Source organism: Negadavirga shengliensis (assembly GCF_042652345.1).
Classification (GTDB): Bacteria; Bacteroidota; Bacteroidia; order Cytophagales; family Cyclobacteriaceae; genus Negadavirga; species Negadavirga shengliensis.
The window spans coordinates 403,699-597,951 of sequence record NZ_JBHSJJ010000001.1 but is presented as its reverse complement, the minus strand read 5'-3'; the positions used below and the strand labels follow the sequence as shown (position 1 = coordinate 597,951).

The 194,253-nt window shown below is 45.7% G+C and carries 158 protein-coding genes, 1 CRISPR repeat array and 1 riboswitch; of the genes, 77 read left to right on the top strand and 81 right to left on the bottom strand.

The window, feature by feature from the left end; genetic code table 11:
• Positions 1-179 precede the first annotated feature (179 nt).
• A CRISPR array of direct repeats spans positions 180-3,030; the repeat unit is 46 nt; unit sequence GTTGTGAATTGCTTTCAGAATTGTACCTTAGCTAGGTAATCACAGC.
• A gap of 1,951 nt (positions 3,031-4,981) precedes the next feature.
• The 8 genes from cas2 to ACFPFU_RS02405 form a co-directional block, all read right to left on the bottom strand.
• On the bottom strand, positions 4,982-5,329 hold the full coding sequence (cas2, locus tag ACFPFU_RS02440) for a CRISPR-associated endonuclease Cas2 (protein WP_377061144.1): 348 nt from the start codon (positions 5,327-5,329) through the stop codon (positions 4,982-4,984).
• The gene (gene cas1, locus ACFPFU_RS02435; RefSeq protein WP_377061142.1) at positions 5,322-6,215 is read right to left on the bottom strand and encodes a type II CRISPR-associated endonuclease Cas1; all 894 of its coding nucleotides are present in this window, start codon (positions 6,213-6,215) and stop codon (positions 5,322-5,324) included. Before cas1 ends, cas2 begins: the two co-directional genes overlap by 8 nt.
• 255 nt (positions 6,216-6,470) lie before the next feature.
• Complete coding sequence (locus ACFPFU_RS02430; protein ID WP_377061140.1) at positions 6,471-6,866, bottom strand: transposase; 396 nt, start codon at positions 6,864-6,866, stop codon at positions 6,471-6,473.
• Positions 6,867-6,869: 3 nt separating this feature from the next.
• Positions 6,870-11,456, bottom strand: a complete 4,587-nt coding sequence (gene cas9 / locus ACFPFU_RS02425; protein ID WP_377061138.1) for a type II CRISPR RNA-guided endonuclease Cas9 — start codon at positions 11,454-11,456, stop codon at positions 6,870-6,872.
• Between the two features lie 299 nt (positions 11,457-11,755).
• Positions 11,756-12,232, bottom strand: a complete 477-nt coding sequence (locus ACFPFU_RS02420; RefSeq protein WP_377061137.1) for an HIRAN domain-containing protein — start codon at positions 12,230-12,232, stop codon at positions 11,756-11,758.
• Positions 12,233-12,517: 285 nt separating this feature from the next.
• Positions 12,518-13,540, bottom strand: coding sequence for a PAS domain S-box protein (locus ACFPFU_RS02415; protein ID WP_377061135.1), 1,023 nt, complete (start codon positions 13,538-13,540; stop codon positions 12,518-12,520).
• A 243-nt stretch (positions 13,541-13,783) separates the two neighbouring features.
• On the bottom strand, positions 13,784-16,042 hold the full coding sequence (locus ACFPFU_RS02410; protein WP_377061134.1) for a PAS domain-containing sensor histidine kinase: 2,259 nt from the start codon (positions 16,040-16,042) through the stop codon (positions 13,784-13,786).
• A gap of 218 nt (positions 16,043-16,260) precedes the next feature.
• Positions 16,261-17,097, bottom strand: a complete 837-nt coding sequence (locus tag ACFPFU_RS02405) for an SMP-30/gluconolactonase/LRE family protein (RefSeq protein WP_377061132.1) — start codon at positions 17,095-17,097, stop codon at positions 16,261-16,263.
• A 381-nt stretch (positions 17,098-17,478) separates the two neighbouring features.
• Between ACFPFU_RS02405 and ACFPFU_RS02400 the strand changes: the two genes are divergently transcribed.
• Both ACFPFU_RS02400 and ACFPFU_RS02395 read left to right on the top strand, forming a co-directional pair.
• The gene (locus ACFPFU_RS02400; RefSeq protein WP_377061130.1) at positions 17,479-17,940 is read left to right on the top strand and encodes a RidA family protein; all 462 of its coding nucleotides are present in this window, start codon (positions 17,479-17,481) and stop codon (positions 17,938-17,940) included.
• A gap of 53 nt (positions 17,941-17,993) precedes the next feature.
• The gene (locus ACFPFU_RS02395) at positions 17,994-19,100 is read left to right on the top strand and encodes a bile acid:sodium symporter family protein (protein WP_377061128.1); all 1,107 of its coding nucleotides are present in this window, start codon (positions 17,994-17,996) and stop codon (positions 19,098-19,100) included.
• Here ACFPFU_RS02395 and ACFPFU_RS02390 read toward each other — a convergent pair.
• From ACFPFU_RS02390 to ACFPFU_RS02375, 4 genes are all read right to left on the bottom strand, one after another.
• A complete protein-coding gene (locus ACFPFU_RS02390) occupies positions 19,097-22,423 on the bottom strand; it encodes an FG-GAP-like repeat-containing protein (protein WP_377061126.1) in 3,327 nt (1,108 codons plus the stop codon). The two genes, ACFPFU_RS02395 and ACFPFU_RS02390, sit on opposite strands and share 4 nt — an antisense overlap.
• 75 nt (positions 22,424-22,498) lie before the next feature.
• Complete coding sequence (locus ACFPFU_RS02385; RefSeq protein ID WP_377061125.1) at positions 22,499-24,115, bottom strand: SusD/RagB family nutrient-binding outer membrane lipoprotein; 1,617 nt, start codon at positions 24,113-24,115, stop codon at positions 22,499-22,501.
• Positions 24,116-24,124: 9 nt separating this feature from the next.
• A complete protein-coding gene (locus tag ACFPFU_RS02380; RefSeq protein WP_377061123.1) occupies positions 24,125-27,193 on the bottom strand; it encodes a SusC/RagA family TonB-linked outer membrane protein in 3,069 nt (1,022 codons plus the stop codon).
• Between the two features lie 787 nt (positions 27,194-27,980).
• On the bottom strand, positions 27,981-29,267 hold the full coding sequence (locus tag ACFPFU_RS02375; protein WP_377061121.1) for an Nramp family divalent metal transporter: 1,287 nt from the start codon (positions 29,265-29,267) through the stop codon (positions 27,981-27,983).
• Positions 29,268-29,625: 358 nt separating this feature from the next.
• Here ACFPFU_RS02375 and ACFPFU_RS02370 point away from each other — a divergent pair, with 358 nt between their 5' ends.
• The 5 genes from ACFPFU_RS02370 (at position 29,626) to ACFPFU_RS02350 (ending at position 35,901) form a co-directional block, all read left to right on the top strand.
• Positions 29,626-30,873 (top strand): amidohydrolase/deacetylase family metallohydrolase, encoded by a 1,248-nt coding sequence (locus tag ACFPFU_RS02370; RefSeq protein WP_377061399.1) that lies wholly within the window; start codon positions 29,626-29,628, stop codon positions 30,871-30,873.
• A 3-nt stretch (positions 30,874-30,876) separates the two neighbouring features.
• Positions 30,877-32,130, top strand: a complete 1,254-nt coding sequence (locus ACFPFU_RS02365) for an amidohydrolase/deacetylase family metallohydrolase (protein WP_377061119.1) — start codon at positions 30,877-30,879, stop codon at positions 32,128-32,130.
• A 5-nt stretch (positions 32,131-32,135) separates the two neighbouring features.
• A complete protein-coding gene (locus ACFPFU_RS02360) occupies positions 32,136-33,755 on the top strand; it encodes an aminotransferase class V-fold PLP-dependent enzyme (RefSeq protein ID WP_377061118.1) in 1,620 nt (539 codons plus the stop codon).
• 110 nt (positions 33,756-33,865) lie between these two features.
• Positions 33,866-34,435, top strand: a complete 570-nt coding sequence (locus ACFPFU_RS02355; RefSeq protein ID WP_377061116.1) for a RidA family protein — start codon at positions 33,866-33,868, stop codon at positions 34,433-34,435.
• 317 nt (positions 34,436-34,752) lie between these two features.
• Positions 34,753-35,901, top strand: a complete 1,149-nt coding sequence (locus tag ACFPFU_RS02350; protein WP_377061114.1) for a hypothetical protein — start codon at positions 34,753-34,755, stop codon at positions 35,899-35,901.
• Between the two features lie 24 nt (positions 35,902-35,925).
• Here the strand turns inward: ACFPFU_RS02350 and ACFPFU_RS02345 are convergent, their stop codons facing one another.
• Genes ACFPFU_RS02345 through ACFPFU_RS02335 form a run of 3 tightly spaced genes read right to left on the bottom strand, consistent with a single transcriptional unit; the run spans position 35,926 to position 40,868 of the window.
• Positions 35,926-36,993, bottom strand: a complete 1,068-nt coding sequence (locus tag ACFPFU_RS02345; protein ID WP_377061112.1) for an NHL repeat-containing protein — start codon at positions 36,991-36,993, stop codon at positions 35,926-35,928.
• Between the two features lie 13 nt (positions 36,994-37,006).
• On the bottom strand, positions 37,007-38,434 hold the full coding sequence (locus ACFPFU_RS02340) for a DUF1501 domain-containing protein (RefSeq protein WP_377061110.1): 1,428 nt from the start codon (positions 38,432-38,434) through the stop codon (positions 37,007-37,009).
• Positions 38,435-38,453: 19 nt separating this feature from the next.
• Positions 38,454-40,868 carry a DUF1549 domain-containing protein gene (locus ACFPFU_RS02335; RefSeq protein WP_377061397.1) on the bottom strand — a complete coding sequence of 805 codons (2,415 nt, stop codon included), beginning with the start codon at positions 40,866-40,868 and terminating at the stop codon, positions 38,454-38,456.
• A gap of 1,239 nt (positions 40,869-42,107) precedes the next feature.
• Between ACFPFU_RS02335 and ACFPFU_RS02330 the strand changes: the two genes are divergently transcribed.
• Together ACFPFU_RS02330 and ACFPFU_RS02325 are read left to right on the top strand one after the other, a co-directional pair.
• The gene (locus ACFPFU_RS02330) at positions 42,108-42,497 is read left to right on the top strand and encodes a DUF1801 domain-containing protein (RefSeq protein WP_377061108.1); all 390 of its coding nucleotides are present in this window, start codon (positions 42,108-42,110) and stop codon (positions 42,495-42,497) included.
• A 30-nt stretch (positions 42,498-42,527) separates the two neighbouring features.
• Positions 42,528-42,968, top strand: coding sequence for a VOC family protein (locus ACFPFU_RS02325; protein WP_377061106.1), 441 nt, complete (start codon positions 42,528-42,530; stop codon positions 42,966-42,968).
• Between the two features lie 88 nt (positions 42,969-43,056).
• Here the strand turns inward: ACFPFU_RS02325 and ACFPFU_RS02320 are convergent, their stop codons facing one another.
• Both ACFPFU_RS02320 and ACFPFU_RS02315 read right to left on the bottom strand, forming a co-directional pair.
• Positions 43,057-44,217 (bottom strand): DUF4221 family protein, encoded by a 1,161-nt coding sequence (locus tag ACFPFU_RS02320; RefSeq protein ID WP_377061104.1) that lies wholly within the window; start codon positions 44,215-44,217, stop codon positions 43,057-43,059.
• A 117-nt stretch (positions 44,218-44,334) separates the two neighbouring features.
• The gene (locus ACFPFU_RS02315; protein ID WP_377061102.1) at positions 44,335-44,517 is read right to left on the bottom strand and encodes a hypothetical protein; all 183 of its coding nucleotides are present in this window, start codon (positions 44,515-44,517) and stop codon (positions 44,335-44,337) included.
• A gap of 274 nt (positions 44,518-44,791) precedes the next feature.
• On the opposite strand from ACFPFU_RS02315, the gene ACFPFU_RS02310 reads away from it, so the two are divergent.
• The 11 genes from ACFPFU_RS02310 to ACFPFU_RS02260 all read left to right on the top strand — a co-directional run bounded on the left by ACFPFU_RS02310 (position 44,792) and on the right by ACFPFU_RS02260 (position 56,175).
• A complete protein-coding gene (locus tag ACFPFU_RS02310; RefSeq protein ID WP_377061100.1) occupies positions 44,792-44,914 on the top strand; it encodes a hypothetical protein in 123 nt (40 codons plus the stop codon).
• A gap of 16 nt (positions 44,915-44,930) precedes the next feature.
• Positions 44,931-45,248 carry a VOC family protein gene (locus ACFPFU_RS02305; protein ID WP_377061098.1) on the top strand — a complete coding sequence of 106 codons (318 nt, stop codon included), beginning with the start codon at positions 44,931-44,933 and terminating at the stop codon, positions 45,246-45,248.
• Positions 45,249-45,343: 95 nt separating this feature from the next.
• Positions 45,344-46,027, top strand: coding sequence for a DUF2243 domain-containing protein (locus ACFPFU_RS02300; RefSeq protein WP_377061096.1), 684 nt, complete (start codon positions 45,344-45,346; stop codon positions 46,025-46,027).
• A gap of 155 nt (positions 46,028-46,182) precedes the next feature.
• On the top strand, positions 46,183-48,927 hold the full coding sequence (locus ACFPFU_RS02295; RefSeq protein WP_377061094.1) for a DUF1553 domain-containing protein: 2,745 nt from the start codon (positions 46,183-46,185) through the stop codon (positions 48,925-48,927).
• Between the two features lie 4 nt (positions 48,928-48,931).
• Entirely contained in the window at positions 48,932-50,401 is a 1,470-nt protein-coding gene (locus tag ACFPFU_RS02290) for a DUF1501 domain-containing protein (RefSeq protein WP_377061092.1), read from the top strand.
• 186 nt (positions 50,402-50,587) lie between these two features.
• Positions 50,588-50,992 (top strand): hypothetical protein, encoded by a 405-nt coding sequence (locus tag ACFPFU_RS02285; protein ID WP_377061090.1) that lies wholly within the window; start codon positions 50,588-50,590, stop codon positions 50,990-50,992.
• Positions 50,993-51,037: 45 nt separating this feature from the next.
• The gene (locus tag ACFPFU_RS02280; protein WP_377061088.1) at positions 51,038-51,556 is read left to right on the top strand and encodes a CinA family protein; all 519 of its coding nucleotides are present in this window, start codon (positions 51,038-51,040) and stop codon (positions 51,554-51,556) included.
• A gap of 11 nt (positions 51,557-51,567) precedes the next feature.
• Positions 51,568-53,202, top strand: a complete 1,635-nt coding sequence (locus tag ACFPFU_RS02275) for an alpha-amylase family protein (protein WP_377061086.1) — start codon at positions 51,568-51,570, stop codon at positions 53,200-53,202.
• 6 nt (positions 53,203-53,208) lie between these two features.
• Positions 53,209-54,171, top strand: coding sequence for a TIGR03885 family FMN-dependent LLM class oxidoreductase (locus tag ACFPFU_RS02270; RefSeq protein ID WP_377061084.1), 963 nt, complete (start codon positions 53,209-53,211; stop codon positions 54,169-54,171).
• Positions 54,172-54,257: 86 nt separating this feature from the next.
• The gene (locus ACFPFU_RS02265) at positions 54,258-55,430 is read left to right on the top strand and encodes a CynX/NimT family MFS transporter (protein WP_377061082.1); all 1,173 of its coding nucleotides are present in this window, start codon (positions 54,258-54,260) and stop codon (positions 55,428-55,430) included.
• A 142-nt stretch (positions 55,431-55,572) separates the two neighbouring features.
• Positions 55,573-56,175 carry a DUF2179 domain-containing protein gene (locus tag ACFPFU_RS02260; RefSeq protein ID WP_377061080.1) on the top strand — a complete coding sequence of 201 codons (603 nt, stop codon included), beginning with the start codon at positions 55,573-55,575 and terminating at the stop codon, positions 56,173-56,175.
• A gap of 7 nt (positions 56,176-56,182) precedes the next feature.
• Here ACFPFU_RS02260 and mtgA read toward each other — a convergent pair whose 3' ends face one another.
• On the bottom strand, positions 56,183-56,887 hold the full coding sequence (mtgA, locus tag ACFPFU_RS02255) for a monofunctional biosynthetic peptidoglycan transglycosylase (protein WP_377061078.1): 705 nt from the start codon (positions 56,885-56,887) through the stop codon (positions 56,183-56,185).
• A gap of 155 nt (positions 56,888-57,042) precedes the next feature.
• On the opposite strand from mtgA, the gene ACFPFU_RS02250 reads away from it, so the two are divergent.
• Positions 57,043-58,431, top strand: a complete 1,389-nt coding sequence (locus tag ACFPFU_RS02250) for a methyltransferase RsmF C-terminal domain-like protein (RefSeq protein ID WP_377061076.1) — start codon at positions 57,043-57,045, stop codon at positions 58,429-58,431.
• A gap of 5 nt (positions 58,432-58,436) precedes the next feature.
• Here ACFPFU_RS02250 and hflX read toward each other — a convergent pair whose 3' ends face one another.
• Entirely contained in the window at positions 58,437-59,702 is a 1,266-nt protein-coding gene (gene hflX, locus ACFPFU_RS02245; protein ID WP_377061074.1) for a GTPase HflX, read from the bottom strand.
• Positions 59,703-59,942: 240 nt separating this feature from the next.
• On the opposite strand from hflX, the gene rfbC reads away from it, so the two are divergent.
• From rfbC to ACFPFU_RS02200, 9 genes are all read left to right on the top strand, one after another.
• A complete protein-coding gene (gene rfbC, locus ACFPFU_RS02240; RefSeq protein WP_377061072.1) occupies positions 59,943-60,494 on the top strand; it encodes a dTDP-4-dehydrorhamnose 3,5-epimerase in 552 nt (183 codons plus the stop codon).
• The gene (locus tag ACFPFU_RS02235) at positions 60,494-61,246 is read left to right on the top strand and encodes a tyrosine-protein phosphatase (protein WP_377061070.1); all 753 of its coding nucleotides are present in this window, start codon (positions 60,494-60,496) and stop codon (positions 61,244-61,246) included. The genes rfbC and ACFPFU_RS02235 overlap by 1 nt, the downstream gene beginning before the upstream one ends.
• The gene (locus ACFPFU_RS02230) at positions 61,243-62,229 is read left to right on the top strand and encodes an NAD-dependent epimerase/dehydratase family protein (protein WP_377061068.1); all 987 of its coding nucleotides are present in this window, start codon (positions 61,243-61,245) and stop codon (positions 62,227-62,229) included. Before ACFPFU_RS02235 ends, ACFPFU_RS02230 begins: the two co-directional genes overlap by 4 nt.
• 88 nt (positions 62,230-62,317) lie before the next feature.
• Positions 62,318-63,730: a tetratricopeptide repeat protein gene (locus ACFPFU_RS02225; RefSeq protein WP_377061066.1), complete on the top strand. Its 1,413-nt coding sequence runs from the start codon at positions 62,318-62,320 to the stop codon at positions 63,728-63,730.
• Positions 63,731-63,766: 36 nt separating this feature from the next.
• Positions 63,767-64,531, top strand: a complete 765-nt coding sequence (locus ACFPFU_RS02220) for a phosphosulfolactate synthase (protein WP_377061064.1) — start codon at positions 63,767-63,769, stop codon at positions 64,529-64,531.
• A 45-nt stretch (positions 64,532-64,576) separates the two neighbouring features.
• Positions 64,577-65,512, top strand: a complete 936-nt coding sequence (locus tag ACFPFU_RS02215; protein WP_377061062.1) for a DUF368 domain-containing protein — start codon at positions 64,577-64,579, stop codon at positions 65,510-65,512.
• Positions 65,509-66,249, top strand: a complete 741-nt coding sequence (locus ACFPFU_RS02210) for a shikimate dehydrogenase family protein (protein ID WP_377061060.1) — start codon at positions 65,509-65,511, stop codon at positions 66,247-66,249. Before ACFPFU_RS02215 ends, ACFPFU_RS02210 begins: the two co-directional genes overlap by 4 nt.
• A gap of 25 nt (positions 66,250-66,274) precedes the next feature.
• Positions 66,275-67,537 carry a pyridoxal phosphate-dependent decarboxylase family protein gene (locus tag ACFPFU_RS02205; protein ID WP_377061058.1) on the top strand — a complete coding sequence of 421 codons (1,263 nt, stop codon included), beginning with the start codon at positions 66,275-66,277 and terminating at the stop codon, positions 67,535-67,537.
• A 134-nt stretch (positions 67,538-67,671) separates the two neighbouring features.
• A complete protein-coding gene (locus ACFPFU_RS02200) occupies positions 67,672-69,033 on the top strand; it encodes a PhoH family protein (protein WP_377061056.1) in 1,362 nt (453 codons plus the stop codon).
• 8 nt (positions 69,034-69,041) lie between these two features.
• Here the strand turns inward: ACFPFU_RS02200 and ACFPFU_RS02195 are convergent, their stop codons facing one another.
• The 8 genes from ACFPFU_RS02195 to ACFPFU_RS02160 all read right to left on the bottom strand — a co-directional run bounded on the left by ACFPFU_RS02195 (position 69,042) and on the right by ACFPFU_RS02160 (position 77,629).
• A complete protein-coding gene (locus ACFPFU_RS02195) occupies positions 69,042-69,797 on the bottom strand; it encodes a LytR/AlgR family response regulator transcription factor (RefSeq protein ID WP_377061054.1) in 756 nt (251 codons plus the stop codon).
• A gap of 131 nt (positions 69,798-69,928) precedes the next feature.
• Positions 69,929-70,663, bottom strand: a complete 735-nt coding sequence (locus ACFPFU_RS02190; RefSeq protein ID WP_377061052.1) for a LytR/AlgR family response regulator transcription factor — start codon at positions 70,661-70,663, stop codon at positions 69,929-69,931.
• A 13-nt stretch (positions 70,664-70,676) separates the two neighbouring features.
• Positions 70,677-71,726, bottom strand: coding sequence for a sensor histidine kinase (locus ACFPFU_RS02185; protein WP_377061050.1), 1,050 nt, complete (start codon positions 71,724-71,726; stop codon positions 70,677-70,679).
• Positions 71,727-71,770: 44 nt separating this feature from the next.
• On the bottom strand, positions 71,771-72,742 hold the full coding sequence (locus tag ACFPFU_RS02180; protein ID WP_377061048.1) for an AAA family ATPase: 972 nt from the start codon (positions 72,740-72,742) through the stop codon (positions 71,771-71,773).
• Between the two features lie 103 nt (positions 72,743-72,845).
• Positions 72,846-73,505 carry a pseudouridine synthase gene (locus ACFPFU_RS02175; RefSeq protein WP_377061046.1) on the bottom strand — a complete coding sequence of 220 codons (660 nt, stop codon included), beginning with the start codon at positions 73,503-73,505 and terminating at the stop codon, positions 72,846-72,848.
• Between the two features lie 2 nt (positions 73,506-73,507).
• Positions 73,508-74,338 carry an OmpA family protein gene (locus ACFPFU_RS02170; protein WP_377061044.1) on the bottom strand — a complete coding sequence of 277 codons (831 nt, stop codon included), beginning with the start codon at positions 74,336-74,338 and terminating at the stop codon, positions 73,508-73,510.
• Between the two features lie 105 nt (positions 74,339-74,443).
• Positions 74,444-76,537: an ATP-dependent DNA helicase RecG gene (gene recG, locus ACFPFU_RS02165; RefSeq protein ID WP_377061042.1), complete on the bottom strand. Its 2,094-nt coding sequence runs from the start codon at positions 76,535-76,537 to the stop codon at positions 74,444-74,446.
• Positions 76,538-76,570: 33 nt separating this feature from the next.
• Positions 76,571-77,629 carry a phosphotransferase enzyme family protein gene (locus ACFPFU_RS02160; RefSeq protein WP_377061040.1) on the bottom strand — a complete coding sequence of 353 codons (1,059 nt, stop codon included), beginning with the start codon at positions 77,627-77,629 and terminating at the stop codon, positions 76,571-76,573.
• Between the two features lie 302 nt (positions 77,630-77,931).
• Here ACFPFU_RS02160 and ACFPFU_RS02155 point away from each other — a divergent pair, with 302 nt between their 5' ends.
• Positions 77,932-79,707 (top strand): sodium:solute symporter family protein, encoded by a 1,776-nt coding sequence (locus tag ACFPFU_RS02155; protein ID WP_377061038.1) that lies wholly within the window; start codon positions 77,932-77,934, stop codon positions 79,705-79,707.
• A 237-nt stretch (positions 79,708-79,944) separates the two neighbouring features.
• A complete protein-coding gene (locus ACFPFU_RS02150; RefSeq protein ID WP_377061395.1) occupies positions 79,945-80,361 on the top strand; it encodes a Fur family transcriptional regulator in 417 nt (138 codons plus the stop codon).
• On the opposite strand, the gene ACFPFU_RS02145 is transcribed toward ACFPFU_RS02150, so the two are convergent.
• The gene (locus tag ACFPFU_RS02145) at positions 80,358-80,594 is read right to left on the bottom strand and encodes a hypothetical protein (protein WP_377061036.1); all 237 of its coding nucleotides are present in this window, start codon (positions 80,592-80,594) and stop codon (positions 80,358-80,360) included. The two genes, ACFPFU_RS02150 and ACFPFU_RS02145, sit on opposite strands and share 4 nt — an antisense overlap.
• 175 nt (positions 80,595-80,769) lie before the next feature.
• On the opposite strand from ACFPFU_RS02145, the gene ACFPFU_RS02140 reads away from it, so the two are divergent.
• Positions 80,770-81,243, top strand: coding sequence for a YcxB family protein (locus tag ACFPFU_RS02140; protein ID WP_377061034.1), 474 nt, complete (start codon positions 80,770-80,772; stop codon positions 81,241-81,243).
• 54 nt (positions 81,244-81,297) lie between these two features.
• Here the strand turns inward: ACFPFU_RS02140 and ACFPFU_RS02135 are convergent, their stop codons facing one another.
• The 5 genes from ACFPFU_RS02135 to ACFPFU_RS02115 form a co-directional block, all read right to left on the bottom strand.
• A complete protein-coding gene (locus ACFPFU_RS02135; protein WP_377061032.1) occupies positions 81,298-82,218 on the bottom strand; it encodes a hydroxypyruvate isomerase family protein in 921 nt (306 codons plus the stop codon).
• 10 nt (positions 82,219-82,228) lie between these two features.
• Positions 82,229-83,548, bottom strand: coding sequence for a Gfo/Idh/MocA family protein (locus ACFPFU_RS02130; RefSeq protein ID WP_377061030.1), 1,320 nt, complete (start codon positions 83,546-83,548; stop codon positions 82,229-82,231).
• Between the two features lie 19 nt (positions 83,549-83,567).
• Positions 83,568-84,524 (bottom strand): formylglycine-generating enzyme family protein, encoded by a 957-nt coding sequence (locus ACFPFU_RS02125; protein ID WP_377061028.1) that lies wholly within the window; start codon positions 84,522-84,524, stop codon positions 83,568-83,570.
• Positions 84,525-84,772: 248 nt separating this feature from the next.
• On the bottom strand, positions 84,773-87,583 hold the full coding sequence (gene uvrA / locus ACFPFU_RS02120) for an excinuclease ABC subunit UvrA (RefSeq protein WP_377061026.1): 2,811 nt from the start codon (positions 87,581-87,583) through the stop codon (positions 84,773-84,775).
• A gap of 403 nt (positions 87,584-87,986) precedes the next feature.
• On the bottom strand, positions 87,987-89,594 hold the full coding sequence (locus ACFPFU_RS02115; protein ID WP_377061024.1) for an ATP-dependent DNA helicase: 1,608 nt from the start codon (positions 89,592-89,594) through the stop codon (positions 87,987-87,989).
• A gap of 209 nt (positions 89,595-89,803) precedes the next feature.
• On the opposite strand from ACFPFU_RS02115, the gene ACFPFU_RS02110 reads away from it, so the two are divergent.
• Positions 89,804-90,883 (top strand): endonuclease/exonuclease/phosphatase family protein, encoded by a 1,080-nt coding sequence (locus tag ACFPFU_RS02110; RefSeq protein ID WP_377061022.1) that lies wholly within the window; start codon positions 89,804-89,806, stop codon positions 90,881-90,883.
• A 4-nt stretch (positions 90,884-90,887) separates the two neighbouring features.
• On the opposite strand, the gene ACFPFU_RS02105 is transcribed toward ACFPFU_RS02110, so the two are convergent.
• The 4 genes from ACFPFU_RS02105 to ACFPFU_RS02090 form a co-directional block, all read right to left on the bottom strand.
• Positions 90,888-91,808, bottom strand: coding sequence for a sugar phosphate isomerase/epimerase family protein (locus ACFPFU_RS02105; RefSeq protein ID WP_377061020.1), 921 nt, complete (start codon positions 91,806-91,808; stop codon positions 90,888-90,890).
• 193 nt (positions 91,809-92,001) lie between these two features.
• On the bottom strand, positions 92,002-92,820 hold the full coding sequence (gene thiD / locus ACFPFU_RS02100; protein ID WP_377061018.1) for a bifunctional hydroxymethylpyrimidine kinase/phosphomethylpyrimidine kinase: 819 nt from the start codon (positions 92,818-92,820) through the stop codon (positions 92,002-92,004).
• A 50-nt stretch (positions 92,821-92,870) separates the two neighbouring features.
• Entirely contained in the window at positions 92,871-94,025 is a 1,155-nt protein-coding gene (locus ACFPFU_RS02095; protein ID WP_377061016.1) for a methionine aminotransferase, read from the bottom strand.
• Between the two features lie 57 nt (positions 94,026-94,082).
• A complete protein-coding gene (locus tag ACFPFU_RS02090) occupies positions 94,083-94,553 on the bottom strand; it encodes a GlcG/HbpS family heme-binding protein (protein ID WP_377061014.1) in 471 nt (156 codons plus the stop codon).
• Positions 94,554-94,666: 113 nt separating this feature from the next.
• Here ACFPFU_RS02090 and ACFPFU_RS02085 point away from each other — a divergent pair, with 113 nt between their 5' ends.
• The gene (locus ACFPFU_RS02085) at positions 94,667-95,101 is read left to right on the top strand and encodes a secondary thiamine-phosphate synthase enzyme YjbQ (RefSeq protein WP_377061012.1); all 435 of its coding nucleotides are present in this window, start codon (positions 94,667-94,669) and stop codon (positions 95,099-95,101) included.
• A gap of 141 nt (positions 95,102-95,242) precedes the next feature.
• On the opposite strand, the gene ACFPFU_RS02080 is transcribed toward ACFPFU_RS02085, so the two are convergent.
• From ACFPFU_RS02080 to ACFPFU_RS02050, 7 genes are all read right to left on the bottom strand, one after another.
• Positions 95,243-96,559: a glycoside hydrolase family 140 protein gene (locus ACFPFU_RS02080; RefSeq protein WP_377061010.1), complete on the bottom strand. Its 1,317-nt coding sequence runs from the start codon at positions 96,557-96,559 to the stop codon at positions 95,243-95,245.
• A gap of 14 nt (positions 96,560-96,573) precedes the next feature.
• On the bottom strand, positions 96,574-97,500 hold the full coding sequence (locus ACFPFU_RS02075; RefSeq protein WP_377061008.1) for an alpha/beta hydrolase: 927 nt from the start codon (positions 97,498-97,500) through the stop codon (positions 96,574-96,576).
• Between the two features lie 4 nt (positions 97,501-97,504).
• Complete coding sequence (locus tag ACFPFU_RS02070; protein WP_377061006.1) at positions 97,505-98,848, bottom strand: FGGY-family carbohydrate kinase; 1,344 nt, start codon at positions 98,846-98,848, stop codon at positions 97,505-97,507.
• A 75-nt stretch (positions 98,849-98,923) separates the two neighbouring features.
• Positions 98,924-100,207 (bottom strand): sugar isomerase, encoded by a 1,284-nt coding sequence (locus tag ACFPFU_RS02065; protein WP_377061004.1) that lies wholly within the window; start codon positions 100,205-100,207, stop codon positions 98,924-98,926.
• Positions 100,208-100,215: 8 nt separating this feature from the next.
• On the bottom strand, positions 100,216-102,324 hold the full coding sequence (locus tag ACFPFU_RS02060; RefSeq protein WP_377061002.1) for a bifunctional aldolase/short-chain dehydrogenase: 2,109 nt from the start codon (positions 102,322-102,324) through the stop codon (positions 100,216-100,218).
• A gap of 226 nt (positions 102,325-102,550) precedes the next feature.
• A complete protein-coding gene (locus ACFPFU_RS02055) occupies positions 102,551-103,339 on the bottom strand; it encodes an SDR family NAD(P)-dependent oxidoreductase (RefSeq protein ID WP_377061000.1) in 789 nt (262 codons plus the stop codon).
• Positions 103,340-103,436: 97 nt separating this feature from the next.
• Positions 103,437-105,152, bottom strand: coding sequence for an IlvD/Edd family dehydratase (locus ACFPFU_RS02050; protein WP_377060998.1), 1,716 nt, complete (start codon positions 105,150-105,152; stop codon positions 103,437-103,439).
• 404 nt (positions 105,153-105,556) lie between these two features.
• Between ACFPFU_RS02050 and ACFPFU_RS02045 the strand changes: the two genes are divergently transcribed.
• The 5 genes from ACFPFU_RS02045 (at position 105,557) to ACFPFU_RS02025 (ending at position 110,362) form a co-directional block, all read left to right on the top strand.
• Positions 105,557-107,299: a GMC family oxidoreductase gene (locus ACFPFU_RS02045; RefSeq protein WP_377060996.1), complete on the top strand. Its 1,743-nt coding sequence runs from the start codon at positions 105,557-105,559 to the stop codon at positions 107,297-107,299.
• Between the two features lie 111 nt (positions 107,300-107,410).
• Positions 107,411-107,620 carry a GDCCVxC domain-containing (seleno)protein gene (locus ACFPFU_RS02040; protein ID WP_377060994.1) on the top strand — a complete coding sequence of 70 codons (210 nt, stop codon included), beginning with the start codon at positions 107,411-107,413 and terminating at the stop codon, positions 107,618-107,620.
• Positions 107,621-107,844: 224 nt separating this feature from the next.
• Positions 107,845-108,423 carry a VTT domain-containing protein gene (locus ACFPFU_RS02035; protein ID WP_377060992.1) on the top strand — a complete coding sequence of 193 codons (579 nt, stop codon included), beginning with the start codon at positions 107,845-107,847 and terminating at the stop codon, positions 108,421-108,423.
• Positions 108,424-108,477: 54 nt separating this feature from the next.
• Positions 108,478-109,059, top strand: coding sequence for a Crp/Fnr family transcriptional regulator (locus tag ACFPFU_RS02030; protein ID WP_377060990.1), 582 nt, complete (start codon positions 108,478-108,480; stop codon positions 109,057-109,059).
• Between the two features lie 67 nt (positions 109,060-109,126).
• Positions 109,127-110,362 carry an MFS transporter gene (locus ACFPFU_RS02025; RefSeq protein ID WP_377060988.1) on the top strand — a complete coding sequence of 412 codons (1,236 nt, stop codon included), beginning with the start codon at positions 109,127-109,129 and terminating at the stop codon, positions 110,360-110,362.
• On the opposite strand, the gene ACFPFU_RS02020 is transcribed toward ACFPFU_RS02025, so the two are convergent.
• From ACFPFU_RS02020 to ACFPFU_RS02000, 5 genes are all read right to left on the bottom strand, one after another.
• The gene (locus ACFPFU_RS02020) at positions 110,329-111,000 is read right to left on the bottom strand and encodes an ATP-binding cassette domain-containing protein (protein WP_377060986.1); all 672 of its coding nucleotides are present in this window, start codon (positions 110,998-111,000) and stop codon (positions 110,329-110,331) included. The two genes, ACFPFU_RS02025 and ACFPFU_RS02020, sit on opposite strands and share 34 nt — an antisense overlap.
• Entirely contained in the window at positions 110,993-111,679 is a 687-nt protein-coding gene (gene modB / locus ACFPFU_RS02015) for a molybdate ABC transporter permease subunit (RefSeq protein WP_377060984.1), read from the bottom strand. The genes ACFPFU_RS02020 and modB overlap by 8 nt, the downstream gene beginning before the upstream one ends.
• Complete coding sequence (gene modA / locus ACFPFU_RS02010; RefSeq protein WP_377060983.1) at positions 111,676-112,470, bottom strand: molybdate ABC transporter substrate-binding protein; 795 nt, start codon at positions 112,468-112,470, stop codon at positions 111,676-111,678. The genes modB and modA overlap by 4 nt, the downstream gene beginning before the upstream one ends.
• Before the next feature lie 162 nt (positions 112,471-112,632).
• Positions 112,633-112,974 carry a winged helix-turn-helix domain-containing protein gene (locus ACFPFU_RS02005; RefSeq protein WP_377060981.1) on the bottom strand — a complete coding sequence of 114 codons (342 nt, stop codon included), beginning with the start codon at positions 112,972-112,974 and terminating at the stop codon, positions 112,633-112,635.
• A gap of 116 nt (positions 112,975-113,090) precedes the next feature.
• Complete coding sequence (locus ACFPFU_RS02000) at positions 113,091-113,282, bottom strand: hypothetical protein (RefSeq protein WP_377060979.1); 192 nt, start codon at positions 113,280-113,282, stop codon at positions 113,091-113,093.
• 137 nt (positions 113,283-113,419) lie between these two features.
• Between ACFPFU_RS02000 and ACFPFU_RS01995 the strand changes: the two genes are divergently transcribed.
• From ACFPFU_RS01995 to ACFPFU_RS01975, 5 genes are all read left to right on the top strand, one after another.
• The gene (locus ACFPFU_RS01995) at positions 113,420-114,865 is read left to right on the top strand and encodes a BatD family protein (protein WP_377060977.1); all 1,446 of its coding nucleotides are present in this window, start codon (positions 113,420-113,422) and stop codon (positions 114,863-114,865) included.
• Positions 114,866-114,868: 3 nt separating this feature from the next.
• Positions 114,869-115,945: a chorismate synthase gene (gene aroC, locus ACFPFU_RS01990; RefSeq protein WP_377060975.1), complete on the top strand. Its 1,077-nt coding sequence runs from the start codon at positions 114,869-114,871 to the stop codon at positions 115,943-115,945.
• Positions 115,946-115,983: 38 nt separating this feature from the next.
• On the top strand, positions 115,984-117,309 hold the full coding sequence (locus ACFPFU_RS01985; RefSeq protein ID WP_377060973.1) for a dicarboxylate/amino acid:cation symporter: 1,326 nt from the start codon (positions 115,984-115,986) through the stop codon (positions 117,307-117,309).
• A gap of 135 nt (positions 117,310-117,444) precedes the next feature.
• Positions 117,445-118,026, top strand: coding sequence for a NifU family protein (locus ACFPFU_RS01980; RefSeq protein ID WP_377060971.1), 582 nt, complete (start codon positions 117,445-117,447; stop codon positions 118,024-118,026).
• Between the two features lie 58 nt (positions 118,027-118,084).
• Complete coding sequence (locus ACFPFU_RS01975; protein WP_377060969.1) at positions 118,085-119,227, top strand: DUF3810 domain-containing protein; 1,143 nt, start codon at positions 118,085-118,087, stop codon at positions 119,225-119,227.
• On the opposite strand, the gene ACFPFU_RS01970 is transcribed toward ACFPFU_RS01975, so the two are convergent.
• The 3 genes from ACFPFU_RS01970 to dusB form a co-directional block, all read right to left on the bottom strand.
• On the bottom strand, positions 119,163-120,083 hold the full coding sequence (locus ACFPFU_RS01970; RefSeq protein ID WP_377060967.1) for a mechanosensitive ion channel family protein: 921 nt from the start codon (positions 120,081-120,083) through the stop codon (positions 119,163-119,165). The two genes, ACFPFU_RS01975 and ACFPFU_RS01970, sit on opposite strands and share 65 nt — an antisense overlap.
• 56 nt (positions 120,084-120,139) lie before the next feature.
• The gene (locus tag ACFPFU_RS01965; protein ID WP_377060965.1) at positions 120,140-121,057 is read right to left on the bottom strand and encodes a DMT family transporter; all 918 of its coding nucleotides are present in this window, start codon (positions 121,055-121,057) and stop codon (positions 120,140-120,142) included.
• A 67-nt stretch (positions 121,058-121,124) separates the two neighbouring features.
• Complete coding sequence (dusB, locus tag ACFPFU_RS01960) at positions 121,125-122,114, bottom strand: tRNA dihydrouridine synthase DusB (RefSeq protein ID WP_377060963.1); 990 nt, start codon at positions 122,112-122,114, stop codon at positions 121,125-121,127.
• Between the two features lie 150 nt (positions 122,115-122,264).
• On the opposite strand from dusB, the gene ACFPFU_RS01955 reads away from it, so the two are divergent.
• The 5 genes from ACFPFU_RS01955 (at position 122,265) to ACFPFU_RS01935 (ending at position 126,055) form a co-directional block, all read left to right on the top strand.
• Positions 122,265-123,212 carry a CPBP family intramembrane glutamic endopeptidase gene (locus ACFPFU_RS01955; RefSeq protein WP_377060961.1) on the top strand — a complete coding sequence of 316 codons (948 nt, stop codon included), beginning with the start codon at positions 122,265-122,267 and terminating at the stop codon, positions 123,210-123,212.
• Positions 123,196-123,402: a putative signal transducing protein gene (locus ACFPFU_RS01950; RefSeq protein ID WP_377060959.1), complete on the top strand. Its 207-nt coding sequence runs from the start codon at positions 123,196-123,198 to the stop codon at positions 123,400-123,402. Before ACFPFU_RS01955 ends, ACFPFU_RS01950 begins: the two co-directional genes overlap by 17 nt.
• On the top strand, positions 123,386-124,225 hold the full coding sequence (locus ACFPFU_RS01945; RefSeq protein WP_377060957.1) for a phosphatidate cytidylyltransferase: 840 nt from the start codon (positions 123,386-123,388) through the stop codon (positions 124,223-124,225). Before ACFPFU_RS01950 ends, ACFPFU_RS01945 begins: the two co-directional genes overlap by 17 nt.
• Positions 124,226-124,431: 206 nt before the next feature.
• The gene (locus tag ACFPFU_RS01940; RefSeq protein ID WP_377060956.1) at positions 124,432-125,100 is read left to right on the top strand and encodes a hypothetical protein; all 669 of its coding nucleotides are present in this window, start codon (positions 124,432-124,434) and stop codon (positions 125,098-125,100) included.
• A 292-nt stretch (positions 125,101-125,392) separates the two neighbouring features.
• Positions 125,393-126,055 (top strand): phosphatidylserine decarboxylase family protein, encoded by a 663-nt coding sequence (locus tag ACFPFU_RS01935; RefSeq protein ID WP_377060954.1) that lies wholly within the window; start codon positions 125,393-125,395, stop codon positions 126,053-126,055.
• Positions 126,056-126,059: 4 nt separating this feature from the next.
• On the opposite strand, the gene ACFPFU_RS01930 is transcribed toward ACFPFU_RS01935, so the two are convergent.
• The 5 genes from ACFPFU_RS01930 to ACFPFU_RS01910 form a co-directional block, all read right to left on the bottom strand.
• Positions 126,060-126,482: an outer membrane insertion C- signal gene (locus ACFPFU_RS01930; protein WP_377060952.1), complete on the bottom strand. Its 423-nt coding sequence runs from the start codon at positions 126,480-126,482 to the stop codon at positions 126,060-126,062.
• A gap of 47 nt (positions 126,483-126,529) precedes the next feature.
• Entirely contained in the window at positions 126,530-127,180 is a 651-nt protein-coding gene (locus ACFPFU_RS01925; protein ID WP_377060950.1) for a response regulator, read from the bottom strand.
• Between the two features lie 12 nt (positions 127,181-127,192).
• Entirely contained in the window at positions 127,193-127,951 is a 759-nt protein-coding gene (locus ACFPFU_RS01920) for a sensor histidine kinase (RefSeq protein ID WP_377060948.1), read from the bottom strand.
• Entirely contained in the window at positions 127,932-128,615 is a 684-nt protein-coding gene (locus tag ACFPFU_RS01915; protein WP_377060946.1) for a hypothetical protein, read from the bottom strand. Before ACFPFU_RS01915 ends, ACFPFU_RS01920 begins: the two co-directional genes overlap by 20 nt.
• Before the next feature lie 273 nt (positions 128,616-128,888).
• On the bottom strand, positions 128,889-129,236 hold the full coding sequence (locus tag ACFPFU_RS01910) for a hypothetical protein (protein WP_377060945.1): 348 nt from the start codon (positions 129,234-129,236) through the stop codon (positions 128,889-128,891).
• 151 nt (positions 129,237-129,387) lie between these two features.
• On the opposite strand from ACFPFU_RS01910, the gene ACFPFU_RS01905 reads away from it, so the two are divergent.
• Positions 129,388-130,185 (top strand): class I SAM-dependent methyltransferase, encoded by a 798-nt coding sequence (locus ACFPFU_RS01905; RefSeq protein WP_377060943.1) that lies wholly within the window; start codon positions 129,388-129,390, stop codon positions 130,183-130,185.
• Positions 130,186-130,236: 51 nt separating this feature from the next.
• On the opposite strand, the gene ACFPFU_RS01900 is transcribed toward ACFPFU_RS01905, so the two are convergent.
• From ACFPFU_RS01900 to ACFPFU_RS01890, 3 genes are all read right to left on the bottom strand, one after another.
• Positions 130,237-130,872, bottom strand: a complete 636-nt coding sequence (locus ACFPFU_RS01900) for a lipoprotein signal peptidase (RefSeq protein WP_377060941.1) — start codon at positions 130,870-130,872, stop codon at positions 130,237-130,239.
• Between the two features lie 57 nt (positions 130,873-130,929).
• Positions 130,930-134,310, bottom strand: a complete 3,381-nt coding sequence (gene ileS, locus ACFPFU_RS01895; protein ID WP_377060939.1) for an isoleucine--tRNA ligase — start codon at positions 134,308-134,310, stop codon at positions 130,930-130,932.
• A gap of 833 nt (positions 134,311-135,143) precedes the next feature.
• The gene (locus ACFPFU_RS01890; protein ID WP_377060937.1) at positions 135,144-135,353 is read right to left on the bottom strand and encodes a hypothetical protein; all 210 of its coding nucleotides are present in this window, start codon (positions 135,351-135,353) and stop codon (positions 135,144-135,146) included.
• A 329-nt stretch (positions 135,354-135,682) separates the two neighbouring features.
• Between ACFPFU_RS01890 and ACFPFU_RS01885 the strand changes: the two genes are divergently transcribed.
• Positions 135,683-136,012, top strand: a complete 330-nt coding sequence (locus tag ACFPFU_RS01885) for a DUF2335 domain-containing protein (RefSeq protein ID WP_377061393.1) — start codon at positions 135,683-135,685, stop codon at positions 136,010-136,012.
• A gap of 77 nt (positions 136,013-136,089) precedes the next feature.
• Here ACFPFU_RS01885 and ACFPFU_RS01880 read toward each other — a convergent pair whose 3' ends face one another.
• The 8 genes from ACFPFU_RS01880 to dgt all read right to left on the bottom strand — a co-directional run bounded on the left by ACFPFU_RS01880 (position 136,090) and on the right by dgt (position 148,458).
• On the bottom strand, positions 136,090-136,347 hold the full coding sequence (locus ACFPFU_RS01880) for a nucleotidyltransferase domain-containing protein (RefSeq protein ID WP_377060935.1): 258 nt from the start codon (positions 136,345-136,347) through the stop codon (positions 136,090-136,092).
• Between the two features lie 702 nt (positions 136,348-137,049).
• Positions 137,050-138,669, bottom strand: a complete 1,620-nt coding sequence (locus tag ACFPFU_RS01875; RefSeq protein WP_377060933.1) for a sulfatase family protein — start codon at positions 138,667-138,669, stop codon at positions 137,050-137,052.
• Positions 138,670-138,693: 24 nt separating this feature from the next.
• Positions 138,694-140,145 (bottom strand): sulfatase family protein, encoded by a 1,452-nt coding sequence (locus tag ACFPFU_RS01870; protein WP_377060931.1) that lies wholly within the window; start codon positions 140,143-140,145, stop codon positions 138,694-138,696.
• A 208-nt stretch (positions 140,146-140,353) separates the two neighbouring features.
• Complete coding sequence (locus ACFPFU_RS01865; RefSeq protein ID WP_377060930.1) at positions 140,354-141,844, bottom strand: RagB/SusD family nutrient uptake outer membrane protein; 1,491 nt, start codon at positions 141,842-141,844, stop codon at positions 140,354-140,356.
• Positions 141,845-141,863: 19 nt separating this feature from the next.
• Positions 141,864-145,289: a SusC/RagA family TonB-linked outer membrane protein gene (locus tag ACFPFU_RS01860; protein ID WP_377060928.1), complete on the bottom strand. Its 3,426-nt coding sequence runs from the start codon at positions 145,287-145,289 to the stop codon at positions 141,864-141,866.
• A 16-nt stretch (positions 145,290-145,305) separates the two neighbouring features.
• Complete coding sequence (locus ACFPFU_RS01855; RefSeq protein ID WP_377060926.1) at positions 145,306-146,229, bottom strand: FecR family protein; 924 nt, start codon at positions 146,227-146,229, stop codon at positions 145,306-145,308.
• A gap of 151 nt (positions 146,230-146,380) precedes the next feature.
• On the bottom strand, positions 146,381-146,935 hold the full coding sequence (locus ACFPFU_RS01850) for an RNA polymerase sigma factor (protein WP_377060925.1): 555 nt from the start codon (positions 146,933-146,935) through the stop codon (positions 146,381-146,383).
• Between the two features lie 194 nt (positions 146,936-147,129).
• Positions 147,130-148,458, bottom strand: coding sequence for a dGTP triphosphohydrolase (gene dgt, locus ACFPFU_RS01845; RefSeq protein ID WP_377060923.1), 1,329 nt, complete (start codon positions 148,456-148,458; stop codon positions 147,130-147,132).
• A gap of 152 nt (positions 148,459-148,610) precedes the next feature.
• On the opposite strand from dgt, the gene ACFPFU_RS01840 reads away from it, so the two are divergent.
• Complete coding sequence (locus tag ACFPFU_RS01840) at positions 148,611-148,826, top strand: hypothetical protein (protein ID WP_377060921.1); 216 nt, start codon at positions 148,611-148,613, stop codon at positions 148,824-148,826.
• Between the two features lie 13 nt (positions 148,827-148,839).
• On the opposite strand, the gene ACFPFU_RS01835 is transcribed toward ACFPFU_RS01840, so the two are convergent.
• Genes ACFPFU_RS01835 through ACFPFU_RS01825 form a run of 3 tightly spaced genes read right to left on the bottom strand, consistent with a single transcriptional unit; the run spans position 148,840 to position 154,639 of the window.
• Positions 148,840-150,258, bottom strand: a complete 1,419-nt coding sequence (locus tag ACFPFU_RS01835; protein WP_377060919.1) for a TolC family protein — start codon at positions 150,256-150,258, stop codon at positions 148,840-148,842.
• 13 nt (positions 150,259-150,271) lie between these two features.
• Positions 150,272-153,448 carry an efflux RND transporter permease subunit gene (locus tag ACFPFU_RS01830; RefSeq protein ID WP_377060917.1) on the bottom strand — a complete coding sequence of 1,059 codons (3,177 nt, stop codon included), beginning with the start codon at positions 153,446-153,448 and terminating at the stop codon, positions 150,272-150,274.
• Between the two features lie 3 nt (positions 153,449-153,451).
• Positions 153,452-154,639 (bottom strand): efflux RND transporter periplasmic adaptor subunit, encoded by a 1,188-nt coding sequence (locus ACFPFU_RS01825; RefSeq protein WP_377060915.1) that lies wholly within the window; start codon positions 154,637-154,639, stop codon positions 153,452-153,454.
• A gap of 209 nt (positions 154,640-154,848) precedes the next feature.
• On the opposite strand from ACFPFU_RS01825, the gene ACFPFU_RS01820 reads away from it, so the two are divergent.
• The 13 genes from ACFPFU_RS01820 to ACFPFU_RS01760 all read left to right on the top strand — a co-directional run bounded on the left by ACFPFU_RS01820 (position 154,849) and on the right by ACFPFU_RS01760 (position 167,996).
• Positions 154,849-155,910: a carbohydrate-binding family 9-like protein gene (locus tag ACFPFU_RS01820; protein WP_377060913.1), complete on the top strand. Its 1,062-nt coding sequence runs from the start codon at positions 154,849-154,851 to the stop codon at positions 155,908-155,910.
• A gap of 8 nt (positions 155,911-155,918) precedes the next feature.
• Entirely contained in the window at positions 155,919-157,049 is a 1,131-nt protein-coding gene (locus tag ACFPFU_RS01815; RefSeq protein WP_377060911.1) for a glycoside hydrolase family protein, read from the top strand.
• A gap of 41 nt (positions 157,050-157,090) precedes the next feature.
• A complete protein-coding gene (locus ACFPFU_RS01810) occupies positions 157,091-157,915 on the top strand; it encodes a DUF4382 domain-containing protein (RefSeq protein ID WP_377060909.1) in 825 nt (274 codons plus the stop codon).
• A gap of 18 nt (positions 157,916-157,933) precedes the next feature.
• Positions 157,934-158,962, top strand: coding sequence for a bifunctional diaminohydroxyphosphoribosylaminopyrimidine deaminase/5-amino-6-(5-phosphoribosylamino)uracil reductase RibD (gene ribD / locus ACFPFU_RS01805; protein ID WP_377060907.1), 1,029 nt, complete (start codon positions 157,934-157,936; stop codon positions 158,960-158,962).
• A 12-nt stretch (positions 158,963-158,974) separates the two neighbouring features.
• A complete protein-coding gene (locus ACFPFU_RS01800) occupies positions 158,975-159,454 on the top strand; it encodes a GAF domain-containing protein (protein WP_377060905.1) in 480 nt (159 codons plus the stop codon).
• Between the two features lie 104 nt (positions 159,455-159,558).
• Entirely contained in the window at positions 159,559-160,137 is a 579-nt protein-coding gene (locus tag ACFPFU_RS01795) for a non-canonical purine NTP diphosphatase (RefSeq protein ID WP_377060903.1), read from the top strand.
• A gap of 45 nt (positions 160,138-160,182) precedes the next feature.
• Positions 160,183-160,812: a uridine kinase gene (gene udk / locus ACFPFU_RS01790; RefSeq protein WP_377060901.1), complete on the top strand. Its 630-nt coding sequence runs from the start codon at positions 160,183-160,185 to the stop codon at positions 160,810-160,812.
• A 176-nt stretch (positions 160,813-160,988) separates the two neighbouring features.
• Entirely contained in the window at positions 160,989-161,357 is a 369-nt protein-coding gene (locus ACFPFU_RS01785; protein ID WP_377060899.1) for a hypothetical protein, read from the top strand.
• Between the two features lie 101 nt (positions 161,358-161,458).
• Positions 161,459-164,422 carry a protein translocase subunit SecDF gene (gene secDF / locus ACFPFU_RS01780; protein WP_377060897.1) on the top strand — a complete coding sequence of 988 codons (2,964 nt, stop codon included), beginning with the start codon at positions 161,459-161,461 and terminating at the stop codon, positions 164,420-164,422.
• 145 nt (positions 164,423-164,567) lie between these two features.
• Positions 164,568-165,242, top strand: a complete 675-nt coding sequence (locus ACFPFU_RS01775; protein ID WP_377060895.1) for a hypothetical protein — start codon at positions 164,568-164,570, stop codon at positions 165,240-165,242.
• An 86-nt stretch (positions 165,243-165,328) separates the two neighbouring features.
• Positions 165,329-166,582: a methionine adenosyltransferase gene (metK, locus tag ACFPFU_RS01770; RefSeq protein WP_377060893.1), complete on the top strand. Its 1,254-nt coding sequence runs from the start codon at positions 165,329-165,331 to the stop codon at positions 166,580-166,582.
• 87 nt (positions 166,583-166,669) lie between these two features.
• Positions 166,670-167,167, top strand: a complete 498-nt coding sequence (locus ACFPFU_RS01765; RefSeq protein ID WP_377060891.1) for a DUF1572 family protein — start codon at positions 166,670-166,672, stop codon at positions 167,165-167,167.
• A 70-nt stretch (positions 167,168-167,237) separates the two neighbouring features.
• On the top strand, positions 167,238-167,996 hold the full coding sequence (locus tag ACFPFU_RS01760; protein ID WP_377060889.1) for an EcsC family protein: 759 nt from the start codon (positions 167,238-167,240) through the stop codon (positions 167,994-167,996).
• A 467-nt stretch (positions 167,997-168,463) separates the two neighbouring features.
• On the opposite strand, the gene ACFPFU_RS01755 is transcribed toward ACFPFU_RS01760, so the two are convergent.
• Together ACFPFU_RS01755 and ACFPFU_RS01750 are read right to left on the bottom strand one after the other, a co-directional pair.
• Positions 168,464-169,561: a Gfo/Idh/MocA family protein gene (locus ACFPFU_RS01755; RefSeq protein ID WP_377060887.1), complete on the bottom strand. Its 1,098-nt coding sequence runs from the start codon at positions 169,559-169,561 to the stop codon at positions 168,464-168,466.
• Positions 169,562-169,572: 11 nt separating this feature from the next.
• Entirely contained in the window at positions 169,573-170,193 is a 621-nt protein-coding gene (locus ACFPFU_RS01750; protein ID WP_377060885.1) for a hypothetical protein, read from the bottom strand.
• A gap of 217 nt (positions 170,194-170,410) precedes the next feature.
• Between ACFPFU_RS01750 and ACFPFU_RS01745 the strand changes: the two genes are divergently transcribed.
• Together ACFPFU_RS01745 and ACFPFU_RS01740 are read left to right on the top strand one after the other, a co-directional pair.
• Positions 170,411-171,154 carry a hypothetical protein gene (locus ACFPFU_RS01745; RefSeq protein WP_377060883.1) on the top strand — a complete coding sequence of 248 codons (744 nt, stop codon included), beginning with the start codon at positions 170,411-170,413 and terminating at the stop codon, positions 171,152-171,154.
• Positions 171,155-171,200: 46 nt separating this feature from the next.
• Positions 171,201-171,713, top strand: coding sequence for an FKBP-type peptidyl-prolyl cis-trans isomerase (locus ACFPFU_RS01740; protein ID WP_377060882.1), 513 nt, complete (start codon positions 171,201-171,203; stop codon positions 171,711-171,713).
• Between the two features lie 105 nt (positions 171,714-171,818).
• On the opposite strand, the gene ACFPFU_RS01735 is transcribed toward ACFPFU_RS01740, so the two are convergent.
• The 3 genes from ACFPFU_RS01735 to ACFPFU_RS01725 are packed head-to-tail and all read right to left on the bottom strand — an operon-like array spanning position 171,819 to position 174,749.
• Positions 171,819-172,499 carry a uracil-DNA glycosylase family protein gene (locus tag ACFPFU_RS01735; RefSeq protein ID WP_377060880.1) on the bottom strand — a complete coding sequence of 227 codons (681 nt, stop codon included), beginning with the start codon at positions 172,497-172,499 and terminating at the stop codon, positions 171,819-171,821.
• On the bottom strand, positions 172,496-174,199 hold the full coding sequence (locus ACFPFU_RS01730; protein WP_377060878.1) for a GMC oxidoreductase: 1,704 nt from the start codon (positions 174,197-174,199) through the stop codon (positions 172,496-172,498). The genes ACFPFU_RS01735 and ACFPFU_RS01730 overlap by 4 nt, the downstream gene beginning before the upstream one ends.
• Positions 174,192-174,749, bottom strand: a complete 558-nt coding sequence (locus tag ACFPFU_RS01725; RefSeq protein WP_377060876.1) for a gluconate 2-dehydrogenase subunit 3 family protein — start codon at positions 174,747-174,749, stop codon at positions 174,192-174,194. Before ACFPFU_RS01725 ends, ACFPFU_RS01730 begins: the two co-directional genes overlap by 8 nt.
• 156 nt (positions 174,750-174,905) lie before the next feature.
• Between ACFPFU_RS01725 and ACFPFU_RS01720 the strand changes: the two genes are divergently transcribed.
• From ACFPFU_RS01720 to ACFPFU_RS01700, 5 genes are all read left to right on the top strand, one after another.
• Positions 174,906-177,155, top strand: a complete 2,250-nt coding sequence (locus tag ACFPFU_RS01720) for a TonB-dependent receptor domain-containing protein (RefSeq protein ID WP_377060874.1) — start codon at positions 174,906-174,908, stop codon at positions 177,153-177,155.
• A 28-nt stretch (positions 177,156-177,183) separates the two neighbouring features.
• Complete coding sequence (locus tag ACFPFU_RS01715; protein ID WP_377060872.1) at positions 177,184-177,795, top strand: nitroreductase family protein; 612 nt, start codon at positions 177,184-177,186, stop codon at positions 177,793-177,795.
• A gap of 132 nt (positions 177,796-177,927) precedes the next feature.
• Complete coding sequence (gene gldD / locus ACFPFU_RS01710) at positions 177,928-178,515, top strand: gliding motility lipoprotein GldD (RefSeq protein ID WP_377060870.1); 588 nt, start codon at positions 177,928-177,930, stop codon at positions 178,513-178,515.
• Positions 178,516-178,623: 108 nt separating this feature from the next.
• A complete protein-coding gene (locus ACFPFU_RS01705) occupies positions 178,624-179,700 on the top strand; it encodes a fatty acid desaturase family protein (protein ID WP_377060869.1) in 1,077 nt (358 codons plus the stop codon).
• A gap of 35 nt (positions 179,701-179,735) precedes the next feature.
• A riboswitch (TPP riboswitch) is annotated at positions 179,736-179,832 on the top strand.
• Between the two features lie 83 nt (positions 179,833-179,915).
• Positions 179,916-182,321, top strand: a complete 2,406-nt coding sequence (locus tag ACFPFU_RS01700) for a TonB-dependent receptor (RefSeq protein ID WP_377060867.1) — start codon at positions 179,916-179,918, stop codon at positions 182,319-182,321.
• A 24-nt stretch (positions 182,322-182,345) separates the two neighbouring features.
• On the opposite strand, the gene ACFPFU_RS01695 is transcribed toward ACFPFU_RS01700, so the two are convergent.
• From ACFPFU_RS01695 to ACFPFU_RS01685, 3 genes are all read right to left on the bottom strand, one after another.
• Positions 182,346-183,482 carry an NAD(P)/FAD-dependent oxidoreductase gene (locus ACFPFU_RS01695; protein WP_377060865.1) on the bottom strand — a complete coding sequence of 379 codons (1,137 nt, stop codon included), beginning with the start codon at positions 183,480-183,482 and terminating at the stop codon, positions 182,346-182,348.
• A gap of 120 nt (positions 183,483-183,602) precedes the next feature.
• Positions 183,603-183,986 (bottom strand): VOC family protein, encoded by a 384-nt coding sequence (locus tag ACFPFU_RS01690; protein ID WP_377060863.1) that lies wholly within the window; start codon positions 183,984-183,986, stop codon positions 183,603-183,605.
• Between the two features lie 404 nt (positions 183,987-184,390).
• Positions 184,391-185,200 carry an AraC family transcriptional regulator gene (locus ACFPFU_RS01685; RefSeq protein ID WP_377060861.1) on the bottom strand — a complete coding sequence of 270 codons (810 nt, stop codon included), beginning with the start codon at positions 185,198-185,200 and terminating at the stop codon, positions 184,391-184,393.
• A gap of 188 nt (positions 185,201-185,388) precedes the next feature.
• Here ACFPFU_RS01685 and ACFPFU_RS01680 point away from each other — a divergent pair, with 188 nt between their 5' ends.
• The 3 genes from ACFPFU_RS01680 (at position 185,389) to ACFPFU_RS01670 (ending at position 187,983) form a co-directional block, all read left to right on the top strand.
• The gene (locus tag ACFPFU_RS01680) at positions 185,389-186,150 is read left to right on the top strand and encodes a HEAT repeat domain-containing protein (protein WP_377060859.1); all 762 of its coding nucleotides are present in this window, start codon (positions 185,389-185,391) and stop codon (positions 186,148-186,150) included.
• Between the two features lie 241 nt (positions 186,151-186,391).
• Entirely contained in the window at positions 186,392-187,171 is a 780-nt protein-coding gene (locus ACFPFU_RS01675) for a LuxR C-terminal-related transcriptional regulator (RefSeq protein WP_377060857.1), read from the top strand.
• Positions 187,172-187,350: 179 nt separating this feature from the next.
• The gene (locus tag ACFPFU_RS01670) at positions 187,351-187,983 is read left to right on the top strand and encodes a hypothetical protein (RefSeq protein ID WP_377060855.1); all 633 of its coding nucleotides are present in this window, start codon (positions 187,351-187,353) and stop codon (positions 187,981-187,983) included.
• A gap of 56 nt (positions 187,984-188,039) precedes the next feature.
• Here the strand turns inward: ACFPFU_RS01670 and pheS are convergent, their stop codons facing one another.
• Positions 188,040-189,068, bottom strand: coding sequence for a phenylalanine--tRNA ligase subunit alpha (pheS, locus tag ACFPFU_RS01665; protein WP_377060853.1), 1,029 nt, complete (start codon positions 189,066-189,068; stop codon positions 188,040-188,042).
• Between the two features lie 102 nt (positions 189,069-189,170).
• On the opposite strand from pheS, the gene ACFPFU_RS01660 reads away from it, so the two are divergent.
• Entirely contained in the window at positions 189,171-189,560 is a 390-nt protein-coding gene (locus ACFPFU_RS01660) for a hypothetical protein (RefSeq protein WP_377060851.1), read from the top strand.
• A gap of 43 nt (positions 189,561-189,603) precedes the next feature.
• Here ACFPFU_RS01660 and ACFPFU_RS01655 read toward each other — a convergent pair whose 3' ends face one another.
• The gene (locus tag ACFPFU_RS01655; protein ID WP_377060849.1) at positions 189,604-193,944 is read right to left on the bottom strand and encodes a hypothetical protein; all 4,341 of its coding nucleotides are present in this window, start codon (positions 193,942-193,944) and stop codon (positions 189,604-189,606) included.
• Between the last annotated feature and the right edge of the window lie 309 nt (positions 193,945-194,253).

Here is a 194,253-nt window from a genome sequence, read left to right as displayed (position 1 = left end):
ACCGGAGAAAAAAAACGAGCCCTTTCTGTACGATGTATTAAAGAAATTATGTTGTGAATTGCTTTCAGAAATGCGTCAGCATTCATGAGTGCCGTTGAAAAAACCAACCAGGTCCACGAATAATTGTACCTTAGCTAGGTAATCACAGCTGGAAACTCGGGTCATATGATTCCAGTTTTGTTGTGAATTGCTTTCAGAATTGTACCTTAGCTAGGTAATCACAGCTGAGGGTGGCGGGTGCCCCGGCGGACCTTTGTTGTGAATTGCTTTCAGAATTGTACCTTAGCTAGGTAATCACAGCACTATCCATGTTTTACCTGAATCTTCTGTTGTTGTGAATTGCTTTCAGAATTGTACCTTAGCTAGGTAATCACAGCTTTCTAATATTTTTTTACAATCCAGTTTTTGTTGTGAATTGCTTTCAGAATTGTACCTTAGCTAGGTAATCACAGCTATGAGTTTGAAAATATAACAATTCAGACTGTTGTGAATTGCTTTCAGAATTGTACCTTAGCTAGGTAATCACAGCTTTTCAGCCTCAATCATCATTTTTGTGTCGGTTGTGAATTGCTTTCAGAATTGTACCTTAGCTAGGTAATCACAGCACATTGATAACCGTTTGAACCCCCCATGTAGTTGTGAATTGCTTTCAGAATTGTACCTTAGCTAGGTAATCACAGCTTTGGATCACAAAAACCGGCCGGTACATACGTTGTGAATTGCTTTCAGAATTGTACCTTAGCTAGGTAATCACAGCGTCCGGTAGACAAAACCACTATACGGTTAAGTTGTGAATTGCTTTCAGAATTGTACCTTAGCTAGGTAATCACAGCACATACAATTTGGTGTCCCCGGTTATCTGGTTGTGAATTGCTTTCAGAATTGTACCTTAGCTAGGTAATCACAGCAGCCTTGATCATCCTACTACTTCCAGTTTTGTTGTGAATTGCTTTCAGAATTGTACCTTAGCTAGGTAATCACAGCTCGATGCTGATGGAGCTGATCTCGAGGTTCGTTGTGAATTGCTTTCAGAATTGTACCTTAGCTAGGTAATCACAGCAGCCATCCAAAGACATATTTAAACGGAATAGTTGTGAATTGCTTTCAGAATTGTACCTTAGCTAGGTAATCACAGCAAACCTGTGAAGAAATCTGTTCCGTCTCACGTTGTGAATTGCTTTCAGAATTGTACCTTAGCTAGGTAATCACAGCGGATGGCATACACATACCCTTCTGTAGTAGTTGTGAATTGCTTTCAGAATTGTACCTTAGCTAGGTAATCACAGCAGTAGGCACATTTCCTGCCTCCGTTGATATGTTGTGAATTGCTTTCAGAATTGTACCTTAGCTAGGTAATCACAGCTAACCTTTTTTATTGTTAAATTCACCCCTGTTGTGAATTGCTTTCAGAATTGTACCTTAGCTAGGTAATCACAGCGGAGGACGTGAAGAAGGAGATGTTCGGAACGTTGTGAATTGCTTTCAGAATTGTACCTTAGCTAGGTAATCACAGCATATTCGTTATCAGTTTTCTTGGTGATAAGTTGTGAATTGCTTTCAGAATTGTACCTTAGCTAGGTAATCACAGCCAGTATTATTATTTCCTACTCGGTGGGTACGTTGTGAATTGCTTTCAGAATTGTACCTTAGCTAGGTAATCACAGCCAAAATAAAACCCCGATTCCACCCCCTCAGTTGTGAATTGCTTTCAGAATTGTACCTTAGCTAGGTAATCACAGCAAAACGCCAAGCCCCATCTCCGCACCGAACGTTGTGAATTGCTTTCAGAATTGTACCTTAGCTAGGTAATCACAGCCCGGATAAGATCACTGATGCACTTGTTGACGTTGTGAATTGCTTTCAGAATTGTACCTTAGCTAGGTAATCACAGCAGAGAACATGAATATTGTGCTTTGGGAGGTGTTGTGAATTGCTTTCAGAATTGTACCTTAGCTAGGTAATCACAGCACCAGAGCGTTGTAATTGACGTCGCCATACGTTGTGAATTGCTTTCAGAATTGTACCTTAGCTAGGTAATCACAGCTCCCTAGACAATGATTCTGACGTTGAATCTGTTGTGAATTGCTTTCAGAATTGTACCTTAGCTAGGTAATCACAGCAAAACGCCAAGCCCCATCTCCGCACCGAACGTTGTGAATTGCTTTCAGAATTGTACCTTAGCTAGGTAATCACAGCCCGGATAAGATCACTGATGCACTTGTTGACGTTGTGAATTGCTTTCAGAATTGTACCTTAGCTAGGTAATCACAGCAGAGAACATGAATATTGTGCTTTGGGAGGTGTTGTGAATTGCTTTCAGAATTGTACCTTAGCTAGGTAATCACAGCACCAGAGCGTTGTAATTGACGTCGCCATACGTTGTGAATTGCTTTCAGAATTGTACCTTAGCTAGGTAATCACAGCAAAACGCCAAGCCCCATCTCCGCACCGAACGTTGTGAATTGCTTTCAGAATTGTACCTTAGCTAGGTAATCACAGCCCGGATAAGATCACTGATGCACTTGTTGACGTTGTGAATTGCTTTCAGAATTGTACCTTAGCTAGGTAATCACAGCCCGGATAAGATCACTGATGCACTTGTTGACGTTGTGAATTGCTTTCAGAATTGTACCTTAGCTAGGTAATCACAGCAGTCCTTCTTTTATTAATACTGCTTCATACGTTGTGAATTGCTTTCAGAATTGTACCTTAGCTAGGTAATCACAGCTCCCAGCCGTAACCGATCCACCCGACGCCCGTTGTGAATTGCTTTCAGAATTGTATCTTAGCTAGGAATCACAGCGGGCGATACGTTTCCAACTCACCCAATCGGGTTGTGAATTGCTTTCAGAATTGTACCTTAGCTAGGTAATCACAGCGAGACGGTGATGAGATACTGCATTCTGAGGGTTGTGAATTGCTTTCAGAATTGTATCTTAGCTAGGAATCACAGCAAAATATTCTCCGGTGCTGCCATACTGTAAGTTGTGAATTGCTTTCAGAATTGTATCTTAGCTAGGAATCACAGCCTCCTCATATTTTTTTTCACATTTTGCAATGTTGTGAATTGCTTTCAGAATTGTATCTTAGCTAGGAATCACAGCTGCGTTGATTACCATTTGCAGATCGATACAGTTGTGAATTGCTTTCAGAATTGTATCTTAGCTAGGAATCACAGCAATAGTATCATATCAATCTCCTCACCCTGTGTTGTGAATTGCTTTCAGAATTGTATCTTAGCTAGGAATCACAGCTTTGACAGCGTGGTGTATATCAAGTATTACGTTGTGAATTGCTTTCAGAATTGTATCTTAGCTAGGAATCACAGCTTATTGTCAAATACCACAACACCATTCCTTGTTGTGAATTGCTTTCAGAATTGTACCTTAGCTAGGTAATCACAGCAAGAAAGGTATATTGAATACCTAAAAGCCGTTGTGAATTGCTTTCAGAATTGTACCTTAGCTAGGTAATCACAGCGGGGACTGGCCTTAGGTGTGAATGCGTACAGTTGTGAATTGCTTTCAGAATTGTATCTTAGCTAGGAATCACAGCTTAATGGCGCATATGCGCAGGAAAAATTTGGTTGTGAATTGCTTTCAGAATTGTATCTTAGCTAGGAATCACAGCGCTTGCCGATGACGTAATGCACGCCTTCTAGTTGTGAATTGCTTTCAGAATTGTATCTTAGCTAGGAATCACAGCACCTCTCTTCACATGTTCGAATGTTTTGATGTTGTGAATTGCTTTCAGAATTGTATCTTAGCTAGGAATCACAGCTCACCAGACAATGGCCATGAGGTTTTGATTGTTGTGAATTGCTTTCAGAATTGTATCTTAGCTAGGAATCACAGCAAGTACCCGGTATCGCACCGTCTTGGGTAGGTTGTGAATTGCTTTCAGAATTGTATCTTAGCTAGGAATCACAGCGCTTTTCTTGATTTTATAGAGGGGTTTATTGTTGTGAATTGCTTTCAGAATTGTATCTTAGCTAGGAATCACAGCCCAGGAAAGCGGCCCGATCCACGAGGTCTTGTTGTGAATTGCTTTCAGAATTGTATCTTAGCTAGGAATCACAGCCCAGGAAAGCGGCCCGATCCACGAGGTCTTGTTGTGAATTGCTTTCAGAATTGTATCTTAGCTAGGAATCACAGCGGCATCGATCATAAGAGGGCTTAAGAAGCCGTTGTGAATTGCTTTCAGAATTGTATCTTAGCTAGGAATCACAGCTCGCTTGCAGAAATATTTGGGATATCTCCCGTTGTGAATTGCTTTCAGAATTGTATCTTAGCTAGGAATCACAGCGATATACAGGAGGACCATCAATCCAAACCAGTTGTGAATTGCTTTCAGAATTGTATCTTAGCTAGGAATCACAGCCGTCCGTAGTTGCATACTTGTACCTGCCTAGTTGTGAATTGCTTTCAGAATTGTATCTTAGCTAGGAATCACAGCGGTATCTACAACACATCAATCACTCAGCGTGTTGTGAATTGCTTTCAGAATTGTATCTTAGCTAGGAATCACAGCTGGATTGCTGGGATATAGACAGGGACGCTAGTTGTGAATTGCTTTCAGAATTGTATCTTAGCTAGGAATCACAGCTGATCAGGGGCGGATCCAATGACGGGGTGAGTTGTGAATTGCTTTCAGAATTGTATCTTAGCTAGGAATCACAGCTTCACGCCTTTTCTTGCGTTGTAGATTTCTGTTGTGAATTGCTTTCAGAATTGTATCTTAGCTAGGAATCACAGCCTCAATTTCAACATCTTTCCCTCCTTCTCTGTTGTGAATTGCTTTCAGAATTGTATCTTAGCTAGGAATCACAGCATACCCCCACGTAAGTGGCTGGTATGATGTGTTTTAAACGATTTTATAGAATTAAAAAAACAGAGGTTTTTTTACTGCCAAAAACAGCGGAAAGTGCGTTTAGCTTTTCCAAAGTTTTGGACTTTGGAAAAGTTTCACTGCAGGGGCCAAACTAAAACAATTCCAATTGTTGGGAAGGAGGCTCTTTTTCGGCTGGCTTGGTACCGTAAAACAGTTCCATCATGCCAAATTGCCGGTCTGTGATGCACATGATCCCGACTTTTCCCTTGGGCGGCAGGTTTTTCTTTACCCTTTTGATATGTACCTCGGCGTTTTCCCTGCTGGCGGAGAAACGCATATAAATAGAAAACTGGAACATGGAAAAACCATCGTCCAAGAGTTTTTTCCGGAAGGAAGTGGCTGTTTTTCTGTCCTTACGGGTTTCGGTAGGGAGATCGAAAAAGACTAAGACCCACAAACTCCGGTACTGGTTAAGCCGTGAATAAAAACTTTCATCCATATTCCGGGTAAACGATTTTGCGGCTGATGCCCGCAAAACATTCAAATAAAGTGCTGCTGGTCCGGCTGGCCGCCACCATCAGGGGGCTTTTTTGGCCCTCTATCGTGACATCAAGCGCCGGGATGCTGAGCAGTTCCTTTTTCAAATCCGTGGTCAGTTTCCCATAATCGTCTGCTGTTTCGACAATATGGGAGACGACCAGGTCCACATAGGGCCTGTAGGGTTCCATGATGTCATCCGCCAGACAATACGCGTTGTATTTGTTACGGTGCCAGATGCCCACGTTGGGCAGCATGCCGGAGGAAACCAGCGCCCGCGCGATAACGGCCCTCAGGATGGCATATCCATAGTTGAGCAGGTTATTGGGTGGTATTCCGGCCTGCTCCCTGTTGAAATCGGGAAGGCCGAAGAGATGTTGCCAGTAATACGCGGCGGCCTGCGCTTCATGGTTGCCACTATCGCCTGAGCTTACATTTTTGGCCAGGTGCAGCATCTTTTGTACCGCGATCCCTTTGTCTTTCAGCAGCCCGGCCTGATTGCGGATTTTTGCCGATACGGTCTGCTGCCACAGGTTTTTCTTTAGGGGAAGGCTGGCGGCCAACTGGTACCTTATCCTTTCGGTTTGCTCGCTGTGCCCGTGCATGGGGAGCAAGAGGCCGTCCGGAAGGTGCTGGCCGTTGCAGGAAACCACCGCCACTTTTTGGTTGGTCAGCTTGGCCAAAAGGCCGTTGGTGATGGTGATCTGCTGGTTTTCCAGCACGATCATCCCAATGTCTTCAATGGGTACCGTCCGGTCCGGATTTTCATCCGGGAATGCCACCACCAACTGTTCGTTTTTGGTGCTGAGGTAGGCTGGGTTGCCGAAAAAGAGGGTGCGTTTGATCATGGTTTGTATTATTAAAGTAGTCAACTTTAAACTTTTCCAATCCCCCACGGCGGATCGGAAAAGTTTATCCTCCTTACTCCAAATCCTTGTTTAAAATCATCTCTCTTTTCACCTCCATCACATCATTTACATGGGACATTCCGTCAAAGAAGTTCATATAGTAGGCTCTGTCCAAGAGGGATTTCATCTCAGGACGCTTATAAGCATGCCAGCTTGACCATCTCCAATCATTAATCGAGTTTGCAAAGCCATGTTTCACCGGGTTAAGATGGATGTACAGGAAAGTTTTCTGCCATTGGGGTTCTGTTTGAATGGGTTTTCTTTTGAAATTTTTATGAATAGACTTCCTTTTCTTTCATATACTTTATTAAAAGATTGGGTATAGGAACTAAAGAAGTTTGAAAATCGCTTGGGGACAAACTTTTCCAAAGTTTCAAACTTTGGAAAAGTTTTCCTTAACGCTTCTTCCGGCCTCACGCCCACCAAAAAATGAAAGTGATTTGGCATCAGGCAGTAAGCATACGTATCTACCACCTCTCCCAGGTATTTTATATATTGCTGCAAAAAATACCTATAGTTCTCCTCCTCCCGGAAGATATTTTCCGAGCCGTTGGCGTGGTTGTAGATGTGGTAGGATTGGTCTGGGGCCATAGGCTAAGCTTTTGAAACATTTCCTAACCTATCGATTTTGAGTTTCCAACACCGATCTTTTATCATCACTCCTTCAACACTTCGTTCCATTTTGTTCAATGCTGAATATTCCAATTTGTTAACAATTGACGTGGAAACATCTTGTTTTATAAAAAAACACTGAGTTCCAGAAGAGCTTACCATTTTATATATCCTTTTCGTTTGTTCTTTCGAAAGACTATTAAAATCAATAGCAATAATATTTTCTTCCTCTTCAGGCACATACACCAAATCATTGGGTGACAAGTGGAACAGCAGTTTATCCCCTTTTTCATTTATCTCTGGAACTGGAATCAGTCCCTGTTTTTGCCTTTCTATCACAATATTCAATGGAATAGTATCATAACTTCGTTTACCGTCACTATTTTGATAGATAACAAAAAAGAGATTGGTACCTTTTGCTGCTTCCACAAACTTCTTTTTCTTGTTTCCTGTCTCCCCTACAATGAATTTATTACCCTTCGGTTCATAGGTCCTTACTTTTAATATAGGTTGGTGAAATTTCCCCCCATTGAGGTGGACGATATTTTTGTTCATTTCATCAATACCTTCTGGAGTAAAGGCTAACAATTCAGGAGCTATAGGTTTACCTTTTTCATCAATATGACCTATATAGTTGTCTAGATGGGCCAATAGAATCCTTTGAATACCTGTATCAGTGACAGAATCTTTAATCCGTCTTTCACTGAATGAAGTATCCAAGGGGGTACGGGAAGCTACCATATCGCTTTCCCAATAGTAAATTTCTACCCGGGAAACATCTTGGCTATTCCATTGGTATTTCCTGTCTTTGAAATACTTTGTCAAAAGCTTTTTGTCGTATTGCAACTTGACCAATGACTGTATCTCTTTTCTCAACGGCTTATCGGTTATATCGGGAATATTATCCAAAGCTATGTTTAAAGAAACCTCCCTCTTCTTTCTGAGCTTAATCAGCCCTGAGACTGTTTCTTTATGCATAGGCTTCCTAATAGCCCAATTGATTCCATTTTGCTTATTCAATCCTTTTTCAGGTTTTTCGTCTTTTCCAATTCTAATATTTCCGTTCTCGTCTTTATAGCTTTCATATGTATTAGTCGCCCTGTTTATCACCCGGAGGTTTTGCTTGAAGCTTACAACAATGGTTTCCAAAGTCTTTTGGGCATCTACTGTGAAATTTTTCCAAGGTTTTTTAAATATCCACCTATAGTTTTGATCAAGGCCCTCATTATATTTTTTATAACAAAGTTTGCTTCTTAAATCATAACGGAACTGCTGCTTCTCCGTCTTGGTTTTCTTTTTATGCAACGCATGCACGTTATTCATAAAATTGATGTGTTCACGTGTGGCACAAGCTATGATCAAAGCGTCTAAAGCATGGTGTCTGTGGTCAAGGCGCTTCTTTTGGAAACCTTTTGACAACTCAAGAGGGACGGTTGGCAAGTATTTTTGGTGGTTATCATTCCAACTTGTGAAATCTTTTGAATTGGTAAGCCGGTTCATCCTTTCAAAACGGGGCAATACCAGACTATTCCACACGTCGTTAAGTCCCCAATCCTGCTTAAGTGTCGAGGTAATTTTTCCATTTCCTGGTATCAGGTTTTTGGAGTTGGTACCGTCGTCTTTGATTTCCGACCGGACAATGTTGGACAACACGGCAGTAACAAACTTACTGATATAGCGGGTATCATTAATCTGACGTTCGATCATTCTCTCCGGTATATCTTCCATCAACAATTTATTACGCTTCGCCCGGTTCTTGCTATAATGTTCTTTTACAAATTCAACATATTCTTCTTCTGTGAAAATCCTAATGATTTTGCCGTTTTTCGATAGCTCGTCAACAACTTTCCCGCCTTGGTTTTTAATAAACTCTAATCCTAGTTGATGATTCTTGTAGGGATTATTTACCACTGATTCACAAATTACCTTATTGCTGAAACTGTCATCGAAGTACCGGCTTTGGGGAATGATATGTTCTATTTCGTATTCCGGGGTGAAAAGTTTGGTAAAAGGGATAATTTCCCCCGTGTATGGAGAGCGGTATTTTTGCTCAAGCCAAAGCTTATAGCGTAACAGCTCAGAACGTGTGGGTTCGGCTTTTTTACTGATTTTTTCTACATCCTCAGGAATATCGATATTTGAATGCAGTACTCCTTCTTCATAAACCTTGAGGATTTCCTGCTGCATCGGCGAGTAGGGTCGGACATTCTCAAATTTCTCGTCATTTTTAAGCTCTGTCAACAAAGCTTTTATACGAAGGTTAGTATTTTCATTTTCCGTAATCTGGTTGGTTATCTGTTTGCGTCTATCTGCCGGATTTTTCATTTCACGCCCCAGCTCTACGTGGATTTTGTCAAAATAATCCTTTGCACCTGCACCGTACTTAAGCCAAATATCTCTGACTACTCTTAGAGTCTCGGTAATCACCTGTTCCGCGATGGGATTCCGTAGAGAATGTTGCTTAAATTCACTAATATATGCGTCTAAGTCAGAAACCGAATTCCATTTATCGACAATATTGGCCTCTGAATGTCTATCGTAAACGATATAACTCGCTAACCATAACTGTAAGCCTTGAAAATGATGCTGTTCGGTTAAATCAATCACTTTCTCCCTTACCCTGTTTTCGATCTCCTCATCATATTCACCGGTTATGATTTTATCAATCCTTCTTTTTGTTTTTTCATCAATAGCATCCCAGCTCCAGTATTTACCCAACCGCAATATGGGCAATAGTCTCTTAATGGCTTTTAAAGAAAAGGAGCCATACTCACTCTTAAAAGCGGGGAATTTTTTGAAGTTATCCAGAAAAGAATCGGCATCCAGCCCATATCTTTCAGCGAAGGTTTTCAATGCTTTTTCGTATTCCTCTTTATCAGTGACCGAGTAAATAATGTGCCACAAGTTGTATTCTATTTCTTGTGTCAGGAACTGGGAAGGTACATTTGAGACATTATTGATCCTTCGTCTGATTTCATAACCAGTTTCATTGCATGGATATTTTTTTGATTCGTTTTTGATCGGATCATATACATAGTTCCATCGATATTTTGCTATTTCCGAATTCAATGCCTTGCCTCTCAGTTCTTTCGAGGCAAGTAAATATTTCAAAATATCTTTGTGGTCTACCTCCTTATGATCCATTAAAAACTCAAAAAGATTTTCCCAATCTTCAATATTGTTTAGGAATTGCCTCGTTACTTCGATCTCGTCATCCGTTTGGTAGATTTTCAGATTGTACAACCATTGCCAAACCCTAAACTCTTGATAATAGGGATTGGATTTGGGGACAGCCTTAAGGTATTCGATCTTCTCCTCACCATTTACCCTATATTTTCTGTATTCCAAGGCACAATTTGCAATCGAAGATTTTTGACTTTTTAGAGGACGTTGGTAAAAAATGATGTCCTCAACGAAAAGATGGACAAAGTCCTTTTTGCCCAATGTCGACTGATGGGTTTCATTATTTCGGTATAGCTCCTTCACGCAATCGCTGTACATGCCTTCATCGCTTAGTTCTGGATGAAATATCTTTTGTTTTTTTAAAATGATCTTTAACTCCTCTTTGTAGAATTTACGTTCAATGGTGCGCACTAATTTTCCTTTTACTTTCTGTTGAGGGTTTTCCAATAGGGTGTCGTAAATGAAGGCACCTACCGTTTTACCGGCCTTGTTAATCTCCTGTTCGGTTTTCTTTTTGATCAGTGTCCAATCATTTTCCTGGGGCGCTCTAAAGCTTCTTTTTTCTTTCCCCTCTTTATCTTTTTTTACCGAACCGTCGTCATTCAGATCAGTGGTAATAATGAAATCCCGCACCTTGTCTTTCCAATCCGATAAATCCGTATTGCTTGAGCGTCTGTAAATCCATCCATTTTCGAGAATCAGAGAGTACCAGGTTTCTCCCTTTTTATTGGTTTCCTCATCAGCTACTACATCGGTAATTTTTAATGAATAAAACTCAACCAATTTGTTAGGGTGTTCCTCCTCTTCTTCTTCTCCTCCTCTCAACTGATAGTATCCACGCTTCTGATTGAAATTCAGGATGATCCAGGCAAGCTCTTCTTTTTCTATTTTCTGGGAAAGCGCTTTTTTTCGAAGGTAATAGATTGTCCAATCGTAAGAGATCAGTCTCCCCTCATTGAGTAATTGTGGCTGATATTGCCTGAAATCGCAAAGCATCTCTTCAAATGATTTTTTGAAGACGAATGCTTTGCCATCATAGGCCAATTTGGGCTCTGTTTCATCCAAAAACTTACCCAGTCGTTTCTCAAAATCTATTTGTGCAGCATAATGCTTAGGAAGAAAATCCATAATATTCAAAACACGGTGTAACCTTTCCCTGCGGAGCAAAAATCTTTCACGGAGCCTTCGGGTTCCTCTATAACGGGTTCTTTCGGCCGTTTGAGAAACAGAATTTCCCTTGCCAAAATCTCCTAAAATGTCCTGACTCATCGGGATGACCCGGCTTCCCATCCCAAGTATTTTGCCCTTCTTTTCTTCAAAGTTTCGTTCAATCAGTGCCCATCCTATTGAGTTAGTACCCAGGTCTAATCCTAAAATTCTTTTCATTATTTTCAAAAATTTAATTTTTACATAGTTCAAATATAAAATGTTTTTCTATTTTTGCAAAGAAGGTAAGTTTATGGTGCACCATAGATTGGGGTTTGCTTCCAAAACAAATACCGAAATCATTATTTCGATTTTGCCTTCTTATTCTCAACAACTAATAGTTATACAATTTGAACTATGTGTTGTGATTTGTTTTTATTTTTGTTTTATTTGATGAACAATTCTGAAAACAATTCACAATAAGGATTATTCCGTTGTGAAAACAGTTAAGGCGGGGCAACTCGCCTTTTTTATCCCCCTCACCTCCTATACCAATCATCCACATCATTCGCCGCGCCGTCGCTGAGCTTTTTGGAGGCGTTGGGGTGGTGGACGATCAGATCCGTCCATACCCCGATCCCTACCCGGTGGAAAGACTGTTTGGCCGTGACCATGGCTTTCAGCACCGCCCCCGCGTCCATCAGGTTGGCCAGGACAATGTTTTCATAGGCAGGCAGATAGCCGAGAAAGAACTTTTCCCAGGTGACGCCGATGGCGAACCGGTCATGGCGGTGGTCTGCAAACCGCGTCAATACCACATCATCCCCTACATGGATTTGCTTCAGGCATTTGCCCAAATCATAATATTCCACCCCTTTTAAATAGTTGTCATAAATTTTTACGCTTTGCGCCATCAAGCCGGTGAGCAAATCCGGACCCGGACCGGCCAGGGGCAGCACCAGAGAGGATCCTCCCAGACCGATCACCTTTAAAAATTCCTTTCTGTCTATTTTCATGTTTTTTGGACCACCGGTTACATAAGTGGAAATGCCTTTCTCGAAACAATGGTAAAAACAGGAACACACCACTCTGCTGCAGCGCTTTTTTTGTCCCTTTTAGCCTTAAAATAGCAGTTATTTTTTAATTTTGAAAAAATGCCAAAAACAATTTTATGGATGGGGAAATTAGGGCATTGTCAGAATGTTATTTCAAAATGCAAATAAAAGGACGAAAATACCTGAAATTTAGAATTGGAATCAGGATCCTATTATTAATACTTTAAAAAATCCCAATAATATAGTTTAACCGTCTTTTTTAACTTCCAGATTCACTTTATCAGTTTTGTTGACAATATCGCGGATGATGCTGTCCAGCTCTTCTGCGGAATCAATGATCATTTTTCGAAAAGCGTCTTTCCCAAAATCCTGTTCCAGCGTGTCCATCGCCATCACCAGACTCATCAGCCGGGCCAGAGGCGCCCTCACCACATGGGACTGCGTCCATGCGATCTCCTGAAGCCGTTTGTTCTGGTCTTCAATGGCATGGATGTAACGCAACCGGTCGGTGATATCATTGGCAAGTACCACCTCAGCCTTTTTCCCCTCATATTCCACCACATTGCTCCGGATTTCCACCTCAATTATCTCCCCGTTCTTTTTTTGATGCCTGAAAATCCGGAAGGCTTCCTGGGGAATACCCTTCCGTGCCTTTTGTACTGCCTTTTGCAGCTTGGGGATCTCTTCCTTGGGCCTGATTTGCAGCAGGTTCATGGACAAAAACTCCTTTTTGCTGTAGCCATAGTGATCAATCGCGGCTTGGTTGACGTCCAAAAATTTCAAGGTTTGTAGACAATACAAGTACATGGGCTGCGGGCTCAATTGGAAAAGTTCCTTGTATCTTTTTTCGGAATCCTGAAGCTGTTTCGAAATATGGTTTCTGCTGATGCTGTAGACAATGCTTTTGTACAGCGAGGTGGGGGAAAGTTCGTCTTTGAGCAAATAGTCTGACACCCCAAGGCCCAGGGACTTGATACCAAACTGAATGTCCGCATAACCGGTCAATACGATCACACTCGCATCCCCGGCCATTTTTTTTGTTTCCCTGATGAGCTTCTCACCGTGCAAATCGGGTAAAGTCAGATCAAGGAGAACCACATCAAAGGAATTGTTGCCGTTTTTATAAAGTTCCTTGGCATCTTCAAAAGTGTTGACAACCGTGATTTCCGGGGCAGGGATTTTTTCATGCAGGTATTCTTCCAACAAAAGAACGTCTCCCAAGTTATCCTCAATCAAAAGCAACTGATATGAATCTTGCTCCCTAAACATCCCGCTTTACAGAATTCTTCACAGAAAAAAACCTCCGATCGTACAAATCTACATCCATTGTATTCATTAAAATACTTTTTTATGCTGCCGGTTAGTGTTTTAAGACGACCGGTATGCCGAGAACAGCCAATTACATAAAAAGAATAGATTTAAGAAAGCCAAAAATAATTTTAATTACAATTATTTAATAGCATTTCTAAGAAAATCGCGGCAATGCAAGAAATAAAAACCTTTTCAACAATTTCATGGTGCCGGCTCAGGTCCGGTTTTTGGGATGGTGAAATAAAAAGTACTGCCTTTTCCTTCTTCTGAGGTAAACCATATTTTGCCTCCCAGGTTTTCGATGATTTTTTTACACATGGTCAGGCCAATACCGGAACCGGAGTATTCGTCCCGGGTATGGAGCCTTTTGAACAAAACAAAAACCTGCTCCTGCTTGGAAGCGGGAATACCAATGCCGTTGTCCTGTACGCTGAAGCACCATTCATCGTCCCTTTCTTCACTTTCTATCACTATTTCGGGGATCACTTCGGGCTTTTGGTATTTGAGCGCGTTGTTGACCAGGTTTTGAAAAACCTGCTGCAAGGGGGAAGAGGCGATATATACTTTAGGCAACTTCCCTGTGGTGATTTTGGCCTTTTTCTGATGGATCAGGACTTTGTTCAGGTTGATGATGTTGGCGACCACGTCGGCCACTTCTATTTCCCTGAATTTTTCCTCTTTTCTTCCTACCCTTGAATAGGCCAACAAATCAAGGATAATGTTTTTCATTCTGGAGGCACCGTCTACTGCAAAGTGAATGTACTTTTTCCCTTTCTCATCCAGTATGGGGTTGTATTTTTTTTCCAGCAGATTAAGGAATCCGGTAATCATCCTCAGTGGTTCCTGCAGATCGTGCGATGCCATATAGGCAAACTGCTCCAATTCCTGATTGGAAACCGCCAGTTCTTTTGCCTGTTTTTTGAGTTCCTCGTTAAGTTCTTTGAGTTTTTCTTCCTCTTTCTTTCTGTCGGTCACATCCCGCGACATGCCCACCAGGCCGATAACATTGTCTTCATCATCGAGTAAAGGCACTTTATTGGTGAGCAGACACCTTTTTTTTCCTTCCGCATCGGTATAGTATTCCTCCAGGTTGATCACCGGTTTTTTGGTTTTTATCAAATGCCGGTCAAAAGCGATCATTTTGGCTGCCGTATCCTTGTCAAAATAATCAAAAACGGTTTTGCCCAGCGTCTCTTTCTCGGTCCCGGCCCCCAGCAAATCCTGATACAGGTGCTTGTTGTTAATGATGTGCCTTCCCTTTTGGTCCTTCACGTATATTTGGATAGGGAGATTGTCGATAATGGTCCTGAGAAGAAAACGCTCTTTTACCAGTTCGTTGTCAGCTCGCTTTTTAGCCGTGATGTCTGAACCTACCCAAATATACTGGTAGGGATCGCCGGAATTATTCAAAAAAGGGACAACAGCCGTGTTTGTCCAATAAAAACCGCCACTGGCCTTTTTGCCTTTCAGTTCGCCCTGCCATACCTCATTGGCGGAGACTATTTCCCAGCAAGCCTGGATTTTGGCTTTCTCTTCCGCCGGGAACAAATCCTGCAAGTCTTTTCCAATCAGACTCCTGGCCTTGTATTCTGATAGTTCTTCAAACTTTTGGTTGATGTATGCTATTTTGCCTTGGTTGTCACAGATCATGATGATACAGGATTCATCCAGTGCAAACCGGTAATCCGAAAGCTCCCTTAAGCTTTCGAGCAGCTGCTCTTCGGCTTCTATTCTGTCAGATATGTCATTGATCAGTACCAGCGAACATTTCCTCCCTTTATATTCTATCAGGTGGCCCGTAATTTCCACGGTAAGCAGCTTCCCGCTTTTGGTCTTATGTCTCCATATCTGTTGGTAGATATTGGCGTAACTTTCTTCATCCGCCGTGTATTTTTCCAAGAGGGGGATGTCTTCTTCAGGCCGGATATCCCTGATATTCATCCCAATAAATTCCTCCCTGCTGTATCCATATTTGAGTATGGCCTGATGGTTGCAATCCGTGATTTCGAGTGTTTCAAAATCCCAAATGATCATCGGCATGGGACTGTTTATGAAGATGTGTTCATATAAGGTGTTTTGCAGAAGTTCCGGAGGTCGATTAGATACGCCTTCCGGCTCGCCTGTGGCCATCAAAGTACCCGCAAAGCGGCATTTACGTTCTTCAGAAAGTATGGCTTTGCCTTTTAAGATCAGCTCCTTGCCGTTTTGATCGTAAGCTTTTAGGGAAAAGGCGGCATTGTTTTGGAGCAAATCATGAAAACACTTGCCTAGTATATGGCGCCATTTGGCTTGAAAGTAATTTAAAAATTCAGCTAAGGCCATCGGCGTATCTTCCTTGATTTCAAGTATCCGACGGAAAACATCAGAAAAATGTATGGTGCTCTTTTCCGGATCCAGTTCCCAGGCACCTACATCAGAAAGCTCCAAAATACTGGACCACGTTATCTTTTCTTCCTCCATGACGTATAATGGGCTTCGCTTATGATACCCTGCTCTAATTCAAATATTCGACCAACACCAGCTTGGTAATGTCACCTGTGAAACAGCACTCCTTTTTACTCACCCCCTGGTCCGCCGCAGTAGGGAAGACAGCGTTCAGGGTTGTGGCTCTAGAGCCTGTCCCGTCATCGGGAGGACAGGGTACGTGGGGCATGTGTCAAAATGGATGTCACAGAATCCTAGTTTTTGAATTCCCTCCCCGGTTTCTCCGTTCTAAAGAAGTCTATGTTGCCGTTGTCCTGCAAAGTAACGTAAGCAGTTTTTCCGTTTTTGCCGCCAAAGGCAATATTGGATGGTTTTTTACCGGACATTTCGATTTCCTCCAGCACCTCACCTTGTGGCGAAAGTTTTACGACAGTCCCTTTGCCATGCCGGGTGATGAATAAGTTGCCATCGGTATCCACCCGCATACCGTCCATACCGAAATCCTCGAATTGTATGAGCAGTCTTTTGTTGCTTATTTCTCCGTGTTCACTGAGGTCATAAGCCCAAACATTTCTTTGGACAGATTCATTGACGTACAGGGTCTTGTTGTCCGGACTGACCTCAATGCCGTTTGTGGTGCCCATGTCCGACTCCAATAGTACAAATTTGCCATCGGTACCTACTCTCCAGATCTGTCCCGTACTGTTTTTCCAATTCGGATCACTCGCAAAGATTATATCATTGTCCATAATAGCCAAGTCATTGGGTTGATTGAGTCCCTCATGATGCGCATACACCGTCAATTCTTTAGAAGCCATGTCCACCTTCAGCACATTATGGCCGGTATAGTCGGCTATCATCATGTTTCCTTTGCTGTCGAACCGGATACCGTTGCCGGTGCTGCCTGCAGGCAATTCGATGAATAAAGAGGCCTGCCCTTCGGGAGTGACTTTACCGATGGTTCCCTCTTTCCCGAAGTTGACTACATACAGGTTTCCGTCGCGGTCTACTGCGGGCCCTTCAATCCCCGCGGTAAATTCACTTCCCGTTGTGAAGCTCTGGCTTTTATAAAAGGTTTCCTGCTCTTCCATTTGGCTAGTGTTATCATTGGGTTTACATGCTGCCGCCATTGCAAGCAGAAGCATAAAAAAACATACTCTTGTCATATTCATATCTAATATTAAAAGGATAAGGGTGCAAATACAGAAAAACTGCTCTTTAACTGCAAATATGCCGATAATTATTTAATTCTGAACGTGAATCAAAATATACTAAAAATAATCTGTTTTCTAACGAATGTAACCAAAAATGAAAGGGTAACTGCATGGTATGACAACAATCATAATTCCTTTTTCGAACGTCCGTCGCCGTCTGCATCAAAGTCTTTTCCGCCATCATGATAGTGTTTGGAGAAAAAAGAATAAAGCCATATATTCAACGGTTTTAATCTGCTATCATAAAAACGTGCAAACATGGAAAAACTTAAAAGAAGATCAACACTTAAAAAATTGTTTACCTCTATTGCTGGCATAGCCGGTATTGGTGTGGTGGCCAATGCAAAACCTGAGGAGGCTCTGGAAAAAGAAGTGAATAACGTGACGTTGGATCAGGATGTTCCCTTGTTTTCAGGTTCCACAAAATTGGGCAATCTGGTTTTTGTTGCCGGAAAAGGAGCTCATTTTGACGGGGATATCAAGGATCATACGGATCACGTGCTGAAGGAACTTCAAAAAGAACTGGAAAAAGCGGGCTCTTCTATGGACAAGGTGCTGAAGGTAAACGTCTATCTACATGATCTGAATGATTACAAGGGGATGAATGAAGTTTATAAAGGAAGGTTCGGGAATAAACCGCCTGTCAGGACCACTGTGGCGACCTACGGAGGTGTTCCTGGTGACTCATTGGTTGAAATGGATTGCATTGCCTATATTTGATTTTTATCCTTGCTTTGACTTTTGGATCGTTTTGACCTATAAACCTGATAACTTTGAATAAAGAAAGTTTTTACAAAATAACCTTAGGAGCAGGTCTGATTTGCCTGCTCTTATCCTTGATTCTGATATTGATTGGAAAAATCGACCATGCAGGTCCCCCCTTGATTGCATTTTTTATGTTGGTGGGAGTAGGCTTTCAAGGCTTTGCCAGATTAAAGGGATATACCTATACAGCAATGATTTTTGGGGCGGTCACTGCGGCGTTGTATTATCCGGAATATTTTATAGAATATGATGGTTATGCCTACAGTAATCTGATTACGCCGTTGATACAGATCATTATGTTTGGTATGGGGACCTCCATGTCCGTAAACGATTTTGTAGGTGTGGCCAAAATGCCAAAGGGGGTGTTTGTGGGGCTGCTTTGTCAGTTTTCCATTATGCCGGTTTTAGGATTTATCATTGCAAGTCTTAGCAATTTTCCAGCCGAGATTGCGGCAGGCATTATCCTGATTGGCTGTTCTCCCAGCGGCCTCGCTTCAAATGTCATGAGCTTTTTGGCCAGGGCAAACCTGGCCCTTTCAATTACCATCACAGCGATAGCCACGTTAATGGCGCCTTTTATGACGCCGTTGCTAATGAAAGTATTGGCAGGGGCATTCGTCGAAATCGACATTCTGGAAATGATGTGGAGCATTGTCAAGATGGTCATTATTCCCATTGTGGCCGGTTTGGTATTCAACAAGTTTTTGAGCGGGAGAGCAAAGTGGCTGGATGAGGCCATGCCGTTGGTTTCCATGATAGGGATAGGGATCATCATCACCATCATTACCGCGGCGGGAAGAGACAGTCTTTTGGATATCGGGGGGCTTTTGATCGTCCTGGTGCTGATTCACAACCTGTGCGGCTATAACTTTGGCTACTGGATAAGCAGGTTATTGGGGCTGAGCGAGAGGGATTCAAGGACCGTGGCCTTGGAGGTGGGCATGCAAAACGGCGGGTTGGCTTCCGGCCTGGCCAAGGAAATGGGCAAGATTGCCACCGTAGGTCTCGCACCGGCGGTTTTTGGTCCGTTGATGAACATCACAGGTTCTATTCTGGCTTCCTATTGGCACCGAAAACCCCCAAAAGAGAAGAAAGAAGTAGCAGCAAAAGTCTAATCGATTTTATATACTTTGAGAGGCCGGTTGTTTCTCCCTACCATCAGGTATTTCTGGTTAAGAATTTGCATGGTGGTCAGGTTTCTCACATCGCCTCTTAAAACAAGCCCTGAGGATTCCGGTTGCAGGCTTTTGAAGTTACCCTGGCCGTCCCCCATAAAAACAAATCCGTGATTGCCGTCCTGCCTTCCCGAGCTCACCCTCGTACGGCTGAGATTACCGCCTGTGATTAGGTCAGGATAACCGTCCCCATCCAAATCAGCCACCGCCAACGCGTGAATCGGGGAGAACTGGGCTTCTTTGGGAAGAGGGCTTAGTCTGAAATGCCCCGTGCCGTCATTTTCCAAATAAACAGAAGCCAGCAGGGTGGCCTGCAATGAATCTGCATCGTTCAGCTCCTCTTTGGAAAAAAAGTCTTTCAAACCGGCTTTTGCGAAGGACCTATAATCGGGAAATTTGCCTTTCATTTGGGAGAGTTGCCCTATCAGTTCATCCCTGCTGAATGCAAACGCATTGGTATCGGCAATATAATAAGTGAAAATAGGGTCTATTTTGCCATTATTGTCAAAATCTTTGTAAACCAGGTGCATGGGTTGTTCACGGCTGGGTTTATAGGGATTGTTAAGCCCATAATTTCCGATAATAATATCCATGTCCCCGTCATTATCCATGTCCTCCGCCAGGATTTTAAGCCACCACCCGCGGGTGTCTCCCGGGATGGCCTGCTTGTTTTTGGCGAGTGCTTTGCCTCCCTGGTTGATGTAAATTCCGATATCCATCCATTCACCCACCACTACCAAATCCACGTATCCGTCATCATTAAGAGGAACAAATAGAGCGTCACTGACCATTCCGGGTGCTGCGAGTTCCGGGCAAAATGCCGCGGTGACATCCGTAAAATTCCCCTTGCCATCGTTTTTAAGCAGATAGCTTCTTGGTGAAAGCGGATAATTCCCGGGACAGAAGCGCCCGCCCACAAACAGATCCACATGACCGTCTCCGTCAAAATCCCCCGCTGTTACAGCACCGCCACTGACATGCATCCGCGGCAGCGCGTCCGGGTTTTTGGTGAAATTGCCCCTGCCGTCGTTAATATACAGCCGGTCCTGGTACATGGGGTCACCGTCCGGATAATCGCTGCCTCCGCTTACCAGATAAAGGTCAAGGGCGCCGTTTCCGTTGAAATCCGCCAGGATGGCATCGGTGTCTATAAACGCACTATCGGTCTCAATATGCGTTTGCGGATATTCCTTGAATTCGCCGTTTGGCAACTGAAGAAAAAATCTGCCCGGACTGTCTTTACCCCCGCCGATAAAAATATCTTCCAAGCCATCTCCGTTGATGTCTCCCTTTGTCAGTTGCGGTCCCATGGTGGACATCGTATTGGGCATAAGGCGATCCTGGGTAAAATCCAGATAGTCTGATTCCTGGTGGCTGTAGTGAAGACCCAAAGCATGGTCTACTTCTATGAATTTTCGGCCCGGATCAGATGAGGAAGAGATATGGGGAGAAGCCTGGCTTTGGTCCACCACCAAAAGCTCATTGATATGGGGACCGCTGATGACCTGCTTTCTGCCGTCAGGCCAATAAACTTCCAGACTGTCCACTACGGTCATATCCCCCAGACCAAAAACCAACTCATGGCCAACAGACGACTGATAGCCTCTGACGGGAACCAGTTCCTGATGGAAGTGTTTGCCTTCCCCATATAACAAAACTTTTGACCCAATGCCATGGGTGTTTTCTGTGTCGCCTTTTAACCTTATTTTCAGAAAGTTGTTACGGTTTAATCTTTCGCTGTTGTTGCGGTATACACTGGTGATGTCATTGGTATGACAGATGATAAGGTCCAAATCCCCATCACCGTCCAAATCAGCGTATGCCGCTGCATTGGATACGGTAAGTCCTTTCAGGCCCCATTCTGCCGCCCTGTTGGTAAAAGTCATGTCCCCGTTATTGTGATAAAGATAATTTTCCACATAAATGGGCGGCATCTTTTCGATCAGTTCCATCAAGGCCTCTTCTTTTCTGGAATGGACGGACTTTATGCGTTCACTTACCATATAATTTAAAAAATCCATATCCAGGTAGTTTCTGGCATAGCCGTTGGTGACCAAAAGGTCTTTCCAGCCGTCATTATCAAAATCAGCTGCCAATACAGCCCAGCTCCAGTCTGTGTGGGAAACGCCGGCATATCGGCCTATTTCACTGAAATACCCGTTTCTTTGGTTCAGATGGAGCATATTGCGCATGGATTGCGCGTGGAAACCTTTATCCAGCAGTTCGCGGTATTTGTCGTAGTTTTCGGGACCAAGTATGGATTTCTGATTAAAGCTGTATTCTGGCATCATGTCCATAGTGATGATGTCCGGCCAAAGGTCATTGTTGAGGTCGGCTCCGTCCGCTCCCATGGAAAAAAGGGAGACATGGCTCATATAATCCCTCACCGACTCCTTGAATGTGCCATCCCGTTGGTTGATGTAAAGATAATCTTCTTCGTTATAGTCGTTGCTGACGTACACATCAGGCCATCCATCATTATTGACGTCTGTGACAGTGACCGCAAGGCCAAAGCCCAATACGTTGCTGATGATGCCGCTCTCTTCCGTTACATCAATGAATTTTCCGCCATCATTCCGGTAAAGTTTGTCACCGAGATATTCCCCTCTCCTGTTTTTAAAAGAACCGTCAATTCTGCTGAATCCGGCATAGTCCTGAGTGGAATGGTTGAGCAGAAACATGTCGAGATCACCGTCCCGGTCATAGTCGAAAAAAGTGGCCTGGGTCGAAAAGCCGGGATCATCCAGGCCGAATTCTTTGGCCCTCTCCGTGAAAGTCAAATCACCGTTGTTGATAAACAGCAGGTTTCTGCGGTTGTTGGGATCGTTTGCGGCGGAGCGGCAGATATAGATGTCCACCAAACCATCACCATTTACGTCAGCCATGGTCACACCGGTGTTCCAAAGGCCTGCGGCTTCCACGCCGGCCTGCCCGGTAATGTCTTCAAATTCGAAGTTTCCTTTGTTAAGGTACAGTTTGCTGGCCATCATGTTTCCGGTGAAATAGAGATCAGGAAGACCGTCATTATTGATGTCCCCTACAGCCACGCCGCCGCCTTGGTAAAAATACCCGTAAGTCAATACGTTGAACTCCTCGGATTCTTTGACCAGGTTTTTAAAGTTTATCCCGGTTTTCTTGGGAGACATTTCCGTAAAAAGGGCATTAGGGTTTTCCTTTTGGCAGGAATACCAGAAAAAACTCAGCACGAGTAATGATACCCATTTGATTTTCAATATTTTATAATATATAGAAGCAGTTCTCATACCGGACTTTAAATTAAAAAAAGTGCCGTTAAGAACGGCACCTTTTATCAAATATTGTTAAATAACTTCCTTGCCTTAAGGTTTGGCGTCCCACCATAGTTTGGTGGAGTTTCTATTCCCACCCCTGGATGCCAGTTCGGGAAGTTCAATGGCCCTGCCGACCGCTGCAGCGTTGTTATTGAACTCACCCTCGACAAATATCAACCTTGGCATGACCATGTTGGCCGGCACACTCTCGTTGTCTGAATTTAATCTGGGATAAGGGCTGGGATATTTGGTCCTTCTTAATTCAGCCCAAGCTTCCCATCCGTCAGGATAGAGGGCTATCCATTTTTGGGTACAGATTTGTTCCAGTTGTTTTTCTTTGGGTCCTCCGGTAAGATAGGCTACAGGGATATCGGAATTAGGCGCTAAATTCCAGGATGAATTGGCGAATGTGACCGCTTTTGGTGTGTTTGAGCTGGAAATATAAGCCTGAACAGCGGCCGGAGAAGCTCCTATGCGTGGTTCTGTCATGGACATCTCAATGCCTTTTTCATAAAACTCCTGGGCAGAACCTCCCATGTTCCAACCTTCCAGAGCACCCTCAGCCCTTAAGAAGTATACTTCGGCAGAACTCATCACCCTCCACGGCTCTCCTGCGGCACTGCCTCCCCTGTTTTCATTCAGGAATATGACTCCCATATCGGAATGGGCACTGTTCCATCCCGTTTGGCCCAGGTCTTCTCTTGACAGTCCATTTCTCAATCCTTTATAGGGAGGGCCCGAGCCGGTATCCTGATAATCCTGCGTTTCACTGAAATATATGCCGACCCTTGGATCCTCGTATCCCAACATCACACTTTCCATCAATGCACTCATCCGGAATTCACCCCAGTTGGTAATGATCCAATAGGGATTACGGGAGTTAATGGTGGTGTTGATAAATGCATTGTCACTGTTGGACGCGATCACCCCGTCTGCAACCGCTTTTTCGGCTTCCGCTTTGGCCAGGGCAGGGTCAGCATATTTTACCCTCATGGCCAAACGTAGTCTCAAAGAATTGGCAAACAGCAGCCATTTAGCGGCACTTCCTCCGTAAATCTGATCATGGCCCACAAAAGCACTTCCACCGGAATGTTGTTTCAACACACTGACCGCCTGATCCAACTGGACGAAGAAATCCCTATAGACAGATTCCTGGGTGTCATAATCCACGCTGGTTTGTCCATTCCCGAATTCGGAATAGATGATAGGACCCCAGTAGTCGGTAATTCTATGGTAGCCCGCGACCTTCCAAACTTTTATAATGGCATTTTCCAAGGGCAGATCATTTTCTGCAGTGAAATCCTCCACAAATTTAATGACCGGCGCCGCCTGTCCATAGAAATAGTTCCAGGCACCATTGGACCAACCGCCCACCTGGGTATGCCGGTCCGAGTCAAAATTCACTTGGGTGGTGGCAAAATATTGCGCATATAAATCTGCAAATAAACTTTGCGCGGTCTGGAAGCCTGCGGTACTCCCCCCAGGAGCAAGGTACATGGCCCTTCCCTGTGCATTGGCGAAAGCCTGCCCCAGCAATCCAATATCCAAATTGGATGCTACGATGGCATTTGGTGGCGTATTCAGCTCTTCGAAATTTTCCGTACAGGCACCGAATGTCAATGCCGTAAGGGATAAACCCATCGCTATTTTAGATATTTTCATCATCTTTGATTTTTAGAACCCTAAATTAAGATTAAGACCGAATGACCTGGCCGTAGGAGGGCCAAAGGAATCAAAGCCAGCTGCGGAAGCTGCTGTACCTACCGTTACGTCAGGATCTATGTTTTTGGCTTCATTCAGGAAGAAAAACAGGTTTCTGGCCACAAATGAGATGTTGACAGAATTTAAGGGTAACCCTTCCAGTTTACTTCTTGGAATGGAGTATCCGATAACTGCTTCCCTCATCCTGACGTTTGTGGCCGAAACGGAAAACACTTCACCGATAGGGGCATTCCTTCCGCCCATATTCACCCAAAACAATTCAGCCGTGGTGGGGATGTCATTGGGGACATAGGTTCCGTCCTCTGCTTCCCTTACCGCAGTTTCATGTGCCATGAAGTTTTGTCCAAAAATCAGCCCGCCGTCTCTGCCCTCAAGGGTTTCTTCCGTCACCCCGTCCGCATATATGATGGCGTTAGTCAAGGAAGCAATGCTACCGCCCTGTCTGAAATCGATGGTGAAATTCGCCCTGAAGTTTTTATAGGTAAAGGAATTTTGAATTCCCCCTATCCAGATGGGATTATAATTAGCCACCCTGACGGTAAAGCCGGGGGTGGTTCTGGGTACACCGTTTTCCCCTACGATTACCCTGCCCTGATCATCTCTCAGATATCCCCTGGAATAAACCTCACCGAACATTTTCCCTTCCTCCACTCTGAACTGACGAAGAAAGTCAGAGCCTACCACAATACTGGGCCGTTCATCATTGATTTCATTCACCATGGATATATTCCGGGCAAAGTTGGCTGTGATATTCCAGTTAAAATCACTCCTTCTGATAGGTGTGATGTTGACTACCGCCTCAATACCCTCATTCTGCACATCCCCACCGTTGGTAAAGAAACTGGATGCACCGGAGCCTACAGGCAAGGCTACGGTAAACAGTTGGTTAATGGAGTTGGTTTTATAGTAGGTGAAATCCAAACCCAATCTATTGTCCATGAACCTGAAATCACCTCCTATTTCAATGGACCTGGTGGTTTCTGGAAGGAGGTTCTCATTAGGCAACGTCGTACTCAAAGAAAGGTACCCGCCCAAGCCGCCTGCAGCAAAAGCAGCGGTTCTTTGGAGCTGATAAGGGCTGGTGTCATTACCCACTTCCGCGAAGGATGCCCTTGCTTTGGCAAAGGTGAACCACTGGGGAAATTGTACCAGATCGGAAACGACGGCGTTCAAACCGACTGAAGGATAGAAAAACGACCAGTTTTGCCGTGGCAAGGTAGAGCTCCAGTCATTTCTGGCCGTCACATCCAGGAATATGGCGTTTTTCCATGCCAATTGCCCAAAGGAATAAAGGGAGTTTACATCCCTGGGTGATCCGACACCATGTGTGGAAACTACCTGTTGGGTGTTTTGCATGGCAAAGAAGTTAGGCACGATCATATTCTGTCCCGTATTTGAACTCAAGCTGGAATTCCTGTTGATCCTGCTGTTTCCTCCAAGGTTTACATTGAAATACCAATCTTGGCTGAGTGTCTTTTCATAGGAAATCAGGAAATCGGTGTTGATCTCCATGCTTTCTGAATTCCCAAACGTATACCTGCCATTTTGGGCGATGATGTAACTGTCGTTGTACAGCTTTTCTTCATTGGTCCCAAAAGACCGGTCCAACGCGGCTCTGGCCAGTACGGTTAATCCTTCGGCCAGCTCATAATTCAGGGAAGTAAAGGCTACGATCCTGTCCAAAGTATTGACCCTGAGATTCCTGTTGATGGCCCAATAAGGGTTAGCCCCACCGTTCGAACCTGGGTTGAAGTAATTCTGGCGCAACAATCCCGCTTCGTTGACATATTCAAACCGGGAAATGTCTTCGGTTCTGATGTTTCGTGGCAGCCTGTAGATGTGGCGGATGGGGTTGGAGAAATTTTCTCCCTGGGCCAGCTGGTTATCAATGTCCTGACGGATGTAGTTGATTTTGGAATCCAAAGTCAGCCTGTCCGTCAGTTTATTGGTCAACCGTAGATTGATGCTGTGTCTGGAAAGATCGTTGTTGGGTACCACACCGGCGGCATCGGTGTAGGTATAGGAGAAATAAGTCTGGTTCCGCTCATTGCCACCGGTGATGGCCAGGGTAGTAGCCAAATTATGACCTGTCCGGAAGAAATCCCGGACATTGTTGGGTTGTGGTAAAAAGGAATAGGAGTCCTGTGGCCTGTTGGGATCAGGCGACCAGTCGGCGACCGAAGAGCCATCCATCCTGGGGCCCCAGGAAAATTCCGAACCCGGCGCATAGTTTCCATTGCTGCCTTGACCATATATATTTTGATAATTGGTTAACAACAAAGGTTCATCAAACATATAGGAGGTGTTCAGCGTCACGTTAAAGCCGGTGGCGGCACCTCTTTTGGTATTCACCACAATCGCCCCGTTGTTGGCCCTGCTTCCATAAAGGGCTGCCGCATTCGGCCCTTTCAGCACGTTGATACTCTCGATGTCATCCGGGTTGAGGTTTTCTATACCGTTGGCCGGGACACCATCCACTATATATAGGGGTTGGCTGTCACCGCTGATGGACCTGTTACCCCTAAGAATTACCCGGGTAGGGCTTCCGACACCGCTTCCTGCCCTGTTGATAGAAAGGCCCGCCACTTTTCCCGAGAGGGAGTTCATGACATTCAATTCCCGGGCTTCGGAAAGCTCCCTGGTGCTGACATCCTGTACGGTATAGGTAAGGGCTTTCTTTTCCCTTTCCAAACCGAAAGCCGTAACAACCACTTCTGACAGTGCAGCTTCTTCCGCGGTTAGGGTAACGTTGATTACGTTACTGTTGCCTAGGGGCAATTCCCTTCTTCCGTATCCCAAATAGGAAAACACGAGGGTATTGCCAGTAGGGGGGACATTGATGCTGTATTGACCATCAATATCGGTGATCGTACCGATATTGGTCCCTTTTACGAGTACGCTCACGCCCGGTAGCGGCGTATTCGCGTCATCATCAGTCACCGTGCCGGTGACCGTCCTGTCTTGTGCCATTGCACAAAGTGCAAAAGACATAAGCAATAAAGCAAGTAAACTTTTTTTCATAAGATGAATGAAATAGAATAATAGATAAAAGAACAATCCAAATGGATATTGGTGTGTTAATTACTGGTAGACAGTAATACCTACGCGAACAATATGTTTTAACTGCAATAGACTCCTCGGGGGATTAATGAAGATTTTTAGTATTTAGTGAACCATACAAATTTTTTTAGTTATATAATGATTTTAGTAAGCATCCTACAAATAGGGTAAAAAAAGGTCAATAGGTTGGACTAAGGCCGGAGCTTTTGGACCGGGTTAGGTGAGGCAAAAACTCCCTTTTAGTAATATTAAGCATTATTTTTCTTCCAAGCAATACGAATACCGATGAAATAATTTTTTAATTTAAATATCGGCATATATAATAAATTTTTTTTGAATTTATGGATTCAATAACAAAAAATTATTTTTTGTTAATTTGTTGTAATTCAAATTAAATTGCATTATTTCATGAATTCCAGCACGTTCGTTTGGAAACAGTTGTATAAATGATTTAACATATAGGTACTGACAGAAAATTGATAAATTAAATTTTATATTATTTAAAAAAATAAATGGTTGATTTTGAAAAACGCGATCTAATGATATAATGTAATATTTCTTTCTGTTAATGGACGGAGAGGCTATCACCGTTCATCAAAGTTTTGATTTTATTGTTTCGTAAACGCGATATTGCCTGTTGATGTACATTATATGTATGTACATTTCTTTTTAGAAGGGATTGAATATGTGGCTGGATGGGTTGGCAAGGCCCCGTGTCCGGGAAGGGAAGAAGGACAAATTTGGATTTTCACAACAACTCTGAGAGGGCAAGACAGCCGGTATAGGAAATCACGCAAGCAAAGAACAGGGCGGCCACCAGTCCGATGTTCAGTAGGTAACCTGCTTTGTGTTTTCCCATTAATGCTTGCTGGTTGACCAGGTACAGTATGCAGGCTATTACCAGGGGTAAAACAAACACTGCAGCCACCTGTGTCAGAATCTGGGCAAAAATAGGATTGGCGCCCAGGACGGGAACTGTCAATCCCATGAGGCAGGCTACTCCTGTGAGGATCCGGAACCTTCTGGAGTCCGTATCCAGCTCCCCGTCTTTATAGTCTGCTATTAGAAGGGGGGCTACCATCAGAATGGGGAATATAGAAGACAATCCCGCGCTCAGCGCTCCCGTCATAAACACGGCCACAGCAAACTTTCCCGCTACCGGTTCCAGCGTATATACCATATCCAGCACCTTTTCTATGGACTTGCCTTCTGCATACAATGCTCCTGTGGCGGCTGCCATGATGGCTACATTGATGACCAACATCAACATGGCAGAAAACAAAGCATCATTTGATTGTTCTTTAGTGTTTTCCCGGGTCCACCCTTTTCCCTTCATCAAAAGAGGCCTGACCACAAAGGTAGGAGCCGCCATCGTGGTGCCGACAAAGGCAGCCACCAATAGCTTCCCTCCTGCCACTTCCGGAACCGTGGGCATCAAGCCGCTGATTACTTCTTCCGGCGCCGGCAAAACCACAAACATGGAAATGATAAATGAGATGCCCATAAGGGTGACAAAAACGATCAACACTTTTTCGAAAAAAGAATATTTTCCTACCCATAGCAACGCGTACATGATCAGAATGAGTACAATGGCAATCCCCAGCACCGCCCAATAACTTTCGCTTGGAAGGGCAGGGAAAAAAAGATGGGCCAATTCATAGATGGCATTGGCACTTAGGCCTAAAATGCCGGAAAGGGAATTCCATTGGGCTATGATGATACCTCCCACAACCAAAATGGAAATGAGCTTGCCCCCCTTTAATTTGGTTTTAAAACTGTAAATAGAAGTCTGTCCGGTCACCACCGCATATCGCCCGTAAGCTTCCATCAATACCCAGGCAAACAGACAACTTAGGACAAGGACCCACAACAATTGCATACCAAACTGGCTTCCCGCCTTGGCCATCGATGTGACGCTGCCTGTACCGATGGTATATCCGATGCAAAAAATACCAGGCCCGATACTCAGCATCCAGAGCCAGATTTTAGTGAAAAAATTCGATTTGCCGTTTGTTGCCATAGCTGTTTCTCTCAAGTTTTAAGCCGCTGAATTGAATTTGCGGTAATATGGTTATTTCCATCCCCAAAAAAAAGCATTCATATACATTGATTATTTTTTTATAGAATAAGGCTTTGTTGATAGATATTTTTTCACAATATTTCCTATGTATTCTAAATGTTCTCTAATACGATTTATCGGCTGTGGTAAACACGTGCGTAAAGGAAGAAAACATGGGTTTATCAAAAACAGGAAGTCCTTGTAACGGCCATGACCAAGTAAAATGAGCCTATGAATACAACACTGCAGTCCTCGACGTGACCCACACAGACTTCCCCCAAAAAGCACTATGAAAAGACAATTACGTATAGCGGTTTCGATTCATCATTTCTTAATGATGTATACCATGATTTTTTGTATCACATGCGGATCAGTGTTTGCCCAAAATTTTGACTTACTGCTAAAAGGGGGGCATGTCATTGATGCCAAAAACGGAATAGATGAAGTGATGGATGTGGCCATAAAGAACAAAGAAATTGCAGAAGTGGCGAAGGATATCCCTGCGGAGAATGCCAATAAAGTGGTCGATGTTACCGGTCTGTATGTCACTCCCGGGTTGGTGGATATGCATGTGCATGTTTTCCACGGTACCGAGCCGATGTCTTATATCGCTGACGGCATTACCAGCCTGCCCCCCGATGGGTTTACTTTTCGGGCGGGAGTGACCACGGTAGTGGATGCCGGGTCGGCCGGATGGAGGAATTTCAGGCTGTTCAAACAGCAAACCATAGACCGCAGCCAGACGAGGGTTCTGGCATTTTTGAACATTGTGGGTACGGGCATGTATGGGCGCTTTGAGGAACAGGATGTCATGGACATGAATCCTGCGATGACCGCCCATATGATTACCCGCTTGTTTCCCGGTATTTTGGTAGGTATTAAATCGGCACATTATTGGGGGGACTTTACCCAGGTTGACAAGGCCGTGGAGGCTGGCGAACTGGCAAATGTACCTGTGATGGTGGATTTTGGCGAACATCAGCCGCCCAATTCTATAGAGGACCTTTTTATGAAACACCTACGGCCCGGGGACATATTCACCCATACCTTTTCCTATGGGCCGAAAAACAGGGAAACCATAGTAGATGAACAGCTCAAAGTAAAACCGTTTGTATTTGAAGCCCAAAAAAGGGGAATTAAGTTTGATGTGGGCCACGGCGGGGGTGCGTTTTCCTTCCGGCAGGCCATACCGGCTTTGCAACAGGGTTTTTTGCCGGATGTGATCAGTTCAGACCTGCACAAGGACAGCATGAATGGCGGGTTTAAGGACATGACGAATTTGCTTTCAAAATTCATCAACATGGGGATGTCTCTGCAGGATGTCATCCAGAGGGCCACCGTTAATCCTGCCCAGGTGATAGGCAGGGAAGACCTGGGGCATTTAAGTGTAGGAGCCGAGGCGGATATAGCCATCTTTAACCTGAGAGAGGGGGATTTTGGTTTTTTGGATATCCGCGGTACCAAGATAAACGGAACACAAAAACTGGAGGCGGAGCTTACCATAAGAGCCGGCCGGATTGTATGGGATTTAAACGGGCTTGCTGCTCCCGGATGGGAAACAGAGCTGGGAGCCTCAAAGTAATTGATGATGAGTTTTCAAATCCGCTTGTTCAACCTATTCAGCATGGCCGCGGTCCTGCTGCTGGCCTTTATCCACAGGGGATATGGACAGGCGGAATATGACCTGTTGATCCGGAACGGTTATCTCATAGACGGCAAAAACGGGATCGCTGAGGTCATGGACATTGCCTTGGTAAAAGACCGAATAGAAGTGGTTGCCAGGAAGATTCCGGGTGAAAAAGCAAAGAAAATCATCGATGCTACCGGCCTGATTGTTAGTCCGGGACTTATAGATATCCATACCCATGTATTTGTAGGCAACAAACCCCGGACCTTTGCGGGAGGTTTTTCCAGTGTGTCACCGGATAATTTTACCTTTCGTTCCGGGGTCACAACCGTGGTGGACGCAGGCACTTCCGGATGGCGGAATTTCGATCAATTTAAGCGGGATGTCATTGACCAGTCCCAAACGAGGATACTGGCTTTTTTGAATATTGCCGGCAGCGGGATGAGCGGAAGTCCCCAGCAGGAGGAACTGGGGGATATGGATCCGGAAAAAGCATATCAGGCGATCGCGGATCATAGAGATTATCTGGTGGGAATAAAAATCGGCCATTACAATGGAGAGAATTGGTTGCCTTTTACCCATGCGCTGAAAGCGGCTGAAGCAGCGGATGTACCTTTATTTGTAGAATGTCATTTGCCCCAATATACCTTGGAAGACCAGCTTGCCCGCATGCGGCCGGGCGATATCATTACCCACAGCTTTGAGGAAATCGAGGAAAGAATGCCGATTGTGGATAAAGCGGGTAATTTGAGGCCATTTGTATGGGAAGCTTATGAGAGAGGGATTTTGTTTGATGTAGGGCATGGAGGGGCCGGTTTTTGGTTCAGCCAGGCAGTTCCTGCTGTCAGCCAGGGGCTGCTACCCAATTCCTTTGGAACTGACCTCCACCGGTTCAGCATGAATTCGGGGATGAAAAATATGCTGAATGTCATGTCCAAATTTTTGAATCTGGGAATGGAAGTCGAGGACGTGGTCCGGAGGGCTTCCTGGAACAGTGCCCAGGCCATCAAAAGAAACGATTTGGGTCACCTCAGCCCGGGTGCAGTGGCGGACATCGCACTTTTGCGATTGCATGAGGGCGATTTCGGTTTTGTGGATTCCGGTGGAAACCGCATTGCCGGCACATTAAAGTTAGAAGCTGAAATGACCATTAAGTCCGGCAGGATTGTATATGATTTAAACGGCCTATCGGCCATACCCTTTGAATATTAACTATTATGGATAGAAGAGAAGTAATCAAGAATTTGGCTTTGCTCCCCGTGGGAGGCAGCCTGATGGCAGTACCACCGGTTTTTGGAAGCGGAGAAAGCACGCGGGAGTCCGCTGAGTTGGCTCCGGATGAAAATATCTACCGCTCCCTCGGTGTGGAACCCATTATCAATTGCCGCGGGACATTCACCATCATTGGAGGATCGATTGAGAGACCTGAGGTCCACAAGGCCATGGAGGCGGCTTCGAAAAACTTTGTGCAATATGATGAACTTGCCTATGCCATCGGAGAAAGGCTGGCCAAACTCACCCAGGCCGAATGGGGAATCGTTACTTCAGGCTGTGCCGCTGCCATGAAACATGCCACAGCCGCCTGTGTCGCAGGGGGCAATCCTGAAAAACTGTTGAAGATCCCCGATCTGACCGGCTTGGATAAGACCGAAGTCATCATTCCGCGGTACTCCCGGAATACCTACGACCATGCTATCCGCAATATTGGTGTGACGATTGTTGAAGTAAACAGCCCCGAAGAACTGCAATCGGCGATCAATTCAAAGACAGCGATGATTTACCTCATGACAGGCCGGGGATCAGCCACAGGCCAGCCCCTTTCTTTGGAGGTAATCGTGGAAATCGCCCGCAAAAAAGACATTCCGGTTCTGGTAGATGCCGCGGCGGAAAACCTGACCATACCTTGTGTCCATCTTGAAAAAGGGGCAACCATGGTGGCTTACAGTGGAGGAAAGGCGATCTGTGGGCCGCAGTGTGCAGGGCTGCTGCTGGGAAGAAAAGACGTTTTGTTGTCTACATGGCAGGCCAGTTCTCCCCATCATGGGCCTGGCAGGGATAATAAAGTAGGCAAAGAGGAGATGCTGGGGATGCTTGCGGCGGTTGAGGCATGGGTAAGTCGGGATCATGACGCGGAATGGAACAAGTGGCTGGGCTGGCTGGAAAACATTTCAAAAAAAGCCCTTGGAGTGAAAGGCGTTTCCACCAAAGTGACGGAACCTTTTGACTTGAACAACAGGGCTCCTTTGCTTCATATATCCTGGGATCCTTCCCAGCTTCATATCACCGGTGCTGAGGTGGCCGAAGATTTTGGGAGGAATAAACCCAGGATCGCTGTAGGGAGCAGAAATGAAGACGGTCTGACTTCCATCACCATCAGTCCCAACCAGATGCAGGAAGGCGAGGACAAAATCGTCGCGGACAGGGTTCGCGATATCCTGTCGAAAAAACGGTCTCCTAAAACAGATGCGATGGCCATTCCGGCTGCTGATCTCTCAGGTCGCTGGGAAGTAGAGGTTGCATTTTTCAGCAGTAGCAGCAAACACCACTGGTACCTGGAACAGGATGCGAATTGGCTGAACGGTCTCCATCAAAGCGACTTTGCCAGCCAGGATATATACGGCACCATGGAGGGCAATGAAGTCAGGCTGCACAGTGTGTTCAGACAGCCTGGAGACCATGTTACCTATATTTTTTCCGGAGAGCTTTCCGGGGAGGAATTGAAGGGAAAAGTCCATATGGGGGAATACCTAACGGCCTCTTTTGTAGCCACCCGGCGGGAACACACCCCGAGGCGGGACAAGATCATGGTTCCCGCAGGGTCTCCTCTGGCCACCTGATCCGGCCTCTGCCGACAGATAATTGACCTTTAAAGAAGCATTCCGAAAAAGGTCAAGTATCTGTCGGGAATGACTAATTTTACACAGACTATTCATCTTAATTATCTATAATGAAAAAAGACGTATTATTTTGTTTCCTATCTCTGGTACTTTTAGCGGGTTGTGCCGAAAACAAAACAACAGAGACCAACACCCAAGCGGAGGCCAACCAAGATGGCATAGATGCGGAACAACGTATCGCTGATCTGGGCATACAGTTGATCCAACCCAATGCGCCCACGGCCAATTACCTTAAGGCCAAGAGAGTGGGCAATCTCGTGTTTTTGGCCGGCCATGGCCCTGACAAGCCCGAGGGAGGCCAGGTAATAGGCAAATTGGGCGGCGGCTTGGAATTGGAAGAGGGAATAGCTGCTGCCAGGTACACGGGCATTTCCCTGTTATCGTCTTTGAAGGCGGAGATCGGAGACCTTAACAAGGTAAAAAATATTGTGAGGGCCCAGGGTATGGTCAATGCGGACCCTTCGTTCACACAGCATTCCCAGGTGATCAACGGTTTTTCAGACCTTATGGTAGAGGTTTTCGGGGAAAAAGGCAAGCATGCCAGGGCGGCTATAGGAATGAGTTCGTTGCCCAATAATATCGCCGTGGAAATAGATATGATTGTGGAAATTCATGAATGATTCTCTGTCCAAATTGGGAGCATTTCCTGAATTTGGATTAAACTGAGGAGAGCATCATGGTGCGGCTTGCCTGGCTTCGGTTTATTGACAAATGCTTGGGTCCAAGGGTTACACCAATTGCCACGAACAAGGATTGGAACATATTCCCCAACATTCTGGGATTTGCAGAACAGTTCTTCGAAAAATCCGTGGCCGGTATCGGCTTCATGAATATCCAGAATGGTTAAGGCTGGAGGAACAGGGAATAAAATTTACGGGGATTAACTTGCTTTTTAACAATTAAATTTATAGTTTTATTTGTTCCAACCCCGTGAGCCATGTTCCACCGTCTTTGGTTACTGATTTTGGTGTATTCTTTGATGTTATCCTGCGGCAGCTCCCGGGATGATATGGAAGATTTGCTATTTATGGATTTTGTGCTTGTTGACTCGCTGGTCTTTGACGAACTGCAGACTTTACGGATTTTGGACTATAGTCCCGCTCATGACATTTACCTGATGGTCAATCAAGGTGTGGAGGGGCGGTATTTCCTGATCAACAGCAAAGGGGTAACAGTGCAGGAGGAGGTGTTGAGTGAGGGACCCAACGCCTTTGGAATGGTGCTGCACAGGGCTGGCTTTGTGGGCGATGAAATCATGTTTATCAGTGACCAAAAAGTTTTTATGTATGATTTGAATCTCAGGAAACAAAGAGACTTCCCCTTTCATCAAGACGTGCGGGTGAGAATGATCCATTTTCCTTTGGATGATTTGAACACGGTGAAGGTCAACGAAGAATATTATGCCATTGCCAATCTCAGTGACCGTTTTTTGCCGGAATATCCTGAAGATTATTTTGATACCTTGAATTACTTTCACCTTCTCCATAGCAAAGACGGATCGGTGATCAAAGGGGGAAAGCTGGATGAAAGCAGTATTTTTAAACAAGGTTATTTTTACCATCGCAATGACAAACCCCTCTTTTTTTCGGATTTGGAATCCTCATCGATTTCCTTGTTGCTTCCGGCTGACTCCGTCCTTTTTCAGTTTGACCATGAGCTTCAACTTATCAATAAGATCAGACTGGAAAGAATGCCTCCTGACCAATTATCAAGGGTTCCCATGAGAGAGGCCAATACTCAAGGTTTTCAGGCCAATACAAGAAATATAGTCTTGGGAGGAAGTTTTACCCGAATGGTAGGAACGGGTGATGCTTTTCTGGTGGAATACAAGACTGGTTTGGAACCTGAAAAAAATATTCCCGGAGCCACCCGGGAAGAACGTGAAGCCGCCATGGCTACTAGAAAAACCTATTATTATCCCATCAAGGACGGGAAACAAATCGGCCAGCCCATCCTGTGGGACAAGGCTGGCAGTTTGATTTTGGGTTTGGGGGCTAACCGTTACCTCCAATATGCCGATCAGGCGGAGATTCACGATACGGAAAAGGAGTACCAGTGTTATTACATTTATGAACTCAAGGAGTAAAAATAACTCTCTTGGATCCCCGAATCAAACCCTTTCCAGCTTCACAGGGTAGGTTTTCTGAGAGGCCCACTGGGGGACATACAGATTTTCGTCCGAGTCCACACAGACGTCATGCGGATGCATGAAACCGAGGAAAGTCCTGTCCTTTCTTTGTTCCTGCAGTTTACCGTCCACATATTCCGGGGCGGTACCGCCAGGGGTGGACACCACTTTATCGTCCGCGTCCAGGATAGTGATGTAGCCCGAATTGGGGTATTGCTGCGTGGTGCTGCGGTACACGGCGGCGTAGATGTTGTTTCCTTTAAGCACAGGCCTGCAAACAAAGGATCCGGGCATAGGGATGGTTTTGATGTATTTGCCATCCAGGGTAAACCGCTTGTATTGCATATGGCCCCGGTCTGTTATCAGCAGGGTGGGGTTATTCTTAACCCGGGTATCCACAATGATGCCGTGGCAGCAGTTAAAGGTTTCATCGGTATCGCCAGGACCTCCGAAATGCCGGATATATTCCCCTTTTGAATTGTACTGGATCACATAATTTCTGCCGTAGCCATCGACCACATAGATATCACCGTTAGCGGGATTGATGGCTGTCTCAGTGGGAATAAACTGGCCGGGATAATCGTAACCACCGGTTTCCCTCGGGTAATCGAGTTTGAAAATTTCCTTGCCTTTCAGATCGGTTTTAATAACCTGGTTCCTTGAATTGTCAGCAATGAACAAAAACTGTTCGCCTCCTTCATCGGTGATTGTCAATCCATGTGCCCCGGGATAGGTAGTTCCCCAGGTTTCCAGCAATTTGCCGGATTTGTCATAGATGAGCACATTGTTTTTGGTTTCGTTGGTGAGTAGGATTAGCCGGCCTTTGGCATCCTCTACCATTTCATGACAGTCATTTACCGGGTTTTTGCCGGCATCAAGCACGCCCCAGCCTTCTACCACCTTGTACCGGTGGGAGCCGTGACCCAAAACAGTTTCTTTTTTCATTGCGTAGCTCTTGTTGGTTATGATGGTGGGAAAAATGGTACCGGCAAGCACGGTAAGTCCGGTTGTTTTGATGAATTCCCTTCGGGGGTTGTTCCCTTTTTTCATAGGTGTTGTTTAATTATGCCAATAATTCCAGTTCCGCCTCTCCATGTCCATCGGGTGTCGTATAAAATGGGCGTTTTTCGATCACATAATGGGTTTCGGGATCCATGCCCAGGGCATGGTAAACGGTTTGATGTATGCTGTCAATTTTTATGGGTTTTTCCACGGTTTTGCATGGCCGTTCATCAGCGGTTTGCCCATAAACATAACCTCTTTTTATTCCCCCTCCAAACATCAGTATGGAACAGCCATCCGTAAAATGCCTGTGCATCCCGTAATTTTTCATATCTTCAATAATATCGGGGACTTCTACCTGATCCTTCACCTTGGCTTCCGGCCTGCCTTCGGTCAACATGTCCCGGCTGAACTCACTTGCCACGATGATCATGGTCCTTTCCAGCCTGCCGCTTTCATCCAGATCCTTTACCAGCTGCGCGATCGGCGCATCGATGAGCTTTTTCATATCCACCAGCCTGGTATGGCCGTTCTCATGGGTATCCCAACCCATAAACGGTTCATATTCGGTGGTGACGCTGATAAATCTTGCTCCTTCGTCCACCAACCGCCTGGCCATCAGGCATCCCAAACCAAATTTGCCGGTGTTGTAGGTATCATATTTTTCCTTGGGTTCCTGACTGAGGTCGAAAGCTTTGGCTTCGGGGGAGTTCAAAAGGATATAGGCCTGCTCCATGGACCTTTTAAGGGATTCTTTTTGGTAGTCGCTGCCAAATTCACCCATGGCACTTTCCTGTACCAGTTTTTCATACAGTTGGTTCCTGGCCTCAAATCTTTTGTTGGACATTCCCACAGGAGGCCGGACACTGTCCAGCCCGGAAGTGGGGTCGGGTATCAAAAACGGCCCATACTCACTCCCTAAAAACCCCGCGCTGTGAAAGGCCTTCAATTCCTCCCCTTCGCCGACGGTAAAACGCTGGCCAATATTGATGAAAGGCGGGATTACCGGGTTCACAGGCCCCATCTCTTTGGCGATCCATGATCCTATATGGGGCACAGTCACGGATTGCGGTGGCTCATAACAGGTGTGCCAGTGGTATTGGTGTCTGGTATGCAGGATGTGCCCGAGGTCAGCGGCCACATAAGACCGGATAAGCGTACCCCTGTCCATGACTTGTCCGATTTTTTCCAGTCCTTCGGAAAATTGGATACCATCCAGGATGGTAGGCACGGATTTAAAAGTGCTAAGCACCTCCTGGGATTCCATTCCTTTGCGGAACGGGGTATATTTCTTAGGATCAAATGTTTCTGTGTGTGCCATTCCACCTGCCATATAAAGCAGGATGACGCTATCAGCCGAGGCTTTTATTTTATTTCTGGACGAACAGGAACTCAAAAGACCCGGCATAGGGGCACCTGCAGCCATGGCAGCGATGGCCGCCGCGCTGGTCTTTTTCAGAAAATCCCGTCTTCTCCAATTGGTTTTCATTATCTTTTTCAATTTTCCACTAGTAAATTAACTGAAATTCAGGAAGTAACAAAATCGCCCAAAAGAAATCCTGGATATCCGAAGGTTCCGGATTTTCTCCAATGGCTTCCATGGCTACCTTGAACTCATTTTGGTGAGGCTCCCTGCCCAGCAGTTGGCGATAAGTCTCGTGAACAATGATTGCTCCATCCCGGTATTTTTCCTTCCACGCTTCCGCCCCTTTGGCAAGGGTGCCGTTGAGGATCTCCCCATTGGTGAGCTCCAGGGCCTGCAACAGGCTGGCCTGTGAATCCCTGGTTGTGGAGACCACCTCCCTGTTGGGTCTTCCCAGGGCTTTCAGGAAGCCGTTGTTGGCGACCAGCGACGCCCTGGCAAAAGATAAGTTTTGCTGCTCAGCAGCAGCCAGTTCAAAGGGATCATATTTCAATTCTTCTTTCTCAAATACCGGATGGATAAATTGGCTTATCGCATCGGAAAACTGTTCCGCAGTAACCCTTCTTCTTACCACCCCTTCAAACACAAAATCCTCATCCGCCAAATCCATCGGATCATCGAAGCCTTTGGAGGGCTGTTGGTAAGCCCGTGAAGTGGCAATGGTATATATCAAAGATTTGAGATCGTAACCATTCTCCACAAACTCCGAAGCCATCCAATCCAACAGGTCCTGGCTCCAGGGCTCATTGTCCATTTCATCCACAGGTTCCACCAATCCGCGACCCATCATCTGTTTCCAGACACGGTTCACGATGGTGCGGTACATTCTACCGTTGGCAGGCTGCACAAGGTACTCGGCCAATTGTTGGAGTTTTTCAGGTCTGCTGGCGGTGCTGTCGATTTCTCCCAGTTCTTCCCAAAGGATTTTTGTACCGGCCTTTTTGCCGATGGGGATGTCACAGCGGCTGACTTCCAGAGTGGTGTCCGCAAAGATGTTGGCAAAGGCGTAGGCTTCTTCCAGCTTCCAGTCACTGATAAAGCTGTCGTGGCAGGAAGCGCATTTAAGATTGAGCCCCAAAATTACCTGGCCCACGTTTTGGGCGGCCTGCATTTCCGTGACCTGGCTGGCGTTTACATCTCCCCGCCACCGGATGCCTTCTATAAAACCTTTTGACTTTTCATCCGGGTTTAACAGCTGTTTGACAAACTGGTCATAGGGTTTGTTGTCTCTCAGCGAAGTGTACAGCCAGTCTGTGATGGCATACCGGCCTTTGGTAATATAGCCGGTGCCGGTATAGTCATTTCTGAGGGCATCGTTCCAGAAGCTCATCCAATGCATGGCATAATCATCGTTCCGGGCAAGCAACTGCCTGACCCAAATGGACCTTTTTTCCGGCCGGTCATCTTCCTCAAACTTCTTATATTCCTCTGGCGTCGGCAATAAACCAACAATGTCCAGATACACCCTTCTGAGGTAGGTGCGGTCATCCACGGGATTTTTCCAGGATAAGTCATTTTGGATAAAATATTCATCCACCCAAATGTCCACAGGATTGGATAACCCACTTTTTCCGGAAGGAAGATTGGGTTTGCGCGGTGCCAGATCCGCCACCCTGAATACACTTTCTTTATCTGCGGCATCAGGCCACGGAGCCCCTTTTTCCACCCAGAGCGTGATGAGTGCAATTTCATCTTTGCTGAGCGATTTGCCTTTGGAAGGCATGGCATCTTTATGGCTTTTTGGCAGTTTGATTCGGCGCACCAGCTCACTTTTTCCCGGATTTCCGGGTACAATCACAGGACCGGATTCCCCGCCCTGAAACACCAGTTCTTTTTGATCCAGCCTTAATTCGCCTTTTGTTTTGGCCGCACTGTGGCAGTTATAACAGCTATGGGCAAAAACGGCCCTTACCTGTCCGACGAGTTTTACCTGTTTCTCCTCGCTCATATCAGCTCCGTCTTCTTCAAAAGCCACCAAATCGATGTCCATATCGGCGGGAGAATAAGCGTCTTCGTTCCAGGGAAGCACGCTGGTGAGGTATTCTTCGCCGTGGGTGAGGGATGCGCCAAAGTGTCCTGCTACGGAAACGGCTAAAGCGGTGATAAACAGACTGGTCCTGTAGGCTTTTACTTTTGCCCATTGTTTTTTGTTAAGCACCTGGTTCATGAAATATAAAACTACCAAACCCAACACGGCAGTGGCGATTCCCGTCCACTGGTGGAGGTTTAGCGTAGTACCGCCATAATCTTCTATATTGGCTAATAACAGACCGAGTACCACGGAAAAAAGGGCAGCGCCTACCCCTGCCAACACCAATAAATTGATTCCGGGCCTTAGCTTGTGAGCGAATTTTCCCAAGGTAAACAATTCCAAAAATGCCGCGAACAAAAGGAGACTGACAGGAAAATGGACGGCAAGGGGGTGAAGACGCCCGAGAAACTTCCAAAGCCAAAAGGATTCAACTGCTGTACCTTCGCCCGCTTGCAGGGCTGTCGCCATAGCCGCTTCTGGCAAAATCAACAACAAGCTCATCCCGAGGGAGAGCACAAATATTATTTTGGGTTTGTGGGTTTTATGCATTGTACTTTAGCTTATTGCGGTCAGCCGTATGAGGATTTGGTTCTTCTGTCCGGTTGTAGAACAAATATGGGAAAAGATATGTTTCCCGCCAACCAAATATCCGCTTCCGGCATTTACAAGTATATTTAATTTTAGCAAATAAACTAACCTGTACTGTGCTGCTTTTGCAAGGGGTGGATGGGGGAATCGAACGAAGACTTCCCATTTGGTAGGGAACGGGGAACGGGGAACAGGTAACAGGGAATCGGGCGAAATTTTCCTGTTCTCTTTTCCCTATTCCCTATTCACGGAGCATTCAGGAAACAGGGAACCGGGAACGGTTAACAGGGAATCGGGCGAAAACTTCTATTCTCTTTTCCCTATTCCCTATTCACGAAGTGTTCAGCAAATAGAGAACCGGGAACGGGGAACAGGGAATTGGTCGAAATCTTCCCGTTCTCTTTTCCCTATTCCCTATTCACGGAGTGTTCAGCAAATAGAGAACCGGGAACGGGGAACAGGGAATCGGGTGAAAACTTCTATTCTCTTTTCCCTATTCCCTATTCACGGAGTGTTCAGCAAATAGAGAACCGGGAACGGGGAACAGGGAATCGGGTGAAAACTTCTATTCTCTTTTCCCTATTCCCTATTCACGAAGTGTTCAGCAAATAGAGAACCGGGAACTGGGAACAGGGAATCGGCCGAAATCTCCCGTTCTCTTTTCCCTATTCCCCCTTCACGGAGTGTTCAGGAGATAGGGAACCGGGAACGGGGAACAGGGAATCGGGCGAAAACTTCCATTCTCTATTCACTATTCACTGAGCATTCAGAAAAACAGGGAATCGGGAACGGGGAACAGGGAATTGGCCGAAATCTTCCCGTTCTCTTTTCCCTATTCCCCATTCACTGAGTGTTCAGGAGATAGGGAATCGGGAACGGGGAACAGGGAATCGGGCGAAACCTCCTGTTCTCTTTTCCCTATTCCCTATTCACGGAGTGTTCAGGAGATAGGGAATCGGAGCAGGTAACAGAGAACCGGGCGGAAACTTCTGTTCTCTTTTCCCTATTCCCTATTCACCAAGTGTTCAGCAAATAGAGAACCGGGAATTGGTCGAAATCTTCCTGTTCTCTTGTGTATCCCTGATTAGTTTATCAATTTTATAATAAACTAAACCGCAAATGAATAAAGACATTCAAACTTACAATGAATCGCAATCGAATGGGGACCGGGATATTTGTACCATATTATCAGAGGAAATAACCCGGGGTCTTCCGGAAGCAGAGAATAAAATCTGGCACGCACATCCTGTTTGGTTTTTGGACGGCAACCCGATAGTGGGATATAGTAAATTAAAAAACTGTATCCGGTTGTTGTTTTGGAGCGGGCAATCCTTTGATGAAGAGCATCTTCAAAAGGAAGGCAAATTCAAAGCTGCGGAAATCCGGTACACGTCTCCGGAACAAATTGATAAGAAAGATTTGAGCCGCTGGTTGAATAAGTCCCGGGAGATACAGTGGGATTATAAAAACATCGTCAAGCGCAAAGGCGTTTTGGAAAGATTAAAATAAACAAGGCCTTAACGATAAAAGAGTTTACAAATGGAGCAGCGGATCAGTGTATTGACGATCGGGGCAGACGACTTACCTGCCATGAGGGGTTTTTATGAAGATAAACTGGGATGGAAACCAGTGGCAGCCAACAATGACATTGTTTTTTATAAAATGAATGGCTTTTTGTTGAGCATCGGAAAACGAAAAGAGCTCGCGGGTTTTATAGGGATCCACCCTGAAGGAAGTGGCTTTCGTGGGGTAACCTTTGGCTACAATGTGCCGACGGCGGATGAGGTTTGGACACTTTATAGGCAGCTCAAAGACAAAGGAGTGAAAATACTGAAGGAGCCTGTTGAACCCCCTTTCGGCGGATTGTTTTTTTATTTTGAAGATATAGAAGGCAATGTGATTGAAATCGCCTATAATACCTTTGTCTACCTTGATGACCAAAATAATGCCATCGGCCACAAACCGATTGACCATTTGTAGTTTCTTCCCTTGAGAATTTCTGTGTCACCTAAAAAGCGCTGAAAATTTCGTTTCGTATATTTTTAAGTTGCCCAATGAAACCAATTTTTCATAATTTCTCCGGCTTAAACCCCACAAACACCATCTCATCTTCAGAAGGATTATTGTTGGGATGGTTCAGGGACAGGTACAGCTTGCCGTTGTGGGTAAAGTACATGCGGGTGTATACCGTATTCACCGGCAGGTCCACTTCCCCTACCTTCTCAAAGTCGCTGTTGATGATGATCACCGAAGGGGGCTTGTTGTCCCAGTTCCGTCGCAATCCATTGGGGTCAATATAGTCTATTCCCCGGTATGCGAGGCGGTAGAGCAACTGGTTCTTCTCATCATAGGCCAGTTCACGGTAAGAGTTGGACGTGACATAAAACTCCTCGTGGCCGTCCATAGTTGGGTTATCCCAAGGTAATGCATCCCCAAAGTACTTGCTTCCGGCCTCTCTTTCCCTCAATTCTTCTTTTTCCCGATCATAGATCAATATATTGTTATAAAAAGGGATTCCAAGCACCAGATAGCGATCTTCCATCAGCAGATGCGAACTGTGACTGAAATAGGCGCCATGCACATACTTGTAGAAATGGGAAGGAAGTTCAAAAACATGTTTGGCAGATTTATCATCCATATTTGGAATATTTAAAAACATGGTCCCCGACCATTTCCCGGGTTCGCTGTAATCCGAACCCCCCCTGGCATATACAAAAGCATTCCGCCTGATCTTGTCAAACATCAAAGGCTGTTGGGTATAGTAAAGCTGTACAGAGGGATTGCCTTTACGCTCTACTATATCTGTCTTTAAAATTTTCCGGAGGTTTCCCCTCAAATCGGTAACATAAAGCTGAATTCTATAAGAGCTCCCAATCAGTAAGGTGGAATCTGCCATCAATTCAAATGCCTTGATCTGTCCTACTCCATTCGGACCTTCAATTTTGAAGTGGATCTTAAAATCATCTACCTTATTGTTAAGCGCGTAAAACTCCAATTCGTTTGTATTTTCATTGACAACTCCCAGGTAAGCGGCTCCGTTTATCTCAACCTTTCTGACGTATCTGCTGTAAACATTTGACTGGTCGCTTACGGGAAATACTAAGGTATCCGTTGGGACCAACGTCAACGATTGGTTAAAGTCCCTGGGCAAAGTATCTAAATCATTGGCTTTTTTACAGGAAACCAAAAATAGTAGTAACCCAAAATAAAAAGGAAGACTCTTGATCATAATCATGTTTGTTAAACCCGTAAACATGTCATCACACGTTTACGGGCTCTTGATAAATAACGTTATTCTATAATTTAGCAATTTTTCGGAACAGGAACCATACAATTACCCACTCGGTCACAACGATGCACCACCATTGTCGAACCCCCAAACGTCACCTGTTTCACTTTGGGCATGGGCAGTATTACTCAATTTTGCCAAAGTAAGCGAGGGAAAAATATTTCCCTTCTCAAACTCCAACCCGACCATCACATGCAGCGTGAGCATCAGCTCAAACGCTCTGCCTGCCGTCCACCGCAACCATTTGCTGATTTTACTAAATTTTTAGTAATATATCAAATTTACATGTGCTAATCTGTAAAAAATCGGAGAAGACCGGCCATGATAAGGCATTTTTAGACAATATCGGACAACAGTATCGTTCCTTCCCCCAACCCTGGCATCGTTGTAACTGACCCCAACCTTTTTAATACCTATTTGTTAAGGACAGTTATTTTTCATTAATGCGTACGTTTGGTTTTGCCAAAAAACGTTTGAACGAGAGAACGAGGCGCCAAATTAAAACTTTGATCTTATGAAAATTACACTGGAAATACAGGACGACCGTTATAAAGCATTTCTGGAGTTTATCCGAACGCTTGATTATGTTTCCATCAAAAAGGAAGAGCATTCCCCCACCAGTGGCAGCCAACAATGACATTGTTTTTTATAAAATGAATGGCTTTTTATTGAGCATCGGAAAACGAAAAGAACTCGCGGGTTTTATAGGGATCAATCCGGAGGGAAGTGGCTTTCGTGGGGTAACCTTTGGTTACAATGTGCCGACGGCGGATGAGGTTTGGGCACTTTATAGGCAACTCAAAGACAAAGTAGTGAAAATATTGAAGAAGCCTGTTGAACCCCCTTTCGGCGGATTGTTTCTTTATTTTGAAGATATAGAAGGCAATGTGATTGAAATCGCCTATAATACCTTTGTCTCCCTTGATGCCCATAATAATGCCATCGACCACAAACCGATTGATCATTTATAAATAACGAAAAACTTTGACACTTGGAATGTTTTTTGCAGCCCTAAACGCTGTTGTTTTCTTCAAAAACTCAGTCGACTATTCACCCTTTGGATATAATGGGACTAACCTCGGTATTAAAATTAAACTGTATAAGCTGCAACAGAGATGTTCAGGAAGCTTTATACAACACCGTGTTTCTTCCCAAACTTTTTACAATGATTTTGGGCTTCATTATTCTCGCATTCATTGTAATAATTCTTGCCCTCTTTTCTTTTAAGAAATACAAAAGCCACTCAGCTTTTGTTCCTGACAAGGACTTGTTAAATCCTGTCCCTTTATCTATTACCGCCATTATATTAGGGATAGGAATCGGTGGTTTTATCGACGGCATTTTGTTCCATCAAATCCTGCAATGGCATGGGATGTTTACTAATCAGTTACCTGCTGACACAATTGTTGGAAAGTCGGTTAACATGTTTTGGGACGGTATCTTTCATTCACTCACCCTGATTGCGGTTATCATAGGCATCATATCCTTAACCCGTTTGCTAAAAAAGAAAAACATTAATCCTTCACCTAAGCTGGTTTTGGGTGGATTTTTTGCTGGTTGGGGACACTTTAATTTTGTAGAAGGAATAATTCACCACCACATCTTAAATTTTCATAACATAAAAGAATTTTCCAATAATCCCAATCTGTGGAATTATGGGTTCTTGATTATCGGTGTCATCTTTATGATAATAGGGTTTACAATTATTTACAACCGGGAACATTATCCCGCAAGGCTCGACGAAGAATAGAAATTACACAAGATGAAGGTGAACCGCCTATGGTTTGGAGATTGGGCTAATTTAACCAACAAACACCTTTCTGCCTGGGAAAGCGTCCTCTGCCCATTTTTCATTTTGACAATCAGGGCATAATCGCTAATTTTAGAAGAAATGTTTTGCGAAAAATGAAGCCTTATATAATTGGTTTGTCCGTGTTGTTGTTGGTGATCGTCCTGTTCCGGGCCATTCCGGGTGAGGAGCAGATCAGCTATAACCGGGATATAAGGCCCATTATCAATAATAAATGCATTTCCTGCCACGGGGGCGTCAAACAATCCGGCGGCTTTTCCCTGTTGTTTGAGGAAGAGGCGAAAGGCCCCACCGAATCGGGAAAGCCCGCCATCATCCCCGGAAAGGGCAAGCAGTCGGAAATGATCAAACGGTTGACCCATCCGGATCCCGAGATCAGGATGCCCCTGGACAGGGATCCACTTAGCGAAGAGGAAATCGCGCTCATCACCCGTTGGATCGACCAGGGAGCACGTTGGGAAGAACACTGGGCCTATATCCCACCAAAAACAGATATTTCCGTTCCCGAAGCGGACAAGGAGCTGGAGCCTTTCAACACCATTGACCACTTTGTTTTTCAAAAACTGGAAGCCATGGACCTTTTGCCCAACCCAAGGGCGGAAAAGGAAGTGCTGCTGCGCAGGTTGGCCCTGGACCTGACGGGTTTGCCGCCTAGTCTTGAGGATTACGAAAATTTTGTGACAGACGCCTCCCCCCAAGCCTATGAAAAAGCCGTGGACAGGCTGCTGGCCTCTCCGCACTTTGGTGAGAAATGGGCGGCCTTTTGGCTGGACCTGGCCCGCTATGCGGATTCCAAGGGCTACGAAAAGGACCTGCACCGAAACATCTGGAAATACCGGGACTGGGTGATCCAGGCCTTCAATGAAGACATGCCCTTTGACCGGTTTACCATCGCGCAGCTGGCCGGCGATATGTTGCCGGCACCCACCGAAGCGGATTATATCGCCACCGCCTTCCACCGCAATACCATGGCCAATGATGAAGGGGGCACCAATGATGAGGAATTCCGGGTGGCCGCGGTGATGGAAAGGGTGGGCACTACCTTCGAGGTCTGGCAGGGGACCACCATGGCCTGTGTGCAATGCCACAGCCATCCCTATGATCCCATCCGCCACGAGGACTTTTTCAAAACCATGGCCTTTTTCAACAATTCCCAGGACAAGGACCTTTACAACGAACAGCCGAAACTGCTCACCTATGAGGGCGAGGACAACGAAAAGGTGAAGGGCTTGCTGACCTGGATCAACGATAACCTCCAACCGGAGCACCGCCTGGAGAAGGTAGACGATCAGTTTCTCCATGAACAGAAAGAAGAATTGTTATACAAACTTGGTCACAGAAGGGTGGAGGCGGAAGAGTTTCAGGACAAAAGCCGCTTCATCGAACTGGTGGGCCATGACCAAAAATCCATCTGGCAGGTACAGGACAGTTCCTGGATCATGTTCGAAGCGGTGGACCTCAGTGAGGTAGAGGCCATTTCCTTCCGTTATGCTTCGCTGACCGGCGCCATAGTGGAGGTCAGGCTGGATTCCATGTTGGGCGAAAAAATAGGAGAGATCAAACTGGGGGTGACGGAAAAAGGTTTTCCGGCCAACCGGCCCCAAAACTGGCAAATCGCCAAAGCGGCCATCAAGCCGGTAATGGGAACCAGGGATGTATTTTATTATTTTAGGAAAGACCGGCATTTTGCCCAGGATCTGGTGCGGGTGGACTGGCTTTACTACCATGAAAAAAATCCCCTTAAGGCACAGTATCCAAGAGCATTGCAAACCAAATTGGAAGCACTGGATGCGGTAGAACCGGTCCATACCCCCATCATGCGGGAGCTTCCGGAATACAAATCAAGAAAAACCCATGTGTTCAACCGGGGGGATTGGCGAACCTGGAATGAAGAAGTGAAGGCGGATATCCCCGAAACCCTGGGTCGTGTACCCGGTGATGATCCCGACCGCCTGGCCTTTGCCCAATGGCTGGTCAGCAAAGAAAACCCGTTGACAGCAAGGGTAATGGTCAACCGGGCATGGGAACAGATTTTCGGGTTTGGATTGGTAGAAACGATGGAGGATTTTGGCAGCCAGGGGTTTGACCCTACTCATCCGGAATTGTTGGACTGGCTGGCGGTGAACTTCCGGGATGAGATGAGCTGGTCGGTAAAGTCCCTTATCAAAACCATCGTCATGTCCACCACCTACCAACAACAATCCCATGCCACCGGGGAGAAATTGGAAAAAGACCCTTATAACAAGTACCTGTCCAGGGGTTCCAGGACCAGGTTGCCCTCCGAAACGATCCGGGACCAGGCATTGGCCATCAGTGGCCTGCTGAATCCCAAGCAGTTTGGGCCCAGTGTGATGCCCTACCAGCCGGAGGATATCAGGGACTTCAGCGGACAGTTCTGGTACGGGAGCGAAGGGGAGGACAAATACCGCAGGGCCATCTACACTTACTGGAAGCGGACCAACCCTTATCCTTCCATGGTGACCTTTGACAATCCTTCCCGGGAAGTCTGCACTTCGAGAAGGATCCGCACCAACACACCGCTCCAATCGCTGACCCTGCTCAACGATCCCGTTTATGTGGAGGCGGCAGCGGCTTTTGCCCGCAGGATTTATGAGAAGGATGCTGAAAACATTCCCGCAGGCATTGCCAAGCACCTGCAATTGATTACGGCCGTTCCCCCCAGTGGGAAAAAAGCCGAAACTTTGGTAAATTTATACGAAGAAACCTTGGCGTATTATCGTCAAAATGATATTTGCGGCGAGGATTTGCCGGAACTGTCCGCTTTGACCTTGGTGTGCAACGCCATGTTCAATCTGGACGAATTTGTGACCAGGAGATAATGATATGGGAAATCTGGTAGAAGAAATGCTCTTGCGAAGGGCCGCATACAATAGCCGAAGGCATTTTCTGAAAAAATGCACTTCGGGATTGGGGGCCATTGCCCTGGCCAGCCTGATGGGTTGTGAAAAATGGGTGCCCGGTGAGACAAAACGCAGAGCCCTTAACCCGGACATCCTTGGCCCTCACTTTTCTCCCAAGGCCAAGAGTGTGATTTTTCTGCACATGGCCGGCGGACCCTCTCACCTGGAACTGTTTGACTTTAAGCCGGAGCTGCAAAAGCTGGATGGGAAAGATACCCCCAAGTCCCTGATGGAAGGGAAAGAATTTGCTTTTCTGAAAGGGACACCGAAGTTGTTGGGTCCCCAGGCCCAATTTGCGCAGCATGGTCAGTCAGGCGCTCATGTTTCCGATTACATGCCGCGTTTCGCCAAGATGGTGGACGAAGTGAGTTTTTTAAAGGCCATGCATACCGACGAGTTCAATCACGCCCCTGCCCAGCTGCTGATGCATACCGGCAGTGCCCGGTTAGGCAAGCCCAGCATGGGTTCCTGGACCGTGTATGGTTTGGGTTCGGAAAATCAAAATTTACCAGGATATGTGGTGCTGACTTCCGGCGGAGGCGCCATCAGTGCGGGAAAGAGCGCCTGGGGCAGCGGGTTTTTGCCCACCATACACCAGGGTGTCCAATGCAGGTCCAAGGGAGATCCCGTGCTTTTTCTATCTAACCCGGATAATATTGACAGCCATCTGCGAAAAAAATCCATAGAAGCCATCAACGAGATCAACCGCCTGGAATATGAAGAAGCGGGTGATCCTGAAATCCTTTCGAGAATTTCCCAATATGAGCTGGCCTTCCGCATGCAGGCGGCAGTGCCCGGAATCATGAACATCAATGATGAGCCTGAGCATATCCACCAGTTGTACGGCACCGCTCCCGGGGAGGCATCCTTTGCCAACAACTGCCTGCTGGCCCGGAGGCTGGTAGAGAAGGGTGTACGGTTTGTACAGCTGTTTGACAACCGTTGGGATACCCATGGTGTGGGCGAAGGCAACGGCGTTGGGGAGGGCATGCGGAGGTCATGTCAGGCCATTGATAGGCCTATTTCCGCTTTATTGATGGACCTGAAACAAAGGGGGCTTTTGGATGAGACCTTGGTGGTCTGGGGCGGTGAGTTTGGCAGGACGCCCATGATGGAAGCCCGGACCGGGGTTGGCTTTGATGGCAGGGATCATCATCTGGAGGCTTTTACCATATGGATGGCTGGAGCAGGTATCAAAAAAGGCCATATTCATGGAGCAACGGATGAAATCGGCTATTACGGAATAGAGGGGCGCACCCATGTGCACGATTTACAGGCCACCATATTGCACCAGTTGGGTTTTGACCACGAGCGGCTGACCTATGAATTCCAGGGAAGAAATTTCCGCCTGACTGATGTCCATGGAAGGGTAATCAATGAGGTGCTGAGCTGATGGTCGCCGTTTCGCCACTTATTTGAATATTTTTATTGACATGTCAATTTTAATATGGTTGATTTAGGGCATAAATCATAATAATGGTATTTTTCAGTCCTAAATTAATAAAATCCCCCTATTAGGCATGCATTTTGAGATGAGGGTTGAATATAAACCAACTGTTTGCCACGAACCCTTGAAGTCATGAAAGCGAATATGTTTTTAATTATAGCCGTGTTTTTCCTGTTGATAACTGCATGCAAGGAAGGGGCCACAGGAAGGGAGCACCAAGAAGCAGATACCACTTCTATAACAGACGGATTTAACGCTAGGGGATTGCCTTCGGAAGGAATACACGAAGATGGGGTGCATACGCAGGATAGTATTGAAGAAAACATGGAGGAAAGTTTTTCACCTGCGGATTTGCCCTCTTCTGTTAAAAACAAAATGAAATCAGACAATTTATATAAAAACAGGGAGATCTCCCATGCAAGAAAATTTATGAGAGAAGGGAAAGTGTACTATGAACTTACTTTTGATCAGAATGCGGAGGATAAAATCGTGGTGGATGAGCAAGGGGAGGTGTCTCCTCCCCCAACAAAGCGGTAGCGCGGGTTTACATTATTCTTCTATTCCATTCTTCACAAAACCCATATGAATCTGGAAACAAAGTCATTTGATTTGAAAGGCGCTTTGGATATCATCAAAAAGTTTTGTCTTTCAAAAGAAATCAAGTTGGCCGTAGCGGAGAGTGTCTCCTCCGGGCATCTGCAGTCGTTGTTCAGTCAGGAATCTGAAGCCGGGCTTTTTTATGAAGGCGGCATCACAACCTATAGCTGCACCCAAAAAAAACTACAGTTGCTCATCAATCCCGAACTTTGTAATCCCTGCAATGGCGTTTCAAAGGACATCTCCCAGACCATGGCCAAAAACATAGCCAAGCTTTTTGACGTGGATTTGAGTCTGAGTCTGACAGGCTATGCCTCACCCCTACCGGAGCAGAATATTTTTGACCTGTATGCCTATGGGAGCATTTGCCTGCATCAGGAAATTATTTACTGTGAAAAAATACGGAGTGAGAGAAGTCAGCCCGAGGAAATCAGGGAGGATTATGCGGCTATTTTAATCCGGAACTGCTCGGCACTTCTGGCGTCTCGATTACAAGGAAGATAGATACATGTCGTATGGGAGAAGAATTTTCAAAAAAATGGTATACTGATGCGATTGTATATGGATTGGATGTGAAGTTATTCCAGGATTCGAACAATGATGGATTCGGAGACTTTCAGGGCCTTACTTCCAGGCTGGATTACCTGCAGGAACTGGGCATCAATTGTCTTTGGCTGATGCCTTTTTATCCTTCTCCATTAAAGGATTATGGCTATGACGTTTGTGACTTTTTAACAGTGGATCCCCGGTTGGGGACGATGGATGATTTTTTGAATTTCGTACAGGCGTGCAAAGAAAGGGGAATAAGAATTTTGACAGACTTGGTAATCAACCATACCTCCACGGAGCATCCCTGGTTCATTCAGGCAAAATGCTATCGGGATTCGCCTTACCGGGATTATTACATATGGCGGGATGAAAAACCCAAAAATGAGCATAAAAAAGTTATGTTTGAAGGCGTGGAGGACAGCATATGGGAATACGTTTCCCAGACGGATTCTTATTATCTCCATAGTTATTACAGGGAACAGGCAGATCTGAATGTGGCTAACCATAAGGTCAAGGAAGAGATATACAAAATCGTCCGGTTTTGGCTTGATTTGGGTATTTCGGGTTTCCGGATCGATGCGGCTCATACGCTGACGGAAACACCTCCCAACTCACCCTACACTAAGAAGGATATATTGGCCTTTTTGGAGGAAATCAGAAAATGCTGTTATGAACTGGATCCGGAAGCGGTGTTGTTGGGAGAAGTGGATGTTTCCCCTTCCTCCATCCAGGGATATTTTGGGAAAGGGAACCGCATGCAGATGTTTTTTAATTTTTATTCCAACCAACATACCATGTTGGCCATGGCAAGGAAAGAGGCAGCTCCACTGGTGAAAACTTTGAATATCAAAGCCAGGCTCCGGTATGGCCATGCCTTGAATTTTGTCCGGCACCATGATGAATTGAACACGGGCCAGTTAACAAAAAAAGAACAGAAAGAAGTCTTGGAGAGGTTTGCCCCTATGGAGAAAATGCGGATTTTCAACGGGGGAATCAAGAGGGAGTTGGCGCCCATGATGGACAACGACATCCGGAAGATCAAATTGACCTATGCGATTATTTTTAGCCTCCCGGGATCTCCCATGCTGCATTACGGTGAGGAAATCGGTATGGGAGATGACCTTGACCGGGAATTGAGGGCTGCGGTCCGTTTACCTATGCAATGGTCCAATACGACCCATGGCGGTTTCTCTGCGGCGCCGCTGGAATATTTGCGTTATCCGCCGCTGAAGCTCGGGGAATACGGCTATAGAAAAGTCAATGTGGAAGACCAGAAGAAAGACAAGGGCTCCCTGTATCACTTCATGTGCCAGCTCATCCGGAGGAGAAAGGAACATCCCCAAATCGGAACCGCGGAGTGGGAGCAGATAGCCGTTGAGTTTCCCGGTTTGCTCCTGCTGAAGTATGGCAAGGGAGAGTATGCGCTATTGATAGCCCTGAACCTTGCTTCAAAAAAGACCGCTTTTTCTTTGCAGGAAGCGGGAATATCCGGTACTGTAGAGGATATTCTGTCAGAAAGTGACTACAAAAAATCCGGGGACAAAATAGCCGTGAATGGCTATGGTTTCCGGTGGATGAAATTGGATAAACATCAAAACTGACCCATTATGTTTCAACTCGGCTACCATGTCTCCCACGAACAATTTACCCCCTCGGAATTGCTTGGGTATGTCGTCAGGGCGGCGGATTCCGGTTTTAAGTTTGCGCTCTCCTCGGATCATTTTTACCCGTGGAGTGAGGCGCAGGGACAATCGGGCTTTGCCTGGTCATGGTTGGGGGCCGCCCTGGCAAAAACAGATATTGCCATGGGTGTGGTGACCTGTCCCTATCATCGTTATCACCCTGCGGTCATCGCCCAGGCTGCGGCCACCTTATTGGACATGTTTCCCGGGCGGTTTTGGATGGCCGCGGGCAGCGGTCAGATGCTTAATGAGGGGATTTCCGGGAAGCCCTGGCCGACTAAAGATCAACGGAATGAGGCCTTAAAAGATGCGGTTCACGTGATGAAACGCTTGTGGAAAGGAGAAGAGGTTTCCTATTCGGGCCATTTTGAGGTACGGGAAGCGCGCTTATATACCCTGCCCTCCCAGGTCCCTTTGGTATTGGGCGCAGCCCTGACCCAAAAAACAGCAGCTTTTCTCGCTTCCTGGGCGGATGGCCTGATCACTGTCAACCAGCCCCTGCACAAATTGAGGGGCATGCAGGAAGCATGGCAAAACGCGGGCGGGAATGATAAACCTATGTATATGAAGCTCCAGGTGTCTTATGATGCACATCCGGATAAGGCAAGACAGCTGGCTTTTAAGCAATGGAAAACCAATGTTTTTGAAAGTGATCTGCTCTCCGAGCTGAGAAATCCCAGGCAATTTGAACAGGCAGCCGCTCATGTAAAACCCCAGGATATGGACGATCATGTGATCATCAGCAATGATCCGGAGGTTTATATCAACCAAATAGAGGAATACAGAAAAATGGGTTTTACCGCCATTTCGGTTCACAATGTCAATAAACAGCAGCAGGCTTTTATCGAATTTTTTGCGGAGCAGGTGCTTCCCCATTTTGAAGATTAACCATTTTATGAACCGTAAACGGCCTACCGAATGCTTCCCTCAATTAAATCCGATGAATTGATCTGGAAAATCCTATTTTTGCATCCATGCCAAAAAATGCCATACGTGATAAATCCTGGTTCCTGGTTTTAGGGATATTGCTTGTCTCTTTTAATCTCAGGCCTTCTTTTACCGCTGTAGGTCCGTTGATACCCTATATCCGGACCGATCTCGGTCTGTCACATGGATGGGCTGGGTTCCTGACTACTCTGCCTTTGTTGACCTTCGCCACCTTTTCGCTTTTTTCAGCCGCTATTGGCAGGCGGTTGGGACAGGCCCGGGCCATCTTGTTTGGGCTGATCATCCTTTTGGCGGGAACGGTGGCAAGGGTCATGGGAGGAGCTCCCCTGTTGTATTTCGGAACCGCTCTTACGGGGACAGGCATTGTCATCTGTAATGTGCTGATCATTCCACTGGTAAAATCCAGGATGCCGGCCAAAACGGGCTGGGTGACTGGAATGTTCACCACAGGGATGTCCATGATGGCCGCCATTGCCACGGCTTTTAGCGTTCCCATGGCTCAGGACCTCGGTTGGGGATGGCGGGGCTCCCTTTTATTTTGGGCGCTTTTGATCCTCCTGACCGCGGTGTTCTGGGTACCCCAGATAAAGAAGAAAAAAGAAAATCAAAAAGTATCTTCCGAAAAGTCCTCTGATGTATGGAAATCACCCTTGGCTTGGCAAGTAAGCCTGTATATGGGGGTTCAATCATTGCTTTTTTATACCCTGATCACCTGGCTGCCCGATATGCTGATCCAAAAAGGGCTTTCATCTGTAGAAGCGGGAGTAGCCTTGTCCGTGATGCAGGTGGTAGGTCTGATGGGCACTCTGCTCTCCCCCATCATTGCCCTCCGCTTCCGGCAACAGTCGGGTATCAATCTGGTGTTGGGATTGGCCTACCTGTTGGGTTTTAGTGCGCTCTTTTCATCGTCTATAGCGCTGAACCTGCTCGGAATAGGTTTGGTAGGCGTTTGCATGGGAGCGAGCATCAGTCTGGCCTATACTTTGATGAGTCTAAGAACTTCTAATGAAACCCATACAGCGGGCCTTTCCGGCATGGCGCAGTCCACCGGCTATTATTTAGCGGCCCTTGGGCCCTTGTTGTTTGGGCTTGCGTATGACATCTGGCAGGACTGGAACATGCTGATTTATCTCATGCTGGTTTTTTCCGGTTTGTTTACGGTATTCGGATGGCTGGCTGGAAGGGAAAGAACCATTTAGAAGCTTTCGATCGGCCAATCTTGGTCTTGGGATTTTTGATCTGAGCGTCCGCTTTCTTCAAAACCCGTGGGAAAGTTATTATCTTTAACCTTCTGATTTGAATGCCCGGAACGGTATTTTTGTCCCACAAATTCATAGCAGTATGCAAAATCTCATAGAATCTTTAGGTATTTCCCAGCAGGCATTTCAGTATTTAATCATGCCCATTTTGATTTTTTTGGCAAGGGTATCGGATGTTTCCATCAATACCCTCCGGATTATGTTTGTGTTGAATGGCAAAAAAGGGATTGCACCTGTCTTGGGCTTTTTTGAAGCCTTGATCTGGCTGCTGGCCATCGGACAGATATTTCAAAACATCAGTAACCCGGTTTCTTATATAGCTTATGCAGGCGGTTTTGCCATGGGAACCTATGTGGGCATGACCATTGAGGAGAGACTGGCCCTGGGAAGGGTTTTGGTCAGGGTGATCACACCGAGTCCCTTGCCGGAGCTTATGGATTTTATGAAAGAAAAAGGATACCGTTTCACGATTGTGGGCGCGGAAGGCCGTTATGGCAAGGTAACCCTGATTTTCACCGTGCTAAAAAGAGAGGCTTTAAAGGATTTCATCAGCAAAGTGAAGACCTGCAACGAGAAAGCCTTTTATACCATTGAGAGTGTAAAACGGATCAGTGAAGATGATGTGAATATCATTGAGGACAAGCCAAAATTCACCACCCGGCTGTATAACCTTATCCGGAAATGACGTCGGGTTATGGATTTGCTTTGAGCTCGAGGGGTCCCAGGTTGTTCATATTTCTTAAAATCCAAGCCTGCCGGTTTCTTATGTAGGAAGTAGGGCTTGCCGGCGTCCAACGCAGCGGGTTGGGTAAAACTGCCGCAATGAGGGCCGCCTCTGCACGGGTCAGGTCTTTGGCGGATTTCTGGTAATACATGTTTGCAGCTGCTTCCGCCCCATATATGCCATCGCCCATTTCTATCACGTTCAAATAGACTTCCATGATGCGTTCTTTGCTCCACAAAAACTCGATCATCAGAGTAAAATAAGCTTCTAGCGCCTTTCTGAGCATATTTCGGCCGGGCCACAGAAACACATTTTTTGCAGTTTGATTGCTGATCGTACTTCCCCCTTTGATCCTTTTTCCCAATTTGTTTCCTTCCAAAGCCTTGTCTATGGCTTCCCAATCGAAACCGCTATGTTGCAAAAATTTCTGGTCCTCAGCGGCGATCACGGCCATTACCATGTGATGTGAAATTTCCGATATAGGGACCCAATCCTTGACGAGGAGGACTTCCCTTTCCGGATCCTTAGCCTGCTCCACCATTCTTATGGCCATGAGTGGTGTAACAGGCACCGGCACAAACCTATAAACGATCACCAGCAACACAGAGAAAGCCAAAAGTCCGAGCAGCAAACGGAAGACAAATACCAGCAATATGGTCAATGGATTATGCATACATGAATCAGGACGCTCTCAAATTTGGCGATATTTTGTTTTTCAATTGCTGGGACAATCTATTTCTATTTTACCTTTGTGAATGTGAAAAAACCTGGATAGCCAGCCAAAACCTGTTCCGGCGCTTCTCATGCCGGCAACCAAAACTATTCTGAATGGAAGATAATCATAAATCGGCACTTCCCCATGACTTTCTGAACCAAATGGAATCACTTTTGGGAGAAAAGGGCCTGGAGGATTTTTTGAAAAGCATGCGTGCCGCCCCCAGTACGGTGATCCGACACAATCCGTACAAGGTTTGCGAGGTCCCTGCAGCGCTTCCCCGGGTCCCCTGGTGTGAGGATGCCGTGGTATTGGAAAAAAGGCCTGTATTCACTTTAGATCCCATGTTTCACGGAGGGGCCTATTATGTGCAGGAAGCTTCTTCTACCTTTATCCACCATATACTGGGGAGCATCAATGTTTCTGGCTTGTTTCTGGATCTTTGCGCAGCCCCTGGGGGCAAATCCACGATTCTCAGCAGCTTTTTAGGTCATGAGGGCCTGCTGGTGGCCAATGAAGTCATCAAAAACCGAAGCCAGATTTTAAGGGAAAACATCATCAAATGGGGCTTGGGCAACACGGTGGTCTCCCAGAATGACCCCGCCCAATTTTCAGCATTGCAGGGGGCTTTTGATCTGGTGTTGGTGGATGCCCCCTGCTCCGGGGAAGGTATGTTCCGAAAGGATCCCCTTGCCGTTTCAGAATGGTCTTCTGAGCATGTTAAGCTGTGCGCCGGCAGACAATCCAGGATTTTGGAGCAGGCCGCATCCCTGCCACGGGATGGGGGTTATCTGATTTATGCAACCTGTACCTATAATACCCAGGAGAATGAGGAAAACATCAAAAAACTTGTGGAGCTCTTTTCTTACCAGCCGGTAAAAATCCCCATCAATAAGGATTGGGGTATCCTGGAACAAGCCATCCCGGCGCATGGGGATACCTACTACAGTTACCGGTTTTTTCCTCACCTGCTGGAGGGAGAGGGGCTGTTTGTCTGCGTCTTGAAAAGAAATTCACCTATGCCGGATGCCGTCATGAAAAAAAGCCACGAATTCAAGCATCCTTTTTTAAAACGGACGAGCCGAAAGGCACTGGAGGAAAAAAAGCTTCCCGATATAACTTTTCCATTTGAGCCTGCATTTTACCATTTGGACGAGGTACATTTTGCCATTAACAGCAATTGGGCTCCGATGTTTGAAAACATCGCTACAAGCCTGAACATAAAATATTTTGGCACGGAGTTGGGCCAATCTGTAAGAAACCAGTTTAATCCCGCTCATGCCTGGGCCCTTAGTGTTTTATCCAAAGGGGGGTATCCCACAGCAGCGCTTGACCTGGAAACGGCCCTTTCTTACCTCAAAAGAGAAACCATCCAACCTCCGGGATGTCCTGAAGGTTGGGTATTGGTCAAATATGGAGACCTGCCTTTGGGATGGATAAAGAACCTGGGTTCCCGCAGCAACAATTACTATCCAAAAGAATGGAGGGTGCGGATGCAGTAGGAAGGTCAATTCTTTTCACTGAACTGGGAAAAGTCCAGCACCTCGTCTTCCAAATAATGGGGATATATCTTCAGATGGCATTTTTTGACTTCAGCGGCCAATATCTCCCTGAATTTGTCGATGTCCGTTCCTTTTTCGGCGGAGATGAACACAGGAGTGATCTCTGATTTTTTGGCATAACTCCGTTCGAGCTTTTCAAAATCTATGAAGCTGGCATCTTCCACCTCAATTTCACTCATCAGCATCAGCTCTTCTTCAGAAGGCATTTTAGCGGCCAAATCCGTTTTGTTGAATACCATGATGGTAGGTTTGTCACCAGCCCCCATTTCATTCAGGGTTTGATTGACCACTGCAATCTGATCTTCAAAAGCCGGATGGGAGATATCCACTACATGAACCAGAATATCCGCTTCTTCGATTTCCGCCAAAGTGGATTTAAAGGACTCTATCAGGTGGGTGGGCAGTTTTCGGATGAAACCAACCGTATCTGACAAAAGAAAAGGAACCTGGTCCAAAACAACTTTCCTTACGGTGGAATCGACCGTAGCAAACAACTTATTTTCAGCAAGTATATCGGCTTTGGTCATCAGCTTCATCAGCGTGCTTTTTCCCACATTGGTATATCCAACCATGGCTACCCTAACGATGCCCTTTCTGCTTTTTCTTTGGGTAATCCCTTGTTTTTCAATTTTTTGTAATTTTTCCTTCAGTAGGGTGATTTTCTGCCGGATATCCCTCTTATCCGTTTCGATCTCCTTTTCACCTGCACCGCCCCGGGTAGAGGTACCTCCTCGCTGCCGTTCCAAGTGAGTCCACATTCTGGTAAGTCTGGGCAGAAGATACTGAAACCTGGCCAGTTCCACTTGGGTTTTGGCCTGAGCGGTCTGAGCCCTTTTCAAGAAGATGTCCAAAATCAACAAGGACCGGTCATAAACCTTGATTTTGAGTTCGTTTTCCAGGATTTTCATTTGGGAGGGACTGAGGTCTTCGTCGAATACCACCATGTCCGCATCAAAATATTCTATATAGGCTTTGATTTCTTCCAACTTGCCGGAGCCCACAAAAGTCCTTGGATCGGGTTTTTCCATTCGCTGGGTAAAACGGTGAATGGCTTTTGCTCCCAATGTTTCAGTAAGGAAAGCCAGCTCATCCAAGTGTTCGGAAACCATTTCCTCCGTCTCATGTTGGTGGATCAGCGCTACCAATACGGCTGTCTCTTGTTCCGGCGCGGTTTCAATCAGTTTTTTTAACTTTCTCGAGTATTTACTCATTTACAGATAATATGAATTTAAAGTGTCAACCCTAATAACGGATCTCCCGTCGAATTGATTCCATTTCATGACAGTTTAAACAGAGCGCGGATGGCCAATTTTACATCATCCCGATGAAGAAGGCTTCGCATAAAATTTAAATGCATTAGGACCGGTCACGGGTAAATATATTGCTAAATTGGTACTTTTTTGGTGGGGATTTACCAAATTGCACTTGGTTTTACTCTTGAATATTACTGAATGGAAATCAAAGAAACTCCCATCAAAGACGTATATGAGATATATCCCCGGATTTTCAAAGATGGAAGGGGGTATTTTTTGGAAACCTACAGAGAAGATTTATTTAAAAAAGCGGGCCTGAATACCCACTGGGTGCAGGATAACCAATCTTATTCTGTGGCCGGCATTATACGCGGCCTTCATTTTCAGGGAGGGGAGCATTCCCAGGTAAAGTTGGTACGGGTGGTCTCAGGTAAAGTACTCGATGTCTGTGTGGACCTTCGTAAAGATTCATCCACTTTCGGAAAATATCATGCTGTGGTTTTGGACGGCGAAAAACAAAATATGCTGTATGTCCCCAAGGGGTTTGCCCATGGTTTTGCCGTGTGGGAAGATGCGGTGTTTTCTTACAAATGCTCCGCCCTGTATCACAAAGAAAGCGAAGGTGGAATTATTTGGAATGATATGGAGTTAAACATTGATTGGGGAGTGGCTGATCCGATCCTGTCGGAAAAGGACAAATCATGGCCCAATTTAGAAACATTTAGGACAGAAAGCGGTAAAGGACTTTAATGTCAATATTCAATATCTTCAGCAAGTACAAAAAGCCAGAGGCGACCTTCCTGGATCTCCAGTGGATGCAGGCTGACATGCATAGCCACCTGATCCCAGGCATAGATGATGGTGCTCAGGATCTGGATGAAGCTGTTGAGCTGGTAAGCAGGTTACAGGGATATGGGTTGAAAAAACTGATCACCACGCCCCATGTGATGAGTGAGTTTTACAGAAATACCCCGGAAGTTATTCAGAACGGGTTAGCAACTCTCCGCCAGGCCGTAACAGCAGCTGGAATTGAAATTGAGCTGGAAGCAGCAGCGGAGTATTATTTGGATGAGGTATTTTTTGAGAAGGTGGAAAAAAATGAAAGGCTGCTGTCTTTTGGGGAAAACAAAATGGTATTGGTTGAAACGGGATTTATCAGTAAACCGCATATCCTGTTGGAAACATTTTTCCGGATGGAAATGGCGGGTTACCAACCGGTGTTTGCCCATCCGGAAAGGTATATTTATCTGCATCAGGACAGTGCTTTATTGGAAGCGCTGGCAGAGAGAAATATACCGTTTCAAATGAATCTGTTGTCCCTGGCAGGATATTATTCCAAACCCGTAAAAAAATTCTCGGAAAAAATCATTGATATGAAGTTGGTGAAACTGGTGGGAACGGATTGTCACAATAAACGCTACCTTAACGCGCTTGAGACCCTGCCACAAGAAAAGTATTACCACAAACTTGTCTCTTTGGACCTATGGAACACCAACCTATGAAAATAATCATAACAGGGGTTACTGGGTTATTGGGGAGTTATTTGGCCAGGGCATTCCGTGATAAGGGTGAGCTTTTCGGGCTGAAAAGGCCTACTAGCGACCAGCGGCTTTTGGGAGAGTTGGCGGATCAGATCACCTGGTATGAAGGGGATATCAATGACCTCTCCCTGCTGGAGGAGGCCTTTAGGGATAAGGATTTGGTCATCCATGCCGCAGGGCTGGTTTCATTTGATGAAAAAGACAATGAGAAGCTGTTAATGACCAACACACAGGGGACCACCAATGTGGTCAACGCGATGCTTTCTTCCGGAGGCGGCCATCTGGTGTATATAAGTTCAGTGGCGGCCTTGGGAAGAGATCATGAACATGTCCGGTTGAACGAAAACAGCAAGTGGAGCAATTCCGAGCTCAATACGCCCTATGCCATCTCCAAGCATCTTGCAGAACTGGAAGTATGGAGAGGCTCACAGGAGGGGCTGAATGTAATGGTGTTCAATCCATCGGTACTATTAGGCAAAATCAGCGATGTGAGGAGCAGCGCTGGAATTTACAAGTACGTGTTGGAGGGCAACAAATACTACCCCAAAGGGAGCATCAACTATGTGGATATACGGGATGCGGTGGAAATAATGTCCTGCCTTGTGAAGAAAGGCCGATGGAATGAACGGTACATCATCAACAAGGAGTGTATTTCCTATAAGTTGTTTTTTGAAAAAATGGCAGAAGTATTTGGCAAGAAAGCACCCTCCAAACCGTTAAATGGGATGATGTCCTCCCTGGCAGTGGGATGGGTTAAATTGTATAACCTCTTTGGCAGCCGTCCCATCGCCCTGAACAGGCAGATGCTGCAACTGGCACAACTGAAAATCAGTTATGACAATCAAAAAATACAACAGATCCTTGATCACCGATTCATCCCCGTGACCGATACTTTCAGATGGGCTATCGCGGGCAGTGATGAAGGCTATCTGTGGAATCCTTGAGGGTTTCACCCGTTAAATTTCTAAAATCAGAATGGCTAGGCTATCAAATAATTTGGTATCTTAAGCTAATAAAAATAAACAACGATCGATGACAGGAGATTTTGAAAATCATTCCGAGCAGGAAAAAGAGTTGGTCCAAAGATTTGAGGAATCTCTTAAGTCCAACCTGGACCTGTATTTTGGAGAAGAAGAGTTGGAAGACATTATCAGGTACTATCAGGATAATTTCAAGTTCAAGAAAGCCTATAAGGCGAGTCAGCTTGCCCTGGAAAAGTTCCCTTTCTCATTGGAGTTGAAATTGCTCATGGCCCAATCACTCATATTCATGGACGAATTGGAAGAAGGCCTCGAAATATTGGAGAATCTGAATAACCTGTCTCCAAACAATGAAGAGATATTGTTGTCCATGGCCAATGCCATGTCTCTTTTGGATCAAAACAAAGAGGCCATCGAACTGCTGGAGAATTTTTTATCGCTGGCGGAGGATAAAGCCGAGGTATACTATCTGTTGGGCAATCTTTACCGTGCCGAAAAGGACATGGCAAAAGCTGTGGAAAATTACAAGGAGGCGGTAAGGATCAAGATCAATCACGAGGACGCCTTGTTTCAGCTGGCGATGATTACGGAGGAAGAGGGGTCGTTTGGAGAGATTCTGCAGTTTTATCAGGATTTCATAGATCAGGACCCCTATAATGCGGGTGCATGGTACAATTTGGGCGTGGTGTACAACCGCCTGGGAAAATACGAAGAGGCCATCAAAGCCTATGACTATGCCTTGATCATTGATGACACCTTTGCTTCGGCCTATTTTAATCTAGGCAATGCCCTGATGAACACCCATCAGTACGAGTTGGCACTGGAAGCTTACCAGAATACCATTAACTGCGAAGGAAGCAATGCCGAGAATTGCTGTTATCTGGCCGCATCTTATGAGAAGCTGGACCAGATTGATATGGCCTTTAAGTATTTCAAAAAATCAGCAAAACTGGATCCTGAGTATGACGATGCGTGGTTTGGTCTGGGGATGTGCATGCTGAAAAAAAAGAAATATTTTGAAGCCATTCATTATTTCAAAAAGGCCCTGAACCTTTCCGCAGAAAATGCCAATTACTGGGTGGGCCTGGCAGAGGCGGAATACAACCTGGGTAACCTGCAGGCCAGTTCGGAAGCTTATGAAGAAGCCATCAATCTGGAACCGGGGATTATAGAGACCTATATCAACCTGTCCATCATCTATTTTGATCAAAACAGATTCGAGGAAGCCGAAGACGTGATCAAAGAAGGAATGGAAGAGCTTCCGGATGAGGCAGAGCTTTATTACCGCTTGGTGGTGTATCTTATCAAGACAGGTAAATACAAAGAAGCCTTTTCAAATTTGGAAAATGCATTAACTTTGGACTTTGAAAAACATAAGGTTTTATTTGAGCTGATGCCCGAATTGGAACAGCAGAAGGCTATTTATAAAATCATTAATCAGTATAGGAGCGATTTTAACAATTAAAGATCATATTCAATTATTTTATCAAAATTTTATTGAATGAATTACATTCTTAAAAGCATCCCTTCCCGTACGGCCAAACCCAGAAGTTCAGGATTTACCATGGCCATGGATAAGGGGTTAAGTCTTAGAGAGGTGGAGGATTTCGTTGAAACGTGCGGGGATTTTATAGATATTGTCAAATTGGGATGGGCCACTTCCTATGTCACTAAAAACCTAAAGGAAAAAATTGAAATTTACCGATCGGCAGGTATTCCGGTTTATTTTGGAGGCACGCTTTTCGAAGCATTTGTGATCAGGGACCAATTTGAAGACTATTTGCAATTGTTGGACAGATATCAATTGAGTTTTGCGGAGGTCTCGGATGGATCCATTACGTTGGAACATGATAAAAAATGCAATTATATCGAGGTCCTTTCCAAAGAGGTAACGGTGCTTTCCGAAGTGGGCTCGAAAGATGCCGCCAAAATCATACCCCCCTATAAATGGATAGAGCAGATGCAGAAGGAACTCAATGCGGGGGCATGGAAAGTCATAGGCGAAGCCCGGGAAGGAGGCACAGTGGGTCTTTTTAGGGATTCGGGTGAAGTGAGACAAGGGCTGGTGGAGGAAATCCTCACCCAGATTCCCGAGGAGAAGATCATTTGGGAAGCCCCCCAAAAAGAGCAACAGGTATGGTTTATTAAGCTTTTAGGCACGAATGTCAACCTTGGCAATATCGCTCCGAATGATTTCATCCCGTTGGAAACCCTAAGGCTTGGGTTGAGGGGGGATACATTCGATTATTTTTTGAACCAATTCTAAGAACAGGTAATCCCAAAGCCGGATCCTGCGTTAAAAGATCGGTATATGGATAAAATCAAAGAAAAGGTCCTTTTGTTCCTCAAGGGGATGGCTATGGGTGGTGCAGATATAGTGCCGGGTGTATCCGGGGGCTCGATTGCCCTGGTCACGAAAATTTATGAAGAATTACTGGACAGCATCAGTTCTTTTGATACAGAAGCGCTGAGGTTATTGCTATCCTTTAAACTGGGGCCTTTCTGGCGACATGTCAACGGAAGCTTTCTGCTGGTTCTTCTGACGGGTATCCTGACCAGTATTTTTACTTTGGCCAAAGGGATTACTTATCTGATTGACAACCATCCGATTCCGTTGTGGTCTTTTTTCTGCGGTTTGATATTGATCAGCGCTGTCATTATTTTGAGGGATATACGAAAATGGAATGTCATGGCTTTTGTAGCCATACCGGTGGGTATGATTTTGGCCTATCTTATTACAGAATTGCCCCTGCTAACCCTTCCCGAAAATCTTTGGTTCACCTTTATATCGGGAGCCATTGCCATATGCGCAATGATACTTCCGGGGGTATCGGGAAGCTTTTTGTTGCTCATTCTTGGAAAATACGAATTCATCCTAAATGCAGTCAACCAAAAGGACCTGTTGGTCATAGCGGTCTTTGCCGTTGGCTGTATCATCGGCTTGCTGCTGTTTAGCAGAGTAATTTCCTGGTTGTTGAAAAACTTCCATGCCATAACCCTGGCATTTTTATCCGGTTTTATGCTGGGCTCCATCAACAAAATCTGGCCCTGGAAAAAGGTGCTGAGTTACAGGATCTCCTCAAGCGGGGCACAGAAACCTCTATTGACAGAAAACATCTGGCCGCATCACTATCTCTTGGAGACGGGTCAGGAATCCCAGTTTCTTTTGGCGGTGTTTACCTTTCTGGCAGGGGTGGTGATGGTCGTTGGTATTGAAAGATTAGCGTATAATTTTAGAAGCGAATGAAAAAATACGGACTCATAGGGTACCCTTTAACTCATTCCTTTTCAAAAAAATATTTTTCCGAGAAGTTTGAAAGGGAAGGTAAAAGAGACTGTCAATACGAACTTTACGAGATTCCGGAAATAAACCAGCTTCCCGGATTGATTGCCTCTGAAAAAGACCTGGTGGGACTGAATGTAACCATTCCCTATAAAGAGAAGGTCATCCCGTTTTTGGATAGGCTGGATCCTTCCTGTCGCGCTATTGGAGCCGTGAACTGCATAAAGATCAGGGAGGGCCAGCTGGTAGGTTTTAATACAGATTATTTTGGTTTTAAGGAATCTTTGGAAAAATGGTTGGGTAAAGAAAGGCCCAAGGCCCTGGTATTGGGTACAGGAGGCGCTTCAAAAGCGGTTGCGGAGGTGTTGAAGGATCTTGGAATGGACTTTTTGAAGGTGTCAAGAAACGCAGGTATTGGTGATTCCGTAATTACCTATGAGCAGCTTTATGCAGACAAAAGGATCCTAAAAGATCATTTGCTGATCATCAATACTACCCCGCGCGGGACCTATCCGAATACGGGATCCATGCCGGATATTCCCATGGACGGTTTGGGAAACGGGCACAGGGTATACGATTTGGTTTATAATCCGGAGGAAACCCTTTTCATGCGGGCAGCTGCGGAAAGAGGGGCGGCCACCAAAAACGGTATGGAGATGTTGCACCTGCAGGCAGAAGCTGCATGGAATATTTGGAACTGACACGGAATTTTAAACCCAAAGACAGATGTACTGGAAAAAACTCACCCATGAGCAGATTAAGGAAAGGGTTTTTGGTGCATTAAGAAAAAACCTGGATTACAGGGGGGAGAAACCGATATTGGGGATTCCCGGTACATATTTGGACACGACGGAGTTCTATCCGGATGCCCCATTTTTGGAAGACGCGCCCTATATGTCAGCCATGGTAAGCAATCCCAACCATATCGGGGTGCACACCTTGAGCGATAAGTCTGTGCTTGATGTGTTTGAGGGGACCCAGCAAATCGAGAAGGAGTTGATTGCCCTGGTTTCCCAGGAAATTTTTAAGGGGGGCAGGGGGCAACAGGATGGATATGTGGCCACGGGAGGTACTGAAGCCAATATGCAGGCCATGTGGATTTACCGGAATTATTATATCAGGGAACACGGAGCCAAACTGGATGAAATAGCGGTGATGTATTCTCAGGATACCCATTATTCCTTGCCAAAGGGAGCAAATGTGCTCCAGCTCAGAAGCTTTATTTTGGGGGTGGATTATGAGAGCAGGGCCATCACCAGGGCTTCGCTGGAAGAGCAGGTGGACAAAGCTATTCAGTCCGGTTGCCGGTATTTTATCATTGTGGCCAACCTGTCCACTACCATGTTTGGCTCCGTGGATGATATTGACATGCTTGGGGAGTATTTTACCCGTAGACGTTTGCCATTTAAAATCCATGTAGATGCTGCCTATGGGGGATTTATATATCCCTTTACCAATCCCGAAAGCCGGTATACTTTTGATAACTCCTATGTCACTTCCATCGCCGCGGACGGACATAAGATGTTGCAGACTCCGTACGGAACGGGTTTGTTTTTGGTGAGAAAGGGATACTTTCAATACGTAAAAACCGATGAGGCCAACTACATACCGGGAAAAGATTATACCTTGTGTGGAAGCCGGTCCGGTGCCAACGCCATTTCCCTCTGGATGATCCTCCAGGTACATGGGTCGGAAGGCTGGAAATACAAAATGGAAACATTATGTGACCGGACAGAAAGGATATGCAACCGGTTGACCCGCATGAAAGTGCCGTTTTTCAGAAACCCCTATCTTAATATCATTGCCATGCAGGCATCCCATATATCCGGAGATCTTGCAGACAAATACTATTTGGTGGCGGATTCCTATGAAAAGGCCCCGGAATGGTACAAGATCGTAGTGATGCCTCATGTAAAACAGGGTATTGTGGACAGCTTTCTTTTGGATCTTGAAAGGAGTCTGAAGGGAATACCCATTGCCGACAAATAATGTTGAAATTATTATACTGGTAATCAGTTGTATAATGGTGAACAGGAATGATGCAGTAGTTTAATTTTTCCCATTTGCGTTATAATATCAATTTAAATTTTTATAATTAAGCTATTGCGATAAACATTGATTTTATGCCCAGAACCAGCCCCAAAAGAAACAGTAAAATTTTTGTACTTGATACTTCGGTGATTCTTTACGATCACCATTCCATCATGAATTTTGCAGAGCATGATGTGGTCATCCCTATCACTGTATTGGAGGAACTGGACCAGTTTAAAAAGGGCAATGACATCAAAAATTTTGAAGCCCGTGAATTTATCAGACTTTTGGATAAACTTTCCAAGGATTATATGATCCATGATTGGACTCCTCTGAATGGAAAAAACAAAGGTAATTTCAGGGTATTGATGAATCCCGACAACAAACTCAATGCAAATGATATATTTGGGGAGGAAAAGAATGACCATAAGATCCTGAATGCTGCATTGAGCCTTAAGCAAACGGAAAGCGGGAGAAAGGTGATTCTTGTCAGCAAAGACATCAACCTGAGGCTAAAAGCAAAATCCCTGGACATCTACGCGGAGGATTACGAAACAGGAAAGATCAAAAATATTTCCGAGATAGAAAACACGGGCAAGAAGATAGTGGAGGGGATTGACCCCGATTTGATCAGTAGTCTGTACGAAAACCATATCATGGACGCCAAGGAAATATTTGGCGGCAAAAGAAAACTGATCCCGGATAGCAACACTTTTTTTATATTGAGGGGGCCAAGCCCCAATATTTCTATTTTGGCGTTTTTCAATGTGGAGGATCAGACCCTTCAGAAAATAGAAAAGTCAAGGGCTTACAGTGTTTCTCCCAAAAATGCCGAACAGGCATTTGCACTGCATGCCATTCTGAATCCTAAGATCAAACTTGTTTCCATACAGGGTGTGGCCGGTACAGGCAAAACCTTACTTGCGCTGGCCGGTGCCTTGGAACAGCGGAGAGACTATAAGCAGATATACCTTGCCAGGCCCATAGTACCTTTGAGCAACAAGGATATCGGATACCTCCCCGGGGATATAAAGTCCAAGCTGAATCCCTATATGGAACCGTTGTGGGATAATCTCAAATTTATCCAGCACCAGTATTTAGAACACGACAAGGAGTATCAGAAAATCACCGAGATGGTGAATCAGGAAAAACTTGTGATCCAACCTCTGGCTTATATCAGGGGACGGTCGTTGTCAAACATATTCTTTATAGTAGACGAAGCCCAAAACCTGACTCCTCACGAGGTAAAAACCATTATAAGCCGTGCGGGTGAGAACACGAAGATTATCTTTACGGGTGATGTGTTTCAAATAGACACTCCTTATTTGGACAGTCAGAGTAATGGGCTTTCCTATCTGATTGATAGGGTGAAAGAACACCCTTTATATGCACATATCAAGCTGGAAAAGGGTGAACGCTCAGAATTAGCCAACCTGGCAAATCGTCTTTTATAGTGTGCGGCCTAGCTTTCTGTGATGGTATTCAATTTGGCCAGGAAGCTGTTATAATACTGCCTGCCCACCTGTACCACATCACCGGTTTTCAGATTGATTTCCTTCGTATTAAAATTTTCTATCTGTGCTAACTGCACAATATATGATTTCTGTACACGGAGAAATAAGTTAGAAGGTAATTTTTCTTCCATATCTTTCATGGATTTTCTGATGGTAAAGTTCCTGTTTTTGGTAAAAATGGTGACCATATTCCCATTGGCTTCCACATAGTAAATATCCTTGTAATCCACCCTTTCAAAACTGTTATCTGCCTTGATGTATACGGCATCTATAACCAAATAGGGACTGGTTTCAATAGCCATGCCCCCGCCTTCCGACATTATCGGTCTCGTTCTTTGATTGTAAAGAACGATTTCCACCATGGCATGGATGTCGTTGCTGTTGAAGGGTTTTACGATAAAACCTGCAGGGTGGGTCCTTTTTGCCCTTTCGATGATGGCCGGATCACTGTAGGAAGTTACATATACGATCGGGGCATCTACCATTTGTTGGATAATTTCACCCAGTTCAATACCATCCTTGTCACCTTTGAGTTTGATGTCCATAAAAACCATATCCGGCCGGTATTTTTTGACCACTTTGATGGCTTGGTTGGCGGAATTGGCAATATCGATATTGATATAGCCCAGAAGCTGCAAAATTTCCTCAATGTTTTCCGAAATGTTTACATCGTCTTCAACTATCAATATTCTTTCTTCTTTCATATTTACTAGGTTTTAATTTGAAAAGTTTTTTAACTAAAGCTGTTTATAATTGGATAGATCGACTAAATATACAATTTTATGGATTGAGCTGTTGATAAATTGAATATAATCTATAGTTTTCAAAAAAAAAATTATAAACTCATTAAATCCTTAAATCTTGCGGCTTGCCGTCTGCTGACTTCAATCCGGTCGCCCCCCTTTAGGGTAACGACCAGGCCGCCGTTAAACCAAGGCTCTATGGTTTCCACCCAACTTAAATTAATGATGTGTTTTCGGCTTGCCCTGAAAAATGATTTTTCATCCAACCTTTCATCCAAAGCATTGAGGGATTTATGGATCATAGGTTTGTTGTTTTCAAAATAAACTTTGATATAATTCCCGTCGGATTCAAAAAGCCGGACGTTGGCCAGTTTGACGAACCAGCATTTGTCCCCGTCTTTTACGAACACCTGGTCGTGAAGCGTAAGTTTACCCTTTGGCGCCTCTTTTACCTCGTCCTCTTCCTTTTTGAGCTCTTCCAGTTTTTTTTCAAGCTTTTTCAAAGTTTCGGTGAGCCTGTCTGGCTCTATCGGCTTAAGCAAATAATCCAAAGCGTTGACTTGGAATGCTTGCAGGGCGAATTCGTCATAAGCCGTGATAAAGACCACCAGCGGCACGTGATCCAATTCTTCAAGCAGATCGAAGCCTGTCTTTTCCGGCATTTGTATATCCAGAAATATTACTTCCGGCTGTAGTTCTTCGATTTTTTCTTTGGCTTCATCCACATTTGCGGCTTCGCCCAGAAGCTCTACATTATCATGTTGGGACAAGAGGTTGGTTAGTTCCTTTCTGGCTAATCGTTCATCATCTACAATTAATACACGCATATTCGTTTATTTTTTAATCTAAGTTAATGTTTTGTTTTGGGATTTTTATTTCTGTCACGACAAAATCTTGGCCATAATTGAAAATTTTGAAGGAGGCCCGGCTTCCATAAATCAATTTCAGCCGTTGTATGGTATTGGAAATGCCGTGGCCTTCTCGCCGTCTTTTGGCATTGCCATCCTGTTTTAGCTGTCCGCTATTTTTGACCCAAATGTACAGGTCATCCAGCAAGCCAATGGTGCATTTTATTTCTATTATTCCTCCCTTCATCAGGTTGGATATGCCGTGTTTGATACCGTTTTCCACAATGGTTTGTAGCATCATAGGCGGGATTTTGTACTGATAGGCTTGTTGTTCGATATCATATAACACTTTTAACCGCTCTTCAAACCGGATGGATTCCAGGTTGAGGTAGTCCTTTACGGTATCCAGTTCCTCCCCAAAGGGGATGGTTTTGTATTTGTCCATGATCAGGGAATACCTGAGAATGTTGGAAAGCTGCGTAATGGCGGATTTGGCTTTCAAAGGGTCTTCATCCACCAACGCCCTCACGCTGTTCAGTGCATTGAATATAAAATGGGGATTGAGTTGGTTCCGCAAGTGGATCAGCTTGATTTCATTGATCCGTGCCTGGTATTTCAAAGTCGAATTATAATTGTCCAAAAAGTAAAAAAGAAAATACAGCAAAGACCACAAGGAATAGTAAAGGAAACTGGTAAACAGGTTTGCAAAGAGCACCAGAGGGCGGAAATCCTCACGGGTATTAAGCGTGTCAAAAACCCAGTTGATGATAATTTGGGCAAGTGTATTCAGCAGGCTTAAAACCAACACACCGATGAGCACATGGCTTACCAATTTGGCGATAGGGAATTCCAGCCATGACTTGTTTTTGATAACAAATCTGAAAAAATGGGTGGAAAGAAAATAAAATATGGCCAGTGAAAAATAAGCGCCAATCTGTACGGGAGTGATTCCCCTCGCCAAGGACACAAAGAAAAGGTTGACCAAGGCAAAGCTCAGCCAACCGAAAATCTGGAGCAACCAATATAATTTATTCTTATCCATCTATTGGATCAGGATGGTAAAAGGTGATATTTATCCATCTTTTGTCATTTCATACTGACCGTTTTATTTAGTGGTATTTTTTCAAGAATTTTCTTTATCAGATCCCGGGTGTTGACATTGTCGGCCTCGGCTTCGTAATTAAGGATAATCCGGTGGTTCAACACATCATCGGCAATCTCTTTGACGTCCTCCGGGAGCACGTAATCACGGCCTTCCATATAAGCCACTGCTTTAGATGCCAGGTTGAGGTTGATGGATGCCCTGGGGGAAGCTCCGAACATGATGTATTTGGCTTCTTCATGCATGCCATAATTTTCCGGAAACCTGGTTGAAAACACCAACTCAATGATGTAGTTTTCCAGTGTTTCCGCAATCTGTACCTCGTTGATCGCATTTCGGATGGCAAAGATCTCCTCCTTGTCCAATATGGCATTGACATTGGAGGCAAAGTGGGCATCGGTCATCCTTCTCATCACCTCAAGTTCATCCTTTTTAGTGGGGTAGTCAATATTGACCTTCATCATAAACCTGTCCACTTGTGCTTCAGGTAGAGGATATGTTCCTTCCTGATCCACAGGGTTCTGCGTAGCCAAGACCAAAAAAGGGCGGTCCAAAGGATAAGTCGTTTCGCCAATGGTTACCTGCCTTTCCTGCATGGCTTCCAGCAGTGCAGACTGTACTTTGGCCGGCGACCTGTTTACCTCATCGGCCAAAATGATGTTGGAAAAAATAGGTCCCTTTTTCACTTCAAAGTTGGCATTGAGCTGATTATAGATCATCGTTCCCACCAAATCCGAAGGCAATAAGTCGGGTGTAAACTGTATTCTTTTAAAATCCAGGTGCAGTACCTTGGACAGCGTGTTCACCGTAAGGGTTTTGGCCAGGCCCGGAACCCCTTCCAGCAATATGTGACCATTGGTAAACAGCCCAATTAAAAGCCGGTTGATCATTTTGTCCTGTCCGACCACTACTTTCTTCACTTCCTTTATTACAGCCTGTATTTTTTCCTGATGCATGATTGTGATGCGATTTCTGTTTGAAGTATGTCAATATCCAGCTTAACGTAAAGCCTTCTTATAATTGAAGCCTAAATTAGGATAAATAGTCATTTATCACAATTCAGACGCTTTTCTTATTTTTCTTTCCCGGTTTTTTTGTACCACCGTGCCTGTCCACTGCACCCGGGGCATCCCGTATATTCAGCAGCCTGTACAGAGTCTCCCTGTCGAATTCCCTCACTTCCCCTGAGGCAAATCCTGAAATATTAAGCCCCTCAATGGCCCAGCGGATCAGCCTCAACGTGGGAAAACCGACGCTGGCTGTCATCTTTCTTACCTGCCGGTTTTTCCCTTCCCTTAATGTAAGGGCCAACCAGGAATCAGGTATGTTTTTCCTGAACCTGATAGAAGGATACCTTTCAGGGACAGGCAAGGGGCCTGGTAATCGGGTGGCTTTAGCAGGTTGGGTCAGGTGGTCTTTTCCACCTACCCGGATGCTCACTCCGTTTTCCAAAGCATTCAGAGCCTTTTTATCCACCTCCCCTTCCACCTGTACCCAATATATCCTTTCGTGACGGTACTTGGGATCCAAAAGCCGGTGATTCAAAGACTTGTCATTGGTTATCAATAACAAACCCTCACTGTCTTTGTCCAGCCTGCCTACCGGATACACGTCTTCCGGGAAATCCCAAAGGGATTTAAGGGTTTCTTCTTCACCGCTGAACTGACTCAGAATCCCATAGGGCTTGTAAACAACAAAATACTTAAATGATACGCGCACGCCTATCTCAGCAATTTAAATAGCTCATCCAGGTTCGGGGTGAGGATGATTTCCGTTCTTCTGTTTTTAGCACGCCCTTCCGCGGTGTCATTGCTGTCCTTTGGATCGTAATAGCTCCTTCCGGAGGCAGTGACACGTTCAGGTTCTACCTTATAATTTTGCGTGAGAATCCGCACAATGGCAGTGGCCCGGGCCGTGCTGAGGGCCCAGTTGTCTTCAAACCGGCCGCTTATCGGTACATTGTCCGTGTGTCCCTCCACCATGATTTGAATATCCGCATTAACGTTCAAAACCTCCGCCAGCTTCCCCAATGCTTCCCGGCCGTCCCGGTTTACGGTGGCACTGCCGGAGGGAAACAGCAGCTTATCCTGTAAGGATACATAGAGTTTGCCATCCTGTTCGTAGACCTGCAGTTCATCCGATCGGTATTGAATCAATGCCCGGTCTACTGTTTCCTTCAGCCGGTTCATGACGGCCCTTTGTTCATCCAGAAGGTTTTGTAACATGTCCAGCCGTTCCTGTTGTTCCAACAATCTTCTTTCCTTTTCAGAAAGCTGCTGCTGAACGGATGAAGAAGTGGACAGCGCCTGGGCCAGGCGATTGTTGAGATTGTTGTTCAATTCTTTCTCCCTGGCCAGTTCATTTTGGGTTTGGGCCAACTGTTTTTTGGTCTGCTCCAAATCACTTTTGGTTCTGTCCAGTTCTTCCTCGGTCTCTCCTAAGGAACGTGTCAGTTGGCTGATCCTTATATTGGCTTCGGTAAATTTCTTTTTTGAAACGCATGAACTGGTGATGGCGGTGAGTAATAGGAGGAATAAAATTACGCGGTACATAGGCAGGTGTAGTTTTATGGGTTTAGGCTAACTAAAAAACCATACCAAATTTAAATATTTGACTGACCAAATTTGCTTTTTTGTTTTTTTAATTTAATTTCTGAATTAGGATATGCGGCTCCAATTCAGGGTGTTTTTGTTTTGGCGATTGATCTGCTGCAACACCACGGCGTTTTCGGGCTGATTCAGGTGTGGATCCGATTCCAATAACAGCCGCGCCGCATTCCTGGCCTGTGTGAGGATTTGGCCGTCTTTACCCAGGTCCCCGATTTTCAGGTCAGTGATGCCTGACTGCTGGGTGCCGGCCAGGTCCCCGGGGCCCCGCAATTTCAAATCCACATCCGCAATGTCGAAACCGTTGTTGGTCCTGACCATGGTTTCCAGCCTCACCCTGCTGTCCTTGCTGAGTTCATATTTGGTCATTAAAATACAGTAAGATTGCTCAGCCCCTCTACCTACCCGGCCCCGCAACTGGTGCAGCTGGGAAAGCCCGAACCTTTCCGCGTTTTCTATGACCATCACGGTGGCGTTAGGGACGTTCACGCCTACTTCAATGACCGTGGTGGCCACAAGGATTTTTGTTTCACCCTTAACAAAACGGTTCATTTCAAAATCCTTGTCAGCAGCTTTCATGTTGCCATGGAGGATGCTGATAGGGAATTCGGGAAACGCTCTGCAAATGCTTTCATAGCCATCCATCAGGCTTTTGAGATCAAGTTTTTCGGATTCGTCGATGAGTGGGTAGACGATATAAACCTGCCTTCCCGTGAGAATTTCCTTTCTCAGAAAACCGAAAACCTTTAATCTGTCTTTATCATATCTGTGGACGGTTTGAATGGCTTTTCTTCCGGCCGGAAGTTCATCGATGACGGAGATGTCCAGGTCCCCATAAAGGGTCATCGCCAATGTTCTTGGTATGGGAGTAGCTGTCATTACCAGCACATGGGGATAATAATCCGTATTTTTGGCCCACAGTTTGGCCCGCTGCGCCACCCCAAAACGATGCTGCTCGTCGATGATCGCCAGCCCCAGGTGCTTGAATTGGACGACGTTTTCCAATAGGGCGTGTGTGCCGATCAGCAAATCCAGTTCTCCGCTGACAAGAGCACGGTGGATAGCATCCCTTTCCTTCTTTTTGCTTGATCCGGTCAGCAAGGCGCTGGTCAGCCCCATTTTGTCAGCATACTCCTTGAGGCCCTCGTAGTGCTGAGTGGCCAAAATTTCGGTAGGGGCCATGAGACAAGTCTGCGTCCCGGACCCGATGGCTACCAATATACAGATGAATGCCACAATGGTCTTTCCCGAGCCCACGTCTCCCTGGATGAGCCGGTTCATCTGCTTGCCGGATTTAAGATCCGCATAAACTTCTTTGATGACTTTCTTTTGGGCTTCGGTAAGGTCAAATGGCAGGTGTTCTTTGTAAAACCGGGTGAGCAGAGCCGCCTGGTTCAATATTTTGCCCCGGTATTTTTCCGTGCGGGTAAGCTTTAATTTCAAAAGTCTCAGTTGCAAATAAAAAAACTCTTCGAATTTCAGCCTGAAGATGGCTTTTTTGAGCCCGTCGGCATTTTTGGGAAAATGGATTTGTGAAAGTGCCTCTTTTTTGGAAATCAACCGGTATTGTTGTATCAAGGCCTGTGGGAGGGTCTCATGGACATGTGGCAGCGATTCTCTGACCAAAAGGGCTATGATCTTTGAGATGCCTTTGCTGTCCAAAAATCTGGCCCTAAGTTTTTCAGTCGTGGGATATACCGGCTGAAGGTAGATCTTCGATTGCTGGTTGGTGGTTAGCGGCTCCAATTCGGGATGGGCCATGCTGAATTTCCTTCCATAGAGCTGGGGCTTGCCAAAAGCCACAAGAGGAATACCTTTAATGAGTTTTTTGGCCACCCATTGGATTCCCTTGAACCAAGTGAGTTCCATGCTGCCGGAATCATCCGAAAATTGGGCAACCAAACGTTTGCTGCGTCCCTCGCCTGCCGTTTGGACGGAGGTGATTGTGCCGATCACCTGCACTTGCTGTAGACCATCATGCAGCTCGCGGATTTTATAAAACTTCGTTCTGTCCTCGTACCGAAAAGGATAATGCTGCAAAAGCTCGCCAAAAGTGAATATTTGGAGCTCTTTGTTCAGCAGGGCGGCTTTTTGTGGCCCTACGCCTTTGAGGTATTCTATTCTTGTGTCAAAAAATCCTGTCAATGATTCAATAGGTTTCTCCTGTTTTGGTTGGAATTAATGAGAATGGCTTTGCATTTTTTGAATATGGGGCCGATACGAAATGAGAGACTTCAATAAGAAAGACTGGTTTTTGGATCTGTGGAGGTTCTGTTCAGGATAGGATATTTGGTAATATATGTTTCCATTCAAATAATCCGTGAGAAAACGCAAGCCCATAATACAGGTCATCATTTCGCCTCCAAATGGAAGCGAATCCATCTCTTCCTCCTTGATCACACCATTCAAGGTGTGGTAAAACCCTTCCAGCAGCCCCTCGTATTTTTCAGGGTCTACGGCGATCTTATCCCAATTTTGTGAAGATTCGTCTTCTGTGCAAGCCACAGTCCTTACCAAATCCCCAAAATCATAAAAAACGTATCCGGACATAATGGTGTCCAGGTCTATAAGGGCATTCACTTTTCTAAGATCATCCCTGAAAATAAGGTTATTGATTTTGGTGTCATTGTGCGTCACCCTTGTGGGAAGGGCCTCTACATAGACTAAATATTGATCCACAAGATTCCTTTGGGCCAGGTAAAATGCTATCAGTTCCTCAAGCTCCCCATCTATGGTTGGTTGCGGGTTTTTTAAGCTTTCTTCGAACTGGCGAAACCTCAGGTCGAGATTGTGAAAATCCGGAATACTGTCCTGCAAAAGCCCGGCGTCTGTGTGGACAAATCCCCTAATAAAATAAGCGAAAGCCTCCGCGGCGGTTTTGGCTTGTGACTTTAGGGAAATCGCATCCCGGGTGGTTCCCTCGATAAAAGGGAACAGACGAAACAGGCCGCTTTGGCTTTTGGTAAAAAACGAATTCTCTTTGTTTTTTATAGGCAAAGGCAGGGCAAAGGGCAGTTGGTCCTTATCCAGGTCAGCTAGAATCACCTGCTGGTTAGCGGAAATCCTCTCCGGATACCGGAAAACCGCATCGTTGAATTCCTGCAGGATATATCTTTCTTTGCCGGTATTTATCAGGTAGGTCTTGTGGATATGTCCTGAGCCAAACCGCCTGATTTCCAGTTTATCCGCTTTTATGGGGTAATTCCCAATGATGGAGCTGAGCCAATTTTCTTCCATGTTACTTTGAACATTTACTGCAAAAACTTAAAACACTTTTCAAGTTTTGGGCAAACTTTTATAAAACGCAATGGTAAAATTACGATTGTTTTGAATATATATAGAGGAAAGCGTTTATATTTACTATCCCTGTGGGTATGTCTTTTTGCCGGAGGCTCTCGGGAGCTAAAATTTAAATCAAATTAATTAAAATAATTAGAAAAGTTTTCTTTATTTAGAAAAAAATTAGCCAAACCATTTTCATGGTGACATAGGGTTGTTTTGAATAACACTACTACTGTTTTAAAAATTATCACTGTATTATGAACATATCTTATATAGATTGGGCGATCATTATTGCCTTCTTTTTAATTTCAATGCTTATAGGGGTGCTTACTTCAAAAAAGGCGGGGAAAAACGCAAAGGAGTTTTTCCTTTCCGGTAGGAACATGCCCTGGTGGCTTTTAGGTATCAGCATGGTGGCCACTACTTTTTCAGCCGATACGCCTAATTTGGTCACGGACATCGTAAGGTCAAATGGCGTCTCCGGCAACTGGGTCTGGTGGGCATTTTTGTTGACAGGGATGTTAACTGTGTTTGTATATGCCAAATTATGGAGGAGGTCAGAGGTTACCACTGATTTGGAGTTTTATGAACTGAGGTACGGGGGTAAGCCAGCTGCTTTTTTGAGGGCTTTCAGGGCGCTCTACCTGGGGGTGTTTTTCAATATCGTCATCATGGCCACTGTCTCATTGGCGGCCATCAAGATTTTCGGGGTGATGCTGGGGCTGAGTTCGTGGGAAACCCTATTGGTAGTATCCGTAGTAACGGTTATCTACAGTTCTTTGGGAGGATTGAAAGGGGTTTTGCTTACTGATTTTTTCCAGTTTTTCATTGCAATAGGCGGCGCGTTCGCGGCCGCTATATATGTGTTGAATTTGCCGGAAATCGGAAGTATGGAAAATCTTTTGGCCCATCCCAATGTATCGGGCAAACTCAACCTGATTCCCGACTTTACCGACTGGAACCTGGTGATCCCATTGTTTATCATGCCCTTGGCCATACAATGGTGGGCCACCTGGTATCCCGGTGCAGAGCCTGGTGGCGGTGGGTATATTGCCCAAAGGATGCTTTCTGCCAAAAACGAGAAAAATGCCATTGGCGCCACGTTGCTGTTTAATGTAGCCCATTACGCCTTGCGGCCATGGCCATGGATCATCATTGCCCTTTCATCGCTGATTATTTTTCCCCAGATCAGCGATATGCAGGAGGCATTTCCCAATATTGAAGTCGGTAAACTGGGCAATGACCTTGCCTATTCCGCCATGCTCACCTTTTTACCCACCGGCCTGATAGGAATTGTGATGGCGTCTTTGATCGCGGCGGTGATGTCCACACTCTCCACCCATCTCAACTGGGGCTCGTCTTATGTGGTGAATGATTTTTACGCCAGGTTTATCAAACCGGAGGCTTCCGATAAGGAATTGGTATTGGTGGGAAGACTTTCCACGGTGGGCCTAATGGTACTGGCGGCTCTGTTGGCCACTTTATTGTCAAATGCCCTCGAAGCTTTTAACATCCTGCTACAGATTGGCGCCGGAACCGGCCTGATCTTCATTCTGAGGTGGTTTTGGTGGAGGATCAACTCTTATACGGAAATTTCGGCGATGATCATCTCTTTTGTGGTAGCGGTTTACTTTGAATCCATCCACAATAGGATCGGTATTCTCCCGATCCCGGATGATATGGCCTATTTAAAACTGCTGATAGGCGTGGGGATCACCACGGTGACCTGGGTGGCCGTCACCCTGCTCACCAAGCCGGAGGATGACAAAGTGCTGCTGGCTTTCTATAGAAAAGTGCGGCCCGCTTCTATTGGCTGGAAAAGACTTTTGGCCAAGTATCCTGAGGAGCGGGAGGAAACCGGACAATTGCCTATGGAGATCGGGTTGGTGCTCATCGCTTCCATTATGGTATATGCGGCATTGTTTGCGGCCGGATTCTGGATTTACAGCATGGTCACGGCGGCAGCCATTGCTACTATTGTAGCCATAGGCGGTGCCATATTGGTCTTCAAGGGATGGAGAAGAATGAGGTAAACGCGGGGATTTGATAGCGGCCCATCACCTTGACGGAATTATTTCCAGCCGAAAGCGGTTTACATAGGGAAATCGCATTTGACAATCCCAAAAGCGGGAAAATCTCATATGTCAAAGTCAGGCCTGTTTAAACCCTCGGGGGGATCTATCCCAAAAGCGATTTCCCGGGCGTTAAAGAGAATATGCCGAAAATTTCGTAATTTGGTGTTGGAATTTAAAAAGGAGAAGCTAAAAGGGATGTCTGTAAAAACTGCGGAAATATTAAAAGAAAACAACCTCAGGGTAACCAGTTGCAGGAGAGATGTTCTCAATACGTTTTTAGGAAAAAAAGTGGCGCTTTCCCATGCGGATTTGGAGGAAGAATTGAGGGAGAATTTTGACAGGGTGACTATTTACAGGACACTGAAAACCTTTCTTGAAAGCGACTTGATCCATAAGGTGTTGGATGATAGCGGAACAGCAAAGTATGCCTTGTGTACCCATGACACCCATGAGCCGCATCATGACCATGAACATGTACATTTTAAATGTGAAGTATGCGGAAAGACGAACTGTATTGAGGAAGTTTCCCTTCCAAAAGTTATTTTGCCCAAAGGCTATATCAGTAAGGAGATGAATTTGCTGGTGCAGGGTATCTGCAAAAACTGCAGTTAAACTTCAAGAGGCGGTGCCGGTTTTTTGTCTTTTTCTTTGTCATCATTCGGCCATATGATGCCAGGAGGCAGATCAATTTTTGGAGGTGTAAGGTCTTCTACTCCCCCGTCACCATCATCATCATTGTTGTTGCGGTTTTTATTGATCTTTGCTTTGGTCAGGGTAGCCACAAAGTAGATCAACACCACATAAGCGATCCCGCACAAAATCAGATCTATTACTAAGCTACTCATGGCTCTCAAGGTTTGCATGATTAAGTTACGACATAATAATTAAGAAGTCAACAACTTACGTTCCGCTTTAGGCTCATTGTTGAAAAAAAGTGAATTTTACATTTCAAAAACCCAATAAACTTGCTATATAATATTTATCATAGGATATTTGCGTTTTGAAAATTTAAAAACGGCAATGATTGTTAAAACCAAAAAATACAAGCTCGAAACAGGTACTTATATCAAACAAGGATTAAAGAACATTTTCAAAGAACAGTGGTGGGTAATGCTGATTGCTTTGGCCATTGCTTCGGGTTATTTTTTCATTCCCTCCTGGTGGTGGATCAGCATGGCCATTTTGGCATATGGTTTATATTGGCTGTTTTGGGTTATCCAGTTCGCCGGTGTGACGCAGATGGAGCAGAACAAAGTGATGTTTGAGAGGCTCGCTTATGAAATTGACAGCAGACAGGTGCTGATGAAGGTAAGCAGCAAGCAGGGGATGCCCATCAAATGGGACATGATCAAAAAAGCCCAGATCAAAAATGATGCGGTGACCCTGATCATGTCAAAAGCCCAGTTTATCCATCTCCCCTTCAGAATTTTTAATTCGGAAAACGAGATCAAGTTTGTCGAGACCATTTTAAAGAGAAAAGGGTATATAAAGTAAAAAGTTGAACCGCAAAGGTTCAACTTTTTATCAAATAGGTTCTTTGTGTTTTGATCACATAAAGCTGTCCGCTTTGCGGTAAGCTTCCAATAACGCCTTCTCCCCTTCCTTGCCTGGATGGGCGTTGCCGTGCTCCATACCCAAAATATCTCTATAACCCTTATCATAGATATGTTTGAAGACATTTTGGTAGTTGATTTCACCGGTGCCAGGTTCCTTTCTCCCCGGATTATCGCCGATTTGAATGTAGGCGATTTCATCCCAACACATATCCATAAAAGTAATCAGGTGCCCTTCGTTTTTCTGCATGTGATAGATATCATATAGGATTTTGCAGCTTGGGCTGTTTACCGCCTTGCAAATCATGTAGGTCTGTGAAGAAGTCCGCAGGTACAGGTTGGGCGTGTCACTCAAGGGCTCCAGTACCATGGTCAGCCCATGTGGTTCCAATATCTCCGCACCTTTTCTTAAGGCTTCAATCACATGGGCGGTTTGTATGTCCATGGGGAGGTTTCTTTGAAAGTCTCCCGGTACCACGGTGGTCCACTTGGCATTCACCCTTTTGGCTACCTCTACGGCACGTTTACATCCATCCAGAAAGATTTCGACAAACTCGTCTTTCCCCGCAGCCAGGGTGTTGGCGCTGTTGCCTCCTTTATCCAGGACAAATACCCCCATGGCCATTCCAAGTTTGCTGAGATGGTTTCCTATTTTTTCCTGCATTTCCGGAGTTCTGCCCATCATGCCGTTATCTTCGAGACTTCTGAAACCCATTTCATGCATGAAAGTGATCTGGTCCAACAAATCATCCCCTGCATGGTTTTTGAACATCCCAAAATGGGGAGCATAATCAAGGTTAAAAGGTTGTTCCGCTATTTCGGGTTTAATCGGGGTGGCTTCCAGGTGGTGCAGACCGGTGAGGCCGGCAACAGCGGAACCCAAAGATGCGTTTTTCAAAAATTTTCTTCTTTTCATGTTTCTATGCTTATACTACCTTGCTTTGTCCTGGTACGGCGTAAGCGTAATAGCCGTCTTCATTGGGTACATTTTTTGGCATGGCATCCCAAGCCAGACGGTCCGGCATCAGGTTGATCTCAGAATTGATGGCTTCGTCCCAGCTCACCACTTTTCCGGAATAAGTGGCAAATCTTCCCAATATGGAAGTCATTGTGCTTTTGGCAGCATTTTCTGCATCCGCGAATTTGTACTCGCCTTTAACAATGGCTGCGAACAATTCGTCATGTTCCTTTTGATAAGGGTTTCGGTTGTTTTCGCCGTCATGTTCATAGAGACTTTTGCCTTTATAATTGGTAAGCCTCCCGGTATTGCCTGCGTTCATGTAGGCTTTTCCCTTAGTACCTTGAAAACTTTCATCCACCCGGTTATGTGCACCGGGGAAGTGCCGGCATTCGCTATGGATGACAGTGCCATCTTCATAAGTAAACAAAACCACATGGTGGTCGAAGATTTCTCCGTGGTCTTTGCCTCTCCTCACTGTCCTTCCCCCCGTACCTTCTGCCTTTACAGGATATCCGTTTTTCACCCAGTTGGCCACGTCAAGGTTGTGAACATGCTGTTCTACAATGTGGTCTCCACAAAGCCAGTTGAAATAATACCAGTTTCTCATCTGGTATTCCATTTCCGTTTGGTCAGGCTGTCTCTCCCGTACCCATACGCCGCCGTCATTCCAGAACACCTGTCCCCCTATAATATCGCCGATTTTTCCATCATGTATTCTTTTCACCGATTCTATGTAACTGTCCTGATAATGACGCTGGAGTCCGACGACCACGTTCAGTTTTTTCGCCTTGGCTTCTTCCGCCGCAGCCAGGACCCTTCTGATCCCCACCGCGTCGGTGGCCACAGGCTTTTCCATGAAGATCTGCTTCTCCTGTTTTACGGCTTCTTCAAAATGGTCAGGCCTGAAGCCCGGAGGTGCTGCCAGGATTACCACATCGGCCTCTTTGATGGCTTGTTTGTATCCCTCAAATCCCGTGAACTTCTTTTCTTCCGGGACATTCACCTTTTCTTCTCCGTAGCGCTTGAAAATACGGTCATAGCTTTGGTCCAGCCTGTCTCTGAAAGCATCAGCCATGGCCACCAATTTGATATTGTGTCCGGTTTCGAAAGCCTGGAAAACGGCCCCGGTACCCCTTCCCCCACAGCCAACGACGGCGATTTTAATGGCATCATCTCCTGCTGCGTAAGCTCCGGGAAGGCTGAATGGACTTAATAACGCACCGCCTGTAAGCAATGCGGAAGTTTTTATAAAGTCCCTTCTTTGATTACTTTTTTTAAATTCCATTTTATTTTGAGTTAGATTATTAATAGTCTTCCATGGGCAATGTTCCATAGTATTTTTCGATTTCTTCCAGAGAGGGTGGATTTTGCGGCCTGATTACGCGCATCCCCAGGAAAGGAGCCTCAGGAAACCACCACTGGCTTTTGGGTATCTGTGGGTCTATTCTTTTCCAGTCAGGGCTGCTTCCAAATCTTCTGGCAGGTCTCAGGTCTTCCGCATGGCTCTTGTAGCTTCCTCCCCTGATCACTTTGGGATAAAGCTCCTCTGAAAGGCTGACGGGATTTGAAACCGGATTTCCTTGTCTGGATTTATAAGTATCCACTTTGTAGTGATCCATTGTCCATTCGTTGACATTCCCGAGAATATCGTATAGACCCCAGGGATTGGGTTTCTTTTGCCCTACGGTCTGGGTAGTGCCGCCACTGTTGGCTGCGTACCAGGCGTATTCATCCAACAAAGCCGGATCATTTCCGAAAAAATAAATGTCCTCGGATCCCGCCCGGGCCGCGTATTCCCATTCTGCCTCTGTAGGCAATCTGTAAAAAACGCCTGTTTTCAGGTAGAGCCACCGGCAAAACTGAATGGCGCCGTACTGGGTCATGGCTATGGCAGGCTTCTTTTCCTTTCCCATCCCAAATGTCATGTCCAAATAGGGAATGGAGGGCCTTGTAAGCCCGTCTATTTCAGAGGAAAGGGGCCCTTCACTACTCGACGCTTCGAAACCTTTATCCAAAAAGAGCTCAAAAAGATCCCAGGTAACTTCATGGGAAGCCATCCAAAATGGGTCAATTTTCACTTCATGGGCGGGTTGTTCATCATCCTTTGCCGATTTAACCTTTTTATGACTTCCCATTTTAAAGGTGCCTCCCGGTATGGGTACCATTTCAAAAGAAAGAGGTGTTCCCGGGATTTCCTGCTTATAAGGCTGGAAAGGAGTGCTCGTTTGATAGGATGTGCCAATGAGCAACAAGCTGGCCATAACGCCAATAAAAGCGTTTTTTTTGAAATCAAATGACATTAGATCAAGTTAGGCTTAGTTAATTTATGTTCTAAGGTTGAAAAACCAACCTTAAGCCGGGCCGAAAAACAGATTTCTGACCGACGGGGGAAATTACCGCAATTTTTTAAGAATTGAAAATACTTTTGCGATTGCGGCAATATCTGCTGGGAAACAGTCGTTATGGCTCCCCAATGGATCCCTGAACTTGTTGCGGGTTTGGAAACGGCTTATGCCAGTTCTTTAAGGTATTGGCCCGTATAATTGTGCTTTTCTTCCATCAATGCTTCCGGAGTTCCTTCAAAGGTCACATAACCGCCTTTTTCCCCTCCCTCAGGTCCAAGGTCAATTACCCAGTCGGCTGTCCTGATCACTTCGGTATTGTGTTCGATGATGATTACCGAATGCCCCTGTTCAATCAATGCATTGATAGAATGAAGAAGCTTTTTGATGTCATGAAAATGAAGGCCGGTAGTGGGTTCATCGAATATGAAAAGGATGTTTTCTTTGGATTTGGTATCGTTTTTTCCCAGAAATGACGCCAGTTTGACCCTTTGGGCTTCCCCACCACTCAGGGTGTTGGAAGACTGGCCCAGCCCCACGTATCCCAAGCCCACTTCCTGCAGTGGCTGCAGTTTATGGATGATGGCGTTTTTTTCCGTAAAAAATACCATTGCCTCATCAATGGTCATATCAAGTACTTCGGAGATGTCCTTGTCTTTGTACTTCACATCAAGGATTTCATTTTTGAAACGCTTGCCTTTGCAGGATTCACAGGTCAGATAAATGTCCGCCATGAACTGCATTTCAATTTTTTGCGTACCCTCACCCTGGCATGCCTCGCAACGTCCCCCATCCACGTTGAAACTAAAAAAAGCGGGTTTATAACCTCTTTGTTTGGATAAGGGCAGCTCAGAGAAAAGGGTCCGGATGGCATCATAGGCCTTTACATAAGTGACCGGGTTGGAGCGTGAAGATTTCCCTATAGGATTTTGGTCTACAAACTCTACTCTTTGGATTTGTTTAACATCTCCTTCCAGTTTCGCAAATTTGCCGGTCTCTTCGGTGATGGTCCCCATCATCTTGCCCAGGGCAGGGTAAAGTATCCGCTTGATGAGCGTGGATTTTCCTGAACCACTCACCCCGGTGACTACCGTAAGCACCTGCAAAGGGATCTTTACATTGATATTTTTAAGGTTATTTTCTTTTGCGCCTCTTATCAACAGGGAATCTTTCCATTTTCGATTGGCAGTTTTCAAACTGATTTTTTCCTCCCCCTTCAGGTAACGTGCGGTATGGGTGTTCCCGTTGCTGAGCAAAGCCGGCAAATCTCCCTGAAAAACCAAATGACCGCCATGGATGCCTGCGTCAGGACCGATGTCAATGATCTCATCGGCGGCACGGATAATTTTTTCTTCATGCTCCACCACAATCACTGTGTTGCCTAAATCCCTCAGCGATTTTAGCACTTTGATCAGCCGTTCTGTATCCCTCGGATGCAATCCGATGCTGGGTTCGTCAAGAATGTACATGGAACCCACAAGTGCGCTGCCGAGTGAAGTGGCCAGTTTGATCCGTTGGTATTCACCGCCTGATAGGGAGGAAGTAAGCCGGTTCAGCGTCAGGTATCCAAGGCCCACCTCTTCCATATATTCCAGCCTGTTGTGTATCTCCTTCAGCAGCCGGCTGGCAATCTTTTGTTCCCCCTCCGGCAGGGAAAGGGCCTTAAAAAATGTCAATGCGCTTTCTATAGGCATCAATACGATTTCAGTGATGGATTTCCCGCCGATTTTAACATAGGAAGCGTCTTTCCGGATTCTGGTACCTTTACAATCCGGACAGGTGGTCCTTCCCCGGAATCTTGAAAGCATCACCCTGTATTGAATTTTATGCAGCTTGCTTTCCACAAACTCAAAAAAAGCATCCAGCCCTTTGAAATACCGGTTACCATTCCATAGCAACGCCTTGTGTTCGGGATCCAGGTCTTCATAAGCACGGTGGATGGGAAAATCAAACTCAATCCCATGCTTAAGTAAGGGCTGTAGCCATTTTTTGGTGGTTTCGCCCCGCCAGGGTGCGATGGCGCCTTCATATACCGAAAGCGTTTTGTCAGGAATGACAAGGTCCTCATCTATCCCTAAAACAGAACCGAATCCTTCGCAGGTACGACAAGCACCATAGGGATTGTTGAAACTGAATAAATTGACAGACGGCAGCTCAAAACTGATCCCATCCAGTTCAAACCTATCACTGAAAGTCTTTCTTTCTTTATCGGGTATCACAATGACGCATTCTCCATGGCCTTCATAAAAAGCCGTCTGCACACTGTCAGAGATTCTGAACTGGTTGTCTTCATCACCCTTCCTTACCGAGACCCTGTCTATGAGTATTTCATAATGGCCTTCAGGGTACGATTTTTCTTCCAGCAGTTCCTCCACAAAATACGCGCTCCCGTCTATTAATATCCTGGTAAATCCCTTTTGAAGAAGGATTTCCAGCTCTTTCTCTTTGGATCTTCCTGACGGAAAATGTAATGGACAGCTTATCATGATTTTTTCGCCGTCCGGAAAATGGTGAATGAAATCCACCACATCCGTTACCGTATGATGCCTGACTTCTTCCCCGCTTATGGGAGAATATGTTCTGCCGATCCTGCTAAAAAGCAGCTTAAGATAATCGTAAATCTCTGTGGTGGTACCCACTGTGGACCGGGGATTTTTGGTGGTGACCTTTTGTTGGATGGCGATAGCGGGTGATACCCCTTTTATGTACTCCACTTCAGGCTTTTCCATTCTTCCCAAAAACTGCCTGGCATAGGAACTTAAACTCTCCACATACATTCTCTGCCCCTCTGCAAACAGCGTATCAAACGCCAATGAGGATTTTCCGGAACCTGAAAGGCCGGTTACTACCACAAACTTGTTCCTGGGGATCGCGACGCTGAGGTCCCTAAGATTGTTTACACGGGCGTTCTTGATAATGATGTATTCCCTTGGATCAAGGGTTTCAATATCCGTAGGATTTACAGTAGTAGCGGTCATAACCCACAAAGATACAACCCAAACTTATAAATGGTAAGTTCTTATGAAAAAATAAAGCCGCCTCGTTGCACGTAACAGTAAAGCGGCTTTAGCACTAAATGATCCGGTTTCCCTCCTATCAGTTCAAGGAGTTGGGTGATTAAACAACTTTCTGACAGCAAATAAAAACGTACCCACAAAATAATAATTGCTTATCTTGTTAAGATACTTTTGGCCCCCACTATTCGAACCGGATTCACTACGGATAAGGCACCCGCCTTACTCCTAGGACTTAAAATATCCCAACATTATCAAAATGCAGAATATATAGTTCGAAATACAAAAATATACTATTAAAAATTAAATAAAAAATTTTTTAAAGTAATTCGATCAAAAAACAACAGGTTTTTCGCTTTCAACATGATCACCATGGATTTCCGGATATTATTTTGCCTTGTTTGGCCCGTTTGTCCAGCTGATTTTTCATGCTCAAAAACTGCTTCCATTTGGCATAGCCCGTGATGTCATGAACCTGCTGGACTTCCTCAAAAATCTTTTGCGCCAGGGTTAAGTCGCCTTTTCTGTATGCATGAAAGGCGTGGGGAAGCGAAGAGAAGGCGCGCTGTAGACGCAACTCTTCCTCAACCTCCGAGAGAACCGTCTTCTGGCGGCTGAATTCGAGACTATCATTGCTTACTTTTACACTGTGCATTTGAATGGGTGATTTTAGGATTACTCCTGATAAAGTAGTGCATCTGCTGAGTGCCACATATACCTGACCGGCCTCGAAGGACCGCCCTATATCCAGTATACATTTATCGAAGGTCAGGCCCTGGCTCTTGTGAACAGTGATGGCCCATGCCAGTTTAAGGGGAAACTGGATGAATTTACCGATCACCTTGGATTCCACCTGTTCCTCTTTTTCGTTATATTCATATTCTATATTTTCCCAGATATCCCTTTTCACTTCATAAACATCGCCTTCATTACTTCGTACCCTGATTTGGTTTTCTTCCATTTGAATTACTTTTCCAATCATCCCATTGTAATAACCCTCTTCCACGCTGTTGCGCATAAAGATGACCTGTGCTCCTGCTTTTAAGGTGAGGTCTATAGGGTCCAACGGTGCCATGGATACAGGAAAATCATCTTCAATCCGGGCTTTATAAGTCCTGGGCCGACCTTCTAACAGCTCTAACTTCCTTTGGTTGATGTTGGCAATGGTATGATTATGAGTGCCCAACAGGATAAAGCCCTTGTCAAGCAGCCCAAAATCATATTCCGCGGAAGTCTGGTTCAAGAACCCTAGATCGCTTTCAGAATGCTTGCTCTCCCTGATTCTGTTGAGCAATTCTTTGAACGCAGCGTCTTTTTGCCGGTAGATTTTTTGAAGCTCTATATGAAAGGGGTTTAATTCTTTAAAGGCCCTGGAACTGAAAAAAAACCTGTTTTTGTAATAAGGAGAAAGCAGGTTCCATTCCTGTTCCCTCACTATGGGCGGGAGTTGGAAAGGATCTCCAATCAGCACCAATTGTACACCGCCGAAAGGGATATGCATCTTTTTTCTGAAGATACGTAATATTCTGTCCACCACGTCGAGCAACTCGACACGGACCATGGATATTTCGTCTATGACCAATAAGTCCAGGTTTCTAAAGATATCCAGTTTGGATTTTGTATACCGAAAGGTGGTATAAATGGACTCCTTTTTCCCCTTGGCCTGAGCTTGCAGCCGTGGGTCTTCAGGTAAAAACAGCTGTCGGGGGTCAATTTTGAAAAAAGAATGTATGGTTCGGCCTTTTGCATTTATGGCAGCTACCCCCGTGGGAGCTATAACAGCCATGTTTTTCTTCACATTCAATTTTCTTAACGTATGTAAAAAGGTGGTTTTACCAGTTCCGGCCTTGCCGGTTAAAAAAATAGACTTCGACGTGTAAAGCGCTAACTCAAGAGCCTGGAGGAAGGCCCCGTTTTCCATGTCCAGCCCATTGGCTTTGAATTCTTGATGAAAAAATTCCTTCAAAAATGACATATTTCGCTACAGGTTTTTTGGAGACTTCATAAAATTAATCAATATATCATTACACCCCTATCATTCTATGGGTTTTGCTGTCTGGAATGTGGCATCGTGTCTTTAATGAACATAGAAAAAGCCCGGTTGATCATGGTCCGAAAATTCTCCCGGTATATGATGATGATATTTTTTCGGCATGTATATTTACATACTAAAATTCGTGTTTAATGGATCAGATTTTGAATGTTGTTTTTTGTATGATGACCGGCATGGCTGTTTTGGCCATGATCGCTTCCATGATCAGGTGGGATGACTGGTGGGTCAGGGTATTTGATTTTCCGAGAATACAGATCATCATTTTTATTCTTCTTACCTTACTGCTGTTTCCTTTCACGTCACTTGAACCCAATTATTGGAATATATTGCTGTTGGCGTTGGTGCTTTTCAGCTTTATTTATCAAATCAGGAAGATCTACCCCTATACCTTGTTGGCCAAAAAAGAAGTGAAACCCTACCTTGGTGAAGATTCAGCAAATGCCATTTCCCTTTTAGTCAGCAATGTATGTACCCCCAACCGGCACACAGAAAAACTCATCGCCTTGGTGAACACCTACCAACCGCACCTTCTTCTCACACTTGAAACGGATCAATGGTGGGAAGACCGGTTGGCGGTTTTGGAAGAGCTGTATCCCTATCAGGTTAAAATTCCGTTGGATAATCTTTATGGGATGCACCTGTATTCAAAATACAAACTTGAAAATACCAAAGTACTTTATATTGTAGAAAAGGATATTCCTTCCATCCATTCGGAGGTAATCCTGCCGTCTGCCGAGAGGATAAGCATCCATTGTCTGCATCCGGAGCCTCCAAGTCCCACCGAAAGTGACACATCCACCGCCCGGGACGCGGAACTATTGATCGTGGGAAAGAATGTAGCGGAAGAGAAGTTACCGGTGTTGGTTTTCGGGGACCTCAATGATGTGGCCTGGTCCCGGACCACAAGACTGTTTCAGAAAATAAGCGGTCTGCTGGATCCCAGAAAAGGAAGGGGTTTTTTTAATACCTTTCACGCGGGGTATCCGTTGTTCCGGTGGCCTTTGGATCATATTTTCCATTCTCAGGAATTTTTACTCAGGTCTATCAAAAGACTGCCATCTATAGAGTCTGATCATTTTCCCATTTATATCCATCTTCAACTTTGCCCGGGCGTAAGGCAGGAAAATGATGAAGCGGAACTTGAAGAAGAGGAGGAAGAGTGGACGGAAGAAAAGATAGAAAAGGCTGATGCCAATCTTCTGTCCCTCTAGTCATTTATGAGGGAATATATTGTCTCAGAAAGTTTCTGGCTGTTAAAATAGCCATTTTAATATCTTCTTCGGATCGCTCATATGCCTTGTCTTCCACCTCTATGCAACATGGTCCCCGATAACCCACATCCGTCAGAGCAGCAAAAAACCTGCCCCATGGCACATCTCCAAGCCCAGGTATTTTCGGCGAATGGTATTCGAGTGGGTTGGCGAGAATGCCCACCCGGTTCAGTTTTTCCGGATAAACCTTTACATCTTTTAGATGGATATGGTGAAGCCTGTCCTTGAACTCATATAACGGCTGCACCGGATCCATCTGCATCCAAACCAAATGAGAGGGGTCATAGTTCAGCCCGAAATTGGCATCGGGAATAATACTGAACATTTTTTCCCAGACAGCCGGGGATATTGCCAGGTTTTTTCCCCCTGGCCATTCATCGTCGGTAAAAAACATCGGGCAGTTTTCGATACCAATATTGATTCCTTTTGCAGCCGCATGTTGGATAATGGGGGGAAAGCGCTCAGCAAACATCTTCAAATTGTCTTCAATATTCAGCGATGGATTCCTGCCTATAAAAGTGTTGACCACAGGAATTCCCAGTTGGGCGGCCCCATCGATCACCTTTTTTACATGCGCAAGGGCCGCTTCCGATTTTTTGTCATCCGGATCCATGGGGTTGGGGTAGTAACCCAAGCCGGACACGAATACGTTTTTTTTCTTTTGATAGGCTTGTATGCTGTCAATGCTTTTCCTGTCCAGATCACCCACATCAATATGGGTGACGCCCGCGTACCTTCTTTCGGCTTTTCCCATTGGCCAGCACATGATTTCCACGCAGGAGAAACCTTCTTCCGCTGCGAAATCAAGCACTTGTTCAAAACTTTTATCGGCTAAAATGGCACTGACAAATCCTAATTTAAGCATATGGTTTTTTAGTTTAATGGGTGAAGGAAACAGCGTTAAAATTAATAAATTTTTTCATCCTCCTTTGTTCCACGAAAAATTATCAAGCCGTTTGTGCTACCTGAATTTTTCTTTTTAATGATTCCTGGATAACAGACAACTGCCATATTTTTCATATCAATTGAAGTGTATTTCCCTATATTTTCCGGCCAACTCACTGAATGATTTGTTTAGAGGGTTGAAAGAAGTGGTTTAATGGGCCGTGGCCTTCACCTGTCTTCACGTCTTTCCCGTATTCAAGGGCTTTTTGGAGATAATCCCGGGCCCGGTCAACGGCCGTTTTGATGGAAAAACCCTTGGCGAGTCCGCAGGCTATGGCGGTGGATAAGGTACAGCCGGTACCGTGCGTGTTCTTGGTGTCAATCCGCCGGCTTTTGAATTGTTCCTGCTCTCCATTTGCCAAAAGCAACACATCATAGAGTACATCGCCTGCCAAGTGCCCGCCCTTTATGAGGACATTTTTTGCTCCTAATTCAAGGGTTCTTTGCGCTGCCTCCACCATTTCGCCACAGGAACGGATACTTCTTTCTGTGATAATTCCCGCTTCATCCAGGTTGGGCGTGATGAGGGTGGCCAAGGGGAGGAGGTGTTTCCTGAGCATGCTGACGGCCTTCTCTTCAATTAACCTGTCGCCGCTGCTGGCCACCATCACGGGATCAAATACAACGGGAACGTTTTCCCATCGCCCCAATGTTTCACCGAGCATTTCAGCCACTTCCGGCCGGTTTACCATGCCGATTTTGATGGCTTTTGGCCTCAGGTCGTCCATTACCGCCTCGATCTGCGCCCTGATGATGTCCACCGGGATAGCATGTATGCCCTTCACCCCCAAGGTATTCTGAACGGTAACTGCGGTTATCGCCGTGGTTCCGAAGCAACCGAGAGCTGACATGGTTTTCAGATCAGCCTGAATTCCGGCGCCTCCTCCACTGTCTGATCCGGCTATGCTCAGGACGGTCAAATAGCTCTTCATAGTTTTTTTGCCTTTTTAATTTCAAAGTTCACAAACCCTTCTGGAAATCCTCAGAGCCTGCAAAGGATCTCTCCGGCACGCTCCAAAATCTCATCGTCTTTGGCAAAACAGAACCTCAGCAGCTTATCGTCAATTTTGTCGTTGTAAAATACGGATACCGGGATGGAAGCCACCTTGATTTCTTTTGTCAGACGGACTGCCAGGTCATAATCGTATTCGTCTGTGATTTCCTTATAGGATACAATCTGGAAAAAACTGCCTTTGGATGGTGTGAATTTGAACCTGGAGGCCTGTATCGCTTGGTTGAATTTGTCGCGTTTATCCTGATAGAAACGGCTCAGTTCTTCATAATGAGAGGGGATCTTGAGAAAATCCGCCAACGCGTACTGCATGGGGGTCACGGTACTGAAGGTAATGTACTGATGGATCCTCCTGAATTCTTCGGATAGAACCTTTGGAGCCAGGCAGTAACCTATTTTCCACCCCGTGGTGTGATAGGTTTTTCCAAAAGAGCCGCATACAAAAGACCTCTCCCGCAATACCGGATGGGTCATCATGGAATGGTGTATTTCCCCATCAAAAACGATGTGCTCGTAAACCTCGTCACTGATGACAAAAATTTCCTTATCTCTTATCAGCGCGGCCAATGCATCCAAATCCTCGCGGGTAAAAATATTTCCGACCGGATTATGCGGTGTATTGACGATGATGGCTTTGGTTTTGGAAGAAATGGCGGTTTTGACCTCTTCCCAGTTTATTTTAAAATCAGGTGCCGCAAGGGTTATATATACCGGTGTGCCGCCGTTGAGGTCAATGGCTGGCACATAACTGTCATACGCGGGTTCGAAGATGATCACTTCGTCTCCGGGATGAACCACTGCGGTTACCGCACAAAAAATAGCTTCCGTGGCTCCTGAGGTAATGGTCACCTCAGTTTCCGGATCATAGCTGATGCCGTAGACTTTTTCGGTTTTTTCGGCTAGGCTTTCCCTTAGGGGAGGAATACCGCTCATCGGCGCATACTGGTTGAAACCTTTTTTCATATAATGGTTAACCCGTTCCGTGAGCAGGGGTGAACAGTCAAAACTGGGAAAGCCTTGGGAAAGGTTCAGGGCTTCTTCGTCGGTGGCAAGCTTGGACATTACCGTAAAAATGGTAGTACCGGCATAGGGTAATTTAGAAGATATATCTTTGATTTTGTTCATATTCATCCAAAAGCCAGCCACACATTGGGCGGCTGGCTTCAACTTATTGGTGTTTATTTATTTAAAAGCTTCAACGCCCGATGCGGCTATTATACCGTCCTGTGCGGAAGTTACGCCGCTCACACCGATGGAGCCAATGACTTGGCCGTGATGTGTAATGGGCAAGCCCCCCTCTACGGCAGTCACATTAGGTAAAGTCATTATATGAACGTTCCCACCTTTCACAGCCTCCTCAAATACCTTGGTAGGTCTTTTGAATTTCACCGCGGTTTCGGCTTTTTTCATGGCCACTTCCACGCTTCCCACCTGTGTGCCATCCATTCTTCTTAGCGAGATGAGATGGCCTCCGGCATCCAACACAGCAATGACCACATTCCAGTTGTCTTGTCTGGCCCGGTCTTCGGCCGCATCGGAGATTTTTTGTGCTTCTTCCAAGCTGATGACCCTGCTGCTTAAACCTTGGGCTAACTGCTGATGGGATACGAATGTCAACATCATACATAATCCTAAATAGATCAATTTTTTCATATTTTTCCGGGTTCTTGTTTTAAGTGAAAATTAACTATCAAGGATAAAGATAATTAATAAATGGCTAAACCTGAATTTTATATATTTGACATCTAAAAGAACCTTCAAAAATTATGGAATTTTATCAAAAAGAAATCCAATTAAAACCATTTGATCGCGGTTTTCATCTAATTACAAATGAAATTGTGGATAACTTTCCTGAAATCAGGAGAATCAATACAGGTCTTTTACATATTTTAATAAAACACACTTCTGCGGGTATTAGCCTCAATGAAAATGCCGACCCTACGGTGAGGAAGGATTTTGAAACTTTTATAAACGACCTGATCCCGGAGGATTATCCACACTTTATCCACACCTATGAAGGGCCCGATGATATGCCTGCGCACGTTAAAAGCAGTATTTTCGGCTCACAGCTGCAAATTCCTATTACCCATGGGAAACTGAACCTCGGTATTTGGCAGGGAATTTATTTGGGGGAATTCCGGAACCATGGCGGATCCAGAAAATTTGTGCTGACGGCTTACGGAACAGGTAAAAACAGCTAAACTGCTTCTTTAAAAAATTTGTGCAAGGTTTTTATAGATTATCCACAATTTTATCCACACTAAAAAGCTTTACGATGCCTCTTTTTTGCTTTTTGAATTAATGTTGTCGTTGACGTACAATTTGTTCTGAAATTTTTTTCTTTAAACTTCGGGAAAGGGGCATTGCCATTGCTCGTTTTTATCTTCGGATAGGATTAAAAGCAGCCAGTCTTTGGTTTTATCCGGAACCTTAAACTTCTTATTTTTTTCATTATCCCATATGCCGGCTGCTGAAACCGTGCCCTGTTTAGGATTGAACCAAAAAGTGGGGTACTGACCTGGTACAAGCCTATCGCTTTTCATGTGTATGGAGCGGCCAGCGGGACTATATGCCAAGACCATGTCTTTTTTTATCCCCATGACTGCGGAGATATAAGCAGCGTTTTTAAAATTAAAGCCCCCGATTATCTCTGGATCCGGACGCAGATGCTGCCAGGGAAGGCTTTCAAACAGCTTCTTCATAAACCCCATTTGCGAGGATCCCGGGAGATCCAATGCTTCCCGCCAATTCAGGTAAGCACCATGAAGTGCTTTTTTGCCTATACTGTACATCTGCCATACCTCATTGCAGCCGTAGGTGTGTCCGGCTGCACCGCTCATCATATTCCAATAAGCTGCCCGGCGTACGTCAAAATCGTTCAGGCGGGATACATGCATTTTATTGAGGAGGTTGGGGATGTTTTCATATCCGGGTTCACCGTCTATCACAGGTCGTGTGGGCTTGTTTTTGCAAGCTTTTCTGGTAAAAGTATATTCTTTGAAACCTTTCTGGTGCCTTGACTGGAACATGTCCAGATCCAACCAGCTTTCCTGGCCATAAATATCACTCGCGATATGTCCTCCCATAGGGTGCAGGGTGATCAGTTGTCGCGGCGCATGCCGCTTCAATCCCAATGCCATTTTGCAGTTGATTTGATAATCCTCTTCATTGGCTGGCACGCGGTCACCTCCAAGAATCCAAATAATATGATTATGATGGCCATATCTTTTGGCCAGGTATTCTCCAAAGATCCTAGCATTTTTCGGGTTGAAAATTTCAGGGCCTATGCCCCACTTTTTGTTGTATTTGTCTCCCCAGGTAGGTAATAGACCTAGGTAAAGCCCGGTCTCACGGGCCATATGGACCACTTGATCTATATGTTCAAAATACTTTTCATTGGGCCGGGTGGGATCATTTTCAAGTAAAGGAGTTTCCCCAAGGGCATTTGGCGTGTTAAGCCCATCAAGTTCCGCGAGGATTACGGTTTGGACTACAGTAAACCCTTTTTTAGCCCTGTTGTCCAGGTATGCAGCCGTTTCTTCCCCGTTTAAACGATGCAATAATTCCCAGGCTGTATCGCCCAGCCAAAAAAAAGGTTTGTCGTTTTCATCTATGAGAAATTGGTTGCCGGCTTTTACTTTCAATAAGGGAAGTGCCATTTTCTATTTTCCGGTTAGGGAAGGTGTTGGATCCACCGGATGCAGTTTTCCATCCACCCCTGTTGCGTGCCCTCTTTATTAATGGACAAGGAATAACCATGCCCACCCGTGGGATAAAGGTGCATTTCAGCGGGAACCTGGTTTTTTACAAGCCCCTCATAAAATAACAAGCTGTGTTGTACGGGAACACCTTTGTCATCCTGGGAATGAAAAATGAAGGTGGGAGGGGTGTCGGGCTGCACCTGTAATTCATTGCTAAAAAAATCCACCCATTTTTGGTCAGGGTCAGTTCCAATGAGGTTGTTTCTTGATCCAATGTGTGTGATGTGCTGGGTAAATGAAATGACAGGATATCCTAAAATCATGAAATTCGGCCTGCAATGTTTCCCCTCAATGGGATCGTTTGAACCGGGATTCCCGTCATCATACCGCGTACCTAACGTGGATGCCAGATGTCCCCCGGCGGAAAATCCCATGATGCCGATCTGTTCGGGATCGATATTCCACTGCTCAGCGTGATGCCTGACCATCCTGATGGCCCTCTGCCCATCCACCATGGGCACAATGTGCGGCTCGGTCTGGGTTTCCCTTGAAGGCAGGCGGTACTTTAACACGATGCCGGCTATGCCGTGGCTGTTCAGCCATTTCGCTATGTCAATGCCTTCCCAGTCATAGGCCAAAACCCCATATCCTCCGCCGGGACATATGATGACCGCTTTGCCGGTTGCGTTGCGTTTTGAAGGTAAAAACACCTGGATCTGAGGATCCTGGACACTCCTGACTGAAATGATGTCGTGATGCTGGATTTCCTCCTTAATCCGGGTTTGTTTATGATAAGGGGCCTCTCCATTGTAGAGATTGAGGGTGATGAGCCCCTCTTGGGCCCATAGGGACATGCCAAATCCCACCACGCAAAACAGAAGCAACACAACTTTTATCATAGGGTTAAACTTTATTTTCATTATAAGCTTTGAGCATCAATGCGGCACCATACGCAGATCCCAGCGGGAAATCAGAAAATTCGAGTTCATAATTTTCCAAAAGCGCTTTCAACAGCCGGATGAAAACTTGATTATGTACAAAACCACCGTCAATATACACTTTTTTGATGGATGATTTGCCTTGGGCCAGTTTAAGCGAGGCGGCCTGCATTCTGGCGAGCCCCCATATCAAATGATGGTAAGCGGTTTCATAATCCGGATAGGCTGAAGGGTCCCAGTGGTTTTCCGGAAAGATTTCAGCCACCAAGGGTGTTCTGGCAATGGTTTCGGGATAAAAGCTTGGGTGTTCCTGCCCACTCGTCAATGCCTGAACCAGTTTCCCATCAGGTGGTATGCCCTTGTAGTATTTTGGCGGTTTGTCAAATATCCGGTTAAGCTTTTCGAGTTGGTGGTCCAGTTCATATCCCAGGAAAAATCTGCTGGCTTTTACGGTTTTACCATGAATGGAGAGGAAATTCAGACAGTCATTTTGAAGCTCGCTGAAGGTGAGGTTACCGTCGGGATACGGGTTCAAGGTGATGCTCCATGTGCCTGTAGAGATCAACATAAACGGTTCATCAATCTTGATCAGGTAAGAGGCCAAGGCAGAGGAACTGTCATGAATACCCACTCCCACCTGCACTTTTTGGCCGCATATTTCCTTTTCAAAACTGTGCGTCGTGGGGACGGTTTTCGGTAATTTTTCAGCAATACCCTCCTTATAAACCCATTGATGATAATCGGATTTGGGAAAATCCCAGAGCTTGGTATGACAGCCTATTGAAGTGGGTTCACTAACAGCTTCACCGGTAAATAGATAAGAAATATATTGGGGCAGGTGAAGGGAATATTTTATTTTCTTAAATACCTTCGGTCTCTTCCTTTTCAGCCACAATAACTGGAGTCCTGAATTCAACATACCCAAGGTGGGGGAGGCGGTGGTCACATTGATTTCTTCTTCCGGATACTGCCCATAAAATTCCTTGTGGAGATCTTCCGGAAAGTGTTTCAGGTAATTATAAATGGGAGTGATGGGCTGCCCTTCTTCATCTATCGAAACAAAGGAAGCACCATAAGTGGAAAAATTGAGCGCTTTCACTTCATATTCCGGGTCTTCACAAAGCTTTTTCACCGTTTCTTTCACCCAATGGCTTATTTTTTCCAGGTCATCACATTCTTCCCCATCCTCATCTGTGATCGTCGGAAATTTGACATATTCTTCTTTGATTTCCTGAAGGAATTCGTCAAAAAGAAAGAATTTTTTATTGGTCTTACCTATATCGAATATGGCGATTACCGGTATGGGCATATTGTTCGGTTATGTGTTTGTTAATAATTTGTAAGCTAAAGTAAAGCCATTTTACTTTGGAAATATGCCATTTGCTCAAAGGCCTGTGGCCATGGTTTTCAGCCCTCTTTCTTTGATCAATTGATCCCTGACTTTCAAACTTCTGTAAGCCCCGAAGGGCTTAATGGCTGCACCAGCCTGTAACCGGGCCTCGGCAATAAGAGGCCTAAGATCCGTTCGGTATGCCTCCTGCAGAATTTCCTGTGCCCATGCTGGATCATTCGTTTCTCTGGCCTCTTCCAGCTTTATCCGGTCGATGATTAAGGCCTGTGCATAAGCCAGCTGAATGGCTTCCACGGATTGTAACAAATCCTCCAGCGGATCTTTGAGGTTATGGCTTGCATCAATCATCCACGCGGGAGTTGGATTGGGAGAAGACGGATCTTCCATACCTTCCACCAACTCATTAAAAATAAGAAAAAGTTGGTAAGGTTTCAAAGCGCCCACAGTGAGGTCATCGTCTCCGTATTTGGAATCATTGAAATGAAATCCCCCCAGCTTGCCCTGCATCATGAGCGTGGCCACTATCTGCTCGATGTTCGTGTTGGGAAGGTGGTGCCCCAAGTCGACCAATGTAAAGGCCCTTTCTCCTAACTGGCTGGCCAACAGGTGGGAAGTCCCCCAATCCTGGATTACCGTATGATAGAAATAAGGTTCATAGGGTTTATATTCCACGAACATTTTCCAATCCTCAGGCATTCCCTGGTAAATTTCTTTGAGAGCATCAAATGTCCTTTGCAGGGCTTTTCTAAAATTCATTTGCCCCGGAAAAGAAGAGCCATCGGCCAACCATACGGTAAGGGATTTTGAACCCAATTCTTTGCCATAGTGGATCACTTCCAGATTATGGTCGATGGCCTGTCTTCTCGCCCTGCTGTCCGTATGGCAGAGCGACCCGAATTTATAGGAATGGCCTTGGTTTTCCTGATCTTGAAAAGTATTGGAATTTACGGCATCAAACGCCAGTCCCAGAGCAGCGGCATGTGACTTGACGGCATCCACATCGGAAGGGATGTCCCAGGGTATATGGAGGGAAATGGCTCCCGAACCGCCATTGAGCGCATGGAGCATGCCCACATCATCTATTTTTTCCTTCAGTGAACGGGGCTCGCCTCCACCGGCAAAACGTGCAAAACGCGTTCCCCCCGTGCCTAATGCCCAACTTGGAATGGCCACCTGAAAGTTTTTGATTTTGTCGATGACTTGTTGGGAATCGATATTTTTTCTTTCCAGGATCAGCCTTAAATGATCAAAACTCTCCCGGTGCTGAGGGAGAGTTTTGTCATTCTGAGTTTGTATTTGATCGGTGGTGATTCGCATAGCCCGGATTATCTGACAAAGGCAGCGGCCACACCGCCATCCACATTCAAAATGTTTCCGGTACTTTTGCTCAGGTCTCCCCCTACAAAGGCGAACACCCCGTTGGCGATATCATCCACAGAGATGATCTCGTTCATGATGGTTCTTTTTGCGTAAAATGCAGGAAGTTCCTCCACTTTAATGCCATAAGCTTTGGCCCTGCCTTGCGCCCAAGCGCCTTCCCAAATTTTACTGCCTTCTATCACCGCATCAGGGTTCACCACATTTACGCGGATTTTATCAGGGCCAAGTTCGGCGGCCAAAAGACGGCTCATATGTACCTGGGCTGCTTTGGCGGTACCGTATCCTACGTTGTTTGGTCCGGATACCAAAGCGTTTTTACTGGCAATGTTGACGATATCGCCGCCTGTGTTCTGTGCCCTCAGGATACTTACCCCGGCTTTGGAAACGGCAAACTGACCCTTTACCAACACGTCTTGAAGGATATCCCAGTCTTTTTCAGAAGTTTGGTCAATGGGTTTCGATATGGCCAATCCAGCGCAATTGACAATGATGTCCACGCCACCAAACTTGAGGATGGTTTCTTTGAAAGCTTTTTCAATGTCCTCCATTTTGGTGACATCCATCAAGGCACCGGCTCCCGTGTCCCGATCGTATGTTCCCACGGCCTGATCCAGATTATCTTTGTTGATGTCGGTAATGAAAACGCAGGCGCCTTCCCCGGCCAATCTGTCGGCGATGGCCTTGCCGATACCCCCTGCTCCGCCTGTTACAAAAGCGATTTTTCGGGAAAGCGGCTTTTCTTTAGGCATTCTTTGGAGTTTGGCTTCCTCAAGCAGCCAATATTCGATGTCGAAAGCTTCCTGTAAAGGCAAGGAGACGTACTCGGATATGGCTTCGGCACCTTTCATTACATTGATGGCATTGATGTAAAATTCGCTGGCTACCCTTGCGGTTTGCTTGTTTTTAGCATAGGAGAACATGCCCACTCCCGGCCAAAGGATGATCACAGGGTTGGAATCCCTTATGGCAGGGCTGTTGTGTCTTTTATGGTCTTCATAATATTGGGTATAATATTCCCGGTATTTTTTAAACTCCTCTTCCAAATAAGATTTAATGGAGGAGATATCGTTAAGGTCTTGGTCAGCAGGGATGTCCAATACGAGCGGACGTATCTTGGTACGAAGGAAATGATCAGGGCAGCTGGTACCCAAAGGAGCCAGTTTGTCAAGATCATTGCTATTGATGAACTCAAGCACCCTCTCGTCATCCGTAAAATGTCCTACCATCCTGTTAAAGCTGGAGGCCAGCCCCCGCAGGTGAGGAGCAATTTTGGCAGCCTGATCCTTCCTTTTGCCGCTGTCCACCGATTGGATCTTTTGGCCGCCGAACACAGGGCGTTTTTTGCCGTAATTGTCTTCTAAATATTGGGAGGCTTTATCAATCACCTCTAAGCTGTTGATATAGCATTCATACGAAGTGTCTCCCCAGGTAAACAGGCCGTGGCCCCCCAGCATAATGCCTCTGATGCCCGGATTTTCCTTAAGGGCTTTATCCAATTTCAGCGCGAGGTCGAAACCGGGTCTTTGCCAGGGCACCCAGGCTATTTCCCCGTCAAAAAGTTCCTTTGTGATTTTTTCCCCGTCTTTGGATGCGGCTATGGCAATGGCCGCATCAGGATGGAGGTGGTCTATGTGTTTAAATGGGAGAAACGCATGCAACGGCGTGTCGATGGAGGGTGCTTTGGAATCCAGGTCATAGATACAGTGATTGAAAAGCGCAACCATTTCGTCCTCGAATTCCAGGCCCCGGTACACGTTCTTCAGGGAAAGCAATTTATCCATGTATAGACCCGCAAGACCGCTTCTTTTTAGCGTGCCTATATCGCCCCCGGAACCCTTGATCCACATAACCTCGGTTTCTTTTTTTGTCAAGGGATCCTTTTCGATGGTCTTGCAACTGGTATTGCCACCGCCATAATTGGTAATTCTCAGATCCGCACCCAGAATATTAGATCGGTACAATAGTAGGGCTACCTGATCATCACCTAAAGCATCTGCTTTCTCATCATCCCACAGATAATCTACATGTTTAAAAGTTTGTTCTGAAATAGCCATATTTAAATGATATGTTTGAGTTCAACTTTATAATTTTAGCGAATATAAATTAATCCTATTTTCTAACTGTCCTGTTCTATGCTGTTTGGAAGAAAAATGAGCCGCATGAATTTGCCAATAATGTTATTTTTCCTGCATACCAAACTGAATATTTAATCATTAGAAATATACGCTTTGGATTTTCAAAATTAACAAAAGGAAAAGTTTTTTCATAAGGGATAACCTTTCATTGTTGGTATGGAGAGGGACTGGTAGCACTCCAGCCACCGTCGATAACAAGGCTTTGTCCGGTGATATGCCGGGCTTTCTCCGAAACCAAAAAAGCGACTGCATGGGCGATATCCGCGGGGTAGGCGGGTCTTCCCATCGGGGTGATGGATGACCATATGGTATCGTAGCCGGGCTCCGAAGAGGTTCTCTCCGTCATGGTAGCCCCGGGAGCCACCGCGTTGATATTGATCCTGTGCGGTGACAGTTCCAAAACAAGTGTCTTGGCCAACATTTCCAACGCAGCTTTGCTCATGCCATAAGCCGCAAGGTTTTTATGGGCCTGATGACCGGTGACAGAGGACATCAGTAGGATGCTGCCGCCGTTTCCTTGACGGATCATTTGATTGGCGGCGGCCTGGACCAAAAAGAAGCTTCCCGCAAGATTAAGATTGACAACCTTTTGGAAATCTTTGTGTGTGTAAGTCAGGAATTCCCCAAACACGGTAATACCTGCATTGGCTACCACAATGTCTAATGAACCAAAATGGTCTACGGCTGCTTTCACAAGCGTTTGGATAAAATCAATATCAGCGGCATCTCCGGCCAAGCCGATGCATTTTCCGGGATAAGATGCCGTGAGCTTTTGTTCGGCTTTTTGGGTCAGTTCTTCATCAAGATCGTTGAGGATTACCAGGGTTCCTTCCTCTAAAAGTTGTTTGCAGATTTCAAATCCAATACCCGCGCCGGCTCCGGTGACGATGGCCACCCGCTTTGATTTTTTCACGTCGCTCCGATTCTTGTTCATGAATAAGTTTGATGGGGGGAGGTAGTATTTTATGGGGATGAAATTAAGAAAACATGGATGCTTCCGTCCATGTTTTCTCAATTTAAGTCATAAGGATTTAATGAGAGTCCTTGGTTACTTCACTTCCCGAACCTCCCTTAAGGAAATCCAAGTCAGCCCCGAGGTTGGCTTGTTCCACATGTTTGATATAAAGGCTTACATACCCCCTTTCTGTCGGAACCTCCGGTTTTTTCCAAGCGGCTTTTCTTTTGGCCAGTTCCTCCTCTGAGACGAGTAGGTTGAGCTTTCGTGCCTTTACATCCAGTTCGATCAGATCACCCGTCCGGACCACCGCAAAATTGCCGCCTTCGGCAGCCTCAGGAGAGGCATGAAGCACCACGGTGCCAAAGCCGGTACCACTCATCCTGCCGTCTGAAATACGTATCATATCGGTTATACCTTTGGCTAGCACTTTGGGAGGAAGCCCCATATTGCCTACCTCCGGCATACCGGGATAGCCTTTTGGGCCTACATTTTTCAGGACCATCACAGAATTTTCATCGATATCCAGGTCAGGGTCATCAATTTTGTTTTTGTACTCGTCAATGTCCTCAAATACGATGGCCTTTCCGGTGTGCTTCATCAGGTGCGGACTGGCCGCAGAGGGTTTGATAATGGCGCCTGTCTCGCAGAGATTGCCTTTCAATACCACAATACCGGAAGTTTCATTGAACGGGTTATCTATAGCGGCAATGACTTTTTCATTGAAATTCTCAAAAAGTTCATTGTTTTTACCAATAGCCTTGCCATTTACCGTAATACAGTCGTTGTGCAGGTGATCCTTAAGCTGCCGAATGATTGCCGGAAGGCCGCCGGCGTAATAGAGGTCCTCCATAAAATACATCCCTGAGGGCTGCAAGTTGGCAAGCAGCGGGATGTTGGAAGAGAATTTATCAAAATCTTCCAGGCTAAGGTCAATCCCCATCCTGCCCGCAATGGCGAGCAGATGGATCACAAAGTTGGTTGATCCGCCTATGGCTGCGTTGACCATGATGGCATTTTCAAACGCCTCTCTGGTAAGGATGTCGGATAACTTCAGGTCATTTTCCACCATTTTGACAATCTCCATTCCAGAGAGGTGGGCCAGCACTTTTCTTGCGGAATCAGGGGCAGGAATGGCTGCATTTCCCGGAAGGGAAAGGCCTAGGGATTCGACCATACATGCCATGGTAGAAGCAGTACCCATTACCGCGCAGTGCCCATCGCTACGGCAAAGTCCAGACTCAGCAATGAATAATTCCTCCTGGGTCATCTTGCCGGCTCTGGCCTCTTCGCTGAACCTCCATATGTCAGAAGTACTTACTGAGGTGCCTCTGTACCGTCCGGTAAGCATGGGCCCTCCGGAAACCACAATAGTGGGCAAGTCCACGCTGCATGCCCCCATTACTAAGGAAGGTGTGGTTTTGTCACATCCGCAGAGCAATACCACCCCGTCCAAGGGATTTGCCCTGATGGATTCCTCGGTATCCATGCTTGCCAGATTCCTGTAAAGCATGGCGGTGGGTTTCATCACGGTTTCCCCCAGTGACATGACGGGGAATTCGACCGGATAACCGCCCGCTTCCAGTACGCCCTTTTTTACAAATTCCGCTAATTCCCTGAAATGTGAGTTGCACGGGGTAAGTTCAGACCAGGTATTGCATATCCCTATAATGGGTTTTCCATTGAGTTCATGCGTGGGTATACCCTGTTTTTTAAACCATGATCTGTAAATTAGACCATCTTTGCCGGTTTTGCCGAACCAACCCTGGCTTCTCCTCTTAGATTCTTCCATTTTTTTGGTTATATTTTTATCGTTAAAAATCTATATTCACGTTTGATGAGGTTGAATAGTACTTTTTGTTGTTTCTGTGTATAAGGTTAAGAAATGTTTGTCCAAAATAAAATTTTTGATTTCTAAATTTAGGGGAGTTTCCTGGAACGTCAAAAACTTTATACGGAAGGCCAAAAAATAAGAACAGGAGTTGATCGGAATATTATACCGGATAACGGATGTATAACGGGTTTTTCTTCCGGAATGTTTTGAAAAATTCCTCTCCGGTAAGATTTGGTTTTGGACTGTGGAAGGAGCGGATGACCATTCCTTACCGCATAAATATATTTTGTGTGAAAAATCGGCATATTGTTCTATTTTAGGAGGTCAATCCTATAACAATAAATCATTTAAGTATACCACAAATGAGTTTTGAAATCAAATCATCCGTAGAAATGTATGATGCCATTATCGTCGGATCCGGTGCCGGGGGAGGTATGGCAAGTAAGATATTGTCGGAAGCAGGTCTGAGTGTGGCGGTAGTAGAAGCAGGGAGTGACTTTGACCCTGCCCTGGAAGAATACCGGACCCAATTACGGTGGCCGTGGGAATCCCCCCGTAGAGGGGCCAATACGGTGCGTGCTTTCGGTGATTTTGATGCCGCCTATGGAGGTTGGGAAATAGATGGAGAACCTTATACCAGAAAGGACGGCACCCAATTTGACTGGTTCCGCTCGCGCATGGTAGGGGGTAGGACCAATCACTGGGGAAGGATCTCACTCCGTTTTGGACCGGATGATTTCAAAAGGAAGAGCATTGACGGCTTGGGAGATGACTGGCCGATAGGTTATGATGACCTCAAGCCTTATTATGACAGAGTAGATAAGATCGTGGGTGTATTTGGTACCAAAGAGGGGATCCATAATGAACCTGACGGCTTCTTTTTGCCGCCACCAAAACCAAGGTTGCATGAGCTTGCATTCATGAAAGGAGGCAAAAAAGCCAATATCCCAGTGATCCCATCCAGGATATCCGTACTCACCAGACCGGTGAACAATGAAAGAGGGGCATGTTTTTACTGCGCACAATGTAGCAGGGCCTGTCAGGTATACGGTGATTTTTCCGCGGGAACGGTTTTAGTAAAACCCGCCATGAAAAAAGGCAACGTGGACTTGTACACATACGCGATGGTAAGAAAGGTCACCACCAACGATTCCGGGGAAGCCACCGGCATCTCCTATATCAGCAAGGTGGATATGAAGGAATACAAGCTGAAAGGCAGGGTGGTTGTGCTGGGCGCCTCTGCTTGTGAAAGTGCGCGGATCATGATGAATTCCAAATCGCCGCGACATCCCAATGGTATTTCCAATAGCAGCGGCATGCTGGGAAGGTACCTGCACGATTCCACAGGGGCCAGCCGCTCCGCATTGGTGCCCGGTTTCCTGGGGAGGGACAAATACAACGAGGATGGGGTCGGATCCATGCATGTATATACCCCTTGGTGGCTGGACAATAAAAAACTGGATTTTCCCAGGGGTTATCACCTTGAGTTCGGTGGAGGCATGCGTATGCCCAATTACGGCTTTGGTTTTGGGATGGATTCTATGAGACAATATATTAAGGATGAATTTGGTAAGCCCAGCCCGAACGGGGGGTATGGAGCCGGTCTCAAAAAGGATATCAGGAACATCTATGGCGCCACCATCGGTATTGCCGGAAGAGGAGAAAGCGTGCCCCAATATGACAACTATTGCGAGATTGACCCCCATATCGTAGATAAATATGGTATACCTGTCCTCCGGTTCCATTACAAATGGACGGACTATGAAGTAAGGCAGGCCAAACACATGCAGGACACATTTGAGGAGATTTTTGATGCCATGGGTGCCCAGGTTTTGGGCACGAAACCCGGTCCACAGACCCAATATGGATTGGCGGCTCCAGGTAGGATCATCCATGAAGTGGGGACCACGAGGATGGGTGACGACGCCAAAACCTCTGTGCTGAATAAGTATTCCCAGGCACATGAATGTGATAACCTTTTTGTAGTGGACGCCGGTCCGTTTGTTTCTCAAGCAGACAAGAATCCCACCTGGACCATTTTGGCATTGTCGATCAGAACTTCTGAATATATCATCGACCAGCTTAAGAAAAAGAACATCGGATAACTTCTTGGGTGGGTTGTTCAAAATACGCTTCAAAGCTCACGATTTTGAAGCATATTTGCTGTTCGGAATGGGCATCGTAGCGGCTGAGGCGTTATTAAATTCAAACAGGCGATGAACAAAATCATAACCCTATCTTCAGTTACCTGTCCGAAATGTGGCTATATGAAAGAAGAAAGAATGCCCGTGGATGCATGTCAGTATTTTTATGAATGTGAAAGCTGTAAAACCTTTTTAAAACCGAAGCAAGGCGATTGTTGCGTGTTTTGCAGTTATGGAAACGTTAAATGTCCCCCGGTCCAGCAAAACGAGGGTTGTTGTTAACCTTTGGTAAAGAATGATATCAAGTAGAAAGTCAAGCGGATTATGGGTCTTGGATTTTAATAGGGGGGATTTACTCCGATTGGCTGCAGACAGAAGTTAAACTTCATCAGGGCTCTTTACCTTGATATAACAGCATTTCAAAGAAGGTGTTGCGAATACATCATCAAATATTTGTTATTTTTAGCTTCAGCTAAATAACAGGGTTTTTCAGGGGTTTACTGATCATGGAAAAAAAAATATTGGATGATAGGGGTTATTTTTTGATTAAAAACATAGGTAGAGGATTTTTATACCTGGCAATCCTTGTTGGCGTTTTTTTGGTGTTTCGACATTTTTCAAGCGAGGAAGAAAGATATATCTGGTTTGGGAGCATCTATGACAATGTTCCCTTGGTGATGGGTGTGTTTATCATGTCGGAAATTTTATTCGGCATCATTCCTCCTGAAGCATTTATGCTTTGGGCCTTCGAAACCAACCACATTGGAAATTTTACGGTCAGTATGGGGATATTGTCCCTGATTTCATACACTGCTGGTTTTGTTAACTTTACGATCGGAAGGTTGATTAAAGACAAAGGGATCATACTGCGATTGAGGTTCAGATGGATAAAGAGATATTTGATTCTTTTTGAAAAATACGGGGCTTATTTGGTCATCGTGGCGTCCGTGAGCCCTTTGCCCTTTGCAGCCATCGCCCTTTTGTGTGGGGCCGGCAATATGGATCAGCGCCGTTATCTTTGGTTCAGCTTGCTCCGTATAGTAAGGATTTATTTTTATGGAGCAATTATATACGAAGTCAGTTAGTGCATTATAATGTCAAGATACGTGCCGGTAAATCAAACCAAAAACCAGCGACAGATGAACCTCAGCCAATTACACTTTCTTTTCCGATTCTTTGACAATTTTCAGCCTTTATCTGATGCCGCGGCATTGGCTTTTTCGGAGATATGCCATGTGCTGGAACTGGAAAAAAACAAGGATCTTCAGCCTATTGGACATACCTGCCGGACCATTTATTTTGTGGACAAGGGGTTGGCCCGGATCTATTATTATAAAGATGGCGTGGATATTACCGAGTCTTTTTCATTTGAAGGGACATTGATTGCCAGGGTGGAGAGCCTTTTTACCGGAAGGCCAAGCCAAAAAGCCATTCAAACCCTTCAGCCTTCCCGGTTTATTGGTATCAATGCCGCCCAATTGTTTAAACTTTACGACGAATTTCATGAAGTAGAGCGGCTGTTTCGGAAAATTTTTGAAGCGGCTTATGTGGAGACGGTTAATCGGATAGAAGGTATACAATTTCATACCGCTGAGGAAAGGTACTCCGCCCTTTTGGCCGATTCCCCGGATTTACTGAAGCAGATCCCTCTGAAGTACATTGCTTCCTATCTTGGCATTACTCAAGTAAGTCTAAGCCGGATAAGGGCGAAGATGGGGTGATAATTTATCATTTGTTAAAGGAATCCGTTTTCTTAATTCCCAACTTTGTTCCACAATAAAAATGGATATGGAAACTGTAAAATTGGGATTGAGGGAAAACTGGAGACAATTCACCCTGCTCGTGATCATCAATGCTTTTGTGGGAGGCATGGTCGGCTTGGAGCGGAGCATTCTTCCACAGATAGCCGAGGAAGAGTTTCACATCGCCGCCAAAACCGCCATTTTGTCCTTTATCATTGTTTTTGGCGTAGTCAAGGCATTGACCAATTATTTCGCTGGCATATTTGCCAACCGGTATGGCAGAAAAAACCTGTTGGTGTTGGGATGGGTTTTTGGGCTGCCTGTCCCTTTCATGCTGATGTATGCTCCTGACTGGAACTGGGTGGTAGCGGCAAACATCCTGTTGGGAATTAACCAAGGCTTGGCTTGGAGCAGCACGGTGGTGATGAAAATCGACCTGGTTGGAGAAAGGCAGCGTGGATTTGCCATGGGATTGAATGAGTTTGCAGGTTACCTGGCAGTAGCGGTGCTGGCGTTTCTGACGGGATATATTGCCGGAGAATACGGACTGAGGCCCTATCCCTTCTATCTTGGGATTGCCCTGGTATCTGCGGGATTAGCGGGAAGTGTATGGTTGGTTAAGGATACAAGGAGGCATGTCCGAACAGAACAGGCAGGCAGTACCCTCAAGCCCTTGAACAATATTTTTTGGGAAACAACCTGGAAAAACCCCATCCTGGGATCTGTGACACAGGCTGGCATGGTAAATAACCTGAATGACGGTATGATGTGGGGCCTATTTCCCATGATGCTGGCCATAAAAGGATTCAACCTGGCAGAAATCGGGGTGATCACCGCAGTGTATCCGGCCGTTTGGGGAGTGGGGCAACTGATCACGGGAAAAATGGCCGATGTCTTCAACAAAAAACGACTGCTGTTTTTTGGAATGCTGCTGCAGGCCCTGGCCCTGGCTTTGTTGGTAACGGCATGGGAGATGTATGCCCTGATCCTGCTTTCAGCCCTGCTGGGTTGGGGGACCGCGATGGTTTACCCGACTTTTTTGGCTACCGTAGCCGAACATACCCATCCCGCAGACCGGGCCAATAGCATCGGCGTCTTCCGGCTTTGGCGGGATTTGGGATATGCTTTCGGAGCTATTCTTACAGGTGTGGTGGCGGATGCATTTGGAATGGATGCTTCTGTCTTGTCCATTGCTGGATTGACATTCGCCTCTGCCTTGATCATCTGGATAAGAATGCGTGAGAGGTTTTATCCAAAAAATCTGGAGGGATCACCGTCATAGGTAAAACAGCCTTTTTCCAACACCAGTACCCTTTTGGCCATGCGCTGGATTTCAGAGGCGTCATGGCTCACCAACAGTGTCGTGAGTTCAAAGTTCCTATGGAATTGTACAATGTACTGTTGTAGGTTGGCCCTCATTTCCATGTCCAGGGCCGATAGCGGTTCATCGAGGAGCAGGAGTTTGGGCTTTCTTACCATGGCTCTTGCGAGGGCTACCCGTTGCTTTTGCCCGCCGGAAAGCAGTGCGGGTCGCTTATTAGCCAGTTTGTCCAGCCCGATCATCTCCAGCAGGTCATCGACAATCTGTCTATTTTGGTTCGAATTCAGGGCAAAAACAAGGTTTTCCCTTACCGTCATATTAGGAAACAAGGAGTATTCCTGGAACACCATGCCGATATTTCTTTTCTGGGGTTTTAAGTTGATTTTTTCCCTGCTGTCAAACCAGGTTTCCCCTTCTACGGTAAGTTTTCCGCTTTCCGGTTTCATCAGTCCGGCCAGCATCCTGAGTATGCTTGATTTGCCCGCTCCTGAGGGACCATAGAGGCCCACCAGCTCCCCTTTATTGATATGGCAGGCGGTCTGAAGATGCATTTTACCTTCAGAACCAAACAACTGCTTACTGAATTCGATATCAATCATAGCCCAATACTTGATTTTTATGATGATTGATCAGATAAGTGATCAATAGGACTGTAAATGAAAATCCTATCAATATTAGACTGTATGCGTTGGCTTCACGATAGTTCATGGCCTCTACCTCATTGTAAATGGCTACTGAAATGACTCTGGTTTCTCCCGGTATATTTCCGCCCACCATCAGTACCACACCAAATTCCCCTACTGTATGGGCAAAAGACAGCACAGCCCCTGTGAGCAGGGCATTTTTCATATTGGGTAACAGCACTCTTGTGAGGGTAAGCCATTGATTTTTACCGAGGGTATGGGCGGCATCCAACCAGGCCTTGGGGATTCCGGCAAAACCCGCCCGGATCGGTTGTACCATAAAAGGGAGACTGTAGATGACTGAAGCCAGGACCAATCCCGGAAACGTGAAAACAAGTCTCAAGCCAAAAACTTCATCAAAAAACCGGCCCAGATAATTTTCCGGACTGAAAGCCAGTAGCAAATAAAAACCCAAAACCGTGGGGGGCAATACAAGGGGCATGCTTACCAATGCTTCGACTGCAAATTTTACTTTATACCGGCTGTATGCCAGCCAGTAGGCTAAGGGAACCGCAATCAGGAACAAAATGAGCGTGGTTACCAAGGCGAGCCTAAAGGTCAGCAAAAACGGGGCGGTGTCCAATACAAGCGTCATGGCTTCGAAAATCCGTAAAACTGTAAAATTTTCAAAGCGCTATCTGATTTCAGGAATTCGAAAAAATCCCTGGCCGCCTGATGGTCCTTCCCGTACGCGGTAATGATTGCCCCCTGCAGCAGAGGAGAGTGGCTTTCTTCCGGGATTAAAAAGTAAGAAGACTGAAGCCTTTTCATATTCGGGGCAAGTGCCAATGAGAGGGCTATCACACCGATATCCGCCGCCCCTGTTGAGACAAACTGCGCCGTCTGGGAAATATTCTCGCCAAAAACCAACTTCTTTTCTATGCTAGGGTAAACATTGTAATACTTCATCGCTTCTTCGGCGCCCCTACCATAGGGAGCATGTTGTGGATTGGCAATGGCAATTTTTTTTACCCTTGGATCCGTTAACAGTTCTATCCCGGATTTGCCGGTATCCATGTTTTTGCTCCATAATACCAGTCTGCCCACCCCGTAATGGAAAACAGCAGATCCGGCCAATCCCCTTTCTGCCAGCAACGTTGGGTATTGTATGTCCGCGGACATAAAAATATGAAAAGGGGCTTTGTTGAAAATCTGCTCGAACAGCTTTCCGGAGGAACCATAAATGGCCTCTATTTTGACCGGTTTGATAGAGGTATATTCCAAAATGATGGCATCCAGGGCGAATTTCAGATCAGATGCCGCAGCCACCAAAACGGTGTTCTCTTTTTTACTTTGGGCTGTTGAAGTGTGGCTGATCCAACATATCAGAAAAGCCAGTAAAAGCACCTGGCCCTTGATTTTGAATGTCATATGGAAAAACTTCATCTGGTCGTTTTATTCTCCGGAAAACATCATCTAACCTCATCAATATCTTTTACAAGGCCTGCCTGTGAATTATCACCTGACGGGAATCCACGTCGATATGTATACGGTTACATATCGAAATATACTAAAATAATACCCTTTTTGATTCGTCCGGGTATTTTTTTATAAAAGCCTGAGAATTTCCGACTCTTCCTCAATGACGGTTTGTAGTTTTTGCAAAAGCTGGGCATACTTGTTGAGAAACTGTTTTCCACTGGTGGTGATTTCAGCTCCGCCGCCTTTCCTGCCGCCTTTTCTAAGGGTGACGAAAGGTTGTTGCCCCCTTGTGTTGAGATCATGGATCATGTCCCAGGCTTTTTTGTAGGACATTCCCATCTTTTTGGCGGCTTTGGAGACAGAACCTTCTTTTTCCACCCAGTTTAAGAGCTCCACTCTTCCGGGACCAAAAAATTTTTGCTGTTCAAGGGTAATCCAACATCTAAGCCTTATTTCCGATTTGGACATATCCATCCTTCATTTTAATAAACAATAAATCTACACTGGGGAAAGGAAATGCGCAATAAAAAAAATCCGGTTATTAAAAACAAATGCCCCGGTTCCACGGGGCATTATTCAGATCGCTAACCTGCTAATCTGATAAAATACTTATTAAGAATAGGCTCATAAATTTTAGCAAATGTCCTGTAACACCATTCCCTGAATTCTTCCAGTTCCGAGGGAACCAACATATTCAGTCCCTTGCGCAGCTCTTTCTCGAAGAGCTTTTTGTCAAAACTTACTTTTAACAAAATAGTTTTAACATAGTCCATCATGGTTCTCGTTTGTTTAGTGGTTTAGTAAAAATAAATAAATCAGTTAAAGTCTTTTACGGTATACCTTTAACATTTGTTACGTATAAAATATACTTGTTTATTTGCAGTTATATATATTGATAATGTATTCATTGAGTATGTCCATAACGAAGCGTCGAATTCATTTCGTATTCCTTTTATTGCTTTTTTCTGCTTTATCTCATGCGCAGAACGTAAAAATAGAGCTGGGGGCGGATGAAGTGGCCCTGAATGAAACCTTTAATATTAAAGTAACCGTCTCTGAGGAAAAGATAAGGTCCTATGATCAGTTTCCCGAAATTCCGGGATTCCAGAAGCAAGGCGTATCACAAAGCTCGTCGATGAACATCGTCAATGGACAAATGAGCAGTACCAACAGTATCATCCAATACTATAAACCGCTTCGCAAAGGCACTTTTACCCTCAATGATTTCACGCTCTCGATCAATGGGAGCAACGTATCTGCTGATGGAAAAACCATCAATGTGGTAGATGCCCGTGCAAGCAGCGCCAGAAGCAACAGGGCGTTGGATCCATTTGATGATTTTTTTGGGGAAAGCCGGGAGGAGCCGGAATATGTGGAGATTGAAGATGATGCTTTCTTTTCCCTGTCGATAGATAAAAATGAGGTTTTTGTAGGAGAGGGCTTCAACGTCAGTCTGGCCTTTTATATGTCGGAAACCAATCAGGCACCTTTTACTTTCCATGAGCCCGGCAAGCAATTGGAAAAGATCATCAATCAGATCAAACCTGGAAACGCCTGGGAAGAGAATTTCAATATCACCAGTATTCAGCCGGAAAAGGTGGAGTTCAACGGGAAAAGATGGACGAAGTTTAAAGTTTACGAGGCTAATTTCTATCCCTTCAACGTGGGAGAGGTGGATTTTCCATCTGTGGCTTGGGAAATGATAAAATACAAGGTGGCCAAAAACCCGAGTTTTTTTGGCAGTAACCGGCTACAGGATTTCAAGACTTTCTATTCCCAACCCAAGGCGGTTAAAGTCAAGCCATTGCCTCCCCACCCCCTAAGAAATGAAGTAAGCGTAGGCAACTATCAGCTCAGGGAGAACTTTACGGAAAAAGATGTCGCCACCGGAGAAGGATTTACCTATAATTTTGCCATCACCGGGGAAGGAAACATCAGTTCCATCAGGCCACCAAGAAAGAAGAATTTTCAGAAGCTTAACTCCTTTGACCCCAACGAAAAACAACAAGTCAATAAGGGCAGGGGCCGCGTCACCGGGATGAAGGAATTCGGTTATTTCATTACCCTGAATGAAGAGGAACAGGTGGCGATGGATGATCATTTCGAGTGGGTCTATTTTAATCCTTCCCTGGAAAAGTATGATACACTTAGGCCTAAAGCGGTAGTCAACGTAACCGGGGAAAGCAAAGTCAATATGGCGATCTCTTCTTCCAGGCTGGGCGGGTTGTATGATCTGATAGAAGTTGAAGACAATAAGCTTTTAAACCAAAGATATAAATACTATTTTTCGGCTTTTATTAACCTATTGCTGATTGGGGCGGTGGTTTTGTTAGGGTATTTGATCGTAAAAAGAAAATAATTGATGCGCAGTTCATTTGGTAGGGTATTCAGTATCAGTACTTTTGGTGAATCACATGGTAAAGGGCTGGGAGTGATCATCGATGGTTGTCCGGCGGGAGTTACCATAGATGAGGATTTTATCCGTCAGGAGCTGCAGAGGAGGAAGCCCGGCCAGTCCAAAATCACTACCCAAAGAAAAGAGGAGGATGAATTCCAGATTTTGTCGGGCGTTTTTGAAGGAAAGAGTACCGGCACCCCCATTTCCATCATTATCCTGAACACCGATCAAAAGAGCAAGGACTACTCCCATATTGCGGACAAGTTCCGTCCTTCTCATGCCGATTACACTTATCATCAAAAATACGGTATCAGGGATTACCGGGGTGGAGGCAGGAGCAGTGCCCGCGAAACAGCTGCCCGGGTGGCAGCAGGGGCGGTGGCCAAGCTGTTTTTGAAAGAATTCGGTGTGCACATTCAAGCCTACGTCAGCCAGGCAGGAGATATCAGGTTAGAAAAGGATTATAAGAAACTGGATCTGACCCAGACTGAAAATAATATTGTCCGCTGTCCGGATGCGGAAGTGGCAGAACAGATGATTGCCTACATAGATGAGGTAAGAAAGGACCGGGACACGGTGGGCGGCGTGGTGAGTTGTGTGGCCAGCGGTGTGCCTGTAGGCCTTGGTGAACCGGTTTTTGACCGGCTGCATGCGGCGTTGGGACATGCCATGCTCAGCATCAATGCCGTCAAAGGATTTGAATACGGAAGTGGCTTTGGCGGGGTAAGCATGAGGGGATCCCAGCACAACGACGCTTTTTATAAAGAAGGAGACCGCATCCGTACCAGGACGAATTACTCCGGGGGTATCCAAGGGGGGATATCCAATGGAGAGGACATTTATTTCCGGGTGGCATTCAAACCCGTAGCCACCATTATGCAGGATCAGGAAAGTGTCAATGAAGCTGGAGATGCCGCGACGGTATCCGGGAAAGGCCGGCATGATCCCTGTGTGGTACCGCGGGCAGTTCCTATTGTAGAGGCCATGGCCGCTTTGGTTCTTGCGGACTTCCTGTTATTGAACCGCCTTAGCAAGGTGTAGCACAACTCCATATTCTTATTTTTACCAACCACTGACGAATGAAAAAAAAAATTCCCTTACACACCCAGATCATCATAGGGTTGCTTCTCGGTTTAATAACGGGTTTGGCCGTTGTTAAACTGGGGATTTCTCCTGGCTTCGTACTCGATTACATCAAACCCATCGGCACCATTTTTATTAACGGCCTCAAAATGATCGCGGTGCCTTTGGTACTTGCGTCCTTGATCGTGGGCGTGTCCAATCTGGGGGATGTGACCAAGCTCAGCCGGATCGGAGGAAAGACTATCGCCACCTACGTATTCACCACCGCCTTGTCGGTGAGCATAGGATTGTTGATCGTGAACATTTTCAATCCAGGCAAGAGCCTTCCAGCAGACACGCGGGATAACCTGATGGCCATTTATGATGACACCGCGGGCTCAAAGACTTCCCAAGCAGAACTAATTAAAGAACAAAGTCCGCTGCAACCATTGGTAGACATGGTTCCGGAGAATTTTTTTCAGGCTACTACTGACAATGGCAGTATGTTGCAGGTCGTGTTTTTTGCCATCATCGTGGGTATCGCATTGCTTCAGGTCCCTAAAAAGAAAGCTGAGCCGGTCATCGCTTTTTTTGATGGGTTCAACGATGTAGTCATCAAAATTGTAGGTTTTATCATGGTCATTGCCCCGTATGGGGTGTTTGCCCTGATGGCTTCCTTAATTGTAGAGATCACCGGTGACAATCCCGACTCTGCGGTGGCATTGCTCCTGGCTCTTTTAAAATACAGTTTGGTCGTTTTAGGGGGCTTGTTTTTTATGATCCTGGTGGTGTATCCCGGGATACTTAAGTTGTTTACCAAAGTAAAATATCAGGATTTCTTCAGAGCCATCCGCCCGGCTCAGCTGCTTGCTTTTACCACCAGTTCCAGCGCGGCCACGCTTCCTGTGACCATGAAGCAGGTGGAGGAAGAAATCGGGGTTTCGGAGGAAGTGACCAGCTTTGTGTTGCCATTAGGGGCAACCATTAATATGGACGGGACCAGTCTCTATCAGGGCGTGGCCGCTGTTTTCATTGCACAGGCGTTGGGAATGGACCTCTCTTTGACGCAGCAGCTGATGATTGTCATGACGGCTACGCTGGCATCCATCGGCACAGCAGGTGTTCCGGGAGCCGGTATCATTATGTTGATCATCGTTTTGGAGTCAATTGGCGTGCCGGCCGCGGGGATCGCATTGATTTTAGCCCCTGACAGGATATTGGACATGTTCAGAACCATTGTGAATGTAACCGGTGACGCGATGGTCTGCACCGTTGTGGCTTCTACTGAGGGCGAGTTGCCGGATGGATTGATAAGAAAGGGAAACCCGCTTACCAGTACCTGACAACCCGCGGCGTTCTAAAATCAGATTGACCGAACCATATTATCATAAAGGGCGTTTTAGGAGTGTCTGATATACGGATTTTGTGTCCGTACATCCAGGTACGGACATATATTATGCAATTAAAATAAAAAAGGTATGCTACAAGCACAAAAAAGACCTGTCCACTTATACATGGAGGCCAATCCGAATCCAAACTCCCTAAAATTTGTGGCCAATTTTATGTTGACAGATGACGGAGTAAGTTTTGATTTCCCTGATGAAGGCAGTACCCAAAATTCGCCTTTAGCCAAGGAGCTGTTTAATTTTGCTGCGGTGGAGAGGGTTTTTATTGCTGCTAATTTTGTCACGGTGACCAAGAAAGAGGATGTTGCGTGGGAGGATATACAGGACCACCTTCGAAATCACATCAAAAACTATTTGGAATCCGGCAAAAATGCCGTGAACGTGCATCAAGACAAGGATCCGCTTTTTGATGAGCACGACAGTGAAACGGTAAAGAAGATCAAGGGCATATTGGATGAATACATCCGTCCGGCTGTGGAACAGGACGGAGGGGCCATCGTTTTTCATAGTTTCCATGACGGAGTGGTCAAGGTGTTGTTACAGGGAGCCTGCTCTGGATGCCCGTCCAGCACGATTACCCTCAAGGCGGGTATTGAGAACCTTTTGACCGGGATGCTGCCAGAAGTCAAAGGCGTGGAGGCAGAGGGGATATGACCGTCTAAATGGAGGGAAGTGTAGGTGTCAGTAAACGATTATATTAAATTCATATTAAATGCTCGGTAGAAACTGGACGTGGGCCATATTGGGGGTCCTCGCCCTGGTGGCAAGGCGCATCGCCATGTTGCATCCGGAGAAAACGGAAACCATCTATTCCCGGACTTTTTTTCCTGTGGTCAGAAACCTTACCGATCTGGGTATTGGGCGGCTTCCTTTTCCTACTGTTTATTTATTTGTCGGGCTTCTGGTCTTTTTGATAGGGAGGTTTTTTGTCCTTGTGAAAAGGCGGTCCGGCTGGAAAGAAAGGGGTATGTACTCCCTTCGGTCAATTTTAAATTTTGCGGGAGGACTGGTATTCTTTTTTTTGATTTTTTGGGGCTTCAACTATCAGAGAATACCGGTTTTTGAGCAGCTTTCCCTTAAACCCAGGGCTTTGGAACAGGAGATATTGGTGCAGGAAATGGAATTGACCAAAAGGCTATTGATCCAGTTGCGCGCTAATATCCAAGCCGATACAGTCGCCATATCTTCTTTTCCGGTCTATAAGGAATTGGAAAGCCGGGTAAGGGAAGAAATGGGCAAAAACCTGTATCTCCTTGGGCTGAACTTTACCGGCATACCCCGGACCAAGGAATTTCACCCTCATGGTTTTATGAGGAGAATGGGCATTTATGGTATCTATTTTCCCTTTACGGGCGAAAGTTATATTGATCCCAGTCTCCATCCGCTCGAAAAGCCCTTCACCATTGCCCATGAAATGGCCCATAGTTATGGCGTAACGGACGAAGGGGAAGCAAATTTTATAGGTTGGCTGATATGCTCGGTAAGTGAGGACCCCTTGCTCCAGTACTCGGGACAACTGCGGCTCTTCCGGTATCATCTCAATGACCTCTATCGTATGGATCCGGATGCTTATAAGACTTTCGTGGCTTCCATTCCCATAGGCATAAGGAACGATATGGCCTCTGTAAGAGAAAACATCCTCTCTGTTCAGCCTTTTTTTTTGGAACTGAGCAAAAAATCAAATGACCTGTACCTCAAAACCCAGGGGGTGAAAGCCGGGGTAAAAAGCTATGCCCAGCTTCCCATGCTGGCCTATGCCTGGCGGAACAGGCTCCGGGGAAATGCCGAAGTTATTTCGGACCCTTTTGAGGGTGGACAGCAGGATGGGGCTGGTCTTGATGCAGGAGCACGGTAGAAGTGGGGTATGCCAAGCGTATGTTATCCTCGGGCCCGAATTTTTCCAGTATGGCCTCCGTGATGGAATGCTGGAGCATCCTTCTTTTTTTAGGATCACAGATATAGCGCATGGATAGCTGGACCCCCCTTTCCGTAATATTGGTGAAGACCATAGGCGTAAATTGTTTATATACGATCAGATGATCATGTTTGGCCTTTCTGAAAACTTTCTCAGCTACCTTTAACTCATCTTTAAGATGGGTGTTTAATATTTCCATTAAAATGGCTTTGGCTTTTTTAAAGTCACTCATCAGGGTAATGTATACGGTTTGTTCATTCCATATATAATTGAATCCGATGGAATAATTGGCTTGGGTATCCGTGAATACCTTCCCATTGGGAATATGGACAACCCTTCCCGTACTTTGGTCGGCATCCACCCAGTTTCCGATTTCAAGCACACTTAACTGAAATAACCTCAGGTCGATGACATCCCCCTTTACCTCGCCTATCTGAATCCTGTCTCCCACATCAAATGGTTTACGAAGATAGATGAAAGCCCATCCTGCGATGTTCACGAAGATATCTTTTAAAGCAATGGCGATACCTGCTGAGAGCAAGCCGAAAAAAGTGGTCACGGATTGGAAATTGCTTATCCATAGGTTGCCGATGATCAATATACCGATGAAGAAAGAAGTATATTCGACGACTTTACGTGTGTGATATTGCTTTCTCATTTCCACGGATTCACCGCGGTAGATGAGCCGGACAGATATCTTGTTGATTACCCATATAATGAGGATGATGAGGACCGTCTGAATGATCCTGTTCCTCAAGGCGGCGTCTATTTCAAAATCAAATAGGTTATCAAACATGTGGACTGGATATAAGACCCAAACTAGGCAAAAAAATGACAATTTTCAATTTTGCCTTATTTATTATTCCGAATACTGTTTCTTTTATTTCCTACCCATACCCCGAGAATGACGGCGATAATCCCGAGATAATGAACGGGTAACAATACTTCCCCGTCCCATACGCCCCAAAAAATGGCGACTACCGGAATAAGATAAGTTACAGAACTGGCAAAAACCGGGGTAACCAGCTTCACCATCGCATTGAAGATGACAAGGGCGGCGGCCGTGCCTATTACTCCCAGCAAGGTGATATAACCCGCTGCCAGCCATCCACCCTCTTTGTGAACCAATTTAAACGAAAATTCAGTGAATCCGAAGAGGTAAATCGAAGCCAATGGGAGCACCATCATCAGGGATATCGCCGTGATGGCCACCGGTTTTAATTCCACAAACCGGAATTTGATGATATTCACATTGAATCCATAGCAAACGGTAGCCAGGATCACAAACAGGGCATATAAATTTATTCCTGAGAGGAAGCCTGAGGGGGAGCCTGTCCCTCCTATTACCAAAACCCCTACGCCTATAAAGGCAATCAATAGACCGATGGCATTCTTACCGGTGATTTTGAAGCCGAATATAAATGCCCCTATCAACATCACCATTAAGGGAGTGAGGGCATTTAAGACGCCGGTCAAAGAACTTGAAAGCCGGGTCTGGGCTATGGCAAACAAAAAAGAAGGTATAAAACTGCCCACCAATCCCACAATGATCAGATTGATTACCTGTTTTTGGCTTAGAAACTTCAGCCTCGGCATGGAAAGGGGCAATAACACCGCACCGGCTGTTACGATCCGGAAGGCGCCTACTTCTCCCGGGGAATAAACCACAAGCGCTTTTTTGATCAGGATAAAGGAGCTGCCCCAAATCAGGGAGAGCAGGATCAGCAGCCCCCAGCTTTTCAGAGAATGATCATTTCTAATGTCTCCCATTGAAAAAAATGCTCATATCCATACAGTCGGTTAATAGATGATCTTCCGGGGAATAAATCCGGAAAGGTTAGAATTCCACCCCTTCAAATACTTTTGCCACCTCGTCCAGAAGCTGGCAGACTTCCTGATAGTTTTCAGATGTTACCAGCTCTGTTCTGTAAGGTTTGAAATGAGGCATGCCTCTAAAATAATTGGTGTAGTGGCGGCGCATTTCCAACAAACCAAGTTTTTCACCTTTCCATTGCACTGAGAAATCAAGGTGCTTCTTGGCCACCCGGATTCTTTCCTCCAGATCAGGCGGGGGCAACAGATCTCCCGTTTGAAAATAATGTTTGATTTCGTTAAAAATCCAGGGATATCCTATAGAAGCCCTGCCGATCATCAGGCCATCCACACCGTACCGGTTTTTGTAATCCTTGGCTCTCTGGGGGCTGTCGATATCACCATTTCCGAAGACCGGAATATGTATTCTCGGATTGTTTTTCACTTCAGCGAGGTATTCCCACCGCGCTTCGCCTTTATACATTTGCTTGCGTGTCCGGGCATGGATGCTGATCGCCTGTATGCCTACGTCCTGAAGTCTTTCGACCACTTCCTGTATACGGATGGTGTGATCATCCCATCCGAGCCGGGTTTTGACGGTAACGGGAATATCCACCGCTTTGACTATTTCGGCGGTCATGGCTACCATTTTGTCAATGTCAAGCAGGATCCCGGCACCGGCACCCTTGCAAGCCACTTTGTTCACGGGACAGCCATAATTGATATCCAGGATGTCAGGACCGGCTTCTGCAGCGATGGCCGCAGCATCTCTCATGGACGCTATTTCATTTCCGAAAATCTGGATACCGATAGGTCTTTCGTATTCGTAAATATCCAGCTTTTGCACACTTTTGGCCGCATCACGGATGAGTCCTTCGGAGGAAATAAACTCCGTGAACATCAGATCCGCCCCGTTTTCCTTACATAAGGCCCTGAATGGTGGATCACTCACATCTTCCATAGGGGCCAATAGCAGGGGGAAGTCGCCTAAGTTCAAGTCACCGATTTTGATCACGTCTTTTGATTTTAATTGCGAATTTGATTGTTTCTCCTTGGAAATCAATGAAATGGCTGATTTTAATAAACTTTTTTCACTTAAATAATTAAACCCATTTTAAATAACCGCCTTGTGGTGCCCGCTATTTCCTGTAAATTTACTCCGAATATGGAAATATACGAACATAAGACAGGCAAGAATGTCCGCCACCACTGGTTATTATCTTTTACGGTTTTGGTTCTGCTGGTATTCGGATCCCTTGCGGTTTTGCAAGCGATGGCCATTGGCCTCATACCCTTGTTATTCGGTATTCCATTGACACAGTTGCAGGACCTGCTGATGGTCCAATTGGAGCATCCTAATGCCAGGGTGGCATTTTTGTTTATCCAGGGCCTTGGCGGCGGGCTTGCTTTTTTTCTGGGTGGCTGGCTGTTTATCAATTTTGTGGACCGGAAAACCATGAAATGGAAACAGCAATTTAGAAGTGTAAAGTTCAATGACTTCCTTATTTTACTGCCGTTATTGCTCGGTTTTGTCTTGTTCAATTCCCTTTTTGTACACTTAAACATGAACATGGAATTTCCGGAGGCGCTGAGCGGACTGGAGGAAACGCTTCGGAGCAAAGAAGCGCAGCTCATGGAACTGACGAAGTTTTTGACGGATTTTGAGAATATGACTGAGCTTCTGGTCGGTATCCTGGTAATCGGCGTGCTTGCCGGTATCGGAGAAGAGTATTTATTTCGGGGGATTATCCAACCCAAAATAAGATACTATACCGGAAGCATGCATATGGGTGTATGGATTACGGCCATTGTATTCTCCGCCATACACTTTCAGTTTTACGGTTTCATGCCAAGGTTGATGCTCGGAGCCTTGTTTGGTTATCTGTATGTGTTTTCCGGAAACCTTTTATATCCCATGGCAGCCCATGCCCTCAACAATACCTTTACCGTATTGATGGTGTACATGAATAAACTCGACGTGATGGAATTTGACCTGGAAGATTCCGGAGAGCTTTACTGGCATTACATTCTCATCGGCTTGGTGGTATTTGGAATCAGTTTCAGACTTTTTTTGAAACAACAGGATAACAAGGACTATGGACAAGTGGCATAAAGTATATGAGACAGGATCCTCTATAAGAGCGGAAATTGTGAAGGGGGTTTTGGAGGGAAAGGGTGTTACGGCCGTTATTGTCAACAAAAAGGATCCCGTGTACCGAATACACGGCAATTACGAAATCATGGTGTCTTCGGAGGAAGCCATCCGGGCAATTAATATCATTGATAATGAGATCTCGTTTTAGTATAAGCAACTATAGTAACTTAGCACAAAGAGTAATCACAGCGATCATAGGGGCCATTATCATTATGGGCAGTTCCTATTATAGTGAATGGGCTTATTTCATCGTTTTTGGCATCATTCAGACATTTACGCAAATGGAGTTTTACAAGTTATCTGGAATTGACGGGATGCTGCCATTGAAAAGCTTCGGCACGTTTATCGGCTTGTTGATTTTCACATTCACATTTTTGGAGGAGATGAAGATCATTCCCATAGAATATTATTTCCTGGTATTCCCGTTGTTCTCCATGATATTTTTTATAAAACTGTACAGGAAATCAGACAAAAAACCTTTTACCGGGATTGCTTTTACGATTCTTGGCATATTGTATGTAGCTGTACCTTTCTCTTTGCTGACAATCGCTGCTTTTTCGGTCAAGAATACCTTTCACTATGAAATTGTGATCGGTTCTTTATTGATCTTGTGGGCCAGTGATTCTGGCGCCTATTTTGCCGGAACCAAGTTTGGCAAAACCAAGCTTTTTGAAAGGGTGTCTCCCAAAAAATCGTGGGAGGGAAGCCTGGGAGGAGCATTTACCGCCGTGGTCGTCACTTATTTCCTTGCCCAACAATTTACAATTTTACCGGTATGGCAATGGTTTTGCGTTACCGCTATCATCATCATTGCGGGGACGTATGGGGATTTGATCGAATCCCTCTTTAAGAGAAGTATCGCCATCAAAGACTCCGGAAGGGGTTTGCCGGGTCATGGTGGATTTATGGACCGTTTTGACGGCCTGTTGCTTTCCACGCCTTTTATTGTAGCTTTCTTGAAGATTTTTTAAAAATTCATCTTTAAAATATTATTATTCCATGAGAAACTTTTATGGAATTTAATATATGTGTGAATTTTTTTATTGATTATTTTGAGTTTAGTAAAATATTATACTGCAAAATATCAATTTCATTTTTGTTTTATGGTATTATTAAATTATTTTTGTTTTAGGTATTTTATAACCTTATCAATTTTATAACTTTAATTTGGGCAGCTATGAAAAGAACGTTTACAGTAGTGGTATTGGCACTTTTTGTGACCATTTTGTCAACCGAGGCTTTTGCCAAAAAAGTCAAGATTTCGGCTTCCGAACAGGATGCCGATATATTTGTGGATGGTCAGTTGGCGGGAGCAGGTACGGTAGAACTTAAGATCAATAAGGGCACCTGCGTGAATATCCGGATAGAAAAAAGGGGTTTTATGATTGAGGAAAGAACTTTGTGTCATAGGAAAAACCAACCTAAGCCTGGCAAGAGCGAATTTGTACGACTTACGGTTGATGAGGCATATACGGCATCTTCAAATTCTGACATCGCCAATGTGGATATCAGCATCGGCCCTAAGCAACCGGAAGAAGAAGCCTGGAAACTCATTTCCAGGATAGTCACTACCTATTTCGATGTGATCGAAACTACAGATAGGGAAACAGGTTATCTGAGGACGGCTTGGTTGGCTCAGAACTTTAACGGCTCAATTGTAAGGTCAAGATGTATCATTAAGTTGGGAAACACCAATCCCCTGGAGTACAAGGTCAAGATGGTCAGTGAATATTCCAATGTCAAAGGAGCCACCGTGAAATCCGATGAAGCGTTTAGGGAGTGGGGAAGAATATTAAGAAAGTTTGAAGGCTTGATTCCCGAACTTCAATCGCGGGTGGGAAGTTGATCCATTTAAGAAAGTATAAAAAAGGCTGCCTGAGGGCAGTCTTTTTATGACATAAACCGCCTGATTGTTTTCTTCAAAAATTCAGACGGGAAATGCCTGAATTTTCCTTCGACTTTTATAATATTCTATATTTTACTCTCTGCCAGGAACTTAAAAGCAGGTCTGGTTGTATTTTTGTTTCCATACTGATAATTGTTGTAAATTGCAGCAAATTATTGCCCCGGGCGATTGTTTAACGGGGTAAGTGGATAACAAATGAATATACCGATTTACTAAGATTTGATTATATCTTATGACCATTCATAAAGAAGGAAGACCCCTGCTGTTTTGGTTGCTGTTTATACTGGCGGCGGTCAATATTGGCTTACACCAGACCGTTTCTGATAAGGAGACATTGCTTAATGTGGTATTGCTGGGGAGTATTGTTTTGTATTTAGCGATACTGCAGTTTTTCAGAAACCCAAGCATTCCTATACCCAATGATCCTGAACTCGTCTATGCTCCGGCTGATGGCAAGGTGGTCGCTGTGGAAAAAACCATGGAAGACGAATATTTGAAAGAACAGCGTATCCAGGTTTCTATTTTTATGTCGCCCATTGATGTACATGTAAACCGGTCTCCTATAAGTGGCATAATCAAGTATTTCCAATACCATCCGGGCAAATACCTGGTGGCATGGCATCCTAAATCAAGTACCGAAAATGAAAGAACCTCCATCGTGGTGGAGCAACCAAACGGTTTAAGACTAATGGTCAGACAGATTGCCGGTGCAATGGCCCGGCGGATCAAGTGGTATGTAAAAGAGGGGGATCCCATGATCCAGGGGAAGGAATTTGGGTTTATCAAATTCGGATCCCGGGTAGATGTTTTTCTTCCCTTGGATGCCGAGTTGCTTGTCAATGTGAATGACAAAACAAAAGCCGGAATGACCCCCTTGGCTAAGATTAAAGCCTGATTGGTTATCTGAAAGCGTATTTGAGACCTATTCCTGCCCTCAGATAATTCCCTGGTCGTCCGGTAGGAAATATGGGGCTGGCTTCCAGCGTGAAGCCGAAATTTTGCGTGTTAAACGGTTTGACAAAAAGACCCAGAGGTATTCCAAGATAAAGGTCCCGGTCCCGGTCGCTATCGACCCCGATGTGGAAGCCACTGTAAAAATTCACTTCATTCCGTTGGATAAAATTGTATCCGAAAGTCCCCTCAAGACCGATGTATCTGCCAGTGGCTATCCTTGCTTCCCCAAACATCTTGTTATCCGGATCAGAACCGATGGTGACAAATGTATCAGAAGTAAGTCTTTGGATACCGGCGCTTATCTGTGCCTCTGCCTGGAAAATCAGCAAAGCCATAAAAACAAAAGTCAATAAAAATAGTTTTTTCATAATGTATAAAGTTTTTTCCCGCATCGGGGCAAATACTCTGCCAGAATTCAGCTTAACCCCATATCCAAGGCTTTTTTTACCAATTCTGCCACCGAAGAGACTTCGAGCTTTTGGTGGAGGTGTTTCCTGTGGGTTTCTACCGTATACACACTCAGATGGAGGATATCAGCCAGTTCTTTGTTGCTTTTACCTTGGGCGATAAGCTTCAATATTTCCAACTCACGTTTGGAAAGTTTTAGGGTGGTTTTAAAGTGGTCGTACTGATCGTACTGGTCTTGATCCTCTTCTGCCTGATGCAATACGTGTCTGAAATCAACTACATGTCTGTCTTCCATCACTTCCCTGATTGTATAGATAAGCTCATCAGGATCAGCGTTTTTCAGCACATAGGCATGCACACCCTGCTTGATGCATTTCTGAAATATCTCCTCATCATCGTACATGGAGAGCACCATTATTTTGACTTTCCATCTTTTCTTTTTGATGTGCTGCAAGAGGCCCAGTCCGTCCATTCCGGGCATATTCATATCGGTGATGACCAGGTCCACGCGGTTTTTTGACATGGCTTCCAAAACCTCTCTGCCATTATGGTACACCCCAACAACATCAAAATCCCGCTCTCTTCTGAGCAGGTTTTCGATCCCTGCGGCAAACATCTTATGGTCATCAGCCAGAATTATTTTTGTTTTTTTATCCATTTACGATATTTTTCAGACATTGACTTTGATTTTGATCTCTGTGCCTTTTTGGAGTTCAGAGCTCATCTCCAATCCCCCTTCTATAGCCTGCAACCTGGATTCGAGGTTTCTAAGCCCAAGTCCTGTTGTTTTGACAGATGTATCGAAACCGATTCCGTCGTCCTTTATAGTTAAAATCATATAACTTTCATCTTGCTCCAGAGAGATAGCAATAATGTTCGGTGAAGCATGTTTGATCGCGTTGTTCAAGCATTCCTGAACCACACGGATGAGCACCAGTTTTTTATTGCTGTCCTGAGGATCCTCCAGACCATTTTGGATGGTTAGGCTGGTTTTACAAAAACCGCTTTTTTCGATTTTATGGAGTTCTTCCTCCAAAAATTCCTGGAACCTGACATCTTTGAGATAATCCTTGTTGATGGATTTGGATAGGATCCTTACCTCTTTGATAATCTGGTTAATGAGTCTTTTGCCTTCTGCCGCCGCGGTGGGTTCGGGACTGTTTAGGACCAGCTTGGCCAGAGAGAGCATCTGACCGATATTGTCATGGAGTTCCTGACTCACGTATTTAAGGGTTTCTTCCCTTATTTCTTTTTCCGTGTTCAGGATGATGTTTTCATAATCTGTCTTCAACATCTGCACTTTATGCCTGTTTTTTATCTGCCTCTGCCTGTGGATGATGACGATGGAGACGATGAAGCCGGACATGATGAACATCATGATAATGCCAATAAATATGGCCAGAACCATTTCAAAGGACTTGTCTTCCATAGATCTTACTAAAAGCCATGGGAGCATAGAAGGAGAGCCCTAAAAGCAAGTACATCAATGCGGCAAAAATCCTATTGATACTTCCCAGAAAATTGTTCAGGTAGAGATCATAGTCCCAAGTTATGGATTGTGAAATAAAATAGATGACCGAAGTGGTGTAAAAGATAAGAAAGGCAGTAACCTGCCAAAAATACGGAATGGAAACCACAGAGGTATCCCTGTATTTCTGAAAATTAAACACCTGAAAGAGAAAATATACACAAAAATAGCTTATGCCGAGGCTGGCCAGGAGATAGGTATAATTCAGGATTCTTTCGGCGATATTCTGCAAAAAAAGGCTATTCAGTAATGCCCAACCAAGAAAAGCAAGGATAAAGACTGAAATATGCCTCCTCATTTTTTTATTCTCTAGAATAATACCTAAATACCATAAAATAACAACGGTTTCCGCGATGACGAAACAAATATTATAAACTAATACATTGGGTTTTCCCTGGTTCACTAAGGATATGGCATACATTTCAAAAGCAAACACAAATGCCATGAGAAAAAAGATATACTTATGGGAATAACGGTAGGAGATGTCTTTTGGCCCGATGACAAAATATAGGGCCGACATGATCAAACCAACTGATATGCAGAAAAGGTATATACCGGTTCCCATCTAATAAATGCTTTTGCGATCAATTAATTGCGTGTTCCTTTCCTGAACCTACCTTATCCTGTCATTCCAGGAAACGATCCGTGATCCTTGGTCTTCCGAAGCTGCTCGTTTGATTAGGTGAAATTCAACTCATTCAAAAATAAGCATTCCATTTTATTTAAACCGGAATATCACAAAAATTAACTTTTATCTAATTTGGGTAAATAGCATCCCCCAAAGAAAAAATGATATTTTACCTACTTTGGAGGATATAAAGGTTTGAAAAGATGCCTTTTAGCAGTCGGGAGGGCAGGTCTTCCCTCCGTTCATTATCCTGTCTGGAAGGTCCGTGCTTTTGTTTTCATCTGACGCGGTCAGAATGACGGTAAGTTTTCCGATGGATTCCTTTCCGGGGCGGCTGCTTTGGATATCTGCGGCCGTGCTTTCGTCATAAACGCCAAAAAAGATTTTCAAACCTCCGGTCTTCTCATCCGTTTGTGCCAATAATTTTTCGATCGACTGCCTGTCAAACCATACCGATTTGGATTGGTTGGCAAACTCTCCTGATGGAACGGCTCTGTTGGCCAATTCCATGAGCTTGTCATAATTGGCTTTCAGCTTTTTAAATTTTTCTAAATCCATTTTTTTTAATTTTTAGGTGTGGCCAAATTTAGAGAATTGTCTCTTCAAATAAAAGATTAATTGATCATCGGGAAAAGGATGATTATATGGCTCATTATTAGGTGTATATCCCGTGTTTTCCCGTGTTGTTTTTTCTATATTTATACTGGTTATGAAAAGAATCCAGCTTTTTGAATTTGAGGACCAAGCATGGTTTCCTGACTGGATCAGGGTGATGATGACCCAGTACATGATGGCTTTCCATAGGATTTTGAAAACTTCCGACTCGCTTTTGCCTTTGGTAAAAAAGGCGTTGGCTTCCAGTGAAAAGCCCGTCATCCTTGACCTCTGTTCGGGTAGCGGGGGACCTATGGTCGAGGTTTATGAAAAACTCAGGGCTTCGGGTGATTTTGGAAAGCTTAGGTTGGTGTTGAGCGATTTGTACCCGAACCAATTTGCCGTGGAGGAATTCAATGAGAGGAGGGGAGAACGAATAACTTACCACAGGGAGCCATTGGATGCCAGCCGTGTCCCCCTTGATTTAAAAGGGGTGAGGACAATGGTGAGCAGTATGCACCATATGAAGCCCGAACTGGCCCGCCGGATTTTGAGAAATGCCAGAGATGCCGGACAGCCCCTTTTGGTTTTTGAGATCAGTGACAATTCCGCCCCCCGGTTTTTATGGTGGCTGGCGATTCCCGTAGCTTTTTTGACCAGCTTTTTTGTGACGCCGCTGGTCAGACCCCTGACTTTGCAGCAGCTGCTGTTCACCTATCTGATACCCATTTTACCTGTTTTTATCGCTTGGGACGGTGCTGTTTCTAACGCGAGGACTTATACCATGGACGACATGGACTACCTGCTGCAGGGAGTGTCAAGTGAGCATTATCTATGGGAAACCGGGAAAATCAAGGGAAAAGGGGGAAATAAACTGTATTTGCTCGGAAGACCCCGGCCGGTTGATACATAAAAGCATCCTCCAGGTTATGAGTCTTGGAGGATGCTTTTGCCGGTATGGATTTTATACCTGCTTCTCATCGATAAACTGCTTCTGTATTTCGTCCTCTTCTTCCTTCATCCTTTCAGTCTCGAAAAAGCGCTTCTGAAAGATCAGGATGATGGCTACTCCCACAAAAATCGATGCATCCGCAATATTGAATATCGGCCACAAGGCGGTATAGCTTCCACCAAAGATGGGTACCCAATCAGGAATAAAACCTTCCCAAATGTCAATATAAAACATGTCAATCACCTGACCGTGAAACCAGGGATTGGGAGCATCATAAGGAGCGTTGTTAAGCAGCACCCCATAGAAAATACTGTCTATCAGGTTGCCCACTGCGCCTCCCAGAATCATAGCGATACAGATGATATACCCCGGATGGGCCCGTTTTTTGATCAAGGCATAAAGGTAGTATCCGATACCGAACATGGCCACCAGCCTGAATGTAGTCAGTATCAGTTTACCGTAATCTGAACCCAGCTGCATCCCAAAGGCCATGCCCGGATTAGTGGTATAATGCAGCTTGAACCACTCACCAAAAACCTTGATCTGACCCACTGTGCCAAAATCCATCTGGAAATGCACCAGCAGTTTTACGATGTGATCTACAAGAATCACTAAGAGTGTGATTCCAAAATATTTCCAATATTTCATCTGTATGCAATGTATATTTAATGGTCAGATACCTGCCTGTCAGACAAACAGGGATTCTTACCGCACTTTCTCTATCTTGACCGTTAGTTCAAACTCGTCCATATCCAACAAGGTGCCTTCCTGAAGATCGCCGTTTACAGCCAACTCAAGCGCTTGGGTTTCTGCCTGTATATAACCCGAGAAGTTCAGCAAAGCGTTGTCCACTTCTTCACTGTATTTTGCCACTTTGATGTTGATCTTGTCCTGAACCTCAAGGCCCATGTCCTTGCGGAGATTCTGTATCCGGTTCACAAGGTCTCTGGCAATGCCTTCCTGTTTCAATGCTTCTGTCACCGTGACATCAAGGGCAACTGTGATCCCCCCGTCCGTGGCCACGGACCAGCCGGGAATATCCTGGGATTGGATCAATACTTCTTCCAGCGACAAAACCGCTTTTTCACCATCCAGGTCAATTTCCAGTTTCCCCTCTCTTTCAATGGCAGAGATTTCCTCCTTGCCCCATTGCTGCACAGCTTTGGCTACCAGCTTCATTTTGGGACCAAAACGCTTGCCCAAAAGCGGGAAATTGGGTTTGACACTCTTCACCAGAATACCGGAAGTATCATCGATGTACTCAATGGCTTTGATATTGACCTCCGCCTTGATCAGTTCCTCCACATGTTGGATCTGCCGCCGGGTGGTTTCGTTGAGCACAGGAATAAGAATCTTTTGCAAAGGCTGGCGCACCTTTAATTTTTCCTTTTTCCTGAGCGAATGCACCAGCGAAGAGATATCCTGTGCCAACTGCATGCTGCCTTCCAGGTCCTTGTCGATCAGGGAATCATCGCCCGACTCCCAGTCGGTCAGATGCACCGATTCAGGCACCTCCCTTTGTACAGATGCCGTAAGGTTCCTGTACAGCCAGTCCGCATAAAACGGGGCCACGGCAGACATCAACCTGGAAATGGCCATCAAGCACTCATACAGGGTTTCGTATGCGGCTTGCTTATCCGCACTCATGTCCCCTCTCCAAAACCGCTTCCTGGCCAACCGCACATACCAGTTGGACAATTGGTCCACGGTAAAGTTCATGATGGCCCGCGTGGCGGGTGTCACGTCATACCCGTCATAAGCTGTTTCCACCTCTTTGATCAGGGATTGCAGTTTCGAAACGATCCATTGATCCAGTTCTGCCCGTTCTTTGACCGGGATGCTCTTTTCTTTATCGTAAACGAATGCATCAAGGTTGGCATAAAGGGCAAAGAAATTATAAGTATTTTGCAGCGTGCCAAAGAACCGGCGCTGCACTTCCACCACCCCATCGATGTTGAATTTCAGGTTGTCCCAGGGATTGGCGTTGCTCAGCATGTACCACCGGAGGGCATCCGGTCCATGTTGTTTCAAGGTTTTAAACGGGTCCACCGCATTGCCGAGACGTTTGGACATCTTGTTGCCGTTTTTGTCCAGCACCAGGCCATTGGCGATCACATTTTTGAAAGAAACACTGTCAAAAAGCATCACCGCAAGGGTATGCAGGGTAAAGAACCAGCCCCGGGTTTGGTCCACGCCTTCGGCGATGAAATCCGCCGGGTAATTGGCTTTGAAGATGTCCTCGTTTTCAAAAGGATAGTGCCACTGCGCATAAGGCATGGCACCCGAGTCGAACCAGACGTCGATCAGGTCCGGTTCCCGGAACATCTTTTCCCCGTTTTCGGAAACCAGGATGATCTCATCCACATAAGGCCTGTGAAGGTCTACTTCCCCGTTCTTGAAAGGAGAGGCCTCCATATAACCTTTTTCAATGGATTGCTGTATTTCGGCTTCCAGCTCGGCGATGGAGCCTATACATTTGGAAGCGATACCATCCTCCGTTCTCCAGATGGGAAGGGGCGTGCCCCAGAACCGGGACCGGCTGAGGTTCCAGTCCACCAGGTTTTCCAGCCAGTTGCCGAAACGGCCCGTGCCCGTGGTTTCCGGCTTCCAGTTGATGGTCTTGTTGTGGGCCACCAGCTGCTCCTTGTAGGCGGTGGTCCGGATGAACCAGCTCTCCAGGGGATAATAAAGCACAGGCATGTCCGTCCTCCAGCAATGGGGGTAGCTGTGTTCGTATTTTTCTACCTTAAAGGCCTTGTTTTCATTTTTCAGGATGATGGAGATGATCACATCCGTGTTTTTGTATTCCGGTTCATTTTCATCATCCAGGGTATAATTTTTCACATAGAAATCATCCTCGCCGTACACTTTATGGGCGACGATGCCATGCTCCTGCATTTTTGCTTTCAGGTACCTGCCCATCACAGGCAAAAACCGGCCTTTTTTGTCCACAATGGGGATGTCATTTCCCTGCTCGTCCTTGACAAAAACCCCCGGAACGCCCTGCTGTTCCAAAGTACGGAAGTCATCCGCACCAAAGGCCTTGGCCAGGTGGACTACACCCGTACCGTCTTCGGTGGTTACATAATCCCCGGCGATTACCGTAAATGCGGGATGGGGAAGTTCCAGCCCGGTTACGGGGAACAATTGTTCATATTCCCAACCCAGCATGTCTTTGCCTTTGAAGGTTTCCACCACCTCGTACGGGATCACTTTGTCGCCCGGCTTGTAGTCGGCCAATGACGTATCAGCGCCTTTGGGATGGAAATAGGCGCCCATCCTTTCCTTTGCCAATACCACCGTTTGGGCTTGGTAAGTGTAAGGATTGAAAGTCCTGATTTTCACATAATCCAGCTTTTCGCCTATGGCGAGGGCCGAATTGGATGGCAGGGTCCATGGCGTGGTGGTCCAGGCCAAAATATAAGTATCCTGCTGTCCTTTTACCTTAAACTGGGCCGTGACGGAAGTGTCTTTAACATCCCGGTAGCATCCCGGCTGGTTCAGTTCATGCGAGCTGAGTCCGGTGCCGGCCGCGGGCGAATAAGGTTGTATGGTATAGCCTTTGTAAAGCAGGTCCTTTTCATACAGTTTTTTCAAGAGGTACCAGAGGCTTTCGATGTATTGGGAATCAAAGGTGATATAGGGATCATCCAGGTCCACCCAGTAGCCAATCTTCTCCGTAAGGTCATCCCATTCGTCTTTGTAACGCATCACCGTTTCCCGGCATTTGCGGTTGTATTCTTCTACGGATATGGTTTTTCCTATGTCTTCTTTGGTAATGCCCAGTTCTTTTTCCACCTGTAGTTCCACGGGAAGGCCGTGGGTATCCCAACCGCCTTTTCTTTTCACCTGAAATCCTTTCAGGGTCTTGTATCGGCAAAACACGTCCTTGATGGCACGGGCCATCACATGGTGGATACCCGGGGTGCCGTTTGCGGAAGGCGGGCCCTCGTAGAAGGTGAAAGTGGGTGCCCCTTCCCTGGTTTTGACGGATTTTTCGAATATCCCCTTGGTTTTCCAGAATGCCAGTATCTCCTCTCCTATGCCCGGGTAATCTACCTGTTTGAACTCCTGATATTGCTTCACTGTAATGATTTGGTTGAAATATTGTCACTTTTTCCGAAGGAGGGCCATTTTTGTTTGATTAAATCCCAACCCCCTCAAAAGGAGGCGTAAAGTTAATAGAAAAGTAGGGTATATGTATGGCAAAAATGGAAAAAGTGTCTTTCTTCCCTACTGGCGCCCATGTCCGCTGATTTAACGTCAGTTTCGGCAGAATAAGGCAGTAGCTCTTTAGGAACGCGAAGTCCTTAATAAGGTAGGCACGACCGATCTTGAACCATCGTGAATCGCTTGTCGCCACGGGCCTTTTTTCTTATGGGTCATCCATGCCAGGATTAAACAAAAGATGTCTAAATAATGAATGCTGAACGCCGAATATATGTATATCCCTTATTCCCTATTTTTTGCTTCTTGAATAATGTGTGAAAAGGGGATCGTAGGGACTATAAAAAACACAAAGGACCACCCCCACAAACAACAACCATTTTAAACTATTCATGAGGAATGCGGGAAGCTTTCGGCTTGCATCCCCCCTTGTCTTCATATCCAGATAGGGATAGGAACTGCAGGGGAGAGGAGGAAGGTTTTGTATAGCTTATGATAAGCTCAAATATGGATAAAACACGGATAAAATACGGGTAAAACACGGATTTTATAGCTCTTGTCACCTACTTATCCTCCCCCGGGCATGGGGACATCCTGCCCGGGGACTGGGTGGACTATGGTTACATCTACGGGACATCAACAGGAGATTTTGGGAATAAGGAGACGGATAGGGAAGGATATAGAGATTCAGGGACCCTGATCATACCAATACCCTAGAAACAGGCAGAACTTGAAATGATGAGGTTAAGGCTCTAATCCAATTCCCTCAGGCAAACAACGGGTTGATCCAGCTTTAGATGGTCGATGACAATCAACGAATCCGGGCTCAGCGCATACAGTTTCCCTCCCGAAAACAGGACTTTGTCCAAGTTCGCTAATTTTTTTCTTTCGTCATCCAAACTCAGCTTGATGTAAACCCTGTTTTTTATCTTTTTTTCCCGAAAATCAGCTGTATTGATCAAGAAGATCCAAAAGAAATTTGGATGGTTTTCTTTTTTGATTGGCCTTGGTAAAGTTCTAAATATCTGGGGGGATTTTCCCAAAGTTAAATCAATTGATCCCAATAGGGACATAAGAATGATAAGCCGTGATTGGCAAAATGTGGGGGATGACATTAGAAAATCGGCTAGGACTTACAAAACAGAGAAAAATACCGACTCTTTAGTGGAAATAGATTAATGCGTAAAACACCCAAAAGCCAGAAACATCCTCCCACGGAGAACAATTCAGAGATTGAAGCCGCTTTAAAGAAAGTCGCACCCAAAGAAGTGAGCTAATATCGGGTTGAAGAATAATTCGAAATTATCATTCAGGTCCTCTGCCGACGCCGGAAACTTTGAATGAATACAATCTTATAATCACTAATGGTGCCGATCGAATAATGCAAATGGCAGAATTGGAGCAAAAACATAGACATGCTATCGAGAATAGATTGACTAGAAGACAGTTGAACCAAAGTTTTAACGGTCAGATTTTTGGGTTGATTATTGCACTTACGGCACTGTATGTTGGTTTTCAGTTGGTAATGCATGACTATGAAACAGCGGGAGCGGTTCTTTTAGGCTCTACTATAGTTTCTTTAGTGGCTTTGTTTGTAATTGGAAGAAAATTAAAGTCCTGATAGGCTGAGTTTTATGTCCCTTTAAACCTAAAATAGGTTTAATTTTAACCTCACAACTTACCCGATCACTGCAACATCTAACTTTTAAGATAAAAAACCTTCCCCACGCCATCAATATGCCCGATCAAGTCCTTGTTTCGGATATGCTGTTTGATAGACAGGTCAATTTTGTAAGGCAACAGCAAATCGTCCAGTCTGTCTTCGATTTCCATTTGCTCACTGAGATTCAGGTGTTCCCCCTCCATCGTAAGGTCTATATTTGAGCCGGGGCGGAGGTTCCCCTTTGCCCTCGAGCCATATATAATGACCCTTTCGATATAGGGGATAGGATGCATATACCCCGTTGATTTGGTTGATGTCGTCTTCCCCAAGCCCGTATTTCATTTCTCAAGCAGTTTTTCCTCTTTGATAATGTCATCACCCTCACCAAAAAAAGGTTTCATCAAAAACCCCGTCCGAATAATATTCGGTTTGGATATGGGTAACCGCCTGGTCCAATTTATCCAGGGCCTTTTTGAAGTTAGAAAACCTTTGTTCCCATCGGGTATCATTTTGGCTTGTCCATGTGATTCGATTTATACGGTATGGTAAAGATAGGGCTTTTTAAGGCTATGCAAAACCCGATTATTCATGGAATCAACTGCCGGGAAAGCGGATTCGATGTTAGAATTAGGGTTCTAGTGTTAAGTCAAGTATGAAATGTCGGATTTCTGTTGTTCCCCATTGGTTCCGCAAATGTCCACGGATTGCACTAATTAGCACGAAGGAAGATTTTTGATTTAAAAAAAGCCGTTTAAATTAGAATATTCTTCCATAAAATTAGTCAATTAGTGGAATTAGTGGACAAAAAATCGACGAGATTTCCGTCAATTTACTCTTGACATGACACTAGAAGGATGCCACCCATGTGGTTCAACCCCCCGGAATACCTAATGAAGATCCTATGAGAGCCATAGGAGAATAATTTCCTTCTATCTAAAAATCCCCTGACTGCGTAGCTTTCAGGGGATTTTTTCTACTTTCCATGGAGCTTACCGCTATCTGTTGTCATACACTTTCATATAGGCATCCAGGAATTTTTGGTTGTTTTCATCACTGTCGCCATATTTTTCCCGCATTTCATCAAGTCTCTCATGCATCATTTCACGGACCTCGCTGTAGGAAGGGTCGTCATATACATTGCGAAGTTCCTCCGGGTCGGTTTCCAAGTCGTAAAGCTCCCATTCATCAATATCGTAGTAAAAATGCATCAGCTTGTACCGGTCCGTGGCCACGCCGTAATGCCTTTTGACCATATGGACCGACGGATATTCGTAGTACGTGTAGTAAACCGCATCCCTCCATTCATTGCTCTCACCGTTCAGCAATTGCCGGAAAGACGCGCCCTGCATGTCCTCAGGAACGGGTACTCCCGCATAATCCAGGAATGTGGGGGCAAAGTCCAGATTTTGTACCAAATGGTCGATGACGGTGCCAGGTTGGATTTCCCTGGGGTACTTGACCAACAACGGCGTCCTGAAGGACTGTTCATACATAAAGCGCTTATCAAACCAGCCATGTTCGCCGAGATAAAAGCCCTGGTCGGAGGTATAGACCACAATGGTGTTGTCGGCAAGGCCGTTTTTTTCCAGATAGTCCAACACTTCCCCCACGCCGTCGTCCACGGACTGTATGGTCCTTAAATAATCCTTGATGTAACGGTTGTACTTCCAGACACCGATTTCCCTTCGCTTTGCATCCCCGAAAGTGGATTCATCCCCCTTGCCATATGCCTGCTTAAATGCTTCATTTTTTGGATCATATGCAGCTTTCCACTGTTCCAGTTGTTCCTTATTGAACCTGGCCAGTTCCCTGGAAAATCCTGTACTGTCCCCTTTAGGATCCACCACCATTTTGAAATCGTGTCCCCATTGGGCATGGCCATCTATTTCCATTTCCTGGGTTTTGGCCGCGGTTCCCCTCCCTGCGTAACCGGACTCGGCATCCAAATAGGTGGGGGGAGGCGTAAAGGTGGTGTCATCAAATAATGTCAGGTATTCCGGTGCGGGTTGCCAGTTTCTGTGCGGGGCTTTTTGGTGGTACATCAGCAGGAAGGGCTTGTCGGGGTCACGGTCTTCTTTGAGCCATTTGAGTGCGTGCTCGGTGGTGATGTCGGTCACGTAGCCTTCGATCCGCGTCCTTTCCCCGTTGATCAGAAAGTCCGGATTGTAATAGTGCCCTTGTCCGGGAAGTACCATGCTGTAGTCAAAACCCTGCGGCAATCCATCCAGATGGATTTTGCCTATCATGGCTGTAGCGTAGCCATTGGCCTGTAAAAGCTTTGGAAAACTTTCCTGGTCCCAGTCAAACGGCTGCACGTTGTCGACTTTGCCGTTGACAAAACTGTGTTTTCCGGTCAAAACGACGGCCCTGCTGGGGGCGCAAATGGAATTGGTCACCGTGGCCCTGGAAAACAAAGCCCCTTCCTGGGCGATCCTGTCGATATTGGGGGTGTGGTTGAACTGGTGACCGTAAGCGCTGATGGCCTGGTAGGCGTGATCATCAGACATGATGAAGATAATATTGGGTCTGTCTTCTTGTTTTTGTTCGTTCGGTTGATTACAGGAGTAGAGGTTCAAAAGCGCAGCTCCTGTCAAAATAACAATAAGGTTTTTCATGGTATATGTAAAATTAATTTTCACTTAATTAATCTGACCCGGAGGGCGTCTGTTCTTGCCTTCCACACCGGTAATATCGTCGCCCAAATCTTCCCTGGCGCTATCCGCCAGTTCCAATAGGCGTGTCACAATATCGGGATAGGTATCCTTCACGTCATAGCGTTCCCCAGGATCTCTTCTCAGATCATACAGGGCCATCCCGGTCTGAACCTGACGAGTGGGGCCAAAATTTCCGTCCATACCTGGAACCAGATCTTCATATGATCTGGAGGGGTGAGGCAGTACAAGTTTCCAATTATCCATCCGAACGGCTTCCAGGGAATTTTTCTGAAAATAATAGTAAAATTCCTTTCTTGGTCCGGGACCGGGTTGATTTTTTAATACCGAGAGGATACTGACTCCATCTATTCTTCTTTTAGGAAGAGGCACGTCCAGTATCTCTGCAAATGTAGGCAATAAATCAATGGTAGACGAAAGCTTGTTGGTGACCGTTCCGGGGGGAATGGTACCGGGCCACCTCATGATACACGGAACCCTTTGTCCCCCCTCATAAGTGGTGGCTTTTCCCTCACGAAGGCCGCCGGCTGATCCCGCGTGGTTCCCAAAGTTAAGCCAGGGGCCATTGTCTGAAGTAAATATGACCAGGGTATTGTCACTTAAACCATGCCTATCCAGGGAACTCATGATCTCCCCCACGGACCAATCGATTTCCATGATCACATCTCCGTATAGCCCCTGTTCGCTTTTGCCCCGGAATTTATCAGATACTCCAAGCGGCACGTGGGGCATGGAGTGAGGCACATACAGAAAAAACGGATTGTCCTTGTTTTCAGCGATGAAACGAACCGCCTGTTCTGTATATAGTGTAGTGAGATTATTTTGGCCCTCCATATCCGATATCAGACGATAGACCGTATCAGCCGCCAAGATGGGCAGTTCAGGATAGCTGGCCTTGGCGGCGTGGGTTTCAGGAGTGGCGAGCTGCATATCGTAGGTCCACTTCCACATGTCATTGGAATAGGGCAGCCCGAGAAATTCATCAAAACCCTGTCTGGTGGGCAGAAAGGGAGGCAAATGCCCCAAATGCCATTTGCCAAAAATGGCCGTCCGGTAATCCCCCGCTTTCTTTACCAATTCAGCAAGAGTCTCTTCCTCCGGATTTAACCCAATGGTCGCATGGGGGTTCAACGCTCCGCTCAGGCCTATCCTATTGGGATAGGTTCCTGTCAATATCCCTGCGCGGGAAGCCGAACATACCGCCTGCGCCACTTCGAAGTTGGTAAAGCGCATCCCCTGAGCAGCCAGTTTATCCAGATTGGGCGTCTCCAAATCCACCGCACCATAGCTGACCAAGTCCCCATATCCCATATCATCAGCAAATATCAGGACAATATTGGGCAGGTTTTTCTCAACACTTTGGCACCAAACGGAAGTAGTGTACAACAGAAAACTTGCTGAAATGAGTAACTTTTTCATATGATTATAATTTTTTCTCAATAGGCCATATGGAATCTCGCATGATAGATAATCATCCCAGTTTGTGACGATCTCGTCATGCTCGATTTCATAATATCTATTAGCATCCGAAATCGGAAGAATTAAATAATATGGGCATCCCGGTAACTATGGGCATCCCGGTAACTATGGGAATGCCCGTTTTTGCATGTGATCTTTTTGCAACGAATCAATAGCCGGGATTCTGGGTCAGCTCAGGGTTGAGATCAAGTTCGCGCTGTGGGATGGGCATCAGTATCATGTGCTCTCTAATGTTTTGTGCGATCTCAACCTTATTGGACTCTGCCACACTGGCCTCATAGGCTGCATGCTCCTTCATGCGCTCCACAAATCTACCTGTCCTTACCAGGTCAAACCACCTGTGACCTTCCTGCGCGAGTTCTTTCCTTCGTTCTTCCCACACAACTTCCCTGAATTCATCAGGTGATAAACCGCTGAGATTCTTATCGGCCGATCTGTGAGCCCTTTCCCTAATCCTGTTTAGATAAGGATGTGCCTGGCCCGTCTCACCTATTTCATTAAGCGCTTCAGCATACATCAAAAGGGCATCAGCGTAGCGGATTACATGAATATTGGCACCGCTAAAGTTTGAATTGGGCTGGTTTTCCTCCCAGTATTTCACAAAAATGGGTATGGATGAAGTGTGAACGGAGCCATCAATCAGACTGACAAAATCCTTTCTGAAAGTGCCTGCCTTTCTCTGGTCATCATCTTCAAATCGGTCATATAGATCCCGAGTGGGAATATCTGCCTCGTTGGAGTTCACCAAACCCAGGACTTCAAAACCTCCTGGCAACGAATATTTTGGTCCCTGAAGTACCATGGCTGAATTCCCTCTTCCCGGGGGAGCCATATATTCAATGGAAAAGACAGATTCCGGTCCCCATTCTGTGGCGTCTTCCCAATTGGCCCGGTAGCTATCATGCAATCCATAGCCGTATTCTCCTTCATTTTCAATTACTTCCCTGAGTTTATCTGCCGCTTTTCCATACTCATGTTGGGTCAGGTACACTTTTCCGAGCAATATCTTGGCGGCGCCCCTTGTGGCCCTACCCAATTCAGAGGAAGGATAGGAAACGGGCAGGCCGTTCTCTGCGTCCTCAAGGTCCGCAATGATCTGCTGGTAAACCAGGTCTTTGGATGTTCTGGAGGTATAAGCATCCTGAATCGATTCCAGCTTTAGGATCAGGGGAACATCTCCAAAGAACCTGACCAGGTTAAAGTAATAAAGTGCCCGGAGAAACTTGACCTCACCCAGCATCCTGTTTTTTGCCGTTTCACCCATTTCTATATCGGGGATATTCGCAATCGCAAAATTGGCCCGGGATATCCCCGAGTAGTTGCTGGTCCACATATTTGAGACAAATTGGTTTTCGGAAGTATGCCTCAGGTATTCGAGGTTTTGAAGAAATTGATTGGGCATACCCAGGCCATTTTTCTCATCATCAGCGGGCAATTCATTCAACAAAAACATCAGCCTGTCGTAAATGCTATACAACTGCTGGTAGACAGCCGCAACGGCCGCCTCTGCATCTTCCTGGCTCCCGTAAAAATTGGATTCTACAAACCGGTCCTTGGGAGACTCCTGCAAGAAATTATCCATACATGCGGTGCTGTTAAACAATACAGCTGCCAATAATAGTTTTGATATATTTTTCATGATCCTTTTTGTGTCTTGTTTAGAAATTAGCTTTGACGCCAAACATCACGGTTCTGGACTGGGGATATCCGCCAAAATCCTCGCCTAACTGCAGGTTGCTGGCACCTCTGTAACTCACTTCCGGGTCATATCCGGTATAGTTGGTAAAGGTCAGCACATTTTGCCCCGTAGCGTAAATCTTGAGGTTAGACAGGGTTTTGGACTGCAAATTGGGGAAGGTATATCCCAAAGACAGGGTTTTTAGCTTGAGAAATGAACCATCCTCAATAAACACATCACTGAATACCGCCGATCTGTTGGTCGTGGCTACGGGATGAGTTGCGTTTGGATTCCCGGGGGTCCATCTGTCTTTCAATTCAGTGTAAACATTTTGTCCACCTGTCGGCAACAATAGTTCCATGGCGTTATAATTAAACAAGTCCCCTCCATATGAGTATTGAAAAAAAGCATTCAGTTCCAAGCCTTTGTAGCTGAAGGTATTACTAAATCCTCCAAAGAAATCAGGGTTTGGATCTCCAATAACAGTACGGTCATAGTTGGCATTGACAATCCCGTCCGGTTCGCCATTGGGCCCGCCTAGGTCTTTGTACCTTCTGCCCCCTAGCCAATTGGTAGGACCGGCTGGTGCTGAAGCCAGTTCTTCAGCGCTGCGAATGATACCGTCCGACACAAATCCATAGAACAGGCCAATGGGCTGTCCTACTATCAGGCGATGTACAGATCCGGTTTTGAGGTGACCATCTCCGTCCCCAATGTCCTTATAGGGTTCTCCGCCCAGTTCCAGTATTTTGTTGCGGTTAAAGGATATATTGAATGATGAAGTCCACCGGAAATCCGCTCTTGCTACGAGATCTCCTTCTAGGGACAGTTCCACTCCCCTGTTTTGGACACTTCCTATATTTTGAAGGGATGAAGAAAATCCGGAGGCATTGGGAATGGCCACGTCATAAATCAAATCAGTGGTCTTCTTGTTGTAATAGTCTGCTGTAATCCTCAGTCGCTCGTCCATAAATCCTATGTCCAGTCCAAGGTCAAACTGACCCGTTCTTTCCCATTTTAAATCCGGATTGGGGATCTTATTGGGGAAAAAGCCGGTTACCAGACTTCGGCCGAAAGTGTATGTGTTGTTGCCTAGGGTCGGCAGGGAGTTGTACAGTCCGATTTCCTGATTACCTGTCAGCCCATAGGACACGCGGAGCTTGAGATTGGAAAGCAGGGAAGAATTTTTTAAAAAATCCTCCTCTATCAGCCGCCACGCAAAAGCGCCGGAAGGAAAAAAGGCGTACTTGTTATTGGCCCCAAAGCGGGATGAGCCGTCGATTCGCCCATTGATGGAAATGAGGTACTTTTCATTCAGGTTATAATTGATTCTTCCCAGGTATGACACGAGACTCCATTCCATATTGGAAGAACCGGGTTGATTGTACACGGCTCCGGAACCCAAGGAATTCTCTTCCAGAATATCATTGACAAAACCCTGGGCGGCAGCGGAGACATTTTCAAAACGGTTCCGCTGAAAAGTGATTCCCCCTAAAACAGTGATTGACTGCCTGTCATCTATTCTCTTGTTCCAGGTAAGTGTGTTTTCATTCAACCAGTTGGTGGTAAACGCTCCTGTGATACCTGCCCTTGCCACTCCCGCAGACTCAAATACCTTGGAGGGAATGTACATGTCCATTTTAGTATTGACCATATCTGTACCTACTGACACCTTGGCGGTAAGGTTAGGGATAAACTCCCACTGGGCATACATATTGCCCAATATCCTCAACATGGTGGACTCCCTCACCTGTTCTCTGGCAGTGGCCACAGGATTCGGATAAATAATACCCGGACTGTTGACCTGGGTGTAGCGTCCCAACGATTCATCGGAGTATATGGGCAAAACAGGATTGAATTTCATGGCTCCTGTCACCACGCCATTTTGCCCTCCTGCATCAGTAGGCACGGCGTTGGAATAGGTGTGACTGCTGTTCAGATTCACTCCCGCTCTGAGATTTTCCTTGATATTCCTGTTGAGGTTTACCCTGCCCGAATATCTCTTGAAACCGGAGTTGATGATCACTCCTTCCTGATTAAAGTAGTTTCCGGAAATGGAATAATTCGTTTTATTATCGCCGCCGGAGAAAGTAAGCTGGTAGTTTTGAATAGGGGCGCTTTGGAATATTTCCCGTTGCCAATCGGTTCCAGTTGGATTGGCTTGGAGTTCCGCTATCTTGGCTGCGTCGTATACAGGTTGTAGGCCATCGTTCTGATAGGCTTCATTCACCAGCAAAGCATAATCATAGGCATTCATAACATCAATATTCCTCACTGTCTGCTGCACCCCATAATAGGCATCAAAGGAGATTTGATCTCTGCCTTCTTTTCCGCTTTTGGTCGTAATAAGTACCACGCCGTTGGCAGCCCTGGCTCCATAGATGGCTGTGGCAGATGCATCTTTGAGTATCTCAATGGATTCAATATCGGCCGGATTGATAGCGGACAGCCCACTGACCCTGGCGTTTCCGCCGGTCTGTCCATATCCCTCCCCGCTATATACGGGAAAGCCGTCGATTACGTATAGTGGTTCGTTGCCTCCCTGAAGTGAACTGGAGCCCCTGATCCTGATAGAAGCAACAGCTCCAGGCATGCCGGAGGTTTGGGTTACCTGTACCCCGGCGGCCCTTCCCACCAAGCCCTGATCAATCGAAGTAATAGGGGTCTCTTGTATCTCGGCAACTTTTACGGAGGCCACAGAGCCGGTAAGATCACTCTTCTTCACCGCCCCGTATCCAATAACCACCACTTCATTCAGTGCCTCCAAATTGTCCACCAACATCACATTGATCACCGTTTGGTTGCCTACAGATATTTCTCTGGTGTCAAATCCTATAAATGAAAAGACCAGGACAGGATCTGCTACTGATTCGGGGATAGAGATGCTATAGCTTCCGTCTAGGTCGGAGGATGTCCCGATGCTGGTGCCTTTTAGCACTATGGTGGCCCCCGGCAGGGATTGCCCGCTGGATTCCGTAATTTTACCGGTCACCACCCGTTCTACGGTCTCCTGACGAATCAATGTCTGGTTTGAAACTTTGTGGAACGGTGTCAATTGTTTTTCCTCTTTGGTGTAAATCACGATATAGTTTTTCCGCAACTCCTCGAAATCCGCCCCAAGAGGCTCCAACAACTCCTTCAATACTTCCCAATGGTCGTCTTTGTAGACGGGAAAGGTAATCATTTGACCGTCCAGTAGATCTTTCCGGTATAAGAATGACAAACCGTATTGTTCACTTAGCTGAGCAATGGCTTTTCTGAAGGTCACCCGACCGGCTATTCTATATTCCGGCTGTGAAACGACTTGCGGCTTGTTCAGGGATATTAAGGATTGGCTTTTGGCCATCCCAAAGTGTCCCGGTATAAGCAAGCACAGTAAAATGGATGTGGTAAATAATTTTTTCATACGTTGTTTTTTGGGTTTATATTTGACTGTTATCTTTTTGTTTCCTGATGATCACTTGGTTGCCACTGACCCGGATATCAAGACCCGTTACTAGGTGCAGCGCTCTGATCAATACGGTCAGTTCATCTGATGGCACTTTACCTTCCAATGCGATCTCCTTGTCGGCTTCATCCGCGAACACTACCTTTTTTCCATAGGTCCTCTCTATGATTTGGGCCAGTTCACCCAGCGTCATATTGTCCAAAAGGATATACCGGTCTTTCCAGGATATGTAGCTTTCGGGATCCACGATCTGAAGGCTGAACTGTCCACTGGCAGGATGGTATTCTACGCGTTCGCCAGGATTCATGGTTACCGATTCTTCTTTACTAGGGATCTTGACGGCAACCTTGCCTTCCTGTAGCGTCACTGATTCCATCTCCCTTAAGTTGCTTACATTGAATGCTGTCCCTAGTACCTGGACGGTCAGCTCCCCTGCCTTTACCTGGAATTTTACCGGTTGCCCATTTACCCGGTACTTCTTCACCTCAAAGAATGCTTCGCCTTCCAGGCTCACCTCACGCGACTTCAAAACATACCATTTCAATGGGGAATAGGATAGGGTTGAATTGCTATTGAGCGTCACTTTACTTCCATCCGGTAAAATCTCTTTCCCTATCTGGCCATAGGTGGTATCAAAGCTGCTTTCATATGAAAAAGCCAAAAAACCCAGCAACATCCCTACCGCCAATACAGCCGCCACTCGCCATACTTTTGCAATCATCCACCTTTGGTCTTTTTCGGTTTGCCTGTCCCCCTCCCTAATATTTATCTCAGAGAACAACCTTTCCTTCTCCCGGGCTTTTAAGGTTTCGGAAATGGGAACATGACGAAAGCCCACCTTTTTAAAAAGTCCTTTATCATCCGGGAAGTCATGGAAAATGTTTTTTTTCTTTTTCATATTCAGATATGGATCAGCCTTCAAATGGAAGGCAAATGTTCATTCGGTTTGCTGTTTATTATTGTAGAGGGAATTTTGCTCAACAGATACTCACAGAATCAGAAAAAATCTCAGAAAAATTAAAATCAGCTATCAGCTTCTTTGTCGAACCTTATTTCAATAAACTTAAAATCAGCGGGTTATCTCTCAATTCCTTATATGCCCTCTGGAGATTGTTCAATACCGACTGGTATGCGATTCCTTGTATGGCACTGATTTCCTGAGGTGACAAATCCTCATAATATCTGAGATAAACCGCTTCTTTTTGTCTGTCGGGTAATGCGTTGATCGCTTTCGCCAGTTTTTTGCATTTGATTTGATTATGTTCTGAGTGGATCAAAAAATCCTCGTGGGTGTATTGAAAGTTCAGTTGCTCTGTATTAAAAATGTGGGTTTGTGTGAGGCGTTTTCTTTCCGATTTTTGTAAACTTATGAGTTTGCGCCTGGCCGATACGAACAGGTAAGCCTTCAGGGATTGGATGGCATCCAGATTGTTTCTGGACTTCCAAAGCTCCAAGAACAATTCCTGTATGGCGTGAAAAACCAGTTCCTCATCAACAGAAAATTTCCTTAGGTAAGAAACCAATGATTCGAAATACTGATCATAGACCTTGGAGAAAGCGTCTTTCTTTGCCTTCAATTCGTCCAGTTTTTCGCTATTGGTCACTGTTTTTGTACAAAAATATTAAAAGCCATGCCGTCTGAAAGTTAACAACTAACCACAACAAAAACCAAACTTGAAAAAATAATGGATAGGTTAGGAACTGAAAACCAGATAAAAGCAGTCTTTTCCAAGCTAACAGCGACATGATAGCCTGTACGGAATCCAACACATAAATCGGGATGGGTATCGGCAGGAAATCACCCCCCGGGGAGACTGATCCCTTTTACCCGCCGGTACAGGGAAAGGGCGTATTTGTCGGTCATGCCCGAAATAAAATCCAACAGAGCTCTCAATAACGGGTAGGGTTTGCTGAATTTTTCGGGGGCAAAATCCTCGGGGAGAAGACGTAGGATGCTTTTATCCTGCCCAGACAACCGATCTTTTTGGAAATGGAAATGGTAAACCGCTTGAGAAAAGCACGCCAAAAGGCCCTCAATCACCTGAAATCCCGCGGCCTCTTTTTCCAAAACCTGTTTGGAACGGTAGATCTTTTGCACTGAAAGCTTGCTTATCTTTTCCAAAATAGGGGCAGAAGGGATCATCTCCGTCAAAGCACTGTCGAAATATCCCATGAGCATGTTTTCTTCTTCCCTTTCGAAGACGGCGACTGTTTCGGATACCAGTTGGTTGATGGCCATGGCCCGCATGATGGCCAGCTTTTGTCTGGGGCTGGGGTATGCTTTTAATTTTTGCGGCGAAAACCTGTCCCCGATGATTTCCGCCAGAAGGGCTATGACCTCATCCAGTGGAACCAGACCTAAGGTGCAGCCGTCCTCCAAGTCGATGATGCTGTAACAGATATCATCCGCTGCCTCCACCAAAAAAGCAAGGGGGTGTCTCAGCCAGCTGTTTTGGGTACAGCTGTGAACCCCCAGACTTTCCGCAAGCGCCTGGAATGCCGTGAGGTCATTGGAAAAGAAGCCGTATTTTTTTTGGCTTCGCCTGCCCGACACTTTATCTTTCAACAAAGACGGTCTTGGGTATTTGGTGAAAGCCGCCAGGGCAGCAGGGGAGATATTGAGGCCGTTTTCTTTGGCCAATAGCATCCGGAACCCCTGGGCATTGCCTTCAAAGGCCACCAGGTCAGCCCATGAGGCTTCCTCCAGATGGTCTTGCCAAATCTTCCCATACGCATGGAACCTGAAAAAATCCGAAATGGCTTCTTCGCCCGCGTGCCCAAAAGGGGGATTGCCGATATCATGGGCCAAGGCGGCGGCCGCGACAATGGCGCCGATATCAGAGGAGTTGACTCCTTTTTGCTTAAGATTGGAGTATTTTTCTATTAAAAATTGGCCGGCTGATTTGCCCAATGACCGGCCAACACTGGACACTTCCAGACTGTGGGTAAGCCGTGTATGTACAAAGTCGCTTTCCGGCAAGGGGAACACCTGGGTTTTATCCTGCAGGTTCCTGAAGGGTGCCGAGAAGACAATCCTGTCAAAATCCCGTTCAAATTGGCTTCTATACAGTTCAGTTCCGGTGCCTGATTCGCTTGTCGGCAACAAAAGTTTTTCCCAGTTCATCATGATGCTCAAAAATACTACAATATAATTTTAGTTGCGAGAGTTGGGGCAACTTGTCTGTCGTGGCAGACCGGATGGGAGGGGATTTTGCTGTTCAGGAAAGTCTGTAAGAGCCGCCAATTCGGGGATGTTGTTTTAAATTCTCCCCGGGGCACATGTTTCCGGGCGTTTCCACGGATACCTTCTTGGTGAGTAAAAATGCCTTCCAGCTGGACGGATGGCGGTTTTTTCTGCTACTCGGTTCCCTGGTCAGTGCTTTGTTGTCCACGGATGACACGGATTACCACGAATTGCAACAGCACCCAGGGTTATTGGTTGTGGTTGCGGGCCTGATTTTTTTCAGGCACTTTGCATCTTGGCGCATGTTTTAGCCGTTGCCAAAATTTACTGCCAGCCACCCCCCAAAGAGCGGTACAGATCCACAACGGTGAGAAACATCTGCTTTCGGGTATTGGTCTTGTTGAGTTCGGCCTCCAATACCCGGGACTGGGCGGTTATCACTTCCAGGTAACTGGCATATCCGCCTCTGAACAGTTCATTGGCCGTGGTCACTGCGTTGAGGAGCACGGCGGTTTCCTCGTCTCTGAGGCTGTAAACCTGTCTCAGGTTTTCCACCCTTTGCATTTTGTTGGATACCTCCTGGTAACCTTCCAGGATGGCTTGCTGATAATTATAGAGGGCGATTTTGTTGGCGGAGATGGCCTGATCATACCCCGCCCGGATCTGGTTCCGGGCAAAGATGGGAGCAGTTATTCCCCCTAACAAGCCAATGGTCATCCCGCCCGGCATTTTCATCGCGGCGGGCAGGCTCCGGTCATTGAGCCCAATGTATGGGGTGAAATTAAGGGAGGGTAGAAATTCAGCCCTGGCGGCTTCTATGTTATAGTTGGCCGCTTTCAGCTCCAGTTCGGCCTGCTGGATGTCGGGCCTTCTCAACAGCATGCCCGCCGGCACACCTACTTCCATGGCATTGGGAAGTTTGATTTCCATCAAAGAACCAGCTCTTTCTATGGGCTGGGGAAACCGGCCTAAAAGGAAGTTCAGTCCGTTTTCGGTTTCAATGATCTCTTGCCTCTTTTCATATAGGAGGCTTTTAGTGGAAAGGAGTTGGGCCGCAAACTGCTGGACAGCCAGTTCCGTGGCTCTTCCTGCCATTTTTTGGATTTTGATCAGCTCAAGGGCCATTTCCTGGTACTCGATATTTCTTTCGATGGTCTCAAGTTCTATATCCATGCCGAGCAACTCGTAATACAGCCGGGCGATTTCTGCCACCATAGAGGTAACCACCAGATGTTTGCCCATTTGGGTGGCCAGAAATTGATGGAAAGCGGCCTCCCGTCGGTTCTTCAGTTTGCCCCAGATATCTATTTCCCAATTACTTTGGAAACCTATAAAATTGTTTTCAAGACGGTTGACCACGTTCCGGTCACCGTTGACGGTTCCATTAAGCAGGTTGGGCCGGACATCTCCGGACCTGTAGCGGATGATTCCGTCCATAGTGGGGTAAAGCATGCCCCTCCTCACCCGGAAATCTGCCTGGGCGATTTCTATCCTTTCCAGCGCCGTGAGCAGATCCAGATTGTTTTCGAGTCCTTCTTCTATCAGATAGACTAGGTTAGGATCGTTGAAGAATTCCTGCCAGGAAATGTCACCGATACTGGCAGAATCCTGCACTTCCAAAAAGGCTTCAGGGACCTCCTCCATTTTAGGCATGGTGGGAGGCTCTATCGCCTTGCAGGAAAACATCAACGCTATTATTCCAATAAAGCCAAAACGCATTAAACTGTGCTTCTCAATCAACATGTGCAATCCTTTTTCAATTATTGGAAAGTGTAACTTCTACTTCCTCTTCTTCTAGCTGTAATTTGTCTTCAGCAGTGGATGTTCTGGTGGAGGTCCATTGGGCGAAAATCACATACAATCCCGGAATGATGATCAGTCCGAAAAGGGTACCGATCAACATACCCCCTGCTGCGGCTGTACCGATAGACCGGTTGCCGAGAGCCCCTGCACCGGTGGCTACTGTCAATGGCAATAACCCCGCGATAAACGCGAAAGAAGTCATCAATATGGGCCTTAACCTGGTTACGGCGCCTTCTACGGCCGCCTGTAGGACGGAGTGACCTGCTTCCCTTTTTTGGATGGCAAACTCCACGATCAGAATGGCATTTTTTCCCAGGAGACCGATGAGCATGATCAGGGCCACCTGGGCGTATATGTTGTTTTGAAGTCCTACAAGGTACAGCACGAAGAAAGCCCCAAAGACACCCGTGGGGAGGGAAAGGATAACGGGAAGAGGCAGAAGGAAACTTTCATACTGTGCTGCTAATAGCAGGTATACGAAAAGCAGGCAGATAAGGAAAATGTAAATTGCCTGGTTACCGGACGTCACTTCTTCCCTGGACATCCCATACCAATCATAATTATATCCCTGAGGGAGGCTTTCTTTGGCCACCCGTTCGATGGCGGCGATCACATCCCCACTGCTGTAGCCCGGAGCCGGGGTACCTTTTAGTGTGGCGGAATTGTACATGTTATGGCGGGTGAGCTGTTCCGGTCCATACGTTTTCTCCATGGTGAGGAAAGTGGATATGGGCACCATTTCACCCACATTGTTTTTAACATGGAGGCTCATCACATCTTCCGGCCGGGACCGGTATTGTGGCCCGGCCTGCAGCATCACGTCGTACATCTGCTCGAAACGGACAAAATCCGATACAAACATGCCTCCCAGCAATACCTGCATGGTGCTCAAAGCCTTTGAAATGGTTACCCCTTTCTTGGCGGCCATGTCCTGATCGATGTGGACCATGAATTGGGGGAAATTGGGATCATAGTCCGTAAAGGCATAACCTATTTCAGGAGTGGCTTCCAGCGCTTGCACGAGTTCGTTGGTGACTACGCTCAGTCTGTCCGGATTACCCGTTCCTGTCTGGTCCAGCACTTTCATCTGAAAGCCACTGGAATTCCCAAACCCTGAGACGGTGGGCGGAAGAAAGAAATCGATTTTGGCATCGGAGATATCATTGGATAGCTGTCTTAACCTGGACATGGTTTCCTGGATGGTTTCCTCCCTTTCATCCCAAGATTTCAAGTTTACCATGGCCATTCCGTATGAAGCTCCCGACAAACCATTTCCCAATGAGTAACCTGCAAGACTGGAAACGGATTCCACAGCCTCCACCCCTTCAATTTTTCGCTGCAATTCATCCAGCACCCGCTCCGTTCGTTCTACAGTGGCCCCCACAGGTGTAGTTACATTCACATAAATCATACTCTGGTCTTCGGTAGGAATAAAACCCGTGGGGAGCACTTTGCTGATGCCCCAGGTGGCCACGAAGAAGAACAGCAGGACCAATGTAGTGACCCCTTTTCTCGGTGCCAAATAAGTCACATACTTATAATATTTGTTTTCGAAAAAGCCATAGAAATTATTGAAACCATTGAAAAACCTTTGTAAAAGTCCTGTTTTTTTCTCCTCTCCATAATGGTTTTTCAACATGATGGCACATAGGGCCGGCGTAAGCGTCACGGCGTTGATCCCGGAGATCACAATCGCGACGGCCAGCGTAAGTGAAAACTGTCTGTAGAATATCCCTACAGGACCGGACATAAATGCCACCGGCACGAATACCGCGGACATGACCATGGTAATGGCGATGATGGCGCCACTGATTTCTTTCATGGCAGCAAATGTGGCTTGCATGGGCTTCAGACCCTGCTGTTCCATTTTGGCATGAACCGCTTCCACCACCACGATGGCATTGTCTACCACGATACCGATGGCCAATACCAAAGCGAAAAGCGTAAGCAGGTTAATGGAGAAACCAAGCATCTGCATGAAAAACAGCGTGCCTATCAATGCGACCGGTACGGCCAAAGTGGGGATCAAGGTGGACCGGAAATCCTGAAGGAAAATAAACACCACGATAAATACCAGGATAAAAGCTTCTACCAATGTGGTCAGTACCTCTTTGACAGACGCATCCAAAAACCTTGAAGTATCGTACGCTATCTTATAATCCATCCCCGAGGGAAAAGAGTCCTCTTTGATTTCAGCTATTCTTTTCTTCACATTGGCAATCACCTCCCGGGCATTTGAGCCGGGACGCTGAATGATCATGATGGATGCTGCGGGTTTGCCATCCATCTTTGATATTCTGCCGTAATTCAGGCTTCCGAACTCTACGTCTGCCACATCTTTGAGGCGCAGGATAGAGCCGTCGGAATTGGCCCGAATGACCAGGTTTTCATACTGTTTGGGTTCGAAAAATTTACCGGTATACCGCAAAACATACTGCAGCATCTGTGCGTCCTTACCGGAACTGATTCCAAGCTGACCGGGGGCCGCCTCCACATTTTGGTTGCGGATAGCGTCTACCACTTCATCCGTTGAGACCCTGTAGGCTGTCATCCGGTCGGGTTTCAGCCATATCCTCATGGAATAATCCTTGGTACTCATGATCTCGGCCAACCCTACCCCGTCTACCCGTCTGAGTTCCTGGAGCACATTCAAATCCGTGAAGTTATAAATGAAGGCTTCGTCTAGTGTGGGATCATCACTGGCCACATTGATGTACATCAATAGGCCTTCCACTTCTTTTTCCACAGTAACCCCGGCCTTCACCACTTCCTCCGGCAGTTCATTAACGACCGTTGAAATCCTGTTCTGGATTTCCACCGCAGCCAGATCAGGGTCCGTACCGGCTTCGAAGAAAACCTTGATGACCGTGGTGCCCCTGTTACTGGACACGGATGTCATATAAGTCATCCCGGGCACCCCGTTGATTACTTTCTCGAGCGGAGTAGCCACGGTTTTGGCACAAACCTCCGCATTGGCTCCCCTATATTTGGCCTTTACTGCCACAGACGGTGGGGCAATATCCGGAAACAGTTCCACTGGAAGGGTAAAATAAGCCAATAAACCCAAAAGAACGATAAACAAGGAGATAACCAGTGACAATACCGGTCTTTTTATGAAAATATCAAACATGGCCTATTGCTGTATTGAAGTATTTAACATTTCTGCGGCCGTTTCATCTTCCTCGGTACCTGGGGTATTTTCCAAAGAGATGATTTTGGGGGTAATGGTCATACCGTCTTTGATATTTTGAATGCCTTCAAATACCAGGTTCTCACCTGCTTCTAAACCTGACTCTACAATATAATAATGAGAAAATCTGGCTCTAGGTATGAAACTTCTCATTTGGACCTGATTGTCCTCATCTACGACATATACAAAATTTCGGTCCTGTATTTCGAATACCGCCTTTTGGGGGATGATGATGGCATTTCTGATCTTGTTGGATAGGATGATTTTTCCGGTTGCCCCGTGTTTCAGGACCTTTTCAGGGTTTGGAAAACGTGCCCTAAAGGCAATGGATCCTGTATTGGCGTTGAACTCCCCTTCCATGGTCTCAATCAAGCCGTCATAAGGGTATGGGGATCCGTCAGCAAGGATCAAATGCACCATATTGTCTTCCTCCGTTTCCCCTTTGGATTTAATATATTCCAGATATTCTCTTTCGGATACGTTGAAGTATATATGGACGGAACTCACATCGGACACAGTTGTAAGCAGGCTTCCTTGATCTATCAAACTTCCCGTCCGTAGGGGTATCCGATCGATGATCCCATCAAACGGTGCCCGGATTTCGGTGTAAGAGAGCTGCACGGCTGCGTTGGCCTCCGCGGATTTGGCCTCCTCTATTTTTGCCAGTACAGCATCATATTTAGCAAGCGTAAGGTTCAATTCCGACTCAGAAATGACGTTTTTGTTGACCATCACCCTCAGGCGTTCCAATTCAAATTCCATGACCTTTGCCTCCGCCATGGCACTTTGCAGATTAGCTTTTGCCTTTGCCAGATCTGCCTTGTATTCCTGGTCATTGGTTTTGAAGAGCACCTGTCCTTTTTTGACTTCCTTTCCTTCATCCACAAATACATCTTCAAGAAATCCTTGAACCCTGGCCCGAAGTTCCACATTCTGATTGGCTTTTATATCCGCCACATAATCCCTGAAAAGAATGGTATCTTTTGCCACCACTTTGATAATAGGGTATTCCCTGCTTGAGTGCCCATCAGAGGCAGTATTTTTAGTCTCAGTGCATGACATTACTATAAGAGGCAAAAAAATAAGTTTAAGTATTTCTCTAACTTTTCTTGATGTGTTTATTCTTGACATTATTCCCACAACCTAATATTAACCGACAACATTTCGAACAATTGTTTTTTGCATTATAACAAGATTGCCCAACTTTACCAAAATAAAATCCTTACCCCATACATTGCTTTATTTGAACGGTAAATACAAGGTTGGATTTTTTACGTTGACAGAGAATTGTCTTCTATCTTTCCTGCTTTATATTTGTTGCTGTTATAAATAAGTTATGCATGGGAAAAAATATAGTATTTACTTTTTTGTTAACCTCTGTTGTCTGTTCCGGATGGGCCCAGCATAAAGAAGACAGAAGCCAATATGTGGCTTATAGAACGCCGGAAAAACCCCATATAGACGGCCTGTTGGATGAGGCGCAATGGGAACAGGCTTCCTGGTCCACCGCCTTTGTGGATATCGAGGGGGATCAAAAGCCCAAACCGGCGCACCTGACCCGTATGAAAATGCTGTGGGATGAAGAATACCTGTATATCGGTTTATGGTTAGAGGAGCCACACGTATGGGCATCCTACACAGAAAATGAATCCGTGATTTTTCATGAAAATGACATCGAATTGTTTTTGGATCCGGATGGGGACACCCACCATTATTATGAACTGGAAGTGAATGCCCTGGGGACGATATGGGATCTGATGCTCACCAAACCCTACCGGAATGGTGGTAAACCCATCAACGGATGGAACATCAACGGCCTTGAATATGCTATTCATTTGGAAGGTAGCCTGAATGACCCTACCGATCAAGACGAATACTGGTCGGTGGAGATGGCCATTCCCTGGAAGTCCCTCTCCCAGTCGGGTCCCCGTTACAGACCTCCTCATGACGGCGAACAGTGGCGCATCAATTTTTCCCGGGTACAATGGCAGGTGGAGCCGGATGAAAAAGGCTATAAGAAAAAGATCAATCCTGCAACAGGGAAACCCTTTCCCGAAGACAACTGGGTATGGTCACCGATGGGGCTTGTGGACATGCACCTGCCGGAAAGATGGGGTTATGTCCAATTTTCCGACCTCCCTGTTGGAAAAGAAACCGTACCCTTCAAAATGCATCCGGATGAACTGGTGAAAGATGAGTTGAGAAAAATCTATTGGGCGCAAAGGGACCGCTACGCCCAAATGAAAACTTATGGACACAGTCTGGAGGAGTTAGGGTTGGAGACTGGATTAAAGCAGGTAAATTTTGAAGTAAGTGCCACCCGTTTTAAAATTTCTTCCCCATCTTTGGTGGATGAAAAAAGCTGGTTCATTACGGAAGACAGCAGAATTTGGAAAGAATAAATGCGATCATGAATAAAAGGAGTTTTATCAAAAAGGCAGCTTGGGGGTCCATGGCCCTTGCCTCCCTTCCCTGGATGGTGACAACCGGAAAGCCAGCCGGAAAGGATCAAAGAAACTGGGTATGGATGACGCCCAAAAAGGGGCTTTCGCCGTCGGAATGGAAACAGGCGCTGGACCACATCAAATCCCTGGGGTTTGACGCCGTGCTATTCGAAGCCTATAATAGTAGGGAAGCACGTTTCGAAACAGACAGATTGCCCATGGGAGAACCGGTTTTGGAGATTTTGATCGAACACGGCAACGCCATAGGTCTGGAAGTTCATGCCTGGATGTTTACCATGCCCTGCAGCATACCTGAAATTGTAGAGAACCACACAGATTGGTACGCAGTCAACGGTCTGGGGCAGCCTGCCAATACCCACCCTGCCTATGTGGATTATTATAAATTTCTCTCTCCCTCCCATCCTGAGGCGATGGAATTTGTCAGGGGGACAGTGAAGTCCCTGGCCTCAATGGAGGGACTGACAGGGGTGCATTTGGATTATATCCGTCTCCCGGACGTGATCCTGGCAGAAGCCCTACAACCAAAGTACAATTTGGTTCAGGACAGGGAATTTCCGGAATATGATTATTGCTACCACGAGGTGACCAGGAAAAAATTCAAGGAAAAAACCGGCATTGACCCACTCAAGGACCTGGAAGACCCATCTGCCAATGAATCGTGGAGACAGTTCAGACAGGATCTCATCACAGACCTGGTGAACAATACTTTCCTTCCGGAAATCAAAAAACATGGCAAGGAGGCCACGGCGGCGGTTTTCCCAAACTGGCAGCATGTAAGGCAAGAATGGAGAAACTGGAATCTGGACGGCTTCTTTCCCATGCTGTACCATAATTTTTACAATGAAGACATGAACTGGATCGGCAAGTGCCTGAAAGAAGAAATCGCTGACTTAAAAAACAACAGCCCTATCTACTCAGGCCTGTTTGTGCCTGAACTGGATGCCGCAGAAATGGAAGAGGCCTTTGATGTGTCTTTCAAATCAGGTGCTGCCGGAATTGCGCTGTTTAATTATTGGAATATCCAACCGGACCACGAGAAAATCATTAAGGAGTTGACAGGAAAATCAAAGGGATAATTATGAACAACCAAGGTGGCGGGGATGCGTTTTAGATGCTTATGGAAGCGTTGACAAAAATCTCAAGAATAAAATTACTGATACCTTCAATATTGCTGGGCTGTGTGGCCCTTCTGAGTTATTGCGGTGACGCGTCTGATAACCGGGCCCTTGTCAATATCCTACTGATAGATGCGCCCGGGGATTTTGACCAGGTATGGATTGAAATAAGGGGGGTGGAAATTTTACCGCAGGGTACCAGGGGTGCGGAAAATGCCAACTGGATATTTTTTCCCTATACTCCCGCCAATAAAATGGTGAATGTAAGTGAGCAGGTGGGAGAAAGCAGGTTGCTTCTGGGAAGAAAAGAAATCCATGCGGGGGCCGTTTCCAAAATCAGGTTGCTGATCGGAGACGAATATTACCTTTTGAAAAACGGGGCGCGTATCCCTCTGAATCCTGTGGCGGGAATAGAGGATTATCTTGAAATGGATGTTGAGTTCAATGTACCCGTAGGTTTTGCTTTTGATATTTACATTGATTTCAACCTGGCTTCCTCGATCATTAGTGATGGGCAGGGCGGATTTAACCTCAAGCCGGCCTTGAGGGCATTTACGGTGGCACAGACCGCTACTATCCGTGGGACAGTTTTGCCCAACGTGGCCAGGCCGCATATATTTGCCATTAGTGAAAAAGATACCTTTGGTACGCTGACAGGCCCTAATGGGCTTTTCCTGTTACGCGGGCTTCCACCGGGACCTTATCAAGTAAAGATCGCCGCGCGGCCTCCTTATTTGGACACCGCTTTTATGGTGAATACTTTGCCGGATACGGTTTCACAACTGCCCAATTTTAACCTCCGGATGAACGAGGAGGACTCGGAATGATGCCAAACCCAATGGACCATGACAGATCAGCATGAAACCTACATGAGAAGGGCTTTGGAACTTGCCGAACTGGGTAAAGGAGAAGTGGGTCCCAATCCCATGGTGGGTTGTGTCATCGTGCATGACGGAAAAATCATCGGGGAAGGATACCATCAAAAATACGGAGAGCCCCATGCGGAACCCAATGCCATAAGCATGGTGAAAGATAAAAGCCTGTTGTCCGCATCTACCCTATATGTAACCCTGGAACCCTGTGCCCATTACGGAAAAACACCTCCCTGCGCCCATCTTTTGGTAGATCACAAAATCAAGAAAGTGGTTATAGGAGCAGTGGACACCAACCCGCTTGTGGGTGGGAAGGGAATCGATATCCTGCAAAATGCAGGTGTTGAAGTGGTGACAGGTGTCATGGAGAAGGGAGCCAGGTGGCAAAACCGGCGTTTCTTTACCTTCATGGAGAAAAAACGGCCTTACATCATTTTGAAATGGGCGCAGACCACAGACGGTTTTGTTGCCCGTGCGGATTACAGCAGCAAATGGATCAGCAATGCCCATAGCAGGCAGCTGGCACACCGCTGGAGGGCTGAAGAGACGGCCATCATGGTAGGGACCAACACCGCTTACTACGATGACCCCCGTCTAAATGTGCGCGGCTGGGCCGGAAGAAATCCCTTGAGGATAGTGATTGATAAGAAGCTGACCTTAGATACTTCGCTGCACCTGTTTGATGGATCGCAGCCTACCCTTTGCTATAATACAGTCAGGGAAGAGAAAATGGAGAATCTGGATTATGTCAAATTGGAAGAGGATTTCACCATACACGATATCTTGGATGATTTGTATGCGAGAAAAGTTCAAAGCCTTATCGTAGAAGGAGGAACGGTGCTGTTGCAGCACTTCATAAGCGATGCGTTATGGGATGAAGCCAGGGTATTTACCGGCAATGTGGCCTTCGGGCAGGGGATACCCGCCCCCCGGCTGCATGTGGCTCCGGTACAAACGCTGGATGTTATGCAGGACCGATTGGATATTTATTTACATCAATGAATTGAAGCTGACATGAGTACTGCGCTATATATTCCCCGGCATGCCGGCAAGGAGGAACAATACAAGGCCCTTTTTCCACAGATCAAAGCGCTGGTGGCGGATGAAAAGGATATGGTGGCCAATCTGGCCAATGTTGCCGCCGCCTTGAAAGAAGCCTTTGGTTTTTTTTGGGTTGGATTTTATTTGGTCAAAGACGGAGCATTGGTGTTGGGACCCTTTCAGGGGCCCGTGGCCTGCACACGCATTGCTTATGGGAAAGGCGTCTGTGGTACCGCCTGGAAAGAGGGCATTACCCAACTGGTACCCGATGTCGAAGATTTTCCCGGACATATCGCTTGTAATGCTGCTTCCCGTTCTGAAATCGTAGTGCCCGTGAAAAGCGATGGAGAAGTCCTGATGGTACTGGATGTCGATTCTGACAAATTGGATGACTTTGACCACACGGATAAAAAATACCTTGAGGAAATTGTGGCGCTGATTCCATTGGCTTAGCGAAAATAATTCCACCCGCTATGCGGGTTTTGTCACTGCTTAAAATCTTCGATAATTAACATAGAAACTCAGGATACAAAGTATTAATCAACGTTTGAAGATCCATGGAAATCTGTTTTGCTACCAATAACCAAAAGAAACTTCAGGAAGTAAGAAAAGCCCTGGGAACGCACTTTAAAATAGTTTCTTTGGATGAAATTGACTGCCGGGAGGAATTGCCCGAAACCGGATCAACCTTGGAAGAGAATGCTTTTCAGAAAGCAAGGCATGTCTATGAGCATTATGGGGTGGACTGTTTTGCGGACGATACCGGGCTGGAAGTAGAAGCACTTGATGGGGCTCCCGGCGTTTATTCCGGAAGATTTGCGGGAGAACCCAGAAGCGACGAGCGCAATATCGACTTGCTTTTGAAAAAAATGGAGGGAGCCGAGGACCGGTCAGCCGCATTTCGGACCGTGATCGCTTTGATCAGAGGAGGGAAGGAATACGCATTCGAAGGCCGTGCAGAGGGGGAAATTCTGGAAGAAAGAGCCGGCGACGGGGGCTTCGGTTATGATCCTGTTTTTAAGCCGGCCGGTTATGATAGGAGTTTCGCGGAATTGGATTTGGATGAAAAAAATGCCATAAGCCACCGCGGAAAGGCTGTCAGAAAACTGGCGGAATTTCTTCATGAAAGCATATAAAGGCCATACGGCCCATTTGAAATATTATTTTTAATTTTGTCTCCCATGAACAGACCGTTTATTGTAGGGATCACTGGGGGGAGTGCGTCCGGCAAAACCCTTTTTCTGGATAAATTGCTGGATGCCTTTGAACCGGATCAGGTTTGTCTGATTTCGCAGGACAACTATTACAAACCGCAGCATCTTCAGCCTACAGATGAGAGGGGAATCCATAACTATGATACCCCCCATTCCATAGATTTCGATCAGTATGCAGAAGATATCCGGAAAATCCAGTCCGGTGAAACCATATACCGGCAGGAATATACCTTTAACAACCCCGACAAAAAACCGGGTACTTTGGCATTCAATCCTGCACCGGTAGTGGTTGTGGAGGGCATATTTGTATTGTATCATCCGGAATTGTCGCATTTACTGGACCTCAAGATTTTTATCGATGCCAAGGATTATATCAAACTAAAGAGACGCATCGTGCGGGACAAAGTGGAAAGGGGCTATGATTTGGATGATGTGCTGTACCGATATGAAAAACATGTGATGCCCACCTATGAGAAGTATATCGAGCCCTTCAAGCACGATGCCGACCTTATCATCCCAAACAACAGGGGATTTGACAGGGCGTTGGAGGTCATCAAGACATTTTTAAAACACGAAATCACACACCGTTCTGTGTAAGAGAAGCCTGGAAATCCGGCTTTCGGATCATCATTATCCAATAACCGGTGGTTTTTTCCTTTCAAAAACCCCCTTGTTCATAAGGGTAACCGATTGGTATACAAGGTGTTTAGAGGGCAAATAATTTGCCCTTCGTATGGGGGATAATATAAAAAACTTTCCTATATTTGCAGTCCATGAAAAGGAACACAGTACATAGAGAATTGATTAGAGAAAGACTGACCCTCTTTTTGGTCATCCTGTTCTGTATATTGATTTCCAGTTCTGAATATGTTTCCTTGGCTGATGCGGGTGATCCGGCACAAACCGAGGCCCAAAACTGTGATACCCAGGATGGCTCTGAAGAGCATAAAACTTTTTTGAATACAGCGGTAGATGCCGTGGTACCTTTTGTGATTGTGGCCGTGGACCATGCTTTTCATTTGATTTATGAAATCATCGATGGTGACAATACTGTTTTTGCCTTTGATTTTAATATTGCTGTACAGAACAATCATTTTTTCGAGGTGCTCTTTGAGCAGATTATTTCTGTCAACGCTCCCTAAGAACTTTAGTAAAGCCAATTATCCTTGCAGCTCCTTTCCGGGGAAAAGAGCTGATATCATCATTACAGTAATCAACTTTCTATTAAATATTTATCATTATTATGAGAAATAAAGGTGTTATCGTTTTTCTGACGGTTATCATTACGGGCCTCTGCCTGTACTACCTATCGTTTACATTGGTATCCAATAGGGTGCAGGAGAAAGCCACCCTGTATGCTACCGATGAGTCAGGAAACGTGGATTTTGCCCGGAGACAGACTTACTTGGATTCTGTTTGGAGGGAGCCGGTCTATAACTTTCTTGGTATACCGTTTACTTATCAGGAGGTAAAAAATACCGAACTCGGTCTCGGTCTGGACCTTCAGGGGGGGATGCATGTTACCCTGGAAGTGTCTCCTGTGGAAATCGTCAGAGGGCTTTCCGGCAACAGTAAGGATCCGGTGTTTAACCAAGCGGTGGAAACAGCCCAGGAAAGGGCAAAAACCACCAATGATAAGTTTGTCAACCTATTTTATCAGGCATGGAAAGAGAAGGCTGGTGACAAAAGGCTGAATACCATTTTTGCCACGGCTGCAAACAGGGGAAGGATTTCTTTGGAATCGTCTGATTCGGCTATCCTGAGTATTATAGATGATGAGGTTGAGAATGCCATTGACAGGTCTTTCAACATTCTGAGAACCCGTATCGACAGATTTGGCACCTCTCAACCCAATATTCAACGCATCCAGAACACGGGCAGGATACAAATAGAGCTACCCGGGGTGGATAACCCGGAGAGGGTAAGAAACTTGCTGCAAGGGGTTGCCAAGCTCCAGTTTTGGGAGGTGGCAGAAATCAATGAATTCGGGGATGCCTTGCAAAATGTGAATGCCTTGTTGGTAGAAGAGGCCAAGGCCAAAAAGCCATCACCTGTAGAGGATGATAAAGCACTTGCGGATACTACCGATCTGGAAAGTGACCTTGCCCGTAAGCTGGCAGAAGGTACAGCCGATGATGATTCTTTAGGGCTGGGAGTTTCTCCTTTGTTTTCGTTGTTGAAAGCAAATTATGGTTTGGTGTACGAAGTCAGGGACACCCTGGCCATCAACAGGATCATGAATCGGGAAGACGTGAAATCCGTTCTGCCCAGGGATATCCGGTTCTTGTGGTCGGTGAAGCCCCAAAAATCGGACAATATGGAGTTGCTGGAGCTTCATGCCATCAAAGCGCCTAGAGGAACAGATCAGGCACCCTTGGAGGGAGACGTGATCACAGATGCACGCCAGTCTTATGACCAATCTTCCCGTCCTGCTGTCAGCATGCAGATGAATGCTGAAGGTGCCAGAAGATGGCGGAAACTCACTTCAGAAAATATCGGCAACCGGATAGCGGTTGTTTTGGATGATTACGTCTATACGGCCCCGGTGGTCCAGGGAGAAATTCCTTCGGGCCAATCTGAAATCACCGGTAACTTCAGCATTGAGGAAGCGAAAGACCTGGCGAACATATTGAAATCAGGTACTTTGCCGGCTCCGACCCGGATTGTGGAGGAAGCGATAGTAGGACCTACGCTGGGGGTGGAAGCCAGTAAACAGGGTATCAATTCCATGATCGCCGGCCTCGCGTTGGTGGTGTTGTTTATGGTGGCCTATTATGCCAAAGGCGGTTTTGTAGCCATAGCAGCGCTGCTTTTCAACATATTCTTTATTCTTGGAATTTTAGCGCAGCTCGGCGCTGCCCTAACCTTGCCTGGTATAGCGGGTATTGTACTTACCATCGGTATGTCCATTGACGCCAATGTGCTGATATTCGAAAGGATCAAAGAAGAAATCCGAAATGGATCCGGCTTGCTTCAAGCCATTAGCAGCGGTTATAACAAAGCATTCAGTGCCATTCTTGATTCCAATGTGACCACCTTTTTGACAGGCGCCATATTGTATGCTTTGGGCCAGGGACCAGTGAAAGGATTTGCCATCGTATTGATGATCGGCATTGCATCCTCTTTCTTCTCAGCAGTGTTCATTACAAGGGTGATTGTATATTGGATGAGTAAAAAGGGGGACAAGAGCAAATTGTCATTTTCTACTCCATTCGCCAGAGATCTTTTGACCAGTCTCAATATAGATTTTCTCAGCAAGAGAAAAGTGGCCTACCTCATTTCCACCTCTATTATTATTGTTGGATTGATCATAGGACTTACCTCGGGACTCAAATTCGGAGTGGATTTTACCGGTGGTAGGTACTATATTGTGGAATTCAGCGAAGCCGTGCCTGCCTCTGATCTGAAAGTCGGCTTGGATGGGGAGTTTGACGGGGCAGTGGAGGTGAAAACCTATGGTGCCAACAACATCTTGAAGGTGACAACCTCCTATCTTATCAATGAGGATTCCGATGAAGCCAATAGGGAAGTTGAAACCAGGGTTAGAGAGGGTATTGCGGCCGTTACCGGTTTCAGCTACCTGCAAGATGCTACTCAGCTATCGGGAGGTGATTTCTCTATCACCGGTTCCAACAAAGTAGGGGCGACGGTTGCAGATGACATTAAGAAATCCTCTTTGGAGGCGATGTTCTTCGCCTTGGTGGCAATTTTCCTGTACATCCTGCTAAGGTTCAGGAAGTGGCAGTTTTCACTGGCTTCTATCATCGCCCTGGTGCACGATACGTTCTTTGTAATAGCGGCGTTTTCCATAGCCAGCGCATTGGGAGCCACATTCGAAATAGATCAGGTATTTATTGCAGCGGTTCTTACAGTGATCGGTTATTCCATCAACGATACCGTGATTGTCTTTGACCGGATCCGTGAGAATATCTCCAACAGGGGAACCAACCGTCTCGTACAGATGTTCAATGACGCCATCAACCAAACGATGGCAAGGACTTTGATCACTTCGGCGACCACCCTGATTGTGGTATTGGTGCTTTTGATTTTTGGAGGCGAGGTGCTTCGCGGTTTTTCTTTCGCTTTGTTGATCGGTGTTTTGGTGGGTACTTATTCCTCTATATACATCGCTACGCCGATAGTAGTGGATTTGATGAAAAAAGAATTGGCAGGAGAGGCTAAAGAGCAGACCAAAAAGGTTGCATAACCTTTTTGCCACTACTAAAGAAAAGGCGTCGGCTTCTGTTATGAGGCCGGCGTTTTTTTATAACCAAAATGCAAAAAAAATACCCTGATCACGGTATTGGCTAAGTAGTTAGGTCTCCTTAAATTGCATACGTGATCTATACTACATGCTGTGGTCTTTTTATCATATCGCTTTATTGCTGGGAACAATACTTTCCGGAAGCTACTTTTTCCTAAACCGTAGCAATCCGGAGTACAGGAAGGTAAATGCCATCGTTTTCATCATTTTGATGAGTGCGATCCTATCTGAAACCTTCTGGCATCTTATCCCGAAAACAACGGACAGTAAATATGTGCATTATAACCTATTGTTTGTCTACTTGAAGACATTGGTGATGCTTGGGTTGTTCCACCAATTGCCGTTCAGCTGTCAACTGCAAAAAAGGGTTTTGCCCACAACTGCGGTTTTTTTAGGAGCTGGGGTTATCATCAGCCTGTTTGTACAGCCTCTGGAAACCGGGGTCCAATCTTATACCTATTTAGTCGGTCATGGGATGATACTGTTTTTCTGCATTATTTTTTTTAAAGATATATTAAAACAAAACCGGTATCAGGAAGTCAACCTCTTGTCCTTGCCCTACTTCTGGATTGCGTCCTGGATATTGTTTTCGTTTGGAGAAAGTTACATCTTTTTTATACTTTCCTATTCTTTTCCCGAAATTGGGACTTTTGGTGTGGGCCAGACGGTTCATTGGGTCCAGTTTTTTGCGGGATTGATGTACCTGTCCTTTGGCCTTGCTTTTTATGCCCCGTTTATTTTCAGTAAAAATTATAGTTTTTAAAAAGAATATACAGTACCGAAAAAGTTAAAATTTTTAATTTTGGCCATTAAATGTAAATTTACCGTTCCATTTCAAAAACACATTTTATGCCCTATTTATTTACTTCGGAGTCCGTATCAGAAGGACATCCGGATAAGATTTCAGACCAGATTTCAGATGCTATTATTGATCATTTTTTGGCTTTCGATCCCGATTCAAAGGTAGCTTGTGAAACATTGGTCACCACAGGACAGGTTATTTTGGCAGGAGAGGTGAAATCCAACATTTATCTGGACGTACAGAAAATAGCAAGGGAAGTTATAAACCGGATCGGTTATACAAAAGGAGAGTACATGTTTGATAGCAGTTCCTGTGGGGTATTATCCGCTATCCATGAGCAATCTCCGGATATTAATCAGGGAGTGGACAGGGAAATTCCCGAGGAACAGGGTGCCGGTGACCAGGGCATGATGTTTGGGTATGCGACCAGCGAAACAGAGAATTACATGCCGTTGGGGCTGGACCTTTCCCATAGGCTTCTTAAGGAACTTTCCAATCTCAGAAGAGAAGCTGATCAGATCCGGTACCTGCGTCCTGATTCCAAGGCACAGGTGACCATCCAATACAGCGATGACAACATACCGGAAAGGATTGACAGCATCGTGGTTTCCACCCAGCATGATGAGTTTGACCACGAGGAGGCTATGTTGGCAAAAATCAAGGAAGACATCATCGGTATTCTGATTCCACGGGTAAAAGCCCAGTTGCCTGATCACCTTCGAAAGTTATTTACGAAAGATACCGTTTACCATATAAACCCTACAGGCAAATTTGTAATTGGCGGCCCGCATGGAGACACGGGACTCACCGGTAGGAAAATCATTGTGGACACCTATGGGGGAAAGGGAGCACATGGGGGTGGTGCCTTTTCAGGAAAAGACCCTTCCAAAGTGGACCGTTCCGCGGCTTATGCCACCCGGCATATTGCCAAAAACATGGTTGCTGCAGGTATAGCAGACGAGGTATTGGTGCAGGTCTCCTATGCCATTGGCGTGGCAAAGCCCATGGGATTGTATGTCAATACCTATGGCACCTCCAAGGTAAATATGAACGATGGCGAAATCGCCAAGAAAATCGAATCGCTGTTCGATATGCGGCCTTATGCGATAGAGCAAAGGCTGAAGCTAAGAAATCCCATTTATGAAGAAACCGCAGCTTATGGCCATATGGGAAGGAAAAACGAGGTCGTGAAGAAAACCTTCAATTCTCCGGATAACAACCCGATCAGCCTTGAAGTTGAACTCTTTACCTGGGAAAAACTTGATTACGTGGAAAAGATTCAATCAGAATTTGGGATTTAATTCCGAAAATTTAATACCCCTCACGGCGACTTTTTGTTGCCGTTTTTTGTTAATAGGCTATCTCCGTTTTACTAAAAATCACTGACCATGCCAAACCCCTATCTGGATAGCGTACTCAATTTACTGCTGCACTACAAAACCATGGCTGAGAAAGCCATGAAACAGGTTCCTGAGGAAAAACTTTTCTGGCAGCACAATCAGGACAGCAACAGCATTGCTACCATTGTAAAGCACATGTGGGGCAATATGCGATCGCGTTGGACGGATTTCCTTGCCTCGGACGGAGAGAAGGAATGGCGGGAAAGAGACGCGGAATTTGACAATGATTTGAAAGACAGGGGCGAGGTGCTTGAAAAATGGGAAGAGGGCTGGAGGATTACGTTTGAGGCCCTGCGCCCCCTGACGGCAAGTGATTTGGAAAAAACCGTCTATATCAGAAACAGGAAACACACGGTCGTGGACGCGATCAACACGCAGCTGGCTCACTATGCTTCCCATATAGGCCAGATCATTTATCTTTCCAAAATGCTTGCAGAAGGACCTTGGGAAAGCCTGAGCATTCCTAAACGCAAATCGAAAACCTAACCAAGGTATTCACAAGGTCAACCGATAGAGAAGTCCTCAAATGGCTCAAGTCCAACCCTCAAGAAGGCTCATGAAAGCAAATCCATATTTACCTGCTGAAGAACTATATGAGAGGCTCGCTTTAAGAGATATGCAGGCATGGTTGGCAAAAACCAAAAAAGAGCCCTCCATTGCCAACAGATTGACCAAGGGTACTCAAAGGGCCATTAACAAACTTATTCCGGAGAAAATACATCAAGCCATCACCAAGGCCATCGAAGTCATGGTAAAAGGGGTCCTGACCGGTAACCAGTACGTGACACCTAAGCCTAATCCAGAGCCATCTCTTAGGTTGAAGGAATATAAAGCCAGAAAAATCATACGCTTTTATCAAAGAACTGCCTCTGTGGAAGGAGCGGTTACCGGAGCCGGGGGGATTTTGATGGGGATTGCGGATTTCCCGGCTTTTTTGGCTATTAAAATGAAAATGCTTTTTGAAGTTGCCGCGGCATACGGCTTTGATGTCAAAGATTACAGAGAGCGGGTTTTTTTGCTTATGATTTTCAAACTCACGTTTTCCAGTCAAAAGACCAGAAATCAAACGATCCTGGAATTGGAAACGTGGGATGAAGGTAAACTGGATTTGCCCGAAAACCTGGATTCTTTTGATTGGCGAAGTTTCCAACTGGAGTACAGGGATTATATGGACCTGGCCAAGCTGGCGCAATTGCTGCCCATTATAGGAGCCGGAGTAGGCGCGGTGGCCAACTACCAGCTGAGCAAGCAATTGGGGAAAACAGCGATGAACGCCTACCGGCTGCGTTATTTTTCCAAAAAAGGACTTCTATAAATTCAGACAGGAAATGCCATGGTGGACCTATCCGGTTGTCTTTTTCGGCACTTTGATTGGCGGTGTGCTGTTCTCCACGTTGCAACACCTGGATTGACGAAAATGGCAATTTTGTAGATAAGCTTTGTCAAGGTATCCGGGAAACTTGTTTCATAATAACAAGAAAATGGGCGAAAATAAATTCCACCGATCCCAAACTTGCTCGGGGCAGGTCTACGTTTGATTGATACGAATTTCATGAAGTAATTCAGATCGTCGACTCGTTTTCCCATTTGGTAATTTAAGGTTTTAACAAGCTATCCGGGAAGAGGGAAAACTTGTTTTGGCGTAACAAATCCAAGGACAAAACAAGGCAATGTCATTAGGTGATGAAGCTTCCCCGACCGAAGGCTCAATATAATTGCATGTCAAAATAGGGTTCCCCGCACCAAAGGGGGAAGAGGGCGCAAATTTTTAGCAGGAAAAGGCTATGGAAGATTTACCCGCTCGCCTTTTCCGGCACTTTGAATGGCTGCCTCCAGAATTTCCACCACAATCATGTTGTTTTCCAGAGAGGATAAATCAAACGGTTCCATTTTGATATTTCCTTTTATCACACCGGCAAAAAAAGAAAACGGATCGTCAAATGGATAGGGCCGGCTATCAAAGGAATGGTTCTGCTCCATCTTATCCCCTTCCAGCCTGCTGACCATTCTTTTTCCATCTTTGGCGATCAGATAGCCTGATTTTCCATATACTTCCAGGTCTTTTCTGCTAAAGGGCCAGTTCCAGGATGCTTGGATTACGCCTTTTGTTTCGGGATATTGGAGCAGAATCGTGGCATCGTCGTCCACTTCTGAATAAATTTCCGGCTTGATTTGCTTGAGTTCTGCCGTTACCGAAACCGGCCTTTGGCCTTTCATGAGCCAGGTCATCAAGTTGGCACCGTAGCAGCCAAAATCAATGACGGCTCCCCCACCGTTTTGAACGGGATCTGTCAGCCAGTCAAGAAATTCCTTGTTGACACCGATCTCCATGGGACCCTCATGTCCGTCATTGATAATGACCCTTCGGAGGGGGCCGATGGCATTTTCCCCATGTACCTTTCTATAAACTTCATGGTTGGTGCTGTACCAGGTGGTCTCATAGTTGGTAAGCAAGTGGATATTGTTTTCGCGTGCGAGGCTTTCCATTTCCTTGGCATGGGCGGTGGATACTGCCAGGGGCTTTTCTACCATTACATGGATACCTCTGGGGGCACATGCCTTTACTACTTCCAGGTGTTCATAAATAGACCCAAAGGCGGTCACACCATCAGGGGTAACCTTTGCAAAAAGCGAGGGCATGTCCTCATATACCAGGTCCATGCTGAGGCCATGTTGGGAGGTGAATCTTTCGGCCAGGTCGCTGTTGGGCTCCACGATGCCGACTATTTCAATATCACCTTTATTTTCTCTTCCCAAAATCCAATGCACATGGGAATGGGTAAGTCCCACAACAGCGATTTTAACCGGCTCCTGTGTTGCCAACGGAGGGCAGAGAGACAGTTTAAAAAGGATTAAAAACAAAAGTAAAGGGGTTTTCATAGCGTAAGTAGTTAATTGCTCTTTATTTTTCTGATAGCGTTTTTGAAGTAGTCATTCCCATTATCCTGGCGGTGCTTTTTTCTTTTGGCCCTTGCTTTTTGCCTTTTTTTCTTATTTTGTGTAGCCCCTTTGACCAATACGGTACGGGCAGAAATTCCCACCTGCCCGCTGTACCAAGGTTCCCTGCCCACCAGGTTGATATTGGGCTTGTAATCGATAGAAAAATTCACTTTCAATGCGGTGAATTCCACACCCGCGATCAGATCAACACCCATGGTGGGATTACCATAAGTATGGACTACCTGCATGGTTTCCGGAACTTTTTCCCGGCTTTCTTCCATCCCCGCTGAAATGCCCGCACCGTAGTAATAATTAAACCGCTTGGTGATCAATCTTCGGTGTCGTTCTATCAAGGCGTGGGCCGTCGTATTGGTGTTGAGATCGGACTGGATGATGCCTTCCATGGTCAGTCCTTTGGTGATCCGCTGTTTGCCGGTGATCCCGATCATACGGTGCTGGTTATTATTGGAAAACCGGAGTCCCAGGGTACTCCCATAGCTTTGAGCATACAGGTGAGGGACGGAGAATCCTGAGATCATCAAAAAGGCAATAAGGTATTTTGCTGCGTTCATTTTCTTAGGAAAAAGATAATTTGGTAAGCCACCAAAAAGCCAGCCAAATTTTCAAAGATTTAATTGCCCGAAAATGATCTTTTACACTTTCAGGTCAAAGGTACCTTTTTTGTCTGACCGGCTCAAACCGTTTACATCAAGATAACCGGGGAAAAAGGAATATATTATTGATTTAGGATTAAAATTTCTAACTTTAACTACAAAAATCGCCATATCTATGAACAGTTTATTCTTAACCCTCTGTATTTTGTTGAGTTTTTCCGTATTTGGTCAGGACCTGGAAGGCGCTTGGAAACTCACCCATCAAAACGGCAACGCGGTCAAAGACCGTGAATTCATTAAAATTTATCAGGACGGCTATTTTGCCTACGGAGCGAAAGAACTGGGCAGTAACAAGTTTTTGCATACCGGGGGAGGTGAATTCAGCCTGGAGGGCAACCGCTACACGGAAAGCCCGGATTTCTATACGGCTGACCCTGAGCAAGTAGGGACGACCCAACGTTATACCCTGGACTTCACGGATGGAAAAATGGTTATATCCGGCGAAATCAAAGGGGAAGAAAAAATTGAAATATGGGAAAGGATTTCGTCTGCAAAAGATGATTTGACCCGGAATTGGGTGATTACCGGCAGGAAAAGAGACGATAAAATCAGTGAAATGACCCCTGGGGCAAGAAGGACGGTGAAGATACTCAGTGGGGGCAGGTTTCAATGGATTGCATTCAATTCGGAAACCAAAGAATTCAGTGGTACCGGAGGAGGCACTTATGAGGCCAAAGATGGAAAATATACTGAAAATATTACTTTCTTCTCCAGAGATGACAGCAGAGTGGGTGCCAAACTCGAATTTGAATATGAGGTAATTGATGGAAAGTGGCATCATAGTGGCATGAGTTCCACGGGAAATCCCATCTACGAGATATGGTCTCCCTATGAAGAAGCATATAAACCCAAGAAATAGTCAGTACTTTTCCTTATTTTTGCGGGAACATATATAGATAAGTCCAATGAAGGCGGAAAAAGACAAGGTAGTATCCATCGTTTACGAACTCGAAGTCGATGATGGTGAAAATGGTAAGGAGTTTTACGAGAGGGTGGACAAGAGCCAGCCTTTCGCCTTTTTGTTCGGAGCCAACAATATACTTCCCAAGTTGGAGGAAGCCATTGAAGGAAAGGCGGTGGGGGACACCTTTGAGGTTTTTATTGATTTTGAAAACGGCTATGGTGATTATGAGGAGAACAAGAAGGTATATGTTTCCAAATCCGCTTTCAAAGAAAATGGCAAGAAAAACCTTGAGTTGCTAAAGGTGGGCAAGGTGGTCACCATGGAAGATGACAAAGGCAACCCTATGCGGGGCGAGATTCTTAAAATAGATTACAAGGGCGTATTGATGGATTTTAATTTCCCTTTGGCGGGATATGATCTTTATTTTAAAGGAGAAGTGATAGATATCCGGGATGCCGAACAGGAAGAAATCGATCATGGACACGTTCATGGGCCCGGCGGCCATGCGCATTAGTCAGTTATTGTCGATCTATGTTGGCTTCCTAATTAATTTCATCCCGGTTATGGGGTCATGATGTTGAAGGAATACCACATCGGCTTCTTTTCAATAGCTTCCTATCTATTTCAACACTTCTAAATATTTCCGGATATACTGCTGTTTTTCTTTGCTCCTGTACTGCATGATGTAGCGTGGATGCTCCAACGGGATGATTTCATTAAAAAAACGATGGATCCGGTTGATCTTGGAAAGAAACTTAAAATTCTTGCCGGTGCCTAAACAAATTACCCTTTCCCGTACCACATCCAGTTTTATCAGTTTTTCAAGCGAGGCCAATATATAGGATGTCATTCGCTCTTCCAGCTGTTTTTCATCATAATAGTTGAGGTTTTTTTCGCGGCCTTTGGCATCTATTTTCACAAATCCCAACGGGCAGACCGAATTGAAAAAGCAATCCGCATAAAATGCTTCGGCCCCGCCATATTCGGCAATCATTTCATATACAAAAACGGCGGAGGGCTCATAAGTCTTGATCTTTGTGGATATGCCGCAGTTTTCAATAAGCCTTTGGGTATCCGTAAAGGGAATACCTGTCAGCCCTGCTCCCAACCTTCCCGGGTTGATACCCAGAATGAGTTTTCTGGGATTGCGGTCATTGTAAAATTTCCTGTAAAAGGAGGCGGAGAGGTCCATGGCCTCTCCGTTCTCCTGATAAGGGTTCATCATTCGGATAGATGAAGGGATTCCTTTGGGGATATCCAGTTCTTTGTTAAATGCTATGATTTTTTCCGCAAAGGTCATCCCCGATTTTTCACCGCATGGTCCACAGCCCTGGCTGCAAAGGCCATGTAGGTTAAGGAGGGGTTTTGGGTGCTGGTAGAGGTCATGCAGGCACCATCCGTCACATAGACATTGGGGCAGGCATGCATCTGGTTCCACTTGTTCAACACCGAGGTGTTAGGGTCATTGCCCATACGCGCCCCGCCCATTTCGTGGATGTCAAGACCGGGGGCTCTTTTGTCATCCCTGGTTCTGATGTTGGTAAAACCCGCCGCCTCAAACATTTCCGTCATTTGCTCGAGATAGTCTTTGATCATGGCTTCATCATTTTGATCATAGTCCACGGAGACTTTCAGCAAAGGAATCCCCCATTCGTCTTTTTGGTTGGGATCAAGCGATACCCGGCCATCTTCTTTTGGTATGGTTTCACCCATCATATGGGAGCCAACCCTCCAGCTGCCGTATTTTGGCGGAGCCGTGAGGTTTTTCTCCAGTTCCTCACCAATCCCGGAATAGTCTGTCTCCATGGCCCTATGGGCGCTGAATCCAGCGGCATAGCCCCTGAGGAAGTCGGTTTCCTGTTTGTATACGTTTCTGAACCGGGGAAAATAACCGGAAGTGGGTCTTCTTCCCTCTGTTGTAAATTCCTTCAATCCTTCATACTCTCCCGAAATCCCTGCCCGGTAATTGTGGAAGGCAACGTATTTTCCTAAAACACCGCTGTCGTTCCCCAAACCATTCGGGAAACGTGCCGACGTGGAATTCAACAGAATGAGATTGGTGTTCAGTGCGCTGGCATTGACAAATATTACTTTTGCGTAATACTCCACGGTTTCCTTGGTATGGGCATCGATTACCCTTACCCCCGTGGCTTTTTCCTTTTCATCATCGTAAATGATGGAATGGACCACCGCATTGTTCCTCATGGTGAGGTTGCCGGTATTGGCGGCCCAGGGGAGCGTGGAGGAATTACTGCTGAAATATCCCCCAAACGGGCAGCCTCTCTGACAAAGCGTCCTGTTTTGGCAAAGGGTACGGCCCTGCTTGGCATAGTATTCCTCATTGCCGGTAATATGGGCGCAGCGTGCCACGATGATCTCACGCTCAGGATAGTTTTTTCTAAGAAAATCCTTGAAATACTTCTCTCCGGCTGTCAGTTCAAAGGGAGGAAGAAACTCTCCGTCCGGCAGATGCGGTAATCCATCCCTGTTTCCGGAAACCCCTATGAATTTTTCCACATGGCTGTACCAAGGGGCAATGTCCTTGTACCGGATAGGCCAGTCCACGGCAAATCCGTCCCTTGCAGGTCCTTCAAAATCGAAATCGCTCCATCTTTGGACTTGCCTCGCCCATAGCAGGGACTTTCCCCCGGTCTGATAACCCCTTATCCAATCAAAAGGCTTGTCCTGAACATAAGGATGCTCTTTGTCTTTAACAAAGAAATGCTGGGCATCTTCCCTGAAAGCGTAGCAGCGGCTCACGACCGGATTTTCCTTCTGGATGGCTTCAGGGATATTGCCCCGGTGTTCGAATTCCCAGGGCATCTTGTTGGTAGTGGGGTAATCTTTGATGTGATTGACTTCTTTACCCCTTTCCAGAACCAGGGTTTTGAGACCTTTCTCCGTAAGTTCTTTGGCGGCCCATCCCCCACTCATTCCGGATCCTATGACGATGGCATCATAGGTATTTTCCTTTATGCTTTTGATATTTAAGTTAGCCATTGATGTTGATGCTTTCCGTTGAATCTATTCTTTTACTTCCGATAAATCTGGCCGGGACCAGCTCATACGGTTGGATTTCCGTCATGAAATATTCGGAATTCAAATATCCCTGCAGTGCAAACCGCTTTGTCGTAGCAAGAAAATGCTGTACTTCTTTGAGGTTGTTGCCGCTGTTCATTTCAAGGGTTTTCCGGAAAGCGTCTGTTGCTTCATTTTGGTCCATATCGGAAAAAGGCTTGCCAAAATGTTTTTTACTGAAACCGTCAAACTGTTTCAATCCCTTTACATAGTCTGACTGCTGGCTTTCATCCAGGCAGTCATTGGCCATGACCAATACAAAATCCTCTAATTGGATTTCCTTTGCACCTTTAAGCTGTACTCCGGGGAAAATGGTTTGGGTCACCTGGGAGATAAGCTGTTTTTGCGCTTCTGTGATTTTTAGGTTTTCATAGGCTTGCAAGACGGACTCATCACTGAAATCACAGGAAGGCATCATGATTACCCCTCCTGTCAGGATAGCCAGTTGCTTAATGGCTAATCTTCTATCCATGATATTTTATCTAATTGAGATGAAAATGGAATGACAAGTTATTGATTTTTTGATTAACCGCGGCAGCTTTTTTTTATCGGCGGTGGTTTAACAAGAAAATGCCTTAATTTTACCGCGCTCATTAGGATTTTTAAGAATGCCATTAAGAATAAAAAAATGAAAATCAATCTTATACTGTTGATATTGTTATTGCCGGTATTGGCCGGTGCGCAGACGGAAGTCCGGATTCTGGATGCCCGCTCGGAAGAGCCGATACCTTATATGTTTGGCAAAGCAAGCAACCAAAGAAGTTATGTCTCGGATGAACAGGGGATCATGATGGTCAGTGTCGATGAAGAAACGGAGATGGTATTCTCCCATGTGGCTTTTGAAACGGCTCAGTTCAGGATTCCTGCCAGTGGCCAAATCACACTGAGAATGGATCGTGCCGACAATACCCTGACCGAAGTGGTGGTCACCTCGTTTGAATCGGAAAGGCCGCTCCTGGTACATGCGGGAGCCATATCCAGGGTGGCGGAAAGTGAACTGTACCGCTTCAATGAGACTTCTATGGTCCATGCCTTTAACACCAAGCCGGGGATAAGGGTCGAGGAAAGGGCACCGGCCAGTTACCGGATTTCCATTAGGGGAAGCTCTTTGCGTTCCCCGTTTGGCGTGAGAAATGTCAAAGTGTACTGGAATGACATGCCTTTTACGGCAGCTGATGGAACCACCCCGCTCAATATCCTGGACCTGTCCAATATCGAAAACACCGAAATCATCAAAGGACCGGCAGGAAGCATTTATGGCGCCGGCAACGGCGGCGTAATCAGTTTTACCAGCAAACAGAAAATTACCGATAACCGGATCAGCACAGATCTTAATGTAGGGGATTTTGGATTGGTACGTTACAGGATAGGTGTGGACCAGCAGCTGGAAAACGGCGGGATCAGTGCTTCTTATGCCAAGCAAAAATCGGATGGCTACAGGGACCATACCGCTGTAGACAGGGAGGTATTTCAGATAGCGGGCCGTTTTCAGCCTTCTGAAAAACAAAACATCACCACGCAGTTGCTCTACTCAGATTTGTATTATGAGCTTCCGGGCGCCCTGACAGCGGCTCAACTGGAAGAGAATCCCCGGCAGGCCAGACCGGGTTCTGCCGATCAAAATGCCTCTATCGGTTTGAAATCCATGTACGGTACTTTTGCCCATGAATACCGTTTCAATCCCAACTTTCATAACAAAACTTCCCTTTACATCAACACGGTGGATTTTGAGAATCCCTTCAACCTGGATTATAAAAAGGAAACCCAGTTCAGCTATGGAGGCAGGACCAGCTTTACCCTGGATGATACCTGGGGCAACATCCCCGTTCGTGTGATCGGCGGGGGCGAATATCAGTTGGCCAAAACGGCTGCCCAAAATTATGGAAACCGTGGAGGCAGAGCGGATACCATACGTTTCAGCGATGACCTGATTACCACTACCGCCTTCCTTTTCCAACAGATTGAGGCGGAATTGACGGATAGATTGCTCCTGACTTTAGGATTGAGTGAAAACTTTTCCAGTTATGATATTACCCGAAACATTGATGCCCTAACGGGGACGCCTTCCGCCGCTTTGAGGAGATTCGACCCTGTAGTGGTGCCCAGAATAGCGCTTTCGGCGAAACTCAATGAAACCTCTGCGGTGCATGGCAGCATCAGTTCCGGTTTTTCCCCTCCCACCATTGACGAGGTCAGGACCAACGAGGGAACCATCAATCTCGATCTGGAAGCGGAAAGGGGCATCAATTACGAGTTGGGGTACAGGGGAAGTTATAAACAGGGCAAGGTAAACCTGGATGTTACGGCATTCTATTTTAAACTTGATGAAACGATTACCACTTTTACCAATGAACAGGGTGTGGTCCTTTTTAGAAACGCCGGGGCCACGGACCAAAAAGGGGTAGAGGCTTTTGTCGATTATGCGCTGGTCAGAAGCCAGCTTTCGTTTGTACAGGAGCTCAAATTGACCCATACCTATACCGGTCATTTTTTCACCTTTGCCAATTACCGGCAAGGAGAGAATGATTTCTCCGGAAACGATCTGACCGGGGTGGCGCCGCATACCCTGGTAAACCAGATAGATGTCCGCACCCAGCCTGGCTTCTACCTGAATTTTACCCATCAGTTTGTAGATGAAATCCCACTAAACGATGCCAATACGGTGTACCAGGACGCCTATCACCTGATGAATGCCAGAATGGGCTGGCGCAGGAATCTTGGAACTGCTTGGGACCTGGAGATTTTTGCGGGAGCCGAAAACCTTCTTAACGCCACCTATAGCCTGGGCAATGACCTTAATGCCTTTGGCGGCAGATTCTATCAGCCTGCGCCCACAAGAAACTATTATGGTGGTATTAAAGTTGGTTTAAAATATTAACCCATTCATCTTTTAAATACCAAAAAGCATGCTTAACAGAAGACCTATATTCAATATTGAAGAGATAAACAAAATCATCCGGAACAGAAGATCCATGTTTGTGGCCCAGTTCAAGGAAAATGACCCCGTCGAGGACAGTATCATTTCTGAAATGCTTGAAAATGCCAATTGGGCTCCCACGCATAAACTCACCGAGCCCTGGAGGTTTAGGGTGTTTACAGGCAATGGATTAAAAACACTGGCAGATTTCCAATCCGGGTTGTATAAAAAAAGAAGTGAAAAAACCGGCAACTTTATAGAAGCCACCTATCAGAAACTAAAGGAAAACCCGCTAAAAGCATCCCATATCATTGCGATAGGCATGAAGAAGGATCCCAGAGCCAATTTGCCGGAAATGGAGGAAGTGGCTGCCGTGGCCATGGCGGTACAGAACATGTACCTGACTGCCAGTGCCCATGGGCTGGCAGCTTATTGGGGGACCGGTGGACCCACTTTCTGGCCTGAAGCCAAGCCCTTCTTTGGGTTGGGTGAGGAAGACAAACTCATGGGCTTTTTTTATGTGGCCAAGCCTGTAAGTGACCGTTGGCCGGAGGGAAGAAGAAAGCCGATTTCCGAAAAGGTCAGCTGGATCAGGGAATAAACGAGGCAAAATAATTTTGGTTAAAATGGAACGGTTACCCCCAAGGTAGCCGTTTAACCTTTGTAAACCTCAGGAAAGCAGTTGTCCACCCACGCTACGGGGGATATTTAGCTTTCTTATGAAACCGTTAAAATGATACATCACTTTACCAGATGTCTCCTGATTGTGACGCTGACCGTTTTGATTTTCGGTTGCCAGTCGGACTATGTGCCTAAACCAAAGGGATATAACCGAATAGATTTGCCGGAAAGGGATTTTGTGTTCCTGGCGGACCAAGACCTTCCCTATCGGTTCGAGCATTCGCGGCATCTTCAGGTAGAGCCTGATTCGTTCAATATGGAAGAAAGAACATGGATCAACCTCCATTATACAGGTTTGGATGCAAGGGTTCATCTGACGTACAAGCCCATAAACGGCAAAGTTGAAAACCTTAAATCTTACCTGAATGATGCCCTGTCGCTTACCTCCAAGCACCAAATTAAAGCTTATGGCATTGATGAGGCGGTGGTGAGGACACCAACAGGGTACACGGGCTTGGTGGCCGAATTGAGCGGGGAGGTGCCTACCCAGTTCCAGTTTTTCGTGACCGATTCCACCCAGCATTTTCTCAGAGGCGCACTGTATTTCAATACAGCGGTAAAAAATGATTCATTGGCTCCCATTATTGAATATGTAAAAACCGATATGATGCATCTGATCAATACGGTGGAGTTTGATTGATGGATTGAAAATAAAATGGTATCTTAGCAAATGGTATATTCTGAACCGTAGCCTCTCCATGGGTGAATTTTCATTGATGCCCATTTATCACCCAATAAATTACTATATATGGCTACCCCCAAATTTTCCAAGAGCAAGATTTCTTTTCATCTGGACTTAAAGAAAAGAATCAGCGATTATTTTGATGATAAAAGAATTCCAAAAACCGGTAACCGCACTTTGTATATCAAGGCGGTGATTATGGTTCTTTCTTTAGTCTCAAGTTATATCTATGTTGTTCTGTTCACCCCTCATTGGGCGCTTGCATTGGCGGTGTGCATGCTGATGGGGGCGTTGACTGCCTTCATTGGTTTTAATATCATGCATGACGGTGCCCATGGTAGTTTCTCAAGCAAGCAATGGATCAATAACCTGGCGGGTCTGTCCATAAATTTCCTGGGAGCTAATGTGTTCATGTGGAAAACCAAACACAATGTGGTTCATCACGCCTATACCAATATTGAGGGAGTAGATGATGATCTGAATGCCAGACCCTTTTTGAGATTGGCGCCAAGCCAGAGAAAATACGGTATCCATAATTACCAGCATTTTTACTTTATTTTCACGTATTCCTTGTTGTATCTGTATTGGGTATTTTTTACCGATTACAAAAAATACATCACCGGCAAGGTAGGAATTGTGCCCATACAGAGAATGAAGGTTGCGGACCATCTTTCTTTTTGGGGATTCAAAGTTGTTCATCTAATGCTTTTTGTCGCATTCCCGATTTATATGGTAGGGTTGGTACCTTGGCTGATCGGATTTACCATATATGGTTTATTTGCGGGGATCGTGCTTACTTCTGTGTTTCAACTGGCCCACAGTTTGGAGGAGACCACTTTCCCAATACCCTCAGTGGAGACCAATAATCTTGAGGATGAATGGATCATTCACCAGATCAGGACCACCGCCAATTTTGCACCCCGGCACAAGCTGCTCACCTGGTTGCTGGGAGGATTGAATTATCAAGTAGAACACCATTTATTTCCTAAAATCTCACATATCCATTATCCTGCTTTAAGTAAGATTGTGAAGCAGGCCTGTGTGGAATATTGCATCCCCTACCTCGAACATAGCCGGTTGAGAATGGCAGTCATGTCCCATATCCGGCACCTCCGGGCGTTGGGAAGAGGCGAGCCTGTTTAGGTTTGGCTTTATAAGAATAAACCGATACCTTTGCATGAGATCATTAGGGGTGCCCCAACACCACGGGCTGAGATCATACCCACAACACCTGATCCGGGTAGTGCCGGCGAAGGGAAATGAGAAACAGCAACTTCTTTCTTGCTGCTATTGGGTAAACAATTGAGGGAGGGATTCCCCTTAATCCTTTCCATGTTTAACCAAAAATCTTACTTGTCATGATTCGTTTATACTTGATGATGGCCCTGTCCTTATGGACAACGTGGGCGGCAGCCCAAAACCAGATCAATGGCCATGTGAGGGATGCCGTGACCGGTGAGCCGCTACCGGGAGCCAATATTATTCTGGAGGGGAAAGGGACAGGCAGCGTGGCCGATATGGAAGGCAATTTCGTATTGGATGCTCTCCCCCAAGGCGCTTATGGTCTTCGGGTTTCTTATGTGGGCTATCAAACGGCCCGGATGCAAGTGCAGGTGCCGCTTACCGGTGAGCTGGTATTTGAAATGAAGCCCAGTACAGTGACTACCGAGGAATTTATTGTGACCGGTACCAGGGCTTCCGCAACCACCCCCACTACTTTTCAGGTGATTGACAAAGAAACACTGGCTAAAAACAATCTCGGCCAGGATCTTCCCTTTCTGCTGAATTATACACCTTCCATGGTGACCCATTCTGACGCCGGAGCGGGGGTCGGCTACACGGGTCTGCGCATCCGGGGTTCGGACCAAACCCGGATCAATGTCACCGTCAACGGTATACCCCTGAATGACGCCGAGTCCCATGGGGTATTCTGGGTGAACATGCCGGATTTTGCCTCCTCTGTGGACAATATCCAGATCCAACGCGGCGTGGGTACCTCCACCAATGGCGCCGCTACCTTCGGCGCCAGCATCAATATCCAGACCGATACAAAAAGGGAAGAGGCCTACGCCGAAACGGACAACTCATTTGGTTCCTTCAATACCAGAAAACACACGGTCAAAGCAGGCACGGGTCTTTTAAACGGCAAATGGGCGGTGGATGCCCGGCTGTCCCAGATCAGCTCCGACGGGTATATTGACCGGGCTTTTTCCGATCTGAGATCTTATTTTGTCTCCGGAGGATATTACGGAGACGATCACGTATTCAAGGTCAATATTTTCTCAGGAGCTGAACAGACGTACCAGGCCTGGAACGGGGTGCCGGAGCATCTGCTCGAAACCGACAGGACTTATAACAGCTACACTTACGATAATGAAACCGATAACTACTGGCAGGATCATTACCAGTTCATCTATGCAGGGAACTGGAGCCAAAACCTGAAAGCCAACTTTGCGTTGCATTATACCTATGGTAGGGGGTATTATGAACAGTTCCGTCCCAATGACAGGCTGCTTCAGAACTATGGCATAGCGCCCATCCAAATAGGCGATGAACTGATCAGCAGAACCGACATTATCCGCCGAAGGTGGCTGGATAATGATTTTTATGGGGCCGTATTTTCGCTGAACTACGTTTCCGATGATGGCCGGATGGACGCTATCCTGGGCGGAGGAGCCAACCGCTATGACGGGGATCATTTTGGGGAAATCATCTGGATGGCAGTAGCCGGTAATACCAATATCAGAGACAGGTATTACGACAATGTGGCTATAAAAGATGACCGCAACATTTACCTCAAAGCCACCTATGAAGTAAAAGACAGGCTTTACCTTTTCGGAGACCTGCAATACCGGGGGATCGATTACCGCTTTGATGGCATCAACAATGATCTCCGGGACATTTCCGGATCTCAGCACTATAATTTTTTCAATCCTAAAGTAGGGCTTTCCTATGAGGCAAATGATGGGAAAACATGGTACGCTTCCTACGCAGTGGCCAACAGGGAGCCGGTAAGAAGGGACTTTACGGATTCTCCGCTGACTGAAATACCCAGACCGGAATCCCTGCGGAATGTAGAGGCAGGTGTGAGGTTTCAACAGACAAAGTATCAGTACAGTGCCAACCTCTACTACATGGATTACAAAGACCAATTGGTGCTGACCGGCCAACTGAATGATGTGGGTGCCTACATCCGGGAAAACGTCGCAAGCAGCTATAGGGCAGGTATCGAGCTGGATGGCGCGGTACGGCTATCCCCGCAGTGGACCCTGGGAGGAAACCTGGCGTTCAGCAGAAACAAGATCGCGTCTTTTACCGAGTACAATGATGTATATGACGAAAACTGGGGGTTTGCGGGTCAGGAGGCGACTGTCCATGAAAATACGGATATTGCCTTTTCCCCAAATATGGTGGGCACAGCCATCGTGGATTTCAGGCCTTTGGAAAATTTGGAGCTCAGCCTGCTGAATAAGTATGTGGGCAGCCAATACCTGGACAACACCCAACATGAGGACCGCAAACTGGATGCATTCTGGACCACCGATTTCAGGTTTTCTTATTCCCTGGCTCCGGGTTTTGTAAAAGGGATGGACTTCACCCTGTTGGTAAACAATATCTTCAACCGGCTGTATGAGCCCAATGGCTATACCTTCAGCTATTTTGTGCCTGGGGAAGTGCCCGGTGGACGGCAGTTGATCACAGAAAACTTCTATTATCCCATGGCAGGCACCAATTTTCTGGCGGGGGTGAGTATCAAGTTTTAGGGGTTAATACGAAAGAGATGAGATTCAAACCTGCTGGCCATGGGTATGTTTCATTATTTTTTTGGCCAGAAAAGGAAGGAGGTTCGCCATATCCACCATGATCCTGGATAAGACCGGTGAGCCAAACAGGGCCTGCACCTTTCTTCCGATGGCTATCCTCCCTTGGAAGGAAGTGCGCCAGGCTTGGGCATAAGCTCTTCCTATTTTTTCCACCGAGTGGTTTTGCAGGACAGCTTCTGCAGCCAGCTTGCCGGTATGGATGGCGATGGCCATGCCGTTGCCGCAGAGGGGGGAGATCATGCCGGCCGCATCACCCAGCATCAAAACCCCGTTTTCGACGGGTTTTTTTATGGCAAAGCTGATTTCATTGATCACTTCAGGCTTATCCCAGAGAAATTCGGAATGTTCATATATGGACCTGATCCGGGGATTGGTGAAGAGGTGTTTTTCTTCCATTTTCCGGATGCTACCGCATTCCCTGAGCTGCCTGCTGCTACCCAGATAACAGAGGTTGGCCATGCCATCTTCTATCTGATTGATCCCAAAATATCCGCCCCTGAAATTGTGCAGGGCCACGGTGTCGGTGGCATGGTCTGTGCGGACATGGTACTTAACACCGATGTAAGGACTCCGTTGCCCTATGAAGGGGCGGTTCATGGCCCGGTCGATTTTGGAGCGTTTGCCGAAGGCTCCCAGAACAAAGAGGCTTTGAAGCCTTTCCCCGCTATCCAGATCCACGGAGAATTCTTGTTTTCTCACATCGAAATGCACATCCAGCGCCTGGGTTTTTTGTAAAAAATCCACCCCCGCTTTTACACATTTCCGGTAGAAATGATGGTCCAGCGCAAAACGGCTGATACCGAATCCCCCCAGGTCAAGGGGGATTTCCATTTGTCTGCCATCCGTGGCACTCAGCCGGAAGCGGTGAATATCAGCATGGGGAATATGGTGGGGAAACAAGCCTTCTCTTATCAGAAATCCTTTCACCTCATTCGAGACATATTCCCCGCAAACCCGGTGAAAGGGATAGGCCTTTTTCTCTATTACCAGGACCTTTCTGCCAGCGTTGGCCAGCAAAAAGGCGGCTGTCAGTCCCCCCAAGCCCCCGCCGATGATGACGATTTCATTGTCCAATTTTTCAGGAGTCAAGTCCGCGTACATTCGTTACCGTCATGCCCTATCCGGTGTTTGTGATAGGGCATCAGTAATTCCCAAAATAGCCTTTTTATTTTGGAATTCAATCGCATTCACCGTTCAAGAAGTAAAATTAGCCGCGTACTTTTATTGCCTTCCTGTAATCCACCAGGTGTTGCCGCATGGATCCTTGATGCCGCCGCTTCTCCCGTATTCCTTGTCGGATACTTCCATTACCGTGGTGGCTCCTTCATCAAGGGCTTTTTGGTAAATTTTGTCCGCATCGTCTACATTGATGTAAAGTCCTGCGGTTTGTGTGGCCCACTGATCGGTACTTTCACCGGCCATAATGACATTTTCGCCGATGGTTACCTCGGCATGTACGACCCGGCCATTGTCGTCCCGGTATCGCATTTTTTCCTTTGCACCAAATACTGCTGAGACAAAAGCAATAAATTTGGATACATCTTTTAAGATCAGATACGGCATCACCGTGTTGTAGTAGTCGGGGGTTTGAAATGATTTTTCCATAACATTTTTTTTTCAAAGGTTGATAAACTGCCGGACAGCAAATTGTAAAAATCCGACACCTTTTCATTCTTCTATTATGAAAAGGACTTGCTTTGCAGGCTTATTATATTCATGTTCAGTCAATCACGGCTTTTTGGGTTAACCAACAGATTTACTGTTCAGTCTACAGGACGGCAGCCAGCGATTCCACAGACCAGCTTATCTCATCTCTGTGTGACTTAGGCGGCCCGGCGAGGCACTGTTGATGCGAATTTCATGAAACGATTCAGATCATTGAATCTTTTTCCCAAATAATAATTTTAACCAAATTATCCTCATCCTTCGTGCCAATTTGAGTAACCGGGAATATGTCCTTGACATCATCCGCTGTTGGGACGCATACAGGCCCATAAATTTTTAAAACCTTAATCCCGCCATTCAGTACCTTCAGCATGTCCGCTGAAGTATTGTCCCGGTTCATAACCTGAAAAGGTTTTGAAATCACGGATAAAATGGGATTGGTCAAAATACCCGCATTCATAGGCGATTTCTGTGAGTGATTTTTCGAGCTTGTTCCTGTAGAGATTACAGGCGTTTTCAAACCTGACGATGCGCATAAAACGTTTCGGACTCATTCCTGCATATTCGCTGAATTTCCTTTCAAATTGTCTTTCCGAAAGGTTAAAACGGGACGCCAGGTCACGGACCTTGGGCAGGTGTTTGGCATGCACGGTATATTTTACCGCCGACACAGCGGGGTGATCGTAGCCTGTGGGCAATTTGCTGAGACGACCATGAATAAAGTCGGAAAGGATGCGGATACGTTCCTGCGTATTAGGGGCAAGGATTATCCGTTCCTCCAGCTCCCTACCTTGAGGCCCGAGGGCCGAGTGTAAATCCGGCATTTGGTTGGTAAACTCAGCCGCCGGGGTATTCAATAGCAGTTTCGATGCGTAAGGATACAGGTAGGCACCAAAAATCCCAAAATCTTCGTGGGTAATAAATCTGCGGTAACGGTAAGACTGGGCGTGAATGCCGGACCGGAAGGAAAGTGTGCGCCGTTCCTGTTCATCGATTTCATGGAACAAGCCTTTGTAATGGAACAGCAATTCGGTACAGCAATCCGCCATGGACCGGTGGATATAGCCGGATGATTGGGCATCGCTTTCCAGCACCCAGAAACACCGGACCAGATGGCTTAAGGAAACAGGCGGGGCAAAAGTGGAATATCGCATTTGTCTCTATGGGAGTTTTTATAATTTGGCTGATTTGCGGTACTTTAGCTGACAATAAAGATAAGCAATCTGCTTTAAAATGACGCACGTATGACAAGGAGGCCGGATACGGTGGGCAGGCCTTTCCAATTTGCGCGTCTTTAGGGATAACCGGGTACATTCGAAGCTTAATCAAGCAAACAAAAGCCATGGGGTTTTATGACTTGTCAAAGAATGAAAGGCAGCAAGCGGTGGAAGCAATAAAGGCTGCCCTTTGTGAAGACCTTGTGGAGGATAGCTCCTTGACTTCCACTATCACTTATTTTTCCGATCCTGATACCTATGTCAGAAAAGCCGCTTACCTTTCTTTGTCCAAGTTGTATTTCGCTTTTCCCAAATACAGGGATACTATTCTGAAAAGACTGGATGGCTTAATGGTTCACGCTGATTTTAGGATCAGGCAGACAGTCATCAATACGGCCGGAGAAATAGGCAAAAAAGACTTTGGATCAGTAATGCCTATTTTTGATAAAGGCCTGTTGGATGGGCACCATTCCCCCAGAAATGCGGTTGTGGGTTCTATTAAGAAAATGGGGGAAGTCAACCCCGCCCCTGTCCTGAAATGGGCAAGGAGCTATCTTCACCATCAGGACAAAGAGATTCGGAGAGAAATCTGCCACGGCATAGAACTGAGGGGCAGGAAGCATCCGGAGGACATATTGCCCTTGCTCAAGGAACTCCAACATGATAAAACTGCCCGGGTCCGTAATACCTTGGTTCATGTTATCGGACAAATAGCCTACAAAAAAGGTTGCCTTCAGAAGGTACTGGACCACTTGAGGAGTTGGGAAAATCAGGATTTGGTAGAGGCGGCGCTGGAAGAGATCATTGATGTCCATGAGCGGTATAAAACTTTTGCGGCCATGTCGCAAGATGAAGCCAGGAAATTTATTGCCACTGTTTTCGGGTGATGTCAGGCGTAATTGGAACATCAAAGGCAAAGTCTCAAGCATAAATAGAACTTCCTATCCAGAGTAACTTCGAAAATTATAAAACATATTAATTCGTTTTTTGAATACAAAAAACAGTATTATCTGTCGTTTTAAGCGCCCGATATAGTGGATTATTTAAGATTATATGGGTTTTTGGTAATCATTATCTTGTGTTTTTTTTAGAAAATGGCGTTTTTAGAGCTTTGATAAAGTGCTATTCATGAAGGAAAGTATACAATTGATGCATCAGGTTTGGGACAAACTGGTGGTGGATAAGCGCCATCCGACGAATTTGCCTGAGATTGATTTCAATGAAATTGTAAGCGCCGTATTTGCTGCCGGACCTTTTTATTATTACATCATCGATTTTTTCGATCTGAGTATTTCCCATATCAGTGAGGGTTTTAAAGAGGCACATGGTGTGGATCCAGAAGACATCCATACCGTCAATGATATACTGGCCTTGATCCATCCGGAAGACATGGCCTTGGTATCCAAAGCAGAACAAGCGGCTTTTGATCATATGACTGAGCACCTGGGCATTCAAAATGTCAAGTCCTGTAAGTTTTCATATAATTTCCGGTTCAAGACTGCCAGGAATGATTTTGAACTGTACAATCACCAGTCTTTGATATTGACCACGGATAAAAACAACAACTTTGTGAAGTCGCTGAATATCCATACCAATATCCATCACCTTACCCAAACCAATAACAACACCTATTCGATAATTGGGCTGAATGGGCTGCCTTCTTATCTTAACCTCCCGATTTTTGAAGAAGAAGATGATGCGGATGCGCTGAGCACGAACAGCTTCTCCAGCCGCGAAATAGAAATTATCAAACTCATTGCGGACGGGATGCCCACCAAACAAATCGCTGACCGTCTTTTTATCGCTCCTGAAACGGTTAAGTCTCACCGCAAGAACATCCTGCGAAAGGCGGGATGTACCAATTCCAACGCGCTGGTGGCGAGGGGAGTGAGCGAGGGGTGGATTTGATATAGCGGCATGGTTATATTGGTGACTTTCCTATAATCTTTTAAATAAAAATCCCCCTAATGGGGATTGCGCGTTTTATTGGCATCCGCTATTTTTGGTTTATTGATTTTTGTGGAAATACGGTTTTTTATTTCATACAATCTGTATTTTATATTATTAACAGCTTAACATTTTAAACGATGAGAAAATTATTTAATCCTATTGCAGGTGTGTTATTATTGGGGTTGTTTCTGGGAGGTTGTGGCAATGATGATGGTACAGAAGGTCTTGCCGGAGATGAAAATCTTAATAAAAAGAATCATTTTAAAGTCGGCAACACAGAATATGAATTGGCAGACGGTTCTCTGGAAAATTACGGTGAGGATGTCTATGGCGAATGGCATGAAGGGTATAACCTGGATCTGTTGCTGGTTTCAAAAAATTTAAAAATCACCCAGAATGAAGATGGAGGAATGGATGTCACGGGATCGGGAAACGCCATATATTTTGAACTTTTTACCTCAGAGGGCTCTTCTCTGGACAATGGCGATTACGAACACGGCGCAGCTGATTTTTTCCCCGTGGGCACCTATGATTACGCAAGCTATTATGTTGATGTCAATACGGAAGAAGAGGAGGACAGTGACGTCAGGATAAGCTCCGGGAAGGTCACCGTCAAAAGAGACGGCCAGGAATATGAACTTACGATCGACTGTAAAGATGAAGATGGAAAGACCGTAACCGGTTATTACAAAGGAACGTTGCAATATTTTGATTATACCTCCGGTTCCGCTTCCTCAAGGATACTTTTCCATCCAAAAAAGCGAAGATAAAGTCAGGGGGCCGGCCTAGTCGGCGGTTTTGTCAAAATCCGTTAACCGGTCTGTGTTTAAAGCAACGGCCGGAACTGTCTCAGGAAACGCACATCATTTTCGGTGAAGAGCCTCAGGTCGTTGATCTGGTATTTGAGCATGGCGATCCGCTCTATGCCCATGCCGAAGGCAAAGCCGGTGTATTTTTCTGAATCAATGCCGCAGTTTTCAAGCACATTGGGATCCACCATTCCGGCACCGCCGATTTCTACCCATCCGGTGCCTTTGCAGATGTTACAGCCCTTACCCCCGCAGAGTTGACAGGAAATGTCGATTTCTGCGCTGGGTTCGGTGAAAGGGAAAAATGAAGGCCTGAAACGCACCTTGGTGTCTTTGCTGAACATCTCTTTGGCAAAGTGATACAAGGTCTGTTTAAGGTTGGCAAAACTTACGTTTTCATCTACATAGAGCCCTTCCACCTGATGGAAGATACAGTGGGCCCGGGCAGAGATGGCCTCGTTTCTGAAGACCCTGCCCGGCGAAAGCGTCCTGATGGGCGGCTGTTGGTTTTCCATGACCCTTACCTGTACCGAAGAGGTGTGGGTACGCAGGGCGATATCCGGGCTTTTTTCTATAAAGAAGGTGTCCTGCATCTCCCTGGCCGGATGGTTTTCCGGGAAGTTCAATGCGGTAAAGTTATGCCAATCGTCTTCTATTTCCGGCCCTTCCGAGAGGTTGAAGCCTATTCTTTCAAATATCCCGATGATGCGCTGGCGGGTGGCGGTAAGGGGATGGATACCTCCCACGGGGACGGTGGTCGGGGGGAGGGTGAGGTCCAGGTCCTCGTTTTTACGCTTTTTTGACTGAGCATTTACCGCATCGATCAGTTCTTTGAATTTTTCCTCTGCCAGTTGTTTTATCCCGTTGATCAGCTGGCCAAATTCCCGTTTTTCTTCGTTGGGGACATGACGCATCTCTGCAAACAATTCCCCCACGATGCTTTTTTTACTGATAAAACGCATTCGGTAAGCTTCCAACTCCTCCGGGCTGCTGGCACGGGCTGCTTCAATTTCCGCCTTGATCTGTTCGATTTTTTCGCTGTGCATCTTCTCTTCGGATATTTTAAGACCACAAATCTAAAATAAATTATTGAAGCCGCCTATAATTTTGATTTTGGAAAATATGCCATTCCCGACAGCTTTTGGGAGATGGACATCATGCAGGGCTTTGGAATGATAAATGAAAATGGCTTTGCCGCCCTCAATGGTTTTTGGGAAAATGACACCATTGCCTTTTTTGAAATACGCCTTCAACGAAACGGTGAGATCACTAACTGGCAAGTCTTTTGGGACCATAATGAGAACCAGGCAGTTAAGCGCGTTTTTTCAGAAAACCGGTTTCCTGCTTTCAAGCAGCCTGTAGGATTTTTGGATGGATGTTGTTTTTATTGCGCAGGTATCGGACCTGCTGGAACTGGATGCAAGCCTGTTGCCAGAGGAGGCTGCATTGGTAGAAAGCAATGGCAACCCGGTGTTGGTATTTGTGCGTCTTTAAAGCTATCCTATCATTATCGTAAAGGCATCTTATGTGTTTTCTGATTTTTTCAGAATCAGGAGCCAACTTCCTTAAAATCGCGTGCCCTTAGCGTCGCTGCTTTTCCTCCTCTTCTTTCCTGGGGATTTTGGGTTGCAGGAGGCCGGAACTGCCCATCAGACCGGAAAATGTGGCTTTCCACATATAGTTGAACACAAACTTGGAAGGATCTCTGGGCTCGTAGATAGGAGAGCTTACAAGCCTGTTGAAAATCTTTCGGGGGTTGTTTTTCCGCATGGCCAGGGCATTGATGACAAAGGTCAGGATGCCCTTCCTTCCGCGGGCCCTCTCCAGCGTCCTTTCATCCAGCAACCTTACCTTTAAATTGTTGTATCGTAGCGTCATGCTGCCCTGGGCACTTTCAGCATCAGCGATAAAGTGCCACTCACCTCCCTGAATGGTGCCCCGTTCTACGCTGACAAAAGCATTGCTTTCAAGGATTGAGTTGATAAGCGACAATTCAAATTCCCCAACTGTGGCTTCCACCTTGACCGGATAGGGCGGGTCAAAATCCATAGAAGCGTCCAGCGCCAGGAGTGCCTTGTCATTGATCAGGAAAGAGCCGCTTATATTGGCTTTTTCTCTTTGCTGGAGATTTCCCTGGGTGAGTCTGAAGGGAAACATCTTTGCGTTCAGTCGGGAAAAACGGATTTCCCCGGGCACCATTCCCCTTTCGGGAAATTCCCGGTAGAAAAAGGTTCCATCCCGTATCATCAGCGTATCCAGATCCATAAAAATTTCGGAAGCTACCATCAGTTGCTGAGGCATCAGTTTGGTCGTATCGGAATTCGGGGGCATTCTTTTGTCCCTGAAAATTTCAATATCCGGGGTGAGGACCAGCATGGTCCCGGCACGCAGCTTATTCTCGTTGATAAATTTTTCTACGTCCACCCCGGTGAAGATTACTTTGGGTACATATACCTCTGCCACATCTGTTTCCATACCCACTCCTCTGACGTATTGGTACCTTCCCACTTTGGGAAGATAAGTCACATCCTGGAGTTCAAGACGGTCTTTTGACAACAGGGCCAAACCTATCCTAAGCCTGTTGAGACTGTCAGGAAGGTCGATTTCGTAGTCCTTAAGCTCAAAAGCATAATCACTGTTCAATAGAAACTGACTGTCAAACTTTTGTTGACGGGTCAAATCAAAATTCAGGTCATTGAGGATGATACTCAGGTTTTCAAAAGCGCTTACTTCCGATATATCGTTCTTTTCTTTTATGGCAAGCCGTCCGCCGGAAATTTCAAAATTCTTAATCCTCAGATGCTCAAGTATCCGCTGGATTGCTTTTTCATCCTCTTCTTCTCCCCTTAGGGTAGCCACTTCACTTTTGTCCAAATAAATGGTCACATCCGGGTCGGTCAATACCATGCGCCGGATATCTATTTCCCCGGTTTTTTGTAGGCCGATAAGCGAGCGGGTATTGATGATGGCCCTGGGAATCCTCGCCTGAACAATGGGAATCCCCAGCTGCCCGTTCAAATTGTTAGGCTGGATAGTGAGGTTTTCCAAAACAATTTCATCGCTTTTAGAGTCCAGTTCGATTTTTGAAAAGTTAATCGTATGGATACTGTCCTTAAGCGCCAGCGTAAAATCGTCCGCCTCCAGGGACATATGGTCAAAGAAACCGGCAATATCCCCTTCTGTCAGCCGGGCAGAATCCAGCATAAAGCCCGAGAAAGACATGTTGATGCCGGTGGTGATTAACTGCACATCGTTTCCGTCCAGGAAATAGGATATGCCAAATCTTGCATTTTCAGCAAGGATGGAATCAATACGGACAATGTCTATGGTTTTGGGGAGGCTCCTTTCCCTTCTTCTACCGCCGGACCCAGCCGTCTCCTCTTCTTCTCCAGCGTCCCTGTTGATGGAAAGCTGCACATTGGCATCTGAAAGTTTCAGGTTGGTAAGGGACAGGGTGTTTTCAAACAGGAAGGCCTCAAGATCAACCCCTTTGATACTCATATCGGGAACGGCTGCCTGTATAGAGACTTTTTTGTCCAAAAACCTGTTGGGCCTTAACCTTACGTTAAAGGTGTTGATTTCTTCCCTCGCAGAGTTAAAGCTTATCCTTTCCGCCACCACATTGTATTGCCCATCAGCGATGTTGAAGACATAATTGTCAAGGTTTATATCCACTTCTTCCGAAAACAGGGTTCTGTTATCCAACGGGTCACTGTTTTCATCCAGGTAAAAGCCTTTGATGGATACTGCCACGTCGTTTTCCGCAAACGACCTGAACCGCTCATTGGCGAAATTATCATAGATGAAAGTGCCTTCGTTGACGGTCAAGGCATCCACACCTATCACGGAAAAATAATTTGTAATCAGGTTGAGGATATCCCCTCTTTCGATTTTGATTTCTTCCTCTTCCTTATCTTCTTTCTGGATGTATTTTTTCCAATGGATCACCGGGCTGGGGATGTCAATGTGTTTTACGAACAGCTTTTCTTCAAAAAAAGCCTGATTGATGTCTACGCCTATGGCAGAAAAATAGGGAATCTCAATGTCCAGTACGGTGGTTCTGCCATACCTTTCAAGGATGGGTTGGATGTCTCCGGTAGAAAACGGTTGGAGGCGAAAGCCTTCAATGTTGAGCAGCTCCTGCTTTGTGTCTATAAAGATTCTGTCAGCAGAGAAGAGGTGGAGGTTGTCCGAGAGCTTTAGGGCGTAATTCTCAATATCCAGGCGGAGCTCGTCAGCAAAGAAAATTCTGGACTTTTCATCACGGGTTCTTTCTTCATCAAGCTGGAAATTTTCCAATGTAAAGCTGATTTTGCCAAAAGAGAGGCTATCCTGCCGTATGCGCAGGTGATTGTCCAATGTCAGGCTTCCTTCGGACATTTCCAGTTTTTTGATGTAGATGGCTTTGAGAAAATCCTTGGTAAGCTCTTGGAGCGTGTTGCCCGACAAGGCGTTTTCTGTCCCTCCACGAATGTCTTTTAGCAATACATCGGGAGAATGGATGGTCATTTCCTCTATGTCCACGATGTTCTCGTTATAGATTTTCCGAAGGTTGGCATTGGCAAAATCCAACTTGGGCACTTCTATTTCAAAAAGCGTCGCATCGGGCAAATCATCCTCATCGAACCGGGGAAGCATCTCTACGTTGGTCATGGACACATGGTCCTTAAAGGAGGAAAGGAAGACTTTTTCGCCGGTAATCCAATGAATACCATCTGCCAGGGCGATTCGCGCGCCATAAATTTCGAGTTCGGCGTCCTTGGCATAAAAAAACAGGTCCCTGCGCCGGCTTTCCTCGGGGCCTATGTATACCTGGTCCATCAAGAAGTTTATTTCAGCAGCCTCTATCCGGTTTTTGTTCGCGTCATGCACCCCCCTTTGAAGGTATTTCCCCTTTGATATGTTGAGGGTGTTCACCGAAATGGACGCCAGCACATCTCTGATCAATTCATACAAATCGGTGGTTCGTTCCTCACCATCTGCGACCGTTCTCTCTGTGTACAGTGTAAAATCCGGACCAATCAGGTTGAGGTCACCCACGACCACATTCGAAGTCTGAAACATCTGTAAAATGTCGGCGTCGTCCACATTGAGGTTATCCAGGGATATTTCGTAGTAAGCATCTGTCTCCCGACTGAAATCGGGGGAAATCCGGACCTGATCTGCCATGATATGCTTATCCAGGGAGGAGATATCCACTGAGGTCGCGCTAACCCGATGAATACTGTCCGCGAGCAGAATTTCAAAATCGGAGAGATGAAGGGTAAAGCCTTCGGCATTAAAAGGAAGGTCATGGGCTTTTTCCCTGGCCACACCCAGGTCTTTTACATAAAGGTTGGTATGGGAGGCCTTGATGGACTTTTGGCTGATGAAGTTTTCCATCAACAAATCAGCCTCTTCCACATAAAAATTGTGGATGATTACCTCCTCAATGTCCCCCCCCAATGATTTTTGTATTTCTGATTCCAACAATTGAAGGGGGGACAGGTCCTCCTGCTCAAGCACGTCCTGTTCCTGTCTGGACTGTATATACGGGCCCTTGAGCCTTAACTCTCCGATGGCTATGGTTTTGTCCCGCCTGCTGAAAGAAAGCCTTTTGAGACTGATCTCGGGAACCGATATTTGATAAAAAGGTTTTTCGCCTACTCCAAAAACGGTTTCATCCACAGGGGATAGATAAAAATCCTTAATATAAAAGCCCCTTTCAAAAATGGAAAGGTAAAATCTGCCAAAATCCACCGTATATTTCCCTTCGGAAACTTTTTCTACCTGGCGTTGTAAAAACCCACGCAGGAGCCAGTCGGATCCGTAATAAAGACCGAGGTGAAGCAGGAAAAAGGAAAAAACAAGAATACCTGTCACCTTCAACAATAACTTGGATCCCCTTTGCAGTTTCTTGTTATTTTTTACAACACCGATCATATTCCAAATCAAGAATACAAAATAAAGTGAAAATTATTCATTAACTAATAATAAAAGCCATAACACGTTTAAAAACAGAAAAGGGAACATCAAAATGGAGTATACGCATTCGCCATTCTGAAGTTCCCTTTGAAATGTAAAGCTGTAGGAGAAGGATTCGAACCTCCACGGAGCTGTTAGGCAACACATTGAGCTCTATGTGTGCTTTATTCAGTACACCAAAATATTTTGGATCCTCCACCCCCGAGACAGGAGGGCTTGTCTGCCAATTTCAACATCCTACAGTGTCAAAGACCAAATTTTATTTTG

Coding starts and splice junctions, on each gene's coding strand:
- cas2 (WP_377061144.1), bottom strand. CDS start 5,329: ATGGATGAAAGTTTTTATTCACGGCTTAACCAGTACCGGAGTTTGTGG.
- cas1 (WP_377061142.1), bottom strand. CDS start 6,215: ATGATCAAACGCACCCTCTTTTTCGGCAACCCAGCCTACCTCAGCACC.
- ACFPFU_RS02430 (WP_377061140.1), bottom strand. CDS start 6,866: ATGGCCCCAGACCAATCCTACCACATCTACAACCACGCCAACGGCTCG.
- cas9 (WP_377061138.1), bottom strand. CDS start 11,456: ATGAAAAGAATTTTAGGATTAGACCTGGGTACTAACTCAATAGGATGG.
- ACFPFU_RS02420 (WP_377061137.1), bottom strand. CDS start 12,232: ATGAAAATAGACAGAAAGGAATTTTTAAAGGTGATCGGTCTGGGAGGA.
- ACFPFU_RS02415 (WP_377061135.1), bottom strand. CDS start 13,540: ATGTTTAGGGAGCAAGATTCATATCAGTTGCTTTTGATTGAGGATAAC.
- ACFPFU_RS02410 (WP_377061134.1), bottom strand. CDS start 16,042: ATGGAGGAAGAAAAGATAACGTGGTCCAGTATTTTGGAGCTTTCTGAT.
- ACFPFU_RS02405 (WP_377061132.1), bottom strand. CDS start 17,097: ATGGAAGAGCAGGAAACCTTTTATAAAAGCCAGAGCTTCACAACGGGA.
- ACFPFU_RS02400 (WP_377061130.1), top strand. CDS start 17,479: ATGGAAAAACTTAAAAGAAGATCAACACTTAAAAAATTGTTTACCTCT.
- ACFPFU_RS02390 (WP_377061126.1), bottom strand. CDS start 22,423: ATGAGAACTGCTTCTATATATTATAAAATATTGAAAATCAAATGGGTA.
- ACFPFU_RS02385 (WP_377061125.1), bottom strand. CDS start 24,115: ATGATGAAAATATCTAAAATAGCGATGGGTTTATCCCTTACGGCATTG.
- ACFPFU_RS02380 (WP_377061123.1), bottom strand. CDS start 27,193: ATGAAAAAAAGTTTACTTGCTTTATTGCTTATGTCTTTTGCACTTTGT.
- ACFPFU_RS02370 (WP_377061399.1), top strand. CDS start 29,626: ATGATGTATACCATGATTTTTTGTATCACATGCGGATCAGTGTTTGCC.
- ACFPFU_RS02365 (WP_377061119.1), top strand. CDS start 30,877: ATGATGAGTTTTCAAATCCGCTTGTTCAACCTATTCAGCATGGCCGCG.
- ACFPFU_RS02360 (WP_377061118.1), top strand. CDS start 32,136: ATGGATAGAAGAGAAGTAATCAAGAATTTGGCTTTGCTCCCCGTGGGA.
- ACFPFU_RS02355 (WP_377061116.1), top strand. CDS start 33,866: ATGAAAAAAGACGTATTATTTTGTTTCCTATCTCTGGTACTTTTAGCG.
- ACFPFU_RS02350 (WP_377061114.1), top strand. CDS start 34,753: ATGTTCCACCGTCTTTGGTTACTGATTTTGGTGTATTCTTTGATGTTA.
- ACFPFU_RS02345 (WP_377061112.1), bottom strand. CDS start 36,993: ATGAAAAAAGGGAACAACCCCCGAAGGGAATTCATCAAAACAACCGGA.
- ACFPFU_RS02340 (WP_377061110.1), bottom strand. CDS start 38,434: ATGAAAACCAATTGGAGAAGACGGGATTTTCTGAAAAAGACCAGCGCG.
- ACFPFU_RS02335 (WP_377061397.1), bottom strand. CDS start 40,868: ATGGCGACAGCCCTGCAAGCGGGCGAAGGTACAGCAGTTGAATCCTTT.
- ACFPFU_RS02330 (WP_377061108.1), top strand. CDS start 42,108: ATGAATAAAGACATTCAAACTTACAATGAATCGCAATCGAATGGGGAC.
- ACFPFU_RS02325 (WP_377061106.1), top strand. CDS start 42,528: ATGGAGCAGCGGATCAGTGTATTGACGATCGGGGCAGACGACTTACCT.
- ACFPFU_RS02320 (WP_377061104.1), bottom strand. CDS start 44,217: ATGATCAAGAGTCTTCCTTTTTATTTTGGGTTACTACTATTTTTGGTT.
- ACFPFU_RS02310 (WP_377061100.1), top strand. CDS start 44,792: ATGAAAATTACACTGGAAATACAGGACGACCGTTATAAAGCATTTCTG.
- ACFPFU_RS02305 (WP_377061098.1), top strand. CDS start 44,931: ATGAATGGCTTTTTATTGAGCATCGGAAAACGAAAAGAACTCGCGGGT.
- ACFPFU_RS02300 (WP_377061096.1), top strand. CDS start 45,344: ATGGGACTAACCTCGGTATTAAAATTAAACTGTATAAGCTGCAACAGA.
- ACFPFU_RS02295 (WP_377061094.1), top strand. CDS start 46,183: ATGAAGCCTTATATAATTGGTTTGTCCGTGTTGTTGTTGGTGATCGTC.
- ACFPFU_RS02290 (WP_377061092.1), top strand. CDS start 48,932: ATGGGAAATCTGGTAGAAGAAATGCTCTTGCGAAGGGCCGCATACAAT.
- ACFPFU_RS02285 (WP_377061090.1), top strand. CDS start 50,588: ATGAAAGCGAATATGTTTTTAATTATAGCCGTGTTTTTCCTGTTGATA.
- ACFPFU_RS02280 (WP_377061088.1), top strand. CDS start 51,038: ATGAATCTGGAAACAAAGTCATTTGATTTGAAAGGCGCTTTGGATATC.
- ACFPFU_RS02275 (WP_377061086.1), top strand. CDS start 51,568: ATGGGAGAAGAATTTTCAAAAAAATGGTATACTGATGCGATTGTATAT.
- ACFPFU_RS02270 (WP_377061084.1), top strand. CDS start 53,209: ATGTTTCAACTCGGCTACCATGTCTCCCACGAACAATTTACCCCCTCG.
- ACFPFU_RS02265 (WP_377061082.1), top strand. CDS start 54,258: ATGCCAAAAAATGCCATACGTGATAAATCCTGGTTCCTGGTTTTAGGG.
- ACFPFU_RS02260 (WP_377061080.1), top strand. CDS start 55,573: ATGCAAAATCTCATAGAATCTTTAGGTATTTCCCAGCAGGCATTTCAG.
- mtgA (WP_377061078.1), bottom strand. CDS start 56,887: ATGCATAATCCATTGACCATATTGCTGGTATTTGTCTTCCGTTTGCTG.
- ACFPFU_RS02250 (WP_377061076.1), top strand. CDS start 57,043: ATGGAAGATAATCATAAATCGGCACTTCCCCATGACTTTCTGAACCAA.
- hflX (WP_377061074.1), bottom strand. CDS start 59,702: ATGAGTAAATACTCGAGAAAGTTAAAAAAACTGATTGAAACCGCGCCG.
- rfbC (WP_377061072.1), top strand. CDS start 59,943: ATGGAAATCAAAGAAACTCCCATCAAAGACGTATATGAGATATATCCC.
- ACFPFU_RS02235 (WP_377061070.1), top strand. CDS start 60,494: ATGTCAATATTCAATATCTTCAGCAAGTACAAAAAGCCAGAGGCGACC.
- ACFPFU_RS02230 (WP_377061068.1), top strand. CDS start 61,243: ATGAAAATAATCATAACAGGGGTTACTGGGTTATTGGGGAGTTATTTG.
- ACFPFU_RS02225 (WP_377061066.1), top strand. CDS start 62,318: ATGACAGGAGATTTTGAAAATCATTCCGAGCAGGAAAAAGAGTTGGTC.
- ACFPFU_RS02220 (WP_377061064.1), top strand. CDS start 63,767: ATGAATTACATTCTTAAAAGCATCCCTTCCCGTACGGCCAAACCCAGA.
- ACFPFU_RS02215 (WP_377061062.1), top strand. CDS start 64,577: ATGGATAAAATCAAAGAAAAGGTCCTTTTGTTCCTCAAGGGGATGGCT.
- ACFPFU_RS02210 (WP_377061060.1), top strand. CDS start 65,509: ATGAAAAAATACGGACTCATAGGGTACCCTTTAACTCATTCCTTTTCA.
- ACFPFU_RS02205 (WP_377061058.1), top strand. CDS start 66,275: ATGTACTGGAAAAAACTCACCCATGAGCAGATTAAGGAAAGGGTTTTT.
- ACFPFU_RS02200 (WP_377061056.1), top strand. CDS start 67,672: ATGCCCAGAACCAGCCCCAAAAGAAACAGTAAAATTTTTGTACTTGAT.
- ACFPFU_RS02195 (WP_377061054.1), bottom strand. CDS start 69,797: ATGAAAGAAGAAAGAATATTGATAGTTGAAGACGATGTAAACATTTCG.
- ACFPFU_RS02190 (WP_377061052.1), bottom strand. CDS start 70,663: ATGCGTGTATTAATTGTAGATGATGAACGATTAGCCAGAAAGGAACTA.
- ACFPFU_RS02185 (WP_377061050.1), bottom strand. CDS start 71,726: ATGGATAAGAATAAATTATATTGGTTGCTCCAGATTTTCGGTTGGCTG.
- ACFPFU_RS02180 (WP_377061048.1), bottom strand. CDS start 72,742: ATGCATCAGGAAAAAATACAGGCTGTAATAAAGGAAGTGAAGAAAGTA.
- ACFPFU_RS02170 (WP_377061044.1), bottom strand. CDS start 74,338: ATGTACCGCGTAATTTTATTCCTCCTATTACTCACCGCCATCACCAGT.
- ACFPFU_RS02160 (WP_377061040.1), bottom strand. CDS start 77,629: ATGGAAGAAAATTGGCTCAGCTCCATCATTGGGAATTACCCCATAAAA.
- ACFPFU_RS02155 (WP_377061038.1), top strand. CDS start 77,932: ATGAACATATCTTATATAGATTGGGCGATCATTATTGCCTTCTTTTTA.
- ACFPFU_RS02150 (WP_377061395.1), top strand. CDS start 79,945: ATGTCTGTAAAAACTGCGGAAATATTAAAAGAAAACAACCTCAGGGTA.
- ACFPFU_RS02145 (WP_377061036.1), bottom strand. CDS start 80,594: ATGAGTAGCTTAGTAATAGATCTGATTTTGTGCGGGATCGCTTATGTG.
- ACFPFU_RS02140 (WP_377061034.1), top strand. CDS start 80,770: ATGATTGTTAAAACCAAAAAATACAAGCTCGAAACAGGTACTTATATC.
- ACFPFU_RS02135 (WP_377061032.1), bottom strand. CDS start 82,218: ATGAAAAGAAGAAAATTTTTGAAAAACGCATCTTTGGGTTCCGCTGTT.
- ACFPFU_RS02130 (WP_377061030.1), bottom strand. CDS start 83,548: ATGGAATTTAAAAAAAGTAATCAAAGAAGGGACTTTATAAAAACTTCC.
- ACFPFU_RS02125 (WP_377061028.1), bottom strand. CDS start 84,524: ATGGCCAGCTTGTTGCTCATTGGCACATCCTATCAAACGAGCACTCCT.
- uvrA (WP_377061026.1), bottom strand. CDS start 87,583: ATGACCGCTACTACTGTAAATCCTACGGATATTGAAACCCTTGATCCA.
- ACFPFU_RS02115 (WP_377061024.1), bottom strand. CDS start 89,594: ATGTCATTTTTGAAGGAATTTTTTCATCAAGAATTCAAAGCCAATGGG.
- ACFPFU_RS02110 (WP_377061022.1), top strand. CDS start 89,804: ATGGATCAGATTTTGAATGTTGTTTTTTGTATGATGACCGGCATGGCT.
- ACFPFU_RS02105 (WP_377061020.1), bottom strand. CDS start 91,808: ATGCTTAAATTAGGATTTGTCAGTGCCATTTTAGCCGATAAAAGTTTT.
- thiD (WP_377061018.1), bottom strand. CDS start 92,820: ATGAAGAGCTATTTGACCGTCCTGAGCATAGCCGGATCAGACAGTGGA.
- ACFPFU_RS02095 (WP_377061016.1), bottom strand. CDS start 94,025: ATGAACAAAATCAAAGATATATCTTCTAAATTACCCTATGCCGGTACT.
- ACFPFU_RS02090 (WP_377061014.1), bottom strand. CDS start 94,553: ATGAAAAAATTGATCTATTTAGGATTATGTATGATGTTGACATTCGTA.
- ACFPFU_RS02085 (WP_377061012.1), top strand. CDS start 94,667: ATGGAATTTTATCAAAAAGAAATCCAATTAAAACCATTTGATCGCGGT.
- ACFPFU_RS02080 (WP_377061010.1), bottom strand. CDS start 96,559: ATGGCACTTCCCTTATTGAAAGTAAAAGCCGGCAACCAATTTCTCATA.
- ACFPFU_RS02075 (WP_377061008.1), bottom strand. CDS start 97,500: ATGATAAAAGTTGTGTTGCTTCTGTTTTGCGTGGTGGGATTTGGCATG.
- ACFPFU_RS02070 (WP_377061006.1), bottom strand. CDS start 98,848: ATGCCCATACCGGTAATCGCCATATTCGATATAGGTAAGACCAATAAA.
- ACFPFU_RS02065 (WP_377061004.1), bottom strand. CDS start 100,207: ATGCGAATCACCACCGATCAAATACAAACTCAGAATGACAAAACTCTC.
- ACFPFU_RS02060 (WP_377061002.1), bottom strand. CDS start 102,324: ATGGCTATTTCAGAACAAACTTTTAAACATGTAGATTATCTGTGGGAT.
- ACFPFU_RS02055 (WP_377061000.1), bottom strand. CDS start 103,339: ATGAACAAGAATCGGAGCGACGTGAAAAAATCAAAGCGGGTGGCCATC.
- ACFPFU_RS02050 (WP_377060998.1), bottom strand. CDS start 105,152: ATGGAAGAATCTAAGAGGAGAAGCCAGGGTTGGTTCGGCAAAACCGGC.
- ACFPFU_RS02045 (WP_377060996.1), top strand. CDS start 105,557: ATGAGTTTTGAAATCAAATCATCCGTAGAAATGTATGATGCCATTATC.
- ACFPFU_RS02040 (WP_377060994.1), top strand. CDS start 107,411: ATGAACAAAATCATAACCCTATCTTCAGTTACCTGTCCGAAATGTGGC.
- ACFPFU_RS02035 (WP_377060992.1), top strand. CDS start 107,845: ATGGAAAAAAAAATATTGGATGATAGGGGTTATTTTTTGATTAAAAAC.
- ACFPFU_RS02030 (WP_377060990.1), top strand. CDS start 108,478: ATGAACCTCAGCCAATTACACTTTCTTTTCCGATTCTTTGACAATTTT.
- ACFPFU_RS02025 (WP_377060988.1), top strand. CDS start 109,127: ATGGAAACTGTAAAATTGGGATTGAGGGAAAACTGGAGACAATTCACC.
- ACFPFU_RS02020 (WP_377060986.1), bottom strand. CDS start 111,000: ATGATTGATATCGAATTCAGTAAGCAGTTGTTTGGTTCTGAAGGTAAA.
- modB (WP_377060984.1), bottom strand. CDS start 111,679: ATGACGCTTGTATTGGACACCGCCCCGTTTTTGCTGACCTTTAGGCTC.
- modA (WP_377060983.1), bottom strand. CDS start 112,470: ATGAAGTTTTTCCATATGACATTCAAAATCAAGGGCCAGGTGCTTTTA.
- ACFPFU_RS02005 (WP_377060981.1), bottom strand. CDS start 112,974: ATGTCCAAATCGGAAATAAGGCTTAGATGTTGGATTACCCTTGAACAG.
- ACFPFU_RS02000 (WP_377060979.1), bottom strand. CDS start 113,282: ATGATGGACTATGTTAAAACTATTTTGTTAAAAGTAAGTTTTGACAAA.
- ACFPFU_RS01995 (WP_377060977.1), top strand. CDS start 113,420: ATGTCCATAACGAAGCGTCGAATTCATTTCGTATTCCTTTTATTGCTT.
- aroC (WP_377060975.1), top strand. CDS start 114,869: ATGCGCAGTTCATTTGGTAGGGTATTCAGTATCAGTACTTTTGGTGAA.
- ACFPFU_RS01985 (WP_377060973.1), top strand. CDS start 115,984: ATGAAAAAAAAAATTCCCTTACACACCCAGATCATCATAGGGTTGCTT.
- ACFPFU_RS01980 (WP_377060971.1), top strand. CDS start 117,445: ATGCTACAAGCACAAAAAAGACCTGTCCACTTATACATGGAGGCCAAT.
- ACFPFU_RS01975 (WP_377060969.1), top strand. CDS start 118,085: ATGCTCGGTAGAAACTGGACGTGGGCCATATTGGGGGTCCTCGCCCTG.
- ACFPFU_RS01970 (WP_377060967.1), bottom strand. CDS start 120,083: ATGTTTGATAACCTATTTGATTTTGAAATAGACGCCGCCTTGAGGAAC.
- ACFPFU_RS01965 (WP_377060965.1), bottom strand. CDS start 121,057: ATGGGAGACATTAGAAATGATCATTCTCTGAAAAGCTGGGGGCTGCTG.
- ACFPFU_RS01955 (WP_377060961.1), top strand. CDS start 122,265: ATGGAAATATACGAACATAAGACAGGCAAGAATGTCCGCCACCACTGG.
- ACFPFU_RS01950 (WP_377060959.1), top strand. CDS start 123,196: ATGGACAAGTGGCATAAAGTATATGAGACAGGATCCTCTATAAGAGCG.
- ACFPFU_RS01945 (WP_377060957.1), top strand. CDS start 123,386: ATGAGATCTCGTTTTAGTATAAGCAACTATAGTAACTTAGCACAAAGA.
- ACFPFU_RS01940 (WP_377060956.1), top strand. CDS start 124,432: ATGAAAAGAACGTTTACAGTAGTGGTATTGGCACTTTTTGTGACCATT.
- ACFPFU_RS01935 (WP_377060954.1), top strand. CDS start 125,393: ATGACCATTCATAAAGAAGGAAGACCCCTGCTGTTTTGGTTGCTGTTT.
- ACFPFU_RS01930 (WP_377060952.1), bottom strand. CDS start 126,482: ATGAAAAAACTATTTTTATTGACTTTTGTTTTTATGGCTTTGCTGATT.
- ACFPFU_RS01925 (WP_377060950.1), bottom strand. CDS start 127,180: ATGGATAAAAAAACAAAAATAATTCTGGCTGATGACCATAAGATGTTT.
- ACFPFU_RS01920 (WP_377060948.1), bottom strand. CDS start 127,951: ATGGAAGACAAGTCCTTTGAAATGGTTCTGGCCATATTTATTGGCATT.
- ACFPFU_RS01915 (WP_377060946.1), bottom strand. CDS start 128,615: ATGGGAACCGGTATATACCTTTTCTGCATATCAGTTGGTTTGATCATG.
- ACFPFU_RS01910 (WP_377060945.1), bottom strand. CDS start 129,236: ATGGATTTAGAAAAATTTAAAAAGCTGAAAGCCAATTATGACAAGCTC.
- ACFPFU_RS01905 (WP_377060943.1), top strand. CDS start 129,388: ATGAAAAGAATCCAGCTTTTTGAATTTGAGGACCAAGCATGGTTTCCT.
- ACFPFU_RS01900 (WP_377060941.1), bottom strand. CDS start 130,872: ATGAAATATTGGAAATATTTTGGAATCACACTCTTAGTGATTCTTGTA.
- ACFPFU_RS01880 (WP_377060935.1), bottom strand. CDS start 136,347: ATGCATCCTATCCCCTATATCGAAAGGGTCATTATATATGGCTCGAGG.
- ACFPFU_RS01875 (WP_377060933.1), bottom strand. CDS start 138,669: ATGAAAAACCTTATTGTTATTTTGACAGGAGCTGCGCTTTTGAACCTC.
- ACFPFU_RS01870 (WP_377060931.1), bottom strand. CDS start 140,145: ATGAAAAAGTTACTCATTTCAGCAAGTTTTCTGTTGTACACTACTTCC.
- ACFPFU_RS01865 (WP_377060930.1), bottom strand. CDS start 141,844: ATGAAAAATATATCAAAACTATTATTGGCAGCTGTATTGTTTAACAGC.
- ACFPFU_RS01860 (WP_377060928.1), bottom strand. CDS start 145,289: ATGAAAAAATTATTTACCACATCCATTTTACTGTGCTTGCTTATACCG.
- ACFPFU_RS01855 (WP_377060926.1), bottom strand. CDS start 146,229: ATGAAAAAGAAAAAAAACATTTTCCATGACTTCCCGGATGATAAAGGA.
- dgt (WP_377060923.1), bottom strand. CDS start 148,458: ATGATGAACTGGGAAAAACTTTTGTTGCCGACAAGCGAATCAGGCACC.
- ACFPFU_RS01840 (WP_377060921.1), top strand. CDS start 148,611: ATGTTTCCGGGCGTTTCCACGGATACCTTCTTGGTGAGTAAAAATGCC.
- ACFPFU_RS01835 (WP_377060919.1), bottom strand. CDS start 150,258: ATGTTGATTGAGAAGCACAGTTTAATGCGTTTTGGCTTTATTGGAATA.
- ACFPFU_RS01830 (WP_377060917.1), bottom strand. CDS start 153,448: ATGTTTGATATTTTCATAAAAAGACCGGTATTGTCACTGGTTATCTCC.
- ACFPFU_RS01825 (WP_377060915.1), bottom strand. CDS start 154,639: ATGTCAAGAATAAACACATCAAGAAAAGTTAGAGAAATACTTAAACTT.
- ACFPFU_RS01820 (WP_377060913.1), top strand. CDS start 154,849: ATGGGAAAAAATATAGTATTTACTTTTTTGTTAACCTCTGTTGTCTGT.
- ACFPFU_RS01815 (WP_377060911.1), top strand. CDS start 155,919: ATGAATAAAAGGAGTTTTATCAAAAAGGCAGCTTGGGGGTCCATGGCC.
- ACFPFU_RS01810 (WP_377060909.1), top strand. CDS start 157,091: ATGGAAGCGTTGACAAAAATCTCAAGAATAAAATTACTGATACCTTCA.
- ribD (WP_377060907.1), top strand. CDS start 157,934: ATGACAGATCAGCATGAAACCTACATGAGAAGGGCTTTGGAACTTGCC.
- ACFPFU_RS01800 (WP_377060905.1), top strand. CDS start 158,975: ATGAGTACTGCGCTATATATTCCCCGGCATGCCGGCAAGGAGGAACAA.
- ACFPFU_RS01795 (WP_377060903.1), top strand. CDS start 159,559: ATGGAAATCTGTTTTGCTACCAATAACCAAAAGAAACTTCAGGAAGTA.
- udk (WP_377060901.1), top strand. CDS start 160,183: ATGAACAGACCGTTTATTGTAGGGATCACTGGGGGGAGTGCGTCCGGC.
- ACFPFU_RS01785 (WP_377060899.1), top strand. CDS start 160,989: ATGAAAAGGAACACAGTACATAGAGAATTGATTAGAGAAAGACTGACC.
- secDF (WP_377060897.1), top strand. CDS start 161,459: ATGAGAAATAAAGGTGTTATCGTTTTTCTGACGGTTATCATTACGGGC.
- ACFPFU_RS01775 (WP_377060895.1), top strand. CDS start 164,568: ATGCTGTGGTCTTTTTATCATATCGCTTTATTGCTGGGAACAATACTT.
- metK (WP_377060893.1), top strand. CDS start 165,329: ATGCCCTATTTATTTACTTCGGAGTCCGTATCAGAAGGACATCCGGAT.
- ACFPFU_RS01765 (WP_377060891.1), top strand. CDS start 166,670: ATGCCAAACCCCTATCTGGATAGCGTACTCAATTTACTGCTGCACTAC.
- ACFPFU_RS01760 (WP_377060889.1), top strand. CDS start 167,238: ATGAAAGCAAATCCATATTTACCTGCTGAAGAACTATATGAGAGGCTC.
- ACFPFU_RS01755 (WP_377060887.1), bottom strand. CDS start 169,561: ATGAAAACCCCTTTACTTTTGTTTTTAATCCTTTTTAAACTGTCTCTC.
- ACFPFU_RS01750 (WP_377060885.1), bottom strand. CDS start 170,193: ATGAACGCAGCAAAATACCTTATTGCCTTTTTGATGATCTCAGGATTC.
- ACFPFU_RS01745 (WP_377060883.1), top strand. CDS start 170,411: ATGAACAGTTTATTCTTAACCCTCTGTATTTTGTTGAGTTTTTCCGTA.
- ACFPFU_RS01740 (WP_377060882.1), top strand. CDS start 171,201: ATGAAGGCGGAAAAAGACAAGGTAGTATCCATCGTTTACGAACTCGAA.
- ACFPFU_RS01735 (WP_377060880.1), bottom strand. CDS start 172,499: ATGACCTTTGCGGAAAAAATCATAGCATTTAACAAAGAACTGGATATC.
- ACFPFU_RS01730 (WP_377060878.1), bottom strand. CDS start 174,199: ATGGCTAACTTAAATATCAAAAGCATAAAGGAAAATACCTATGATGCC.
- ACFPFU_RS01725 (WP_377060876.1), bottom strand. CDS start 174,749: ATGGATAGAAGATTAGCCATTAAGCAACTGGCTATCCTGACAGGAGGG.
- ACFPFU_RS01720 (WP_377060874.1), top strand. CDS start 174,906: ATGAAAATCAATCTTATACTGTTGATATTGTTATTGCCGGTATTGGCC.
- ACFPFU_RS01715 (WP_377060872.1), top strand. CDS start 177,184: ATGCTTAACAGAAGACCTATATTCAATATTGAAGAGATAAACAAAATC.
- gldD (WP_377060870.1), top strand. CDS start 177,928: ATGATACATCACTTTACCAGATGTCTCCTGATTGTGACGCTGACCGTT.
- ACFPFU_RS01705 (WP_377060869.1), top strand. CDS start 178,624: ATGGCTACCCCCAAATTTTCCAAGAGCAAGATTTCTTTTCATCTGGAC.
- ACFPFU_RS01700 (WP_377060867.1), top strand. CDS start 179,916: ATGATTCGTTTATACTTGATGATGGCCCTGTCCTTATGGACAACGTGG.
- ACFPFU_RS01695 (WP_377060865.1), bottom strand. CDS start 183,482: ATGTACGCGGACTTGACTCCTGAAAAATTGGACAATGAAATCGTCATC.
- ACFPFU_RS01690 (WP_377060863.1), bottom strand. CDS start 183,986: ATGGAAAAATCATTTCAAACCCCCGACTACTACAACACGGTGATGCCG.
- ACFPFU_RS01685 (WP_377060861.1), bottom strand. CDS start 185,200: ATGCGATATTCCACTTTTGCCCCGCCTGTTTCCTTAAGCCATCTGGTC.
- ACFPFU_RS01680 (WP_377060859.1), top strand. CDS start 185,389: ATGGGGTTTTATGACTTGTCAAAGAATGAAAGGCAGCAAGCGGTGGAA.
- ACFPFU_RS01675 (WP_377060857.1), top strand. CDS start 186,392: ATGAAGGAAAGTATACAATTGATGCATCAGGTTTGGGACAAACTGGTG.
- ACFPFU_RS01670 (WP_377060855.1), top strand. CDS start 187,351: ATGAGAAAATTATTTAATCCTATTGCAGGTGTGTTATTATTGGGGTTG.
- pheS (WP_377060853.1), bottom strand. CDS start 189,068: ATGCACAGCGAAAAAATCGAACAGATCAAGGCGGAAATTGAAGCAGCC.
- ACFPFU_RS01660 (WP_377060851.1), top strand. CDS start 189,171: ATGGACATCATGCAGGGCTTTGGAATGATAAATGAAAATGGCTTTGCC.
- ACFPFU_RS01655 (WP_377060849.1), bottom strand. CDS start 193,944: ATGATCGGTGTTGTAAAAAATAACAAGAAACTGCAAAGGGGATCCAAG.